The organism is Cytobacillus sp. QJM3NY_8 (assembly GCF_056173585.1).
Genome location: NZ_CM149681.1, coordinates 4,356,846 through 4,587,531 on the forward strand (window position 1 = coordinate 4,356,846; position 230,686 = coordinate 4,587,531).

General features: G+C 41.4%; 206 protein-coding genes, 21 tRNA genes, 3 rRNA genes, 2 pseudogenes, 1 riboswitch and 2 other annotated features (1 of these 235 running past the window's edge). Of the genes and pseudogenes, 70 read left to right on the top strand and 162 right to left on the bottom strand.

All coding sequences use genetic code 11. The annotated features are described in order from the left end of the window. Both megL and AC0VZ9_RS22340 read right to left on the bottom strand, forming a co-directional pair. Positions 1-1,112, bottom strand: partial view of a methionine gamma-lyase gene (megL, locus tag AC0VZ9_RS22335; RefSeq protein ID WP_475396735.1) — the 5' portion only. It extends 76 nt beyond the left edge of the window; the window shows 1,112 of its 1,188 coding nt (coding positions 1-1,112); the start codon lies at positions 1,110-1,112; its stop codon lies off the left edge, out of view. Between the two features lie 140 nt (positions 1,113-1,252). Continuing rightward, positions 1,253-3,121: a sensor domain-containing diguanylate cyclase gene (locus AC0VZ9_RS22340; RefSeq protein WP_217025974.1), complete on the bottom strand. Its 1,869-nt coding sequence runs from the start codon at positions 3,119-3,121 to the stop codon at positions 1,253-1,255. A gap of 585 nt (positions 3,122-3,706) precedes the next feature. Here AC0VZ9_RS22340 and rpsD point away from each other — a divergent pair. Next, the gene (gene rpsD, locus AC0VZ9_RS22345) at positions 3,707-4,309 is read left to right on the top strand and encodes a 30S ribosomal protein S4 (RefSeq protein ID WP_009333317.1); all 603 of its coding nucleotides are present in this window, start codon (positions 3,707-3,709) and stop codon (positions 4,307-4,309) included. A 96-nt stretch (positions 4,310-4,405) separates the two neighbouring features. Here the strand turns inward: rpsD and tyrS are convergent, their stop codons facing one another. Next, positions 4,406-5,665: a tyrosine--tRNA ligase gene (gene tyrS / locus AC0VZ9_RS22350; RefSeq protein WP_251156448.1), complete on the bottom strand. Its 1,260-nt coding sequence runs from the start codon at positions 5,663-5,665 to the stop codon at positions 4,406-4,408. A 77-nt stretch (positions 5,666-5,742) separates the two neighbouring features. Beyond that, positions 5,743-5,968: a binding site (T-box leader), on the bottom strand. A 155-nt stretch (positions 5,969-6,123) separates the two neighbouring features. Here tyrS and AC0VZ9_RS22355 point away from each other — a divergent pair. Then, positions 6,124-9,039 (top strand): transglycosylase domain-containing protein, encoded by a 2,916-nt coding sequence (locus AC0VZ9_RS22355; protein WP_217025976.1) that lies wholly within the window; start codon positions 6,124-6,126, stop codon positions 9,037-9,039. Positions 9,040-9,177: 138 nt separating this feature from the next. On the opposite strand, the gene acsA is transcribed toward AC0VZ9_RS22355, so the two are convergent. Next, positions 9,178-10,896, bottom strand: coding sequence for an acetate--CoA ligase (acsA, locus tag AC0VZ9_RS22360; protein ID WP_009333320.1), 1,719 nt, complete (start codon positions 10,894-10,896; stop codon positions 9,178-9,180). 221 nt (positions 10,897-11,117) lie between these two features. Between acsA and AC0VZ9_RS22365 the strand changes: the two genes are divergently transcribed. The 3 genes from AC0VZ9_RS22365 (at position 11,118) to AC0VZ9_RS22375 (ending at position 13,663) form a co-directional block, all read left to right on the top strand. Then, positions 11,118-11,750, top strand: a complete 633-nt coding sequence (locus AC0VZ9_RS22365) for a GNAT family N-acetyltransferase (protein WP_217032631.1) — start codon at positions 11,118-11,120, stop codon at positions 11,748-11,750. Positions 11,751-11,846: 96 nt separating this feature from the next. After that, a complete protein-coding gene (locus tag AC0VZ9_RS22370) occupies positions 11,847-12,494 on the top strand; it encodes an acetoin utilization AcuB family protein (RefSeq protein WP_009333322.1) in 648 nt (215 codons plus the stop codon). Continuing rightward, entirely contained in the window at positions 12,491-13,663 is a 1,173-nt protein-coding gene (locus AC0VZ9_RS22375; RefSeq protein ID WP_475396736.1) for an acetoin utilization protein AcuC, read from the top strand. Before AC0VZ9_RS22370 ends, AC0VZ9_RS22375 begins: the two co-directional genes overlap by 4 nt. A gap of 84 nt (positions 13,664-13,747) precedes the next feature. Here the strand turns inward: AC0VZ9_RS22375 and motS are convergent, their stop codons facing one another. From motS to AC0VZ9_RS22395, 4 genes are all read right to left on the bottom strand, one after another. Next, positions 13,748-14,485 (bottom strand): flagellar motor protein MotS, encoded by a 738-nt coding sequence (gene motS, locus AC0VZ9_RS22380; protein WP_019383049.1) that lies wholly within the window; start codon positions 14,483-14,485, stop codon positions 13,748-13,750. Then, on the bottom strand, positions 14,475-15,293 hold the full coding sequence (gene motP / locus AC0VZ9_RS22385) for a flagellar motor protein MotP (RefSeq protein ID WP_019383048.1): 819 nt from the start codon (positions 15,291-15,293) through the stop codon (positions 14,475-14,477). Before motP ends, motS begins: the two co-directional genes overlap by 11 nt. 273 nt (positions 15,294-15,566) lie before the next feature. Further along, positions 15,567-16,565: a catabolite control protein A gene (gene ccpA / locus AC0VZ9_RS22390; protein ID WP_009333326.1), complete on the bottom strand. Its 999-nt coding sequence runs from the start codon at positions 16,563-16,565 to the stop codon at positions 15,567-15,569. Positions 16,566-16,817: 252 nt separating this feature from the next. Continuing rightward, positions 16,818-17,894, bottom strand: coding sequence for a bifunctional 3-deoxy-7-phosphoheptulonate synthase/chorismate mutase (locus AC0VZ9_RS22395; protein WP_009333327.1), 1,077 nt, complete (start codon positions 17,892-17,894; stop codon positions 16,818-16,820). Positions 17,895-18,171: 277 nt separating this feature from the next. Between AC0VZ9_RS22395 and pilM the strand changes: the two genes are divergently transcribed. After that, positions 18,172-20,349 carry a cell division protein FtsA gene (pilM, locus tag AC0VZ9_RS22400; RefSeq protein WP_009333328.1) on the top strand — a complete coding sequence of 726 codons (2,178 nt, stop codon included), beginning with the start codon at positions 18,172-18,174 and terminating at the stop codon, positions 20,347-20,349. Positions 20,350-20,448: 99 nt separating this feature from the next. On the opposite strand, the gene ytxJ is transcribed toward pilM, so the two are convergent. The 3 genes from ytxJ to AC0VZ9_RS22415 form a co-directional block, all read right to left on the bottom strand. Further along, on the bottom strand, positions 20,449-20,778 hold the full coding sequence (gene ytxJ / locus AC0VZ9_RS22405) for a bacillithiol system redox-active protein YtxJ (protein WP_009333329.1): 330 nt from the start codon (positions 20,776-20,778) through the stop codon (positions 20,449-20,451). 98 nt (positions 20,779-20,876) lie between these two features. Beyond that, on the bottom strand, positions 20,877-21,380 hold the full coding sequence (locus AC0VZ9_RS22410) for a YtxH domain-containing protein (RefSeq protein ID WP_019383046.1): 504 nt from the start codon (positions 21,378-21,380) through the stop codon (positions 20,877-20,879). A gap of 22 nt (positions 21,381-21,402) precedes the next feature. Then, a complete protein-coding gene (locus tag AC0VZ9_RS22415; RefSeq protein WP_009333331.1) occupies positions 21,403-21,888 on the bottom strand; it encodes a DUF948 domain-containing protein in 486 nt (161 codons plus the stop codon). 227 nt (positions 21,889-22,115) lie between these two features. Here AC0VZ9_RS22415 and AC0VZ9_RS22420 point away from each other — a divergent pair, with 227 nt between their 5' ends. Continuing rightward, entirely contained in the window at positions 22,116-23,231 is a 1,116-nt protein-coding gene (locus AC0VZ9_RS22420) for an aminopeptidase (RefSeq protein ID WP_475396737.1), read from the top strand. A gap of 94 nt (positions 23,232-23,325) precedes the next feature. Here the strand turns inward: AC0VZ9_RS22420 and murC are convergent, their stop codons facing one another. The 8 genes from murC to AC0VZ9_RS22460 form a co-directional block, all read right to left on the bottom strand. Beyond that, positions 23,326-24,621, bottom strand: a complete 1,296-nt coding sequence (gene murC / locus AC0VZ9_RS22425; RefSeq protein WP_009333335.1) for a UDP-N-acetylmuramate--L-alanine ligase — start codon at positions 24,619-24,621, stop codon at positions 23,326-23,328. Positions 24,622-24,822: 201 nt separating this feature from the next. Continuing rightward, positions 24,823-25,476 (bottom strand): hypothetical protein, encoded by a 654-nt coding sequence (locus AC0VZ9_RS22430; RefSeq protein WP_019383044.1) that lies wholly within the window; start codon positions 25,474-25,476, stop codon positions 24,823-24,825. Positions 25,477-25,513: 37 nt separating this feature from the next. After that, positions 25,514-26,611 (bottom strand): nicotinate phosphoribosyltransferase, encoded by a 1,098-nt coding sequence (locus AC0VZ9_RS22435; RefSeq protein WP_009333337.1) that lies wholly within the window; start codon positions 26,609-26,611, stop codon positions 25,514-25,516. Positions 26,612-26,777: 166 nt separating this feature from the next. Beyond that, entirely contained in the window at positions 26,778-29,879 is a 3,102-nt protein-coding gene (locus AC0VZ9_RS22440) for a DNA translocase FtsK (RefSeq protein ID WP_475396738.1), read from the bottom strand. 348 nt (positions 29,880-30,227) lie between these two features. Further along, a complete protein-coding gene (locus AC0VZ9_RS22445; protein ID WP_251174711.1) occupies positions 30,228-31,028 on the bottom strand; it encodes a DUF1444 domain-containing protein in 801 nt (266 codons plus the stop codon). 188 nt (positions 31,029-31,216) lie between these two features. Then, a complete protein-coding gene (locus AC0VZ9_RS22450; protein WP_009333341.1) occupies positions 31,217-31,534 on the bottom strand; it encodes a thioredoxin family protein in 318 nt (105 codons plus the stop codon). Continuing rightward, the gene (locus AC0VZ9_RS22455; RefSeq protein WP_019383040.1) at positions 31,531-32,553 is read right to left on the bottom strand and encodes a PTS sugar transporter subunit IIC; all 1,023 of its coding nucleotides are present in this window, start codon (positions 32,551-32,553) and stop codon (positions 31,531-31,533) included. Before AC0VZ9_RS22455 ends, AC0VZ9_RS22450 begins: the two co-directional genes overlap by 4 nt. A 176-nt stretch (positions 32,554-32,729) precedes the next feature. Then, positions 32,730-33,242: a hypothetical protein gene (locus AC0VZ9_RS22460; RefSeq protein WP_009333343.1), complete on the bottom strand. Its 513-nt coding sequence runs from the start codon at positions 33,240-33,242 to the stop codon at positions 32,730-32,732. A 162-nt stretch (positions 33,243-33,404) separates the two neighbouring features. On the opposite strand from AC0VZ9_RS22460, the gene AC0VZ9_RS22465 reads away from it, so the two are divergent. Then, positions 33,405-33,851: a YtoQ family protein gene (locus AC0VZ9_RS22465; protein ID WP_009333344.1), complete on the top strand. Its 447-nt coding sequence runs from the start codon at positions 33,405-33,407 to the stop codon at positions 33,849-33,851. 61 nt (positions 33,852-33,912) lie between these two features. On the opposite strand, the gene AC0VZ9_RS22470 is transcribed toward AC0VZ9_RS22465, so the two are convergent. The 3 genes from AC0VZ9_RS22470 to AC0VZ9_RS22480 all read right to left on the bottom strand — a co-directional run bounded on the left by AC0VZ9_RS22470 (position 33,913) and on the right by AC0VZ9_RS22480 (position 36,989). Further along, positions 33,913-35,246, bottom strand: a protein-coding gene (locus tag AC0VZ9_RS22470) for an IS3 family transposase (protein ID WP_475396666.1) whose coding sequence is annotated in 2 segments (ribosomal slippage) — positions 33,913-34,874 and positions 34,874-35,246 — 1,335 coding nt in all. Because the reading frame shifts where the segments join, the coding sequence is not laid out codon by codon here. A 102-nt stretch (positions 35,247-35,348) separates the two neighbouring features. Continuing rightward, positions 35,349-35,861, bottom strand: a complete 513-nt coding sequence (locus tag AC0VZ9_RS22475; RefSeq protein WP_009333345.1) for a DUF84 family protein — start codon at positions 35,859-35,861, stop codon at positions 35,349-35,351. Positions 35,862-35,915: 54 nt separating this feature from the next. Then, complete coding sequence (locus tag AC0VZ9_RS22480) at positions 35,916-36,989, bottom strand: M42 family metallopeptidase (RefSeq protein ID WP_009333346.1); 1,074 nt, start codon at positions 36,987-36,989, stop codon at positions 35,916-35,918. 230 nt (positions 36,990-37,219) lie between these two features. Here AC0VZ9_RS22480 and AC0VZ9_RS22485 point away from each other — a divergent pair, with 230 nt between their 5' ends. Next, on the top strand, positions 37,220-37,534 hold the full coding sequence (locus AC0VZ9_RS22485; protein ID WP_009333347.1) for a PepSY domain-containing protein: 315 nt from the start codon (positions 37,220-37,222) through the stop codon (positions 37,532-37,534). 290 nt (positions 37,535-37,824) lie between these two features. Here the strand turns inward: AC0VZ9_RS22485 and AC0VZ9_RS22490 are convergent, their stop codons facing one another. Then, entirely contained in the window at positions 37,825-38,667 is an 843-nt protein-coding gene (locus AC0VZ9_RS22490; protein WP_192908970.1) for a YtnP family quorum-quenching lactonase, read from the bottom strand. A 166-nt stretch (positions 38,668-38,833) separates the two neighbouring features. Next, positions 38,834-39,472: a tRNA (guanosine(46)-N7)-methyltransferase TrmB gene (gene trmB, locus AC0VZ9_RS22495; RefSeq protein WP_019383036.1), complete on the bottom strand. Its 639-nt coding sequence runs from the start codon at positions 39,470-39,472 to the stop codon at positions 38,834-38,836. Between the two features lie 234 nt (positions 39,473-39,706). On the opposite strand from trmB, the gene AC0VZ9_RS22500 reads away from it, so the two are divergent. Beyond that, on the top strand, positions 39,707-39,985 hold the full coding sequence (locus AC0VZ9_RS22500) for a YtzH-like family protein (protein ID WP_009333350.1): 279 nt from the start codon (positions 39,707-39,709) through the stop codon (positions 39,983-39,985). A 3-nt stretch (positions 39,986-39,988) separates the two neighbouring features. On the opposite strand, the gene AC0VZ9_RS22505 is transcribed toward AC0VZ9_RS22500, so the two are convergent. From AC0VZ9_RS22505 to thpR, 5 genes are all read right to left on the bottom strand, one after another. Continuing rightward, positions 39,989-40,762 (bottom strand): phosphotransferase family protein, encoded by a 774-nt coding sequence (locus tag AC0VZ9_RS22505; RefSeq protein ID WP_009333351.1) that lies wholly within the window; start codon positions 40,760-40,762, stop codon positions 39,989-39,991. Between the two features lie 657 nt (positions 40,763-41,419). Further along, complete coding sequence (gene pulA / locus AC0VZ9_RS22510) at positions 41,420-43,570, bottom strand: type I pullulanase (RefSeq protein ID WP_475396739.1); 2,151 nt, start codon at positions 43,568-43,570, stop codon at positions 41,420-41,422. Positions 43,571-43,629: 59 nt separating this feature from the next. Next, positions 43,630-44,619 carry a diacylglycerol/lipid kinase family protein gene (locus tag AC0VZ9_RS22515; protein ID WP_475396740.1) on the bottom strand — a complete coding sequence of 330 codons (990 nt, stop codon included), beginning with the start codon at positions 44,617-44,619 and terminating at the stop codon, positions 43,630-43,632. After that, entirely contained in the window at positions 44,609-45,586 is a 978-nt protein-coding gene (locus AC0VZ9_RS22520) for an NERD domain-containing protein (protein WP_019383031.1), read from the bottom strand. Before AC0VZ9_RS22520 ends, AC0VZ9_RS22515 begins: the two co-directional genes overlap by 11 nt. A gap of 274 nt (positions 45,587-45,860) precedes the next feature. Beyond that, complete coding sequence (gene thpR, locus AC0VZ9_RS22525; protein ID WP_192907790.1) at positions 45,861-46,439, bottom strand: RNA 2',3'-cyclic phosphodiesterase; 579 nt, start codon at positions 46,437-46,439, stop codon at positions 45,861-45,863. Positions 46,440-46,693: 254 nt separating this feature from the next. On the opposite strand from thpR, the gene cysK reads away from it, so the two are divergent. After that, complete coding sequence (gene cysK, locus AC0VZ9_RS22530) at positions 46,694-47,626, top strand: cysteine synthase A (RefSeq protein WP_019383028.1); 933 nt, start codon at positions 46,694-46,696, stop codon at positions 47,624-47,626. Between the two features lie 53 nt (positions 47,627-47,679). Here cysK and dat read toward each other — a convergent pair whose 3' ends face one another. From dat to AC0VZ9_RS22555, 5 genes are all read right to left on the bottom strand, one after another. After that, the gene (dat, locus tag AC0VZ9_RS22535; RefSeq protein ID WP_252245348.1) at positions 47,680-48,549 is read right to left on the bottom strand and encodes a D-amino-acid transaminase; all 870 of its coding nucleotides are present in this window, start codon (positions 48,547-48,549) and stop codon (positions 47,680-47,682) included. 88 nt (positions 48,550-48,637) lie between these two features. Further along, the gene (gene pepV, locus AC0VZ9_RS22540; protein WP_475396741.1) at positions 48,638-50,056 is read right to left on the bottom strand and encodes a dipeptidase PepV; all 1,419 of its coding nucleotides are present in this window, start codon (positions 50,054-50,056) and stop codon (positions 48,638-48,640) included. A 104-nt stretch (positions 50,057-50,160) separates the two neighbouring features. After that, a complete protein-coding gene (locus AC0VZ9_RS22545; RefSeq protein WP_251174708.1) occupies positions 50,161-51,339 on the bottom strand; it encodes an ABC transporter permease in 1,179 nt (392 codons plus the stop codon). Beyond that, entirely contained in the window at positions 51,329-52,045 is a 717-nt protein-coding gene (locus AC0VZ9_RS22550; protein ID WP_019383024.1) for an ABC transporter ATP-binding protein, read from the bottom strand. Before AC0VZ9_RS22550 ends, AC0VZ9_RS22545 begins: the two co-directional genes overlap by 11 nt. Before the next feature lie 108 nt (positions 52,046-52,153). Further along, entirely contained in the window at positions 52,154-53,428 is a 1,275-nt protein-coding gene (locus AC0VZ9_RS22555) for a M48 family metallopeptidase (protein WP_019383023.1), read from the bottom strand. A 457-nt stretch (positions 53,429-53,885) separates the two neighbouring features. Here AC0VZ9_RS22555 and AC0VZ9_RS22560 point away from each other — a divergent pair, with 457 nt between their 5' ends. Then, entirely contained in the window at positions 53,886-54,107 is a 222-nt protein-coding gene (locus AC0VZ9_RS22560; protein WP_026041817.1) for a DeoR family transcriptional regulator, read from the top strand. A gap of 64 nt (positions 54,108-54,171) precedes the next feature. On the opposite strand, the gene AC0VZ9_RS22565 is transcribed toward AC0VZ9_RS22560, so the two are convergent. Both AC0VZ9_RS22565 and AC0VZ9_RS22570 read right to left on the bottom strand, forming a co-directional pair. Then, on the bottom strand, positions 54,172-54,891 hold the full coding sequence (locus AC0VZ9_RS22565; protein ID WP_019383022.1) for a pseudouridine synthase: 720 nt from the start codon (positions 54,889-54,891) through the stop codon (positions 54,172-54,174). A gap of 382 nt (positions 54,892-55,273) precedes the next feature. Further along, positions 55,274-56,890, bottom strand: a complete 1,617-nt coding sequence (locus tag AC0VZ9_RS22570) for a putative polysaccharide biosynthesis protein (protein ID WP_019383020.1) — start codon at positions 56,888-56,890, stop codon at positions 55,274-55,276. Positions 56,891-57,273: 383 nt separating this feature from the next. On the opposite strand from AC0VZ9_RS22570, the gene AC0VZ9_RS22575 reads away from it, so the two are divergent. Further along, entirely contained in the window at positions 57,274-58,542 is a 1,269-nt protein-coding gene (locus tag AC0VZ9_RS22575) for a BaiN/RdsA family NAD(P)/FAD-dependent oxidoreductase (RefSeq protein WP_251156441.1), read from the top strand. Between the two features lie 29 nt (positions 58,543-58,571). On the opposite strand, the gene AC0VZ9_RS22580 is transcribed toward AC0VZ9_RS22575, so the two are convergent. The 6 genes from AC0VZ9_RS22580 to AC0VZ9_RS22605 all read right to left on the bottom strand — a co-directional run bounded on the left by AC0VZ9_RS22580 (position 58,572) and on the right by AC0VZ9_RS22605 (position 66,229). Next, positions 58,572-58,754, bottom strand: coding sequence for a sporulation protein Cse60 (locus tag AC0VZ9_RS22580; protein ID WP_009333366.1), 183 nt, complete (start codon positions 58,752-58,754; stop codon positions 58,572-58,574). A 102-nt stretch (positions 58,755-58,856) separates the two neighbouring features. Beyond that, on the bottom strand, positions 58,857-59,162 hold the full coding sequence (locus AC0VZ9_RS22585; protein WP_026041816.1) for a rhodanese-like domain-containing protein: 306 nt from the start codon (positions 59,160-59,162) through the stop codon (positions 58,857-58,859). A 164-nt stretch (positions 59,163-59,326) separates the two neighbouring features. Continuing rightward, positions 59,327-61,744 (bottom strand): leucine--tRNA ligase, encoded by a 2,418-nt coding sequence (gene leuS / locus AC0VZ9_RS22590; RefSeq protein ID WP_251264032.1) that lies wholly within the window; start codon positions 61,742-61,744, stop codon positions 59,327-59,329. A gap of 308 nt (positions 61,745-62,052) precedes the next feature. Then, positions 62,053-62,276 (bottom strand) — a binding site (T-box leader). Positions 62,277-62,385: 109 nt separating this feature from the next. Then, positions 62,386-63,162 (bottom strand): 3-hydroxybutyrate dehydrogenase, encoded by a 777-nt coding sequence (locus tag AC0VZ9_RS22595; RefSeq protein WP_009333369.1) that lies wholly within the window; start codon positions 63,160-63,162, stop codon positions 62,386-62,388. Positions 63,163-63,219: 57 nt separating this feature from the next. Next, positions 63,220-64,539 carry a GntP family permease gene (locus tag AC0VZ9_RS22600; protein ID WP_009333370.1) on the bottom strand — a complete coding sequence of 440 codons (1,320 nt, stop codon included), beginning with the start codon at positions 64,537-64,539 and terminating at the stop codon, positions 63,220-63,222. Between the two features lie 328 nt (positions 64,540-64,867). Further along, complete coding sequence (locus tag AC0VZ9_RS22605) at positions 64,868-66,229, bottom strand: sigma-54 interaction domain-containing protein (RefSeq protein WP_251174706.1); 1,362 nt, start codon at positions 66,227-66,229, stop codon at positions 64,868-64,870. A 143-nt stretch (positions 66,230-66,372) separates the two neighbouring features. Here AC0VZ9_RS22605 and AC0VZ9_RS22610 point away from each other — a divergent pair, with 143 nt between their 5' ends. Further along, a complete protein-coding gene (locus tag AC0VZ9_RS22610) occupies positions 66,373-66,723 on the top strand; it encodes a hypothetical protein (RefSeq protein ID WP_009333372.1) in 351 nt (116 codons plus the stop codon). A 49-nt stretch (positions 66,724-66,772) separates the two neighbouring features. Here the strand turns inward: AC0VZ9_RS22610 and AC0VZ9_RS22615 are convergent, their stop codons facing one another. The 3 genes from AC0VZ9_RS22615 to AC0VZ9_RS22625 form a co-directional block, all read right to left on the bottom strand. Beyond that, positions 66,773-67,954, bottom strand: a complete 1,182-nt coding sequence (locus tag AC0VZ9_RS22615; protein WP_019383013.1) for an MDR family MFS transporter — start codon at positions 67,952-67,954, stop codon at positions 66,773-66,775. Positions 67,955-68,217: 263 nt separating this feature from the next. Next, a complete protein-coding gene (locus tag AC0VZ9_RS22620) occupies positions 68,218-68,400 on the bottom strand; it encodes a hypothetical protein (protein ID WP_009333374.1) in 183 nt (60 codons plus the stop codon). Between the two features lie 14 nt (positions 68,401-68,414). Beyond that, positions 68,415-68,678 (bottom strand): YtzC family protein, encoded by a 264-nt coding sequence (locus tag AC0VZ9_RS22625; protein ID WP_009333375.1) that lies wholly within the window; start codon positions 68,676-68,678, stop codon positions 68,415-68,417. 203 nt (positions 68,679-68,881) lie between these two features. Here AC0VZ9_RS22625 and mnmL point away from each other — a divergent pair, with 203 nt between their 5' ends. Beyond that, entirely contained in the window at positions 68,882-69,850 is a 969-nt protein-coding gene (gene mnmL / locus AC0VZ9_RS22630; RefSeq protein ID WP_009333376.1) for a tRNA modification radical SAM protein MnmL/YtqA, read from the top strand. Next, complete coding sequence (gene mnmM / locus AC0VZ9_RS22635; RefSeq protein WP_019383011.1) at positions 69,847-70,419, top strand: tRNA 5-(aminomethyl)-2-thiouridylate-methyltransferase MnmM; 573 nt, start codon at positions 69,847-69,849, stop codon at positions 70,417-70,419. Before mnmL ends, mnmM begins: the two co-directional genes overlap by 4 nt. Positions 70,420-70,446: 27 nt before the next feature. Here mnmM and AC0VZ9_RS22640 read toward each other — a convergent pair whose 3' ends face one another. Both AC0VZ9_RS22640 and AC0VZ9_RS22645 read right to left on the bottom strand, forming a co-directional pair. Beyond that, positions 70,447-71,541, bottom strand: coding sequence for a tetraprenyl-beta-curcumene synthase family protein (locus AC0VZ9_RS22640; RefSeq protein WP_475396742.1), 1,095 nt, complete (start codon positions 71,539-71,541; stop codon positions 70,447-70,449). An 84-nt stretch (positions 71,542-71,625) separates the two neighbouring features. Then, positions 71,626-72,429 (bottom strand): alpha/beta hydrolase, encoded by an 804-nt coding sequence (locus AC0VZ9_RS22645; protein ID WP_009333379.1) that lies wholly within the window; start codon positions 72,427-72,429, stop codon positions 71,626-71,628. 177 nt (positions 72,430-72,606) lie between these two features. Between AC0VZ9_RS22645 and AC0VZ9_RS22650 the strand changes: the two genes are divergently transcribed. Together AC0VZ9_RS22650 and AC0VZ9_RS22655 are read left to right on the top strand one after the other, a co-directional pair. Next, on the top strand, positions 72,607-73,128 hold the full coding sequence (locus AC0VZ9_RS22650; RefSeq protein ID WP_009333380.1) for a gamma carbonic anhydrase: 522 nt from the start codon (positions 72,607-72,609) through the stop codon (positions 73,126-73,128). 77 nt (positions 73,129-73,205) lie between these two features. Beyond that, positions 73,206-74,054 (top strand): C39 family peptidase, encoded by an 849-nt coding sequence (locus AC0VZ9_RS22655; RefSeq protein ID WP_192907805.1) that lies wholly within the window; start codon positions 73,206-73,208, stop codon positions 74,052-74,054. A gap of 332 nt (positions 74,055-74,386) precedes the next feature. Here AC0VZ9_RS22655 and asnB read toward each other — a convergent pair whose 3' ends face one another. The 3 genes from asnB to AC0VZ9_RS22670 form a co-directional block, all read right to left on the bottom strand. Further along, complete coding sequence (gene asnB, locus AC0VZ9_RS22660; RefSeq protein ID WP_019383008.1) at positions 74,387-76,291, bottom strand: asparagine synthase (glutamine-hydrolyzing); 1,905 nt, start codon at positions 76,289-76,291, stop codon at positions 74,387-74,389. A gap of 348 nt (positions 76,292-76,639) precedes the next feature. Further along, the gene (gene metK / locus AC0VZ9_RS22665) at positions 76,640-77,833 is read right to left on the bottom strand and encodes a methionine adenosyltransferase (RefSeq protein WP_009333385.1); all 1,194 of its coding nucleotides are present in this window, start codon (positions 77,831-77,833) and stop codon (positions 76,640-76,642) included. 325 nt (positions 77,834-78,158) lie between these two features. Next, positions 78,159-78,284, bottom strand: a riboswitch (SAM riboswitch). A 105-nt stretch (positions 78,285-78,389) separates the two neighbouring features. Further along, a complete protein-coding gene (locus AC0VZ9_RS22670) occupies positions 78,390-78,764 on the bottom strand; it encodes a thiol-disulfide oxidoreductase DCC family protein (RefSeq protein ID WP_009333386.1) in 375 nt (124 codons plus the stop codon). A gap of 219 nt (positions 78,765-78,983) precedes the next feature. Between AC0VZ9_RS22670 and pckA the strand changes: the two genes are divergently transcribed. Further along, complete coding sequence (pckA, locus tag AC0VZ9_RS22675) at positions 78,984-80,570, top strand: phosphoenolpyruvate carboxykinase (ATP) (RefSeq protein WP_009333387.1); 1,587 nt, start codon at positions 78,984-78,986, stop codon at positions 80,568-80,570. A gap of 331 nt (positions 80,571-80,901) precedes the next feature. Here the strand turns inward: pckA and AC0VZ9_RS22680 are convergent, their stop codons facing one another. Then, entirely contained in the window at positions 80,902-81,144 is a 243-nt protein-coding gene (locus tag AC0VZ9_RS22680; RefSeq protein WP_019383007.1) for a DUF2584 domain-containing protein, read from the bottom strand. 79 nt (positions 81,145-81,223) lie between these two features. Next, entirely contained in the window at positions 81,224-82,009 is a 786-nt protein-coding gene (locus AC0VZ9_RS22685) for an alpha/beta hydrolase family protein (protein WP_009333389.1), read from the bottom strand. Positions 82,010-82,175: 166 nt separating this feature from the next. Here AC0VZ9_RS22685 and AC0VZ9_RS22690 point away from each other — a divergent pair, with 166 nt between their 5' ends. From AC0VZ9_RS22690 to AC0VZ9_RS22700, 3 genes are read left to right on the top strand one after another with little or no spacing between them, the layout of a single operon-like run. Beyond that, entirely contained in the window at positions 82,176-83,171 is a 996-nt protein-coding gene (locus AC0VZ9_RS22690; protein WP_009333390.1) for an ABC transporter substrate-binding protein, read from the top strand. 21 nt (positions 83,172-83,192) lie between these two features. Further along, entirely contained in the window at positions 83,193-83,972 is a 780-nt protein-coding gene (locus tag AC0VZ9_RS22695) for an ABC transporter ATP-binding protein (protein ID WP_009333391.1), read from the top strand. Continuing rightward, the gene (locus tag AC0VZ9_RS22700) at positions 83,950-84,759 is read left to right on the top strand and encodes an ABC transporter permease (protein ID WP_009333392.1); all 810 of its coding nucleotides are present in this window, start codon (positions 83,950-83,952) and stop codon (positions 84,757-84,759) included. Before AC0VZ9_RS22695 ends, AC0VZ9_RS22700 begins: the two co-directional genes overlap by 23 nt. Before the next feature lie 27 nt (positions 84,760-84,786). Here AC0VZ9_RS22700 and ytkD read toward each other — a convergent pair whose 3' ends face one another. Then, a complete protein-coding gene (ytkD, locus tag AC0VZ9_RS22705) occupies positions 84,787-85,254 on the bottom strand; it encodes an RNA deprotection pyrophosphohydrolase (protein ID WP_019383006.1) in 468 nt (155 codons plus the stop codon). Between the two features lie 154 nt (positions 85,255-85,408). On the opposite strand from ytkD, the gene AC0VZ9_RS22710 reads away from it, so the two are divergent. Next, complete coding sequence (locus AC0VZ9_RS22710) at positions 85,409-86,287, top strand: DUF6612 family protein (protein ID WP_251174699.1); 879 nt, start codon at positions 85,409-85,411, stop codon at positions 86,285-86,287. A 114-nt stretch (positions 86,288-86,401) separates the two neighbouring features. On the opposite strand, the gene AC0VZ9_RS22715 is transcribed toward AC0VZ9_RS22710, so the two are convergent. Further along, positions 86,402-86,731 (bottom strand): hypothetical protein, encoded by a 330-nt coding sequence (locus tag AC0VZ9_RS22715; RefSeq protein WP_009333395.1) that lies wholly within the window; start codon positions 86,729-86,731, stop codon positions 86,402-86,404. Between the two features lie 275 nt (positions 86,732-87,006). On the opposite strand from AC0VZ9_RS22715, the gene AC0VZ9_RS22720 reads away from it, so the two are divergent. Then, positions 87,007-87,264 carry a DUF6154 family protein gene (locus AC0VZ9_RS22720; protein WP_009333396.1) on the top strand — a complete coding sequence of 86 codons (258 nt, stop codon included), beginning with the start codon at positions 87,007-87,009 and terminating at the stop codon, positions 87,262-87,264. Positions 87,265-87,457: 193 nt separating this feature from the next. Here AC0VZ9_RS22720 and AC0VZ9_RS22725 read toward each other — a convergent pair whose 3' ends face one another. Then, entirely contained in the window at positions 87,458-87,895 is a 438-nt protein-coding gene (locus AC0VZ9_RS22725; protein WP_071156769.1) for a Dps family protein, read from the bottom strand. A gap of 127 nt (positions 87,896-88,022) precedes the next feature. Between AC0VZ9_RS22725 and ytzI the strand changes: the two genes are divergently transcribed. Beyond that, positions 88,023-88,205: a YtzI protein gene (gene ytzI, locus AC0VZ9_RS22730; RefSeq protein WP_019383003.1), complete on the top strand. Its 183-nt coding sequence runs from the start codon at positions 88,023-88,025 to the stop codon at positions 88,203-88,205. 92 nt (positions 88,206-88,297) lie between these two features. Continuing rightward, positions 88,298-89,746, top strand: a complete 1,449-nt coding sequence (gene cls, locus AC0VZ9_RS22735) for a cardiolipin synthase (RefSeq protein ID WP_251174698.1) — start codon at positions 88,298-88,300, stop codon at positions 89,744-89,746. A gap of 76 nt (positions 89,747-89,822) precedes the next feature. Here cls and AC0VZ9_RS22740 read toward each other — a convergent pair whose 3' ends face one another. Next, on the bottom strand, positions 89,823-90,296 hold the full coding sequence (locus AC0VZ9_RS22740) for an S-ribosylhomocysteine lyase (RefSeq protein ID WP_251174697.1): 474 nt from the start codon (positions 90,294-90,296) through the stop codon (positions 89,823-89,825). A 141-nt stretch (positions 90,297-90,437) separates the two neighbouring features. Between AC0VZ9_RS22740 and yidD the strand changes: the two genes are divergently transcribed. Further along, the gene (gene yidD, locus AC0VZ9_RS22745) at positions 90,438-90,677 is read left to right on the top strand and encodes a membrane protein insertion efficiency factor YidD (protein ID WP_475396743.1); all 240 of its coding nucleotides are present in this window, start codon (positions 90,438-90,440) and stop codon (positions 90,675-90,677) included. On the opposite strand, the gene AC0VZ9_RS22750 is transcribed toward yidD, so the two are convergent. Next, positions 90,674-91,237, bottom strand: coding sequence for a beta-class carbonic anhydrase (locus tag AC0VZ9_RS22750; protein WP_026041815.1), 564 nt, complete (start codon positions 91,235-91,237; stop codon positions 90,674-90,676). The genes yidD and AC0VZ9_RS22750 overlap by 4 nt on opposite strands. A gap of 329 nt (positions 91,238-91,566) precedes the next feature. Between AC0VZ9_RS22750 and AC0VZ9_RS22755 the strand changes: the two genes are divergently transcribed. From AC0VZ9_RS22755 to AC0VZ9_RS22770, 4 genes are all read left to right on the top strand, one after another. Next, positions 91,567-92,604 (top strand): metal ABC transporter solute-binding protein, Zn/Mn family, encoded by a 1,038-nt coding sequence (locus AC0VZ9_RS22755; protein WP_192907810.1) that lies wholly within the window; start codon positions 91,567-91,569, stop codon positions 92,602-92,604. 131 nt (positions 92,605-92,735) lie between these two features. Then, entirely contained in the window at positions 92,736-94,097 is a 1,362-nt protein-coding gene (locus AC0VZ9_RS22760) for a cytochrome ubiquinol oxidase subunit I (protein WP_192907811.1), read from the top strand. 13 nt (positions 94,098-94,110) lie between these two features. Further along, the gene (locus AC0VZ9_RS22765; protein ID WP_251174696.1) at positions 94,111-95,160 is read left to right on the top strand and encodes a cytochrome d ubiquinol oxidase subunit II; all 1,050 of its coding nucleotides are present in this window, start codon (positions 94,111-94,113) and stop codon (positions 95,158-95,160) included. Between the two features lie 118 nt (positions 95,161-95,278). Next, a complete protein-coding gene (locus AC0VZ9_RS22770) occupies positions 95,279-95,437 on the top strand; it encodes a DUF1540 domain-containing protein (RefSeq protein ID WP_009333406.1) in 159 nt (52 codons plus the stop codon). 380 nt (positions 95,438-95,817) lie between these two features. On the opposite strand, the gene menC is transcribed toward AC0VZ9_RS22770, so the two are convergent. The 6 genes from menC to AC0VZ9_RS22800 form a co-directional block, all read right to left on the bottom strand. Further along, entirely contained in the window at positions 95,818-96,924 is a 1,107-nt protein-coding gene (menC, locus tag AC0VZ9_RS22775; RefSeq protein WP_019382995.1) for an o-succinylbenzoate synthase, read from the bottom strand. Between the two features lies 1 nt (position 96,925). After that, positions 96,926-98,413 carry an o-succinylbenzoate--CoA ligase gene (locus AC0VZ9_RS22780; protein ID WP_251174695.1) on the bottom strand — a complete coding sequence of 496 codons (1,488 nt, stop codon included), beginning with the start codon at positions 98,411-98,413 and terminating at the stop codon, positions 96,926-96,928. A gap of 81 nt (positions 98,414-98,494) precedes the next feature. After that, positions 98,495-99,316, bottom strand: a complete 822-nt coding sequence (gene menB, locus AC0VZ9_RS22785) for a 1,4-dihydroxy-2-naphthoyl-CoA synthase (RefSeq protein ID WP_475396744.1) — start codon at positions 99,314-99,316, stop codon at positions 98,495-98,497. A gap of 65 nt (positions 99,317-99,381) precedes the next feature. Continuing rightward, positions 99,382-100,221, bottom strand: coding sequence for a 2-succinyl-6-hydroxy-2,4-cyclohexadiene-1-carboxylate synthase (gene menH / locus AC0VZ9_RS22790; RefSeq protein ID WP_251156430.1), 840 nt, complete (start codon positions 100,219-100,221; stop codon positions 99,382-99,384). A gap of 6 nt (positions 100,222-100,227) precedes the next feature. Then, positions 100,228-101,973: a 2-succinyl-5-enolpyruvyl-6-hydroxy-3-cyclohexene-1-carboxylic-acid synthase gene (gene menD / locus AC0VZ9_RS22795; protein WP_251174694.1), complete on the bottom strand. Its 1,746-nt coding sequence runs from the start codon at positions 101,971-101,973 to the stop codon at positions 100,228-100,230. Then, positions 101,970-103,376, bottom strand: coding sequence for an isochorismate synthase (locus tag AC0VZ9_RS22800; RefSeq protein ID WP_019382992.1), 1,407 nt, complete (start codon positions 103,374-103,376; stop codon positions 101,970-101,972). The genes menD and AC0VZ9_RS22800 overlap by 4 nt, the downstream gene beginning before the upstream one ends. 410 nt (positions 103,377-103,786) lie before the next feature. Here AC0VZ9_RS22800 and AC0VZ9_RS22805 point away from each other — a divergent pair, with 410 nt between their 5' ends. Genes AC0VZ9_RS22805 through AC0VZ9_RS22815 form a run of 3 tightly spaced genes read left to right on the top strand, consistent with a single transcriptional unit; the run spans position 103,787 to position 105,772 of the window. Beyond that, on the top strand, positions 103,787-104,719 hold the full coding sequence (locus AC0VZ9_RS22805; RefSeq protein WP_009333413.1) for a 1,4-dihydroxy-2-naphthoate polyprenyltransferase: 933 nt from the start codon (positions 103,787-103,789) through the stop codon (positions 104,717-104,719). Positions 104,720-104,758: 39 nt separating this feature from the next. Further along, positions 104,759-104,971 (top strand): hypothetical protein, encoded by a 213-nt coding sequence (locus AC0VZ9_RS22810; RefSeq protein WP_019382991.1) that lies wholly within the window; start codon positions 104,759-104,761, stop codon positions 104,969-104,971. A 45-nt stretch (positions 104,972-105,016) separates the two neighbouring features. Then, positions 105,017-105,772, top strand: coding sequence for a TraR/DksA C4-type zinc finger protein (locus tag AC0VZ9_RS22815; protein ID WP_217028096.1), 756 nt, complete (start codon positions 105,017-105,019; stop codon positions 105,770-105,772). 67 nt (positions 105,773-105,839) lie between these two features. Here AC0VZ9_RS22815 and AC0VZ9_RS22820 read toward each other — a convergent pair whose 3' ends face one another. Next, positions 105,840-106,052: a hypothetical protein gene (locus tag AC0VZ9_RS22820; RefSeq protein ID WP_009333415.1), complete on the bottom strand. Its 213-nt coding sequence runs from the start codon at positions 106,050-106,052 to the stop codon at positions 105,840-105,842. Positions 106,053-106,206: 154 nt separating this feature from the next. On the opposite strand from AC0VZ9_RS22820, the gene AC0VZ9_RS22825 reads away from it, so the two are divergent. Then, on the top strand, positions 106,207-107,055 hold the full coding sequence (locus AC0VZ9_RS22825; protein ID WP_019382990.1) for a dimethylarginine dimethylaminohydrolase family protein: 849 nt from the start codon (positions 106,207-106,209) through the stop codon (positions 107,053-107,055). A gap of 254 nt (positions 107,056-107,309) precedes the next feature. Here the strand turns inward: AC0VZ9_RS22825 and AC0VZ9_RS22830 are convergent, their stop codons facing one another. The 6 genes from AC0VZ9_RS22830 to glgB all read right to left on the bottom strand — a co-directional run bounded on the left by AC0VZ9_RS22830 (position 107,310) and on the right by glgB (position 115,541). Further along, complete coding sequence (locus AC0VZ9_RS22830) at positions 107,310-107,456, bottom strand: hypothetical protein (protein WP_157380199.1); 147 nt, start codon at positions 107,454-107,456, stop codon at positions 107,310-107,312. A gap of 116 nt (positions 107,457-107,572) precedes the next feature. After that, positions 107,573-109,987, bottom strand: coding sequence for a glycogen/starch/alpha-glucan phosphorylase (locus AC0VZ9_RS22835; RefSeq protein ID WP_251266971.1), 2,415 nt, complete (start codon positions 109,985-109,987; stop codon positions 107,573-107,575). Then, on the bottom strand, positions 109,977-111,428 hold the full coding sequence (gene glgA / locus AC0VZ9_RS22840) for a glycogen synthase GlgA (protein WP_192907817.1): 1,452 nt from the start codon (positions 111,426-111,428) through the stop codon (positions 109,977-109,979). Before glgA ends, AC0VZ9_RS22835 begins: the two co-directional genes overlap by 11 nt. Continuing rightward, positions 111,425-112,453, bottom strand: coding sequence for a GlgC family sugar phosphate nucleotidyltransferase (locus AC0VZ9_RS22845; RefSeq protein ID WP_019382986.1), 1,029 nt, complete (start codon positions 112,451-112,453; stop codon positions 111,425-111,427). The genes glgA and AC0VZ9_RS22845 overlap by 4 nt, the downstream gene beginning before the upstream one ends. A 54-nt stretch (positions 112,454-112,507) precedes the next feature. Beyond that, positions 112,508-113,653, bottom strand: coding sequence for a glucose-1-phosphate adenylyltransferase (locus AC0VZ9_RS22850; RefSeq protein WP_019382985.1), 1,146 nt, complete (start codon positions 113,651-113,653; stop codon positions 112,508-112,510). After that, positions 113,595-115,541, bottom strand: coding sequence for a 1,4-alpha-glucan branching enzyme (glgB, locus tag AC0VZ9_RS22855; protein WP_019382984.1), 1,947 nt, complete (start codon positions 115,539-115,541; stop codon positions 113,595-113,597). Before glgB ends, AC0VZ9_RS22850 begins: the two co-directional genes overlap by 59 nt. A 223-nt stretch (positions 115,542-115,764) precedes the next feature. Here glgB and AC0VZ9_RS22860 point away from each other — a divergent pair, with 223 nt between their 5' ends. Further along, complete coding sequence (locus AC0VZ9_RS22860; protein WP_019382983.1) at positions 115,765-115,962, top strand: hypothetical protein; 198 nt, start codon at positions 115,765-115,767, stop codon at positions 115,960-115,962. An 87-nt stretch (positions 115,963-116,049) separates the two neighbouring features. Here the strand turns inward: AC0VZ9_RS22860 and AC0VZ9_RS22865 are convergent. The 23 genes from AC0VZ9_RS22865 to AC0VZ9_RS22975 all read right to left on the bottom strand — a co-directional run bounded on the left by AC0VZ9_RS22865 (position 116,050) and on the right by AC0VZ9_RS22975 (position 123,142). Further along, positions 116,050-116,121, bottom strand: a tRNA-Glu gene (locus AC0VZ9_RS22865). Between the two features lie 4 nt (positions 116,122-116,125). Next, positions 116,126-116,216 (bottom strand) — tRNA-Ser (locus tag AC0VZ9_RS22870). A gap of 5 nt (positions 116,217-116,221) precedes the next feature. Continuing rightward, positions 116,222-116,296: transfer RNA gene (locus AC0VZ9_RS22875), tRNA-Asn, on the bottom strand. A 14-nt stretch (positions 116,297-116,310) separates the two neighbouring features. Beyond that, positions 116,311-116,387, bottom strand: a tRNA-Ile gene (locus AC0VZ9_RS22880). 4 nt (positions 116,388-116,391) lie between these two features. Then, a tRNA-Gly gene (locus AC0VZ9_RS22885) sits at positions 116,392-116,465 on the bottom strand. Positions 116,466-116,479: 14 nt separating this feature from the next. Then, positions 116,480-116,555, bottom strand: a tRNA-Phe gene (locus AC0VZ9_RS22890). Positions 116,556-116,580: 25 nt separating this feature from the next. Beyond that, a tRNA-Asp gene (locus AC0VZ9_RS22895) sits at positions 116,581-116,657 on the bottom strand. Between the two features lie 3 nt (positions 116,658-116,660). After that, positions 116,661-116,734 (bottom strand) — tRNA-Met (locus tag AC0VZ9_RS22900). Between the two features lie 18 nt (positions 116,735-116,752). Continuing rightward, positions 116,753-116,845 (bottom strand) — tRNA-Ser (locus AC0VZ9_RS22905). Between the two features lie 13 nt (positions 116,846-116,858). Next, a tRNA-Ile gene (locus AC0VZ9_RS22910) sits at positions 116,859-116,935 on the bottom strand. 17 nt (positions 116,936-116,952) lie between these two features. Then, positions 116,953-117,029: transfer RNA gene (locus AC0VZ9_RS22915), tRNA-Met, on the bottom strand. Between the two features lie 18 nt (positions 117,030-117,047). Next, positions 117,048-117,123, bottom strand: a tRNA-Ala gene (locus tag AC0VZ9_RS22920). Between the two features lie 9 nt (positions 117,124-117,132). Continuing rightward, positions 117,133-117,209: transfer RNA gene (locus AC0VZ9_RS22925), tRNA-Pro, on the bottom strand. A gap of 7 nt (positions 117,210-117,216) precedes the next feature. Beyond that, positions 117,217-117,293: transfer RNA gene (locus tag AC0VZ9_RS22930), tRNA-Arg, on the bottom strand. 15 nt (positions 117,294-117,308) lie between these two features. After that, a tRNA-Leu gene (locus AC0VZ9_RS22935) sits at positions 117,309-117,397 on the bottom strand. Positions 117,398-117,403: 6 nt separating this feature from the next. Then, a tRNA-Gly gene (locus AC0VZ9_RS22940) sits at positions 117,404-117,478 on the bottom strand. A gap of 8 nt (positions 117,479-117,486) precedes the next feature. Further along, positions 117,487-117,571, bottom strand: a tRNA-Leu gene (locus AC0VZ9_RS22945). Between the two features lie 15 nt (positions 117,572-117,586). Then, positions 117,587-117,662 (bottom strand) — tRNA-Lys (locus tag AC0VZ9_RS22950). A 143-nt stretch (positions 117,663-117,805) separates the two neighbouring features. Then, positions 117,806-117,881, bottom strand: a tRNA-Thr gene (locus AC0VZ9_RS22955). Between the two features lie 20 nt (positions 117,882-117,901). Next, positions 117,902-117,977, bottom strand: a tRNA-Val gene (locus AC0VZ9_RS22960). Positions 117,978-117,986: 9 nt separating this feature from the next. Further along, positions 117,987-118,103, bottom strand: a 5S ribosomal RNA gene (rrf, locus tag AC0VZ9_RS22965). A 252-nt stretch (positions 118,104-118,355) separates the two neighbouring features. Continuing rightward, positions 118,356-121,291: ribosomal RNA gene (locus AC0VZ9_RS22970) — 23S ribosomal RNA — on the bottom strand. 301 nt (positions 121,292-121,592) lie between these two features. Further along, a 16S ribosomal RNA gene (locus AC0VZ9_RS22975) occupies positions 121,593-123,142 on the bottom strand. Together the 16S, 23S and 5S rRNA genes with 20 tRNA genes alongside form the textbook arrangement of a ribosomal RNA operon. 757 nt (positions 123,143-123,899) lie before the next feature. On the opposite strand from AC0VZ9_RS22975, the gene AC0VZ9_RS22980 reads away from it, so the two are divergent. After that, positions 123,900-124,079 carry a hypothetical protein gene (locus AC0VZ9_RS22980; protein ID WP_009331576.1) on the top strand — a complete coding sequence of 60 codons (180 nt, stop codon included), beginning with the start codon at positions 123,900-123,902 and terminating at the stop codon, positions 124,077-124,079. A 60-nt stretch (positions 124,080-124,139) separates the two neighbouring features. On the opposite strand, the gene AC0VZ9_RS22985 is transcribed toward AC0VZ9_RS22980, so the two are convergent. Further along, positions 124,140-125,054, bottom strand: coding sequence for a DMT family transporter (locus tag AC0VZ9_RS22985; protein WP_009331577.1), 915 nt, complete (start codon positions 125,052-125,054; stop codon positions 124,140-124,142). A 146-nt stretch (positions 125,055-125,200) separates the two neighbouring features. On the opposite strand from AC0VZ9_RS22985, the gene AC0VZ9_RS22990 reads away from it, so the two are divergent. Both AC0VZ9_RS22990 and AC0VZ9_RS22995 read left to right on the top strand, forming a co-directional pair. Beyond that, positions 125,201-125,899: an MgtC/SapB family protein gene (locus tag AC0VZ9_RS22990; protein ID WP_009331578.1), complete on the top strand. Its 699-nt coding sequence runs from the start codon at positions 125,201-125,203 to the stop codon at positions 125,897-125,899. Between the two features lie 67 nt (positions 125,900-125,966). Continuing rightward, positions 125,967-126,039 (top strand) — tRNA-Ala (locus AC0VZ9_RS22995). Positions 126,040-126,512: 473 nt separating this feature from the next. Here AC0VZ9_RS22995 and AC0VZ9_RS23000 read toward each other — a convergent pair. The 9 genes and pseudogenes from AC0VZ9_RS23000 to AC0VZ9_RS23040 all read right to left on the bottom strand — a co-directional run bounded on the left by AC0VZ9_RS23000 (position 126,513) and on the right by AC0VZ9_RS23040 (position 132,720). Next, positions 126,513-127,031, bottom strand: a complete 519-nt coding sequence (locus AC0VZ9_RS23000) for a DinB family protein (protein WP_019383238.1) — start codon at positions 127,029-127,031, stop codon at positions 126,513-126,515. Positions 127,032-127,188: 157 nt separating this feature from the next. Beyond that, on the bottom strand, positions 127,189-127,611 hold the full coding sequence (gene fosM / locus AC0VZ9_RS23005) for a FosM family fosfomycin resistance protein (protein ID WP_475396745.1): 423 nt from the start codon (positions 127,609-127,611) through the stop codon (positions 127,189-127,191). 138 nt (positions 127,612-127,749) lie between these two features. Continuing rightward, positions 127,750-128,778 (bottom strand): ion channel, encoded by a 1,029-nt coding sequence (locus AC0VZ9_RS23010; RefSeq protein WP_019383236.1) that lies wholly within the window; start codon positions 128,776-128,778, stop codon positions 127,750-127,752. A 5-nt stretch (positions 128,779-128,783) separates the two neighbouring features. After that, on the bottom strand, positions 128,784-130,028 hold the full coding sequence (locus tag AC0VZ9_RS23015) for a glutathionylspermidine synthase family protein (RefSeq protein ID WP_251175056.1): 1,245 nt from the start codon (positions 130,026-130,028) through the stop codon (positions 128,784-128,786). Beyond that, a complete protein-coding gene (locus AC0VZ9_RS23020; protein ID WP_019383234.1) occupies positions 130,028-130,486 on the bottom strand; it encodes a hypothetical protein in 459 nt (152 codons plus the stop codon). The genes AC0VZ9_RS23015 and AC0VZ9_RS23020 overlap by 1 nt, the downstream gene beginning before the upstream one ends. 16 nt (positions 130,487-130,502) lie before the next feature. Next, positions 130,503-130,901, bottom strand: coding sequence for a DUF350 domain-containing protein (locus tag AC0VZ9_RS23025; RefSeq protein ID WP_009331584.1), 399 nt, complete (start codon positions 130,899-130,901; stop codon positions 130,503-130,505). A gap of 30 nt (positions 130,902-130,931) precedes the next feature. Then, on the bottom strand, positions 130,932-131,288 hold the full coding sequence (locus AC0VZ9_RS23030; protein ID WP_019383232.1) for a hypothetical protein: 357 nt from the start codon (positions 131,286-131,288) through the stop codon (positions 130,932-130,934). A 218-nt stretch (positions 131,289-131,506) separates the two neighbouring features. Then, positions 131,507-131,895: pseudogene (locus AC0VZ9_RS23035) on the bottom strand (S8 family serine peptidase); the annotation flags it as partial. A gap of 444 nt (positions 131,896-132,339) precedes the next feature. Next, the gene (locus AC0VZ9_RS23040) at positions 132,340-132,720 is read right to left on the bottom strand and encodes a protease inhibitor I9 family protein (protein ID WP_475396746.1); all 381 of its coding nucleotides are present in this window, start codon (positions 132,718-132,720) and stop codon (positions 132,340-132,342) included. A gap of 282 nt (positions 132,721-133,002) precedes the next feature. Between AC0VZ9_RS23040 and AC0VZ9_RS23045 the strand changes: the two genes are divergently transcribed. Beyond that, the gene (locus AC0VZ9_RS23045) at positions 133,003-133,260 is read left to right on the top strand and encodes a helix-turn-helix domain-containing protein (protein ID WP_475396747.1); all 258 of its coding nucleotides are present in this window, start codon (positions 133,003-133,005) and stop codon (positions 133,258-133,260) included. Positions 133,261-133,356: 96 nt separating this feature from the next. Here the strand turns inward: AC0VZ9_RS23045 and AC0VZ9_RS23050 are convergent, their stop codons facing one another. From AC0VZ9_RS23050 to AC0VZ9_RS23065, 4 genes are all read right to left on the bottom strand, one after another. After that, positions 133,357-133,989: a protease inhibitor I9 family protein gene (locus tag AC0VZ9_RS23050; protein ID WP_475396748.1), complete on the bottom strand. Its 633-nt coding sequence runs from the start codon at positions 133,987-133,989 to the stop codon at positions 133,357-133,359. Between the two features lie 224 nt (positions 133,990-134,213). Further along, positions 134,214-134,474 carry a hypothetical protein gene (locus tag AC0VZ9_RS23055; RefSeq protein ID WP_019383228.1) on the bottom strand — a complete coding sequence of 87 codons (261 nt, stop codon included), beginning with the start codon at positions 134,472-134,474 and terminating at the stop codon, positions 134,214-134,216. A gap of 180 nt (positions 134,475-134,654) precedes the next feature. Beyond that, on the bottom strand, positions 134,655-135,368 hold the full coding sequence (locus AC0VZ9_RS23060) for a hypothetical protein (protein ID WP_251266901.1): 714 nt from the start codon (positions 135,366-135,368) through the stop codon (positions 134,655-134,657). A 20-nt stretch (positions 135,369-135,388) separates the two neighbouring features. Continuing rightward, positions 135,389-135,943, bottom strand: coding sequence for a signal peptidase I (locus tag AC0VZ9_RS23065; RefSeq protein WP_251266900.1), 555 nt, complete (start codon positions 135,941-135,943; stop codon positions 135,389-135,391). A 388-nt stretch (positions 135,944-136,331) separates the two neighbouring features. On the opposite strand from AC0VZ9_RS23065, the gene AC0VZ9_RS23070 reads away from it, so the two are divergent. Beyond that, positions 136,332-136,556 carry a hypothetical protein gene (locus tag AC0VZ9_RS23070; protein ID WP_475396749.1) on the top strand — a complete coding sequence of 75 codons (225 nt, stop codon included), beginning with the start codon at positions 136,332-136,334 and terminating at the stop codon, positions 136,554-136,556. Between the two features lie 228 nt (positions 136,557-136,784). Here AC0VZ9_RS23070 and galU read toward each other — a convergent pair whose 3' ends face one another. The 13 genes from galU to AC0VZ9_RS23135 all read right to left on the bottom strand — a co-directional run bounded on the left by galU (position 136,785) and on the right by AC0VZ9_RS23135 (position 152,106). Then, positions 136,785-137,669 carry a UTP--glucose-1-phosphate uridylyltransferase GalU gene (galU, locus tag AC0VZ9_RS23075; protein ID WP_251175051.1) on the bottom strand — a complete coding sequence of 295 codons (885 nt, stop codon included), beginning with the start codon at positions 137,667-137,669 and terminating at the stop codon, positions 136,785-136,787. A 185-nt stretch (positions 137,670-137,854) separates the two neighbouring features. After that, entirely contained in the window at positions 137,855-138,715 is an 861-nt protein-coding gene (locus AC0VZ9_RS23080) for a hypothetical protein (RefSeq protein WP_251266898.1), read from the bottom strand. A gap of 198 nt (positions 138,716-138,913) precedes the next feature. Beyond that, positions 138,914-139,687 (bottom strand): glycosyltransferase family 2 protein, encoded by a 774-nt coding sequence (locus tag AC0VZ9_RS23085; RefSeq protein WP_475396750.1) that lies wholly within the window; start codon positions 139,685-139,687, stop codon positions 138,914-138,916. A 73-nt stretch (positions 139,688-139,760) separates the two neighbouring features. After that, positions 139,761-141,116 carry a sugar transferase gene (locus AC0VZ9_RS23090; RefSeq protein WP_475396751.1) on the bottom strand — a complete coding sequence of 452 codons (1,356 nt, stop codon included), beginning with the start codon at positions 141,114-141,116 and terminating at the stop codon, positions 139,761-139,763. Positions 141,117-141,213: 97 nt separating this feature from the next. After that, positions 141,214-142,266, bottom strand: coding sequence for a glycosyltransferase family 4 protein (locus AC0VZ9_RS23095; protein WP_374940703.1), 1,053 nt, complete (start codon positions 142,264-142,266; stop codon positions 141,214-141,216). Positions 142,267-142,282: 16 nt separating this feature from the next. Next, positions 142,283-143,536: an O-antigen ligase family protein gene (locus AC0VZ9_RS23100; protein WP_251266895.1), complete on the bottom strand. Its 1,254-nt coding sequence runs from the start codon at positions 143,534-143,536 to the stop codon at positions 142,283-142,285. A gap of 1 nt (position 143,537) precedes the next feature. After that, positions 143,538-144,989 (bottom strand): oligosaccharide flippase family protein, encoded by a 1,452-nt coding sequence (locus AC0VZ9_RS23105; protein ID WP_251175046.1) that lies wholly within the window; start codon positions 144,987-144,989, stop codon positions 143,538-143,540. 30 nt (positions 144,990-145,019) lie between these two features. Next, positions 145,020-145,661 carry a CpsD/CapB family tyrosine-protein kinase gene (locus tag AC0VZ9_RS23110; RefSeq protein WP_034296032.1) on the bottom strand — a complete coding sequence of 214 codons (642 nt, stop codon included), beginning with the start codon at positions 145,659-145,661 and terminating at the stop codon, positions 145,020-145,022. Beyond that, a complete protein-coding gene (locus tag AC0VZ9_RS23115) occupies positions 145,654-146,397 on the bottom strand; it encodes a YveK family protein (RefSeq protein ID WP_217034008.1) in 744 nt (247 codons plus the stop codon). Before AC0VZ9_RS23115 ends, AC0VZ9_RS23110 begins: the two co-directional genes overlap by 8 nt. Before the next feature lie 17 nt (positions 146,398-146,414). Next, positions 146,415-147,338, bottom strand: a complete 924-nt coding sequence (locus AC0VZ9_RS23120; RefSeq protein WP_251175045.1) for an NAD-dependent epimerase/dehydratase family protein — start codon at positions 147,336-147,338, stop codon at positions 146,415-146,417. A gap of 271 nt (positions 147,339-147,609) precedes the next feature. Next, the gene (locus tag AC0VZ9_RS23125; protein ID WP_475396752.1) at positions 147,610-150,141 is read right to left on the bottom strand and encodes an ATP-binding protein; all 2,532 of its coding nucleotides are present in this window, start codon (positions 150,139-150,141) and stop codon (positions 147,610-147,612) included. Positions 150,142-150,228: 87 nt separating this feature from the next. After that, positions 150,229-151,562, bottom strand: a protein-coding gene (locus AC0VZ9_RS23130; RefSeq protein ID WP_475396666.1) for an IS3 family transposase whose coding sequence is annotated in 2 segments (ribosomal slippage) — positions 150,229-151,190 and positions 151,190-151,562 — 1,335 coding nt in all. Because the reading frame shifts where the segments join, the coding sequence is not laid out codon by codon here. Between the two features lie 79 nt (positions 151,563-151,641). Beyond that, positions 151,642-152,106, bottom strand: coding sequence for a hypothetical protein (locus AC0VZ9_RS23135; protein ID WP_475396753.1), 465 nt, complete (start codon positions 152,104-152,106; stop codon positions 151,642-151,644). A gap of 112 nt (positions 152,107-152,218) precedes the next feature. Here AC0VZ9_RS23135 and AC0VZ9_RS23140 point away from each other — a divergent pair, with 112 nt between their 5' ends. Then, the gene (locus tag AC0VZ9_RS23140) at positions 152,219-153,334 is read left to right on the top strand and encodes a response regulator (protein WP_252245414.1); all 1,116 of its coding nucleotides are present in this window, start codon (positions 152,219-152,221) and stop codon (positions 153,332-153,334) included. Positions 153,335-153,434: 100 nt separating this feature from the next. On the opposite strand, the gene AC0VZ9_RS23145 is transcribed toward AC0VZ9_RS23140, so the two are convergent. The 14 genes from AC0VZ9_RS23145 to AC0VZ9_RS23210 all read right to left on the bottom strand — a co-directional run bounded on the left by AC0VZ9_RS23145 (position 153,435) and on the right by AC0VZ9_RS23210 (position 178,637). Further along, on the bottom strand, positions 153,435-154,010 hold the full coding sequence (locus AC0VZ9_RS23145; protein WP_251175042.1) for a class D sortase: 576 nt from the start codon (positions 154,008-154,010) through the stop codon (positions 153,435-153,437). Between the two features lie 310 nt (positions 154,011-154,320). Beyond that, positions 154,321-161,097, bottom strand: a complete 6,777-nt coding sequence (locus AC0VZ9_RS23150) for a Cna B-type domain-containing protein (protein ID WP_475396754.1) — start codon at positions 161,095-161,097, stop codon at positions 154,321-154,323. A 781-nt stretch (positions 161,098-161,878) separates the two neighbouring features. After that, a complete protein-coding gene (locus AC0VZ9_RS23155) occupies positions 161,879-165,106 on the bottom strand; it encodes a hypothetical protein (RefSeq protein WP_251266889.1) in 3,228 nt (1,075 codons plus the stop codon). After that, positions 165,055-166,479, bottom strand: coding sequence for a glycosyltransferase family 2 protein (locus AC0VZ9_RS23160; protein WP_019383182.1), 1,425 nt, complete (start codon positions 166,477-166,479; stop codon positions 165,055-165,057). The genes AC0VZ9_RS23155 and AC0VZ9_RS23160 overlap by 52 nt, the downstream gene beginning before the upstream one ends. An 8-nt stretch (positions 166,480-166,487) precedes the next feature. Continuing rightward, positions 166,488-167,498 (bottom strand): HEAT repeat domain-containing protein, encoded by a 1,011-nt coding sequence (locus AC0VZ9_RS23165; protein WP_251266888.1) that lies wholly within the window; start codon positions 167,496-167,498, stop codon positions 166,488-166,490. 26 nt (positions 167,499-167,524) lie between these two features. After that, entirely contained in the window at positions 167,525-168,430 is a 906-nt protein-coding gene (locus tag AC0VZ9_RS23170; RefSeq protein WP_475396755.1) for a response regulator, read from the bottom strand. Continuing rightward, positions 168,420-169,325, bottom strand: coding sequence for a GGDEF domain-containing protein (locus tag AC0VZ9_RS23175; protein WP_251156298.1), 906 nt, complete (start codon positions 169,323-169,325; stop codon positions 168,420-168,422). The genes AC0VZ9_RS23170 and AC0VZ9_RS23175 overlap by 11 nt, the downstream gene beginning before the upstream one ends. Before the next feature lie 409 nt (positions 169,326-169,734). After that, the gene (gene cydS, locus AC0VZ9_RS23180; protein ID WP_019383178.1) at positions 169,735-169,836 is read right to left on the bottom strand and encodes a cytochrome bd oxidase small subunit CydS family protein; all 102 of its coding nucleotides are present in this window, start codon (positions 169,834-169,836) and stop codon (positions 169,735-169,737) included. A 12-nt stretch (positions 169,837-169,848) separates the two neighbouring features. Then, on the bottom strand, positions 169,849-170,874 hold the full coding sequence (locus AC0VZ9_RS23185; protein WP_019383177.1) for a cytochrome d ubiquinol oxidase subunit II: 1,026 nt from the start codon (positions 170,872-170,874) through the stop codon (positions 169,849-169,851). Further along, entirely contained in the window at positions 170,871-172,217 is a 1,347-nt protein-coding gene (locus AC0VZ9_RS23190) for a cytochrome ubiquinol oxidase subunit I (RefSeq protein WP_009331616.1), read from the bottom strand. The genes AC0VZ9_RS23185 and AC0VZ9_RS23190 overlap by 4 nt, the downstream gene beginning before the upstream one ends. A gap of 462 nt (positions 172,218-172,679) precedes the next feature. After that, positions 172,680-173,324, bottom strand: a complete 645-nt coding sequence (locus tag AC0VZ9_RS23195) for an SDR family oxidoreductase (RefSeq protein WP_009331617.1) — start codon at positions 173,322-173,324, stop codon at positions 172,680-172,682. Between the two features lie 72 nt (positions 173,325-173,396). Then, positions 173,397-174,011 (bottom strand): serine/threonine protein kinase, encoded by a 615-nt coding sequence (locus AC0VZ9_RS23200; protein WP_009331618.1) that lies wholly within the window; start codon positions 174,009-174,011, stop codon positions 173,397-173,399. 298 nt (positions 174,012-174,309) lie between these two features. Next, positions 174,310-176,685 (bottom strand): M14 family zinc carboxypeptidase, encoded by a 2,376-nt coding sequence (locus AC0VZ9_RS23205; protein ID WP_475396756.1) that lies wholly within the window; start codon positions 176,683-176,685, stop codon positions 174,310-174,312. Positions 176,686-176,819: 134 nt separating this feature from the next. Beyond that, positions 176,820-178,637 carry a Xaa-Pro dipeptidyl-peptidase gene (locus tag AC0VZ9_RS23210; RefSeq protein WP_217028209.1) on the bottom strand — a complete coding sequence of 606 codons (1,818 nt, stop codon included), beginning with the start codon at positions 178,635-178,637 and terminating at the stop codon, positions 176,820-176,822. Positions 178,638-178,966: 329 nt separating this feature from the next. Here AC0VZ9_RS23210 and AC0VZ9_RS23215 point away from each other — a divergent pair, with 329 nt between their 5' ends. The 3 genes from AC0VZ9_RS23215 to AC0VZ9_RS23225 all read left to right on the top strand — a co-directional run bounded on the left by AC0VZ9_RS23215 (position 178,967) and on the right by AC0VZ9_RS23225 (position 181,817). Beyond that, a complete protein-coding gene (locus AC0VZ9_RS23215; RefSeq protein ID WP_019383173.1) occupies positions 178,967-180,325 on the top strand; it encodes a DUF4910 domain-containing protein in 1,359 nt (452 codons plus the stop codon). A gap of 254 nt (positions 180,326-180,579) precedes the next feature. Continuing rightward, a complete protein-coding gene (locus tag AC0VZ9_RS23220; RefSeq protein WP_009331622.1) occupies positions 180,580-180,729 on the top strand; it encodes a hypothetical protein in 150 nt (49 codons plus the stop codon). 95 nt (positions 180,730-180,824) lie between these two features. After that, on the top strand, positions 180,825-181,817 hold the full coding sequence (locus AC0VZ9_RS23225) for a potassium channel family protein (RefSeq protein ID WP_019383172.1): 993 nt from the start codon (positions 180,825-180,827) through the stop codon (positions 181,815-181,817). Here AC0VZ9_RS23225 and AC0VZ9_RS23230 read toward each other — a convergent pair. Further along, a complete protein-coding gene (locus AC0VZ9_RS23230; protein WP_009331624.1) occupies positions 181,814-182,221 on the bottom strand; it encodes a YugN-like family protein in 408 nt (135 codons plus the stop codon). The genes AC0VZ9_RS23225 and AC0VZ9_RS23230 overlap by 4 nt on opposite strands. 284 nt (positions 182,222-182,505) lie before the next feature. Between AC0VZ9_RS23230 and AC0VZ9_RS23235 the strand changes: the two genes are divergently transcribed. Then, positions 182,506-183,324, top strand: a complete 819-nt coding sequence (locus AC0VZ9_RS23235; protein WP_475396757.1) for a nuclease-related domain-containing protein — start codon at positions 182,506-182,508, stop codon at positions 183,322-183,324. Between the two features lie 163 nt (positions 183,325-183,487). Here the strand turns inward: AC0VZ9_RS23235 and AC0VZ9_RS23240 are convergent, their stop codons facing one another. Further along, positions 183,488-184,837, bottom strand: a complete 1,350-nt coding sequence (locus tag AC0VZ9_RS23240) for a glucose-6-phosphate isomerase (protein WP_019383170.1) — start codon at positions 184,835-184,837, stop codon at positions 183,488-183,490. 214 nt (positions 184,838-185,051) lie between these two features. Then, on the bottom strand, positions 185,052-186,215 hold the full coding sequence (locus AC0VZ9_RS23245) for an iron-containing alcohol dehydrogenase (protein WP_019383169.1): 1,164 nt from the start codon (positions 186,213-186,215) through the stop codon (positions 185,052-185,054). Positions 186,216-186,412: 197 nt separating this feature from the next. Here AC0VZ9_RS23245 and AC0VZ9_RS23250 point away from each other — a divergent pair, with 197 nt between their 5' ends. Then, complete coding sequence (locus AC0VZ9_RS23250) at positions 186,413-186,646, top strand: DUF378 domain-containing protein (RefSeq protein ID WP_009331627.1); 234 nt, start codon at positions 186,413-186,415, stop codon at positions 186,644-186,646. A 65-nt stretch (positions 186,647-186,711) separates the two neighbouring features. Here the strand turns inward: AC0VZ9_RS23250 and AC0VZ9_RS23255 are convergent, their stop codons facing one another. The 3 genes from AC0VZ9_RS23255 to pruA all read right to left on the bottom strand — a co-directional run bounded on the left by AC0VZ9_RS23255 (position 186,712) and on the right by pruA (position 190,975). Beyond that, positions 186,712-187,956, bottom strand: coding sequence for a Glu/Leu/Phe/Val family dehydrogenase (locus tag AC0VZ9_RS23255; protein WP_284951562.1), 1,245 nt, complete (start codon positions 187,954-187,956; stop codon positions 186,712-186,714). 150 nt (positions 187,957-188,106) lie between these two features. After that, the gene (locus AC0VZ9_RS23260) at positions 188,107-189,306 is read right to left on the bottom strand and encodes an ornithine--oxo-acid transaminase (RefSeq protein ID WP_009331629.1); all 1,200 of its coding nucleotides are present in this window, start codon (positions 189,304-189,306) and stop codon (positions 188,107-188,109) included. Positions 189,307-189,427: 121 nt separating this feature from the next. Then, positions 189,428-190,975, bottom strand: coding sequence for an L-glutamate gamma-semialdehyde dehydrogenase (gene pruA / locus AC0VZ9_RS23265; RefSeq protein ID WP_064328225.1), 1,548 nt, complete (start codon positions 190,973-190,975; stop codon positions 189,428-189,430). Positions 190,976-191,193: 218 nt separating this feature from the next. Between pruA and AC0VZ9_RS23270 the strand changes: the two genes are divergently transcribed. Further along, positions 191,194-192,618: a sigma-54 interaction domain-containing protein gene (locus AC0VZ9_RS23270; protein WP_009331632.1), complete on the top strand. Its 1,425-nt coding sequence runs from the start codon at positions 191,194-191,196 to the stop codon at positions 192,616-192,618. 252 nt (positions 192,619-192,870) lie between these two features. Then, a complete protein-coding gene (locus tag AC0VZ9_RS23275; RefSeq protein WP_284521487.1) occupies positions 192,871-194,229 on the top strand; it encodes an IS1182 family transposase in 1,359 nt (452 codons plus the stop codon). 129 nt (positions 194,230-194,358) lie between these two features. Here AC0VZ9_RS23275 and AC0VZ9_RS23280 read toward each other — a convergent pair whose 3' ends face one another. The 3 genes from AC0VZ9_RS23280 to yugI form a co-directional block, all read right to left on the bottom strand. Continuing rightward, entirely contained in the window at positions 194,359-194,724 is a 366-nt protein-coding gene (locus AC0VZ9_RS23280; RefSeq protein ID WP_251175032.1) for a group I truncated hemoglobin, read from the bottom strand. Positions 194,725-194,863: 139 nt separating this feature from the next. After that, entirely contained in the window at positions 194,864-196,288 is a 1,425-nt protein-coding gene (gene nhaC, locus AC0VZ9_RS23285) for a Na+/H+ antiporter NhaC (protein ID WP_009331634.1), read from the bottom strand. Positions 196,289-196,527: 239 nt separating this feature from the next. Next, complete coding sequence (gene yugI / locus AC0VZ9_RS23290) at positions 196,528-196,926, bottom strand: S1 domain-containing post-transcriptional regulator GSP13 (RefSeq protein ID WP_009331635.1); 399 nt, start codon at positions 196,924-196,926, stop codon at positions 196,528-196,530. Positions 196,927-197,203: 277 nt separating this feature from the next. Between yugI and AC0VZ9_RS23295 the strand changes: the two genes are divergently transcribed. After that, complete coding sequence (locus AC0VZ9_RS23295) at positions 197,204-197,572, top strand: helix-turn-helix domain-containing protein (protein ID WP_009331636.1); 369 nt, start codon at positions 197,204-197,206, stop codon at positions 197,570-197,572. Positions 197,573-197,675: 103 nt separating this feature from the next. On the opposite strand, the gene AC0VZ9_RS23300 is transcribed toward AC0VZ9_RS23295, so the two are convergent. Continuing rightward, entirely contained in the window at positions 197,676-198,851 is a 1,176-nt protein-coding gene (locus AC0VZ9_RS23300; protein ID WP_009331637.1) for an aminotransferase, read from the bottom strand. Next, positions 198,851-199,354, bottom strand: a complete 504-nt coding sequence (locus AC0VZ9_RS23305) for an Lrp/AsnC family transcriptional regulator (RefSeq protein ID WP_071156710.1) — start codon at positions 199,352-199,354, stop codon at positions 198,851-198,853. The genes AC0VZ9_RS23300 and AC0VZ9_RS23305 overlap by 1 nt, the downstream gene beginning before the upstream one ends. Before the next feature lie 174 nt (positions 199,355-199,528). Here AC0VZ9_RS23305 and AC0VZ9_RS23310 point away from each other — a divergent pair, with 174 nt between their 5' ends. After that, complete coding sequence (locus AC0VZ9_RS23310; RefSeq protein ID WP_475396758.1) at positions 199,529-200,377, top strand: alpha/beta fold hydrolase; 849 nt, start codon at positions 199,529-199,531, stop codon at positions 200,375-200,377. 52 nt (positions 200,378-200,429) lie between these two features. Here AC0VZ9_RS23310 and AC0VZ9_RS23315 read toward each other — a convergent pair whose 3' ends face one another. After that, a complete protein-coding gene (locus AC0VZ9_RS23315) occupies positions 200,430-200,690 on the bottom strand; it encodes a DUF1871 family protein (protein ID WP_475396759.1) in 261 nt (86 codons plus the stop codon). A 113-nt stretch (positions 200,691-200,803) separates the two neighbouring features. Between AC0VZ9_RS23315 and AC0VZ9_RS23320 the strand changes: the two are divergent. Continuing rightward, a pseudogene (locus AC0VZ9_RS23320) lies at positions 200,804-201,974 on the top strand (MalY/PatB family protein). A gap of 656 nt (positions 201,975-202,630) precedes the next feature. Here the strand turns inward: AC0VZ9_RS23320 and AC0VZ9_RS23325 are convergent. The 5 genes from AC0VZ9_RS23325 to AC0VZ9_RS23345 form a co-directional block, all read right to left on the bottom strand. Further along, positions 202,631-203,581: a nuclease-related domain-containing protein gene (locus tag AC0VZ9_RS23325; protein ID WP_475396760.1), complete on the bottom strand. Its 951-nt coding sequence runs from the start codon at positions 203,579-203,581 to the stop codon at positions 202,631-202,633. 90 nt (positions 203,582-203,671) lie between these two features. Then, positions 203,672-204,046, bottom strand: coding sequence for a PH domain-containing protein (locus AC0VZ9_RS23330; RefSeq protein ID WP_009331643.1), 375 nt, complete (start codon positions 204,044-204,046; stop codon positions 203,672-203,674). Between the two features lie 98 nt (positions 204,047-204,144). After that, positions 204,145-204,708 (bottom strand): superoxide dismutase family protein, encoded by a 564-nt coding sequence (locus tag AC0VZ9_RS23335; RefSeq protein ID WP_009331644.1) that lies wholly within the window; start codon positions 204,706-204,708, stop codon positions 204,145-204,147. 389 nt (positions 204,709-205,097) lie between these two features. Continuing rightward, positions 205,098-205,307 carry a hypothetical protein gene (locus AC0VZ9_RS23340; protein WP_475396761.1) on the bottom strand — a complete coding sequence of 70 codons (210 nt, stop codon included), beginning with the start codon at positions 205,305-205,307 and terminating at the stop codon, positions 205,098-205,100. Between the two features lie 82 nt (positions 205,308-205,389). Beyond that, positions 205,390-206,124, bottom strand: coding sequence for a peptidylprolyl isomerase (locus tag AC0VZ9_RS23345; protein WP_475396762.1), 735 nt, complete (start codon positions 206,122-206,124; stop codon positions 205,390-205,392). Between the two features lie 121 nt (positions 206,125-206,245). Between AC0VZ9_RS23345 and kapB the strand changes: the two genes are divergently transcribed. Next, entirely contained in the window at positions 206,246-206,626 is a 381-nt protein-coding gene (gene kapB, locus AC0VZ9_RS23350; RefSeq protein WP_448896790.1) for a kinase-associated lipoprotein KapB, read from the top strand. A gap of 39 nt (positions 206,627-206,665) precedes the next feature. Here kapB and kapD read toward each other — a convergent pair whose 3' ends face one another. After that, the gene (gene kapD, locus AC0VZ9_RS23355) at positions 206,666-207,286 is read right to left on the bottom strand and encodes a 3'-5' exonuclease KapD (RefSeq protein WP_009331648.1); all 621 of its coding nucleotides are present in this window, start codon (positions 207,284-207,286) and stop codon (positions 206,666-206,668) included. Between the two features lie 195 nt (positions 207,287-207,481). On the opposite strand from kapD, the gene AC0VZ9_RS23360 reads away from it, so the two are divergent. Next, positions 207,482-209,338: a transglycosylase domain-containing protein gene (locus AC0VZ9_RS23360; RefSeq protein ID WP_448896789.1), complete on the top strand. Its 1,857-nt coding sequence runs from the start codon at positions 207,482-207,484 to the stop codon at positions 209,336-209,338. Between the two features lie 48 nt (positions 209,339-209,386). Here AC0VZ9_RS23360 and AC0VZ9_RS23365 read toward each other — a convergent pair whose 3' ends face one another. Then, positions 209,387-209,944, bottom strand: coding sequence for a DUF5366 family protein (locus AC0VZ9_RS23365; protein ID WP_256814963.1), 558 nt, complete (start codon positions 209,942-209,944; stop codon positions 209,387-209,389). A 166-nt stretch (positions 209,945-210,110) separates the two neighbouring features. Between AC0VZ9_RS23365 and AC0VZ9_RS23370 the strand changes: the two genes are divergently transcribed. Then, positions 210,111-210,653: a hypothetical protein gene (locus tag AC0VZ9_RS23370; protein ID WP_009331651.1), complete on the top strand. Its 543-nt coding sequence runs from the start codon at positions 210,111-210,113 to the stop codon at positions 210,651-210,653. Positions 210,654-210,799: 146 nt separating this feature from the next. Here the strand turns inward: AC0VZ9_RS23370 and AC0VZ9_RS23375 are convergent, their stop codons facing one another. Continuing rightward, complete coding sequence (locus tag AC0VZ9_RS23375; RefSeq protein WP_019380053.1) at positions 210,800-211,021, bottom strand: hypothetical protein; 222 nt, start codon at positions 211,019-211,021, stop codon at positions 210,800-210,802. 450 nt (positions 211,022-211,471) lie between these two features. On the opposite strand from AC0VZ9_RS23375, the gene AC0VZ9_RS23380 reads away from it, so the two are divergent. Genes AC0VZ9_RS23380 through mnhG form a run of 7 tightly spaced genes read left to right on the top strand, consistent with a single transcriptional unit; the run spans position 211,472 to position 217,225 of the window. Beyond that, positions 211,472-213,874, top strand: a complete 2,403-nt coding sequence (locus tag AC0VZ9_RS23380) for a Na+/H+ antiporter subunit A (RefSeq protein WP_019380052.1) — start codon at positions 211,472-211,474, stop codon at positions 213,872-213,874. Then, positions 213,861-214,283, top strand: a complete 423-nt coding sequence (locus tag AC0VZ9_RS23385; RefSeq protein WP_009331654.1) for a Na(+)/H(+) antiporter subunit B — start codon at positions 213,861-213,863, stop codon at positions 214,281-214,283. Before AC0VZ9_RS23380 ends, AC0VZ9_RS23385 begins: the two co-directional genes overlap by 14 nt. Continuing rightward, positions 214,283-214,624 (top strand): Na(+)/H(+) antiporter subunit C, encoded by a 342-nt coding sequence (locus AC0VZ9_RS23390; protein ID WP_071156700.1) that lies wholly within the window; start codon positions 214,283-214,285, stop codon positions 214,622-214,624. The genes AC0VZ9_RS23385 and AC0VZ9_RS23390 overlap by 1 nt, the downstream gene beginning before the upstream one ends. Further along, complete coding sequence (locus AC0VZ9_RS23395; RefSeq protein WP_071156698.1) at positions 214,617-216,110, top strand: Na+/H+ antiporter subunit D; 1,494 nt, start codon at positions 214,617-214,619, stop codon at positions 216,108-216,110. The genes AC0VZ9_RS23390 and AC0VZ9_RS23395 overlap by 8 nt, the downstream gene beginning before the upstream one ends. A 2-nt stretch (positions 216,111-216,112) precedes the next feature. Further along, a complete protein-coding gene (locus AC0VZ9_RS23400; protein ID WP_009331657.1) occupies positions 216,113-216,589 on the top strand; it encodes a Na+/H+ antiporter subunit E in 477 nt (158 codons plus the stop codon). After that, positions 216,589-216,873 carry a Na(+)/H(+) antiporter subunit F1 gene (locus AC0VZ9_RS23405; RefSeq protein ID WP_009331658.1) on the top strand — a complete coding sequence of 95 codons (285 nt, stop codon included), beginning with the start codon at positions 216,589-216,591 and terminating at the stop codon, positions 216,871-216,873. Before AC0VZ9_RS23400 ends, AC0VZ9_RS23405 begins: the two co-directional genes overlap by 1 nt. After that, positions 216,857-217,225 (top strand): monovalent cation/H(+) antiporter subunit G, encoded by a 369-nt coding sequence (gene mnhG, locus AC0VZ9_RS23410; RefSeq protein ID WP_009331659.1) that lies wholly within the window; start codon positions 216,857-216,859, stop codon positions 217,223-217,225. Before AC0VZ9_RS23405 ends, mnhG begins: the two co-directional genes overlap by 17 nt. Before the next feature lie 42 nt (positions 217,226-217,267). On the opposite strand, the gene AC0VZ9_RS23415 is transcribed toward mnhG, so the two are convergent. Next, positions 217,268-217,651 carry a hotdog fold thioesterase gene (locus AC0VZ9_RS23415; protein ID WP_009331660.1) on the bottom strand — a complete coding sequence of 128 codons (384 nt, stop codon included), beginning with the start codon at positions 217,649-217,651 and terminating at the stop codon, positions 217,268-217,270. Between the two features lie 109 nt (positions 217,652-217,760). On the opposite strand from AC0VZ9_RS23415, the gene AC0VZ9_RS23420 reads away from it, so the two are divergent. Continuing rightward, a complete protein-coding gene (locus AC0VZ9_RS23420; protein ID WP_009331661.1) occupies positions 217,761-217,943 on the top strand; it encodes a hypothetical protein in 183 nt (60 codons plus the stop codon). Positions 217,944-217,979: 36 nt separating this feature from the next. Here AC0VZ9_RS23420 and AC0VZ9_RS23425 read toward each other — a convergent pair whose 3' ends face one another. Beyond that, positions 217,980-218,603: a DedA family protein gene (locus tag AC0VZ9_RS23425; protein WP_009331662.1), complete on the bottom strand. Its 624-nt coding sequence runs from the start codon at positions 218,601-218,603 to the stop codon at positions 217,980-217,982. A gap of 273 nt (positions 218,604-218,876) precedes the next feature. Between AC0VZ9_RS23425 and AC0VZ9_RS23430 the strand changes: the two genes are divergently transcribed. Beyond that, entirely contained in the window at positions 218,877-219,293 is a 417-nt protein-coding gene (locus tag AC0VZ9_RS23430) for a YuzC family spore coat inner layer protein (RefSeq protein WP_475396763.1), read from the top strand. 44 nt (positions 219,294-219,337) lie between these two features. Here AC0VZ9_RS23430 and AC0VZ9_RS23435 read toward each other — a convergent pair whose 3' ends face one another. The 3 genes from AC0VZ9_RS23435 to AC0VZ9_RS23445 form a co-directional block, all read right to left on the bottom strand. Next, positions 219,338-219,580, bottom strand: coding sequence for a hypothetical protein (locus tag AC0VZ9_RS23435; RefSeq protein WP_019380049.1), 243 nt, complete (start codon positions 219,578-219,580; stop codon positions 219,338-219,340). A gap of 368 nt (positions 219,581-219,948) precedes the next feature. Then, entirely contained in the window at positions 219,949-221,079 is a 1,131-nt protein-coding gene (gene ald / locus AC0VZ9_RS23440) for an alanine dehydrogenase (RefSeq protein ID WP_019380047.1), read from the bottom strand. 116 nt (positions 221,080-221,195) lie between these two features. After that, positions 221,196-222,452 carry a PucR family transcriptional regulator gene (locus AC0VZ9_RS23445; RefSeq protein WP_083390468.1) on the bottom strand — a complete coding sequence of 419 codons (1,257 nt, stop codon included), beginning with the start codon at positions 222,450-222,452 and terminating at the stop codon, positions 221,196-221,198. Between the two features lie 279 nt (positions 222,453-222,731). On the opposite strand from AC0VZ9_RS23445, the gene AC0VZ9_RS23450 reads away from it, so the two are divergent. Continuing rightward, on the top strand, positions 222,732-224,141 hold the full coding sequence (locus AC0VZ9_RS23450; RefSeq protein WP_019380045.1) for an alanine/glycine:cation symporter family protein: 1,410 nt from the start codon (positions 222,732-222,734) through the stop codon (positions 224,139-224,141). Between the two features lie 58 nt (positions 224,142-224,199). On the opposite strand, the gene AC0VZ9_RS23455 is transcribed toward AC0VZ9_RS23450, so the two are convergent. Further along, positions 224,200-224,451, bottom strand: coding sequence for a hypothetical protein (locus tag AC0VZ9_RS23455; protein ID WP_009331669.1), 252 nt, complete (start codon positions 224,449-224,451; stop codon positions 224,200-224,202). A 179-nt stretch (positions 224,452-224,630) separates the two neighbouring features. On the opposite strand from AC0VZ9_RS23455, the gene AC0VZ9_RS23460 reads away from it, so the two are divergent. The 5 genes from AC0VZ9_RS23460 (at position 224,631) to AC0VZ9_RS23480 (ending at position 228,356) form a co-directional block, all read left to right on the top strand. Beyond that, positions 224,631-225,404, top strand: a complete 774-nt coding sequence (locus AC0VZ9_RS23460) for an SDR family oxidoreductase (protein WP_071156694.1) — start codon at positions 224,631-224,633, stop codon at positions 225,402-225,404. Positions 225,405-225,443: 39 nt separating this feature from the next. Continuing rightward, a complete protein-coding gene (locus AC0VZ9_RS23465) occupies positions 225,444-225,845 on the top strand; it encodes a hypothetical protein (RefSeq protein WP_019380042.1) in 402 nt (133 codons plus the stop codon). Then, complete coding sequence (locus tag AC0VZ9_RS23470; protein WP_071156692.1) at positions 225,846-226,871, top strand: alpha/beta fold hydrolase; 1,026 nt, start codon at positions 225,846-225,848, stop codon at positions 226,869-226,871. A gap of 331 nt (positions 226,872-227,202) precedes the next feature. After that, positions 227,203-227,733 carry a phosphatase PAP2 family protein gene (locus tag AC0VZ9_RS23475; protein WP_019380039.1) on the top strand — a complete coding sequence of 177 codons (531 nt, stop codon included), beginning with the start codon at positions 227,203-227,205 and terminating at the stop codon, positions 227,731-227,733. A 101-nt stretch (positions 227,734-227,834) separates the two neighbouring features. Further along, positions 227,835-228,356, top strand: coding sequence for a MerR family transcriptional regulator (locus tag AC0VZ9_RS23480; protein ID WP_071156690.1), 522 nt, complete (start codon positions 227,835-227,837; stop codon positions 228,354-228,356). A 41-nt stretch (positions 228,357-228,397) separates the two neighbouring features. Here AC0VZ9_RS23480 and AC0VZ9_RS23485 read toward each other — a convergent pair whose 3' ends face one another. Together AC0VZ9_RS23485 and AC0VZ9_RS23490 are read right to left on the bottom strand one after the other, a co-directional pair. Next, positions 228,398-228,994 carry a sulfite oxidase-like oxidoreductase gene (locus AC0VZ9_RS23485; protein ID WP_071156720.1) on the bottom strand — a complete coding sequence of 199 codons (597 nt, stop codon included), beginning with the start codon at positions 228,992-228,994 and terminating at the stop codon, positions 228,398-228,400. Between the two features lie 95 nt (positions 228,995-229,089). Next, positions 229,090-230,400, bottom strand: coding sequence for a Na+/H+ antiporter family protein (locus tag AC0VZ9_RS23490; protein ID WP_009331676.1), 1,311 nt, complete (start codon positions 230,398-230,400; stop codon positions 229,090-229,092). Positions 230,401-230,686 lie beyond the last annotated feature (286 nt).

The window sequence follows — 230,686 nt, forward strand, 5'->3', positions numbered from 1 at the left end:
AGCGTATCTTCAATGCCCATTTTTTCACGTGATCTCTTTGGAACCACTGCATGAGTCATAGTAGCAGGGTGCTGAATTAATGTCTCAGCATCACCAAGGCTCACGGCAATTTTAATAAGATTCAGCCGGTTCATAAATTCCTGGGCAGTCTCTTTATCCCCCTTTAGAGTAAAAGAAATCATCCCGCCGGGCCTCCTCATTTGTTTTTGCCCAATTTCAAAATCTGCATTATTGCTGTCTCCAGGAAAATAAACTTTTTCTACTTTTGGATGTGCCAGCAAATATGATGCGAGCCGTTCCGCATTGTCACAATGCCTGTCGAGTCTGACTGCAAGTGTTTTCAGTCCGCGCAGAAGCAGCCAGGCATCAAAAGGTGAAATAATGCCTCCAATGTCTTTTTGAGTCGTCATGGAGACTTTATCCAAAAATTCTTTAGAGCCTATTACAAGCCCGGCAACTACGTCACCATGACCTCCGATGTATTTTGTCGCACTATGAATGACAATATCACAGCCCAGTTCGATCGGATTCTGCAAATATGGTGAACAGAAAGTATTATCCACTACAACTGGAATTCCTTTCTCTTTCGCTGCTTCTGCAACCATACTCAGATCCACTAATTTCATTGTTGGATTTATTGGAGTTTCAACATAAATACAGGCAGTCTCCGGTTTAATTTCATCAAGCAGCTGCTGCTTTGATTCCATAGCTGAAAAATCATGGCTGATTTGAAATTTTTCCTCCATCATCTCCAGGAGTCCAAATGTACATCCATAAACTCCCTGAGAACATAAAATATGATCACCTGTTTTGGTTAAAGCAAACAGGACAGCTGAAACTGCAGCCATACCAGACCCAAAAGCAAGGGCTGCTTCTCCCTTTTCCAGTACGGCCATTCTTTCTTCAAGCATCTTAACTGTTGGATTGCCCAGACGGGAATAGATATACCCTTCTTCTTCACCGGAAAAACGTTTTTCACCCTGCTGTGCTGTCTCAAATGTAAAAGTTGACGTCTGGAATATTGGCGGTGCGAGGCTCCCTTTGAACCTTTCAGCATCGTATCCTTCATGGATGACCTGCGTCTCGAAGTTAAACCGATGTTTCCTATCCATTTTACCTCTCCTTTTCATTGCAAGCGCTTACATTATTATCTATAATAAACTTCTCTTTCAGCATATGATAATAGTATATTTTTTGAAAGTATTTTGTTTTGGAAAAATATCAATAAAGACTGCCTTTCCATAAGGCAGTCCTAGATAAATGAATCTGCAGCCGACTCAATGATCACTTTATTTTTCCCTGTGTTTTTGGCGGTATATAATGCCCTGTCAGCCCTTTTAAAAAGCGCTGCATATGAATCTTTTTTCCCCCTGCTCCAATACGAAATACCGCATGAAATGGTTACTTGGGGATCTGTGATTTGACATACCTTTCTGACAATCCGTTCAGCAATAAGTACTCCCGCCGACAATGAAACACCCGGAAGATAAAGAGCCAGCTCCTCTCCGCCCCATCGTGCGCCTATATCAGTGCTGCGGATATTGCTGTTAATTAAATTGGCAACTTGAATAATGATTTCATCGCCAACCTGATGTCCGTATGTATCATTTACCAATTTAAAATCATCTATATCCACAAGCATAAATGTTCCTTCATGATCTTCATTCATGGACTGATGAATCCGATCATCCAGATAGCTTCGGGAATATAGTTTGGTTAAGTGATCTGTTACAACCATCTTTTCAAGCTCTTCTCTAAGCATTGAATTGGTAAAGGCAAGCGTGGAATGATGAATCAAAGACTGAAGCAGCTTGAATGTTTCAAATGAAAAATGATAAGGAGAGCTATGCATGACAAGGGCAAATCCCTTTAATACTCCAGATTGGGCCATTGGAACAGCCATGATGGATTTATATAAACTTGCCGCACCCTCGAACTGTAAAGAAAAATCCCCAATAAAAAGAGACTCTTTCTCCTTGATGATCTTTTTCCTTATATAGTGAATATAGTCTTCTGCCTCTTTGGTTTGAAAAAATTCAGTACTGCCCTGGATTACATTCACATCGGCATTTTCAGAATTTATCAAGATGAAACCCGCTTCTTCAGCATCAAAGGAATGCAGAATCTGATCTGCCATGTAGTTCATGGTTTCTGTCAGCCGCAAATTCGAATTCAAGCGGTGGGAAGTTTCGTTAATTAATTGAAGGTCCGCTATCAATCGCTTGGATTGCTGATAAAGCTGCGCATTTTCCAGTGCACTTCCTGCAGTATTAGCCAGAAGTGTGATAAACTCAATTTCATTTTTAGGGAATATCATGGTATTAGGCGCAATGACCTGAAGTACTCCATAAACCCCCTGCTTCCCTTTTAATGGGGCATATAAGACAGAGCGCATTTCCTGCAGGGAATCTTCAAATTGAACTGCCCCTGTGACATATGCCTGCATGGCCGCGATGTTTTCGCTGTCATATTCAAGGTCTCTGATGGGCAGATCCCCATGATTATTGTTATCCTGGGACAGCAGAAGATAATAGGTAAAAGTGGGGTACATTTCCTGCAAAGTATAAATAATTTCCCCAAGCACCATATCCATATCCATTGAGGAATGGAATTTCTCCGTAACTCGATACAGCTGTTTATAACGTTTTTCTTCAGATGCAATTTTGGCCAGCCCCTGAGCTTTATCAAGAAATTGCCCGCATTCTTCGCTAAGCTCCTGAAATACTTTTTCTGTATAGGAATGAAAACAGCCTGATTCACCTGATAAAATCATGCATCCCAGCAGCTTGCCTCTCTTTACAAGAGGAATCATGATTTGTTCTTCCTTAATCTCGGTCCTTAAACTCTGCAACCCTCTGTTTTTGTTAGCCCATCTTTTTAAATCACCTGAAAAAGCAGGTGAAAGCAAAGCATCCGGGTTCGTGGCAGCTTCTGCAAAAAACTCCTGTTTCCATTCATTAAAGACGTACAGAGTTATTTCATCCGCTCCGGTAAGGGCTTTAATGGAAGAGAGCATTTCATTCAGTAATTTTTCATAGTGAAAGAAACCGTTCTCCGTATCGATAATGTCAAAAAAGCGGCTTTTTAAACTAAGTATGATTTGGTGTTCAAGTGTATCCATCTTTATTATCACCTATCAAATGTCTCAGATCATGAATCTTTAAACCAATAAGGTATATTATAACGGACTAGAAATTAATATTTTGAGCATACATGTGGCTATTTCGTTTCAACTTTCCTATATTCATATTTTTAAGAAAAGTAATCGCAGCATAAAATACACATTAAAATAAAAAAAGCGAAGCCGCATTCCTATTAATTAAACAATTCCAATTTTTTCTTTATTATATCATATCTTGCTAATGGACTCGTTATTAAGTTTTCTAATTCAAGTGAATTATGGCACAGGACAAAATCTTCGCTTATAATTTAAACATCCTTAAAAAATGAAGGAGTAAAAATAAAATCAACTTGACTTTTATCCTCTAAAAATTATATAATACTCCTTGTGTAAAATATTGCAGCCTATGTGAGCACCTTGATGCACTCATTTTGTTCCTCAACCAGAGTTTTCTGGGGATGGGGTACTGTGTAACCCTCTGCTGCTAGGGCGAAGGTACATGAAAACAAAATGGACATGATTGTTGTGCGCATCTGTTTCTGTTTTTATTTTACCCAAATAAAAACACAAAAGGAGGAGTCTTAAATGGCTCGTTATACTGGTCCAAGCTGGAAATTATCCCGTCGTCTTGGAATCTCTCTAAGCGGAACTGGTAAAGAATTAGAAAAGCGTCCTTACGCTCCTGGACAACATGGTCCAAACCAGCGCAAAAAATTATCTGAATACGGATTACAATTGCAGGAGAAGCAAAAGCTTCGTCATATGTACGGAGTAAATGAGCGTCAATTCCGCAATTTATTCGATAAAGCTGGCAAAATGCCTGGTAAGCACGGTGAAAACTTCATGATTCTTCTTGAATCACGCCTTGACAACGTGGTTTACCGTTTAGGTCTTGCACGCACTCGCCGTCAAGCTCGCCAGCTAGTTAACCATGGTCATATCATGGTTGATGGATCTCGCGTTGATATTCCATCATACCGCGTAGCACCTGGTCAAACAATTACACTTCGCGAAAAATCTCGCAGCCTTGACATCGTTAAAGAAGCAATTGAAGTTAACAACTTCGTACCTGACTTCGTATCTTTCGATGCAGACAAGCTAGAAGGAACTTTCACTCGCATGCCTGAGCGTTCTGAACTTCCAGCTGAAATCAACGAATCTCTAATCGTTGAATTCTACTCTCGTTAATAATTTTAAAACTGCCGATACATTTCGGCAGTTTTTTTGTTGTCCGGAAAACTCTGAGATAATCAAAAAGCCCTCCATCAAAGGAGGGCTTTTTGATTAGTATTTAATTAAGAAATATTTCTTCTTTCCGCGGCGAATGACAGTAAATTGGCCTTCAATCTTATCCTTATCAGAAAGAGTGTAGTCAAGCTCCGTTATGCGTTCGCCATTTACTGAAACAGCGCCATTCGTCACATCTTCACGTGCCTGGCGTTTGGATGGGGAGATTTTGGCAGCAACAAGCAAATCAACGATCCCCAATTCTCCTCCTTCAGAATGCTCATAAGATGGAACATCCTTAAAGCCTTGTTTTATCTCTGAAGCCGAAAGGTTTTTAATTTCTCCGCTGAATAACGCTGCTGTAATCTTTATAGCCTGTTCCAATGCTTCATCTCCATGAATCATGCGTGTCATTTCTTCAGCAAGTGCTTTTTGGGCTTTGCGGAGATGCGGTTCATCTTGAACAGCTTTTTCAAGGCCTTCAATTTCTTCACGGGATAAGAATGTAAAGAACTTAAGGTATTTGATTACATCCGCATCTGCTGTATTAATCCAGAACTGGTAAAACTCATAAGGAGATGTTTTCTCCGAATCAAGCCAGATTGCTCCGCTTTCCGTTTTGCCGAATTTTGTTCCATCCGCTTTCGTAACCAAAGGTATGGTCAGGCCGTATGCCTTTGACCCTTCAGGCGCCATTTTGCGGATGAGCTCAAGGCCGGTTGTGATATTCCCCCATTGGTCGCTTCCGCCAATCTGCATTTTGCAGTTATGATTCTCATATAAATGAAGGAAATCCATGGCCTGCAGGATGGTGTATGTGAATTCTGTAAAGGAAATTCCCGTTTCCAGTCTGGAAGAAATGGTGTCTTTAGCGAGCATGTAATTGACTCCGACATGTTTCCCGTAATCACGCAGGAATGTAACAATATCCATGGACCCTGCCCAATCATAGTTGTTAACCATGATTGCACCATTTTCACCTTCAAAATCAAAAATTCTTTTTAGCTGGTTCTTTATGCAGTTCACATTATGCTCTACAGTTTCCAGCGTCTGCAGCTTCCGCTCTTCGCTTTTACCGCTTGGATCTCCAATCAGGCCAGTGGCCCCGCCTACTAGAACGATTGGACGATGGCCTTCCTTTTGAAAGCGCCTTAATGTCAAAAACGGCAACAGATGCCCAATGTGCATGCTGTCAGCTGTTGGGTCTACACCACAGTATAAAGAGATTGCTTCTTTACCGAGAGTGTTCTCAATGCCCTCTTCATCTGTCTGCTGATAAATAATCCCTCTCCATTGCAAATCTTCAAGTAAACTCATCTTAACTCCTCCTATTTAACGGCTATTTTCAAGGCATTAACAGGGAATCACCCATACAAAAAACGCCCCTGCAAATATGCAGGGACGCATGATCATTTTTGCGCGGTACCACCCAAATTGAGGACAGCTGTCCTCCACTCTTTCAGAATAACGGATAATCCGTCCACTGCTATAACTGCTGGGCAGGTTGACAGTGAAAGCTCAGGGAGGTAATTCATACTTCTATTTGTACCGGCTCGCAGCGAACGCCGGCTTTCTGAAACAGGGATAGAAGCATTACTGGGTTCCCATCAATGCCTATAAAATATTTAAACGTCTAAGATAAAACATTTTTATCATATAAATCAGCCAAATGTCAAATGCCTGTGCGAAAAAAGGAAATTTCAGATAAATGGCGAACCTTGTCATATTACTATGTCGCAATATGCTATAATAGATGTGATTTTAGGGGGATTGATATGATGAAAGAAAAGTTTCAGATGTTATTTAATAAATTGAGGCAAACTCCGGGCCTTTTCGGGAATAAAAAAGCAGCTAAAGGTGCGAGCATTACTTACCAGGTTGTCTGGAACCTTACTTTGCTGTTTCTCATTTTAGCTGTCATTGGCGGTTCATTTGCGGGGGGACTTGGAGCAGGTTACTTCGCGTCGCTGGTAAAGGATGAGCCAATCCGATCTTATGCCAGCATGAAAAAAGATATTTATGACTATGCAGAAACATCGGAAATTTATTTTGCCGATAATGTTTATTTAGGGAAGCTCCGGACTGACCTGGAACGTGAGGAAGTTAAGCTTGATGATGTTTCGGAACACTTAATTAACGCAGTTGTAGCTACTGAAGATGAATATTTCTACGAGCATGACGGAGTGGTGCCAAAAGCGATCATGCGCGCACTGTTCCAGGAAGTAACAAATTCATCTGTTCAATCCGGCGGAAGTACACTTACACAGCAGCTGATAAAGAACCAAATCTTAACGAATGAAGTTTCTTTCGAGCGGAAAGCAAAAGAGATTCTGCTTGCTTTGCGATTGGAGAAATTCTTTGATAAAAAAGAGATATTGGAAGCATATCTGAATGTATCTACCTTTGGAAGAAATGCATCCGGACGTAATATTGCCGGAGTTGAAGCAGCTGCCAAAGGCATTTTTGGGGTGAGTGCAAAAGAATTAACCTTGCCCCAGGCTGCATTCATAGCAGGGCTGCCGCAGAGTCCATTCGGCTACACTCCTTTTACAAGGGAAGGAACGGTCAAAGAAAATCTGGAACCAGGTTTCTCCAGGATGAAAACTGTTCTGAAAAGAATGTATGACGACGGAAAGATTGACCAGAAGCAATATGAGGAAGCTTTGGCTTACGACCTGACCAAGGATTTCACTACGCCTTCAGAAAGCCCTTTGGAAAAGTACCCATATTTGACGTATGAAATTGAAGAACGTGCAGTAAACATCATGACTAAGATTCTCGCAAAAAATGATGGATACGAAGAGCAGGACTTAAAAGAAGATGACGAGCTCCGAGAGGAATACAGGACTCTGGCAGACCGGACGATCCGCCAGAATGGCTTCCAGATCCATACGACGATCAACAAAGATATTTATGATAAAATGCAGCAGGTAAAAAATAACTACCCTTATTATGGGCCAGACAAACCTGAGACGATTAAGGACCCAGAAACCGGTGAAAATAAACAAATCATGGAGCCCGTAGAGGTTGGAGCCATTTTAATTGAAAATAAAACCGGTAAAATCATCAGCTTTGTCGGCGGACGCGATCACAAACGCGAGCAGCTGAATCATGCTACAAGCGCTCTAAGACAAAATGGTTCAACCATGAAGCCGCTATTAGTCTATGCTCCTGCAATGGAACTTGGAAAAGCAGCACCTGGCACCATTCTGCCTGATGTGCCGCTATATCTAAGTCCAGGATTAAATAGGCCTTGGCCAAAGAACTATACGAATACCTATAGCGGGCTCGTTTCAGCCAGACAAGCACTTAAGCATTCATACAATGTCCCAGCTGTAAAGCTTTATAAGGATATAGTCGGACAGCGGCCTGCCTCTTATCTGGAAAAAATGGGCTTTACCTCTCTGATCGGTCCTGACTATACAAACTTGTCTACATCCATTGGTTCTTTGGAATATGGGGTAACTGTTGAAGAAAATACGAATGCCTTTACTACATTTGCCAACGGCGGAAAGTTTATTGACGCCTATATGATCGAGAAAATCACAGATAAAGACGGGAACATTATATTCCAGAATAAATCTGAGCCTGTAGATGTATTCAGTCCGCAGACAGCGTACCTTACAATCGATATGATGAGAGACGTTATTAACAGCGGAACTGCCACATCGATTAAGAACAGATTGAAGTTCAGTTCTGACTGGGCAGGGAAAACTGGTACTGGTACTGAATTCATAGATGCATGGTTCGTGGCATCCAATCCGAATGTCACTTTCGGCATATGGTCAGGATATGATACGCCTAAATCATTAAAAGCCCCTGGACCGCTAAGCTATAGTTTGCGCAATAACTATCTCTGGGCAGATTTGATGAATGCAGCATATGACGTCGCACCTGATCTTGTTGACCCGAGTGAAAGCTTTAAAATGCCGGGCGGAATCGTAAGACGTTCATTCTGTGCCATTTCAGGCCTTCTTCCTTCAGAAGCATGCTCTAAAGCTGGCTTAGTCGAGACTGATTTATTCAATGCCAAATTTGTTCCTACAAAAGTTGACGATAGCCTTGGCAATGGAAAACTTGTACGAATTGGCGATAAAAAATATATGGCACTTGATTCAACACCAGAAGAGTTTACTGAACCTGGAATGGTAGTGAATCCGGATTATATTCAAAAACTATTCGGCATTAAAGCAAATCTAAGTACTCTTATTCCGAATAAAGAACGCTGGAAGAGTATTCTGACAAGTGCAGATCAGCTCAAAGACAATGGCAAAGCACCTGCGGCCCCAAGCATAAAAGCTTCTGGCCAAACCATTACTTGGGGAGCACATCCTGAAAAAGATGTCATTGGCTATCGCGTTTACAGCGGAGGTAAAAAAGTTGCTACAATAAAAGCCGGCTCTTCCTTAAACTACAAGGCTGGAAGCGGCTCGATCCATGTAACAGCCGTTGACATTGCCGGCAAAGAGTCTGCTTCTTCCAATGTAGTAAAAATCGGCCAAAAGACGGAAGAAGAAAAACCGAAAGAAGAAAAGCCGAAGGAAGAGAAGCCAAAAGAAGAGAAGCCGAAAGAAGAGAAGCCGAAAGAAGAGAAACCTAAAGAAGAGAAACCTAAAGATCCTCCTCCAGCCGAGGAAAAGCCTGATGCTGATAAACCATCAGAACCTGATGAAGGTGAAGAAACTAATTAAAGAAAAGCAGAATCCCATTTGCCCAAAAAGGGCTTGGGATTCTGCTTTTTCTTTATAGAAATAACAATCGCCCAAAATATATTCTGGATACTTTGCTAAACAAAAAACCGCTGCTCATTTATGCAGCGGTCTCCTCTATTAATCTTCCATTGTAGACAAATCGCCAGTTGGCAGATCCAGTTCCCAGGCTTTAAGCACCCGGCGCATAATTTTGCCGCTCCGTGTTTTTGGAAGTTTGTCGCGGAATTCAATTTCACGCGGGGCTGCGTGGGCAGCAAGGCCTTTCTTAACGAATTGACGGATATCTTCCACCAGTTCTTCAGAAGGTTCATGTCCGTCCCGTAAAGCAACAAATGCCTTTATTATTTCACCTCGGACAGGATCAGGCTTGCCGATAACTCCAGCTTCTGCAACAGCCGGGTGTTCGATGAGCTTGCTCTCCACTTCAAACGGCCCAACGCGTTCACCAGATGTCATGATCACATCATCTACACGACCCTGGAACCAGAAATATCCATCTTCATCCATATATGCTGAATCTCCAGAAACATACCAGTCACCTGGCATAAAATAAGATTCATATTTTTGCTCGTTATTCCAGATGGCATTCATCATGGAAGGCCAGCCTTTTTTAATTGCAAGGTTCCCCATGCGGTTTGGCGGCAGCTCATTTCCCTGGTCATCGACAATGGCAGCTTTAACACCAGGAATCGGCTTACCCATGGAGCCCGGCTTAATCTCCAGGCAAGGATAGTTGCAGATGAGCTGTGCACCTGTTTCTGTCATCCACCACGTATCATGGATGCGCATATTGAATACTTTCATTCCCCATCTGACTACTTCAGGATTTAGCGGTTCACCGACACTGAGGACATGACGAAGGGAGCTTAAATCAAACTTTTTCACAACCTCATCACCTGCCCCCATCAGCATACGGAAAGCCGTCGGAGCACTATACCAAACCGAAACGCCATACTCCTCAATCATTTTATACCAAGTCTCCGGATTAAATCTGCCCCCGACAATAAGGTTTGAAGTCCCTGTCAGCCACGGGCCGAAAATGCCATATGAAGTACCGGTTACCCAGCCAGGGTCAGCAGTGCACCAATATACATCTTCTTCTTTTAAGTCCAGCACCCATTTAGCGGTCTGATAATGCTGAATCATTGCATTATGTACATGCAGAACTCCCTTTGGCTTGCCTGTAGAGCCGGAAGTGTAATGCAAAATAAGGCCATCTTTTCCGTCAACCCATTCAATTGGAAGCTTTCTGCTTGATTCAGCCATTCTTTTATTAAAGTCCACATACGGGCCTGTTTCCTCAATATTTTCCCCAACAAGGAAAACATGCTTTAAGGCAGGCAGCTGATCAACAGGCACACGTTCCAAAAGCTCAGGGGTTGTAATCAGAACTTTTGCTTCACTGTCATCAAGCCTGTCACGGACTGCCCCTTCCATAAATGCTTCAAAAAGAGGACCTACAATGGCTCCCAGTTTAATTGCTCCCAATACGGCAAAATAGAGTTCAGGAGAACGCGGCATAAAAATGAAAACTCGGTCTCCTTTTTCAACATCGCCATATGCTTTTAATGCATTTCCCGCTTTATTGGATAGTTCCTTCATTTCCTTGAATGTATATTTCTCATTTCTCTGTCCATCGCGATAATAAAGGGCAACCTTATTTTTTCTGAAAGATTCCGCATGTCGGTCAATGGCCTCATAGGCCATATTCATGCGGCCGGTTTCTTTCCAGGAAAATTCTTTTTCCGCATCAGCCCAGTTAAAATTTTCATACAGCTCATCATAGCTTTTTAAATTGAAGTCCCCTTGTGTTACTGGCAGCGCTTCCACTTTCATATAATTATCCCCCTTATTTAAGATTTGATATTATTATAGTATAAACATTATATTTTCTCAATTTTTAAAATTTTGGAGCGGGGAAAAAATTACTTATGAACCAACTGGTAAATTGTCACAAACTTATTTAAATTACACAGAAAATTGCGTGAAAGCGCTTTATCCCCCGTGTTTTTATGTATAATAGAAGTTACATTGATCATGTCTATGGCGGTGAATAAATGGAATATAAAAAAACTTATAATGCAAAAGAATTAAAAACAGCCAATGGTAAATTAATCATTGAGGGGCCAATTTCACCTGAAAAATTGGCAGATTATGAGTTTCACAAGGATCTTGTTGCTTTCAGGCCTCCGGCTCAGCAGCATAAAGCCCTGGTTGAAATTGCGGGATTGCCGGAGGGAAGAATTATAGTGGCCCGTGACAGGCATACCATTGTCGGCTATGTTACTTACTTGTATCCAGACCCTCTTGAGCGCTGGTCGGAAGGAAAAATGGATAATTTAATAGAATTGGGTGCAATAGAAGTGATCCCGGCTTTCAGAGGTTCAGGAACAGGAAAGAACCTGCTGAAAGTATCCATGATGGATGACGCAATGGAAGACTATATTGTTATAACAACTGAATATTATTGGCATTGGGATTTAAAAGGAACTGGCCTGAACGTATGGGAATATAGGAAGGTTATGGAAAAGATGATGAATGCCGGTGGTCTTGAATGGTATGCCACAGATGACCCTGAAATCAGTTCTCATCCCGCAAATTGCCTAATGGCCCGCATTGGAAAAAGAGTGGATCAGGATTCAGTGCAGCAATTTGACCGCTTGCGCTTTATGAATCGCTTTATGTATTAAATCTTAATAATAGCGTCAATACATAATTCATGCCTGTATTCACACTATTTTTTCGGCATGAATGTATCTCCATATATTTATAAGGAGGCATTTAAAGTGATTGTTGAAGAAATTATGAAAACGGATGTCACGGCCTTGTCAAAAGAAGACACCATTGCCGACGCCATAAAAATTATGAACGAAAAAAGAATACGGCATTTGCCTATTACAGATGAAGCGGGCAGATTGCAGGGACTTGTAACAGATAGGGACATCCGTGATGCGACTCCATCTATTTTTCATACAGAACTATTTAAGGAAGATCTGCAGAGACCATTAAAAATGATTATGAAGACAGATATCATTACCGGACACCCTCTTGATTTTGCTGAAGAAATTGCTGCGGTTTTTTATGAACAGCGAATTGGCTGCCTGCCAATATTAAACGATGATAAGCTGGTCGGAATTGTCACAGAAACCGATTTGCTTCATACGTTAGTTCAATTGACGGGAGCCCATCAGCCAGGTTCGCAGATTGAAGTAAAGGTGCCAAACAGGGCAGGCATGCTGTTTGAAATCGCTGAAGTCATCTGCAAAAGAAAAGCAAATATACAGAGTGTCCTTGTTTACCCTGACAAAACGGATGATAAATACAAAATACTGGTGATAAGGGTACAGACAATGAACCCTACGCTTGTAGTAGAAGATTTGAAAAAAGCAGGCCATCATGTTTTATGGCCCAGCCTGCCGGGGATTTCACTATGACACATGATTCATTATTTGTTTTTTCGGAAGACCTGCTGAACTACAAATTCAGCAAAAATCATCCTTTTAATCAGATAAGGCTGAAACTGACACTCGATTTGCTCAAAAACATCAATGCCATTGAAGAATGTCATATTATTCCTCCGCGCAAGGCTTCCGATGAAGAGCTACACTTGATTCATGATCCTAGTTATGTGAATGCTGTCAAGCTCGCCGGCAAAGGAAACCTGCCTGAGGATATCTGCGAAAACTATGGTCTTGGAACAGAGGACACACCTATTTTTCAAAACATGCACGAAGCAAGCTCCCTTTTAGTAGGAGGCACTCTGGCAGCCGTTGATGCAGTCATGAGCGGACTTGCTAAGCACGCACTTCACCTTGGCGGCGGCCTTCATCACGGGTTTCGGGGAAAAGCTTCTGGATTTTGCATCTACAACGATAGCTCCGTAGCCATAAAATATATACAGGAAAAGTATAAAGCCCGTATTCTGTATGTGGATACAGATGCCCATCATGGTGATGGTGTCCAATGGTCATTTTATGATGACCCGGATGTATGCACCTTATCTATTCATGAAACTGGCAGATACCTTTTCCCCGGAACCGGAAATGTAAATGAACGAGGACAAGGGAAAGGATATGGATTCTCTTTTAATATTCCCGTGGATGCATTTACTGAAGACGATTCCTGGCTTCACGCATACCGTACAGCTTTTCGGGAGGTTGCAGAATTTTTCAAACCGGATGTGATCCTGACGCAAAATGGTGCTGATGCCCATTATCTTGATCCTCTTACCCATTTGTCATCTACTATAAAGATTTATAGGGAAATTCCGAAACTGGCCCATGAAATTGCCCATGAATATTGTGACGGGAAATGGATTGCCGTCGGCGGCGGAGGTTATGATATTTGGAGGGTTGTTCCCCGGGCATGGGCCATGATATGGCTCGAAATGACTGAAAACTCTAATTGTTACGGCAATATACCGATGGAATGGATAAACAAGTGGAAAGAACACGCACCTGTGCCTCTTCCCCTGGAATGGGATGATCCTGCTGATTTATATGAGCCTATCCCCCGTAAGAGCGAAATAACTGAAAAAAATGCCCGGACAGTGGACAAAGTTCTTTATCCGATCCGAAACAGAACAATGACAGAATCTTTATAAGAACAGCGGCCGGGAACATTTTACCGGCCGCTGTTCATTTCTGCATATGTAAATAAACAGGTCTGACTATTGCCAGATCTGTTATCAATTATGAATATTGTTATCTTCATTAAATTTCGGATCAGAAATAATGATTTCAACACGCCTGTTTTTCTCCCAATTCTCCGGTCCGGAATTAGGGACGATAGGACGGGTTTCCCCATAGCCCACAGCCATAAACCTATGACTTTCAAGATTATGCTTTTCTGTTAGATATCTGATTACAGTACTAGCCCTGGCAGCAGATAACTCCCAATTGGACGGATATCTGTAAGTAGTTATGGGCCGGTCATCAGTATGTCCCTCCACCTTCACAAGGTTTGGCATGTTTGCTAAAAGGGTTCCTACTTTATCCAGGAAAGAGTATGAACTGTCTATCAGACTGGCATCTCCGGATTCAAATAAAACCTGTTCCTGCAGAACGAGAACGACCCCCCGTTCCGTCCTGTTCGCCACAATCACTTTTTCTAAGCCATTCTCATCCAAAAACGACTGGATCTCCATCAGAAGCTCATCAAGCGAATCTGATTGCCCGCTGTCCTCATTTTCCTTTATTTCTTCATTTTGTTCCGGGTTCTCTGCAGGAATGATAGACGGCTGAAAATCCAGCACCTGTCTGTCCCGGAAAGAATCGGATAATGCCTGAAACTTCATTAAATCAATCTGGGACATCGAAAACAGCAGAATAAAAAATACCAATATCAGTGTGACGAGATCGGAGAAAGTCACCATCCATCTTGGGGAGCCTTTTGGAGGCTCCGGAGATCTTCTCCTAGGCTTCATTATCCAGTGCCTCCCCCTCATTTACAGCTTTATCCAAATCTCTCCGTTCTTCTGAGGATAAAAAGGCGCTCAGCTTTTCTTCCAATATTCTCGGATTCTGCCCGGATTGAACACCGATAACCCCTTCAATAATAATCTGCTTCAAAAAAACTTCCTTCTCTGTCTTTAAAGCCAGCTTCGCTGCCATCGGCAGAAAAATCAGATTGGCCAGCAGGGATCCATATAAAGTAGTCAGTAAGGCAAGAGCCATATTGGGCCCAAGTGTGGAAGGATCATTCAAATTTTTCAGCATCAGAACCAGTCCGATCAGGGTCCCTATCATTCCCCATGCCGGAGCGTATTCCCCGGCTCTTTCGAGAATGCTTCTTCCTTTTCTGTGCCTCTCTTCCATCGCCATAATTTCGGCATTCATAATGTCAGTAATGACATCTGGCTCTATACCATCCACAGCCAGGTATACGCCTTTCTGAATGAATGGATCTTCCACCTTCCCGATTTCAGCCTCAAGCGATAACAGCCCTTCACGCCGGGCACGCTCAGAGAGTTTGACAAAAATTCCAATCAGCTCGCCAACGCTTTGCTCTTCACTGGAAAAAACCTGCTTAAAAACGGTGGCCATATGCCTGATATCTTTTAAAGGAAAACTTACAAGCAGCCCGGCTATTAAACCGCCCAGAACAATAAGAATTGAAGAAGGGTCAACAAAGGATAAAAAACCATCAGCTCCTCCATTCCACATGATTCCAAAAATCAGCATAGCAAGCCCCACCATTAATCCAGCCGGTGTTAACATATCAACCTTTCTCATACTCTCTCTCCCTGATCCATTGCGAATTGCCTTTGTCTAATGGTTTATTATTTATGTGCTCTAAAACAGGTACGATAGCTTAAAATTGGCAGAAAGAAACGCCTTTTAATTAAGGCGCTTCTCTTTCTTCTCTTTTGTCCAGCTGCAGCGCCTAGCCCCCTAGTCACTTCGGTCCAGATGCTGAAGTCAAAGAACGACTTCAACTTCTGGACCTCCAGCGCTGGTCGGGGCTGGTCGAGGAGCTTCCGCTTTTCTGTTATATCGGCAAATTCATTACTTTGTTGAGCTTCGTTCTTCAATTCGGTGAGGGAGTACAACAATTTGCTCATCGACTGATTCTTTATTCATAAGTTTCGTAAGCAATCTCATGGCAACTGCACCAATATCATACAATGGCTGAACGACTGATGTCAGCTGAGGACGGACCATTAATGCCAATCTTGTATTGTCAGAGCTGATGACCTCAAAGTCTTTCGGGATATTATACCCTTTATCCTCCGCCCCGTGGACAATTCCCAATGCCATTTCATCAGATCCTGCAAAAATAGCTGTTGGACGCGGATCTGCCTCAAGCAGCTTTTCAAAGGCTTCTATACCTGAATCGTAAGTATAATCTCCTTCAACCACCAATTCATCGCGGAAGGCCACCTCAGCTTCTTCCAAAGCCCGCTTATAGCCTGCAAGCTTTTTTTCCTGATTAATCGGCTCGCGGAGAGGTCCCACCACGATAGCTGCATCTTTATGGCCTTTTTCAATAAATGACTTAGTCACATCAAATGCTGCCTGTTCATAATTAATATTTACAGATGGGATTTTGCCTGTTTCTTCAATAGAGCCAGCCAGTACGATCGGAACCGGTGACTTTTCAAACTCTTCAACATGCTCGGAGGTAATATTGCCGCCCATGAAGACTATTCCATCCACCTGTTTCCCGAGCATAGTATTGAGCAAGTGCAGTTCTTTTTCAATATTTTGGTCGGAGTTGCTGAGAATGATATTGTATTTATACATTGTCGCAATATCCTCTATGCCCCTTGCCAGTTCTGCAAAAAAGGTGCTGGAGATATCGGGAATGATTACACCGACTGTCGTCGTTTTTTTGCTTGCCAATCCTCTTGCAACCGCGTTGGGGCGGTACCCAAGCCGGTCAATTACTTCCATTACTTTTTTTCTTGTTGCAGGCTTAACATTCGGGTTGCCATTTACAACACGAGAAACCGTTGCCATTGATACATTCGCTTCTCTTGCTACATCGTATATTGTTACATTCATTACTTACACTCCTTCTTTAAATAGCGGTCGCTTCAATTACTTTATATTTTACAGCAACACGACGTAACCTACTCATTTTTTATCCTAATTTGTGAGTGGTTACACATGTACAATTATGTATTTAATCATACGACAGTCCAGGAATTGCCGCAATGTCAAGGCTTGTATTTTTGAAAAAAACTTAAATTTCCACTTTAAATGCAAAAAAAAGAGCCTCCTGCTACCAGCAGAAGGCTCTCCATATTTAGATGGCTACACTTTCAGCAATGCTGAAGATTGAAGTTCAGCCATAAATTGATCAAATTGATTCAAGTCCATTTGCTGCGCTGAATCTGATAGGGCAACGGCCGGGTCTGGATGAACTTCTGCCATTACACCATCTGCGCCGATTGCCAGCGCAGCTTTTGCTGCTGGAAGAAGCAAATCTCTGCGGCCTGTTGAATGCGTAACGTCAACCAGTACTGGCAAATGTGTTTCCTGCTTAAGAATAGGCACAGCCGAAATGTCCAATGTATTGCGTGTAGCACGTTCGTATGTGCGGATTCCGCGCTCACATAGAATAATCTGTCCATTCCCCTGGGACATGATATATTCCGCTGCATTGATGAATTCTTCAATTGTAGCTGCAATCCCGCGCTTTAAAAGAACTGGTTTGTTTACAGCCCCCGCTGCTTTTAATAGCTCGAAGTTTTGCATGTTTCTTGCCCCGATTTGAATGACATCAATATAATTTACAGCCGTTTCAATATCATTAGGGCTTACGATTTCAGAAATAACAGCCAGATCGTATTCATCTGCCACTCTTTTTAAGATTTTTAAACCTTCAAGGCCAAGCCCCTGGAAATCATACGGTGATGTTCTTGGTTTATATGCGCCTCCGCGAAGGAGCTTAAGTCCTTTTGCTTTTACAGCTTCAGCAACAGTTGCCACCTGCTCATAAGATTCAACTGCGCAAGGGCCAAAAACAAGATGAGGATTGCCATCCCCTACTTTTTCACCCTTTAAGTCTACAATCGTATTTTCAGGCTTCTTTTTGCGTGAAACAAGAAGCGCCTTTCTATGATCATCTTTTTGAAGTTCAAGACCTGCTTTAAAAATTTCCTTGAACATATGCTCAATTGTTGAATTTTCAAAAGGACCGTCATTATGCTCTTTTATCAAGTCCAGCATCTTGCGTTCCCGGACAGGATCATAACGATAAACCCCTTGTGTTTCCTTTACTCTTCCGATTTCCTGAACAAGTTCTGCTCTTTCATTGATCAAAGATAAAAGCTGGAGATTCAGCTCATCCACTCGATCACGAAGTTTATCTAGCTCTTTATTGCTCATTTCCTGTCCCTTCCTTTCAAATCTGAATTTAAGCCGTGTTGGTTTCAGGATAATGCACAAAACGTGCATCTAAATGTGCACAGCGTTAAACATTTCCATCTTTCTCTTTTACGGCCTCTGGATATGTGATACATTTTTTATAATTAGGGTTATTATATATGAATTATTCAGACATGTCACGAAATATTTCTTTATTAATTAAACGCTTTTAAGTGATAAAGCGGCTTCAGGGCTTTATTTATGCATTTTATGACATTTACAAAGAAGGTGTACTGCTTTGGACGAACAAAAAAAGCTTTTTGCACTGGATATCGGCACCCGCACGGTGGTCGGAATTATTCTCGAAGAAAACGGCGGGCAATATCATGTGAAAGACATCGTGATTAAGGAGCATGCAGAAAGGGCCATGCTCGACGGACAGATCCATGATGTACTGGCTGTATCAAAAATTATAGCAGAAATCAGGGATGAACTAGAAGCAAAACACGGCCCATTAAAAAAGGTGTGCGTTGCAGCGGCAGGCAGGGCTTTAAAAACAGAAAGATCTGAAACAGTTATCTGTATTAAAGGAAAACCGATGATGCAAAAGCAGGATATACTTCACCTTGAATTAAGTGCAGTTCAGCAGGCACAGGCAATGGTTGCAGAAAAACATGAAACTGAGAAAAGCTATTATTACTATTGTGTTGGATATTCCGTTTTATACTATCGTCTTGATAAAGAAGAAATCGGCAGTCTAATTGATCAGCAGGGGGATGAAGCATCCGTTGAAATCATTGCTACGTTCCTGCCCAAGGTTGTAGTGGAGTCACTAATCTCAGCTCTACAAAGGGCTGGCCTGGAAATGGAAGCTTTGACACTTGAGCCAATCGCAGCTATTAATGTGCTGATTCCTCCTTCGATGAGAAGGCTGAATGTTGCTCTTGTTGATATCGGTGCCGGAACGTCCGATATTGCCATTACAGATATGGGCACAGTTACAGCTTACGGAATGGTGCCTGTAGCAGGAGATGAGATAACTGAAGCAATCAGTGACCAGTTTCTCCTGGACTTTCCTTTAGCCGAAAAGGCAAAGAGAGATTTGCATGTATCGGATACAATTACTGTCACGGATATTCTCGGCTTCCAGACAGAAGTCAGCAGGGAAGAGACAATTGAAAAAATTTCTCCTGCGCTAGAACGATTGACAAATTCCATCTGCGATGAAATTCTGCAGCTGAATAATAGGCCGCCCAAAGCCGTCATGCTGGTAGGGGGCGGGAGCTTAACACCTGGACTTCCTGAAAGAATAGCGCAAAGACTGGGCCTTCCAGCGAATAGAGTCGCAATAAGGGGAATTGACGCAATAAGCGGGCTGAATTTACCGGATTTTACATACAAAGGCCCTGAACTTGTCACCCCAATAGGAATAGCCATCGCTGCTAAAAAAGCCCCAGTCCAATATTGTACAGTTTACGTCAACGATCAGCCTGTCAGGCTATTCGAGGTCAAGAACCTGACAGTTGGGGATTGTCTCCTGGCAGCAGGCATTAAAATGAATAAGCTTTACGGTAAGCCCGGACTCGCCATGATAGTCAAACTAAACGGGCAAAGCGTTACGATTCCAGGAAGTCATGGAGAAGCTCCTGTCATCATACGCAACAGCCTTACAAGTGCTTTGGATGAAGAAATCAAATCAGGGGATATCATCACTGTTTCAAGAGGACGTGACGGATTGCCTGCTGAAGTCCGCATAAAAGATTTGATTGATGAAGTTCCTGAAAAGTCTATTACTATTAACGAAAAGCAGTACACAATCCACCCTGTTATTACCTGTAATGAAAAAGCTGCCTCGCTTGAACAGATCATTGCTGATCGGGATAAGGTAGAGTGCAGAATTCCGGAAACATTTGAAGAAGTCTTAAGAAACTTGAACCTAAACGATTTATTAAGCGAGCTTACGCCTTTTAGAATCAGCATTAATGAAAAAGAGACATTCCTCCCCCGCCATACCGGAAAGCTTTTTAAAAACGGCCTTGAGGCGAATTATCATAGCATAGTAGACGATGGTGACAATCTCCGAATTGAAAAAAGAGGCACACTATCAGTAAAGGAATTAGCAGATATAAAGCAGCTGGTACTACAGCAGAGGATCCCGGTCATGTTTAACGGTAAGAAATTAGAGCTTTCAAGAGGGATACTTGAATTTCAGAGGGAAGGAGCTGTCCTCAATGAAGATGATGCGATTCATGCTGGAGATGCGATAACACTCGTGAAAAAACCAATGTCTCCTTTTATTTTTCAGGATATCTTCAGCCATGTTAGTGTAGATATGCCTGCAGCATCTTCCGGAAGCTTCGTTCTCTTGAAAAATGGGGAAAAGGCATCTTTTCATGAACCTATAGAGCCTGGTGATCATCTCAAAATCGTGTGGCCTGCCATAAATAATAAAAATTCAAATGTGAAGTATATATAAGAAAAGCGGGGGCAGGCTGCTAGTGTTAGACAGTTATCGACGTTTAATAAATATATATTTTCTTGTTTGATAGCAAAAACCCATCCGATTGGATGGGTTTTATCTGTTTTCCTTCACAGCATTCACCAGGGAATCATATGTAATCTTCCAATGTGATGCATGCCAGGCAACATCTCCATTATTAAATAGAATGGCCTGAGGAGACTCATGTTTGATATGAAAAGCTTCTGCAATGTGATTTGACAAGGGACGATCATCCTGAACAACTAAGTAATAAGCATTTACATCTTGATGCTCTTTTACAAAGCTTTCATATTCTTCAAACGCTGCGCCGCTCACCGGACAAGTGGAACTGTGTTTTAAAACCAGCAGCTGCTCTCCTGATTCTACTGCTTGATCAAATGATTCATGGCTATCAAATTTTTTCATTTTCTTGCCTCCCCAACTAAGCCAGGCAAAGCCTCGCTCTTTAAATTAAATAACGGTGAAGTAATCGTACCACTTCACCGTTGCTTAAACAAATAAAATTAATTATACTTTTGCTCGGTTTCGTCAAAAGCTTTTTTCGTCTCTTCCAGCTTCATTTGGATTTCTGCATCATTTACTGGAGCGTTCCCTTCTGCCTGGAATGTCTCGTTATTGATGGCCTCTCCATTTTCTTCGGATGTCCCGTTTGCACCAGCTTGTCCATTTTGAGCTTCTTTCAAGCTTTTTACTTTATTAACGAGTTCATTGGATTGCTTTGTCACCGTTTGAGTCAGCACATTTGTTTTTTCTTTTGCAGCATTAGCCAGTTCGGTACCTTTTGTCATAGCTGTTTCACGGTACTGTCCTGACTTCTCTTTTAATAGGGCAGCCTTTTCGCTTAAATCACTCTGAAGCTCTTTGCCTGATTTAGGAGCCAGGAACAGAGCGGTTGCTGCGCCAACCATGCCTCCGATTAAGGCACCAATCATGAAATCTTTCGTATTGATATTTTCATCTGTTTTGGCCTGATTTGAATCAAATTGAGTGCGGTCTTGACTATTCATTCTCCTTTTTCCTCCTTTAAATCTAGTATCTTGCTCTTTCTCTCTGGCGTTCAGGCGGAAGCATCTGTTTCTCGCTGACGTTGTACTGATAAGGGTCTTCTTTTCTCATTTTCCATTTATCCTTGATTTCAAGGAGAACATTGCTCCACTGTACCACCTGTGAGATTTTATCTTTATTCTGTTCAAGCTGTGTGTTTACAGAAGATGTGATTTTCTGAATGGATCCATTAAATTTGCGGACAGAGTCACCAACTTCTTTTACCGCAGTCACGACACTGTTCAGGTTTTCAGATTTCTGCTGAATATCTGTAGCCAGTGAATTGGTTTTATGCAGCAGGACAGTGGTTTCCTTCGTGACACCATCTAGTTGCCTTTCAAGGCCTGCCAATGTGTTTGATACGTTATCTAATGTCCCTTGTAAGGATTTTAACGTTTTCGCCAGATATATGACCAAAACAAGAAATGCTATAGCAATTACTGCTACACTTAAGTATAAAATAATTTCCAATTCTTACACCTCCGGTTGTCTGTATAATATCTTTTTACCCAGATGCACTGCCTCTAAACCAGGAGTACATTAATAGATTCCACTTGTGAAGTCGAAATTCCTTCTCTAACAGGTATTTTCATCAGTTAAAGTAAATTTTAGCACAACTGGAAAAGGTTAAACAAAACCTATCATTTCGGGTACAATAATAGTTGTCGGAAAAATAAATTTACTGGAGGTATTTATCCATGAAAGATCCCCGTATTGCAAAACTGGCAAAAAATTTGATTAACTATTCAGTCAGACTCCAGAAAGGAGAGAAGGTCCTTATTGAAAATTTCGGACTGCAGAAGGAATTAGTGACCGCGCTGGTTAAGGAAGCATATGCAGCTGGAGGATACCCTTTTGTTTCCTTAAAGGATCATCAGGTTGATCGCTCCCTGCTTTTAGGGGCACAGGAAGAGCAATTCAATTTGATGGCTGAGTTTGAAGCAAATGTTATGAGCAAAATGGATGCATACATAGGACTGCGCTCCGGAGACAACATCAACGAGCAGGCTGATGTGCCGGATGATAAAATGAAAATCCATGGATCAACCATCGGACAAAGAGTGCATAGAGAAATCCGCGTGCCAAAAACGAAATGGGTGGTTTTGCGTTACCCTAATGCTTCCATGGCCCAGCTGGCTAAAATGAGTACAGAAGCATTTGAAGATTTCTATTTTGATGTCTGCAATTTGGATTACGGCAAAATGGACAAAGCAATGGACAGCCTTGTGGAATTAATGAATAAAACCGATAAAGTCAGAATAACTGGCCCTGGAACAGATCTATCCTTCTCGATTAAGGATATTCCGGCAATAAAATGCTCAGGTCAAATGAATATCCCTGATGGAGAGGTCTATACTGCCCCTGTACGTGAGTCTGTCAACGGCGTCATCACCTATAACACTCCATCTCCATACCATGGTTTTACATTTGAAAATGTAAAACTGACATTTAAAGACGGGAAAATTGTTGAAGCGGAAGCCAATGATAGCGAACGCATCAATAAAATCTTTGATACTGATCAGGGTGCGCGCTATATTGGTGAATTCGCTATCGGGGTTAACCCATACATTCTTCATCCAATGCAGGATATTCTGTTCGATGAAAAAATTGACGGAAGCTTCCACTTCACACCTGGACAGTGCTATGACGAAGCTTATAATGGCAATAAATCCAATATTCATTGGGATATGGTCAACATCCAGCGCCCTGACTATGGCGGCGGTGAAATCTACTTTGATGAGGTATTAATCCGTAAAGACGGGCGATTTGTCATTAGTGAACTTGAAGCATTAAATCCGGAAAATTTAAAGTAATAAAAAAGCTCCAGGCGCCTGGAGCAAAAAAGTTATCAACATTTAAAGTCATAAAGAAAAAGATGCTTCCTTAGCGAAGCATCCTTCTTATGATTTATATTTGGTTTTCGTATGCCTGCTGGAATTTTTGGATATCCCCGGCACCCATAAACATAATTACGCTATCTTCATGATTCCTTAGTACAGCCGTTTCTTCTTCATTTAGAATTTGTGCATTGGGAATTTTGGCCTTTAAGTCATCAATCGTGAGTTTTCCATGGTTTTCACGGGCAGAGCCAAAGATTTCGCAAAGATATACTTTGTCAGCCAAATTAAGGCTTGATGCAAAATCATCAAGAAAGGCCTGAGTCCTCGTAAATGTATGCGGCTGGAAAACTGCAACCACATCCTTTTCAGGATACTTTTGTCTGGCAGCTTCTACAGTCGCCTTAATTTCTGTCGGATGGTGGGCATAGTCATCAATAATTACCTGAGAGCCCACTTTCTTCTCGGAAAATCTTCTTTTCACTCCTTCAAAGGAAAGAAGCTGTTCCTGGACAATCTTTGCATCGATCTCTTCATAATGACATAGAGCGATAACAGCTAAGGAGTTCAAGACGTTATGATCTCCATACGCTGGAATAGAGAAAGTCTCAAAGAAGGTGTTCCGGACAAATACATCAAATGTTGTTCCTTCTGTAGTTTTAACTACATTGCGTGCCTGAAAATCATTATCTTCTCCAAAACCATAGAATACCACGGGCACTTTTGCCTGGATTTTTTGCAGCTGCTCGTCATCACCGCATGCGAAAATCCCCTTATTCACTTGCCATGACATTTCCTGAAAAGCAGAAAACACATCTTCAATGTTGGCAAAGTAATCAGGGTGGTCAAAATCAATATTCGTCATTATTGCATAATCAGGATAGTAAGAAAGGAAGTGCCTTCTGTATTCACAAGCTTCGAAAACAAAATATTCAGCTTCCTTGTCCCCTTTGCCCGTACCGTCTCCAATAAGGAATGAAGTTGGTTTTGCGCCTCGCATTACGTGCGCAAGCAAGCCTGTAGTGGATGTTTTCCCATGAGCTCCCGTCACAGCGATGCTCGTAAAATTCTTCATGAAATCACCTAAAAATCGATGATAACGCACAACAGGCAAGCCAAGCTTCATTGCTTCCTCAATCTCTTCATGCGTGTCCGGATATGCATTCCCGGCGATTACCGTCATGCCCGGCTGTATGTTTTCCTTTTGAAAGGGAAGGATCTTTATTCCGGATTTCTCAAGTGCCACCTGAGTAAAAAAGTGTTTCTCAAAATCGGAGCCTTGAACCTGATAATTCATATCATGCAGAACTTGTGCCAATGCACTCATTCCAGACCCCTTAATACCTACGAAATGGTAAATAGTCATATAAAGAACCTCCAACCATCGTATATCTGTAAAACAGTATATGACATATATCTAGTTTTGCGCATATCCCCTTAGAAGACATGCTTCCATGACTGTGCTGCTAAGCTTTTCCGCTGTCATTTTTATTTACTTACACTTTAATGTATTGAATCATTATATCATTAATCGATTCTAAAAACTATGTAACGTATTGCCAGCTATTTATACCCCAGAAATAAAAAATAAAACATTAGATTTCAGGAAAGCTCTCCATGTAAGGTCAGGAACCTTTAATTTTGCCTTCGAAAATGCCTTCGTTAAACGGTGAACTCCTTCATCCTTTTGAATAGAGATAAATGGTCCAATAGGAAGATCATACATCTGGATTGGTATTCTTCTAATAAAATACCACCCTATTGACAGTTCCGGCCGAAACACCCCGTGCTGACTTAAGAGAAAAGAAGTGCTATCTTCCACACCTGAGGCGGAGATTTTCTTTTGACTTACATCTAAAATCCGGATGGGTTCCATGACTGATGTTAAAAAGAGAGCCCCCTGAATGAGATCTGACTCTGAAAGCTGCCTGGCATTGTTCTTTAAGAACAGACTGAACATAGTAGAGCCTTGAATGGTTTTATAATCAAAGAGAAACCAATCCTGAAAAACTTCCTGCTGAATAGGCGAAAAAGCCGTCTCAGAAGCAAGACCGAGCGTTTTCCGAAATAAATGCTTTGCCCGGACTTTCTCTCTGATATTAGCCGTTCGTTCTGTATAATCCTTGCTTAATGTGTATAAACGCAGAGCATTATTCTCTCCCTGGAGCTGTTTAGCTTTACGGAAAGATTGTAAATCCAGAATTGAGCTGTCCATATCCATTTAGGATGCTCCTTACTTTCTTGTAAATAGCGTTCAGTTATTCAACCTTTTCAAGTCGGGGGTTTGGACGATAACGGCGTCCTGCCTTAGCTGCATGCTTACCGTCAATCATTACATTGTCTCCAGTGAACCCTGTGGTGATCTTCAGCAGGCTGCTTCCAATTCCATAGGTATCAACCGGAACACCCTGTTCTTCAAATTCACGGATTCGGGATTCAGTAAAACCGCCGCTCACCACAATCTTCACATGTTGGAAACCTTCATCATCCAGCGCTTTTCTTAAAGCGAAAATCAGTTCTGCATTGACTCCGCGCGGGTCAAACGTTCCCAGCAAATGCTGATTTCTTAAGAAATATTGATCAATCATTGTTCTTGATGTATCAACCCGGACACCTTTAAGCTCTTTGCCAAAGGCTCTTGCCACTTTCAGGGAATCGGTTATGGCATCATTGTTGTAGTCTACCAGAGCAACTAAATCGTCTTCAGGAAACGTCTCCTGATAAGCCTTAGTAGATGCAACGATATCTCCCTCGAACATTTGGATCAAAGCATGCGGCATTGTTCCCATTCCTTTTTTGCCCCACCATTCATTCATCGCATGCGTGGCCTGGGCTGTTGCCCCCCCAATAAAGGCTGCATAGCCATCTCCTGCCTGGGTGATATAATGATCATCCCGGTCCCCCATGAAGATGACCTGCTTTTGAACACCAGAAACACCTGCTGCTTTTACCACATTATAGACATTCGTGGCAACTGAAGTTCTTCTGGCCAATATGCCGTCAATTATTCCTTCAAGATATCCGAAATCCTGATATCTTCCTGTAATGGTTAAAACTGTTTCAAAGGGTGAAATCTTATCACCGTCTTTTAATGAATAAATTTCCAGATCATCCGGGCGGTCTGCAAATGTTTTTAGCAGCGCAATGACTTCATCCGTACCGCATAGAACGGCATGATTCTTTTGGAAAAACTGCATGGTTACGATTTTATCTTCGTGATATTTCTTAACAATTTCTCTTGTTTTAAGGAAGTAAACCGCTGAAAACCAGCCATCTCTTACACGTTCATCGAATTTAAAAGTCTGGTTTGTCAGACGTTTGATTTCTCCTTTAACCTTCATTTCAATTTCCTTCATCCCTAAAGCTCCTTAGAAACATTAAAGAAAGCAGAAGCGCCTGCTGACTTGGTTTGCAAGGAGCAGGCCTCTATGCCGGCAGCCCGCCAGCTTTAGAATGCTTTCTTCGTTTATCGTAGTTGTTTATTCATATTATTTTAAACATGCAAGTAAAGAATACCATGGATTAATTTAATGTACTAGTCTCTTGTATGGATTCAAGATCAGCTTCTGTAATGAGGACATCCCTTGGCTTGCTGCCTCTATTTTCAGAAATGAACCCTTGTTTTTCCATCATATCAATCAGCCTGGCTGCCCTATTATATCCTATTTTAAATCTTCTTTGCAGGCTTGAAGTGGAAGCCGCTCCCTGATCAACAACAAACTCGCATGCTTCAAAAAACAATTCATCCTCTTCTTCTATTGCATGAGCTTTTTTCAGAAGTTCTTCCTGCTCAAATAAGTAGTCAGGATCGCGTTCCCTCCGTACATGGGCTACCACATCATCAATTTCTTTATCTGAAACAAATGTACCCTGCAGCCTCACTGGCTTTGAGGATCCGTTTTCAAGGAAAAGCATATCTCCCCGTCCAAGCAGTTTTTCAGCTCCGCTTATATCAATGATTGTTCTTGAATCGATTTGAGATGACACAGAGAATGCAATTCTTGTAGGCACATTCGCCTTGATTAAGCCGGTAATAACATCCACGGAAGGACGCTGGGTTGCAATAATAAGATGAATTCCGCATGCACGGGCTTTTTGTGCAATCCGGCAAATGGCTTCTTCCACATCGGCTGGCGACATCATCATTAAGTCTGCCAGCTCATCAATCACAATGACCATAAATGGCAGCTTCTCTGAATATTGCTGATGCTCCTCTGCCAGCTCATTAAAACGGTTTATATCCCTCACACCTGCATGGGCAAACAATTCATATCTGCGTTCCATCTCCTCGACAGCCCACTTCAAGGCTGCCGTTGCCGCTTTTACATCGGTAATAACCGGGCTGACCAAATGTGGAATTCGATTATATGGTGCAAGTTCGACCATTTTTGGGTCGATCAGAAGAAGCTTCAATTCATCGGGACTCGCCTTATACAGCAGGCTTACCAGGATCGTGTTAATACAGACGCTCTTCCCTGATCCCGTTGCACCGGCAATCAAACCATGCGGCATTTTCCGTAAATCCGTCACAATCGGCTTCCCAGAGATATCAAGCCCCAGCACAGCCGTTAATGGGGATTGGCCAGTCTGGAACTCCGGGGTGCTGATGATCTCACTGATAAGTACCGGACGGCTGCTCTGGTTCGGAACCTCAATGCCGATTGTATGCTTTCCTGGTATCGGCGCTTCGATCCGAATATCCCTTGCTGCCAGACTCAGCTTTATATCATCTGAGAGGTTCGTGATTTTATTCACCTTGACACCTGGTTCGGGCTGTACTTCAAACCTTGTTACAGAAGGTCCTTGCGTAACATTAACCACCCTCGCCCTGACATTGAAATTTTGCAGTGTAGAATTTAACATCTGTTCCTGTTCGTAAAGCCAATCGGAAGCTTCCTCCATGATTACTGGCGGTGTCAGCAATGTCTGGGAAGGAAATTGGTAATAAAAAATTTCTTCGTCCCCCTGATATGTCTGTTCATCCTCAAATCGGTCCATTTCCGATGCAGGCGGTGTCTGCTCTGCACGTTCTTCCATAGGCAAATGGTTCACCGGTGGATGATTCTCGATCTTTTCTGCAGCAGCAGCAGACTGCTGGATATTTTCTGACGGAAACATAGCGATATTATTTTTTTTTTCATCTGACGGTCTTGCCATCTTATCCTGCTGATTCAGTTTTTTTCTGTCATTATTCAGCATGATGACATTAAATGGAATTGATCCTCTTGATGAAGGCTTCTTCCCTTCCTGGGCATCTTCTTCCTGCTGTGGGGTTGACGCAGCAGATTCTGTTTTTGTTTCTAAGTATTCATTTGCACCTGCAGTCTCATTTTGCTCTGCATTCTCAGCCCTGTTTATATCAGAAATCAGTTCAGCCTGAGTAGAGAACGAGCCTGTTAATTCCCCGCTATCTTCATGATCAGAACTTAATTCAGCTTTATTAGACATCTCCATTCCTTCTGCTTGTGAGTTTCCCTCTTTTAAGTTTATATGGATAAACTCTTCCGAGTCACTTTTAGCAACAATCCCTAAATCGTGATGAAATTCATTCTTTTCTGCATCCTCTTCAGCTTCAATCTCAAGGATATCATGAGATCTTAATTCGCTCTGCTCTGAGAGTTCTGCTGTGTATTCTTCTTTTTCTTCCTCGTGCAGAGCCTCTTCAATCAAGTTTGCGAGCGATCTGCTGATTTCCGATTTTTTTTTAAGACCGATGCGATCCTCACTATTTGGAGATTCACCGTCAGGCTTGGAAGATCCAAGCTGCCTGCCAGGTTCCTTATGATCTTGCCAGGCAGTATGTGTTTCTTCATGCCGCAATGTTTCTTGGTTATTTTCAGGTACTTCAAACATTAATTCAGACGCTTCACCTATTTTGTATCTTTTGGCTGCTGGTTCCTCTGTTTCCAATGCAGAAGCCTGTGCCTGTAAAGCTTTCAGTTTATCGGAAATGACAGTTTCTCTTTCTTCATCCGAAACAGCTTCGGTTACATTCGGCCGATTAGGGGGGGTCTGCTGAATTTTGCGCATAACCTCATCGTATGTAAGTTCCCTGCGGTTTTCCTGTTCCCCGTTATCAGATTTATCTTGCTGGGCATTTGGCCGTGGCCTTTTAAATCCATATATCGGCGATGGAATTTCTGTTGGCTGAAAAGGTCTTTTCTTGCTGGCAGCCTCTCTTTCATTACGGGTCAGAATTTTTTCTTCACTGGCAGGTGGTGGCGCAGACTTTCTTTGCTGCTCCCTATCTGCGGAACGAGGCGTCCTTTTTTCATGGATTGGAGTATCCGCCGGCTTTTTCTGCCATTCCGTTTCTCCTGCCCTTGACTTCCGTTTTTCAGTTTTATTTACAGGCTTCCCACGATTATGATCCTGTCTATTATGATCCTGTCTTTGCTGCCTCTTATTCTCCCGTTCTGCTTCATGGTCAGGTATGACCGGAAAACGGAATTGGCCTTTGGGGTATTGATAGACTACTTTAGCATCTATGTCTCTCGAACTTTCTTTTGTTTTTTTTGCAGGCGGCTGCTTCTCATAGTTATGCTCATCTGCATGTTCTTCCATTTCCTCATATTCTTCCTCATCACTTTTAAACATATGGAATAGCTTTTTAATCCAGCTCATTTATATCAACTCTTTCTATTAAAAACTTTGTTAGACTTTCTATATTATTTTAGCAGTTATTCACAGATTTTGAATAAGAAATCCGAGAATGAGTCCTTATAAAGACAGAATGGGTAAATTTACAAACAAACTAAAGGCTGCAGGCATACTTTCGACTCAGGCGGGTGATTAAAGGTTCATAAGTAGTGATATCTGTCTTTTTACCCGGAACTGCTTAACTTTCATTTAAAATAACGGATCTATATATCATTCGGTAATGGTTCATCTCACCTGGGGGTTTATCGCCTTGTTTTCAGGAAGAATCAGTGTTAAACAAAAAAAGGACCACATTGCTGTGACCCTTAAAACCTACTTTTTTTTATTCTTACCCAAAATAAATATTGGTTCAAACTCTCCATTCTCATATAAGAATGACAGGGAAGTAATGGGCACTCTGCCGCTCGCAAAGAAACTCATAGTCATCTGGGCGAGAACGTCATAGCCTGTTTCATTTTTTATATCAGCAATAATCAATACGTCCTGATGCGGAACGGCAACGGCCATGGATCCTTCTACTTTCCTGCCCATTTCTTTAATAAAGGAATCATTCAGGATTCTGCTTGCATCATATCCATCATTTTTGTTTAAGAAATAGAAAGTGTTGCCTGCAACAGTATCCGATTTCATATCTGTCGACAGGGATCTTACGTTGAAAAGAGCCGTTTCTCTAATTCTTTCGGGATCCCAGCTCTCTTTTTCCATTAGCTTTGCATCAATGAGGCGATACGTATTTCCAAGATCGAGCGCATAGTAAATTCGTGTTTCAGCCGTATGTTCATCTGTCAAAAAAGGAATACCTTCCTGTGACTCGCCTGGAAAAGAAGTTGATCGGATGACTGGAAAAATATTTTTTTCATGTCCCGACAAATGGGCATCCTCCACCATTGCCTCCAGGCCTTCTTCCACATAATAAACGACTTCTTCAATCGCTTTTTCCTTTTGCTCCTGCCATTTAGCAATAATGCCCGGAAGAGAGATGGTAATTCCTTTTCCAGTGTCCTTATTTTCGATTCTGAACTGATCTTTTTCCCTGTCAAAAGAGAAAGTCCGGTTCTCTTTTGCTAAGCGCTGCTCCAATTCATTTTTCATCTTTTTACTATCCATTTTCATATATAAGCCCCTCCTTATGGGGATTGATTTCCGACTATCATTCTACACTAATAAACCCTCCTGCTCAAAAGAGATGCAGGAGGGCCTAAAAACGGAAGCGCCTTGCCAGCCCCCGACGCCTCGAGAGGGCAGGCTGCTTGCGCTAGACATTTATCAAAGTAAAATTTGAACACTAAATGTACACAGGCTTATTGTTCAAGAGTTTGAATAAAGTTTTCAATTTCTTCCTGGGTTTTGCGGTCTTTGCTGACAAAGCGGCCAAGTTCCTGGCCATCCCTGTATCCGATGAAGCTTGGGATCCCAAAGACATCAAGCTCAATGCAAAGATCAATGAATTGATCGCGATCTACATAAATAAAAGTGTATTCACTATATTTTGCTTCTATTTCAGGCAATATCGGTTCAATAACCCGGCAATCCGGACACCAGTCAGCTGAAAACATGAAAATATGCTTCCCATTGCTGCGCATCTCGTTAAATTGTTCTGCCGATTCCAGTTTTTTCATTTTTTTTCGCCCCCTGTGCTGATATGCATGTCTCCATATTGGATCCAGCCTTTCTTCCTCATATACTCAGATAATAACAGGCTGATAAGAGCCGGTCCAATAAAATGCAATATAATGACCTTCATCCAAATTTCTGAACCAAAGCCCATCGTTGTAAAAGTCATTATCTGTCCAACCAGCCCGCTTGTTCCCATGCCTGCTCCTGCAGCATTGTTCTCCATTAGCCAGACGGTCGTGCCAAAGGGTGCCAGGAACGCACCTGCAAGGGTAGGTGGAATAAGAATACGCGGATTTTTAATAATGTTGGCTACCTGCAGCATGGATGTTCCTATTCCAATCGCTACTAAACCGCCCATTTTATTTTCCCTGAAGCTGCTCACTGCGAAGCCGACCATTTGTGCTGCACAGCCAATAGTGGCAGCTCCTGCTGCAACTCCGTGCAGATCAAGCATAAGCGCAATGGCGGCTGAAGAAATGGGTGCCGTCAAGGCAAGACCCATTAATACCGCCACAATGATGCCCATGATGATTGGCCTTTGCTCTGTTCCCCACATGATCAGGCTGCCAAAGCTCTTCATTCCATAATCGATCCCGGGGCCAATTAATGTTGAAACCATATAACCAGCCACAATTGTAACAAGCGGTGTTACAATGATATCAACCTTTGTTTCCTTACTGACAAGTTTTCCAAGCTCTGTGGAAATAAGAGCTGCAGCGAAGCTCCCTGCTGGACCGCCAAGAGCCGCGCCGGCAGCCCCGCTGGCAATGGCTGAAAAGATAACAAGCGGTGGAGCATTAAGTCCGTATGCAACTGCAACACCTATTGCAGGCCCCATCAGACCCATAGCCAGAGTGCCCATATCCTCCAGGTATTTGAAATCAGTCTGTTCGCCGACTGTCTTAATAATAAGCCCAATGATCAGCGAAGCGAATAATCCAAGCGCCATGCTGCTCAGTGCATCTATAAAATATACTTTAGGTGAAAGGGTTACCCCTTTTCTATTCAGAAAGGCTCTCATTATTTTCCCCCTATTTAAAAGTTCTGCAACTATAAGATAACACATGTAAAGACACTTGTAATATAAAATCTTTTGTATTCTTATTGTTCTTTATAATAGGGGTTTTCTATCATAATTTATTAAAAATAAATTCTTAAAAAAAAGCAAAACAAAAACGAAGGACATCGCCCTTCGCTTTAATTCTTCACCTGGACAGAATTAGCTATCTCCATCATTGCAGCGGCCTCAGAGGATAAATTTCTGGTCGCAGCCTGCGTAGATAATTTTACTCCGCCAATCCCGACTACCAATTCGTGTTCGTCTTTTTTCCCTCTGTTGATTAACAGGAAGCCATTATGTCCATCTTTTGTAAACGTCTCTTTAACTTCATATTTATCTTTTTGCTTTAGGGTAGCATCATAAACAACCTTGCTGTCCGGGCCTTCATGCTGGTTGTAAAAAAGGATATACCTTTTGGAGCCATTTTTTAAAATGATGTTATTTGGACTTTCCTCTTCTACTTCGTAGCCGAAAGGCAAATAATATTCTATATCTTCAAACTCATGATTTGTCTTTTCAGGTGATAGGTTGAATGCTTCCTCTGCAGCATTCTTTGCGGCAGTTTGCTCTTCTTCCAACGATGCTGAACAGGCACTGACCAGTATAAATGAAATAAATAAGAGCAAGGCTGCGGTGAATCTTTTATGCATTCTAAAGTCCCCTCCTTGCATGGAATCTCATATCCTTCCCTATCATACATTTCTTCTTAATAGTCTGACAACCCTTCATATAAGGATTGAGGGCCTTTTCACTGCGTTACTTCTTAGAAGAAATGTTAAAATATAAGAATATTGCATAAAGGAGGAAAAAGAATGGAAATAACCGTCTACTTAGCAGGTGAAATACATTCCAATTGGCGCAATGAATTAAAGGAGAAAGCTAAATCACTTCAGCTGCCTGTTCATTTTACGGGTCCTATGGAAAACCATGACCGTTCTGACATGATCGGAGAGGAAATTCTCGGGAAGCAGCCGGATGCAATCTTCCGTGATGAAGCCGCTTCAAGCATCAATAACTTAAGAACACAGCTTCTTATGCAAAAATCGGATCTCGTGATTGCTTTGTTTGGTGAAAAATATAAGCAATGGAACACAGCCATGGACGCAAGTGCTGCTGCGGCACTTGGAAAACCGCTGATCCTCATCCGTCCCAATGAGCTGCATCACCCTTTAAAGGAGCTTTCAAGTAAAGCCAATGTTACTGTTGAAACGGTCAACCAGGCCTTGAAAGTTTTGTCGTACATCTTCGAAACCGAATAGAAAAAGGGGTTAGCACCAAGTGAAATGTACCCCCATTTACGGACAGTTTATAAAAAAGCGCCTATGCAGCTAATAAGTGGTCCCGGTATTGTACCGGGGTCATTTTATTTAAGCCCCATTGATAACGATGATGATTATATTCTTCGATTACACGATCTACTTCTTTCTTTACATCCTTTATATTATCAAGTGATTTATACTCTGATAAGTCTTTAAAATGTCCAAAGAAACTTTCCATTGGTGCGTTATCCCAACAGTTTCCCTTTCGGGACATTGACTGAGTTAGGCCAAGCTTTTTTACTTTGCTTTGGAATAGAGGATGCGTGTAGTGCATTCCTTGGTCAGAATGCAATATGGCCTCTGGATGAAAGTGGTTGCCAACAGCTGCCTTTAACTTTTTTAACGTTTTATAAACAATATCCATCTCTAAAGACGTGGAAAGGTAGTAGGCAAGAATTTCTTTTGTAGCTCCGTCCTTTACGCAGGATAAATATGCTTTTTGGCCCTTTCCATAATAGAGATAAGTAATATCAGTAAGCAGAACTTTTCCTGGCACTTCCTGATTGAATTCACGGTCAAGAAGGTTAGGGCAGGTTCGATGTTCCTGAGTTGCCTTAGCCATCTTACGATATGGATTGGCTTTCCTTATCTTAGCTACAAGATAATATTTTGCCATTAAACGTCTAATCTTCTTGTGGTTCATTACAGTTGAATAATCATTCTCCATAACCATTTTAATCTGGAGTGCACCTGCTTTTTCTCTTTTGCTTATGAAAATTTCTCGGATTAACTCTATGTCCAATTCATCCTGATCGTCACGTTGTGCCCGTAATGGTGCAGCCTTCAACCAATCATAGTAGCCACTTCGACTGACACCTGCCAGTTCACACAGGTAGGAAACAGCTTTATTTAACTGATGAATTCTGATGGTTTTCTCGATCAACGAAAACTTCTCAGCTGCCGTTAATACCGTTTCTTCTTCAACGCCTGCCTTTCTAACTCTTCCAGCTTTTTTAAGAAGTCATTCTCTGCCTCAAGGAATTTAATTCTTGCTTCAGCTTTTTTTAATTTCTCTTCTACGGAAAGTTGCTTTAAAGAAGGACGCCCGGTACTCCCTTTGCCTCTACGTTCCGTAAGGAAACCTTCCTTTCCAAACCTTTCATATGAATCCCTCCAACGCTTAAGACAACGCTGGGGTTGTTTCTTACCGATCATGTCAAGGTCGAAGCCCTGTTCAATAAAGATTTGCGACGGTGCTTTTCCATTTTTATAATCCGTAACTGCTTTTAGCTTAAACTCAGGACTATAGGAGATTGACCTTTCAGAAGCGCATAAAACATTAGGATTCTTTTCAAGCTCTTTAATTTGAAATTCATTATAAATATTCTTACTCATGTTAATCCTCCGCCCATATTTGTTAAATCTATTGAAACACAAAAAACCCCGGATAGGGGCACTTTTTTATCAGTGTCCGCTATCCGGGGTACATTTCACAAGCTAGCCCTTTTTTCTATATTCATATTGCCCAAGAAGAAGCTTCATGACATGCGAGAACATGTCAGCACGATTAATCTGCCCATTTGTAAAAATCCCAACAGCTCCTTCATTTTTGCGGATATTTTCTTTTTTTGCGTAATCATCCATTACAGGGCCAAGTTCTTCGCCAGCCAAAAGCCGGACTGCAACCCCATCTGGAAGGGGAATCCTGGCTCCGCCAGCAATAATCGGAGGCTGCCCTTTTTCCGCAAGAGCCCCCCAATTACAGAGAAATAGCCCGTGCTCTGTTTTCTGCACACCGCCCTCGAGGCCAATGCCAATTTGTCCGCCGGATGCTTGGAGTGCTCCATATGCTCTATTGATGGCCCCTTTTATGGTTTCTTCATCCGAGAATGGCTGGTCGTTCACTCCTGAGGGCACATCTTCGGACATAATAACAGCTTCATAATGGCTAAAAGCAGTTTTTACTGCCAAAATCTTTGCGGGATTTTTTGAACCAATGATGACTTTCATGTGTACTCCTTTCATATTACAGGAAAAAGAGACAGCACCTGCTGTCTCATCTGCTTAACTGTTTTGACGGATGGTTTCTACTGTTGAACGGTCACAAGCTTTTACTAATTTAACAAGCAATTCTTTTGCCGCTGCATAATCATCGACATGCACAATGGATGCATGTGTGTGAATATAACGGGAGCAAATGCCGATTACTGCACTTGGAACACCTTCATTGGATATGTGAACTTTACCTGCATCTGTTCCGCCTTGCGAGACGAAATACTGATATGGAATGTTGTTCGTTTCAGCTGTATCCAGAACAAACTCCCTCATGCCGCGGTGCGTTACCATTGAACGGTCCAGTATGCGCAGAAGAGCTCCTTTTCCTAAATGGCCGAACTCGTTTTTATCCCCGGTCATATCGTTGGCAGGGCTTGCATCCAATGCAAAGAAAATGTCAGGATTGATCATATTCGCTGCTGTCTGTGCACCTCTTAAGCCAACTTCTTCCTGAACTGTTGCTCCGGAATAGAGAATATTGGGAAGTGCTTCACTCTGGACTTCTTCTAAAAGTTCCACCGCCAAACCGCAGCCATAACGGTTATCCCATGCTTTCGCCAGGATTTTCTTTGCATTTGCCATTGGTGTAAATGGACAAATCGGGAGAATTTGCTGTCCTGGCTTAATGCCTATTCTTTTCGCATCTTCACGGTCATCTGCACCAATGTCAATCAGCATATTCTTTATTTCCATCGGCTTGCTGCGCTTTGCTTCGTCTAAAAGATGCGGAGGAATTGAACCGATAACTCCTGTCACCGGTCCATTATCTGTAATAATTTGGACTCTTTGTGCAAGCAAAACCTGGCTCCACCAGCCTCCCAGTGTCTGAAAACGGATCATTCCATTATCTGTTATGGAAGTGACCATGAATCCAACTTCATCCATATGGCCTGCCACCATGACAGTCGGGCCGCTTTGATCGCCTCTTTTCACGCCGAAGATGCCTCCAAGCTTATCCTGAACGACTTCTTCTGTATACTGGCTGATCTGTTCGCGCATGAATTTCCGTACTAAATGCTCGTTTCCAGGCGCCCCTGGCAACTCTGTCAATGTTTTAAAAAGCTGCAATGTTTTTTCGTTCATTATTATTCTCCTTTATCACTTTGCGAATTGGCTATGCAGATATGTATAATTTCATTTTACAGAACTTTCATACGTCTTTCCACCATTTCAGGCAGGAAACTTCGGTTGGCGAAATTTAAGCTGTGTATTATTTATTTTAGTTCATGCCTATTTTTGATAAGATAGAATTGGAAAACAGAAAAATTTGTAAAAATGAACTGCTTATATCATCAGCCTGGGGAGGTGCAATTATGAATTGGAAGTCATTTATGTTAGGTGTTGGGGTTGGTTTGGCGAGCGGGTACGCAGCTAGGGAATTGCTGTCGCAGAAAACTGCTGTTTCCCCTGAGAAAGCTTTGGCAAATGCAAAGGATGCATTTAAACAGGAAGGGCCGATAAGCGGATCATGGATTCATATGAAAGCTGAACCTTATGAAAAAGGTCATTTAAAATATCAGGTTTATAAGGGCGGCATTTCGAGGTTTTCGGGTGAAGAAGCCGAACAGTATGAATTCATTGCCGACGCAGAGACTGGAACCATTTTGGACGTTTTTCCACTGCATTGAGAAAAGCACAAATGCCTTGCCCAAGAAGGAATGCAGACTAAGAACGCCACGTCCTCCCAAAAGCTACCTACCGCTCTGTCGTGCGATGTTTATACTGTCGAAGCCTTCCTTGTCCTGCGGGCCTCAGGCATAAGACATTTCCTGAAAGAAGGTGGTTTTCTCCTTCTGAAAGGAAACAGCTTATGTCCCCGAGTCCCTAGGAGCCGTAACTAGACAAGCTTGTGACCTCGAGGGGGCAGGCCAGTTATAGACGTTTAAAGAGTATTAAAAAATCCCCGGATGGGGATTTTTTAACTTTGCTTCTTTTCCACCTTCTCAGCAATATTTCCTGATTCATCCCATTTGACTGCCCGGTAAAAAGCATCATGATAAAAAGTAAACCATGCATTTCTTTCCAGCCCGTATTCCATCCATTTTTCCTTGGCACTTATGGAATCCATCGGATAGTCATCGTAAGCGAGAACCCAAAGTACATTCGCATGGGCATGAGTTGGCATGATATCAGCCATATGAATGACGGTCTCATCCTCATCTTCTATAACAAGTATAGAATGGCCATCACTATGGCCGCCTGTATGCACCATTTTAATAGGGCCGAGCGTCCACTCTCCTGCAAAGACATCCACCTGATCCTGAATGGACTCCCAGTTTTCTTTCCAATATGTATTCCTTGAACGGATATTAGGATTTCTCATTTCTTCCCATTCCACTTGTGATGCAATGATTCTTGCATTTGGAAATATAGAAGAAAATTTTCCTTCTTCCGGTTTTGTCAGTCCGCAGGCATGATCAAAATGAAGATGCGTCATAAGGATATAATCGATGTCCTTTGGTGACAGGCCGTGCTTGGCTAAATCCTGTTCAACAAAAGACTCTTCAAGCGCTCCGAAATTCCTCTTCTGTTTATCACTCAGCTTCCCGTTTCCAAGACCCGATTCGACTAGAATATTTTTACCGTCAAACTGAATAAGGATGGGATCTGTTCTCAGTTCGATCTGATTATTTTCATTGCAGGGATATCTTTTAGACCATAAAGGCTTAGGAACTACCCCAAACATGGCTCCGCCATCAAGATGTGTGACACCGCCGCGAAGCCAGTACAGCTTTACGTTCTTTAACTCCAATGCTTCCATCATTATCTCCTCCATTTGAGTTTTTCTGAGCAAGCGCTCGCATTCCCCTTATCTCATATTAACATTTAAGCGCTTACTTGTAGAAATATTTAAATTATTCCACACGAATGCAAACAGTCAAATATAGCAATATCCAAAAAAAGCCTATCCATCCGGATAGACTAGCTTATCTGTATTGAACTTCACACCGGAATATACGGCTTCCCCTTGAAGAAAACTTCTCTTCATATTCGGTCATGATGTTTCCTTCATAATCGCTATTGTGAAGGTCCAGGCTGACAAATGTCAGAAGCATGCCGTACTCGGAGAAACTCATAAGAGATGATTCAAATAATCCCTGGTTATCAGTCTTAAAGTGTATTTCTCCTTTATCCCCAAGGATATTTTCATAAATCTCCAGGAAACTTTTATAAGTCAGCCTGCGTTTTGCATGGCGTTTCTTTGGCCATGGATCTGAAAAATTAAGGTAGACACGATCGACTTCGCCTTTTTCAAAGTAATCCCGAAGATCATTGGCATTCACATTCAGAAGCTTTACATTTGGAAGTTCATCCTCGATGATGCGATCCAGAGCAGTGACGATGACGCTGTCAGCGAGCTCAATTCCAATGTAGTTGTTTTCCGGGTTTGCTTTCGCCATACCAGTTATGAAGCGGCCTTTTCCTGTCCCAATTTCTATATGAAGGGGCTGATCTTTATCGAAGGCTTCCTTCCACTTTCCTTTATATTTTTCAGGTTCTGAAATTACGTATTGTGGATATTCGGCTAATTTATCTTTCGCCCAAGGTTTATTTCGCTGTCGCATTTTGACACTCCTAAAAATTAATATCGTTCAAACAATATCATGCCTGTCGCAGTGATGCAACTTTATTTTTAGAGGGATTACTATAGTGGTTCATCCCTTGTTTGTAGTTTAACCCAATGGCACTCAAACACCTAAATTACAATCCGCCAATGAATAAATAAAAAAAAGAATCCACAACCTAAAAGTGAATTCCTTTTGTTTTTATTTTCAGCTTCAATAGAAAGGGTGCTTTTCATGCCGCTTGGACACCAGGATCAATTAAATTTATTAAAAGATATTTTAAGCAATCATCAGACAGATTGCTGTGGCTCTATTTCAGAATGTGAACAATTGGAACGTTTGGTTAAATCATTAATGATCAACGGAAATATTAATCAAAACGTAAAAACAGTATTAGAAGAAATTTATGAATACAGTCAGCACGGGATCAATTCTTCACAATTGGATACTCACATTGAATCCCACCAGAATGAATTATCACAATGGGTACAGGATATAGATCAATTTTCGTAAATCTTAAAGGAGCTCATCCAGATAGGAAAGCCACTTTTCCATTTCCTGGTACCTGAATTTATTTTTATGCCATTGGATAGATGTCAAAGTCTGTGCAATCACATACCATTTCATGCGGAGCAGCAAATTATCTGTCAACTGAATGCCGTACCGCTCAAGCCAATTTGGCCATTCTTCTTTAGAAATATACCAATACAATAGCATCCCCAGATCAATGGCCGGATCTGCTATCATGGCTCCATCCCAATCAATCAAGTACAGCTGGTTGTTTTCCGAAAGCAGCCAGTTGTTATGATTCACATCGCAATGGCACACCGTATTTTCCTCACAGTGGATATGCGAAACCTCTTGCTTCAGGAAATCGACTGACTGAATAACAGCAGCCTGCTCCTTCAGATCACAATCCAGTTCTTCCTCAATCAAACGCAAAAGGGTTTCGGGCTGCAGCGGAGACTTCCCCATTCTTGTCAGCATACCAAGCAGCGGCTTTGAAGAATGTATTTTTCTCAAAAGCTTTGCTACGCTTTCCTGGTTCATGTCAGAAGCTTTTAGCTCTCTTCCATTAAGCCATTGCTGGGCAGTTATAACGTCCCCATTTTCCATTCTTTTTGTCCAGATAAGTTTCGGGACGATTCCTTCCGCAGACAGAACCGCCAGGAAAGGAGAGGAGTTTCTTTTAAGAAAAAGCCTCTGCTCTTCGTGCTTTGCATAGAAGGCTTCCCCTGTCGCCCCTCCGGCGGGAACAATCTCCCAGTCATGTCCAAATAAATGTTCCAAAATTGTTCACCTGCAATTTAGTAAGCCATTGGTTGTAGAATAGCGCAAACGCCTTGCCCACCTAAGGAACGCAGACTAAGATCGCCACGTCCTGTGGCAAAGTCTGCATGACCCACACCCTGTGGGCCTCAAGCACAAGACGTGCCTCCCAAAAAGGCGCCTTTGCCTTTTTGGGGGAATCGGCTTGTGACCTCGAGGGGTAGGCTGCTTGCGCTAGACAATTCTCGAGTTCAAATAATAAAAAGTTGAAAAATAAGCCCTGTTTTTTGCAGCAAGACTTATTTTGCCATGGCCAATAAAAGGGCCGTTGCTTAATAATGTTTTGTTCTATTCGACTATATTGCATTTTCGCAAATATAGCTGTTTATCAGGTTAATTAAATAAAGCTCCTATAAAGCACAAAGTAATCAGCAAATACAAACCAGCAATGTTTTGGGAATATAAAATAAAAAAAAAGCTATTGATGTTAGTCCCTCACAATAGCCATCTTTATAAATTTTATTCTTACTGGCTTTTTTCGTCAAGTGCATCTATTTAGGTTTACGGAATATCATCTAAAAAAATGAAGATTTTTCTGGTCAATTCATCATTATTTTCTTATTAAGGATAATTTTTGAAATAATAGAACTGAACAGTGGTATGCTTCTCAGACTTCTTCTATCTTCTGCAAACCAATACATATGAACTTAATGGCGGCATTTCAAATCTGGTGTTAATCTTACGGATAGTGGAAATCCCGGCCTCACGTTCATCCGCAATAAGGTCCCAATCCCCAGCCGGGAGAAAAATTTCTTCTTCCGTCATTAAAGGATTGATAATCACGGCTGCATGGCTGCACTCGGCATTTTGATCACTGCTTGTTAACACATAACCCAATAGAGGTTTTTTAATATCCAGAAACCGCATGGAATTCCGGATCATTTCTGCATTGGCGAGTCTGAAAAGAGGAATTGACCTTCTTATGCTTATCAGCCCTTTAATATATTCAACATTATTTAAGTAACGGGATTTCCTTTCCCAGTCCAGATTATTGATGGAATCTGGAGCACGGTAGCTGTTTCCATTTCCTTCTTTGGTCCGAAAAAATTCCTGTCCGCTATGCATAAATGGAATTCCTTGGGAAAGAAGGACCATTGCTGTTGCTAAGCGGTGCTTTTGCTGCTGCACAAGAGGATCCGCATTTTCAGAACAAACCTGTATTTTATCCCATAAGGTATGATTATCATGTGATTCCACATAATTTACAGATTGGGACGGGGAAAGGAAAATGCCTTTTTCCTTTTTTTCGAGGCCAATGCTTCCAGCCAATACCTGCTTTGCCGCATCATAATAATGCTCATTTCCCAATGCATAACCTTTATCATATAAATTAAACGTACTGCCTTTGATGGAATCTCTGAACCAGTCATTGAATTGGCCGATTCCAGGAAGCTTTTCCTGATTGCGGATGCTTGCTTTTTGGTCATCCGGTATAGGGGTATTCAAATCCCAGCCCTCACCAATAATAATGACAGACGGGTCAATCAATTCTGCATTCTGGCGAACCTCATTCATCGTTTCAATATCGAGTATACCCATCAAATCAAACCTGAACCCATCAATTTGATATTCCTTTAGCCAGTATGATACGGAATCAACAATAAACTTCCGGGCCATCAGGCGTTCCGAAGCAAAGTCATTTCCAACTCCGGTGCCATTTGACGGCATTCCATATTCATCATGCCGGAAGAAATAACCCGGTACGATTTTTTCAAAAGAAGAATGCTCGCGAATATAAACATGATTATAGACTACGTCCATAATGACCCGAAGTCCCTGGGAATGGACAGCATAAATTAAGGCTTTCAATTCTCTGATCCGCGAGTAGGGATCTAAAGGATTTGTAGAATAACTTCCTTCCGGAACATTAAAATGGAGGGGGTTATAACCCCAGTTATATTCTTCTTTTGGACTTTTTTCATCCACACCTTCGAAGTCATGGACAGGCAGAAACTCAATATGAGTAATACCAAGCTGCTTCACATAGGACAGGCATGTAGGCTCCCCGTCTCTGCCGACGGTATTTGTCTCTCCCGCTCCTAAATAAAGGCCTTTCTGTGCTGCCCCGCTCGCGGGATGAATGGTAAAATCCCTAATATGCGTTTCATATATGATGGCATCTGTGGGCTGCGGAAGCGGCGGAAGCTCCGGCTTCTTTACTTTTGTATTTTCCATATTGACTACCGCACCATATTCCCCATTTATAGCCGAAGAGACTGCGTATGGATCAACAGCTTCTTTCCACTCAAGGTTAATGCATACAAGGAAAGAATAAAGAAAACGATCCAGGTCGCCTTTTACTTCACAGCTCCAGACTCCTCTCTCTTCTCTTCCCATCGGAATAAGCTCAGCTTCCTGCTCCAGTGCTCCTTTAAGCTTCAGCTTTACCTTTGCGGCTGTCGGAGCCCAGAGCCTGAAATGTGTCTTTTCTTTGCTGTACGAGAACCCCAGCGGACCGTCATAATAGAATTTCTCATCAAAATCACTTGTACGAATAACGGCGCCAATTTGCAGATCTGTTTTTCCCCCATATTCGTCCACTATCCAATATTGTTTCCCAAATTCCGCTTCATGTTCTATTCTGCATGTATATTTAACGGCATCCTCAATCGGCATGCTTTTCAATATTTCAACAGGAAACTCTTCTTCCCAGTCAGTAAGGAGAGAGAACCCGGAAGAACGCCCCTGATGATAGCTGAAAGGAAGTATGATCGTAATGATGTGCATTTCGTCTAAGTATGCATTAAAAGTCCGTTCAATCGTTATCATTCCGAATTCATCTCCTTTACTTAGTCGGACGGTAATTTAAGAGCAGCTCTCTCCTAAAATCAACACTCATCTTTTCCATTGCCAATAATTACAGGAATGGCTTCGGGGCAAACAGAGGCCGAAATCGGGGAGCTGCCTAAAGCCTCTCCATCTGCGTGAGCAGGAATGGGGTGTGAAGATCTAATGCTGACATTCTGGCCCTGAAGAACTGTGACTTCTTTAAATGCTATATGACGCCCCTTGAAGACAGAGGCAAATACAAACAAAATTTTTATTCTTGATATATTGTGGACGACCGTAACATTTAGAATTCCATCAAAAGGATTTGCATCCGGAGAAATCATCATACCGCCTCCATAGAATGGCTGATTGGAAATAGTAATAAACCAGGCTGAATCGAAATCGAATTTTTTTCCATCAATGACGATTTCAAGATCAGAGCATTTATAAGTAAACAGCTCTTTTACAAGAAAGAGAGCGTATACAAATTTCCCCAGAGATAACTGATTCAAGATTCCTTTCATCTTTGAACTGTTTACTTTCCGGGAAATCAGTGCATCAAAACCAGCACCCATATTATTAATAAAATATGTTTTTTTCCCATCTATGTGTCTAATCATTCCGATATCAGCTTTTACAGAAGAATGACTGATCCCCTTAAGAATTGCTCTTAAAGATTCTGCCGGGTCTTTAGGAATTCTAAAGCCCCGCGAGAAATCATTCCCAGATCCTCCCGGAATAAATCCGACTGTCACATTCCGATGACTCACAGCACCATTCATAACCTCATGAACCGTCCCGTCTCCGCCCACAGCAACAAGATATAATCTTTGCCCGCCCGCCTGTTCTGCATAGATCTTTGCCAATTCCCTGGCATGGACCTGATATTCTGTCCTGGCTGCAGAGAAAGGGATATTTTCCTCTTTCAGCATCTGCTCAACTTTTTTCCAGACTTTCAGGCAGAAGCCATTTTTCGCCTGCGGGTTAATAATGAACTTAAGCTCTTCCCTGCTATGAGCTTTATCCTCGAGGAAATCTTCATGATTCATCCCGATTCTCCCACTCCAGCCTTTTGACTGATGCAGTCTGGCAATATTGAAGCAGTACCTGCGCTCCTTTTAATTGAACATGCTTGAGAGGCGAACGCTGGCTTCTCATTGTCTGAAACCATTGATCATAGGTCCTTTTATCGATTAACTGAACATCAATAGGAGCTGCCGGATAATCAATATATCCATTTCGGGTAAGTAAAGCCTTTTTAATCGGCAATTCAATAGAATGAATTTCAAATATTTTTCGGACAATTTTTTCAGTCCTATTTAATGCAAGCAGCGGATTCAGGACCTTCTTTTCCTCCCCTTTTCCCTTTTTTGTCCAGAATCTATCCTTCGAACCTGAGAATACTGCTGAATCTTCTTCCTCCAAAAAGCTGATGCACCATACCTCTGTCGGGCTTATAACAATAGTTTCTGTTTCCACCGGAGCCTTTTTCAGCAGAAAGATCGGATTGAACATGACAAGATACGTATCCGGATATCTTTGCAGAAAATACTTTAGCTTTTCATCATAATAGTAATGCTTATCGGGAAATGATTTTTCCGTTAATGTGGAGGTTGCCCATTTCATCTGGAATCGGAAAAGCTGGTCTAGAAACTGGTGTTTTAAATTCTCAATTGTTTCTGGACGCACAGCAAAGGAGGCTTCAAATTCAAGCACCTCTTCCTCCTTTTTCAATTCATCCCCGGAAGCCCCGTATTCCTCTAATTCTTCATTTTTTCCCCGCTTTAACAACCCCTTTAGTTTTTCCATGAGCGGTTCTTTTTCTTCCTCAAGCCACTCCGCTGTGCCGGCTGTATATTGCTGCCCGGATTGAGGATTGAATGAATCATTTGATTCCCATGCTTTATGCCATTTATCCCACTGCTGTTTTTTTAGTCTGACAAATCGGGAAGGATATACAAAAATGTCTTGCTGGTAACGTGAAACATAATCCTGCAATTTAATTAACTGTCCCATTCTCCTAGCCCTGCTTTCGTATATAACTTTCTATCTCTAATTATTCATTTAAGTTTTTTTATTTTGCCCGTTGATTTCCGCTGCAGGCACTCGCCTTCCACGGGACTGTCGGGATCCTCCTCAACGCGATGCGTCTGCGGGGTCTCCCCTGGTGCGCTACTCCCGTTGGAGTCTCCCACCTTCCGCTCCTATCAACTCAGTGATAAATATTTTATATTCTCTCAAAAGCAGCAATTTCACCTAAGCTGTTTTTCATTAATAGTATGTATTTATTTTATTCCCCCACGAGCGGAAAGATGGCAATGCTTTCATATTTCGGTGTTTTGTCCAGATGGGTCTGATATAGAACGACTTCTGAAGCCTCAAATTCAAGGGGCTCCTCCTTGAATGGACTGTAAGCGTCCAGCATGTTTTCCTGAAACGGAAAAGTGCCGGCCCATTTTCTTGCCATAGTGATATGAGGTTTAAATGGCCTTGTCTCCAATTCAAAGCCCGCTTCCTGGCATGCTGAATATACTTTCGATCTTAAATCTTGGAGATGTTTGTCCTGCTGTGTTCCACACCAGAAAATTCTTGGTGCGTCTTGTTTTCCAAATACGCCAAGTTTGCAGATATGCAGAGGAAATCTTTTTTCGTGTCTGATTGAGTCAGCGGCAAGCTTGGCTGCTTTCTGCAGTTTTTCCTGGGGTGCAGACCCTAGAAATGCTAGGGTAATATGATAATCCTCTTGATGGACCCAGCGGCTAAAAGGCAATTTTGGACTTAAATTCCCACAGTATTCTTTCAACTTTTTCTTTGTTTCAACCGGTAATTTCATCGCAAAGAAAAAATGAGCATTCAATTGTTTGTACACTTGAGATTCCTCCATATTTTCACTTATTTTAACAAACATCAGTTAAAATTGGCAGATACTTTCTGTTTGACCTCTCATTTTAAGTATTCTTCCAATTCCTTTTGATTTGATTGGAATAGTCTGTTTTAGTATGATGGACATGATATGAATAGTTATAGATTTCCTTTGTTAGGATGAAATTAAACAAATCGACATAAAATAACAAAGTATTAAACTTCCTTGTTATTACAGTCTTATTTGAAAGGGAGAGTCAGATGAAAGTTGTTAACAATCTCGCGGACTTAATTGGAGATACTCCACTTGTTAAATTAAATAAGCTCGCCCCTGAAAATGGAGCAAGCATCTATGCAAAGCTTGAATTCTACAATCCAAGCCGCAGTGTAAAAGACCGCGCGGCTTATAATATGATTGTCGAAGCTGAGAAAGCAGGCCAATTGAAACCAGGTTCAACTATTATTGAACCAACCAGCGGAAACACCGGCATCGGGCTTGCAATGAATGCAGCAGCACGTGGCTATAAGGCCATTCTGGTTATGCCTGATACCATGACGGCAGAGCGCATCAACCTTTTGAAAGCATATGGAGCAGAAGTTGTCCTGACTCCTGGAGATGACAAAATGCCCGGTGCTATACAAAAAGCAAATGAGCTGGCTGAGGAAATTCCAAACAGCTTTGTGCCGATGCAATTTGAAAATAGCGCTAACCCTGATGCACACCGCTATTCAACAGCAGTCGAAATTATTGAGGGCATGAAGGAAATCGGCAAACCACTCTCTGCCTTTGTTGCCACGGCAGGCACTGGCGGCACGATTACCGGCACAGGAGAAGTTTTGAAAGAGCATTATACTGGATTGGAAGTACATGTTGTGGAACCCAAGGGCTCACCTGTCCTATCAGGCGGAAAGCCTGGCAGACACAAGCTTGTCGGCACAAGTCCCGGATTTGTTCCGGTAATTCTCAATACGGATGTTTATGATGAAATCCATCAAATCAAAGATGAAGAAGCATATGATACAACGCGCAGAATGGCAAGAGAAGAAGGTATATTAGTCGGTCCATCCTCAGGAGCAGCCTGCTATGCTGCCATCCAGGTTGCAAAAAGGCTAAAGCCGGACGATGTTGTCGTATTCATCGTTTGCGATACTGGAGAAAGATACCTTTCAAGCGATCTGTTTCAGTTTGAATAAGTAAGTTAAAAGACAAGACCCCAGGGATTACTCCTGGGGTCTTTCGTTTTAAACTATCTAATTTTAACCGTCAAACTGCCGCACTCTTTTTCAATTGCCTCTTCAAAAAGGTTCTGTAATTTATTTGTGATGGGACCAGGACTTCCATTACCAACCGGCTTTCCTTCAATCTCTATAATCGGAGTAATTTCAGCTGATGTACTGGACATAAAGACTTCATCCGCGTCCAGCAGATCATCCTTTGTAAAAGCAGATTCTTCAAGTGCTACTCCATTTTCCCTGCAGATCTCGTTGATTTTACGGCGGGTAATGCCATTTAGGATCAGATTTGTTGCAGGGTGCGTATATAGTGTCCCATCTTTTACAATCGCTATATTGGAAGAACTTCCCTCAGTCACCGTATCCCCGCGATGCTGAATTGCTTCAAAGCAGCCCGATTGTGCTGCTTTTTGCTTTGCCATGATATTGCCAAGCAAGTTCAGACTCTTTATGTCACAGCGCAGCCAGCGTATATCTTCAATCAAACTAGCCTTAACACCATTTCTCATGCTCTCAACAGGTCTTGAGGTTTCACGGGTATAGGCTGTAAGCACCGGTGCAACGTCTGCACCAGGATAAGCATGATTTCTTGGAGAAGTCCCCCTGGAAAATTGCATATATACTATTCCAAGTTCAAGATTATTCCTTTCGATCATCTCTGCAAGCATCTGTTTAAGCTGCCCTATAGAATAAGGGATATCGAGCTCTATTTTCCTTCCGCTCTCAAGCAGCCTTTCAAGGTGCTCATCTGCCGTAAACATTTTTCCGTTATAGACGCGGATTACTTCATAGACGCCATCACCAAATTGATAGCCGCGGTCCTCAATATCTACTTTCGCTTCAGAGCGTTCGATCAAATCACCGTTCAAAATGACATATTCCATTTCTCTGACACTCCCTGTAAATGGTTTGTTTGTCTAATCTATTAGCTGTTAATGTAAAATCTTTCAGCCATCATATCAGGTTTTAGAGCTATTTCGCAAGTTCATAAATCGCCTGTGCATAAATAGCTGCAGCTTTAATTAAATCCTCAATAAACACATATTCATCTTTTTGATGTGCCACGTCTTCCCTGCCTGGGAAAAGCGGGCCAAACGCTACACCAGACTTCAAGGAACGTGCATATGTGCCCCCGCCAATTGCTAAAAGCTCTGCCTTTTCGCCAGTCTGCTGTTCATACACTTTTTTCAGGGTTTGGATAAGAAAGTCATCTTCTTCCACATGATGCGGCTTGGAATCAGTGAAATTCTCTAATCTGAAATGTTCGTCTTCGATCAATGACTGAAGCCTATTTTTCGTATCATCCATATTGTTAGTGACGGGATAACGTACATTAAAGCCTAAACGGCCGCCATTTTCTTTTGTATATGATAGTTTTCCTACATTAACGGTTAAATCACCGGTAATCTCATCCGCACAGGCGATGCCAAGCTTTCTTCCTCTGGAATCATCACATAAGTATCGTGATACAAACTGAAAATAATGGCATGCCTTCTCATCCAGCTGAAGGGATGCCAGGAATGACGCCATCAGAATACCTGCATTTTTTCCATTATCAGGCTCCATCCCATGAGCCGATACCCCCTGAAGCTCCAGAATCAGTTCGCCGTTATCTATGTAATACTTTCCTTCAAGCTCAGTCTTTTTGAGGAAATCAATATACCTTTGCACCACTTCAGTGTGTTCAAGATGGACTACAAGACTAGCTTTTGCAAAATCAGGAACCATGTTATATCTTCTTCCTGACTGGAAATGCACGACCTCTGCCAGTACTTCCCTGTCTGTTTCTTCGGTATGGCCGATTTGGACAAGATCAAAATCAGAGATGCCCTTTTCTGCATAGATGATTGGGAAATCGGCATCAGGGGCAAATCCCATTGCCGGCATTTCTTCGTGTTTAAAATAATGCTCTACACAGCGCCAATCACTTTCTTCATCTGTTCCAATAATCATTCGGACCCTTTTGCTTAAAGGCAGCTCCAATTCCTTTACAATTTTCATAGCATAATATGCAGCCATTGTTGGGCCTTTGTCGTCGATCGCCCCTCTGGCAAAAATCTTTCCATCGCGAATTTCTGCACCAAATGGGTCGCTAGTCCATCCATCTCCTTCAGGAACTACGTCGACATGACAAAGTACACCAACAATTTCTTCACCCTCGCCAAATTCCAGATGACCAGCCAGGCTGTCGACATTTTTGACAGTGAATCCATCCTTTTCTCCAAGTTCAAGCATGAAATCGAGTGCTTCCTTCACACCTTCACCAAGGGGGGCATCTTCTGCTGCATTCTCTTCATCCAGCAGGCTTTTAATTCTTAAAAGTTTTTGGGTATCTTCAATTAAAGCGTCTTTTCTGTTATTAACCTCTTTTTGCCAATCCAATACGTTCATAAAAGTTACCTCCTTATCCTGATTTGAACATTTATGATTTCCCCATTATAACCGATTTTGCCTTAAATTTGCTTATGGGACTGTTTAATAAAAGCATACCTTTATTATGCACCAAGAATGCCGAACCTTGCCAAGATGATTGTCAAGGCGCTTACAATCAGTCCTAAGATCAAAATGGCGAGGAAGAATAAGGCTATGACCGTTCTATTCTTTGCGGTGAAATAGGAATCTTTTTCACTATATTTTTTTGTAAAGGGATGGGACATGATGGATTTATCCCAAGTAATAGAAAGCCATGTATACATCAAGAAAAGAAAGACACCCGACACAATTACTTTTATCCATAGTGGCGGAATGGCAATAATCCCCGCTGCGCTTACAGAAATGATTTGAAAATAACTGAAAATAAAGGAGGGATTCCGTATGAAAATCTTTATGAATAATTCTATCAGTCCCGTAATGGGTGTTCTCTTCTTAAAGATTCTTCTGGAGTTTCTGAATAATAGAGGTTTTGTCCTCATTGAAATAGCAGGCTTTTCTATTTCAGGAGCCATCATAAATATCCATTTGATATACTTTGTTTTTTCCTCCTGCTCAAGCAAAATTTCAAAGTCTACGGCCGATATCCCTTTCAGCATCTGGGAGACTCTCGTTAAAGTGCCGGAAAGCAGCACTGCCGAAATCATGTAAACTGGAAAGTCTGCACCGAAATTCCACAGAGAATAAACGAGCTGGCTGAACCAGCTCAATAATACAAACAGCAGAAAGCCAATTACATATTTTCTAAACTTCCCTTCAATCCTTTTCAGAGAATAGGAAACTGTCATAAGCGTCCATTTCAGAGTAATGAAAAAAGTCAGCAGGGCAATGATTTGACTCCATTGCAAAAAATAACTGTTCTTTAGAAAGGGAAGAAGAAGAGCGATTATCGCGCCTGTACTGACTGCCTGAAAGAAAAGTGAATAGCCAACTCCCCATTTTCTCATTCCCAAATAGAGGCTCTTATTTTTCACCAGAAACACCTTGTCAGCCTCTTGTATAAATGGGCGAAAGTTACCCAGCCATGAATAAATATAAAGCAGGAAGAAAAGGAGAAACATTGGCAAGTTTGCAATCCATTCAGGCGTTTCCAACCACCAGGAGCGATATATCATTCCAAAAATGATTGCACCGGGAACAATGAGATAAACCATGATGGTCCAATCTGCAACGGAACGGAAAATACCAAATTGATACTTCCAGCTATTGATTAACCTTCCAAAAAAGAGCGAACTACTTTTCATTGTCATTTCCCTCTGCAATCTGATGAAAGCAATCATAAAGCGAACCAGCCAAAAGACCGCATTGCTGCCTGATATCGTCTAATGAGCCGGAAGCCTTCAACTGGCCATCATGCACAATTAGAAAGCTGCTGCACACTTTCTCTGCCGTATCCAGTACATGAGTGGACATAAGAATGCCTGCGCCCCTTTGCCTCTCTCTTTCAATTGATTCCAGAAACAGTTTCATAGCATTAGGATCAAGTCCAATAAACGGTTCATCAATAATATAGACATCCGGCTTGGCAATCATCGCAAGAATCAGCATCGCCTTTTGCTGCATCCCCTTTGAATATGTGCCGGGAAATTTATGAGCGTGTTCAGACAGATTATACTCCCTCAAGAGCTCTGATGCCCTCTTCTTATACTGTATTTCCGACAGTCCCTCTACGGCAGCTGTAAAATCCAAGTGTTCCCACAATGTCAGCTCATCATAAAAGATGGGGCGTTCAGGTATATAGGAATACTTAACTCCCTGCTTAAATTTCACTGTCCCCTTTTTATGTTCCAATAATCCCAGGATTGTTTTAATCGTTGTGCTTTTTCCTGCCCCGTTAGGACCTATAAGGCCGATCAATTCCCCCGCCATTACATCAAAATTAATATTATGTATGATCGGTTTTCCATTTTCATAGCCTGCTGATGCAATATCGACGTTTAATAAGTTCATTTACTCTCCTCCTGACTATACATACGGATATAATTGGAAAAGGTTTGCTCTTTTTCATATATTCTTTAAAACCATAATAAAACTGCCCCTCCGAAAGGGGCAGTTTCATTATGGCTGGAGGATATCCATTAATTCTGTATTTTCAAAGTCTGCAGCGTAATCATAGGCTGTGTAGCCATCCGCATCTTTCACAGCGGGATCTGCACCATACTCCAGGAGAAGCATGGCCATTTCAGTATCCTCATTAAATACTGCACTCATTAAAGGAGTGGTTTGATAGTTATCTGCCGTATTAGGCTCTGCGCCATTTTCCAGCAGAAGGGCAGCGCTGTCATACTGGCCATAAGAAACAGCCCAGTGTAAGGCAGTAGTGCCATCTGCATCCATTTCCTCAATATCCGCCCCATCAGCCAATAAAATGTGGATCATTTCAGTATCATTTTCACTCGCTGCATTCATTAGAGCGGTAGCTCCTTCAATGCCCATAACCGTTTCAGTCCACAAATCCATTTTTTTAAGTGATTTATACCCAACCCAGAGTCCGCCGGAAAGAATAGTCAGCGTTAAGACCGCTCCTGCTATCCCTAGCCATATCCTGCCCTTTGGTTCTTTTAACTCAACTGCAGATTCTTCATCAAAAACTTTTGATAAAGCATAAATTCTTTTCGGCAGGTGAGGATGGGTGGAAAGTTTCTCATTCAGCCATACAAAAAATCCAGTTTCCGTTTGGAGCTGCTCCATGTATGCATGCTTATTGACCTTAGGATAAAGTTCTTTTCCAATCGCAAGCATAGTTAAGGCATCTCTAGATGCTTCAAACGACTTTATATAATAGGCAGCATAACGATCACATGTATACTCGCATGCTCTTAAGTACGCATTCCCCAGGAATGGAACCCACATAGCAGGGAGCAGAAGAAGGCTTATGATAACATGCTTTCTTTTTAAATGAGCAAACTCATGGGCCAGGACAAACAGCACTTCCTTTTCAGCTCCACGAGCAGTCAATTCAAAAATACCAGAATATAAGACAACCATATTTCTTCTGAAAAACCTGGTTGCAAAGGCATTTAAGACACCTTCAGACTCAATCACGTATATATCCGGCAAATCTTGCAGACCCATTTCCTTTGCAGTTAATACTGCTTTTTCATAAATTTCAGGAAATTGTTTCTCACTTATTCTTACTCCGTTTCTTCTGATGCCGCCCATCATAATCCCATGGAACAGAAGAGATACAAGTATTAATGCTAAAATAATCACAATGCCAATAATAGAGAATGCGAGAAAAATATAAGACAAAATACTAAATAAAGCAACGAATGCAAAATAAATATTTTCCTTCGGGTATACCAGGCGATCTCTCAGCGAGTAAGCTTCCATTACACTTTCTTCCTTTCAATCTCTTTTAAATATACCAATTGATTATAATCAAAAAACAAATTTTAGGATATAGAAACTTTCTTGAACGATTATTTGAATATTCTGTACATAATTCAAGCCCCATCTGCCATAAGGTATAGTAATAGTCCCTTTTCCCATTGAGGTTTAATCGCAAATAATTAGGGAATTGAACATACATTAAAAAGGAGGGGAATGTAAAGACTAAAACACAAGCAGCATTATAAATATTTTGTAAAATTGTATCCTTAAAGTAGAAATAATCAGATAATAGCGTTACAATATAGTCAGAGGTATGACATCTTGACTAAATAACCAGAATGCAAAGGGGTTGTCTGGGGAAAAGAAAACTACATACGATTGAAGGAAAATCCTTCAATGTAGCTGTCGGTTGCAGGAAATTGCCATGGGGTTTGAAAAAAGGATAGGGAGTGGTTTTTTGAAACCTTCAACTAACCGGATGTTAAACCGTGTAAAATCCGTCTACATGTTTATAAGTAAGCGCGGAACTGTAACAACTCAGGAGCTTGTAGAGGAATTTGGTATTACTCCTCGCACCATTCAAAGAGATTTAAATGTCCTCGCCTACAATGACTTGGTTAAGAGTCCGAGCAGAGGCAAATGGACCATAACTCAAAAGAAAGTAAAGATGTCATCTTAACACTCAAAGCATAACCAACCTAACAAATAAAAAATCGCCCTGCTGTCAGGGCGATTTTTCCGTCTCATCTCACTTCATAATTCATCAGCTTATCAAGCTCTTCATCAGTCAATTCCCGATATTCACCCAATTCCAATGTTTTATCCAGCTCAAGCGGGCCCATTGAGATTCTCTTCAAATAGATGACTCTTTTTCCCACTGCCTCAAACATTCTTTTCACCTGATGAAACTTTCCCTCCGTAATGGTTAACTCAATATCGGATGTTATGCCGGATTTAAGGATTTCCAGCTCCCCAGGCTTGGTTTCATAGCCATCATCTAGTATAACCCCTTTTTTAAACGCAGCAACATCATCAGCTGTTACTTCCCTGTCTATGACTGCAAAATAGGTTTTAGGAACATGCTTTTTTGGAGAAAGCAGCCGATGTGCCAGCTGGCCGTCATTAGTCAGCAGCAAAAGCCCTTCTGTATCCTTATCCAGGCGTCCCACTGGAAAAGGAGAAAAAACAAGGTCTTCCATTTCGAGCAGGTCGACCACGGTTTCAAATTGAGAGTCTTCTGTTGCGGAAATGACGCCTGGCGGTTTGTTCATCATCAAATAAATGAATTCCTTATATTCAACCTTTTCGCCATTAATGATGACAGCATCCTGTTCAGGATCGACCTGGTGCTTGGGATCCTTTACTTTTTCATCATTAACGGTTACAGCTCCATCCTTTAATAGCTTTTTAACATCCTTACGGCTTCCGTAGCCCAGATTGGCCAGCATTTTGTCAATTCTCATGGCTGCCCCTCCCTTTTAATCCTAATTAATCTGATTTTTATTAAAATCGCGTTATTAAAGATTTACCTTTTAAAAAGGTTCTCTTATCCTTGTTATAAGTAAATATTCTGTCCGCTGATTTCAGCACGGGGCACTTGCTTTCCGCGGAGCGGGCGGTGAGCCTCCTCGTCGCTTTGCGCCTGCGGGGTCTCACCTGCCCCACTGCTCCCGCAGGACGTTGAATAAACTTCCTCGACTGAACACCGTACGAAGAAAATGCGCCAGCATTTTCGAGGATCAAGTACCCTCCGCTCCAATCAACTCAGTGCTTTGTATATTGTTATCTAAAACCAAATCCTAAACATTTTTTAAAAAAGGCCCCCATCACGGAGACCTTCTAATTTTAAGCCTTCAATCTTAACTTCTTAAGCATTCTATCGACTCTTGATCCAAACAGGAGATAGATTAATTTAGTTCTGAAGCTTAGGTAGAAATAGACTCCCGCTCCAGCTGCTGCGCAGGTGATGACAATGATGATAGCCTGAAAATTGGATGCCGGCGATAAGAAGGCAGTTGTGATTTTATAAACCACGCCTGCAGCAATGTACATGCATGCAGTAAATAATACAATCAGCATTCCTCGTCTTAAGACAAGCTTGAAAGGATATTTTGCAAATGTTTTAATTACGAAAAGGTTAATTAAAATAGCTACGATATAGCCAAGAGCGGTTGCAAATACGGCTCCCTGTGTTTCGAACAGTTTTATGAGCGGAATATTCAATGACAGCTTTACAAGCAGGCCTGTCAGCAAACTTAAAATTGTAAAACGCTGTTCATTGATTCCCTGCAGAATGGCTGCAGTTACCGAAAAATAAGCAAAGAGAATCGCCACTGGGGCATAAGTTCTTAGCACTTCAGTACCCAAATCCTTATGCTCATAAAACAGGGTGAAAACCGGCTCGGCAAGCAGGGACAATCCTGCTACGGCAGGAAGAGTCAGAAAGAGAAGCACCTGGAAAGTCTGGTTAAGCTGGCGGTTTAAATCTGACCTATCTTCTTCCATAAATGCTTTCGTCACACTTGGCACAAGCGTCAGCGAGAAAGCTGTGGCAAGCGAGACAGGAATGATGACCAGCTTATGCGTCTCAAAGTTCAGGACAGAAAAGGCTGCAACTGCATTTTTCGATTCACCGATGGCATCCATCGCCCTGGTAAATGTTATCTGATCGATAAACTGAAAGAGAGGATTCGCGAGACCCACAAATACAAATGGTGCGGCATAAAGAATGATTTCTTTATAAATTTCCTTTAGGGAAATGTCAACGGTTCCTTTATCTTCTTCAAGCATTTTATCCAAATGCGGCTTACGTTTATACCAATACCAGAATAATACCCCGAGGCTTCCGAGTCCGCCAATAAAGGCAGCAAAGGTGGCGACACTGATCGCGGCAGTCAGTGAACCTTTCATTACATTTAAAACGACATATGCACCTGCAAGAACGAACAGGATGCGGACAATCTGCTCCACAACCTGTGAAACAGCAGTAGGACCCATTGACTGATGTCCCTGAAAGAACCCTCTTATCAAACTCATGAACGGAATAATAATCAGGGCAAATGATACCGCTCTAATTACAGTTGTTACATCTTTAACACTAACTTCAACGTCTTTTCCTGCCAAGGTCATTTCGGCAACTGCCGGAGCAAGGAAGAATAGGATCAGGAATGAAATGATTCCGCTTGCCGTCATGACCGCCAGGCCTGATTTGAACAGCTTTCTTCCGACTGCGTATTCCTCTATTGCATTATATTTAGAGATGAATTTTGAAACAGCAAGCGGAACTCCCGCTGTTGCAACACTAATAAAGATTGTATAAGGTGTATACGAAAAGGAATAAAGGGCTGTCCCTTCCTTCCCGACAATTTGGTAAAAAGGAATAACATAAAACAAACCAAGAACCTTCGAGATAATTGTGCCAAGCGTAAGGATGAAGGTTCCCTTTAAGAGCTTAGATGACATATAATCCCTTCCTTTATGAAATGCGGAAGCGCTTTGCCCACCCCCCGGTAGGCGCTCCTCCTAAAAGCCAGCGCTTTTAGCCGTGCGATGATAAAGCTATCGTAGCGTTCCTTGTGGAGCTAGACAGTTATCGACTTTCAAAGCTTTCTCTCTTATTTAAAAACCTGCAGCATGCAGCTTTTACAGCCTGTGATTGCCAAAACAATTCGCAGTAAGTTCGTCAATTTTCTATCTTTTTAGACACACTATTTGTAGTGTACTCTTCTTGCAGAGGAAATTCCACTTGCAATACCGTATTATGGGGCATTATTTTTAGAAATAGGATATTTGATTTATAATGAAGCTACTGCTTTTTTAGCGAATCAAGATAAGTTGGTGAAAATATGAAATATGATGTAATAGTTATAGGCGGGGGTCCTTCGGGATTGATGGCAGCAATCGGTGCTGCGGAACAGAAGGCAAAAGTACTGCTGATTGACAAAGGAACCAAGCTTGGAAGGAAGCTTGCCATTTCCGGAGGGGGCAGGTGCAATGTCACAAACAGGCTTCCAGTGGACGAGATCATTAAGCATATTCCTGGCAATGGCCGGTTTTTGTACAGTGCATTCTCCATTTTCAGCAATGAAGATATTATCCGCTTCTTTGAGAATTTAGGAATTAAGCTGAAAGAAGAAGATCACGGACGGATGTTTCCTGTTACCGACAAAGCGCAATCTGTTGTTGATGCCTTGATTTCAAGGCTGAAGGAGCTGAAAGTCGATATCAAGACGAATAGCCCTATCCAGGATGTTCACTATGAAAATGGCAGGGTGAAATCGGTAGAATTAAAAACAGGCGATGTATATGAAGCAGATTCAGTTGTGGTTGCCGTAGGAGGGAAATCAGTCCCTCATACCGGCTCAACCGGCGACGGCTATGCATGGGCGGAAAAAGCAGGCCATACGATTACAGAGCTTTTCCCAACCGAGGTTCCGCTGACATCTTCTGAGAACTTTATTAAAGAAAAAATACTGCAGGGATTGTCGCTCCGGAATGTGGCGCTTAGTGTTTTAAACCCTAAAGGAAAAGCGCTTATAACCCATCGGATGGATATGATTTTTACCCATATTGGCATTAGCGGCCCGGCCGTCTTGCGCTGCAGCCAATATGCGGTGAAAGCGATGAAGAAGTGGAATTTAAAAGAAGTGGTCATGAATTTGGACGCAATCCCGGATACAAAAGAAGAGCCTCTTTTTCAGGAAGTGTCCAAAAAGATCAAAGAAGATCCAAAGAAAAGTATGAAAAATCTCTTAAAAGGGAGGCTTCCTGAAAGATATCTTTTGTTTCTTCTTGAGAAGAACGGAATTGATCCGTCCTCACAGGGAGCTGCGATTTCAAACGAAAAGATCAGAAGCTTTGTTAAAGCCTGCAAATCTTTTCAGTTTAAAGTAAATGGGACATTGCCTCTCGATAAAGCCTTTGTTACCGGCGGAGGGGTTTCCGTCAAAGAAATTGAACCGCAAACAATGGCTTCAAAATTGATGGAAGGACTTTTCTTCTGCGGAGAAATCCTGGACATCCATGGCTACACAGGCGGATATAATATTACATCCGCACTTGTAACAGGCAGGTTAGCCGGATTAAACGCAGCAGTCTCAGCTAGGATTGTATAATAAAGATAGAGCCTGATGCTCCTCAGACATCAGGCTCTATATATAACCATGGCAGAGAAACAATAAATTTGTTCATCTTCGTCCTCTTGCACTGCGGCAACATTATATTTAATATCCAGCAGCTTTTTTTCTTCAATCTTCTCCAGAAAATGATTCATATCCTTTTCCAGGTCTTTTTCATGTTCATGATCAAATAGCTTTACCTTAATCACAGGAAACTTCCTTTCTTAGTTTTTTATCAGTTTGTACAATTTTCTGAATTTTTAAAACCGAAACATAAAAAAAAACGAAGCCTGCTGCGGCTCCGCTCTTCTCTATTTTGTTTCACCCTGCCAGTTCAGCATGCCCCCGGTCATATTGCGGACTTTATATCCCTGGTCCTGCAAATAGTGGCATACGTTTCCGCTGCGATTGCCAGAACGGCAAATAATGATGTACTCCGTATCTTTATCAAATTTATCAAGATTCTCAGGTATCGTGCCCATACGGATATGTCTCGCCCCTGGAATCATGCCGGATGCAACCTCTTCATCTTCCCTTACATCGACAAGCTCAAGTTTCTCCCCTTCTTCAAGCTTTTTTTGCAATTCTTCTGTTGTTATCTCTTCAATACGGTCCAATCCTAACACCCTTTCTGGAAAGCCTTTTAAATAGCACTTAACATTAAATAATGCTGCCAATTCTATAATACCCTATATGGGACGAAAAATATAAACGGGACGTTTCTAAAACACAAATACAAAAACCACCTCTGACAAATAGAGGTGGTTTCATCTGATATAACTTAATTCGCAACGATATTCACAAGTTTACCTGGCACCGCGATGACTTTACGGACGGTTTTTCCGTCAATTTGTTCTTTTACTTTGTCATCTCCCATTGCGATTTGCTCCAATAGGTCTTTTTTGGCATCGGCAGGAACCATAAGCTTTGCTTTAACTTTACCGTTGATTTGGATAACGATTTCGACTTCATCATCTATCATTTTGGCTTCATCATATGCAGGCCAAGCTTCATAAGCAATGGATTCACCATGGCCTAATTTAGACCAAAGCTCTTCGGACATGTGTGGAGCAATGGGTGAAAGCATTTTAACAAAGCCTTCTGCAAAGGTCTTTGGAAGCACATCTGCTTTATATGCTTCATTGATGAATACCATCATTTGAGAAATAGCTGTGTTGAAACGCAGCCCTTCGTAGTCCTCAGTTACTTTTTTCACCGTTTGGTGGTAAACCTTTTCAAGGCTGCTGCCTTCTTCAATGTCCTGAATTCCCTGGCTTAATTCACCAGTCTCTTCCACAAACAAACGCCAGATGCGGTCAAGGAATCTTCTTGAACCATCCAATCCATTTGTAGACCATGCGATGGAAGCTTCAAGAGGCCCCATGAACATTTCGTATAGACGAAGAGTATCAGCACCATGGCTTGCTACAATTTCATCCGGATTAACGACATTGCCTTTTGATTTACTCATTTTTTCATTATTTTCCCCAAGAATCATACCTTGGTTAAATAACTTTTGGAACGGTTCCTTCGTATGGACAATTCCCACATCATAAAGGACCTTGTGCCAGAAGCGGGCATATAGGAGATGAAGAACCGCATGTTCAGCTCCGCCGATATAAATATCAACCGGAAGCCATTCTTTTAATTTCTCAGGATCTGCAAGAGCTTCACTGTTTTTCGGATCAATATAGCGAAGATAGTACCAGCAGCTGCCTGCCCATTGTGGCATTGTGTTCGTTTCCCTGCGGCCCTTCTTGCCTGTTTCAGGATCCACGACATTAACCCACTCATCGATGTTGGCTAATGGTGACTCTCCAGTGCCGGATGGTTTGATTTCCGTTGTTTTTGGAAGCACTAATGGCAGCTGATCTTCCGGCACGGCAGTCATTGTGCCATCTTCCCAGTGGATCACTGGAATCGGCTCGCCCCAATAACGCTGGCGGCTGAATAGCCAGTCACGAAGACGATAAGTAACCTTCTTAGTGCCAATGCCTTTCTCTTCAAGCCATGCGATCATTTTCTCAATCGCTTCCTCTTTATTTAATCCATCAAGGAAACCTGAGTTAACATGCTCGCCATCGCCAGTGTATGCTTCTTTTCCAACTTCTCCGCCGGCAACGACTTCTTTAATAGGCAGATCAAATTGCTTGGCGAACTCATAGTCGCGCTCGTCATGGGCTGGAACCGCCATGATGGCCCCAGTTCCATAGCTGGCTAAAACATAATCTGCAATCCAGATTGGCATTTTTTCGCCATTGACCGGGTTAATCGCATAAGCACCAGTGAAGACACCTGTTTTTTCTTTAGCAAGATCTGTCCGCTCGAGATCGCTCTTGCTCTTTACTTTGTCAATGTAAGCCTGAACTGCCTCGCGCTGCCCATCTGCTGTGATTTTTTCAACAAGCGCATGTTCTGGAGCAAGAACAGCATATGTTGCACCATATAATGTGTCAGGTCGTGTTGTGAAAACAGTGAACGTTCCATCATGGCCTTCAATATTGAACGTTACTTCTGCTCCTTCAGAACGGCCGATCCAGTTTCGCTGCATATCTTTAAGGCTCTCTGGCCAATCCAATAAATCAAGATCTTCAAGCAGGCGATCAGCATAAGCCGTAATTTTTAGCATCCACTGTCTCATTGGACGGCGTTCTACCGGATGGCCTCCTCGTTCACTTTTTCCGTCGATGACCTCTTCATTTGCAAGTACTGTTCCAAGTGCGGGACACCAGTTAACAGCTACTTCATCGATATATGCAAGCCCTTTTTCATAAAGCTTTAAGAAAATCCACTGAGTCCATTTATAATATTCAGGGTCTGTTGTGTTTACTTCACGATCCCAGTCATATGAAAAACCTAAAGCCTTAATCTGGCGTCGGAAGGTGTTGATATTCTTTTCTGTGAATTCAGCAGGATCGTTTCCTGTATCAAGGGCATATTGCTCGGCAGGCAAACCAAATGCATCCCAGCCCATTGGGTGAAGAACATTATAGCCTTGCATGCGCTTCATGCGGGAAAGGATGTCTGTTGCCGTATATCCTTCCGGGTGACCGACATGAAGTCCTGCGCCTGAAGGATAAGGGAACATATCAAGCGCATAAAACTTGCGCTTGCCTTTATCTTCAGTTGTTTTAAAAGTTTTATTTTCTTCCCAGTAGCCTTGCCACTTTTTTTCAATCTCCTGATGATTGAAACTCATTTTTGTTTCCTCCTATTAATGAAAATAAAATCAGGCTCTTTTCTTATAAACCGTTTTTGGGCTTATGAATATTGCCCGTTGATTTCAGCACGAGGCACTTAGCGAACCCGCGGGAGAGATGAGAGCCTCCCCGGCTTCGCCTGCGGGGTCTCTCACTTTCCTCACTACCCGCAGGACATTGAATAACCCTCCATGAATGAGCACCGCACGAAGAAAATGCGTCAGCATTTTCGAGGATCAAGTGCCCTCCGCTGCAATCAACTTTACGAAACAGCCTAAAAAATATAATAAAAAACCTCTCATCCCAAAAAAGGGACGAGAGGATTATGTATAAATCTCCCGCGGTACCACCCACATTAGTGAACATGTCACTCGCTTCATTCATCCTTAACGCGGAAAACGGCAAGCATTACTGGTACTTCACACTTGCTGCTCCAAGGCGAGTTCATGATGTGCCCGGCTGACTTGCACCTTCCGTCAACTCTCTATAACGGGCTATTGCACCACTACTGCTCCTTATCTAAGCATTTTAGTATAGGAATATGACTATTGTAATAAATTTCCCGCCAGGATGCAAGTAGGCTTATCCTGACAGGAATTTAATAACTAGAATATGCAATCTTTCAGAAAATGTGCCTGATTTACTGAACAGTATATCCTCCATCGATAACTGCCGCCTGTCCTGTAATGCCTTTAGCTCCGTCACCAGCCAAAAAAATAGCATAATCTGCAATCTCTTCTACCTTCAGCAGCCTCTTTTGCGGCACTAAGGGATAAATGACTTCTTCCAGCGCTTTTTCAATAGGTACATTTCTTGTTTTAGCAAGGTCATTCAGCTGATTTCTTACGAGTGGTGTATCCACATAGCCCGGGCATATGGCATTGACCGTAATGCCATCTTCAGCAGCTTCCAATGCTGCGACTTTAGTAAGGCCTATAACGCCATGCTTGGCACTGTTATAAGCTGCTTTCCCCGCGAATCCAACAAGACCGTTAATGGATGCCATGTTCAGGATACGGCCGGACTTTTGTTTTTTCATGACGGGCATGACATGTTTAATGGCCATGAACGGTGCAGTCAGCATTACTTTGATAAGAAACTCGAATTTTTCAGTAGGAAAGTCTTCAATAAAGGAAACATGCTGCAGCCCTGCATTGTTAATGAGCACATCCAAGGCACCGAATTGACTGACAGTTTCATTGATGGCCGATTGTATATCAGACTCCAAGGTCACATCACATTTAAGCCCGATTGCTTCAAAACCTTCATTCTGCAAATTTTCTGCAGCTTTTTTCACAGCCTCTTCCTGAATATCTGTCAGAACGATTTTCGAGCCGTGTTCAGCAAATCTCTTGCCTATTTCATAGCCAATTCCCTGCGCTGCACCGGTTATAAAAACTACTTTATTTTGTACCATGAATAAGCTCCTTTCAAAAACAAAGCCGGGGCTCTATTTTATGAGCCCCTGCCGAAATTAGATTCCTAGACCGAGTGAGAATAATACAATCGCAAGTGCTAAACCAATCAGCGGAACGATTACTGTAACAGCCGCTACCGCTCCATATGCAGCCTGGTGAGATTCCCCGCAGATAGCCCGTACAGTGGTAACGACATAGCCATTATGCGGCAAGGAATCCAGAGCACCGGATGAAATGGCTACTGTTCTGTGCAGGGCTTCTGCATTGACGCCCATGTCCATATAATGCGGGGCCAGAATCGGCAATGCGATGGCCTGCCCGCCTGAAGCTGAACCGGTCATGCCGGCGATAACACTTACTGCTATGGCACCGCCTATCAGCGGGCTCCCAGGAATGCTTGTCATCCAATCTACTGCTGTGGCAAATGCAGGAACTGCCTTTGCCACTCCGCCGAACCCGACAACAGCAGCTGTATTCCCAATCGCTATTAATGCGCCTAATGTACCATCAGACACAGCATTCCAGAAATTTGTGAAATACTTTCTGTTCAATAGATATGTGGCAATAACTCCGCCCAGTAATGCAAGAATAAGTGCAGATTGTGCAAGAGAATCATGGAATACGAATGAGATAATTAAAACAACAGCCAATGGGAGAACCCCCATAAAAGGGTGCGGTAATTCCTTATTCTCAGTTACAGGATCCTGCTTTCGGGATTCAAAGGTTTCTCCTTTGTTTACAGCCTTTGTGATCATCCGCTTCAGCCACCAGTAGCCAAAAATCATCATGAACACAGCGACAATTAAGCTGACTTCCCAGCCTGCATATGGAGTCGTTCCAAGAAATTCAATCGGGATCCAGTTTTGAATTTCCGGTGAACCCGCAGAAGTCATCGTAAAAGTTACAGATCCAAAGGCAAGTGCTGCAGGGATGAACCTTCTTGGAAGATTTGCCTGTTTAAATAAACTTAATGCCATTGGATATACAGAGAAAGCAACTACGAATAAACTGACTCCGCCATAAGTTAAAATAGCACAGGAAGCGACAATGGCAAGAACGGCATATTTCATTCCGAGCTTATCCACTACCATTTTGGATACACTGTCGGCCGCGCCGCTGTCTTCCATTACCTTCCCAAAAATTGCACCCAATAGGAACATTAGGTACCATGATGTTACAAACCCTGAAAAGCCGGACATATAGTTCCCGACCAAATTGGCCTCCCCTTCACCTGCCAGCTGCGGAAATAATGGCATGCCGCTAAAAAGAGCTACAAACAAGGCAGATAGCGGTCCGACAACCAGCAGGTTCATTCCCCGCATAGTCAGGTAAATCAGCAGGGCAAGCCCGCCTATTAATCCAATCATACTTAGCATTTCATTTCCCCCTTTGTTTTAAAAATAAGAAAAGAACTTTTCATCCTCCTCCTGAAAACGCTTGCAAAAAATAACTGAAAAATAACTTGCTGAGAAATGATAATGCAAGAGTCGTGCCAACATGAAAGGCTTGTAGGTAAAGGGAATCGTGAACAATTAATGAATCATTTTTCCAGAATTCTGGAATGCAAAGGAAACAAGTCCACAGATATAATAGACTAGTTTCTGATAATTCCGTCTAAGGGTAGGACTAAGTGTACATAAAATTACTAGAATGAAAACAGTCCAGAATTCTGGAACATATTCCGGATTTCTGGACTGTTTATCTTTATTCAATTCCATATTTCTTTAGTTTTTCATACATAGAAGATTTACTGATGCCTAGAGCTTTTGCCGCTTCTAATCGATCATGGTTATATTTGCTCAAGCTTTGAGTCAATATCCGCTTTTCTGTTTCTTCCAGAATGTCCTTCAAGTTCTTTTTTCCAACGGGATAAACGGCAGATTCTTTCATGTAATCCGGCAAAGATTCTGTAGTAATACTTTCATTGCTTGTTAAATGAATGGATGCCTCTATTACATTTTCAAGCTCTCTAATATTGCCGGGCCAGCTATATTGATGAAACTTTTCTATTACCTCGTCTTCAATTGCACTTATTCTCTTTCCCGATTTTTTCGTTATTTTCTTGATAAAGCTATCGATCAGGAGTGATAAATCTTCCATCCTGTCGCGCAAAGAAGGAATCATGAACGGCACCACATTAATCCGATAGAATAGATCCTCCCTAAAGCGCTTTTCCTCCATCATTTTTTCGAGCGGTCTGTTAGTTGCAGCGATAATCCGGACATCTACTTTAACCGGAGAAGTCGAACCCACGCTTTCAATCTCGCCTTCCTGCAGAGCACGCAATAACTTCACCTGCATATTAAGCGGCATATCTCCAATTTCATCCAAAAATAAAGTCCCTCCATCAGCAAGCTGGAATTTCCCCTTTTTACCTCCCTTTTTCGCACCTGTAAACGCACCTTCTTCGTAGCCAAACAGTTCAGACTCCAGCAGATGTTCCGGAATGGCTCCGCAGTTAATTTTCACAAATGGCTGATGGCTCCTGTTGCTGAGCTGATGTATGCTGTGCGCAAATAGTTCTTTTCCAGTCCCGCTTTCCCCGCGGATTAAAACGGAAATATCACTGGCTGCCACCATTTTCACCTTTTCTTTAAGGCTATGAATCTGGCTCGAGTTTCCCAGGATATCATCAAGGCTGTATTTAACACTTGGATCAATTTCCTGGATAAAGCTCTGGATTTTTGTCAGCATGCTCTTTACATGGCTGTTCATCTGCATCCATTCCTTTGTATCCCTAAAAAAGACTGTCCCGAAAGCGCCAATTACTTCGCCATCAGAAAAAATGGGGATGCGATTTGCTATCATATAGTTGCCTCTTATATATTGCAGATCTGCAATTTCTTCCTTTCCTGATTCTGCCACTATATGCATACGTGAATTTTCAATCACCTCGGACACATGCTTCCCAAGAGCCTTTTCCCTTTCTGTTTCCAGAAAATTACAATAATTTTTATTAATGTAAATAATTGTTCCTTCTTTATTCACAACTACAAGCCATCCAAAGGCGTTCTCAACAATGGTTTCGACAACCTTCACAGGCAGATCGAAGAATGCACTTTTCATTTGAATCCCCTCATTTAGGTCAATCTACTATTTATGAATACTATTTTATCATATTTTTCTGAAAACAAATTCACTTCAATGGGTATTCTTATGGCTTTTACTGCCCATAACATTAGTACTAGCAGATATGGGAGGTGTTTCAGATGAAAGGCATCTATCTGATTAATCCGAATTGGCAATCTGGAAACAAATCAAAACAGGAATGCACTCAGGCGCAAAAACAGGCGCTGCAAACCTATATTGATGACCATAATATTTTAACTGTGAAACTAAATCAATGGCAGCTGAATGACTATTACACCATTCCGCATGCCCTTTTGTATGATTTGAAGCAAAAGAAGGCAGATCTGGATGTCCTGCTTCTTTATTCAGAAGAGGTTCTCGAGGATTTTATCAGTTCTTATCCAGCGAGATGGCTGATTTTGAAAAGCTTCTTCAATGAAGTTGTATTTGCCGCTAAGCAAAAAGAAAATTACTTCGAAGGCGCCGGTTAAGAACTAAAATTTCAAAAAAACCTGCAGCTCAAAACTGCAGGTTTCTTTCTTATGATACATGCGCCAATTTTTTAGGCTCCTTCAATTTCCGGTCATACACAAGAGTTGTCAGAATGGCAAAAACAAATAGAACTATTAATACAGCAAACAGCATGGAGATTCCGTAAAGGTCAACGAGAATCCCCCCCAGTAAAGGCCCGATCATCCTTCCGCCTGTAGCAGTACTGTTTACGATTCCCTGGTAAAAACCTTCCCGCCCTTTAGGGGCAAGCTGGTTAGCAATGGTCGGAACCGCTGGCCATATTAGCATTTCGCCAATCGTCAGTATAACCATGGCTGTGATAAAAGCTGAGAATTTCTCGGCACTTGCTGCAGCAGCAAATGAACCTATAAATATGACCATGCCGGCGACCATCTGAACCTTAAGTGTTTTAAACCATTTTACCAAAGCACTGATAAACGGCTGTCCCAATACAATCAGGGCTCCATTAATAGTCCACAGCAAGCTGTATTGCTTTAACGAAATATTCAATTCCTGTGTGTAAGCAGCAATAGTTGATTGCCATTGCACATATCCGACCCAGCACAATAAATAGCCTGCACATAATATGAGCAGTGCATAAAGCTTGGTATGATTTTTAACCATGCGATTTTCCTGAAGGATGGAGGTCTGCTGACCCGAAGCAGTATTTATTCCCCTGTATCCAAAAACAGCGATCAGTAAAAAAACGATATACATGACAGTATTGGCCAGAAAAATCAACTGAAAAGAGTACGAAGCCACAAGGCCGCCGAGAGCAGCACCAATGGCAACACCGGCATTCTGAGCCACATAGATGGCATTGAAAGCTTTGCGGCCGCCTTCCTTCCACACAGATCCAGCCATCGCAAACATAGATGGAAAAACAATGCCAGACCCAAATCCGACAATAGTGAGAAACACCACGTATGCAGGCCAGCCGTGCCAAAAGGTCAAACCGAGAAGCGCCATTACCGTGATGATAATTCCAAGAAGAATCGAACGATAGCCGCCTATTTTATCATATAGGCTTCCCCCTATTAAATTTCCTGCGACGCTTGCAGCTGCGTTCACCATCAAAACCAGGCCGGCAACCGATAAGGACTTGCCTAAGTGGTCATGAATGTAGATTGTATTAAGTGGCCACAAAAAAGAAGATCCGGTTACATTCACTGCCATCCCAATTATTAAAAGCCATAAGGTCCGCGGCATAAAATTACGCCCCTTTTTTAAAATTTTTTTTATGTCAGCCGGCATATTACCACCCGGCACTATTTCGAAATCCAAAATAATTTTAGTTGGTTTTTCCTGTCCTTGCAATAGGTTTTCATTCGATTTTAATAGACAGAATACTTCTTCTTTTATAATTGAAACTGAATGTGGATATTTAAGGAATGCACCTATTGAGAATAGTTCGTTAAACGGCACAAAAATAAAGCCCCGATTTTGAAAAATCGGGGCTTTCCATATTCTATTTATGATGATTGTTCCGGCTCAGGGTGAAATTTTGATTTTACAGGCTGGCCGCCTGACTTCTCATAATTCTTTTTCGACTGCTTTACCGCATCAAAATCCCGGCCAAGTTCAACGTCCTGGCTATTGGCGCCATTGCGGGTCTTTTGTTCCGGATTGTTTTGTTTTGAGCGCTTTTTTACCATCTGTGGACCACTCCTTAATGAGGAAGTATTATCATCTGATTTTGGAGCTGCTGCAGCTGGAGTCTCATTCGGTGAAGCTGTTCCCGCTGCTGGGAGTTGGCGCTATGGGCCATCTGGGTTATATCATTATAAGCAGCTTCCAAAGATTGAAGAGCATTGGAGTATTCGTTATCATTATAATGCTCCTGTGTCCTGCCTGATTCAAACTGCTCCTGGGCAAAACGGATTGCATCCTCACACTGCTGCAGGAGTGTATCCATCGATTCACGGGTTGCCATTATCTGTTCCCCTCCTTAAAGAATGGGTCTAGAAGCTTGCATGCTTCAATAATTAGTTTGTTCATTTTTCTGTAATTCTTACCACTCTATTTCCTGCCAATTCCCCTTGGATAAGGTTTTGGGTCATGATAAGATTAATTTTATGAAATCCTTCATATTCATTTTTACCTTATAGATTACTCTTTGAAAAAGGAGGGATAATTGTGGATAAAGTAAATCCTTTTCCATATGCATCCGATAATAAACGGTACCATACATGGAATTATCATTTGCGTAATGAATTTGGCCATAAGGTTTTCAAGGTGGCACTCGATGGCGGCTTTGATTGCCCCAACCGTGATGGCACAGTCGCACATGGGGGATGTACATTCTGCAGTGCATCCGGTTCGGGAGACTTTGCCGGGAACCGTGCTGATGATTTGGAAACACAATTTAATGCAATAAAAACAAAAATGCATCATAAATGGAAAGATGGAAAATACATGGCTTATTTTCAGGCCTTTACGAATACTCATGCCCCTGTGGAAGTGCTTCGTGATATGTATGAGAGAGTGCTTGAGCAGGACGGAGTTGTCGGACTGTCTATTGCGACCCGCCCTGACTGTCTGCCTGATGATGTAGTCGAATATCTGGCAGAGCTTAATCAGCGAACTTATCTCTGGGTAGAACTGGGCTTACAAACTGTGCATGAACGGACTGCCCTTTTAATTAACCGCGCTCATGATTATCAATGCTATGCAGAGGGAGTAAAGAAGCTCCGCAAACATGGCATCCGCATCTGTTCCCACATCATTAATGGCCTTCCGCTTGAAACACCGGATATGATGATGGAAACCGCACGGGAAGTTGCAAAACTGGATGTGCAGGGGATAAAAATTCATCTCCTTCATTTATTAAAAGGAACCCCGATGGTTAAACAATTTGAAAAAGGCATGCTTGAGTTTCTGTCACTTAATGAATATGTAAACTTAGTATGTGACCAGCTGGAGATTTTACCTCCGGAAATGATTGTACACCGAATAACAGGAGATGGGCCAATCGACTTGATGATCGGGCCAATGTGGAGCGTAAATAAGTGGGAAGTGCTAAATAGCATTGATGCGGAATTAAAGCGCAGAAACAGCTGGCAAGGCAAACTTTACAATCCAAGCCAAATGGAGGCATTGTCATGAAGCTTGAAAGAATCTTACCTTATGCAAGACAGCTGCTTGAGAAAGCAGTATCACCTGGAGATATCGTTATTGATGCCACTTTGGGCAACGGACATGATACAGTATTTCTGGCGGATCTGGTAGGACATAATGGAAGAGTTTACGGTTTCGATATTCAGGAAGAAGCTGTCCAGAATACAAAAACGCGCCTGGCTGATCATGACCTGTCAGACAGGGCTACCCTTTTCCATACAGGACATGAATTCATTCTTGAGAATGTGCCGCCTGTGCATCATGGAAAAATAACTGCAGCCATTTTTAATTTAGGTTACCTGCCCGGCGGTGATAAAGATATTGTCACCCGTCCGCAGACAACCATTTCTGCCATCGATCAGCTTTTGGAACTGATGGCTCCGGAGGGGATTATTCTTTTAGTGATTTATCACGGCCATATTGAGGGAGCTGTTGAGCGTGATTATCTGCTCAGATATGTAAGGCAGCTGGATCAAAGCCTCGTCCATGTATTGCAATACCAGTTTATTAATCAAAAAAATAACCCGCCGTTTATTGTAGCTATTGAAAAACGGTAAAAGCCTGCAAAAAATGCAGGCTTTTTATTATTTTTCAATCGCTCCTGAAAAGCCCGCAGGCATCATCTTCTGCAAAGTACGGTAAGCTCTGCCGTTCACATAAAAGAAAAAGCTTACCATGCCGCCTGTTCTGATCATGCTTTTGGCTAATCTTCTGACATTCCGCTGCTTCCGGACCTTCTCATCGGATAGATAAACCCCGAGCAAGCCGCGATTAATCAGTTTATGGAAATGTTTATGAGGCAGCTTTTCAGTATGCTTATCTGCTTCGACAACAAAATGCTTCAATCTCGAAAACAGTTTTTCTTCGTTCTCATAGTAAAAGCAAAAATTCAAGTCTCCACCGGCTTTGTCCTCTTCCTGATCAATCAGATAATCAAGAAGAATGTGGAGACCCTGGATGTATGGAAAATAACCATTTCGTATATTTACCGCATGCTCCGCTTCAAAATCATCTCTCAGTGCGTAGGAAACAAGGCAAAAAATCCCCAAAGTAGATCCCGAGCAAGCAGAGAACTCATACCATTCCATCTCAGGAATATCAGACCGATATTGGTCAAACCAGTTCTGCAGACGGGGAACTCGTTCTTCCACCACAACATGCTTATGTATTTGCAGATCACAATAGTATCGGCATAATTCAAGCAGATGGCTTTTTATATGTCTGTAATGCCTCAGACTGGACAGCACTTCCCTGCAGACTCCTGCCAAATCTGCAAGATAGTTTCCATCATCCTGTTCATTTCTCAGCCGATAATAATTTTTTTCTGCTGCATCGGTATCGAGGGCATCCTCCATTGACTCGTGCAGTGCCGCAAAGTCCCGGGGATCAAGTGAAGTGCTCCGATCGCAGAGATTGTCCAAATAATCACTGATTGTCTGATATGCGACGATGAACTTAACCGCTTGTTCATATTTTTCCTTGGCCATTAATGACATAATAGCTCCGCCTTCACAGTGGAAGGTTTTATGCTCAATGCTGGCAAGAGCCTGCTTTCTTAACTCCTGATCAGGAATGGCTTCCGCTCTGCTTTTCCAGTATGCTAGTTCCTTATGTACCGCAGGAAGAACCTTCCTGTAGACATGTGACATTAAGCTAATTGGCATGGAAGGGACACTCATGACATGATAAACCTCCTTTTGCTTAGGGATAGGTGAACAGTTTCTTATATTAAGCTGCACCCCTCCATAATTAAAACACCGTCCTTAAACCACATAACCAAGCGCTTTTAATTGGCTGTTAACGAAATCCTTCGCGTATTCAAAGACTTCTTCACGCTCAGGTTCATTAAAGACTTCATGGTAGCATTTAGGCCATTCTTTGAACCTTTTCTCTGAGAAGGGCGCAAGGTTAAACCATTCTCTGACAGTTGTTTTATTTACGATCTTATCATCGCCGCCCTGTAATACAAGGAGGGGCACATCCTGGATCTTATCAAGATTCTCAAAGGCAAGCTTTATTGCAGAAACAAGTTCCCTGTACCATCTGACCGAAACTTTTGTCACATAAAGAGAATCATTTAAATCAGCATCAAGGACGTCCTGATTCCGCGTCGCCATGTCAACGGATAATCCGGCATCCATTTTCAGGCCAGGCATCACAGAATTGAGTCCAAGCGATAAGAAGTTCAGAAATTTTGAAGGCTGTTGAACCAAGCCTAAGCATGGGGAGGACAGAATTACCCCAGCGAGATTCATCCTTTCCTCCTGCAGCAGGCGAATGGCAATCAGACCGCCCATGCTGTGCCCTAAAAGAAAGACCGGCAATTCAAATTCATAGGCAGCATGTACCCAATCCTGAACTTCAAGTATATATTCATCAAAGGAGTCAATATGGCCTCTTCTGGATCTTGAAGTCATCCCCTGGCCAGGAAGATCTCCCATAATGACATGGAAACCGGCCAAGCGCCACATTTCAATCAGCCAGCCATAACGGCGGTGATGCTCCATTGCCCCATGCACCATGACAATAACGCCCTTTGCATCTCCTTCAGTTTCCCATTTCCACATAGTCAATCCTCCCAGCCTTTTTACGTACTGTCTTTTGTATATATATTATAGCCTAGATGCTGAAATTGTTCATGAATCAACCCTTTGTAAAATTGGAATTCTTTTTGCCAAAATAACGTTTATCATGCCTCTTATGATAAAATCAAAATAATCAAACTTCATATAGGAGTGTTTCACATGATCTATCCATATAAAGATAAAGAACCTAAAATTGCAGAATCCGCATTTATTGCAGATTTTACTACCATTACCGGCGATGTTGAAATTGGCGAGGATTCCAGCGTTTGGTTCAACTCCGTTATACGCGGAGATGTAGCACCAACAATCATCGGCAAAAAAGTCAATATCCAGGACAATTCCGTCCTGCATCAAAGCCCGAATAACCCGCTGATATTGGAAGATGAAGTGACAGTTGGCCATCAGGTAATCCTTCATAGCTGCATTGTCCGCAAAAAGGCTTTAATAGGAATGGGCTCAATTGTATTAGATCAGGCTGAAATCGGAGAGGGAGCATTCATTGGTGCAGGGAGCCTTGTTCCACAGGGAAAGAAAATTCCTCCCAATACACTTGCATTCGGAAGGCCCGCAAAAGTGATCCGCGAGCTGACACCAGAAGATATCAAAGATATGGAACGGATCAGCAGGGAGTACGCCGAAAAAGGGCAGTACTATAAGTCTTTGCAGAAAAAGCCTGAATAACTCACCTGCCCCCTATTATAGAATGGGAAAACAGCCGATAATAAACATAAGGCAATACCAATGGGCTGGTGAAGAAATTGAAGATTTATATTGCGGCAATTGTTCTATTCTTATTTTTAATAGTGATATTCAGAAAAACAATGTTAAAAACGGCACCAATGTTTTTACTTGTCTTCATCCTGATTTCTGGTGCATTTGTTTATGACAACCTTTCAGGCAGCCAGCCTGCTTCAGCCGTAAACCAAATTAAATCATGGCTGTCTGAACCTGCTGAGAAAGCCAGCTCTTTCCTTGGAAACAACACTGTCGTAATAAAGATCAAGGAAGAAACAATTATAGATGCACCCGCAGTCAATCAGTTTCCTGAGCTCCCCAGAGGATGCGAGGTGACGAGCTTATCCATGCTCCTTCAGCATGCAGGAATACAGGCTGATAAAATGACACTCGCTAAAGAAATAAAGAAAAATCCTGAGCCTTATCGCATAGAAAACGGAAAAATCTATTTCGGGCACCCGAATGACGGATTCATAGGCGATATGTATTCCTTTGATAATCCAGGTCTTGGCGTTTATCATAAACCGGTAAAAGAGCTTGCGGAAAAGTACATGCCTGGCTCCATTGAAGACCTTACCGGATCCGATTTTGAAGACTTAAAGATCCATTTGTCAGATGGCAGGCCTGTCTGGGTTATTATCAACACAGCCTATAAACAGCTTTCTGATGACTTTTTCCAGACCTGGCATACGCCAAGCGGAAAAATACAGATTACCTATAAAGAGCATTCAGTCCTGCTCACAGGGTATGATCAGGAATACATGTATTTCAACGATCCGCTCACAGGAGAGAAAAATAAAAAAGCACCCAAAAACGATTTTGAAAAAGCATGGGTGCAGATGGGCAAACAGGCTATTACCTATCTCCCATAAGAAAAGCGGAAGCGCCTTGCCCACGAAAGAACGCAGACTAAGATCGCCGCGACCTCCCAAAACCTAACGTTTTCGGTCGTGCGATGTTTATGCTAACGAAGCATTCCTTATCCTGCGGCCTCAAGCACAAGACGAGCATTCCGGAAAGACGTCCTTTGCCTTTTGTGAGGGAGTGTCTTATCTTTCGTCCCTAGGAGCCTCAGCTAGACAAGCTTGTGATCTCGAGGTGGGAGGCTGCTTGCGCCAGACAATTATCTGACTTAAAAAATTTATACATTCTTATAATTAATAAAAACGTCCACCAGGTTTTCACCTGATGGACGTTTTTATTTTTAGCCTTTAAGCGGCTGCAAGTCTTTATTTAACAAATACTCTTTCTCAAAAGAATACTTTTTCTCCACATATACCTGATGCCAAACCATGAACATAAGAACTGTCCAGATTTTGCGGCTATTGTCCGCTTTATCCTGACAATGGTCTTCTAGCAGCTGCAGTACGTAATCTTTATTAATTAGATGATCTGTGCTGCTTTCACGAATGATATTTTTCGCCCATTCATTCATCTCGTCTTTCAGCCAGTGGCGGATTGGCACAGGGAATCCAAGCTTCTTGCGGTTCAGCACATGGTCTGGAACGACTCCTTCAGCAGCTTTGCGAAGAATATACTTCGTAGTTCCATTGGCCGTTTTCAGGCTGGTCGGAATTTTGGAAGCCACTTCAAACACTTCTTTATCAAGGAACGGAACACGAAGCTCGAGAGAATGAGCCATCGTCATTTTGTCCGCTTTCAATAGAATGTCTCCGCGCATCCACGTATGAATATCGATATACTGCATGCGGTCAACCGGATCATAGCCCCGGCTTTCTTCATATAGCGGTTTAGTGATATCCGTATAATTTAAGCTGTCTTTATATACATGAAGCAGGCTGCGCTTCTCTTGCTCTGTAAACATTTTTGCATTTCCAATGTAGCGCTCTTCCATTGGTGTTACACCGCGTTCGATAAAGCTTTTCCCCTTCATTCCCTCTGGCATCATGTTTGCAATCATGCGTAGAAGCTTTTTGCCGATGGCAGGAATTTTATTGAAGACTTCCAGGGATTGTGGTTCACGGTAAATATTATAGCCGCCAAATAGCTCATCAGCGCCCTCACCTGAAAGTACAACCGTTACATGCTTGCGTGCTTCTCTTGCTACAAAATAAAGGGGCACACAAGCCGGGTCAGCAAGCGGATCGTCCATATGCCACATGATTCTCGGAATCTCATTCATGTATTCCTCAGGAGTTATGATGTAGCTGATGTTTTCGACACCCAGCTTTTCCGCTGTTTCTTTCGCTACATCCACCTCGCTGAAGCCATTGCGTTCAAACCCGACGGAGAATGTTTTAATAGCAGGATGGAATTCTTTCGCAATGGAAGCAATGATGGAAGAATCTATTCCGCCTGAAAGAAATGAACCTACCGGAACATCGGCACGCATATGCATTTTGACTGAGTCGAACAAAACATCTCTAATTTCTTTCGTGAAATCAGCTTCTGACTTCTGCACTGGATGGAAAGCAGCTTTCCAATATCGCTTAATATCCATTTGAGCACCAATTTTTTTAGTAAAATAATGGCCAGGCTCAAGCTTATGGATTCCCTCTGACATCGTGTTTGGCTCAGGCACAAACTGATAGGTCAGATAATGCTGGAGGGAGTCATAGTTTAATACATCATTTTGAAGAGCCAAAAGAATGCTCTTCTTCTCTGATCCAAAGAACGTGCGGTCTCCCTTATCGTAATAAAAGAAAGGCTTAATCCCAAATGGATCTCTGGCTCCATATAGAGACTGTTCCTGTTTATCCCAAATGACAAACGCAAACATACCGCGCAATTTTTCAACAGCCTTTTCTTTCATATGGCTGTAAAGGGCAATTATGACTTCTGTATCGGAGCTTGTTTCAAAGCTTAATCCAGCTTTGAGAAGTTCTTCACGAAGTTCCACATAGTTATAGATTTCACCATTAAAGATAATCCAATAACGCTCATTCTCGTATGTCAGCGGCTGGTGTCCGCTTTCGATATCGATAATGCTCAGCCGGCGGAAGCCGAATTGAATATGGTCATCAAAATAGTATCCTGAATCATCGGGACCCCGATGGGTAATGATATCATTCATATTTTGGAACTGTTCTTTATCTGCGTCACGGTAATTTTGTGCTTTTTCATGTACACAACCAATAAAACCACACATTATGTACGTCACCTACTCCATTCTTTTCTCAATATTTAGATACAGCCTTAACGGCTCCTTTTTCTTAGAAAACATACCCTATAATACTACCACTAATCATTTATAATTAGCACGTGGAATATAAAAAAAATATGCACGGAAAATTAAGCCATTATCCGAAGTTTATACGATAACATATAATTATAAACGACTAAAGAGCATAAAGACCGAAAAGTGAATAAACACCCTTTATGTATAATGACGCAAAAAAGAAAGCGGGAGTTACATTGATTAATGCAACTCCCGCTTTTTATATTTTTGTCTCCCCCTTAAAGTATCGGGGATGGCCAAAGAGCTTCCGCTTTTCTATTAAGCTTCAGAGCGAAGGATTTCAGCTTTGTCCGTACGCTCCCAAGGAAGATCAACATCTGTACGTCCGAAGTGTCCGTAAGCAGCTGTCTGCTTGTAAATTGGGCGGCGAAGGCCAAGCATGTTAATAATTCCTGCAGGGCGAAGATCAAAGTGCTTTCTAACTAGATCAACTAGTACATCTTCATCGACTTTGCCTGTTCCGAATGTATCAACAGAAATCGACACTGGCTGTGCTACACCAATCGCATAAGCAAGCTGAACTTCCACTTTCTCAGCTAAACCTGCTGCCACAAGGTTCTTCGCTACATAACGAGCAGCATAAGCAGCAGAGCGGTCAACCTTTGTAGGATCCTTACCGGAGAACGCGCCTCCGCCATGACGGGCATATCCGCCGTAAGTATCAACAATGATTTTGCGTCCAGTCAGGCCTGCATCCCCTTGAGGTCCGCCGATTACAAAACGTCCTGTTGGGTTGATGAAATACTTTGTATTCTCATCGATTAGTTCTTTGGGAACAACCGGGTTAATAACATGCTCCTTAAGATTGCGCTGGATTTGCTCCAGGCTGATCTCAGGGTGATGCTGGGTAGAAATAACGATTGTGTCAATGCGGACTGGCTTGTCATTTTCATCATACTCAACCGTTACCTGAGTTTTTCCGTCCGGACGAAGGTAAGGAAGAATTTCTTCTTTACGAACTTCAGTCAGACGGCGGGAAAGTTTATGTGCTAAAGAAATCGGAAGAGGCATTAGCTCTTTCGTTTCGTTGCATGCAAAACCGAACATTAAACCCTGGTCCCCTGCACCGATTGCTTCGATTTCCTGATCACTCATTTGTCCTTCCCTTGCTTCAAGAGCCTGGTCAACACCCATTGCAATATCTGCTGACTGCTCATCAATGGAAGTTAAAACTGCACATGTTTCGGAATCGAAACCATATTTAGCACGGGTATAACCGATTTCTTTTACCGTTTCACGAACGATTTTTGGAATATCTACGTATGTAGATGTTGTGATTTCACCTGCAACTAATACAAGTCCAGTTGTTACAGAAGTCTCTGCAGCAACACGGGCATTCGCATCTTTAGCTAAAATCGCATCTAAGATTGCATCAGAAATTTGGTCACAGATTTTATCCGGATGACCTTCAGTAACTGATTCAGAAGTAAACAAACGACGCTTTGTTGACATCTGGCTTCCTCCTTATAAATAGAAAATTGAGCGAGAATTAAGAAATGGGGAAGCGGAAAAGAACTTTTCCCTGTCATTTCATGGATCTCTGTTTGATACGGAACTCATTCCCTTAGTAGTATGAAATAAACATGGAGTTTTTATTAGAAAAATAGGCATCGCTGGCTAGAAAGCCAGGCATCCATCTTTTCTTATGCCTCTCTGCAAGCTGCTAAAAACTCACATAAATAGTACATTCCAAAAGCCGTTCATCCCATTGCCTGTGCAAAATAAAAAACCTTCTCAATAGTGAAAAGGTTGAAAGCAAATCGATTCGCGCCTTTCACTCTTATCGTTCAAGGAATTACGTCCTTGCGTCAGGTTAGCACCTTTGCTGATAAATGCCTTTTAGCAGGTTTAGCAGGTTGCTGGGTTTCATAGGGCCTGTCCCTCCACCAGCTCGGGATAAGAGAGTATCCGTTCAAGGTTGAATCATACCGTATTTTATCGAATCATGTCAACAAGTTTTCATTATTTTTAACAGTAAAATTTCAGCATTGAAAATTATGCTCCATGCTTACAGCGAACAGCTTCCATCATCACATTTTTTCTTTAGAAATTTATGCCTGTTTTTAGCAATCCATTTGTAGATCGGATCGCCCAGTATTGGCGTCAATGGGAGATATAAAAGGAGGCTGATTAAAAAGGAGGCAGGAAAGAGGAACAGCAGTCTCCTTACTGCAGAATAACCCTTTTTCACACCGCCCGATGGAGTAATAATATGAAGCTCTCTGCGCAGGTCATGCTTGGAAAACGAGAGAGAATCCGGGATTTTTTCATACTCCTGCAGAGAAATCCATACCACTTTATTCAGCCAATCAAGTTTTTTAAATATCTTCTTTGTTTCCTTGCATAAAGAACAAGTTTCATCATAGAGGGCAATTGTCTTCATTTTAGATCAGTCCCATGTTAAAATTAACACTTTCTTCTATATTAACATATATCAGTTATAAGGTGATTAAAGTGGAATTGCATGTCCAATTATGACATTTTTATAACATGAATAAAAAAGTTTCGTAATAGTATAGACTAATCGTTTTAATGTGTTATACTAATTTCGAGATGTAATCACTTTCATAAAAAAATCGGAAAAAAGGAAGGTATTCATCAGATGAACTCTGTAAGCATATCAAACGAATTGAGCGAATTATTAAATGGCAGCAACATTCAAGTGCAATTATCCGTTCCTCAGCTTGTGGAAAAAGTTTTAAACCGCAATGAAGGGTCCCTTACCTCTACTGGCGCCGTACGCGCTACTACAGGAAAGTATACAGGACGTTCTCCTAAAGATAAATACATTGTTGAAGAAGCATCAAATAAAGATAAAATGGATTGGGGCAGCGTAAACCAGCCTATCTCTGAAGAAGCATTCTCTAATCTTTATAATAAAGTAATCAACTACTTAAAAGAAAAAGAAGAAGTATTTGTTTTCAAAGGCTTCGCAGGCGCAGATAAAAAGCACCGCATGCCAATCCAGGTAATTAATGAATATGCCTGGCACAATCTTTTCGCACATCAGTTATTCATTCGTCCGGCAGAAGACGAGCTATTGGATCATCAAGCAGAGTTCACAGTCATTTCTGCTCCTAATTTCAAAGCAGACCCTGCAGTTGACGGCACAAAGTCCGAAACATTTATCATCATTTCATTCGAGCGCCGTACTGTTTTAATCGGTGGTACTGAATATGCAGGCGAAATGAAAAAGTCCATTTTCTCTGTTATGAACTATATGCTTCCAGAAAACGGGATCCTTCCTATGCACTGTTCCGCGAACGTTGGTCGTGAAGGAGATGTTGCTTTATTCTTCGGCTTATCCGGAACAGGGAAAACAACCTTATCTGCAGACCCTAACCGCAAGCTGATTGGGGATGACGAGCATGGCTGGTCAGCAAATGGCGTCTTCAATATTGAAGGCGGCTGCTATGCGAAATGCATTAACTTATCCCGTGAGAAAGAACCGCAAATTTTTGATGCTATCCGATTTGGGGCTGTATTGGAAAATGTGGTAGTAAACAGCGAAACTCGGGTTGCTGATTACGATGACAGCACTTTAACTGAAAATACACGTGCGGCTTACCAGCTTCAGGCCATCGATAATATTGTTGACCCAAGCATTGCCGGACATCCTAATACAATCGTATTTTTAACAGCTGACGCATTTGGCGTATTGCCTCCAATCTCTAAACTGTCAAAAGAGCAGGCAATGTACCATTTCTTAAGCGGATATACTTCCAAGCTGGCAGGAACTGAGCGCGGCATCACTTCACCGCAGGCAACGTTCTCAACTTGCTTTGGATCACCTTTCCTTCCGCTTCCTGCAAACCGTTATGCTGAAATGCTTGGCGAGAAGATCGATGAGCATAATGCAAAAGTCTTCCTGGTAAACACAGGATGGACTGGCGGAGAGTACGGAGTCGGTGAACGCATGAAACTTGCTTACACTCGTGCTATGGTGGAAGCTGCACTTGAAGGCGAACTAAACAACGTAGAAACAGTCAAAGACGAAATTTTCGGATTGGAAATTCCGCAGCACGTTACGGGTGTGCCTGACGAAGTTCTTCAGCCAAACAAAACATGGGCAGATCAGGCTGCTTATGAAGCAAAGGCAAAAGAACTCGCTGCAAAATTCCGTGAGAACTTCAAGAAGTTCACAAGCGTTTCTTCTGAAATCGAAGAAAAAGGCGGACCAATCGCATAATATAGAAAAGGAATTGCAGCTTAGCAGCAATTCCTTTTTTATATTTCATTTTATAAGTCTTCAAGCTCGAACGAATAAGTTTCTTACATGCAGACTAATAGTCGTTGATCGGCACTGTGCGCTTCGATTAGTTCCAGTTCGCACTCTTTTTCTATTTCTCAGTAGCACTATTCCTTCTGTTTAAGTCCTTTCGCAACTCCTTTTCCTCGCTCAGCGGCACTATTCCAACTAATCATTCTTTCTCATTCCCTGATTAAAAAAGCACTATTCTCACTTGCGATTTGCAGAAATATTTTGAACAAAAAAACGCCGGACTAAGTCCAGGCGCTCTTTAGTTTGTTGAGTTTAGAGAAACAAGCTGGTAAGTAATGAGTGTCTGGCTGTTTTCCCATTCTACTTTTCTAATAACACCCATTCCGTTCAGGTCTCCGTCAATTGTTCTTTTTACCTCGACAGGGATATCGAGCGGATATAATCGGTATCCGTCTTTGACAAGCGAAAAGAAATTTTCATCAAGTCTTTTTTCCCTTCCCTTTGTCACGATCATTGTGTTCAGCTCTAAAGGCATACCCATTGGTATCTCTCCTTCATTCTTAATATCCTTACCTCTATTTTACCCCACCTTTTTCCGCTCTGAAAGTCTTTAATTTTATCTACCCATTGCTTTTCATCCACGCACTTAAATCCTCTACTGTCTTCCGGTTCACGGCTGGCGGAAAGTAGTGGGTATATTCAGGGAAATACCAGCTGCCTACTTCTTTTTTAAGAGCCTTGAGCCTTTTTTCCAGGCGATAGGAATGCTCCACCGAAACATTATGATCCTGTTCTCCATGGATGATTAAGACAGGCGCCTCCAGCTGTTCCAGCCGAAAAAGCGGGGTGCGATATTTATACCTTTCCGGAAACTTCGTCGGGGTTCCGCCTATTACACGTTTCATCATTCTTCGGAGATCCTTGCGCTCCACATAAGTGAGAAACATATCACTGACCCCTCCCCATGTTACAATGGACGCGGCTTCCGGAAACTCGATTGCAGTAAGCAATGCCATTACGCCACCGCGGGAAAAGCCAAATATATGGACTCTTTTTACCCGTGCATGCTCCTGAAGAAGAGTGAAAGCGGCAAACGCGTCCTGTCTGTCCTCCCCTGCAAAATCTTCGTTGCCATCTCCCCCTTGGTTGCCTCTGTAAAAAGGGGCGAATACAATAAAGCCTTCACAGGCAAACTGGACAATCCGTGAAGGCCTTACTTTCCCGACATTTTTTATGCCTCCTCTCAGGTATAGGAATCCATCATATAGCTCCTCCCCCTTTGGCTCTGCCAGCAGGCCTTTTATATGTAATCCGTTTGCATGATATGTGACAACTGATAATTCGATTGCCGGATTTGGCGAAGGAAATCTCTGTTTATTTATGATTTGGCCATTTTGGAATTCCATGTCCTCATTCCCCCTCTTGAAGTAATCTGAATACGACTAATAGTATGAGCTTTATGACCTCCGCCTAAAAATGTTTCCATGGGCATTCACACATTTTTTCGATTTTCATACGATATCCTAGGCTTTTAAATCTGACTTTTTTAGCATAAGGGAGGTCTTATGGCTTATGAAAAAATGGATGAAAGTAAGCATGCTTCTTTTGCTTACGGCGATACTTATTGTTCCTTTGGCCGCTTGCGGAAAGGATGAAATGCAAAACGTCCGTATTGCCGAAGTGACACGTTCCATCTTCTATGCTCCGCAATATGTAGCCCTTGAGAAGGGTTTCTTTGAAGAAGAAGGTCTTAAAGTAGAGCTTACGACTACAGCAGGCGGAGATAAAACGATGACAGCTTTGCTTTCAGACAGCGCTGATGTGGCGCTTGTTGGCTCTGAAACATCGATTTACGTATCCGCGCAGGGCTCCAATGACCCGGTTATCAACTTTGCACAGCTAACCCAGACAGATGGAACATTTTTAGTTTCCCGCAATAAAATCGACAATTTTTCCTGGGATATGCTGAAAGGCAAAACATTCCTTGGCCAGCGCAAAGGCGGTATGCCGCAAATGGCCGGTGAGTTTGTTCTGAAAAAGCATGGAATTGATCCTCACGCAGATATGGACTTGATTCAAAATATTGATTATGCCAATATCGCTCCGGCCTTCGCTTCAGGAACAGGCGAGTTTGTTCAGCTGTTCGAGCCGACTGCCAGTGTTTTTGAAAAAGAAGGCAAAGGCTATATCGTAGCTTCTTTCGGAACAGAGTCCGGTCATGTACCATATACCACATTCATGACAAAACAAAGCTATATTGATGAAAATAAAGAAACGGTCGAAAAATTCACAAGAGCGATTTATAAAGCACAGCAATGGGTTGAGACACACAGTGCGAAAGAAACGGCAGAAACCATTCAAGGATATTTCGACAATACCGAGCTTGATATCATTGAGATGGTAGTAGACCGCTATAAGAGCCAGGGATCCTTTGCAACAGATCCTATCCTGGACACTGAAGAATGGGAAAATCTGCAGAACATCATGGACGAAGCAGGAGAGCTCCCTAAGCGCATAGAGCATGACACACTTGTCAACACAGAAATCGCTGAAGGTGTAATGAAGTAATAAACGAAAGAGGAGGCCGACATGAATTTTTTAAAGGTAGATGCTGTCCACCACACTTATTTTACGAAAACCTCTGCTGTAACGGCCCTCTCCGATATTTCGCTTGAAGTGGAGGAAGGCGAATTTGTTTCCTTCCTCGGCCCAAGCGGATGCGGCAAGACAACTTTGCTTTCCATCATAGCAGGCCTGTTTGAACCCACAGAAGGCACTGTAACACTTGAAGGAAAGCGGGTTGAAACGGCAGAAAATGAAATTGGCTATATGCTGCAGCAGGATTATCTTTTTCCCTGGAAAACGATTGAAGAAAATATCCTGCTGGGGCTGAAAATCGGGAACAGCCTTACTCCAGACAAAAAAGCTTATGCTCTGCAGCTCCTTAAGGAGATGGGATTAAAAGGTGTAGAATCACAGTTTCCGAAGCAGCTTTCAGGCGGAATGCGCCAGCGTGTTGCCCTTGTAAGAACACTTGCAACAGAACCAAAGCTGCTCATGCTTGATGAACCCTTTTCCGCATTAGATTATCAAACCAAGCTGAAGCTTGAGGATTTGGTCTCTAACACGCTTAAATCTTTTGGTAAAACAGCCATACTGGTTACCCATGATATTGGTGAGGCAATCAGCATGAGTGATCGCGTTTTTCTCTTTTCCGCAAGGCCCGGACAGCTTCATAAAACGTTTGTCATTCCGAAAGAATTAAGAGATGAAACTCCTTTTAACGCAAGAAATCATGAAGCATATCCAGCAATTTTTCAAACTATATGGAAGGAGCTGGAGTCCCTTGAGCCCGCAGGAGAACGTTAAATTCCTCCACCAGAAATATATCCAGTCGTTGAACCGTGAAAAAAAATGGGTCCGCTTCTATCAGGCTGTCATCTTTATCGTGTTTTTTTCAGGGTGGGAGCTGGCAAGCCAAAAGCAATGGATAGATCCGCTGATTTTCAGTTCGCCTTCTAAAGTATGGGGGTTATTTTTAACCAAAATCCAGGATGGTACCTTGATGGTGGATTTAGGCTATACTTTGTCAGAAACCGTTTTTGGATTCATTTTGGGTACTTTTTTAGGCACATTGCTTGCAGCCATTCTCTGGTGGTCACCGATGCTATCGAAAATAGCGGATCCCTATTTGGTTGTCCTGAATTCAATGCCAAAGGTTGCCCTTGGCCCGATATTAATCGTCGCATTAGGCCCCAGTTTTACTTCAATTGTAGCCATGGGAGCGATTATTTCCATCATCATCACAACCATTGTCGTCTATACATCTTTCAAAGAAGTAGACCCCAATTATATTAAAGTGCTTCAGACCTTTGGGGCGAATCGATTTCAAATCTTCAGGGAAGCCATTTTGCCTGCTTCATTCCCGACTATCATTTCCACTTTAAAGGTGAATGTCGGGCTATCATGGGTCGGAGTCATTGTCGGCGAATTCCTTGTATCTTCAAAAGGTCTCGGATACATGATTATTTACGGCTTCCAAGTATTCAACTTCACCCTTGTCATGCTGTCATTGCTGGTAATTGCTGTTTTTGCAACAGTGATGTATCAGCTTGTCGAACTTCTCGAGCGAAAACTGATTAAAAATGGATCTTAAAAAAACGGCACAGTGTATTGCCGTTTTTTACTTTTCCTTCATGATTTTTTCGAGGCAGTTTTCAATTACTTTATCCTTCATGATAAAACTGTATTGACTGTTCCATCTGTCTTCCAGCATGTTTCCCTCTGTCAGGATGGGACCGTCAGTTTCAAAATATTGCTCCTTTTTGTTAAGGCTCTCCACCTCTGCGAAAAAAATGGCTTTGACAAAACGTTCGGTTCCAAAGTTTACTTCATATTCACCAATAAAGTGTAAATCCTTTAAGTCCGCTCCTGTTTCTTCATATACCTCTCTTCTGGCTGCCTCATCAAGTGACTCCCCCTGTTCTCTCTTGCCGCCCGGAAATTCCCACCCCCGCTTTTTATGATTCGTCAGCAGCCATTGATCGCCATAGCGGCAAATGACCAGAACATGTCTTGGCTCTGTTCCAAAAGCTCTTTTATTAAAAGAAAATCTCACTTCCCCGCCGTTCGCATCCAAAAAGGTTTCCATACTTTTCCCTCACTCGAAAATAAATTTCTGTTGTTATCATTATATATGTTTATTATTTATTTAAAAACTTCTGGGCCTAAAGTATCAAATTACATATTTTTGAAACTTTTTCCTTTTTTCCCCGTAAAATTAGCTGACTAACCAAAATAGAGGAGTGTATACCTTGAAAAAGTCCCTTGCAATTCTTATTGGCTTCTTAATGATTCTAATGCTGGCTGCATGCAGTGAGACAGCAAAACCTGTAAATGAATCTGATGGTGGCACAGACAAGGAAGAAACCAAAGCAGAAGAAGCTTCAGAATTGACACTGGAGGAAGTTTTAACGAAATCAACCGAGGCTTCAGAAGAGCTTAAAAGCTTCTCCGTAAATATGGATATGAGCCAGGAAATGAGCTCAGGCACTGAAGGGGAAAATATGAATATCGATTCTGTCATTGACATGGATGTTACAACAGATCCAATGGCCTTCTATCAAAAGATGACTATGTCGATGGACGGCACAGAAGAGTCATATGATATCGAAAGCTATTTTACTGAAGAAGGCATGTTCCTTTATGACGCCGCCGGTAAGCAGTGGATGAAGTTCCCTAAAGAAATGTCGGATGATTTGCTTCAAATGTCCAGTCAGCAGACGAATCCTGGTGAAGAACTAAAAAAATTACAGGAGTTCGTGGACGACTTTACGTTTGAACAGGACGCAGAAAACTACATCCTAAAGCTGAAAGCCGATGGAGAAAAATTCAATGATTTTGTGAAGGAAACAGCAGCAGAAACGCTCCCGCCTGAACTGGCCGCGAACGGAGAAATGCTTGATAACATGAAAATTAACGGCGTGGAATACGAAATCGTGATTGATAAAGAAACTTTTTATCCAAGTGTGCTGAATATGATTATGGAAATGGAAATCACGGCTGAAGGCCAGACCATCTCCATGAAGCAGAACATGAACGGCCAATACTCAAACTATAATAAGGTAGAGGCTATAGCTGTTCCGCAGGATGTTCTTGATACAGCTGTAGAAATGGAAATGTAGAAAAGCTGAGGCATCGCCTCAGCTTTTTATGCTACTAAATATTACTTGGCACTTCGAGAGCTTTCCACCTGCCCCATTCAGGTGCAGGGGGTGGGCGATGCGCTTCCGTTTTTCTTATTTATGTTCCTCTTCGGTGAGGATCCCCATGCTTTCAATATGCTTTCTTGCTTCATCATCTCCAAGATCATAAATCATTCCATAAATTTTCTTCATTGTATCATCATAAGCATCATTTTCACGGTCATAATGGTATTGAACATAAGGAACATGGGCCCTGTAAAAATTCTGCCACTCAGTTGAATAGTTCTGGTCAAAATATTCTCTTAAGGCAATGATTTCATCATCTGTTGCCTCTATTTTAAAATTCCATGTTGAGCCAGTGGCACTTTGGGAAATCTCCCCAGAACCAAGCGTTATATAATACGTCTTTTTATTCCCTTCCAATCATGTCAGCCCCTTTTTTGTTCATTCCTGTGACACAGCTTCAACACCGGTTGCTTTATCTTAAATATCATTACTTTTTCATTTCTATAGTTATCGTATCCCACATTTATGATAAAATTATACGAAATTACGATCATTCTTCATAAGCTTACATATACTAAGTTAAATAAATGGGAAACGGCTTCTCAATTTATCCGGGTGAATATTTTCCTGCATCAGGGGTATTAAATTAAGTATACTAAATAAAACAGGCGCATTATTAAGGAGGTGTTATCATGAAACTGATTGATGAGCTATATGAACTTTACAGGAATAAGCTGACAGGTGATGAAGAGGATATCGATATGCTCGCTTTTGCTTTCTTAGAAGAAATGGACAGAGAAGACCTGCTGAATATCATCAAGGATCTCGAAAATCAGGAATTATATGATTTAATGGGGCTTTATCTGATTGAGAGCTTAAAAGGGAAATTTGCCAGTGAGAATTACGGCCAGCGCAGAAGCCCAATCATTCATCACCGTAACATACACTAAACTATACATATCCGGAATTATTCACTATCCATATTATTTAAGGCGGCGATAAGCCGCTTTTTGTTTTATTGTACCTACACGCCGGGAGTAAGGTAAGCACAAAGGTAAGGAACCCGGTTTAGATTTGTTCCGAAGGCACTCCCTCTTTTTTTTTGCATACAAAAAGACCAGCTTTCCAGCCAGTCTTTGTTTATTAGCCAAGGTATGCTTTTAGCATCCAAATATGTTTCTTTAAGCTTTGCTTTACAGCAATCAGCATGTCGCCTGTTCCTTCATCTTTGGCTTCTTCTGCTAGCTCAATGGCTTCCTGAAGCTCGTCCACCATTTTTTCGAAGTCATCAACGACAGATTGGACCATCTCTTCTTCATTTTCTTTTCCTGTCGCTTCTTCGAGAGAACTGGTCTCAAGAACTTCCTTCATAGTCGCAACCGGCTTGGCTTCAAGAGCCAGGATTCTCTCAGCCAGTTCATCAACATGTACGTTGGCTTCATTATAAAGTTCTTCAAATTTTGCATGAAGGGTAAAAAAGTTTTTCCCTTTAATATACCAATGGTAATTGTGAAGCTTTACATACAGAACAGTCCAGTTTGCTACTTGCTGGTTAACAGCCTTTACCAATTCTTTACTCATATAAATCATCCTCCCAACAATAGATTACCCACATTAACAAAAATCAAACCTGTACCTTGGTGATTGCGAAATCTTTCATGAAAGAGCTGCTTTCATGGTAAAATATTGATAGAAAAGGGGGAGAAACATGTATACGGTATTAGTCATATCGATTATCATTGTGATCGTGGTACTGCTTTTAAGCGTCATTACCACTTCAAAAGCTTACCAATTCAAACATACGGTAGACCCAGTTGATCCGCTTCCTGACAGCGAGCAGGAACAAAAAGAGGCTAAAGAAGATCAAGAAGATAACCAAAACCGTTCATAAGCATACGCTATTATATATACAGCCTCCGTATAGCCGGAGGTTTTCCTTTTAAATGGACGGAAATAATATACATGTAATGAGAGGACATTGAGATGGATATATACTCCATGATGCTTACAGTATTTCTAGTATTAAATATTATCCTGGCAGCATTTGTTATCTTTCTGGAGCGAAGGGATGCAGGTGCCACATGGGCCTGGCTCATGGTTTTGTTCTTTCTTCCTCTTCTTGGTTTTTTCATGTACCTCTTCTTTGGGCAGAATTTAACCAGAAGAAAGATGTTTCAATGGGAAGACCGCAAAAAGATTGGAATTGATGAACTGCTGAACAATCAAATCAGAGGAATCAAGGAAAAGGATTTCCATTTTCGAAATGACATAATTAAAAACTCCAAGGACCTTATATATATGCATCTTGTCAATAATGATTCGGTATTAACCCAGGACAACGAGGTCAGGATTTTTACAGATGGGAAAGAGAAGTTCAATTCGCTTGTGGAGGACATCAAAAATGCAGCCGATCACATCCATCTGCAGTATTATATCTTCAAGAGAGATAATCTGGGGAAAAGCTTAATCAATCTTTTGACGGAAAAGGCAAAAGAAGGCGTAAAAGTAAGGCTTCTCTATGATGAACTGGGTTCAAGAAGCCTGCATAAAAGGGCGTTTAAAGAGCTGATTGCGGCAGGAGGGGAAATTGAAGCCTTTTTCCCTTCCCGGCTGCACTTTATCAACTTGAGAATTAATTACCGGAACCATCGCAAGATTGCCATTATTGACGGCCGAATTGGATATGTTGGAGGGTTTAATGTCGGGGATGAATACCTCGGGCTAAATCCAAAGTTTGGGTATTGGCGTGATACTCATTTAAGAATTAGAGGGAGTGCTGTCCATTCCCTGCAGACCCGCTTTATCCTGGACTGGAACCAGGCTTCGCACCGCCATGATATTTACTATGCTCCTAAGTATTTTCCACTGACCGAGTCTCGAGATAGCGTAGGGATGCAAATTGTTACCAGCGGTCCTGATTCGGAATGGGAACAGATTAAAAATGGGTATATAAAAATGATTTCATCGGCCCGTAAATCTATTTATATCCAAACTCCCTACTTCATTCCGGACGCTAGTCTACTGGATGCATTGAAAATAGCTGCATTATCAGGGGTGGAAGTGAACATTATGGTACCGAACAAGCCTGACCATATGTTTGTTTATTGGGCAACCTACTCCTATATAGGAGAAATGTTAAAAGCTAATGCGAACATCTATATATATGAGAATGGCTTTATCCATGCAAAAACCTTGATTGTTGACGAGAAAGTTTCGTCGGTTGGAACCGCGAATATAGATGTTAGAAGCTTCAGGCTGAATTTTGAGGTAAATGCCTTTATATATGATGAGGACGTTTCGAAAGAACTGACTGAGAGCTTTCAGGAAGATGTCCAGCTATCAACTAACCTTACTGCAGAAGATTACAGAAATAGAGCCTTAAAAATCAAATTGAAAGAATCCATTTCAAGACTTTTATCGCCGATTTTATAAGTCATGCAGTTATCGGCTTACAAAATTTTATTCTTATCTTATTATAAAAACGGGCTGACCAGTCAGCCCGTTTTCATTATGCAAAAACCTGTTTCAAATCATCCTTCGATTGATCCAGCCAGAATCTCATAAGACGTTTTGCGCCTTCAAGGTCATGAAGCTTTGCCTGTCCGCATTGCTTCTCATTTGCAGCAGGAATCTCGGTTATTTCAACCGCATCTTGCATTGTAGCTTCAAGCAGATCGATTATTTCTTCAACTGACGGCTCTCCGCTAACGACTAAATAATAGCCTGTCTGGCATCCCATCGGGGAAATATCAATAATATCAAAATGATCATAATTCTCTGCATGCGTACGGATATTAAAAGCGAGCAGATGCTCAAGTGTATGAATGACATCCTGCTTCATCGCCTGCTTATTTGGCTGACAGAAACGGATATCAAACTTGTTAACTAAACCGTCACTTCCCACTTTATGGACACCGCAGTGCCTCACGTATGGAGCTTTAACAGCATTGTGATCCAACTCGAAACTTTCTACTGAAGGCATTCAAAACACTCCCCTAAAGTTTTCCTTTTATTATAACGCAATATCCGACTAAATTCATCAAATTAATATGAAAATTATGACGTTTTCACGATTATATGTTATTTTAAAAGAAAATATGATTTAACCAGGAAAGGTAATGCCATGTTAAAAAAAATAATGATTTCGATATTTCGTTTCTATCAAATTGTGATTTCACCGCTAAAGCCTCCAACATGCCGTTTTTATCCGACATGTTCCCATTATGGGCTGGAGTCTGTTAAGCGATTTGGCGCCTTAAAGGGCGGCTGGCTGACTATAAAACGGATCCTTAAATGTCATCCCTTTCATCCAGGCGGTGTTGACCTTGTTCCGGAGGAATTGCCCAAAAAGAAAAAGAATTAACCCTCGTATCCGTCCACTACCAGGTCAAGCTTGCCTGTGCCAGGATGAATAACAAGCCCATGCACAGGCACATCTGCCGGCATCAATGGATGCTTTTTCACCATATGGACGCTATGGGACACACTATCCTCTACATTTTCAAAGCCTCTTAGCCAGTCTTCTGCAGCGATTCCTGAGTATGTCATCGTATCCAATGCATCCTCAGTAATGCCTCTCTCCTTCATGCTGCTGACAACCGCATCTGCTTTCATTCCGCTCATGCCACAGTCATGATGGCCAATAACAAACACTTCTTTTGCCTGCAGCTGGTAAACAGCTACTAAAATGCTTCTCATAATACTTCCAAACGGATGTGTTACTAAAGCTCCCGCATTTTTGATAATTTTCACATCACCATTTCTTACATTGAGCGCTTTTGGCAAAAGCTCCACTAAACGAGTGTCCATGCAAGTCAAGATAACCATTTTCTTATTAGGGAATTTCGTTGTTTCAAACTCTTCATACTTTTTTTCTTCAACAAACTGCTGGTTATGGTTTAAGATTTCTTCTAAAAGTTTCAATTGTTCCACTCCCTGACTTTTATGTATTTTTTTGCTTTGAGCAGGCATAAATGCTGCAATACTTGACAAAAAGATGTCAATACTAATGATGACCTTTAACAGGCATCTATATTTATGATACATAAAGCTGGAGCTTCAAACAAATTTTTATTCTTGCTTTTTAGCTGGAAATTATGTAAGATAACTAAGGGAAATCGTAATGATTACGTATTATTAATCACTTGGACGCTGACTGCTGCAATTAACTGCCCTAATAAACATTATTTAAAAATATAGTCCGTGCTTTAAATCGTAATAACTACGTTTTACTAAAGGAGGAGAAAGAGAAAATGACAAAGAAATTTTTAGTATTTATTTTAGGCCTAATCTTAGTTCTATCAGGCTGCTCAGACGATAAGCCAGAAGAAAACAGCAGCAATAAAACTACGGTTTATACAACGGTATACCCGCTTCAATATTTTACTGAACGAATCGGAGGGGATGCGTTAGAAGTTGAAACCATCTATCCTCCCGGGTCGGATGAACATACTTTTGAACCATCACAAAAAGATATGATGAAGCTGGCTGATTCAGATCTTTTTATTTTTATAGGACTCGGTCTTGAAGGCTTTGTGGAAAAAGCAAAAGAAACATTGAAAAATGAGAAAGTTAAAATGGTGGCCGCAGGAGAAAATATTGAGTTTGTTCACTCAGATGAAAATCATGATCCTGCGCATGAAGCCGAAGAACATGCTGATGAAGCTGAACATGAAGAAGAACATGCTGATGAGCACGGAGCTGAATCTGAAGATGGCCATGAACATGAAGGAGAATCTGAAGAAGGTCATGATCATAGCCATGGAGATATCGACCCCCATGTTTGGCTGGATCCTTTATACTCCAAGGAATTGGCTGAATCAATTAAAGATGCTTTAGTTGAGCAGATGCCTCAACAGAAAGAGCAGTTTGAACAGAATTATCTGGAGCTTGCCCAGGAGCTGGATCTTCTCCATAATGACTTTGAGCAGACAGTTCAAAATGCTGAGCATAAGGAATTCATTGTTTCACACGCAGCATATGGATATTGGGAAGAACGATATGGTTTAGATCAAATCAGTGTATCGGGTTTAAATTCTTCCAGCGAGCCTACTCAGAAAGAACTGCAGAAAATCATTGCGGAAGCCAAAGAACATGACTTGAAATATGTCTTTTTTGAACAGAATGTCAGCTCAAGACTGACTGAAATTCTGCAAAAAGAAATCGGTGCAGAACCTTTAATGCTTCATAATTTATCGGTCCTTACAGAAGAAAATATATCAGAAAATCAAACTTATTTTACACTTATGGAAGATAATCTGGATTCATTGAAAAAAGCGCTGAACGAATAAGTTCTCACTAACCTCCCACATTGGGAGGTTTTTTCGTTTCCTTAATATAGCTAATACAGGAAAAGTTTACATAGTTGGCTGGTTTTTGAAGAAACTATTTCCATTGAAGAAATTGAAGGGATGAAAATGCAATGAGTGATTTATTGATTGCAAGGTCTTTATTTGGGACTACAATGGGCTTTCATATTATTTTTGCAACGATTGGAGTTGGCTTGCCACTGATGATGCTGACAGCGGAACTTCTTTACCAGAAAACGAAGGATCATGATTACGTCATTATGGCAAAACGGTGGACCAAGGCATTTGCAGTGCTTCTTGGAGTAGGAATTCCGACAGGAACCATAGCAGGAACGCAGCTTTCCCTTCTCTGGCCTGGTTTTATGGAGGTTATCGGCAAGGTGATGGCTTTGCCATTCCAGATTGAAATTTACGCTTTTTTTATTGAAGCTTTATTTATGTCAATTTATGTGTATGCTGCCGAAAGAATTCCTCCATGGATGCGTATATCAAGCCTTGTGCTGGTTGCCCTTGGCGCTTTCGCCTCTGCTGTTCTGATAACCAATGTTCACGCATTTGAAGGAACACCACAGGGCTTCAGGATTGTCGATGGGGAAATTGTCGATGTGGATCCATGGGCTGCGTTTTTTAACCCAAGCTTTATCGTTACAGCTGGCCATGTGGCACTATCAGCTTACACAACAGGCGCATTTGTTGTAGCGTCAGTTGCTGCTTTCAAAATGCTGAGAACTCCATTCGGAACACGAGTATATAACTTTCATAAGAAAGCACTTATGCTGAGCCTGATTGTCGGCGGAATTTTTTCATTTTTAACAGCTTTAAACGGCCATGAATCGGCTCAATATCTGCATGAGTATCAGCCGGAAAAACTTGCAGCAGCAGAGGGGCTGTTTGAAACACAATCCTATGCCCCCCTTGCAATCGGCGGATTTACAGACCGTGAAACACAGGGGGTTAAGTGGGGAATCGAAATTCCGTGGGCACTAAGCTTTTTGGCGGGCAACAGCTTTGACACCGTTGTAGTGGGTCTGAATGACTTTCCGGAAGAAGAATGGCCTCCACTTTTTGTTCATACTCTCTTTAATGCCATGGTCGGAATTGGTTCATTGCTGATATTTTTATCCTTAATCGCTTTCGTATGGAATAAGTTTCTGAAAAAAAATCATTTTCCGCGGGTCCTCATGTGGGCATTTGTTGCTTCAGGGCCGCTAGCAGTTCTTGGAATAGAATTTGGCTGGGTATTTGCCTGTACCGGACGTCAGCCTTGGACCATCTACCGGGTGCTGTCCACTGCTGATTCTGTTACGACCGCTGAAAATCTGGGGATATTATTTATTCTCTTTGCCCTGGTATATGTAGTGCTTGGGGTGGCAGTTGTGTTTGTTATGCTATATTACTTCAAAAAGAATACCGTAATAGATGATATAAATAGAGCCGAACAGAAAAACGTTCCTCTATACGGATCAAATACATGAAGGAGTGAATCCAATGGCTGAAGAATTACTTGCCATCACAGTGTTATGGGGATTCGTCTTCATATATGCGGTAATGGCAACAATGGATTTCGGCGCAGGCTTCTGGTCCATGATTTACTTCAATCTGCCCAAAATAAAGGCGGCAAATGTGGCGAATCGTTATTTGTCTCCTACCTGGGAAGTGACAAACACCTTTATCGTCGCAATTGTAGTGGCAGTCTATAGCCTTTTTCCAACTGCAGCCTATACACTGGGAACTGTACTTCTAATACCAGGCAGCATCATATTGCTATTACTTGCGATCCGAAGTGCATTCCTCGTGTTTTCCAACATTGCGGAAGAATACAGGAAGCCGCTCACCTATATTTCAGGCCTATCCGGAATCCTTATCCCCGGATTGCTGATTAGCGTTTTGCCCATCACCCATGGAGATTTTGTTGAATTTACTGATGGCAGGCAATCTCTGGACCTTGCGCATCTTTTTACTAGCCCGAATGAATATGCTTTTATTGGTTTTGCCATCAGCAGCACACTGTTTTTGTCTTCCCTTCTACTCGCTGACTACTCAAAAGCCTCGGAAGAGATGGAAGCTTACTCAGTGTACCGCAGGGATGCAATCATGCTTGGACCGGTTTCAATCATAATGGCATTTCTTATTATGTTTACTTTAAAAAGGGAAGCATTTTGGATTTATGAAAAGATGATCGATGATTTGCCTTTGCTTTTGCTGTCTCTTGGATTGTTTCTAATAGGAGGACTGGCACTGTTCCTTCCGTCCGTAAACAAAAAAGGAGTTAGGGGAATTCCCAGATTGGCGGTTATTTCCATAACCCTCCAATACCTTGCTGCCAGCTATGTATATGGAAAAGCTCATCTGCCCTATATTGTATACCCTGAAGTGACTATTGCTTCTGCGTTTACAGATCCGAGCTCATTCCGGGCCATATTTGCCACCTATATCGCAGGATTCCTAATCCTTTTCCCTGGGTTCATATACTTTTGGAGCCTTTTCATGAACGACAAACGATATTTGCGGCAAAAACAAACTAAAGATCCGGCATGATATTCCTGCAAATGCCATGACTGAACAGTAAAGCACTGCAGAAAATAAAGAAGTGACATGCTCCGCAAATTTGTCAATTTTAATGTGGTCACAATTTTCTGATAAGAGGTGTTTGAAAATGGCAAAAGACGTTTTATGTGAAGTTAACAACTGCGCTTTCTGGAAAAATGGGAACCGATGCAGTGCAGACCAAATATACGTAGTCAGCCATACTGGAGAAACCGCAGACAACAGCAAAGAAACAGACTGCAAAACGTTTGAGCCTCATGACCTTTAATGGGTGACAGCACCTTCCGGGTGCTATCGGATTGCTGGTACGCATTTCATTGGATGGTTAGGCGAAATGCTGCAAAAGCGGTGCATTTTATGCATCGCTTTTGTGTTTTTTATAAAAACAAGTTTATTAAGATTCCTACCGGGAATGTATAGAGTAACAACAACTTATAGGAGTGATACATATGTTATCAACCATTATTTTGCTTGGAGCTGCTTTTGCCGCTGCTGCTGGATTAAGCTCCTTTGCCATTAAAGAGGATTCATTTATTAAAGACGAAATTACGCAATAATTTATAAATAAAGGGCGCTGATAATGCGTCTATTTTTTTGCAATATAACGAAAACCGCAAATCTGCCAAAAGCAGAACTGCGGTTTTTTACTTATAAAGCAATGCTATCTTTAGAGGTGGAAACTTCATTCAGCCTTTTTTCATTAATTTCATAACCGATTCCCGGTTTATCAGGAACTTTTATCATCCCGTTTTCCACGGTGACTTCGGGCAGAATGATGTCTTCTTCCCAATACCTGCCCGAGGCTGAGATATCTCCAGGAATGGAAAAGCCCTCCATGGAGGCAAGAGCAATATTATGTGCACGGGAGATTCCAAACTCCAGCATGCCTCCACACCAGACTTGGATCCCTTTATCCAGACAATAATCATGAATCTTCTTTGCTGTTCCCAGACCTCCAACCCGGCCAATCTTAATATTGATGACTTTACAGCTTCCCAGCTCGACAGCTCTCCTGGCATCATTAAAGGTGACAATACTCTCATCCAGGCAAATTGGTGTTTTCAGTTCTTTCTGAAGCTTTGCATGATCAACAATATCATCATATTCCAGCGGCTGTTCAATCATCAGCAGCCCAAAATCATCAAGCCTTTTTAAATGTTCTATATCGTCCAATGAGTAAGCTGAATTTGCATCTGCCATGATTGGCAGATCAGGGTAAAAGCGGCGGATCTCTGAAATAAATTCATAATCGTTCGCCGGGCTGATCTTTACTTTTACCCTTTGATAGCCGCTCTCCAGATAGTATTCAATTTGCCTTCTTACTTCTTCCTTTGTTTTAGCGCCAACAACCACGCCGGATGGAATCAATTCCCGCTGGCCTCCTATATATTTTGATAGAGAAATATCTTCTTTTTTGGCTGCCAAGTCCCATAAAGCCGTTTCAAGTGCCGCTTTCGCCATTTGATTCCTTCTGAAAGCGTCAAAAACGCGGCCCGCTTCTGAAGGATGCTTTATATCCGCATTACGCATTATTGGGATAAGGAATTCTTTTAGCATATGATAGCTCGTTTCAACCGTTTCCTCCGTATACCAGGGTGAAGAAAAAGCGACTCCTTCACCGTAGCCTTTCCGTCCTTCTTGATCGATTACCTCAATAATAATTCCCTCTCTATCCTTCACTGTCCCTAAATGCGTGGAAAAAGGTGTTTTCAAAGGCATCTTGATTTTATATAAAGTAATTGTCTTGATATCCATGCTAATTCCCGCTTTCCTCAAGCAGTTCCCGAAGCTTTCTTCTTAATATCTTTTTTGAAGCGTTCCTAGGGATTTCATTAATGATGATGAGTTTTTTAGGTGCTTTATACTTTGCCAGCTTCTCAAAGCAGTACTTCATCACTTCTTTTTCATCCAGATTCTCGTCTCCAGCGATAAAGGCTACAGGCACCTCACCCCAAACATCGTCCTTCATGCCGATAACCCCTGCATCCGATATTTGGGCGTGTGAAACAAGCACACCCTCGACTTCAGCCGGATAGATATTTTCACCGCCTGAAATGATTAAATCTGACCGCCGATCAAGCACATATAAGAATCCTTCTTTATCCACATATCCAATATCTCCAGTTGAAAGCCAGCCACCCTTTAGTTTTTCTGCTGTTTCCTCTTTTCGGTTTAAATACCCTTTTGTCACATTTGGACCTTTTACAAGAATTTCGCCCGCTTCTCCGGGATCAGCATGCTTCCCATTTGGATCAGCAACTTTCAGCTGGGAAGGGAATAAAGGTTTACCGGCCGAACCCAATTTGCTGAGACTGTATTCCGGAGCCAGTGTCACGATCTGGGACGAAGTTTCTGTCATTCCGTAAGTCTGGTATACAGGAATTCCCTTCTCTCTGCAATCTTCAAGAAGAGATTTTGCTGCGGGTCCTCCCCCTAATAACATACATCTGAAATACTCCGGCAGCTTTTCACCTTTAAGTGCATCTGCTACCCTGGTCAGCATCGTACTTACAACAGACATGATTGTCACTTTTTCGATGGAAATGGCCTCAATGGCTTTCTCTTCATGGAAAGATTCAAAAAGAACCATTTTCATGCCGTAGATAATGCTCCGCATTAAAATGGAATAGCCGCTAATATGAAAAATCGGGACAGCACACAGCCAGCTGTCGTTTTCATTCAACCCTAAATTCAATGCAGACCCCACTGCACTCCACCAATGATTTCCGTAGGTTTGCAGTACACCTTTTGGATTGCCGGTTGTACCGGATGTATACATGATGGTACAAACCTCATCAAGACTTATTTCTTCTACTACTGACGGCTCATCAGGATCTCTCCTGAATAAATCTTCTTTATAGATTGCCGAAATTTCTCCTAAGGAGTTTACAACCTTTTGGCTAACTTCATTAAAAGTATTCTCAGTTAAAAGGAAAGCGGACTTCGAATCATTCATTTGCCAAATCAATTCCTCAGCAGTCAGCCTGTTATTTAATATGACGGCTTTTACATCGAGCAGCTGCAGGGCCAAAAGAATAAAAACAGTGTCCTCATGATTTCGGAGAAGGACACCTACAAACTGTCCTCTCATGCATCCAGCTGCCTGGAGCTGCCCTGCTATTGTGTATGTACGCTCGTATACTTCAGAAAATGTATAGGTTTTCCCCAAAAAGGAAAGGGCAGGGCGATCGGGGGTTAAAAAAGTTCGCTGTTGAAGAAAATTCGGTACTATTTGCGCTTCCATCATATACTCCTCATTTCATGCGATTTTTCATATAAAAACAGCCTGATGGCAAGCCATCAAGCTGAAAAAATTAATATTCAATCAAGGGAAACGCGGGAATTGGCCGAAGTCTGGCTTGCGCTTTTCTTTAAATGCGTCACGGCCTTCTTTCGCTTCATCTGTTGTATAGTATAGAAGTGTTGCATCTCCGGCGAATTGCTGGATTCCTGCAAGCCCATCAGTATCGGCATTGAAGGCAGCCTTCAAGAAGCGGATAGCCGTCGGGCTCTTCTCCAGTATTTCTTCACACCACTTAATTGTTTCTTCTTCCACTTTCTCAAGCGGCACCACAGTATTGACAAGCCCCATATCCAAAGCTTCCTGAGCGCCGTACTGGCGGCACAGATACCAAATTTCGCGTGCTTTCTTATGGCCGACGATTCTAGCAAGATATCCTGAACCATAACCTGCATCAAAGCTGCCTACTTTAGGGCCTGTTTGTCCGAATACAGCGTTATCTGCTGCAATCGTTAAATCACATACGATATGAAGGACATGTCCTCCCCCAATCGCATAGCCTTTTACCATTGCAATAACCGGCTTAGGAATAACACGGATCAGGCGCTGCAGATCCAGTACATTTAAACGAGGGATCTGGTCGTCACCTACATATCCGCCATGTCCTCTGACAGATTGATCCCCGCCTGAACAAAATGCTTTATCTCCGGCACCCGTCAGGACAATAACACCTACATTTTCATCATCACGTGCGTACGCAAAAGCATCAATTAATTCCATTACCGTTCTTGGAGTAAAGGCATTGTGGACTTGCGGTCTGTTAATCGTAATTTTCGCAATTCCATTGTATGTTTCATAAATGATTTCTTCGTACTGTTTTCCTGCAATCCATTCAACAGATGACATACATAAATCCTCCTTAATATGTATTAGAAAGCGTTAATTGCCGCTACATCAAATGACATCATTCCTCAATCTTTACTGCCATTTGTATTATTCTCCCCTGTCTGCGACAAAAACCCACTTACTATTGTACCAAATAATTCAGGTTTCTCCACATGAATTGCATGTCCTGCATCTTCAGCGGTCTTCCACTTGACATTTGGCAAAATTTTTGACATTTCTTCCGCAATTCTGCAGAATTTTTGATCCAGGTTTCCGGTAATTAGAAGGACTGGCATTTCGAGATGAGCAAGCTCATCCCACCAGGATGGCTGCACCCCAGTGCCCATGCCGTTCAGGCTGTTTGCCAGGCCATCAATGGAATTGGCCAAACGCTGGCATCTTATTCTGGTTCGAATTTTTTCCGGAAGACTTTTTTGGCTTTGAAATAAAGGGATGTTCTCCCAATAGTCAATAAAATTCTTAATGCCTTCCTGCCGAATCTTTTCAGACAATTTTTTATCCTGAATCCTTCTTTCATGCCTTTCCGCTTCCGTCCTAAGACCTGGAGATGCACTTTCCAAAATCAGCTTGCGGACCTTTTCAGGATAATTGACCGCAAAAGTTAGCGCAAGGCGCCCTCCCATAGAATATCCAAGAACATCAATCTTCCCGATTCCCATCTTTTCTAATAGACTGTTAATCACTGCGGCAGACTCTTCTATTTGATATTGACCAATATCAGGTGGTGATCCAGACTTTCCATGGCCGATGATATCCAAAGCTATTGTCTTCGAATGATCCTTCCAGAAGGGAGCGAACTCTTTCCACCCTTCACTATTTCCTGTGAAGCCATGGAGAAGCAGAAGTGGAAATCCAGTTCCCCATGTATCGACATGATATCGGACTCCATTAATGACATATTTCATCGGCATTCACCCTTCCAGCAATCGACTTATTTCCCGGGAAACAGATTCCCACAATTCTCGATGCTCGGTTAAATTCCTGTCCCGATTTGTCGTAATTTCCATTACCTTTATGCCTGATCTGCCCATGTTCTGTTGGAAGGCGGAAATAAAATGTTCCCAATCTGAGATTAAATCATATTGGCCGCCAAACATCTTAATGGCATGGCTAAAATCCAGATCAAGAGGTGTCCCAAACAATTTTTCAAAATTTCTGGGGTGATTTGCCTGCGGCAGGAATGAGAAGATTCCGCCTCCATTATTATTAATCAGCAATATATTGATATCTATTCCATACTGCTTAGAGGCAATTAAGCCATTTAAGTCATGGAAAAAGGTTAAATCACCAAGCACTAGATACAGCGGCTGTGATGCCATTCCAGCACCAAGAGCAGTTGAAACGGTGCCATCAATGCCATTTGCTCCCCTGTTGGCCATTACTCTAATGCTCTTTTGATTATAATGGAAGAATGTATCCAGATCCCTTATAGGCATACTATTTCCTACAAATAGGGTAGAGCCTTCCGGCAGTAATTCCGCCAGCTGGAAAAATAATTTCCCCTCGCTCAGTTCGTCCACTGCATTAATATCCGCAAGCTTTGATCTGGTAAGATCATTGATTTTTTTCCATAAAGCAATAAATTCATCATTCTCTGAAGTGTTTAAAAATGAGGTGACAGACTCGCAGAATAGAATCTCATCGCAATGAATCATTTCGGTTGAGAGCAGTGCAGGATCCCGCCATCCCCTGCCTCCATCGACAATAATCTGGCGGGCAGTGCTGTTTTCTTTCATGAAAATAGTCAATGGCTTCGATACAGGCATAGCACCGAAGCGTATAATGACATCCGGCTTGAGTGCCTTCTTCGCATCATCGTTTTTCAAAAAGCTATCATAGGCATCAATAATGAAGCTTCCTTCGTGAAGTCCGCTTCTTAGCTGGGATAATGGATCAGCAATGATCGGATAGTTGAGCTTTTCCGCCAGCTTAATCACGGCTGCAGAGAAGTCAGCTTTTTCCAGAGGACCGCAGACAATAATTCCTTTTTGTGCAGAGTTAAATATCTGTGCCATTTCCTTGTACTCTTCATTAGGCAAACCAAACTGGCCACTATGGATATTTACATAACCTTCGGTGCGCTCACTCAGCTCAAATAAATCATTGCGGTCAAGCTGCGGCACTAAAGGCTCACGGAAAGGAAAGTTAAGATGAACCGGCCCTGCTGGTGAGGTCTGGGCAGCAGATGCTGCCCTTGCGCAAACTGTGCGGGCATAACGAAGCATTTCTGCTGTATTCTCAGGAGGAGCCATCTCAACAAACCATTTTACATTTTTTCCATACAAATGAATCTGATCGATCGCCTGAGGAGCGCCAACATCCCTTAGTTCATGAGGCCGGTCCGCAGTAAGCACGATTAGCGGTACTCTGGAATACTGGGCTTCCACAATGGCAGGATAGTAATTGGCTGCAGCCGTTCCAGATGTACACAGCAGAGCTGCTGGTCTTTGGGATGCCTTAGCAATCCCCAACGCAAAAAAGGCAGCCGATCGCTCGTCCACATGGATATGTACACGAAGCTCCGGATGCTCTGCCATTACCATAGCCATTGGGGTAGAACGGGAGCCGGGACTGACCACGACATCCTCTACCCCGCTTTTTACTAATTCAGCCACAAATGCGGCTATATATGAAGTTAAAGCTTCCTGATGATTCACTTTTCATAACCCCCAAGAGCCGTAAGCATTGGCCGGAATTTAATTTTTGTTTCCTGATACTCGCTTTCGGCATTTGAATCCTGCACCACTCCGCAGCCTGCGAATAAGGATGCTTCATTTCCCTGAATAAGACCAGATCTGATTGTAACAGCATATTCGCCATTTCCCCTGAAGTCCATCCATCCTAATGGAGCAGCATAAAAGCCCCGATCCAGTTCTTCTACTTCTCTTATTTTTTCCACTGCTTCTCTCTTAGGCAGGCCTCCAAGAGCAGGAGTCGGATGCAGACGGTCAACTAAAGCAAGAAGGGAAGCATCTCCCTTGGTTTTACCTATTACAGGAGTATAAAGGTGCTGTATATCTCTCATCTTCATCAGCTGCGGCTCATCCGGCAGTTCAACTTCTGAGCAGGATTCCTCCATTGCTTCCTTAATCATATCAACCACATATTGATGTTCGGTTAAATTTTTCTGATCATGCAATAAAGCATCGCCAAGGATATGATCATCTTCTGCTGTTTTCCCTCTTGGGATGGAACCTGCCAGACAGGTTGTAAAAACATTTTCTCCATATTTCTTTATAAGCCGTTCAGGAGAGGCTCCAATAAAGCAGTCACCGTTCGATTCAAAAGCAAAAATAAAGCTTTCCCTTTGCATCTCCATAAGATTCCAGAGAACTCTTTCAATCTCGATCGGCTTATCATAGATGAGCCTGGACTCCCGGGCAAGCACAACCTTTTTTAAAGATCCTGATTTAAGTTCATCCACAACCGCATCTACTGTCTCCATCCATTTTTCCGGATTTATATCTGCTTCTTCCTGAAGAGTGTTTGCATTCTCAGGATGATAATCGCTGATTGAAGCCATTATCATGCCTCGTTCGGCCACTATCTTTTCAAAAAGAGAATCACCGTCATGCTGAGTGCAGACAACATTTGTTGTCAAAAAGGCCTGTCCATTCATTTCACTATACATATAAGTCGGCACATGAAAAAGGGAATCAGAATACTTCGACCAAAGCTTTGTTTTCCTCTTTAGAGGATCGAAAGAAAAACCGCCAAACATCACGGGCCCTGTAGCATTTTTATCATAAGGGTTAAAAATAATGCTGTTATTAATAAAACGCTTCCATTCCTTTTCAACATGATTAAATCTGCCGGTACTTTGATCTGACTGAATTTGCTTGCAAATCCCAAGCCCGATTATATAAGTTTCACCAGAAGGATCCTTCCAGAAAAAGCGTTCACCAAAAAAACGGCTCTTTCCTGCCGCATAAAAAGAAAGGGGGTCTATATGATTTATTTTTTGAACTTCGCTCACTAAAACAGGCTTTGACAAGGATTTGGCCCTCTCAATTGCCTCTTGGATCCCTTCTTTTAGTTCCGTATCTTGTATCGTAACCAAAAAAATCCCTCCAATAACAGCTTAAATTGCCGTTATCCTACTTTAAACTTATTCTAAGATACACCTGTGATTCAGGGAATGTCAATGATGTCAATCACGCCATTCCATTTTGCATCCTTATTATATTATAGCTTACTTTAGGCATCTATAATATGAATTGAACTCAATTCAGCCATTAGCACTGTTAACATCGGAATGTGCTGCTTTACGGTTTCCTTATTTATGGAAAATACCGGTTCTATTTACGGCAATAATACGTTGACACTCTTGCATTATTTACCTAAACTTAAGGTGTTTGGTAATATAGCGGTTTACTTTGACAATACCCTGTTAATCGGTTAAAATAAACAAGTTTGAATGATCCAATTAATGATATCATTACAGAATAGATAAATAAGGGGAGAGTTATCATGCAACCACAAGCACAGACCAATTTTCCGCCTGCTTCCAACTCAAAGAACTGGAGGGTCTGGTGGCAGCTGACCAGGCCACATACTCTTACCGCTGCCTTTGTGCCGGTTCTGCTTGGAACAGCTCTTGCTATGGAACTTACTGAAATAAATTTTGGCCTGTTTTTTGCTATGCTGGCAGCAAGCTTGCTGATTCAGGCTGCCACTAATATGTTTAACGAATACTACGACTTCAAAAGAGGGCTTGATACGGAAGACTCTGTCGGAATTGGCGGGGCTATTGTACGGGAAGGAATCAAACCAAAAACGGTTCTGAACCTTGCTTTTGGCCTGTATGGGATTTCGATATTGCTTGGATTCTATATTTGCATGAACACAAGCTGGTGGATTGCAGCAATTGGACTGGCCTCCATGGCAGTAGGATATTTATATACAGGCGGTCCGCTTCCGATAGCGTACACACCATTTGGTGAATTATTTGCAGGTTTTTTCATGGGCATGCTGATCATCCTAATTTCTTTTTACATTCAGGCAGGAACCGTAACTGCAACAAGTGTTTTAGTTTCCTTCCCTATTTTGATTCTTGTTGGCGCCATTCTGCTGGCCAATAATATCAGAGACCTGGACGGCGACAAGGAATTCGGCCGCAAAACATTGGCAATTCTTTTAGGGAAAAAAGGAGCAATTAAGCTGCTTGCCGCAATGTTCATCGTTTCGTATGCATGGGTTTTCATATTGATTGCCATGAACATCATAACACCATGGCTTGCAATTGTTGTTCTAAGTGCGCCCAAGGCCATTAAAGCAACGAAAGGCTTCATCGGAAAAACACTGCCTATGCAAATGATGCCTGCGATGAAAGCCACTGCCCAGACAAATACAATCTTTGGCTTTCTTTTATCAGTAGGCTTGTTTATCGGATATCTTTTATAATTAAATGGAACCTCTGCTTTTATAGCAGGGGTTTTTTGTTTGGAAAAAAACAGCAGAAAGCACCCTCTTGGTTTCATCCCATTTTTAACGGGTATTTTTTATTTAAGGAAGATGCTTGACCCTAAAATTTTTTCTTCCGTTATGATTTTGCCAACTACGTCCATACTAAACCCATATGGACTAAGATTTTTAATACTCAGCAGAGCAAGAGCGGCAAAGCTCGGCTTTATTTTGGGCTTGACTCTGGCATGAGCAGGCCTTGTATAATATTTATCAAATCCAAGGATGTGACATAATATGTTGACCAATGAACAAATCAGCCATTTAAAAAAAGAATTGAATGATGAAAAAAAATCACTGGAATCCCAGCTTCAAGGCAATAAAGAAGGAAGTCTGGAAGGTGCGAGTGCCAGAGACACAGTAGGAGAGCTATCCCTTTATGACAACCATCCAGCCGATATGGGTTCTGAACTTTATGAGCGTGAAAAGGATTTTGCTTTAGAAGAACATCATGACTCTGAACTGAATAAAGTAAATGCAGCACTGCAGGCAATTGAAGATGGTTCATACGGCAAATGCAAAGAGTGCGGTTCCGAAATTCCATATGATCGGCTTGAAGTGATTCCAGCAACCCTTTACTGCAAGGAACATAGTCCAGAGCAAAACGTGCCCGGGGACCGTCCTGTTGAAGAAGATGTGCTTGAACCTGCACACGGGAATACCTTTCAGCATCATCAATTTAGAGAAGTTGTGGATAACGAAGACAGCTTCCAGGAAGTTGCCCGTTTTGGCACTTCTGAGACACCCTCTGACTTAAGAGGCGACTATGAAGATTATAATTCTCTTTATAATGAAGGGCATGATGATGAAGGGTTTACAGAAGATTATGAGACGTTTATCGGAAATGACCTTGAAGGCAAGGGGAGAAAAGTGTATCCTTCCAAGAAACAGGAAGAGTATGAAGCGATGCTGGATGAAAATGATATCGAAGCACCTTTCGGTGATGTGCCGTATCATCAGACTGACGGCTATGTGGATGAAGATAAGGATTAAAGTAAAAGCGATGCAGATGCATCGCTTTTTTATGTCAAATGGCAAAATAAGATACCCTTATATATATTTATAATTTGGATTCGATATCCTGGATAATCTCATCAATCGTATCAGAAACATCGTTTGTGCGGCGGGCAATGGAGATGCTGAATTCCAGCAGTTCTTTATAATTTTTCACCGGAATAGAATCATTTGATTTCTCGAATTCATTTAGTTGCAGTCCAATATTTTGAAGATGCAGCAAAACTTCTTCCATTGATCCTTTCTCGATTTGGTACATTTAACAGCTACCCCCTTTATATCTAATGATTTCATTATCAGGGTTTTTAAACCTTTTTTGTAGTGGGAATTTTTGTTAATATTTGCACTTTACGGAGTAAAACCGCTTTTCATAGGCAATATTATCTTAAGAATATATCGCTGGGAGGATCACAATGTCTGGACAAATAAAAGCTGCATGCTTTTCAGAATATGACAAACTTGAACAAGTGGTGTTATGTGAACCGAAGTACATGACGATTGTAGATACAATTAATGAAACACAAAAGCATTATGAAAAAGAAGGAATTAATATAGATACAGCCATGAAACAGCACAGACATTTTGTCAGTGCATTAAAGGATCAGGGAATCAATGTGGTTTTGCTGCCCTCGCTTGAAAAATATCCTGAACAGGTTTTTACCCGTGATATCGGATTTACACTTGGAGAAAAGGTATATGTTGCAGAAATGGCGGCAGACATTCGGCAAGGAGAAGAAAATGTTCTGAAGCAATGGCTGGAAGTAAACCAGGTTCCTTTTTACAATCTTACGGGAGACCGCATAGAGGGAGGAGACGTCCTGATCGATGGCCAAACGATATTTGCAGGAGTGAGCAGCCGTACCCACGAAGAAGCGATCGAGCATCTTCGCAGCCTTATGCCCGATTATGATGTTGTATCCATCCCTTTCACTGATACATATCTGCATCTTGATTGTGTATTCAATATTATTTCACCGGAGGAAGCTCTTATCTTTCCGGGAGAGATCCATGGGGAAAAAGTCAAAATGCTGGAATCACGCTATGATTTAATAAAAGTATCGGAAGAGGAGCAATTCACGCTCGGAACCAACGTCCTCTCTATCGGCAATAAAAAAATCTTCAGTCTACCGATTAATAAGAATGTCAATAAAGAGCTCAGGTCCAGGGGCTATGAAGTCATTGAGGTAGACATTACTGAAATCATTAAATCCGGAGGTGCCTTCCGCTGCTGCACGATGCCTGTTAGGCGCAGTAAAGGGTAGATCTCCTGCCTCAATGAAACGGAATAATGATTATAGACTCTCTTGGAAACCGCCTTTTTTGTGATTAACCGCTGTTTTCTCTTAGGCATGTTTGGGAGTTAATCCTCGTGATTAACTCCCAGTTTCTCTTGAGCACCTTCATTTTGGGCGTAATTCCCCCTGATTAACTCCCATTTTCTCTTGACCACCTTCATTTTGGGCGTTATTCACATTGATTAACTCCCATTTTCTCTTGAGCATTTTCATTTTGGGCATTATTCATACTGATTAACTCCCATTTTCTCTTGACCACCTTCATTTTGGGCGTTATTACATTGATTAACTCCCATTTTCTCTTGAGCCTCCTCATTTTGGGCTTTATTGCCACTGATTAACTCCCATTTTCTCTTGAGCACTTTCATTTTGGGCTATTCCCCCTGATTAACTCCCATTTTCTCTTGACCACCTTCATTCTGGGGGTAATTCCCACTAATCAACAAAAAACAGCCTCTTCTCACCGGAAAGGCTGTTCTCCTTTTTACTTATTCATCATTTCAACGCCAGCGGGCTTGATTTTCCAGATATCCCGTGCATATTCGCTGATTGTGCGGTCGCTGGAAAAGTATCCTGAACCGGCAATGTTCATTAAGCTCATTTTAAGCCAATGTTCCCGACCCTCATATGCTTTCCCGGCTTCTTTCTGGATATTGACATAGGAAGCAAAATCCCTCAACACAAAGTATTGGTCATTTTCCATCAGCAGTGAGTCAAAAATGGGCTCGAACTCATCATCGGCGTCCGGGAAAAATCCATTCACGAGCTGGTCGGCAACCTGGCGGATTCGTTTATCATGATGATAATACTCTCTGGAATTATATCCGCCATTCTGGTGATAACTGAGAACCTCATCTGCCGTTAAGCCAAAGATGAAAATATTGTCATCCCCTGCTTTTTCTTTTATCTCAATATTGGCTCCATCCAGCGTGCCCACTGTCAAAGCACCATTCATCATGAATTTCATATTGCCTGTACCGGAAGCTTCCTTGCTTGCCGTTGAAATTTGCTCGCTGATATCCGCAGCCGGAAAAATTTCCTCCGCCAGCGAAACCCGGTAATTTTCCATGAAGATAACCTTTAGAATATCTCTTGTCTGCGGGTCATTGTTCACCTTTACAGCAACGGTATTAATTAATTTAATGATTTTCTTTGCATAGTAATAGCCCGGCGAAGCTTTTGCCCCGAAAATAAATGTCCGCGGGTGCATGCGGAAATTGGAGTCTTCCTTCAGCCTATTATATAAATGCATAACATGAAGAATATTTAACAGCTGGCGCTTATAAGCATGCAGACGCTTAACCTGAATGTCAAAAATGGAAGACGTATCAACCACAATGCCCTGCTGCTCCTGGATGCGCTTCGCCAATCTTTCCTTGTTCAATTGCTTAACCTGATGCAGCTGATCAAGGAAAACTCTATCATTCTTAAAATCTGCCAGTTCGTGAAGCTTTTCCGGTTCCCGAATCCAGCCAGCCCCAATGCCCTCATTAATAAGATCGGACAAAAGCGGATTGGCTTTCAGGAGCCATCTTCTATGTGTGATCCCATTAGTTTTATTATTAAATTTCTCAGGAAAAATGTCATAAAACTGATTCATTTCCCGCTTCTTTAAGATTTCTGTATGAAGTGCAGCTACACCATTTACGCTGGAGCTGCCGACAAGGGCAAGGTGTGCCATCTTAACCTGGTCATGTGCGATGATCGCCATATCCTCAATCCGCTTCCAGTCACCCGGGTATCTGTTCCAAAGTTCGCTGCAAAAGCGCTCATTAATTTCATTCACTATCATGTAAATCCGCGGAAGCAAAGGCTGGAAAATACGGATAGGCCATTTCTCCAAAGCCTCTGAAAGAGTAGTATGATTCGTATAGGCAATCGTCCGGACAGTAATGTCCCAGGCTTCCTCCCAGCCCATTCCCTCTTCATCCAGCAGGATTCTCATAAGTTCAGGAATGGCAAGGACCGGATGTGTATCATTAATATGAATGCTCACAAAATCATGGAAATCTCTTAAACTATTATGCTGCTTTCGATAGGAACGCACAATGGAACGGATACTGGCCGAAACAAGAAAGTATTGCTGCTTCAGCCTTAAAATCTTCCCTTCATCATGGGTATCATCAGGATAAAGAAACTCCGAAACAGATTCGGTTTCCCGTTTATATTTTAAAATATCATGATTTACAGGATAAGGAGAGGGTTCAGCATTCCAAAGCCTGAGAGTGTTAATTGTATCTGTTTTATATCCAGCGACAGGCATATCGTAAGGAACAGCCGAAATTGTCTCAGCATTCACATGGCGGAAAACAAGCCTGCCGTTGTCCTCTGCGGTTTCGACTTTGCCCCAAAAAGGAACTTCAATCGCCAGGTCTGCTTTTCTTACTTCCCAGACATGACCGTTCCGCAGCCACTGCTCCGGAAGCTCCACCTGATAGCCATCCACAATTTTCTGCTCAAATAGTCCATGCTTATAGCGAATTCCGCAGCCATGGCCGGGAAGATTCAAGGATGCAAGTGAATCCATAAAGCAAGCTGCCAGACGTCCCAGCCCGCCGTTTCCAAGCCCTGCATCTGCCTCGATTTCTTCAAGACGGTTCAAGTCAATTCCCAGATCTGCGAGGCCCTCTTTAACAACCTGCTCAATTCCCAGATTGATCAGATTATGATGAAGCAGGCGTCCCAATAAAAACTCGATGGATAAGTAATACACCTGCTTTTCACGGTCGATGCGGTACCGCTCATTTGTATTAATCCACTCTGTGCTCACATGTTCCCTGATCATATTTCCGAGTGTGAAGTAATGATCTCTTTCTGTGCTTTCACCAAAGCTTTTACCGCATGTCATCTCCAGTTTCTTCAGGAATTCCTCTTTGAACTCATCGCGATCAGAAAACATGGCTTTCACTCCTTGAAACAAGGCCTGCATATAGCTGATTGTATTTGAAAGCGGATTGCGCCCAGCTATTATCCATTCCCATTGCATTTTTCATAATTTGCTCCCATATTTTGCTGTCACCGAAAAAGCTTACTGCTCTTCTAATAGTGTACAGCATATCATGGGCATTAAAATGGCTGAAGGAAAAACCGTTGCCTTCTCCTGTGTATTCATTATAAGAATGAACAGTATCATTTAATCCGCCTGTTTCCCTGACGATGGGAATGGATCCATACCTCATGGCAATCATCTGTCCTAAACCGCATGGCTCAAATTGTGAAGGCATTAAGAATAAATCGGACCCTGCATAGAATTCATGTGCAAGCCCCTCATCAAACCCAATAAATGCTTTGCACTTATCGGGGTACCCCGCTTCCATCTCCCTGAAAAATTGCTCAAACTCAGGATCCCCAGTTCCTAAAACTAGAACTTGTATATCATCCTGCATTAGCTCATGGAACACACATTTAACAAGGTCCAGGCCCTTTTGTTTTGTCAGTCTCGTAACCATGGCTATCAGAGGAACCTCTTCCTTTACCGGCAGGCTGAATTTTTTCTGAAGATGCATCTTATTCTCTTTTTTAATCTGAAGCTTTTCAAAGGCATAATTTTCTTTTATAAATGGATCCTTCTCAGGATTATAAAACTCATCATCAATCCCATTTAGGATTCCTTCCAAATCATAAGCTCTGCGCTTCAGCAAATCATGCAGTTTCTCTCCGTAATATTTCGTTTGAATTTCATCTTTATAAGTAGGGCTGACTGTTGTAATTTTATCAGCAGCGACAAGTCCGCCCTTCATAAAATTGATATTTCCGAAGAATTCAAGCTTATCTGGATGAAAATGGCTATAGTCAAGCCCTAATAAATCTCCTAAAGCACTCCCCGGCATGATTCCCTGAAACTGAAGATTATGAATGGTGAAGACTGTCCGAATGAACTCATACCCCTTTTTCGCACGATACTCAACCCTCAGCAGAAAAGGAATCATCCCAGTATGCCAATCATGGCTGTGAATAACATCCGGATAGAAATCAATATGCTGAAGAGCATCCAAAACGGCCCGGTTAAAATAGGCAAACCTCTCTCCATCATCGTAATACCCGTATAATTTTTCACGGTTGAAGTAGTATTCATTATCAACAAAATAGAATACGATTCCCTGATGCTCAAGTTCTTCAATTCCGCAAAACTGGTTTCTCCATCCTACCTGAACTGTAAACTCGCACTTTTTAGACATTTTCTTTTTTAAATCATCTGATATGGAACCATACTTAGGAAGAATAACCCGTACGTCAGTCCCCTGCTTTGCAAGTTCTTTCGGGAGAGAACCGGCTACATCAGCAAGACCTCCGGATTTAACGAATGGAACACATTCAGAAACAGCAAACAATACTTTCACGAGTTCATCAGCGCTCCTTGTACGGTACCTTTGCGAATAACAAGAGGCATTTCATGTCTTCCCTCAATCCTGGCACCGGATTCTACCTTAACATCTTTATCTAAAATAACGGAGTCTAAAACACAGTTTTCTCCAATTTGGGTTTTTTGCATAATTATGCAGTTTTTCACGACTGAGCCCTTGCCAATTTTTACCCCGCGGGAGATAATGCTGTTCTCAACTGTCCCTTCAATCATGCATCCATTCGCAATCATCGAATTCTTTGCGCTTGCACCTTTCATATAACGGGTTGGCGGTTCATCTTTTACTTTTGTATAAATTGGCTGGCTGCGCAGGAAAATATTTTTCCATGCCTCCGGTTCCAATAGGCCCATGCTGGCAGCAAAGTAATTTTCAATGGAATCAATCATGACGGCCAAACCGGCATATTCATAATTGCATATCGTATAGGAATGATGGATGTCTGTAACGACATCACTCATGCATGTGTATCCAGTTTCGTTTCTATTTTCTATTAAGCTAACGAGCAGCGAAGTTTTTACAAGGTACATTTCAAGGGAGCGCCCATCCTGCCGAACAACTGTAATATCACACCCCGTCATAATATGTCTATCTAGAACAGGCCTGAAATCCATATTAAAAACGGTAAAACAGTTTGAGATCAATGCATATTCCTGTTTGCTGCGATAAAAATAATCCAAATTAGCAGCAAAGTGATTGAAAGATCCAATTCCTTTACTTGGACTATCCAGCAAAGGAGATGGGAAAAAGAATAGCCCATCCCTTTTTCTGTTTAGGTCCCAGTTTTTTCCCGAACCAAGATGATCCATTAAAGAGCGATATTGATACTTTGGAAATATGGCAACACTTTCAATATCCGAGTTGACCATATTGGAGAGAACAAAATCGATTAGCCTATAGCGGCCTGCAAACGGAACAGCTGCGAGCGACCTGTGTACTGTCAATTCCTCTAAATCTTCATGGTAGGTTGTTGCGTCTATCACACCAAGCATTCTCTTCTTCATGACATTCCCTCCCGTTTTATTGGCCAGGGGCCGTTTTGGCATCCAGGCTGTGAATTAAGAACAAATTCCCTGTATCATTTCCGGTGTTATCAGAATAATTTCATCATCTTCTTCGGAAGCACTAATCACAACGCCATCAGGTATGTTCAGTCCGCTTGGCACTATCGCCTTTTCAATATAGACATTTTCACCAATTACAGCATCAGGCATGATGACCGATTCACGGATCACAGTATTCTTCCCAACCAGCACCCCTTGAAAAAGCACTGACTTTTCAACTTCCCCTTCAATTGTACAGCCTTCATTTATCAAAGACTCTGCAACCTCAGCTTGAGTTGAAATATACTGTGGAGGATGATTCGGATTCACCGAATAGATCCGCCAATCATGATCAAAAAGATTCAGCTCGCATTCATCATCCAATAAATCCATATTTGCCTCCCACAGGCTCTTGACTGTACCGACATCCTTCCAATAGCCATTGAACGGGTATGCGAACAGCTTTTTATTTTCGTCAAGCATTAATGGAATGATGTCCTTTCCAAAGTCATGAGTGGACTCCGGATTGCGGTCATCCATTTCCAGATATTCTTTTAAAACAGACCAATTAAAAATATATATTCCCATGGAGGCCAGATTATTTTTTGGATATGCTGGTTTTTCCTCAAATTCTGCGACCCGCATCTCCTCATCCGTATTCATGATTCCGAACCTGCTTGCCTCCGGCCAAGGTACTTCAATTACAGAAATAGTCGCATCCGCGCCTTTTTCAATATGATAATTCAGCATCAGCTCATAATTCATTTTATAAATATGATCACCGGATAAAATCAGGACATATTCCGGATCATATTGCTTTAGATAATTGAGGTTCTGATAAATAGCACTTGCTGTTCCCGTATACCACTTGACTTCCGATGATTCACTGTAAGGGGGCAGCACTGTCACACCGCCGTTCTTTCTATCAAGATCCCATGCGCTGCCTATGCCAATATACGAATTCAGAACCAGCGGCTGGTATTGGGTAAGAACACCGACTGTATCAATTCCGGAATTGGTGCAATTGCTCAATGTAAAATCAATAATCCGGTATTTCCCTCCAAATGGCACTGCAGGTTTCGCAAGACTTTTTGTTAGAGAACTAAGCCTGCTCCCTTTCCCTCCTGCTAATAACATTGCGACGCACTTTTTCTTTCCCATTTCCCTTCCTCTCCTTCCGATGTTTTACAGGGCGTAAGATTGAAATGCCAAATGGCGGAATAGACATTTCCAAACTGAACGGCTTGCCGTGAAACTCTTTTTCCTCAGTCTTAAGGACCCTCTTGTTGGTGCTATTTGATCCTCCAAAGCTATCACTATCACTGTTGAGTATTTCCCTATAAGACCCCGCCTTTGGAATTCCAATACGATAATTAGGGTAGAAAGCAGGTGTGAAATTGCAGACAATCACAAGAAAATCATCCACTTTTGAGCCTTTTCTGATAAAGGAAAAGATGGATTGGTCTGCATTATGACAATCAATCCATTCAAAGCCATCCTGAAGGTGATCAAGCTCAAAAAGAGCCTTTGAACGTTTATAAACCTTTATTAATTCTTTCACATAATCATTTGCCTTTTTATGCATCTCGTAATCAAGCAGATGCCAATCAAGCTGTTCTTTGTCTTTCCATTCGGAAAACTGCCCAAGTTCGCTCCCCATGAAAAGAAGCTTCTTGCCGGGGTGGGCAATCATGTAGCCAAGCAGGAGCCTGAATTGCGCAAATTTTTGCCAGTAATCTCCGGGCATTTTATCAAGCAGCGATTTCTTTCCATGGACAACTTCATCATGTGAAAAAGGCAATATGAAGTTTTCCGTAAAAGCATACAAAAGCGAAAAAGTCATCTTTCCATGAACATCAGATCGCCTCTCAGGTGCTGTTTCCATATATGTAAGAACGTCATTCATCCAGCCCATATTCCACTTGTAATGAAAACCCAGCCCTCCATAATGGACTGGTGCAGTCACTTGCGGCCAGTCTGTTGAATCCTCTGCCATCATGAGAAAGGAAGAATCATATTGCGAAACAACTTTATTTAAGTTTTGCAGAAAACGGGTGCCGAATGGATTTTCTGTCTTTCCATCCCGGTTAGGCCAATAGATAATATTAGCCACCGCATCAACCCGAAAGCCATCAATATGATATTTTTCCATCCAAAAAACAGCGTTGGAAATAAGAAAGCTTTGAACTTCATTTTTGCTCAGGTCAAAATTAGCTGTCCCCCATACTCGGTTCTCTCTGTCGCCTTCTGTTTCATACTCATACAAATACGATCCATCAAACTGGTAAAGGCCGTGGGCATCTTTGCAGAAGTGTCCCGGTACCCAGTCCAGAATGACCCCAACACCCTGCTGATGGCACTGATCAACAAAATACATAAAATCATGCGGGCTGCCGTAACGGCTTGTAACAGAGTAATAACCTGTTCCCTGATAGCCCCAGGAAGCGTCGAGCGGATGCTCAATTAGAGGAAGCAATTCTATATGCGTAAACCCATGCTCCACCACATAAGGAATGAGTTCATCTGCAAGCTCCCTGTATGTAAACAGACTTCCAGACTCTTTTTGCTTCCACGAACCCAGATGAACTTCATAAATGACTGCAGGCTCCGTATAAATAGGCTTCATTTCTTTTTTTTGCATCCATTTGCTGTCATTCCACTGATATCCGTCAAGCGAATATACTATAGATGCTGTATTGGGCCTTACTTCTGAAAAAAAGCTATAAGGATCAGCCTTTAATACCACTTCCCCTTTCTTTGTTTCAATTTCATACTTATACAAGGCACCTTCCATGTTTCCATCCAGCTGAATAAACCAGACACCTTCATTATTCACTCTATGTAAGGTATAGCCTTCTCCATTCCAATCATTAAAATCACCGACTAATCTGATAATTTCAGCGTTCGGTGCCCATACGCAAAAACGGGTAATCACTTCTCCGCCATTTGAAACTACATGTGCACCAAATAACTGGTGACTCTCATAATATGTCCCTTCATGGAACAAATGCAGCTGGTAATCGGTTGGAACCAAAGTATCCACTACCATCCTTCTCCCCACCCAGTGTCGTTTCTTTTGACTTTCCTGTTATATTCGTGAGACGTGAGAAAAATCCTTGTAAAAGTTTTTTTAATTTTATGACAACAACATTCAAATCCCGTTAAAAACCGATAGCATTCTGCCCAATCTAACAGTCTTCGACATAATCTCCGGTAAACTTAGACAAAATAAAACAAAGTATGCAAGCAAAAAATGAAAGGAGAATAATATTTTGAGCAATAAAGAAGAGGAATTTTTATTAAACGAGGCATCAAAAGATGAAATAAGAATTCCGATATTTGAAGCACCGGATGGAAAGATTATGGCCACCGGGGATATGTTTAGAGGCCCCTATACGGGAATATCTTCTGAAATCGATTTGAATAATCCAGGCAATAAATTAAGCAAGGCAGAAGAGAGGTTTGATTAAAAAACAGAGAAGCAACTAACCGAGGGCAGGCTGGAACAGAAAAGACAACAAAAAAGCTGCCAACAAATTGTTGACAGCTTTTTTGTATGACCCCTACGGGATTCGAACCCGTGTTACCGCCGTGAAAGGGCGGTGTCTTAACCGCTTGACCAAGGGGCCAATATGGCGGAGAAGGAGGGATTTGAACCCTCGCGCCGGTTACCCGACCTACACCCTTAGCAGGGGCGCCTCTTCAGCCACTTGAGTACTTCCCCATATATGGCTCCGCAGGTAGGATTCGAACCTACGACCGTTCGGTTAACAGCCGAATGCTCTACCACTGAGCTACTGCGGAACAATAATATAAAATGGTGGGCCTAAATGGACTCGAACCATCGACCTCACGCTTATCAGGCGTGCGCTCTAACCAGCTGAGCTATAGGCCCATTTTGGAGCGGGTGAAGGGAATCGAACCCTCATCATCAGCTTGGAAGGCTGAGGTTTTACCACTAAACTACACCCGCATAAGGTTCTAAAATGGTGGCTCAGGACGGAATCGAACCGCCGACACAAGGATTTTCAGTCCTTTGCTCTACCGACTGAGCTACTGAGCCACATATTATTTATTTTTTGTAAAAATGGCGGTCCGGACGGGACTCGAACCCGCGACCTCCTGCGTGACAGGCAGGCATTCTAACCAACTGAACTACCGGACCAGATTGCGGGGGCAGGATTTGAACCTGCGACCTTCGGGTTATGAGCCCGACGAGCTACCGGACTGCTCCACCCCGCGATAATATTATTAAATATATGGAGGAGGAAAGGGGATTCGAACCCCTGCGCGGTTTGACCCGCCTGTCGGTTTTCAAGACCGATCCCTTCAGCCGGACTTGGGTATTCCTCCGTATAAATGAAAATGGTGGACCTTGTAGGACTCGAACCTACGACCGGACGGTTATGAGCCGTCTGCTCTAACCAGCTGAGCTAAAGGTCCAGCATCGATGAATTAAATGGTAGCGGCGGAGGGGATCGAACCCCCGACCTCACGGGTATGAACCGTACGCTCTAGCCAGCTGAGCTACACCGCCGAAGTGTTAAAATATTTATGGTGGAGCCTAGCGGGATCGAACCGCTGACCTCCTGCGTGCAAAGCAGGCGCTCTCCCAGCTGAGCTAAGGCCCCAATAATAAATGGTCGGGAAGACAGGATTCGAACCTGCGACCCCTTGGTCCCAAACCAAGTGCTCTACCAAGCTGAGCTACTCCCCGTATATAATGGCGCGCCCGAGAGGAGTCGAACCCCTAACCTTTTGATCCGTAGTCAAACGCTCTATCCAATTGAGCTACGGGCGCAATGTTAAATTCTACTGGTGCCGAGGACCGGAATCGAACCGGTACGGTAGTCACCTACCGCAGGATTTTAAGTCCTGTGCGTCTGCCAGTTCCGCCACCCCGGCAATAAATGGAGCGGAAGACGGGATTCGAACCCGCGACCCCCACCTTGGCAAGGTGATGTTCTACCACTGAACTACTTCCGCATAAAGAATGGTGCGGGTGAAGGGAGTCGAACCCCCACGCCTTGCGGCGCCAGATCCTAAGTCTGGTGCGTCTGCCAATTCCGCCACACCCGCAATATGAAATTAAAATGGTGAGCCATGAAGGACTCGAACCTTCGACCCTCTGATTAAAAGTCAGATGCTCTACCGACTGAGCTAATGGCTCATAATTTTATGAGACTACCTAAAGCCTGTTATGTGCAGTCAGATGTTCCAAAGCTAAACGCTTTGTCACAGATTGCTATTCGGATGTAGAAATTCACTGATGCTGCAATCTGCTCTACCGACTGAGCTAATGGCTCGTTGAAATGGTGCCGGCGAGAGGACTTGAACCCCCAACCTACTGATTACAAGTCAGTTGCTCTACCAATTGAGCTACACCGGCAGCTTGTACATTTAAATTAATGGTGGAGGATGACGGGATCGAACCGCCGACCCTCTGCTTGTAAGGCAGATGCTCTCCCAGCTGAGCTAATCCTCCATTATTAACGCCCGGCAACGTCCTACTCTCACAAGGGGACAGCCCCTAACTACCATCGGCGCTGAGAAGCTTAACTTCCGTGTTCGGTATGGGAACGGGTGTGACTTTCTCGCTATCGCCACCAGACTATTTTCCAAAGACAAGTTTTATTATACCGTCTTTTTAGGATTTTTCAAGAGAAAATTTCATATTTTTCATTCTCTCAAAACTAGATAATGCATGAAGAAGCATTTGCCGAGTATTCACCAATGACTTGTCTAGCTTCGGCTCCTAACTTCTCGGCCGTTTCGATCCGTCCCTCCAAATCCCAAAAACAGGATTTGAATGGCCGGCTCTCCAACGTCTCTCGAAGTTGAACAGTCGCCTCCACTTTTCGTTTTGGTTAAGTCCTCGATCGATTAGTATCAGTCAGCTCCACATGTCGCCACGCTTCCACCTCTGACCTATCAACCTGATCATCTTTCAGGGATCTTACTAGCTTGACGCTATGGGAAATCTCATCTCGAGGGGGGCTTCATGCTTAGATGCTTTCAGCACTTATCCCTTCCGCACATAGCTACCCAGCGATGCCTTTGGCAAGACAACTGGTACACCAGCGGTGCGTCCATCCCGGTCCTCTCGTACTAAGGACAGCTCCTCTCAAATTTCCTGCGCCCACGACGGATAGGGACCGAACTGTCTCACGACGTTCTGAACCCAGCTCGCGTACCGCTTTAATGGGCGAACAGCCCAACCCTTGGGACCGACTACAGCCCCAGGATGCGATGAGCCGACATCGAGGTGCCAAACCTCCCCGTCGATGTGGACTCTTGGGGGAGATAAGCCTGTTATCCCCGGGGTAGCTTTTATCCGTTGAGCGATGGCCCTTCCATGCGGAACCACCGGATCACTAAGCCCGACTTTCGTCCCTGCTCGACTTGTAGGTCTCGCAGTCAAGCTCCCTTGTGCCTTTACACTCTGCGAATGATTTCCAACCATTCTGAGGGAACCTTTGGGCGCCTCCGTTACTTTTTAGGAGGCGACCGCCCCAGTCAAACTGCCCACCTGACACTGTCTCCCGCCCCGATAAGGGGCGCGGGTTAGAATTTCAATACAGCCAGGGTAGTATCCCACCGACGCCTCCACCGAAGCTGGCGCTCCGGCTTCTCAGGCTCCTACCTATCCTGTACAAGCTGTACCAAAATTCAATATCAGGCTACAGTAAAGCTCCACGGGGTCTTTCCGTCCTGTCGCGGGTAACCTGCATCTTCACAGGTACTATAATTTCACCGAGTCTCTCGTTGAGACAGTGCCCAGATCGTTACGCCTTTCGTGCGGGTCGGAACTTACCCGACAAGGAATTTCGCTACCTTAGGACCGTTATAGTTACGGCCGCCGTTTACTGGGGCTTCGATTCAAAGCTTCGCTTGCGCTAACCTCTCCTCTTAACCTTCCAGCACCGGGCAGGCGTCAGCCCCTATACTTCGCCTTGCGGCTTCGCAGAGACCTGTGTTTTTGCTAAACAGTCGCCTGGGCCTATTCACTGCGGCTCATCAGGGCTATTCACCCTAATGAGCACCCCTTCTCCCGAAGTTACGGGGTCATTTTGCCGAGTTCCTTAACGAGAGTTCTCTCGCTCACCTTAGGATTCTCTCCTCGCCTACCTGTGTCGGTTTGCGGTACGGGCACCTTTTCCCTCGCTAGAGGCTTTTCTTGGCAGTGTGGAATCAGGAACTTCGGTACTAAATTTCCCTCGCCGTCACAGCTCAGCCTATGTGGTAACGGGATTTGCCTCGTTACCGGCCTAACTGCTTGGACACGCTAATCCAGCAGCGTGCTTACCCTATCCTCCTGCGTCCCCCCATTGCTCAAACGGTAAAGAGGTGGTACAGGAATATCAACCTGTTGTCCATCGCCTACGCTTTTCAGCCTCGGCTTAGGTCCCGACTAACCCTGAGCGGACGAGCCTTCCTCAGGAAACCTTAGGCATTCGGTGGATGGGATTCTCACCCATCTTTCGCTACTCATACCGGCATTCTCACTTCTAAGCGCTCCACGGGTCCTTGCGATCCCGCTTCAACGCCCTTAGAACGCTCTCCTACCACTGACATCGTAAGATGTCAATCCACAGCTTCGGTGATACGTTTAGCCCCGGTACATTTTCGGCGCGGAGTCACTCGACCAGTGAGCTATTACGCACTCTTTAAATGGTGGCTGCTTCTAAGCCAACATCCTGGTTGTCTAAGCAACTCCACATCCTTTTCCACTTAACGTATACTTTGGGACCTTAGCTGGTGGTCTGGGCTGTTTCCCTCTTGACTACGGATCTTATCACTCGCAGTCTGACTCCCATGGATAAGTCTTTGGCATTCGGAGTTTGTCTGAATTCGGTAACCCGATGGGGGCCCCTAGTCCAAACAGTGCTCTACCTCCAAGACTCTTACTACATGAGGCTAGCCCTAAAGCTATTTCGGAGAGAACCAGCTATCTCCAAGTTCGATTGGAATTTCTCCGCTACCCACACCTCATCCCCGCACTTTTCAACGTGCGTGGGTTCGGGCCTCCATCCAGTGTTACCTGGACTTCACCCTGGACATGGGTAGATCACCTGGTTTCGGGTCTACGACCACATACTCATTCGCCCTATTCAGACTCGCTTTCGCTGCGGCTCCGTCTCATCAACTTAACCTCGCATGTAATCGTAACTCGCCGGTTCATTCTACAAAAGGCACGCTATCACCCATTAACGGGCTCTAACTACTTGTAGGCACACGGTTTCAGGATCTCTTTCACTCCCCTTCCGGGGTGCTTTTCACCTTTCCCTCACGGTACTGGTTCACTATCGGTCACTAGGGAGTATTTAGCCTTGGGAGATGGTCCTCCCTGCTTCCGACGGGATTTCTCGTGTCCCGCCGTACTCAGGATCCACTCTGGAGGGAACGAAGTTTCAACTACAGGGCTTTTACCTTCTCTGGCCGGCCTTTCCAGACCTGTTCATTTACCTCGTTCCTTTGTAACTCCGTGTAGAGTGTCCTACAACCCCAAGAGGCAAGCCTCTTGGTTTGGGCTAATCCCGTTTCGCTCGCCGCTACTTAGGGAATCGCGTTTGCTTTCTCTTCCTCCGGGTACTTAGATGTTTCAGTTCCCCGGGTCTGCCTTCTATACCCTATGTATTCAGGTAAAGATCCTATCCCATTACGGATAGGGGGTTTCCCCATTCGGAAATCTCCGGATCAAAGCTTACTTACAGCTCCCCGAAGCATATCGGTGTTAGTACCGTCCTTCATCGGCTCCTAGTGCCAAGGCATTCACCGTGCGCCCTTTCTAACTTAACCTACTTCGGCCGCTGATCGACTGCGGATCTCTGCGTCAGCTCTCTCGCTCCGCTCCTCACGTACTGAAGTACGCTCCGGTGCTCACTCGGTCGCTTCCTTGATCTCCTTGCCGCTCATCGTCCTCATGGTTTGTGCTCTTACTTATTTTCAAAATAAGAGAAAAAAACTAAGATGGCGATTACTCGGTTATTGCTTCTTCATTAACATTATCTAGTTTTCAAAGAACGAATCTTTCATTGAGAGATTGAACTCTCAAAACTGAACGAACAAAACACGTCACGTTTCATGTAAATATCCTTAGAAAGGAGGTGATCCAGCCGCACCTTCCGATACGGCTACCTTGTTACGACTTCACCCCAATCATCTGTCCCACCTTAGGCGGCTGGCTCCAAAAGGTTACCCCACCGACTTCGGGTGTTACAAACTCTCGTGGTGTGACGGGCGGTGTGTACAAGGCCCGGGAACGTATTCACCGCGGCATGCTGATCCGCGATTACTAGCGATTCCGGCTTCATGCAGGCGAGTTGCAGCCTGCAATCCGAACTGAGAATGGTTTTATGGGATTCGCTTAACCTCGCGGTCTCGCAGCCCTTTGTACCATCCATTGTAGCACGTGTGTAGCCCAGGTCATAAGGGGCATGATGATTTGACGTCATCCCCACCTTCCTCCGGTTTGTCACCGGCAGTCACCTTAGAGTGCCCAACTGAATGCTGGCAACTAAGATCAAGGGTTGCGCTCGTTGCGGGACTTAACCCAACATCTCACGACACGAGCTGACGACAACCATGCACCACCTGTCATCCTGTCCCCCGAAGGGGAACGCCCTATCTCTAGGGTTGTCAGGAGATGTCAAGACCTGGTAAGGTTCTTCGCGTTGCTTCGAATTAAACCACATGCTCCACCGCTTGTGCGGGCCCCCGTCAATTCCTTTGAGTTTCAGCCTTGCGGCCGTACTCCCCAGGCGGAGTGCTTAATGCGTTTGCTGCAGCACTAAAGGGCGGAAACCCTCTAACACTTAGCACTCATCGTTTACGGCGTGGACTACCAGGGTATCTAATCCTGTTTGCTCCCCACGCTTTCGCGCCTCAGCGTCAGTTACAGACCAAAGAGTCGCCTTCGCCACTGGTGTTCCTCCACATCTCTACGCATTTCACCGCTACACGTGGAATTCCACTCTTCTCTTCTGCACTCAAGTTCCCCAGTTTCCAATGACCCTCCCCGGTTGAGCCGGGGGCTTTCACATCAGACTTAAGGAACCGCCTGCGCGCGCTTTACGCCCAATAATTCCGGACAACGCTTGCCACCTACGTATTACCGCGGCTGCTGGCACGTAGTTAGCCGTGGCTTTCTGGTTAGGTACCGTCAAGGTACCGGCAGTTACTCCGGTACTTGTTCTTCCCTAACAACAGAGTTTTACGATCCGAAAACCTTCATCACTCACGCGGCGTTGCTCCGTCAGACTTTCGTCCATTGCGGAAGATTCCCTACTGCTGCCTCCCGTAGGAGTCTGGGCCGTGTCTCAGTCCCAGTGTGGCCGATCACCCTCTCAGGTCGGCTACGCATCGTTGCCTTGGTGAGCCGTTACCTCACCAACTAGCTAATGCGCCGCGGGCCCATCTGCAAGTGATAGCCGAAACCATCTTTCAGCTTTCCCTCATGTGAGGGAAAGAATTATCCGGTATTAGCCCCGGTTTCCCGGAGTTATCCCAGTCTTACAGGCAGGTTGCCCACGTGTTACTCACCCGTCCGCCGCTAACTTCAGGGAGCAAGCTCCCATCTGTCCGCTCGACTTGCATGTATTAGGCACGCCGCCAGCGTTCGTCCTGAGCCAGGATCAAACTCTCCATATAAGAGTTGATTAAGCTCATAAGTTGTCTTTTCAAAAAAGACTAAAGAATTAACGTTGACGTTTTTGTTCGTTCAGTTTTCAAAGATCAATTTCTCTTTGCTATATTTTACCTCGTCGCCCGGAAGCGACTTTATCAATATAACATGTTATCCATCAACAAGTCAACAGCTTTTTAAAATGTTTTTTCGCAGTTTAACTTGCCTTGTTGAGGACAAGAATTAATATACCACGACTTATTAAATGTTTGCAATATAATTTTTAAAAATGTTTATCTTTATATTTTCAGTGCATATTAATTATATATCTCTTCTCTATCGATTGCCTTTTTGGGATCAAATTAAAAGACGGTACCTTTACGAAACTGATTTTATTTTAATTGTTCTGCAGCCAGATCTTATAAAGTGTGCATTTTCTTAACATCAGATTTATATGCATTTCACCTGATCTTTTGAAAATTCATTATATCAGTAACATAATTCTCGAAACCTCCATCTCAAATACCCACAAACTTATCCACTGCAAAACACTTATTAATACAGTTGTCAACAAAGTTACTCACAGCATGTGGATAATCTTGTTCACTTTTCCACACTTTTATAAGCTTCTTATAACAATAATTAAATTAATACATATTTTACTGATTAGCCGTCAAAAGGATGAGAAATCAAGTTTTAACAAAATATCAATACAAAGAAATAGTAATAGTTTTGGTTATTTTTCATAAAATCTATTAACTCTACTCTATACGGAAGGTGTGAATGACACTGGAAACCGCAGCACTATATCTATCAGTAATCATGGCCATATTTTTATTTGCTTATGCCTATGCAGAGGGCATTAAAATTGCAAATTCAGATGAAGAGGTTTATGGTGGCACCTTCATCTTTTCAGTTACAGCCGCATTTATTTTTTCTGCTCTGACCTATGTATTCAAATAAAAAAATCTCCCCATTCCCAGGGAGATTTTTCTCTTATATAACTATAGATAGATTATCTACTTATCCGGAAATCGTTGTTTTTTTCTTCAATTCTTTCATCCGAATCCTTCTCTCATCTAATAAGAAGATAGTTATTCCTCCAATTACCACTGTTCCACCAAGAACTTGTGTCCATATAATCGACTCATGAAGCAAATAATAAGCTAGAATTGCAGCACCTACCGGCTCAAATAAGATGGCCATAGAAATAGTTGAGGTGCTTAGCCATTTAAGTGACCAATTAAATAATGTGTGTCCAAGCAGGGTTGGAATTAGAGCCAGCAATATAAAATATACCCAGTCACTGGTTCCATATGGGATTAAAGGTTCATTAACCATTAACACGTAGAATAACAATGTAACAGTACTTATACTGTAGACAACAAAAGTATAGGTAACGAGTGACATCCTTTTTCTGACTGTTTGCCCAAACATTAAGTAGGCTGTTACCAGGGCGCAGGCAATGATTGCAAGTATATCCCCGAACAAAGCAGTCCCGCTGATTTGAAAATCTCCCCAGCTGATAATAATACTGCCCACAATTGCGAGAAGCCCGCTTAATATTGCTTTCCAGGTAAACTTTTCTTTAAAAAAGAAATACGTGCCTGCAAATGCAAATAAGGGCTGCAGTGTTACAAGGACTGTAGAACTGGCTACAGAGGTGTAGTTCAGTGACTCAAACCAAAGAATAAAATGAAAGGCGAGAAACACACCGGCAATGATGGAATAGATCCAATCCCGCCGTGTAATAAGACGAAGTTCCGGAACATACTTTATAAGAAATACAGGCAGCATGAATAGGACAGAAAATAATAACCTGTAAAACGCAATGACTCCCGATGGAGCGCTGGATACCTTCACCAATATGGCTGAGGTTGAGACAGAAATGACACCAATTGCCAGGGCAACATAGGGATTTATTTTTTTATCTGACATTTTTAATACTCCTTGTTTCTGTTTCCTAATAATTAGGGTATATTTCATTTTACAACGTATATTCAAACTTTTACTACGGTTTTATTATAGCAGGATTTTAAAGATCATATTTTGGATATATAATACTTAAAAAAGCGGGAGATATTATGAGCAGTTTAGAGATAGAAATATTAATGAAACTGGGGATTTCAGCAGTGCTTGGTCTTGTTATCGGCCTGGAGAGAGAATTAAAAAGAAAGCCGGTCGGCTTAAAGACAAGTTTAGTTATTTCCATAGTAAGCTGCCTGCTGACTATTGTGTCTATAGAATCGGCTTATATGTTTCCTGGTAATGATGACATCAACATAACGATGGATCCTCTCCGTTTAGCTGCCCAAATTGTCTCAGGCATCGGCTTTTTGGGTGCAGGCGTTATTTTAAGGCGGGGAAATGACAGTATTTCTGGCCTTACAACAGCCGCATTAATTTGGGGGGCAGCAGGAATCGGAATTGCTGTAGGAGCAGGCTTTTATATTGAAGCAATGGCCGGAGTGGCGCTGCTGATTATTTCAGTGGAGGTAATTCCTTTTATCATGGGCTTAATTGGTCCCAAACGCTTAAGAGAAAAAGAAATCAACCTGCAGCTGAAAGTAAGGGATAAAGAAAATATTGCTGATATCATCCCAGCGGTAAAAGACCTTGATATATCTATAAAACATATTCGTATTAAAGACCTAGAAGATGAACATCTGCATCTTGTACAGCTGATAGTTGCCGTCGACTACAAAAGAAGAACAACGGATGTTTATTACAGCGTTTCAAGCATCCCTGGAGTGCAGTGCATGGAAATTGATAGTATGCAGTAAAATTTTTTAATAATTCCTCTTGCAAGATAACTCCGATGTGGTTATAATTTTTCTTGTACCACTACTCGGGGGATTAGCTCAGCTGGGAGAGCGCAACGCTGGCAGCGTTGAGGTCAGGGGTTCGAGCCCCCTATTCTCCATAGAAAAAAGCCTTGTATATCAAGGCTTTTTTTATTTTCGATTCAGAATGTTCGTTATTGTCGCTGGACTGTCACGAAATTTATTTTTGGAGTCTTTATACATTTTGAGGTATTTGTTAATACTAACGCACCCTTTTCTTTATGTAACATTCGTCACAATCTTTGTATATAAAAAGAAATGCATTATCGCCCCAACTCAATTAGAGAGTACTAACTATTCTACTTCACTACCAACAGTAGTATTAGCTCCGTTTATTTACTCGCGATTTTCGAAGGCTTGTCCGCGTGAAACTCCAACACTAATTTTACTATCCTGTGAATTCATTGCCCATTCTAAGTCTGTCATTGTGTCTTATCAGCCTACTGGTCTTAGTCTTAATAGGTTGAAAAATTTGCAGATATTAACTGGTTCCTATCCACAAAAAACGTGTTACTCGAGAAGAATCCAATTGCAATAATCAGAAGCAAAAAAACTAATTTGACTTGCTGATATCGTAAAGATAGAAAACATAATCATTAGATACACTTGAATAACCCTGTTGTCGTATCATTGCCGTAAGATTTCCGCGGTGATATGTGCCATGGTTAACAACATGCTGAACCAATTCTGAGAAGTAAGTATCCAGACGCCCAAATTTAGGATGTACCGGGGAAATCTCTTTATCCAAATCGCTAATATTATTAAGAAGCTTTTGATATTCCTCTGATAAACTTTGAAATAGCTTTTCCATTTCTTCAAGACTCTTATCCTTTGTCTTGTCTTGAGCAATGGCGATAGAAGCTTGAATCTCTTCCATACTATTCTCCTGCATTACACCAAGCCATACTGTATCTGTCATATAAATATGAACAAGTGCCTTCGAAATCGAGGAAAAAACACTTTGTATTTCCTGATCATAAATGTCCTTGGGTAATTCTTTCAATCGCTCGAAAAACTTTTTGTTTGCCCAAACATGATAATCATACAATTCTAATGCATGTTGTTTTCTCATCAAGGATTCCTCCCTTTTAGTTAATTTTCCCTAACTAAATAATTCGGTCCTCACTGTAAAAAACCCTGCCCGTTTGTTGAAGAGAGCAAAAGCACCAATTTCTTTAAGTACAAACCTTCACAAACTCTTCTAACCAACTAAGTTTGTACAAAATCATTTAATTGTAAAACTCCATATGTGTTTTTTCCTTTTTGTAATAATTTAGTCTGTCTTGTAAAGTACCTGTATGAAATTCAAACTTGTGCCCATCTGGATCAGTAAAGTAAATAGACTTTTTATCTTTTTCGTCTCTTGGACGCCCTGACAGAATGTTTACCTTCAATTCTTTTAGCTTACGGTACATATTATCAAATTCCGCTTCTTCTATTGAAAAAGCTATATGTGTATATGATTGGCAAATTTCAGTACGAGAAATATCCTTTTCTTCATTGAGGGCAAGCCATATACCGTTTAAGTCAAAATAGGCAGTACTACTTCCCTTAACTAATAACTTTGCACCAAACACATTTTTATAAAACTCAATAGAAGCTTCTAAATTGGAAACTGAAAATAAAAAATGATTAATGCCTTTTATTGACACCAAATCACCCCAAACTAAGTTTTTTTATATTCATTATTGCACCTGTATAAAGATTTATGATCCCCATCCTTTTACAAGTAAAAAGCTTGAAGATTCGTATTATCTTCAGCTTTAAATAGGACTAGTACAATAAAAACTTTATGAAATAATTTTTTGATATGTAGTCTCATCGCAAATGACAAATAGTTTCGCTGAATCGGGAATTAATTCATGATGACGGCGGGCTAAATCAAGAGAACTTCCATCTGAAATTAAGGTCGCTCCTATTTCAAAAAGTTCCATCGCTGCATCCCTGTATGTGCTCCAATGCGGTTTAGCCTTAATTTCATAGAGGTTTTCCCCTTCAGAGCTGCTCAGCATCTGATTAAAAAGCTTGCTTGAACCGTGGTTGATGGCCGCATGAGCCATGAGGCGGGAGATAGAATCATTTGAAAGGATCAATTCATCAACGTTTGCGTGTTCAAACAAGGAAACGTGCTTATCTTTTTTTATTTCAACAATGGTGTAGATGCTTTTCTCATATTTCTTTGAGATATGTTCCACCCTGGAAGCGATGAGAAGAGTTTTTCCATCGGAGTATTCAGCATGGTCATTTCGGTCATCCGAAAAAATGGCAACTGATTTTGCTTCAAGGATATTGGCTTTCATTAACACTTCCTCTTCAGCAGGATTTCCGCTGACAAAATGGACCCTCTCATGCTCCATGGGTGTTCTTTCAGAATGGTCAACAATGACAACATCACATTTTTGCTTGCTGTGAAGGATCTCCTCTACCACATTTTCCAATTTTTCTTTTGATGCACCAATTAGTATGTAATGCCCTTTTCCCGAATAAGTCAATCGTCCTTCCTCCTTCCATTTCCGGTACATGCTGAAGCTTTCAAAGACTTTCCCTATGATGATACCCATTGCGCCAATGCCAAATGTGTAAAGCAGCAGCATGGTGAAGATTCGACCAAAATCACTTTCAGGAAAATAGTCGCCATAGCCTACTGTGACAAGTGTTGTCATCGTCCACCACAGAGCATCAATAAAGCGCGGAAATGTTTCCGGCTCGGCTGCCCTCATCGTAATGCTGCTGAAGACAATGAGAAATAGTGCAAGAGCCGATGCTTGCAATATACTTATTTTCGTCATTTTTAAAAAAACTTTATGTAGAATCCACATTTTTTTCACCCCCCTTTTTTAATCCCGAACGGCAAATAATAGGAGAGATTATTTGTAATCGCTCCTCCTATTCTATATCCTGCAGCCGACGGTTTGCCGTTAAGAAGGAAGCTTCCCAATAAAAGTCTGCCCTTCTGTTTTCCCTTTTCACTATTGAAATCAACAGCAGGGTGCTCTACATATTGCTGATAAACTGGCAGATATTCAGTATATGATTGCTGGGCGTCAGCATGGGTGAGGAAGCCTTCATGATTATATATTTCGACCGTATCTCCTTCTCTTCCAAAAACAGGCTTTTTAACAAATGACAGCCCCGACATAATAAAAATATCAGGCTCAAGATAGGTTGGAAGGAAGGATTCTTCAATCCATACATGCTCTTCCTTTGTAAAAAATGGATGTTCCTCCATGTGCAATCCCCAAATAACCGCCTGTACCGCTTTGTTTTGCAGCATAAATGCGGATGGGGGATTAATAATCGCAAGCTTTTCTGCCTCGACCAGTTCCAGGAGCCATAAACCAATCCTGTTTCCATCTGCATCCTCATCGGAAATTAAGTTCTCAATCGGGAAAGTTTGACGGTACAATATATCAATTCTGGATCCCTTTTCATCAAAAAGCCCAATTCCTCTTTGAATCTCCAGTTTATGAAGAGGGATAAAATTAGAAGCCACACCGGAAAGCTTTTGAATATATCGGACTGTTTCCCGGTCTTCGAGGTTGTCTTCATGGGCAGTAAAGACAACATTAGGTGTTTTCAATTTCAATTTCCGTGCATATTGTTCAATGCTTCCACAAACTTCTTTACTCAGTAGACGTTCCATTCCTTCATTTGGGTCTTCTGCTGCAAATTCTTTGCACACCTCACTATTGACATGGAAAAGCTCTTTAATAAATGTTGGGGTATCAGCATTGATTTCAATGCATTTATAGCCAGCTCCGTATGGGATTAGATCAAGCCGGGCAATAACGCTTTCTGAGGCAATGCTTTTCAGTCTGATGAACGAAAGCGTTTCTTTCGGAAATCCCATTTCAATAAGTGTCCGATCTGGCACTTCTCGAAGCAGGCTGCACACCTTAAAAAATATTTTGCCAATTCTTTCACTGACAGTTCGGATACGTTCACGTTCAGTTCTATCGATATAGGCAATATCATATAGTGCATATTCTTCCCCATATAGATCGGCCCAGAAATGATTTATTTTGCGGTAAAACCTTTTTCTTTTATCATGGTAGGCTTTTTTATCCACTATTCCTTCTCTCCTATGTCCTTGATATATAGAACATATACGCCCCTGTCCTCGTCGATTTCAGTAGAAGTCACTTGCTTTTGCCCAATTCCGGGGATATCAACAATATCTTTTAAAAGATAGCGAATGATATCAAAATGCGTTTGACAAGGGATAATGGAAAGCAGTTTATAATTCTCCATTTCACGGTACCTGCGAACCTCGATATTCAGCCCTTTTCCGCGGAAAACTTTTTCGTCCAGCACGTGTGGATTTCTTCCTATGTCTTTAATGACGAGAATCTCCTCTTCTCCATCCATCTCGTTGCAAATAAGCTCGTACTGCTGGCCTCTCATGATAAAATAAGTGCATAGCTGCCTGGCATATAATTCATCAATTCCCACAGATTGAGCAGAATACTCATAAAAAGGTTCGTATTCGCCTTTCCCTTTGTCGATATAATACGTCAGCTTTTTCATCTATTAACCAGCTTTCTTAGTAAGATAGGCACTTTGCCACGATCCAGCCGATTGCCAATGATAAGGAAAACAGCATGACACCTACAGCACGGTTATCATCTTCGATTGCCTTATGGATACTGAAACGAATGGTGATAACTTCTGCCAAAATAAATACAATCACCTGCGAAACGATGCCGATTATACCCCATATGACCATGTCAAAAAGTGAGATGGAGTATTCAGCTGCAGCCCCCAAAACAATGGCAAGACCAATAATCTTTCCTCCAAGCACCAATGCTGCCGAAACATTCTTTTCGGCAATTAAGCTAATTTCCTTCAATTTTGGTGTACTAATCATAAACAGAACAATTCCGGCAGCCAAAAGAAGCAGCGCTACTCCTAAATACGAAGCAAAATTTACATATAAGTTCATAAACATACTCCCTTTCATCAATTCTTTACCTTATCCTCCGTAGCTCTTTTTGCCACTTCCAAATCCAGAGCTTTTCTGTCCCAATTCAGAATTACTTCCCCCTTTAAAAGACGTGCTATTTTTATAGTTTAGAAAATCCTTGCTTTTGTACAAAGCTGTTTTGTTTTTAAAATATTGGCCCCCATAATAATAATGTCTATAATAACTGGAACGGCTGTCATCACATTCCCATACCCCGTCATCTTCATCCCACTCCCAATCACTGCAGCTCGAATCCTCAGGCGGAGGAGGAATTTCCTGAGATTCTGAACCACAGCCGGAAAGACCAAGCATAAGTGCCGTTGATGTAATGCCCGTCATCATTTTTCTCGTTTTTGTCAATATCATCACCCCGCTTCCTCACACTTTTTAATTTACGAATATAAACCACAAAAGATTCGAAAACATTTATTTTTTGAAACAGCGGATTTCTCTTTTTCGAACATTATGTGAAGGACAAGGCGGAAGATTTATGACCCAAGAAAAATGATCAATCGGGACAATGCACATGTCCCCTCGGCCATCAGCTTTAAATCTGAGGAAACACCTTCTAAGATACCTTTGGACGTTGCAATGGTTTCTGATGTATCGCTCGCCCCTACTGTAATCGCTAAGGCAGCTGTACCTGGAGACCCTAGTGTATACATCCTGTCACCGCAGTTTCCAGCAGCAACAACCGACGTTACACCCGCCAGCACCGCATTATTTTATGCCATACTTGTGATATAGAAAGGAATATTATAGGACATTCCCAGAGAAGGGTTGATGACATCCATTCCATCTGCTACAGCCCGATCGATTGCAGCTAAAATTCTTCTGTTGTACCGGAACCATATTGTCCTAATACACGATACGCAAAAATATCCACATCCGGCCCAACTCCTGTCATCGCATAATCGGTTTTATTTTCACCTTGGCCCGCAATACTGGGGGAAACATGGGTTCCATGTTGAGTTTAATAAGTAGCGCCGGTCAATGGATTGAATTCCGCATATCCTGATTATCTTCTGGAATAAAATTGTATTCATTCTCTCACCTGCTATTTTTCTGTGTGTAATGGAGTACTATAGTATTTTTCTCACTAACCTTTATAGCGACCATTTGCTGAAGCCGGTATAAGTTCGTCCTCATAATGGTTAAGTTAGGATTTTATTATATTGATATTTGATATAATTTTATTTCCCGCAAATTTCATCAAGTTGATTTTTATGATAAAACACTGTCTGGCAACCCATGTCACTTTGACCGAACATTTTCTTATATATTAAGTGTTGTTTCACATATACAAACCCCAGCTGTCTTCATCTGAAGAGCTGGGGTTCTTAATTTTTTTGATCCAACTATTTATCTGACTGTCTAAAGGGAAAAATATTAAGTTAGACTAACTGACCGTTCTCTTTTACAACTGGTCTGAAGGATATATGGGCGGGTCAAGCTGAATTTGTTTATCTGGATAGATTTTAGAAATAACGGAAGAACCCAATAATCGATTTATTTCATTTGCTGGCATTTCCATTGAAACTCCGTTTAAAGCAGCCTTATAAGTGTGTTTAATCCGATACGGCACTTTATTATCATCTAATAATGAGAGAAGTTTCCGGAACGATTGATGACTTTGTTCAACTTGCCTTTTAGCTTCCTCTAATGTCAGGGTGAGTCCTTTCGCTTTCGCTTCTAAAACAGCTATTTTTGCAGGTTTCGTTTTGAATTCAATTATAATGGAAACGAGCTGATTGTTTGTAAGGTCAATGGATGGATCTACCTTGGCTGACGAATGCATCTTTTTTCCACCACCTTGTCATCTTTTTGAGAATCATTCTTTCCTTTATTAACCTGACATCCACCAAATATAATGTAACACTTCTTCCTAAGATGTTAACCCCTTCCTACTTGATAGAATTTTTCAAAAATATTATTCCATCAAATTTCATTATAATGAAACATAATTTGATATCAATAATAAATAGAGAACTCAGCAAGTGTTGATGACCAAAATAGGATTTCTAGCTATTAGGATTTTTACCTTTAAAAAATCTGCTTTCAGCTATGGGGTGAATTTTGCATGTATGAGGGAAAAACTATTAAATTTTATCGTGAGAAGGCTAAATTAACACAACAGCAGCTTGGTGAGGGGATTTGCTCTGATACACATGTCAGTAAAATTGAAAGGGGGATTACAGATTATTCTCCAGAAATCACTTGCTGTTTTCTAAACGGCTCGGAATTAATATTGAAGAGGAGATCATGCGATCTAAAGATATCAAGATACTTTCCCCCTGACCATTTGATTAATAAATTCAACTTCCGGCAACTAGAATAATTCAAAATGGATGGGTACCCTAGTTAAAATTTTATATAATGCTCATTAAAGCGGCAATGGGGGGAATTATTCCGCTGACATCAATGCTTTAACAGTCTAATCCAGTGCATCCATAGAAAAATAGATTAGAAAAGGAATACTGTCTACTTTTGTAGCTGAGCCCTCTTCCTCATTGGATTTAGGCGGGGCAAGCTTTACTTCTAACTCACTGTAAACTGCTTTCACGACTTCCGATTCCAGAAGATTCTGGATTTCGTTTGCCGGAAGTGTTACAGCGGCTCCATTTAAAGCATTTTTATATGTATGTTTGATCTCATACTTTGCATTTCCCGATTTAGCCTTTTTGCCTATTTTGTCCTGCAGGTCTTTCGCAAACTTTTTGTGTGACGCCTCTACCTTTTTCTTGGCCGCTTCAAGAGAAACCTCTTCCCCCTTCAACGATTTTTGAACTTTTTCTACCTTTGCTGGAAGCTGTTTAAATTCCACGATAACATTCACTTCTTCTGTGCTCTCCAAATCAATATCCCTAGATAATTGGAGTCCCTGCAAAGACCGGTTGGCTTCTAGCTTTTGCAAAGCTTCGCGCTGCTCTTTCGTTAGACTGGCTAAGATGTTCATGGCATCTGATTGAGTTTCTGCATGTCCAATAGATTCATAGCCTATTGGTGCGACACCGCCTATGAGCAGTCCAAGGCTTAATGCCACTTTTGAATATTTACTTTTACTCATTGATTCAACCCCTCTACTTTACTGACTCTAATTATATTTTCTGACAATTAGATTGTCATTGGGGTTAATTCAACAAAGTAAACATGGATAATTGATGGTTAAATAGGACCATTTCAACGAACGAAAAGCAGAAAAACCACTAATTTAGGAACATTAAGATATATATATAGACAAAAGGATACACAACTATTTTCCTGTTGTATTTGGGCAAAAACCTTTCTCTATCAAATCCAGGTTTCTACTAACGCAGAATCATCATCAGCAGATTTAGGCATTAAAGTAAAACCATCCGGTATCTCCTTTCTTATTGCATCTAAACTGACTCTCATGATTATATATTCTGTCGGCTTATCCGTATCGAAAATTCGCGCAACAAACATTCCGCGATAGTCTTTTGGATTTGAGAATATGCAAATAATCGGCATTTGATATTGATTGAAATTGATCTCTTCAAAAGAATTTATTAATTGATCTGTGTCTGCCATTTATCTATCTCTCCTTGTATATTTTTAATTGAATACAACTCGCATAATGTCACTTTCACCATTTTATTGTAATCGTAAATTGATAGGAAGACATCCATTACGCAAAATTAATAGCGACTAAAAAATAACAAGCCACCGTTTTGTACATTCAGTGGCTTGTTATTAATATTATAAAACTAATTAATATTTTGCTCCATCATCCATTTGTTTAGCTGTTACATTTAAGTTTGAACTATATGTAACTCCCTGATATTCGTTTCCTGCATTTTCATCAAGTTTAATAGCGAAAGAAAGATCGATGTACTGGTCATCGTTTAATTGCCAGAACTCATGCTTCTCACCCTCTTTTGATCCATCGCCTAACAACATCTTTGGTTTTCCTGCCATGCCTTTTGCAGCTGGTTCAGCCTCTGCTCCCTCTACAAACCCTACGATCATTTCAACTCCAGGAGCAATGGTCTTAGCTGCCTGCGTAACTTCATTAGTCGTTCCTTTGAAAAGCTGGTCAAGATAAATTCTTGATTCTTCCAGAATATCCTCGGTCATTTCTTGCCCTTCTGAAAACTTATAGGCAATGTATCCAACCTTATAGGCATCTAAAGGAACATCTGTGCTTAGAGACTGATTGTATGTAGCTTTCAGATAAGCATCCATATCTCCAGTGTTTTCTATTTTCAGCCACTCCCCATATTTTAATTGAGAAGGAGCAAACCCGGTAGCTTCGATAATTTTTGTCTGCATGTCCTGGCTGTTGTTAATTTCCAGTGTGCCATTTGTAATCTCACCTGAAGCATTCGTCTGGGAGGTAAACCAGGAATATGTACCAAAACTGCCTGACACAACAATCGCTCCGACTAACGCACTTCCTAAAAAGGCATTTTTCAACTTAAACATGTGTATCCCCCTATTATTTATTATGATTTGGTAAACTCCTCTTGCTTCTTCTCTTGCTTCTTCGCTTGCTTCAATTTTTCATATACGGTTAAACAAATATAACCTGTTAATGGAAGAACAATGAACAGCAGAAAGCCCATCGGCCCTTTCGTATAGCTGGAAAGAAAACCGAGCTTCGGAATATGAAACAGCTCTTTTCCTGCTATGTCACCTGCTGTTATAGCCTCTTCATCCGCCGTATTGTTGTTATCACCTTTTGTAAAAAAAAGTCTTTCCCCATTTTTTTCAACGATAGATGTTATTCTATGGGTAATGAGGTTCTTTTCTTCGTTGTAAAAAGAGATAATGTCACCTTCTTTAAGGTCCTCTGCATCAATCTCTCTAGTAATAATGACATCCCCCGCTTCAAAGACAGGAACCATACTATTCGACAATACGGTCAGCGGTTTAAATCCAAAAACGGTTAATGGTTTGTTGCTGCTAATGCTTGCAAAGATGGAAAGTATGATCATCATGATGAATAATATAATTGCTGCTGGGACTGTTTTTTTTACTAAAAACATTACTTTTTCCAATACTCACCCTCTATTCCCGTATATATGATTAGTAATAATATTGACAGATTTAATCAGAATTTAATTACTATTCTGATTAATAATTATATTATTGCACAGTTCTAAAAGTTGTTGTATTGGGGTTTTAAGAGAGGAAATTACTCATGAAGATACAGGTATTCATTCCTAAAAATCCAGGATTGAGGAACTGGATTTCTTAAAAATATGCGCAGATAGCCGAAGCATGCCTAAATAACCAGTCTATATCACCTAAGTAATTCCCCCAAGCTTTGTCTGCTTAAGGCTTGTACTATTATAAAAATTTCAGCTGCAGCTTGTTTTCACACGGTAAATCATACAGGCATCCATTTTTTCCAATCTAATAGGATATACAAAAGGAGTGATGGCAATGCCTTGGCAGCAAAAAATCAGATATTTAACAGGCCAGCCTGTTGGGATTTCATTCACCAATGGGCAAGGTGCAACGTGGGTTTTATGCGGAGTATCAGGTACAAAGGTTCTTGTTATTGAATACTTGTATCAAGCTCAATTTGCCTTAAAGCAATATGATGCCTTTATGATTCAGGATATTAATGGATTTCCTCCTTGTCATAACCAGCAGCCGCTTTATTAAAGAAATTGATATCTTTTGGGATATTACTCTTTCCTTATCTCTTTTATTAGTCAGAATAAATAAAATAGCTTTCCTATTCTGGTTCCATTTGCTTTGCTCATTGGTGGGACCAGAATTGAAAAGCCGCTGCTCTTTATAAAATAATGTCAAATATCTTCAATTACACAAAGTTATTATATTATAGGATTCTTTCTAAACGATGATTTTATATAACAGGGAATCCACGATTTATTTTACGAGTATTTTCTCTTTCTTTAGAATTTTAAATAGATAGCTAAGGAATTCTTCTCTTAGATCTTCTCTTCTTAGCGCAAAATCAATTGTTGCCTGTAAAAAACCCAATTTATCCCCAACATCATACCTAGTTCCTTCAAAAGCAATCGCAAATAGTGATTCTGCCTTTGACAATTCCTTTAGTGCATCTGTTAACTGAATTTCACCGCCTAATCCTGGAGGGGCATTTTCGAGGATATCAAAAATCGTAGGAGTAATGATATATCTGCCCAGAATTGCTATATTAGATGGAGCATTTTTAATAGAGGGTTTTTCAATCAGACTGTTTACCTTGAATATGCTTTCTTTAATATATTCACCTTGGATTATGCCGTATTTACTGATTTCATTTGTATTTACTGTTTGGACTCCGAGAATTGTTGTTTTATATACTTCATAGGCTTCTATCAATTGCTTTAAACATGGTTTTTTTCCATATACAATATCGTCGCCTAATAGAACTGCAAAAGGCTCATTGCCAATAAAGCTTTTTGCACAATATACCGCATGACCAAGTCCCTTTGGCTCCTTTTGCCGAATATAATGAATATTGATCATCTCTGAGATAGAGCGCACTTCATTTAGTAATTCATATTTTTTCTTTGCTTCGAGCTCAAGTTCGAGTTCTAAAGATTTATCAAAGTGATCTTCAATCGAACTTTTATTTCTTCCTGTTATTATTAGAATTTCCTCTATCCCGGATTCCACTGCCTCCTCTACAATATATTGAAGTGTTGGCTTATCAACTATAGGCAACATTTCCTTTGGCTGTGATTTAGTTGCCGGTAAAAATCTAGTTCCCAAACCCGCAGCCGGAATGATTGCTTTTCGAATTTTCATGTAAGATCCCCCCAAAAAAAACTCCTTAAGCAGTATCTGCATTTCCCTTGTCTCGTACTACTATTAGTATGCACTACTGCCTACAATCAGAAGAAAAACTTCAAATGAGTTGCTAGAAAGGCTCTAAATTTTTTAAAGGAATCTTTAACACTGCATGTCGAACCTTAAACTGTATTAAATGTTTATTAAAGTGGTTCGAAGCGGTTGCCTGATTTCCCACTATTTAAGATGCGATTTGCAGGTATTGTTCTCATGTCTAAATAATTATAATTGCTTTCTGCTTTAAATATAAAAATAGGGTCCGAATGCTGTATTTGCTCCAGATCCCAGCAAATTCCGTCAACTTTATTAATTTGCCCTTGAATGGTCATAATTCGTTTAGTGTTGGGTGTTGGCTGTATCTGTAAATTTGTGAAGGAATTTCCGCTGCATTCATTTGGAATGGTTTCGCTCCCTTCCAAGATAATATTATCAATGCAATCATCCAAAGAAATCTTATCAAAACGATTTGCATTCACGTAAGCAAATCCGCTTGCAGGTTTAACTGCTTTTAAATAAAGCCCTCTCGCAAATCCTACAATTTTGATATCCATAAAATTCACAAAAGAGATTTCATGTCCACTCCCGCCTGAATACAAGTGAATTCCAGTTCCTGATACTGTTCCTGACCAATTTATTATCACAATGTTATTTAGTGAAGCATTATGCCATGTGTTATAGTACTTATGCTTTCCGTCCAAATAAATAACCTCTTTGGTGTAGCCTTTATAATCAACCATAATTCTGGCGTTCCACAGCGAAGCATCCCTCTCTAATTCAAATCCTCTAACGTTTGCTCCAATGATAAATCTTGTCCCATAACTGCCTTGCAGCTTCACCCCCTGTTTGATAATAACGTTACCTGTCATGTAATAATCCTTATTTGCTGCAATAACGGTTTTTTTATTATTTTGAAAGGCGAAATTTATTGCCGCCTGAATTTTCGATTGTGCTGTACTGCCGGCGAAATCTTCAACGTAAACAATATTTGGATTTTCTGCCATCATAACTCACTCCATCCAATTTATTACTATATTGTATGTATCTTTAAATTCAACGAATAAACGAATAACCTATGCATCCAAAATTAATATTTAAATTGGAAGAATTCGAATGATTGATTTCAATTATTCTTTAGTAAACAATAAGTAAAAGAAAAGAACCAGCCCCTAATTTTTTCTTGAGAGCCGGTTAACTGTTTTCTATTAACTGATTATTGAATGCTTCTTTAAGGCATTTACTGAGTAATTTGCAAAATACCATAGTGCGGAAGCGAAATTAATTTTCTCTACTTTCCTATAGGTATTCCATGTTTTTTGAGCGGATCTGAGTTTATTGCCTGATAGGGAATGCTCTCTCTTTCTATAAATAGCCAACTCCTCATTTAGGCCATATGCATGGATCCCTTTAGATAAAATGGAAAGCCAAAGTCCGAAATCCTCTGAACAATCTCTATATAAAGGCATTTGCACGAACCCTAATTGTCTTATATCAAGCATTACAGTAAGTGTCCCTATCGCCGTATTTTTTAGTAAGCTATGATAAGTCGTTCTTGGCGGGACATTAATAACTTCTTTTGCTTTTTCCCCGCTTTCATTCATTATTCTGTAGCTTGTATATGAAAAAGCTATGTGATTTCTTTTCATGAACATTAACTGTCTTTCCAGTTTCTCCGGAAGCCAAATATCGTCACTGTCAAGAAAGGATAGGTAGTTCCCTTTTGCTGCTGCAATACCTAAATTCCTGGCATAGGCAGGACCCTTGTTTTCTTTCAGCTGTATTACTTTAATTCTGGATTCATCATGCATCTCTTTTTTTACTTTCTCTAATGTGTCATCAGAAGAACAATCATCAATAATAATCAATTCCCAGTTCTGAAAAGTTTGTGCTTTAACGGATTGGATTGCAGAGCAAATATAGTTTGAAGAATTATATGACGGAGTAATAATCGAAACAAGATCCTGAACTGAAGTTCCCATTTTTGGCATCTCCTCAATATTCATTTTTCATGTTGGAGTATATCTTCATAAACAAATGATTAGAAAGTAATCTCTAAATTGCCTTATCTTGTTTCAGACTTTTTATTAGATTCTGATGTCCATAATTGTTATTCTTCAATAATCCTTGAGCTCTATCTCGCTGAAGGACTACTTGCAATGTTTGAAACAAAATTTTTAGATCCAATGAAAAGGAATAATTTCGCACATATAATAAATCAAAGCGCAGCTTATCCTCAGCGGTCGTAGAATAGTAAGCTAATACTTGAGCAAGTCCTGTAATGCCCGGTTTAACTGATAATCTATAAGGATAATCGGGAAGTTTTTCTTTAAATTGGCTAATGAAGAATTCTCTTTCCGGTCTTGGACCAATTAAGCTCATCTCCCCTTTCAATACATTAAGGAGCTGGGGGAGCTCATCTAAACGAATAGCCCTTAAGAATCTTCCAATTATTGTTATCCTTGTATCCTTACTTGCAGCCAATACAGGACCGGTTATTTTTTCAGCATCCTCTATCATACTTCTGAATTTATAGATCCAATATGGTTTTCCATTTATCCCTATCCGTTCTTGTTTATATATAGCTGGACCACTAGAGGTCAGTGGGATTATTATAAGCAACAGTAAAAAAATCGGACTTGCAAGTACAAGCAGGATTACTGATGTGACTACATCAAAACCCCGTTTAATTATCCGCTGCCAAATGTTTAATCCAGGAGCATTAATTGGAATTACCAGCATATCACCAACTTGTTGTGATTTAGCAGATTGTACAAACAAGTCCGAAACATGAGGAACGATCAGGACCTCCTTCCCGTTCTTGATGCATAAGTTGAGGATGTCGCTTTTTAACTGTCCGATTATAGTAGGTGCAAGGAGAAATACATCGAATTTATTTACGTAGTTTTCTAAATGCGCTATTTGATTTAAAGGTAAATATCCTGAAATTTCAAACCACTTATGCCTATGGAATTTTTGTGCCAAAGACTGGCCAGTATTCTCATCCTCACAAATAATGATTACTCTTTTACGGCCATGTAATTTATTAGCAATAAGCCATATTCCGGCATGAACGGCCGCCAGCAAAATAATTTGGATAAAGACTGCTTCAATAAAGAAGCTTTTCCGATAAAACAATAAGGATCCTAAGCCGGATGAAGCGGAAACGAAGATTGAAAATAATATCATTGGTAAAACACGGGAATAAAGCTGTGTTTTTAAAGAATTTCCGCGTAAATTCTTATATAAATCAAAGAAATAGAAAAAGATGAAAGCTGCTGCTGAGGGTACCAATAACCAGAGTAAATTTAAGGATTCTAATTCTGCAGGTATTGAAAATACATGGTAAAACCAAATAGTCACTATATACCCTAAAAAAACCAACCCGATATCCAAAATGGCCAAAATCAATTTACACTACTCCTTTTCACAGTGTCCTTGGGGGAAGTTTGGCTCAAATCCATAATAGGAATTTCCAGCTCAGAGGGCGGATTTGTAATAGCACATATTAATAACACTTCCGATACTCCCCGAGAGTATTTTCCACCATGCTATCTAATGAGAATTCATCCTCCACTTTTCTTCTGGCATTTTCAATTAGCTTATATTTAAGTGACTCATCGGATTCCATTTCTAGTATTATTCGGCAAAACTCTTCTGCTGAATGACTGCTTATTAAAAAACCAGTCTCTTTATCAATAATGGCTTCCCTTATACCGCCCCGATCTATAGAAATAACGTTGGTTCCCACAGCCATAGCCTCTAAAATAACCATTGGGAATACCTCACGATAAGAAGTTAAGAGCAGAATGTCTATATTTTTTATAAATTCCTCCGGTCTGTTCACAGAACCAATCAATTTAACCTTATGAGACAGATTGCAGGTTTCAATCATGGTTTTGATTTTTTGCTTCCTTGGACCATCACCCGCAATATAAAATATAATTTGCGGTTTATCTCTTAGCTGATCTGCAATTCTAATAAATAATTCATGGTTTTTTTCCTCAGATAATCTTGCTAATATACCAACTTTAAAAAAATCACCTTTTTCCTCTTGATTAAAGCCAAATTGGTTCAAATCTACTCCGTTGTACACAGTCTTAATTTTGTTTGCCTTTATCCCAGCCTTAATAAGGTTGTTTTTTTCAAAGTCACTTACTGTGATCACTCTTTCAACATACCTATTTATTAAATAGGCAAAGACCCTGCGGCTTCTATTCTCAAGGATTGTTACATTATGCTTTGTATACATTATTTTAAATTTAATGCCAGATATTTTTCTGACACATATACAGTAAAGAACCATCCTTAAACTATTCGCGTGAACCAGGTCAATCTTTTCATCAGAAACTATCTTTACCAGTTTCTTCATATTCTGAGTATGGCTCGTTCTGCTTAGTTCGTGAAAACGGTGTTTATTTTTGATTCTTTCGTACAGTTGGCCGTGTCCTGCTGCAAAGTGAAAAGTAATATTTGAATCATGCATGAGGTTCTCTAATTTACAAAAATACATTTCAGCTCCTCCGAAATCTAATTTGTCTGTAATAACCAGGATATTCACGCTTTGCCTTCACCTCCTATTCATTTTTTTCTGCGGAATGGACAGGATAAATCACTGCGCCTCGCTGATTTATTTGATTTTTGTTCCGTTCATTATGCAAATAGGTTGATAGGATCGCTAAGTACAAAAAAAACATATCGTTAATAATGATCGAGAGGAATCCCATTTGAAGTATTATTCCAAAAAAAACAAGTAAGAGATAGGGTTTGTTTCTATATAACTTACTTTGGATCAATTGCATAAACACTGTAAGAATAAACACACCGAAACAGGATATGCCGATTAATCCTGATTCTGATAAAATCTCCAAAAAGGTGTTATGGACCTGAAGCGAATCACCATATTGAAATGAATTATATGCGGGAAAATTATAAGCTCCAATTCCTAAATACTTATTGGAAACAAAGAAATCCCAGGCTCTTCCCCATAATTCCAATCTTCCGCTTCCGCCATCCTCTGCAAGATCTTCTATTCTAGATCCTAAGATACTGAAAAGATCTAATTTCATATAGAAGACCGCAAGGTAAACAGCAGCTGATAGAGAAACAACCATCCCAGCTAGAAGCTTTATCCTTTTTAAAGGCTTATCTTTCAAAATATAAAGGCATAGAATAATCAATAATACTAATAGTCCTCCCCTTGAAAAGGTTAATAAATTTGTAAGAATACAAAGGAGCAATCCCATTTTATTTTTCATGGATTTTGAATGGCATAAAAAATAACAGAAAAAGAGAGTATTATAAAAGACAAAGTAATTTGGATCCTGCAGTACTCCGATTAACCTTGGGTAATTACGGTCAAGCATCACACCCCATTCATAGATTCTGTCACCCTCAAAGTCAAAGCCGAGTCTCTGCAGCCCTATCAAATATAAAATGAGGCTTAGGGTATTAAACAAAACACCTGCATCGGCAATAGCTCTTTCGATAGTCCAATTATTAGTACGGCCGATGATTGATTTAATAATGAAATAACATGCAATATAAAGTATAATCCCCAGTAAAATTCTTATACTTGCAGAGGGATATAACGCAAACGCTCCTGTAAAACTATACATTAAGTAAAAAATCAGCATTGCCACTTCAAATCCATGCAGGCGCTGAAAGTAAAATGAACTTATATGGACTAGTAAATATAAAAAAGAAAAGATCAAGTATGGCTTTATGGCAAAACCGATGTAAATATAATAATTTGCCATAGTTACGAGCAAAAAAAGGAAGAATAGCGTGAAGCTGGCTTTTTGTTTTCTGATCATAATACCTTGGTCCATCTTATCCTCCCTGCGTTTCCTTGACCCTCCATTTATTAAGTACTCTTGTCATAACATCAAGAATCATATTCTTCATCTCTTTATCTATGAAAATGACTAGAACCAATAGAAGAAAATGAAATAAGAAAACGATGATATAGTGAGAATCAGTAAACAGTTTTATACTGCAGATGCAGATAGCAAAAAATAATAAATATGGAAATAAAGCTTTTTTTGCTATTATCCAGCGATTAGGATTACAGATCCAAAACCCCAAAAGTGCAATTCCTTCAATTGCCGCTCCTGCACATGCAGCACCGGCTATGCCATATGATTTACTGAACTGAATATATAAAAGGATGCCTGTAATAATGGCTATGGCCTGTATGGCAGTTCGGTAAGATTGCAGCCCTTTAGTAGTTAGCCCGTCAGCTAATGCAATATTTATAGCCTGCAGAGTAACCATTAAAGATAAAATCTTTAGCGGAAATGAAGCATCAATCCACATTTCACCAAATAATAAACGGATAACTGCATCCGATTTAGCATACAGGGGAACTGTTATCGTTATACCAGCCAATGCCATCAGTTTAATAAGAGTAATGTTTTTATGTAAGTGCTCCTGTAGTTGATTATTATTATATGCCCTGAATAACACAGGGTAGTAAGCTCCTGCTATAATAAACGGGATTTGCTGCAGTGCCTGGGGGATCCGGTATGCAACTGCAAATATGCCTACTTCACTTAGGGTCAAAGTTTTTTCTATAATAAGAGGGCCTAAATGAGGTAAAATGACAAAAAGCAGGCCACCAAGCGAAAATGATCCAATATTTCGCAATAGTCCCTTATGAAACGAACTTTTCATTCGTATTTGCACGTATTGGCGTACTTTATATATTCCAAACGCTCCTGCTGCCAGGTAAGAAAAGCCGTATAAAGTGCAGATGATTAAATGGTTTAAATTAAATATTAATCCAGCAGACAATGTGACAACTAAACAAACAGAGGCTATAATCCGGATTAAGCCGCAATAGTGCATTCTCTCAATCATTTGAAAGAATATGGTTCCAATACTTTGCAGAGTAAGCCCTAACACCATAGGAATAATTAAAAAATATGATGTTAAAATGAACTCTTTATTCCATGAATTTGTAAAATGAATTATGGCAAATCCACATAAGAGAGAAACAGCAAGTAAAATGATTCTAACCTTCAAATAAGAGGAAATTAGAATTGATAGGTCCACGTCTTTCTTAGATCCTTCTCTTAACACAATGTTGTTCAGCCCGGCATCTGTTAAATATCCCATAATCATTGCAAAAGCTAACGCTACACTAAACATGCCATAATAATAGGATTGCAGATAATTAGCTAAAATAATTAAGGCAGCAGCATTTAAACCACTCGATAAGGCGGTACTATAAAATAAGTGAAATATATTTTTTCCTATAGTATGTTTCTGTAATTTTTTCAATGGCATAGCCACCCGCGTGTTAGTTAGGCATTAACCTGTTTGATAAATAACCCCTAATATTTTGCTGTTTTTCCGTTCTAACTTCATTTTTGCTTTGAAAGCATCATCTTTTTTTGTCTTGTTTTCCTTAAGTACTAATATGGTTCCATCACAATAACTCGCTAACACTTGAGAATCTGATGCAGATAAAATAGGCGGTGCCTCAAAAATAACAACATCGTATTCTGTCCTGCAGCAGCTTGCCATATCCTTTATTTTGCTGGCTACCCATATTTCTGATGGATTTGAAGGAACTGGACCTGCAGGCATTACGAATAAGTTTGGAATAAGCGTCTCTTTACTATTCAAATGGATGCTTTCCGCATACCTAACTGCATTTGTAAATCCATTTTCATTCTTCATCTGAAACCAATGATGGAGTGAAGGGCTGCGAATATTTGCATCTACCAAAAGCACCTTTTTTCCCTGTTCGACAAAAGCAATCGCCAATTTAGAAGAGATAATAGATTTCTGTCCCTCCTCACTGGGTGAAGTTACCATTAATAATGGGGATTCACTATCATATAAATGTTCTATATAAGTACTAATCATACGAATTTGCTCTGAACAAATGGATTGGCCACTTTGTTGGACCATCTTGGTATATTTTTTTATTTTCTTTTTTTTAAACACCGATTTGTCTCCCTTTTTCATTATTTACTAAGGATGCCTGATGTTTAACTCCAGTTTTATTCTTATACATTCTTTTGCTTTTTTTTAAATTAACCTGTCCCAGGACAGGAAGTCCCAAAGTCATTTCTACTTCGTTTACATTTTTTATTGATTCATCCCAATACTCTCTGCACATGGCAAGTCCCACTCCAAGAAAAAGGCCTATTACCAGACCAATTGCGATATTCAATGACAAACTTCCGACAACTTTAATCGATGGGTCTGTATCATTGTCGCTTAATAGCTTTATATCCTGCACATCAAACTGAGCATTCATTTTATTAACTGTTGTTTTAGCAATCGTATTGGCAATTTCCTTGGTCGTACCCAAATCATGCCCTCTTACCACTACGTTGACTATTTGTGAGTCTCGATTGTTTTGGACAGCTAACTTTTTCTCTAGTTCATCATCTTCCAAATTAAACTGTTCTTTAACAGAATTCAGGACAATCGGACTCTTAATTAGATCAATTGTTGAAGCAAGCAGCATGTTAAGTTCCTGTGAATCTCCATATTGCCCATCCTTTTTTGTCAGCTTGCCGATAAGTATATTCTCAGTTGCTTCATAAGTCGGCTTTATAACATAAATGGACAGACACAAAGTCAGAAGGAAAATGCAAATCACAGTAAAAATAATGGTCAGCCATCTTTTTTTCATTATCTTGAAAAATGTTTTTAGATCTATATGTTCGTTCATGGAAACCTCCAAAACTTTTATGCCTTTAATTGAATTTGGTCCATAAAGGCAACCGTTTCTCTTAAACCATCTATAAAAGTATACCGGGGCTCCCATTTCAGCAATTTAAGAGCTTTTTTATTTGATAAACAGCTATGCCTTATATCTCCTTCCCTTTCCTCATGGTAAATTGGCATAACCTCAGACTCTAATAGATAGTTCAGCTCGTTTACAATATCTTTAATGGAAGTTTGAGTATTATTACTTATGTTAATTATTTCATTATCACCATAAAGAATAGCTGCTGCATTTGCTTTGGCAACATCCTTTACAAATACAAAATCTCTTGTCTGGAAACCATCTCCATAAATATTCAAGGATTGTCCAGTTATTGCCCTCTCAATGAAAATAGCAACTACTCCTGCTTCACCCTCTGTATCTTGCCTCATGCCATAAACATTCGAGTACCGTAAAATTGTGTAAGACAGTCCGTACAGATCTGAAAAAAGCTTAATATAGGATTCAGCATTTAGTTTCGATAAGCCATAAAAGGATATAGGTAATACAGGATGTTCTTCGTCAATCGATAAATATTTTGGATTTCCATATAATGCAGCTGTGGATGCGAATATAAATTTCTTCGTTTGATGCCTTACACATGCATTCAAAAGATTGATTGTTCCAATAATATTTGATTCTCCATCTAATTTTGGATGAATCAATGAATTGGAAACTGACACTTGTGCAGCTTGATGAATTACATAATCCGGTTTTTCTGCCAGGAAAATTGGATCTAAATTTCCGCATATATCAATATGGTAAAATCTAGCTCCGGCAGGAATATTGTGTTCTTGTCCAGTTACTAAACTGTCCAAAATAACGACTTCATAATCTTCTTTAATAAGCTCTTCGGCAATGTGGGAACCAATAAATCCTGCTCCGCCGGTTAACAAAACCTTCATAGTATTCACCTTTCCGTTTAAAGAATTTTTCTCCTCGAATTGATAGTTCATTTTTCACCATTGATTCGAGAAAACCTGACTCTTTAAACAAATATATGTAGTCCCAGCCATTATATAACCATACTTTTTTACTATTATTTTCAAATAATATCCAGTATTAAGAAAAACTGTATATTCGATTTAAATTGAACCTTAATCCTATTATTTTTTGTAGGACTTAAACAAGAAAAGCTGTCCCTAATAATGGGGACAGCTTTTCTTCGTCTAGAATTTATCTCTCATTTGGCATTGTAATGATTACTTTTGTCCCTTTCCCCTCCTCACTTATTAATTCAAAAGTTGCATTCTTTATTAATTTCACCTTTGTATATGGATTAATGAAGCCTATCCGGTGGTTATATCCCCTATAAAGCTGATTTTGCTTTTCCTTTGACATTCCAATTCCGTTATCCTCTACTACTATTTCAGCCTTATTTCCTTTTTGACGAATGGATAGCTTAATTCGTCCACCGTCTTTCTTTTTGGAAACGCCATGCTGAACGGCATTTTCTACTAGCGGCTGAATTGTCATGGATGGAAGCATTATATCTATGCTTTCATCTATATCCCAATCAAAGAATAATAGGTCACCAAACCTGATTTTTTCAATTGCTAAGTAGGATTCGACTAGTTCCATTTCTTCCTCTATCGAGACCATGCTATGATGCTTCGTATAATCTAGTTTAGATCGAAAATAAACTGCCAGATGTTCAAGCGCATCCCTTGCCCTATCCGCGTTTTGATAACTCAGCCCAATGATAGTGTTCATAGTGTTATATAAAAAATGCGGAGTGATTTGCGCTTGATAGTAACTTAATTCATTGTGAATGGACTGGCTAACAGAATCCTTCATAGCGAATAAGGATTTGATTTTGGCCAGTAACTCTAGTTTATCAACTGGTTTTTGAATATATTCGTTGGCTCCAATTTCCATACTATCGAGTATCGGCACTATTTGATTTGTTGACCCAATCATGAGAATAGGCAGTTCTGTTAAGAGGTACCTTTTTCTGATCATTTGGCAAAGTGCAATACCAGACTGATTCCCCAGATTTAAATCAATAATCAGCATATCCGCCATCACACCTTCAACCTTTTCAAAAGCAGTTTTTTCATCATGAGAAATTGTAATCGAGTAACCAGAACTCTTTAAATAGTATTTAAGATATTGATTATTTTCGGTATTGGCACATGCAAATACAATTTCCTTTCTGCTATGATTGCCAATTTCTTCAGGATAATCACGTAACAATTCCAAGTCAGCAGAAACTTCCCCAAGTAAATCTTTATCTTCGTAAAAAAGATTTTTATCGGCTGGGAGCTTTATAGTAATGGTTGATCCTCTGCCTTTTGAAGAATCTGCCCAAATCTCACCTTTCATAAGATGGACAAATTTCTTTGAAATGCTCAGGCCAATTCCAATCCCATCATGTTTGGAATGGTCAGGTATCTGGTAAAATGTTTCAAATATTTTTTCCAGGTATAAGGAATCCATCCCTTGCCCAGTATCTGATATTTCGATATGCACACTCTCTCTCACTCTAAAAGCACTGATGCGAATTTCACCTGAAGCTGTATGCCGAATAGCATTATCGAGCACATTGAAAATTACTTCTTTCAATATATTGCTATCAGCTATTACACTTGGCATCTTCTTGGGTATGTCATCTACCAGTTTGACTTCTTTAGGAAGCTTTAGGACATCCCGCAGCTCAAGCACCATTTCTGAGATAACGTCTAGAGGAACTGGTCTTAATCTTAATGAATGGTTTATACTGGAACTTGCATGCCTTAGGTTGTTTACTAGACGATCTATTTTTTTCCCTGAACTTTGCATCTCCAGGATATATTTAAGCTGCCTTTTATTTAACGGCCCTTCCTTACCTTCCATTAACTTTTTGGAATGCCACATAAAAGTACGCAATGGTTCCATTAACTTATCGGATGTTTTGATCAAAAACTCATTTTTTAGCTGATCCTGGACCAGCAAGTCTTTTGAGAGATTATCAATCATAATAAAAGAAAGCTGTCTTAAATAGCCTATATAGAGAGACAGGCATATCGTCATGATTAAAAATAAAAACAAGGGTATCTTGCCTATATCAATCTGCAGGAATAATTCAATGCCTAACGCAGCACCATAGCAGGTGAATGAAATGGCAGCAGTTAGGATATATTCACATCCGCTCACCTTTTCCCTGTAAGCTCGAAAAAGGATAAACAGGATATAGATGTAAACACTCCCAAGTAAACCAATTAGGCTAACCTGCATAAATATCATTGGTATCAATGAATAAAACCAGAATAATAATGGCGTTATACTTACATAGGCAATTTTTATAATAAGCAGAATAGACATCCACTTCGTTATTTTTATTGAAGACTGCTTCTTGAATGTACTATGGGCAAACCATAGAAAAAACAGAACCGATAAATGAATAAAACCCAGCTGTAGGCTTAAGAGCACCTTAGAGGAGATGTCTGGGTAAAATAAATAGATAAGTTTTTCTTTTTGGGTAGATATGTAAATACTCTGTGAAAAACAGAATGCGGCAAAATACAGTTCATTTTTTGCGTGTCTTTGCCGGAAATACTGAAATAAAATAAGCAAAGACAGAATCAGGTATCCTGCTGTAATAAATCCCTCGGTCTGTTTCTCTTGAGCGGCTTGAAGCACTATTTGGTCTGCCTCGCCGAATAGTATGGGTTTTACAATTCCACCGTTAGGGCTTGCTCGATTGGCAGCGTGAATAATAACATCCATTCGTTTATCCTTGCTTTTTCCGAAAAATAAAAAGGGGCCCTCACGGTGAAATGTACCCCCATTTACGGACAGTTTATAAAAAAGCGCCTATGCAGCTAATAAGTGGTCCCGGTATTGTACCGGGGTCATTTTATTTAAGCCCCATTGATAACGATGATGATTATATTCTTCGATTACACGATCTACTTCTTTCTTTACATCCTTTATATTATCAAGTGATTTATACTCTGATAAGTCTTTAAAATGTCCAAAGAAACTTTCCATTGGTGCGTTATCCCAACAGTTTCCCTTTCGGGACATTGACTGAGTTAGGCCAAGCTTTTTTACTTTGCTTTGGAATAGAGGATGCGTGTAGTGCATTCCTTGGTCAGAATGCAATATGGCCTCTGGATGAAAGTGGTTGCCAACAGCTGCCTTTAACTTTTTTAACGTTTTATAAACAATATCCATCTCTAAAGACGTGGAAAGGTAGTAGGCAAGAATTTCTTTTGTAGCTCCGTCCTTTACGCAGGATAAATATGCTTTTTGGCCCTTTCCATAATAGAGATAAGTAATATCAGTAAGCAGAACTTTTCCTGGCACTTCCTGATTGAATTCACGGTCAAGAAGGTTAGGGCAGGTTCGATGTTCCTGAGTTGCCTTAGCCATCTTACGATATGGATTGGCTTTCCTTATCTTAGCTACAAGATAATATTTTGCCATTAAACGTCTAATCTTCTTGTGGTTCATTACAGTTGAATAATCATTCTCCATAACCATTTTAATCTGGAGTGCACCTGCTTTTTCTCTTTTGCTTATGAAAATTTCTCGGATTAACTCTATGTCCAATTCATCCTGATCGTCACGTTGTGCCCGTAATGGTGCAGCCTTCAACCAATCATAGTAGCCACTTCGACTGACACCTGCCAGTTCACACAGGTAGGAAACAGCTTTATTTAACTGATGAATTCTGATGGTTTTCTCGATCAACGAAAACTTCTCAGCTGCCGTTAATACCGTTTCTTCTTCAACGCCTGCCTTTCTAACTCTTCCAGCTTTTTTAAGAAGTCATTCTCTGCCTCAAGGAATTTAATTCTTGCTTCAGCTTTTTTTAATTTCTCTTCTACGGAAAGTTGCTTTAAAGAAGGACGCCCGGTACTCCCTTTGCCTCTACGTTCCGTAAGGAAACCTTCCTTTCCAAACCTTTCATATGAATCCCTCCAACGCTTAAGACAACGCTGGGGTTGTTTCTTACCGATCATGTCAAGGTCGAAGCCCTGTTCAATAAAGATTTGCGACGGTGCTTTTCCATTTTTATAATCCGTAACTGCTTTTAGCTTAAACTCAGGACTATAGGAGATTGACCTTTCAGAAGCGCATAAAACATTAGGATTCTTTTCAAGCTCTTTAATTTGAAATTCATTATAAATATTCTTACTCATGTTAATCCTCCGCCCATATTTGTTAAATCTATTGAAACACAAAAAACCCCGGATAGGGGCACTTTTTTATCAGTGTCCGCTATCCGGGGTACATTTCACGGAACTCATATTCTTTTTTATTTATACTTGGATTGCCAATTCCACCCGCTTTTTCTCCATTAATATAAACTCTGCTCGATTGTCTGATAGACTCCGCTCTGAATCCATACATTCCATCCTCTGGGACAGTTATAGTTAGCCGATAGGTTCCCGCCTCAATTTTTAGATGGTCTTTATTGCTATATAGAGAATCCCACTTCATCGGCACTTTTAAAAAAATAGGCTTTCTATTACTTTTCTCAAGATCTGCTGGGTCAATTAATTTATTCGGATAAAATTCCCATTCTCCTTCTAATTCCATTAGATCTTCGGAAGATGTTAGGTGCATTTGACCTTTATCTACTGCAGAATGGCTTCCCCAGTTTAATCCAGATTCTCTAATTATACTTATTAGTGTAAAAGCGCAGACTAAGATAGAAACAATGATTGATATTTTACGCTGCATGACAGTCCTTCCCCTTGACTCACATTTTTCCATATTTTTATGCTTTTTAATAATAGTAAGGTATAATACCAGAAAAGGAAATACTTAGAAATTTATAAGTAAGGAGGCAAATATGATAAGGACAATCATTATAGATGATGAAGAGCTTTCATTGCTGGCCCTTGAAAAAAAACTGCAAATTTTCCCAGATATCAAAATTGTCAGAAGTTATACTACACACGAGAATGTTTTTGATGATTTAAAAAATGAATCTATTGATGCAATATTTTTGGATATTGAAATGAAAGACATAAACGGTATTGAACTTGCGCAGGAAATTTTATCTTCTTACCCTTCAACCCAAGTTGTTTTTGTATCGGGACATACAAACTACGCAGTCAATGCATTTGAACTTGAAAGTATCGATTACCTCCTAAAGCCGGTTACAGCCAAAAGGTTGGAGAAAACGGTTAAGCGTCTGAAAACCCGAACTCAGTCACAGTCAAAGGCAATTGTTAACAAAACCAAACCGATCCTTAAAATTTATTGTTTTGGTGCGCTGCAAGTATACTTCAATGAGAAGCCACTCCGATTTAGGACAGCAAAAACCAAGGAGCTTTTTGCATTCCTGACTGCAAATATGGGAAAGTATGTTCACCGCGACATCATCATAGAAAAACTCTGGCCAGAGCATGATTATAAAAATGCAAAAACATATTTGCACACGTGTTTGTCACATTTAAGAAAAACCTTTTCTGGGCTGGGCATTTCAAATCCAATTAGCTTTATAAACCAAAGCTACTGTTTGATGCTTGATAATGTACTTTTTGATGCTGATGAATTTAATAAATTGGCCAAGGATATATTGAATAGTAAAGCTCTGGACTTTAAAACAATTGAATCAGCAATCGAAAAATATAAAGGACCATTTTTAGAAATAAATGCATATGAGTGGGTTTATGAATATTCAGAAACATACAAGGAAACCCTGCTCCATATACTGACAGCGGCAATTAAGGAGACAAAACGCACAGATTTAAATAAAGCAATATCATACTTAAAAATTTACCAGAAAGTCGAACCATATTCAGAATTTGCAGTACTTAATCTTATTCAAATCTTTGCTGAAATAGGCTTGCGGTCAGAAGCCCTTAAAACCTATCAGTGCTACGAAAAACTGCTGGAAGAGGAAATGGCATTAAGCCCTGCCCCTCAAATAAAAGATTTGTATTCAAAGCTGCTTAATTAAGAAAGTTCAGCAGGCCAAAGCCCTCTGAACTTTTCTCTATATTCCCAAGATATAGCCTCTTTTAGGTATATAATTAGACTGCTTTAACCTAGCATGTCTTCTATTCCAATTGTTTCACAGGATAGGCGTAAATGATATAGCGATCCGGTGCAGAACCGATGTAGGAGAACGGATAGCAGGTCGAAACTGTCAGAACTTCCTCTCCTTTTGGGCCTATCACCGTCGTATTATCAGATGCTACAACCTCCGTCTTCCTTATTTCGTATTCGAATTCCCCATATGTCATTTCCACAATTAAACGGTCTCCTATTTCCAGCTCTCCAAACTTTCTAAATACCGTATCTCGATGACCAGATAAGAGAATTTGTTCATCCTGACCTGGGAACACGGTGGATGAATAGTGTCCTACACCTTTTTCCAGGATTTCCTCATCTGTTCCTTCTATAATTGGCAAAGACCTTTCTAATTTAGGGATATTCAAAACTCCAATGACATCGTTTTCCTTTGGGGAAAATTGATCTACCATCTTTGCCCGTCCATCACTTTTGAAGACAAGCTGCTGTGCTTTTTCCAGAGTTTTGTTTGTACTTACTTTTTGTTGGTAAAATTGGCAGATGGAGATCGTTAATATCAATGCGCCTGTAATTATTAGCAGGGTACTGACTGCTTTTTTCATCCTATCTTTTCCTTCCATTTTTGTTACCGGTATTTAAAACAACTTGGAAATGTTAAGTCCCAAGTTGTCTGCCGCTAACCATTTTGTAAGTTTTTCAAATTGCAGTCTAACAGTTTATCGTTCAGAAACATAAAAAGCAATCCTCTGAATAATGCTGATTTTCTTGAAAGATACTTTTAAAATACGTCTACCGTGTATTTTGAGTTCAATGCCATTGGTTATCTTTTAGGAAGAACTTGACAATATGAATATGAGGATAATCTGCAAACAGGCTATCCTCTTTGTGATACGTAGAGGATAGCCTTCCTGTTTATCTTAATTTCTTTTTCCTTCGAACTGTGAGAAGCAATCCTGCCAACAAGAGAAGGATTCCTATCAGCCCAGAATTAAAAATCGAAGTAGCCGTATCCGGCAATATATTGCCAGTATTGGAGTTTAACTGACCATTTCCGTTGACTGGTGTGCCGGGTGTTGCTGGTTTTGTTGTATCAGGTTTCCCAGGTAGATCAGCCGGACCTTGCGGCTTATCAACCCCTGGGGCTCCGTTTTCAGGTTTTTTATGGTTTTCTGCTATAACCGTCACTTTATCGTGTTGTCCTGTTTCGATTGTAAAGGAAGCAGGTGACGGGTCGAGTTCATAATCTTCCGGAGCCTTCGTTTCAATAAACTGGTAATTACCCGGCTTCAAATCATCGATAACAAGCTTCCCGTTTGAATCTGTGGTAAGACCCTCTTTCAGAGTCGTGCCTTCTGCATCCTGCAGCTTGAATACAGCCCCTTCAAGCTTAATCTGATGATTGTCACTATCGACCTTGGTCAATTCAACCGTGCCAAGAATTAACTTGTTGGTGATATTATAATCGGAAATAATAGATTCATAACCTTTAACAGGATGCTCCTTGACTGTATAAGCATATGCTTTACCTTCTTGATCATACTTCTCTAGATCAGGAAAACTGTACTTCCAGCCAGTATCAGCAGTCACTTCTTGCGTGTGAATTATTTTACCATTCCGCAGAAGATCAATTACTATTATCTTCGGACGATTTTTGAAATTATCGTCTTTCCAAATCTTTGTTCCTTCTACAGATGTTTGGCCTATACGGACATTGGTGATATCGTAACCAGTTATTTTGGATTCGTAACCTTCAACTGCTTCTTCCTTGACAGTGTATTCGTAAGCAATACCATCTTCATCATATGCCTCTAAACCTTTGAAATCATATGTCCAGCCTTCAATTGCCTTCAATTCAACTGTCTCAATAACTTTACCGTTTTGGAGGAGGTTCACTGTTACGCTTTCCGGACGTTCTTCAGAGTTATCGTCTTTCCAGCTTTTTGTTATTACAGCGGAGGTTTGCTCTGAACGTGTGTTCGTGATGTCAAACCCGTCTACTTTTGATTTATAGCCCGGAACTCCTTGCTCCTTTACAGAATAATTATATGACTTTCCATCCTCATCATACTTTTCCAGGTCAGTAAATTGATATGTCCAATCGGTCTTGGCTGTAACTTCCTGTGTATCTATTACCACCCCATTTTGAAGGAGGTTCACTTTAATATTGGATGGACGATCTTTAGAGTTTCCATCTTTCCATGTTTTTGTTCCTTCAACTGTTGTTTTTCCTGTGCGGACATTCGTGATATTATGGTCTTCAACTGTAGATTCATAGCCTTGAACCGGCTGTTCTTTTACAGTATAGTGGTAAGCTTTCCCTTCCTCGTCGTACTTCTCAAGGTCCGTAAAGCTAAACTTCCAGTCCGTTTCAGCAGTTGTTTCTTGAGTAGCAATAACTTTATCATTTTGAAGAAGATCCACTTTGATCATTACCGGACGGTCTTTGGAATTATCGTCTTTCCATGTCTTTAAGCCTTCTACGGTAGTTTTGCCGACTCGGACATTGGTGATGTCATAACCATCTACTTTGGATTCGTAACCTTCAACCGCTTCTTCTTCGACAGTATACTCATAAGCAATACCATCTTCATCATATGCTTCTAAATCCTTGAACTTATATGTCCAGCCTTCAATTGCCTTCAATTCAACTGTCTTCATAACTTTGCCGTTTTGAAGAAGTTTCACTGTCACGCTTTCCGGACGGTCTTCAGAGTTATCGTCTTTCCAGCCCTTTGTAATAACAGCGGAGGTTTGCTCTGAGCGTGTGTTCGTGATATTATACCCGTCAACTTTTGATTCATAGCCCGGGACCCCTTGCTCTTTTACAGTATAGTTATATGCTTTTCCATCCTGATCATACTTCTCCAGGTCTGTAAAATGATATGTCCAATCTGTCTTAGCTGTTACTTCCTGCGTATCGATGACCACCCCATTTTGAAGGAGATTCACTTTAATTTTAGATGGACGATCTTTGGAGTTTCCATCTTTCCATGTTTTTATTCCTTCAACAGCTGTCTTTCCTGTGCGGACATTCGTGATATTATGGTCTTCAATTGTAGATTCATAGCCTTGGACGGGCAGTTCCTTTACAGTATACTGGTAAGCTTTCCCTTCCTCGTCGTACTTATTCAGGTCGATGAAGCTATATGTCCAGTCCGTTTCTGCAGTGACTTCTTGGCTGTCGATGACTTCCCCATTCTGAAGGAGGTTTACCGTTATTGACTTTGGTCGTTCAGGTGAATTGTCATCCTTCCATATCTTAGAACCTTCAACCGATGTCTTACCGACGCGCAGGTTCGTAATATCGTAGCCATCGATTGCAGACTCGTAACCTTTAACTGGCTCTTCCTCAACTGTGTATTCGTAAGCTTTTCCTTCCAGATCATACTTCTCCAGGCCGGTGAAGCTATATGTCCAGTTTGTTTCAGATGTGACTTCTCGGCTGTCGATGACCTCACCGTTCTGGAGCAAGTTCACCATGATTGATTCTGGTCGTTCAGGCGAATTGTCATCCTTCCATATCTTCGCGCCTTCGACGGACGTCTTGCCAATGCGCAGATTCGTAATGTCATAGCCATCGACTATGGACTCGTAACCGGGGACTGGATGCTCATTAATAGCATATTTGTAAGCATTGCCTAGTGAATCTGTTTTCAACAGATCATTAAAACTATAAGACCACTGAGAATCTTCAGAAACTTTCAGTGTCTCTATAACCTTATTATTTTGAAGTAAATCCACATAGATGCTTTCAGGACGTTCAGATGGGCCTTCGTCTTTCCATACCTTCTGGCCTTTAATGGACGTTATTTCAATTGCCTTATTAGCAGCTGTGACTTCCACAACTTCAATTGCCTCTTCCTGAATAGTAAAAAGCACAGGCTTTTTATCTAGGAGATAACCATATGGCGCTGTTTTTTCGATGAACTGATATTTACCAGGAGTCAGATCATCCACGTAGATGATGCCTTTGTTATTAGTCAAGACTTTATCGGTAATGGTGACAAACTCTCCATCTACTTGTTTTTGAAGTTCGAATGCAGCTCCCTCTAACTTGGTATCCGGGTTAGCTTCATCCACTTTTGTAAGTTGAACTGCATAGATAATTGGATGATTTTCAACTTTATGGATATTGCCTGTATCCTCAGGGCTGTTCACTTCTTGATCAATGGTAATGACTTTTCCATCTACATAAAAACTTACATACCCTTCAGGTACTTTCGTTTCCTTTAAGACGTAATCACCAAATCGCAATTGATCGAATGTGATTTCTCCCTTTGAATCGGTTTTTTCAGTGAAAAGAGCAATCGTTCCTGATTTATCGAAGAGGGTGAACTCTACTCCTTGGAGAGGCTCTTCAGTCGCTGCATCTACTTTCTTAATAGTAAGCTTACCAACCTTACCGCTAGCTCCTCCATCACCGGCAGAATAACGAACAATGTGTTGCTTTTTAGTGTCTGTCTTTTCTGTTGTGATATTCTTTCCCTCTATGAGTGCGTGATTACTAACTTCTTCTCCATGCCCCGCCATCAGGAACGTATCATATTCCAAAATATATGGACGGTCTATTGTTTTTGAGAATAGTAATTCAAAGTATTCTTTTCCTTCTTCATCCTTCTTAAATTCAATGGAGTAATCCGTTCCTTCTTTTAAAATGTCTTCTGTATTTTTAGTGAAACTGCCGCTTTCATGTACAGTTGTTCCATAGAGAACAAAAGAATCTTTTAAAATGAGCTGATTAGCACTTGGACGATCAATCAATTTTGGGTTTTCAATCATTGATTGCGCAGCGTTAATGCGGACTGACCAATTCAGAACTTCCTCATTCTGTCCGTTTTGTGCAGCATCTTTTGTAGTGTAAGTTCCGCCATTCGCGACCGATACATGAGCGTTCAAAGGAAAATCTGCTGCTCCATCTTTCAATAGCGCTTCATTATTGTACCGATTTACTATCAATTCTCCTGCAAGATTGGTTTTGAACTCAATTACATAGGGACTATTGATCTCTCCTAAATTCACACGAAAACCTGGCTTGCCCTCTGACTCAAATTCTTCTTTACCGTATTGATCTGAAGATAACTTCTCACCCTTCGACCAATTACCATTTGATTGGACCAACATCTGATAGACTTCTATCGACCCTAAATCAAGGTTTTGATTACCTTGAATCAAGTCTTCGACGATCGCTTCTTTAATGTTACGGTTATTGTAATTTACCCCGATTGTCCAAGTAATTTCTTTAGTTTTAGCGTTATAAGAACCACTCTTCGAACCGTTCAGCTGAGTGTTCTTGTTCGGTGTGAATGTAGCTTTCCGTTCTTCACTCCGCTGCTCTTCTTCCCCTTCAGGAGTCCAAGTCAGCTTAGCCAAATTAGTAAAGCTTTCATTATCTTTATCTATCATATTAAAATCGAAGCTTGTTGTGTATTCGATATATACTTCTTTTGTAACAGGGTTTAGTCCTGTGAAGTTAAATACTACTTCACCTGTCTCTTCATTGTAGCTATATTCATAATGCTCATCCTTAACCAAGGCTTCCCCGCCATGTTTAATGGTATAATTCTCAAGCTTCAACCCTTTTGGAAGTGTGTCCGTCAATGTGACATTCTCCATTGTGTGGCTGTCTTTATTGAACGAGATTCCCCAGCGGGTGGTTTTGTTATTGTAATCCGTATGTTGATTGTAATGGTATTTATGGAAAACTTCTTGAATCATTGTACGGCTGCCTGTCGCTTCTTTTCCATTCGCCGTTATTTTGTTAGACACCGTGCTGTTTTCGTAGACCCGTTCATCAGCTTTTGTTTTGTAAGTGATTTTGTATGCCGTCTGAATGTCTTGCCCAAACTGAAGCTGGAATCCTTTATTCCCATTCTTTGTAATAGAATAATTATTAAATATTTCGCCTTCCCCTGCTTCGGCACCTGTTTCAGGATTAATCGTGATTTCACGTACTTCAAAGCTGTCTTCTACTAAAACTTGATTTTCCCCAAAGATATCTGTCAACACAGCTTCGTCTTTAGAGATTTCTTTTTGATTATAGTTATATTTCACTTCCCAAGTAATAGTTTGTGACTTTGAATCGTAATGGCTTGACCGTTTTTCTAATGCCTTCCCGCGGCCAACATTTACAGTTGCACCCGCAGACAATTCCCCATCTTTCCACTTAATGGTGGCATGGTTTTGATAGTTTGTTGCCTCACTGTCTGTTATCCTGGTATCAAATACTACTCGGTATGCGTCTCTATTAATGTTTCCAAAGTCAATAGGGAATGTCCCTTTATATTTCTCTGTAACTTCTTCTCCAAGGTTCACCGATCCATTTAATTGAACGTCTAATTTATAAATTTTCATCGAACCAGCAATGAATTCCTGATTTGGATCATCGATAGGATCCAGCAGTTGTGCTCCTGCAAGAACATCCTGGTTTTTATTAAAGTCAATTTCCCATGCAATGGACGAGGCGTTATACTTTTGATTAGGTGTTCCTCTTTTGTCGATTGAGTTTCCATTTTTAGGTTCAAAATTCAGGATTAACTCTTTTACAGTTTCACCCTTAATCGGAACAACGATTTTCTGTGTCGTGCCGCCTTCTAAATGTCTATCAATTAGCGAATATACTTCAATCCAGCCATCAATATCTGAATGGGCTTCAATATTTTCGTTGAAGGTAAAAACTACTGTACCATCTGTCGATACTGTAAATGTGCCGTATTCTCCGAGTTTACCGCTAGCCTGGTTATACACTGTTAATTGCTCAGGGAGTTTAAACGTATAGGTTGATCCAGCCCTATAAGTATGGTCATTCGCTAAAGCAAATGAGTACTTTGCTTTAAGTTCGATATCATGTTCGTTTGGATTTGGAAGGGGATCTGGCAAAGGAGTGCCGTCTCTTAATGTCAATTCAAAATCAGTGATAATATTTTCTTGAATTTCTACAGGTTCATATAGATTACTTTGATTTGTTTCTATTTTCTCCTCTTTAGTAGACTTTTCAAGCACTGGCACCTTGTCCTCTGTTTGCTCTTCCTCTGCAGCCTCTGCATCTGTTTCAACTTTTACTTCATCTTTTAAATCTCCAGTGTGTGCTTCAGTCTTTTCATCAGATTCCACACTTGCGGGAGTTTCATCTTGTTGTTGATTATTTTCTGAAATGGGATCCACTTGAAAAGCAACGTTAATAATTTTTTCCTTTGCAGATAAAGCGAAAGGAATGGAAACCGTTTCATTGTCTTTAATCATGTCACTACTAAAGAATGTTTTAATAGTAAACATTCCTTCAGTTCCTGCATAATTCTCGACTTCTTCATAGAATGTGACGACAACCGCTCCGTCTGTTCCTGCGTAGAAGGATCCTAATTCAACATCAGCTGCAATTAGTTTCCCTTGCTGTTCATTTTGGATTTTTATCTCTTTAGGTATTTTAAACGAGTATGTATCTCCGCTTGTTACCTTCAAGCCCTCTAAACTCCAGTGATAATTTACGTTTACAGCAGTTTCCGCATTTGACTGATAATCTGGGTTCCTCTCAGAATCTATAAGATTGCCTTTATCATCCGTCATATTAACATCAGTCAAAAATCCTTGTGCAGCTTCACTTGCTACTGCTGAGTAAGAAAGTCCGCTCCCGCTTAGTACAGTCTGAGAAACTAGAATAAGAATGAACATAATAATGCTTACTTTTTTTGACACTTTAAAATCTCCTTCCCTAAATTTTTTAAAGCAACCTATGATGCTTTATTCTTATTAACTACAGGGAAATAAGAAAAAACTAAAGGATTCTGTTTGGTCAATCGAGGAAATATCCCCCATAGCAACTTAAATAAAGTTACTATTTTCCTCTTTACATTTTCTTAACAATAAACATTTTTTCACGTGCCCTCTAAAAATAAATAATGATGGACACAAACCTAAAAAGATGGAACTATGATAGCTAACTTGCTAAGCTATTAATTAATCGCCCCATTTAGCAGGGAAAAAATAATTCTCTTAACGTTTTAATTTGTAATTTAAATGAGAATAGGGAATTGTGTTACCGTATAAAATACGAGGAGGGGTAGGTAGGTTAATCAAATATAACATCAGTGACATTTTTATAAAGTACAAACCTGATTTTAGAATTATCAGGCTAGTTTTCTTTAACTGGGAGGAGACTTGTCCTTCTGCAGCAGGGAATATCATAAAAACTTCATTTTGGATGAATATCTTCATGGTTAGGCCGTTTAAATTATTATCTTTTATTACATAAAAGAAATTGGTATTAACTCATTATTTTGTCATAGGTATCCGTTCAATTATGATAGGATCTTTGCTTACAACGAATCTTTGCTGAAATAGGATGGCTTTCAGAAGCCATACGAACCTATCATAGCTATGAAAAGCTGCTTGAAGAGGAAACCAGCCCACAAGCAAGAGACTTATACAATATGCTCCTGGATTAAGAAAGTTCAGAAGGCCAAAGCCCTCTGAACTTTTATTTGTAATTCCCATATAACGTTTTTATTAAATAATAGGACTGCTTTAGCCTTTCTTCCGAAAGAGGCATATCCCATGCCTCCCACTTATATTCCTTCATTTTTTCCAGGTTTCCATTGGTTATTTCAGGCACGGAATCTATTAAGTTGTGCTGTTCATCAAAATAGAGTCCGCCTACATATATTTGATCGATCTTTACGCTTCCTTCTAGTCCTTCTGAATAGACATCAGCCATGAACTCTTTTTGGCTCGGATCTTTTGCCTGCAATAAGAGCCAAGGAATCCTCATTTCTATTATGCCATCCTCTGCAATAGTATAATCTGCGAGCGAATCGTATTCCTTTGCTTCCGGGTTTCCATTTCCTGCTTGCAGCTTGCCAGTCTCATAGCTTTTAAAGTCTATTTTACGGTTTTGAGATGGGATAAAAAGCTCTCTGCTTAATACGTATTCAATCCGGGAGAAATTCCCGCTATTTTTCGCAGGTAATGGAGGTTTCGGTTGGATCATCTCCAATTGATGACCGTACTGGAAGTTGAAGAGATTATAATAATCATCCACCATTATTCTGGATTCGTTCTCATTCAAATTCACGATAAAATCAACACCATTAGAGAAGCCAGGAAGATCACGGCCATTGATAAAGTGATTTCCCTGATTAGGTATGATATCGAGCAGAATCATAGGATAGCCTTTACTTTCAGCATCGAGCTCCATTCTCAAATAGAAATACCTTTCATCATGATCAGCGTATAACTCTTTAATTTTATTTCCTTTGTAAAGAGGCTCATCCTCCCATTCTTCTGTATTTCCATCTACTCGGATCTTGTTCCGGTCAAAACTCAAGAGACCAAATTGCTGTTCATTTGTCTGAGCATTGGACCAAAACGGCCGTCGGTCAGGGTTATCATAGTCCATAGTATTCCACGTCCGTTTGAACCACTCATCCTGCCAGGTAAAAATCATACCCCCGAGTAACTCTTCGGCCATAATATCTTCATATAAACGGCTGACAATTTCCCCCTGCTGTTTTTCAGAGAGGAATCCCTGATTCCATCCGAAAGGGTTTTCATGTGTCAAGCCTCTCGAAGCTGGCACACCAAATTCCGCCACCAGAATGGGGAGCCTATGCACTTGATGCAGTTCATTTAAATAGGCAGCATAGCTATTATTTTCCCCTCTATGATCTCTATAAGACTGATAGGATTCTTCATAATTAAAGAAATCAGGATAATATGGATAAATGTGGTATGAGGCAAACTGTTCTGTTTTTTTCATATCACCTTTGGTATAAATGACATTTGGATTGACACTGACAAGGTCTTCTTGATCATTAGGTTCTGCCGGGTGATCAAGAATATCGGTAGTAACCCAGTTTGTGAAGCTAAGCGGTCTAATCCAATTATATTTATCCTTCTCGTATTGGACAATCGTTTCCATCTGCTGGGCAATCCATGCTTCAAACGGCTCTGCATCTTTTGTTTGGAAATACTCTCCTTTAAAATCCCTCATTCCTTTATGAATTTTATTTGTGTTTTCAACCATATACGGATTCCACTCAATTCCTATCAGCCATCCAATTACAAACTCAGACACATCTGCCTGATAGGCCCCTGAAGCATGACCAGGCTCTTGATCTACTATTTTATTGCCATGAACGACATCCACAATTTTTTTCATTTCTTTCTCGAAATCGCGGAGATTATCTTCCTCATATGCATCCATTGATTCCTCTAATTTCTCTTCATTCATCCACACACCATGGAAAATGTATAATTTCTCTTTATGCTCTTCATTATATCGTTTTAAGGCGCGATAAAACCCAGGAGGATGAAGTGTATATACTCGAATGCTATTTGCATTCATTTCTCCTATCATTTCGAACCATCGATAGTATTCCTCTTCTGTAATGGCCGCTTCTCCAGGAAAATGCCCAGGCTTCCCCATTCCTAAATTGACACCTTTTATGGGAATTTCAATCCATTTCCCATTTTTGTTCACCTCAAAGGCATCCTTATTAACTCTTGCATTATATTGAAGACTATCAGGTTTAGACTTTTCAATTTCATTACTATCGGGGAAATGGCTCAGAATATTTTTCATCATGGGAACATAAGCTGACCAGTAGAATGCTTCATCTGAATATTTGTGCCCAAACTGATATGCAGCATCCAGCCATTTCATCCCGTAAAATGAAGGCACTCGTTCGATGTCATTAAAATCACCAGCAAAATAGTAACTCAATGCACTTCCAGATTTATTTGCCAGAACAGCTGCGAATTGGGATGGAATCCGGTTTTCTTCAAGTAAGGCCTTACCTTCGTTAGTAAGATTCCACTGGTAATTTGCCAGAACTTCGGCCGTGCCCTTCGGCGTAACAATGTCAAACCAATACTTGTACTCTGGACTATCTTTAAGTCCAAACAGTTTAGTTCCATTATCAGTAAAAGATAACTTTATGCCGCCTTCATTTATATGTTTATCTTTTTCCAGTACGATTACTTTATAGTCGATATCATTGACAAGAATGAAGCCTGCACCGCTATACTTCCATGCATCTCTATATTCATCCAATATCCACTTGGGGATTTCTTCATTTTTGTCAGGATCAAGTTCTTCAAAATACCTTCCAGTCCAGCCGCCCCAATCGAGCCCAAGGTATTCCGTAACAGATTCCCTTACTGCTTTTTTAGTTGGTGAGGCGAAGGTGTTAAACTCAGCAATAAATAAGCTTTTTTCCTTTTGATTAAGTCTCTCTAAAATTGACTTCCATTCACTTTCTTCCAGACCTCCATAAATTTGTCCGGTCCGAGCACCCTTTCTCTTTTTATCAAGCCATGGAAGATCATCTTCATACACACCATAAGTATCAGCTGCATAGATAATATCATAATCCAAATAATGGCTTGGAAAATTCTTGACCTTGTAGCTCCTCTTGTCTTCTTTAGGCCTGAAACCGAAGTAATCCTCAGATGCATGTATAGCTTTTCCTTTATCATTTCCGTACTTCAAGTAATTTAAGACCCAGGTCAATCCCTGATGTTCTCGGTATGATTCACTTGGCACCGTCTTGTCAAGAATTGCAATTTTAACGTTTTTATGTGATTCAAGCTGCCACCATATAATTGGCAGCAGACAAAGTATCAGCAGAAAAACCCCAGCTATATAAAAACGCTTCATATTGATTGTCCTTTCGAAGAATGTCCGATCCGCTGCATATTTCCCCATTCTTTTCTTCTAATTATGAAAAACATAAGTCCTTCCATCCGCCATAAAAGTGTCAGCGGCTTATACCAGAAAACCTCTGTTAAAGACATAAAAATAAGGCGAAAGAGGTCGCTCTTTGTGGGGTAAACATCTTTGTTCCATGCGTCCAGCAGGAGGGAAGCAATAGAAAGAACACTCCCATAAAGTATAAATAAGAGGGCCAATAAGACAGCAAATTCAAAATAGATCTCCCCCAGAAAAAAGGCTGCTATGATATAAAGATATCCGCCTAACTCAAAAATCGGTCCCAGGCATTCTACAAGCCAGAAATATGGAAAGGAAACCATTCCAATTGCGCCGTACTTTGGATTCAAAGTGATACGTTTATGCTTCCAGAGACTTTCAATTAGGCCTTGATGCCATCTTCTTCTTTGTTTCCTTAGTATTGAAAGTTTTTCTGGAGCCTCAGTCCAGCAGACAGGATCAGGAACAAATTCTATCCTCTTCTTTAATTTATTTTCTTTTAAATATCGATGGAGCTTTACAACCAATTCCATATCTTCCCCGATGGAATTTGCAGCATAACCTCCAGCTTTGACGGTCCATTCCTTGGAGAACACACTAAATGCCCCGGAGATTATTAGAACCAGGTTATACTTGCTGAATGAAATCCTTCCCATCATAAAGGCTCTCAAATACTCAATTACCTGCATTAATACAAGGGAATTTTTCGCTAATTGTGTTTTTCTTACAGTGCCGGAATGAACAATACTGCCATTTGCAATTCTGACATTCCCGCCAGCAGCTATAACTTCACCATCTGATGATATAATTGGATTCATGACCTTGAGGAGCGATTTCTCATTAAGAATGGAATCTCCGTCTATCGAACAAAAGTAAGGGAACCTTGCAAAATTTATGCCTGTATTTAAAGCATCAGCCTTCCCGCCATTTTCTTTTTCAATCAGCCATACCCCCTGATAGACGGCTGATTGAAAAATCCGCTTAACGGGCTTTGTAGAAAGCTCCTGCCTGTAGACTTTTTCTACTTCAAGAAATTTGAATTCCTGGATTAGTTTGTTCTGAGTACTATCTGTGGAACCATCATTAACAATAATAACCTCAGTCTGAGGAAATCGAAGGGAAAGCAGGGAATGAACTGTATCCAATATTCCTGCTTCCTCATTATAAGCAGGTACAATAATGGAGATAGGCTTCATATTAATACTGCTTAAGTTTTCTTCATCCGCTTCCTCTTTATCAAGCAAATAATGCTTACGGATATGGATAAAGGCAATTACGAGCATAAAAGTGTAAGCAAAAATAACGATTAGCATGTAAATAAGGATTGCGCTCCCGAAGAACAGTCCTATTGTTTCGGTAAATTTCTCCATTTTCTTCCTTACGTTCCTTTCCTGATTATTTCATTCGCTATCTCAATAGCATAACGGTCACTGGAAGTGTCCACGAACTCTATTAGCATTTTTTTCCCATCTTTAATTTTCCCGATAGTATTGGCCGCTTCAGAGCGTACCTTCCAAGATTGATCCTTAAGCAATTTTTGGAGATATGAGTACGAATCTTCCAGTGGAAGACGGCCCAATAATTTTGTGACATGCAGCCTTTCCTCCCAAATATCCGAATGCACAAAATGCAGATATTTTTCAATGTCGATAACCCACCCTGTTTCGAATATAGCTTTTAAAGAGCGTAATCGCATTTCTGGATCTGTATGCAAAATCAATTTTTCAAAAAAGGAAACATATTCCTGCAGTCTTCTATGACCAAGTGCATTTACAATCGCTAACTGACATTTGTATGGGAACTCTTCAAATAAAGTAACCATATGATTTAAATCCTTATCAGAAATAAAGGTTAGCAGTCTACTGTATTCTATTTCAGTGAATGTGTCTTTATTTGCTTGTAACTTTTCCACTAAAGAATCAAAATCCATGATTGAGTATATTTTATAGATTTGATGTATTTCCTCTGGTGTACACTTCCTTTGCTCAAGCAGATGGCATTCTTCAATCAGTGTTTCCAATTTAAAGTCAGCTGTTCTGTATAAAGCATTCATCCTTAGACTCCATTTACGGCTTCTCAATAAAAGCGCATAATAGTCTGTAAGAAATTCATTCGCAAAACCATTAATTTTCAACAGAATCTCACTATTAGATAAGTTTTTCACATAGCATAGAAGTATTTTTTCTGTAATCTCGTATTCTTCTTTGTTGGAGGGCTTTAATTTTGCAAGATCAGCTTCCTTACTTTTAACCAAATAATCATGCCAGACACTTGATAGTTCATTTAAGTATTCGTTTTTCCTTGTTATTAGAGCTTGTTTTTTCTCATATTGAACTGCAATATAAAATGCCAGGCAAATTAAAACCAGCAGCATAATAATTATGAACACCGCCAGCACTCCTATCGATACCCTTATCATTTCCATAATCTTTCCAGTGTCCCTTTCACCTGTGCTTCAAACAAACGGATATTGAACGGCTTGGCTAAATACGCATCGGCTCCATTCTCAAAGGCAAAAATCATATCTTCTTCTGTAGTTCTTTTCGTAAGCATAAAAATGATAAATCGTTTATTGTTAGGCCATCTTCGAATATTATATAGGACCTCAAACCCGTTCTTTCTGGGCAAAATATCATTCATTATAACTAAATGAGTATGGCTCGATGAATGCCAGTCTGATTCAAGGAATTCCAAGCCATCTTGAAACGTATTAATATTAAGATCCACCCGTTTCAATGGAAGATTTTCCAGACTCATATTTAGAATGGGGCTGAAAACTTCATCTTCTTCGAGAATGCTAACCCTTATTTCCTCAGGGGCTGTTTCTTTGAAATCTTCTATATATTCTATATTCCAATCCCCTAGCCTTATGGATCTTTCAAGTGATCTGTACCCAATAAGCATTAACTCATCATAATTAATTTCATTGTTTCTTATTTCTATCACACCTGCTGAAAACGCTAGCTGATGCACCTGAAATAACCAATCATTCTCCTTTTGAACTCCCTGGAAAAGACGGCTTAAAAAGGCGTTTGCCTCTTCCTCCTTGCTTTGGGGTAAGATAACACACCATTGAAATGCCTTGGATAACTTTATCAGCATGTCTGTTTGACGTATTTGAGCATTAAGGTATGATGTTATATCATCTTCAATTGCTTCCAAATCTCCCTCAAGCAATATTGATTCCTTGTAAACGCCTAAGAAAATTGCTGTAATAGGTGCTTTTGATCTTATAATATTAGCAGTTAACATATTGAAGATTGGAGCAGCCTGCATCTCTTCAATTATTAATCCCGTCTTATTTTCTTGCCTAATCCCCACAACTTATACCTCTTTCTACTTTTCTCATTTTATCTTTAAACATCGACATATCTGCATGGTGAATGAGTGTTTCCTCATCTTTTCCCAATGCTGGGTAAGTACTTAGCCCAATACTCACACTCACACTCACCACAGATTCCCCTATTAGAAAATCGCCAGATAAGCTTCTTTTTATTTTTTTCTCTACATATTCTGTCTTCTCTACTTCCTCGACGAGGACAAGAAATTCATCTCCGCTTTTTCGGAAAGCATGCATATTTAGACCTATAACTTCTTTAATCCTATTGGAACATAACCGCAGCATTTTGTCTCCTACAATATGCCCATGCCGATCATTTATTTCTTTAAAATTGTCAATATCAATAAATAAGAGCCCGAACGACTCTCTTTCTTTTTTGATAGTGGAAAACTTTTCCCGGAATTCCCTCCAGTTCGAAAGTCCTGTCAGTTCATCTGTATAGGCAAGCTCCTTCCATTTCTCTTCTGCACTTTTTACTTCGTCCTTGAAAAATAAAAACATGTATATTGGATCATGAAGCTGATCTCCATTTACACGCGAAATATGGACCTGTACCTGGGGAAAACCGCTGAAATTAATGAGAAGTTTCCCCGACCATATCCCGTTATCTTCTACATTGGATAGTATGGAGTCAAATAGCTTCTGCTCATTTAACTCTTTAAAAATCTCCGCTATGCAACCTTGATCGCAAAAATGATAATCGCCGCTCTGAATAAAGTTTTTAAATTGCTGGTTATATCTCACAAATTTTCCCTTTGTATCAATAAAAACCACATTATAAATGTCTAAAATAGAGAGTAAACAATTCATCATTTCACTTTGTGAAAATTCACTAAGCCATGCTAGCTTACCTTTATGTAAACTTTCAAAACACATGAAAAACCTCCCGCTATCATATAAAAATGTAAGCATTACTTATAGTAAAGGTCCGCTCTTACAAATTTCTTAAACAATATATTTTTGTGTTTCAAAAGGCATAAAAAAGACTTCGACGGTTATCAATGCATCGAAGCCTTTGATTAATTTTCCTTATTTCCAAATGGCGGAACATAGATTAGAATCCAATAGTTAAAACGCTTCTGCAAGCATTCCTCCGTTCATCTATCTCTTTTATTAGCAGTGTCTATAATATAAGTCATCAGGATTTAGACTAGCTCTAGATAGAGTCAATTAGGTGAATCCTAGTAAATCACTGAATGATGACAGGTTTATGTTATAAAAGGAGAAGGTTTCCAAGTATACATTGGCAAAAAAAAACAGCCCGCTTAGGGCTGAATCGTACTAATTACTCCTCTATCCGCTCATCCTTCCCCGCCAGCCAAAAAGCCGCGGCAATGGAAGCAATGATCACAATAAACGGCGCATAAAACATCACAAATTCCGCCATGAGTTTTCCCTCCTATGCATGATCGTCCCGCTTTCCCTGAACATAGTCTTTATTGAAAAGGAACAGCCTGAGAAGCAGATAAAGGGACGGCAGGAGCAATCCCAGTCCTGCTATGAAGGCAATGATCAGGGCGATGGCCATAGCTTCGTTTGTAAAGCCGTCATAAATGGTCAGGTATGGATAAAGCAGGTACGGATAATGCGAGATTCCGTAGGCAAAGAACGCCACAAGGAATTGCCCTGCCAAGAGCCCGAATGCAAGTCCGTACATTTCTCGCTTCCATATTAGATAAACAGTTCCTGCAAACAGAATGAATGAAATGCCGAACAGCCACCATAGGTCCATTAATCTGCTGAAATGCTCAGGATTGTGATCCCGCAATTCGACAATAATGCCTGTCGCTGTTACGATAGCAGGCACCGCCCATATAAGGGCATATTTTCTAAGCAGCTCAGTAGCTGGTTCATCGTTTGCTTTATTGGCATACCACGTCAGGAACACTGCTGATATATATAATACTGCTGCCAAACTCAGCACAACAATGCTCCACGTAAGAGGACTTGTAAACAATGCCCAATAGTCAAGCTCCAGTCCCGCTGATCCTTCACTAACGAATCCGCCTTCAGAAATGGTCAGGACAATGGACAGGGAAGCTGGGATGAAAAGACCTGAGAGCCCATACAGGTAGGTCCACCTTTTTTGTCTTAGCCCTCCGTATGTGGTAAAGGCGTAATAAGAACCGCGGATGGCAAGAAGGACTACTGCAATGCTTGCCGGCACCAGCAGGATCGTTCCATAATAGTAGGCTGTTTTCGGAAAAAATCCGACAATGCCTACGAAGAAAAACACCAGGAACACATTTGTAACTTCCCAAACCGGTGATAAATAACGCTGTATGATTCTCGTTAAAATATGCTGCTTACCGCGGAATAGACTGTATGCGTTGAAAAACCCTGCTCCAAAGTCAATCGAGGCAACGATGACGTAACCAAATAGAAATAGCCATAAGACGGAAATTCCGATGATCTCAAGAGTCATCGCAGCTCACCTTCTTTCTCCAGTTCCCGGTCGGCCAATTCCTGTTCGACAGGATTTTTGCGGAACATTCTAGTGAGGACAATGATGCTTCCGATTGCCAGCACGAGATATAAGCCTGCAAACAGAAGAAGCATTAAGTCTACTTGGCCGCTTGAGGTTGCCGCATCTTCAGTACGCATGATACCCCTCAGAATCCACGGCTGCCGGCCCACTTCCGCAAACCACCAGCCTGCTTCAATCGCAATGATGGATAAAGGGCCGCCCAGAACGATCAGCCAGCGGAACCATTTCGACTTAACAAACCGCATTTTAAACCAGGTGCCTAAGACATAGATGAGTGAAAGTGCCGTCATCCACATGCCGATAGTCACCATCAGGTCAAACAGGTAATGGATATAAAGCGGCGGAATTTCATCTTCTGGAAATTGATCGAGTCCGATAACTTCTGCATTTGGATTGCTGTGCGCAAGGATGCTGAGTGCATAAGGAATCTTAATCGCATATTTCACTTCACCGTCTTCAAGGACCCCGTAGAGCATTAACGGTGCCCCTTCTTTTGTTTCAAAATGCCACTCGGCGGCAGCCAGTTTTTCCGGCTGGTATTCTGCGAGATATTTTCCGGAGAAATCACCAATTACCGCTGTAGCGATCGAAAAAATCAATCCGATTTTCATTGTAAGCAGTAATGCCTTCTTATGGTAGATATGATTCGATCCTTTTAGAAGGCGAAAGGCTCCTATTGATGCCAGAACAAACGCTGATGTCATATAGGCTGTTGAAAGCACATGCGCTACCTTCGTTGGCATGGCGGGAGTGAACATCGCCAGTATCGGGTTAATATTTACAAGCTGCCCATTCACAATGTCAAAACCCTGAGGTGCGTTCATAAAAGCATTTACAATTGTAATGAAAATAGCTGAAAATGAAGCCCCAATTGCAACCGGGATCAATAAAAGCATGTGCTTCTTCTGATTCTCAAACCGATCCCACGTATACAGATAAATCCCAAGGAAAATCGCTTCAAAGAAAAAGGCAAATGTCTCCATAAAAAGAGGCAGTGCAATGACATTGCCTGCGAGTTCCATAAAGTTTGGCCACAGCAATGAAAGCTGCAGGCCGATGGCAGTGCCCGTAACAACACCGACTGCCACCGTAATGACAAAACCGCGCGTCCATCTTCGCGCGAGCAGAATATAATGCTCATCCTGTTTTTTTATCCCCACCCATTGTGCAATCATAATCATGAGCGGAATGCCAACACCAATGGTTGCGTAAATGATGTGGAAGGATAATGTCAGCTCAGTTAAGACACGGCTGAAAAAGACAGATTCTTCATTTCCCATTTAACATTCTCCTTTTCCTATCCTGCAAAAATGCGGCCAATAAAAGAAAGCCCCATAATGATAGCCACTGTAAAAGCAAGCCACATTAATATGCGTTCCTGTTTTTTATACATTCATTCGTTCACTCCTCCAGAATGCTCACTACATCACATTATTCCCCAGTTCCGGACTAAAAGCTGTGACACTTAAACAACATTTATATGAGGAAAATGTGAAAGTTATGTAATTCCTTTTACAGCTTCCTATTCCCTTTTGAGAAGCAATTAAAACGAAAAGGACATTGGAATTTCCAATGCCTGTAACTTATATGTGTTTTGGCGTATAAATAGCCATAAGCAATATAATTTTTACCCTTTTCTTATGGGCAGACACCTGTGTTTTATAATTTAATCTTCTCTAAACGGCACAATATATACTTGATTTTGCCAATAAAAAACCCGGTGCATACACACCGGGCAAGAGTTATAAATTATTCACTGCAGTTTCTGCATCTTCTTCACCTGATACCAGGTCAAATGCACGTTTATAGGTGTTCTCTTTATCCAGGACAGCGTACAGGGTTTTGGCTACATCCTCACGGGGAATGAAGCCACGCTCCAAATTTTCTGCTGCTTTGATTTTGCCGGTTCCGGCTTCATCTGTCAGGCCGCCTGGACGAACGATAGTGTAGTTCAAGCTGCTGTTTTCCAGAATTCTGTCGGCATAGTGCTTTGCCGCGTAATAAGGCTTGATCGTTTCACTCCAATTATCACGATTATTCGCCTGAATAGCGCTGACCATAACAAACCGATCCACACCAGCCTTCTCCGCAGCTTCTATTGTTTTTACAGCTCCATCAAGGTCAATCAGCAGAGTTTTGTCATAGCCTGTATGTCCGCCTGAACCTGCAGTAAACACAATTGCATCACAGCCTTTGGCAGCTTCAGCCAATTCATCAACCGTTCCTTCAAGACTTGCAACTGCCGTCTCAACACCCATATCTTCAAACTGCCGGGCCTGCTCTTCTTTTCTGATCATCGCTCGTACTGTATGTTTATCTTCTTCTTTAATAAGCTTTACCAGCTGCTTTCCGATTTGTCCGTTTGCTCCGACGATTAGAACTTTCATGGATACCGCCCCTTTCTGTGTTTTTGTGATATTTATTATTTCAAAAGAAAAATGCTATATCAAATGAACTGTTTAGGAACCCATCCGGACAATCCGTTTTTTATAAAGAGCCGCAATCGTATTCATGATTAATACAGGAATCTTCTTTGGAAAATATTTTTTTCTGTAAAATTTATAGAATGCATGCTTCAAGTCGTCCCACTGTGTACAATTCTTCGTCTGTTTAAATCGGGCAACATCAATGATCTTAATATGGCCATCATCTGTAAGAATAATATTGCGCAAGTGGATATCCGAAGGGTTCAGCCCTTTTTCCCTCGCAAGCTTTAAAGCCTCATCTATCTGCCTGATTTTCTCCTCTTCTATCGGGACTCCCTTTGCGAGACATTCAAAGAGAGTCAAACCCTGTACATAATCAATCACAATATAGTTATCTCCAGACCCATACAGAGATGGGTAATATGGGTGGTCAGGGAGCGCCTTGTAAATTTCCGCCTCTTCCCTGGCAATTTTCTTAAACTCAGGGAAAAATACTTTTAATACAAGATTAGTTCCTTTTATCCTAAAGGCAAATGCACTTCTTCCTGCTCCTATAAATTCCAAGCTGTCATCTTTCTCAAGAAGTCTGGTCCAATTAAGGCTCCTGGAAAATTTCACACTTTCTGCAAGCTTTTGATATGGTTTCATTTTAAACCTCCCTGTTCCAGACTCTCCCCTAAAAATAAAAGGCACTGAACCATTTATTGGTCTCAGTGCCTTTTAAACAAAAGAGACCTTACCAAATTAATGGTAAAGGTCTCGCAAGCAACGTTGTGTTGCCAGTAAAGCCGGAGATTTATCATCTCGTATTGACGACTCTACTTAACAGCTACTCCCCTTCAGGAAGAATCCGAACTATTTTGTTAACTTAATTATATGATTCAATCATCCATTAGTCAAATGATACGTTCCTCCCGAAACTGAATGGGTACTCCCTAAGGGGACTTTACTTTTCAAAAATAGAATTTGAAAGCAATCGGAAGAGGTAATCAGTATGATCACGGAAGCCGGCTTCAAGGCCAATTAGTGTAACATCCTTATCCTGCTCTTTCACCATGATGGCCTGGCCCTGTGCAGCACTGCGGTTTTTCCAGTGTCCCGCTACGAAGAAGTTTTCTTCATCAGCAATGGCTGCAAGCACGTCATCATTCTCTGTGCCCGTATACCAGACTGGACGGTAAACGAATCCAAGATCATCTCTACTGTAGCCTGCTGTTGCGCCAGTGCCTTTATAATCTACCTTAATAATTCCGTTGCTATTGGATCCTCCAGTATTGATAATATCATCTGTCAGGCCCAGGGTCTTTGTTGCACGGGAAGCACCGGCACCTACAGCAATATATTTTCCTCCTTCAGAAACGAACTTTTCTACATTTGCTTTAAATGCAGCCAGTTCTTCCTGATTTTTAAGGCCAAATTCTTTATTGGCATTACTCAAATTCAAAGAAATTAAATTTTCCGTTCCACTGTAAACAAAGACATCATGGGAAGCAAGGCCAGTATTTGCAACCTCCGCTGGAGTCAATTCCGTTACACTAAAGCCTAATCTCTCAAGAGCCAGTTTCGTGCCTGAATGAGATTGCGCTTTGTTCATCCCTCCATCTTTTAAAATGCCTACACTCATTTCTTTAATTGTCTCTGCATCTGCAGGAACACTTCCTGACATGATATCTAGGCCGGACTCTTTAACAGCCGCTGAAATAGCACTTGCTGATCCTTCAGCATAGAAGTTTCCTTCGCTGTCTCGTTTAACCATAACCCCCTGCTTAAGCAATTCGTTCACAAGCTGAACTGCTTTCACTGAGCTGTTCGGAATAATAAATGGCCCTTTTCCGCTTAGTGAACCCTGTTCTTTCACATTATTCACCTTTGTTGCCGCTGCCTTTACATCATTTTGAACAGCGATTGCTTCAAAGCCCCATAGTTCTGGAAGACTCCAGGCAGAAATATCATACATGGCCGGTGTATCATCTGTTATATCCTCACCATCCCACAGCATGGTGTTTGCCAGACCTGCCTTTGCCTGATCCATTGGAACGATGTAAGTGCCCTTTGGATAGGAATTGCCGTCTGCTGCAAATGCTTTTGACGCCTGAACAACCTCGATATCATTCTTAATTAAATGATTAACAGCCTTATTTACTGCGGTTGGATCTTCCTCATTCACTGGAAGAATATATGCTTTCGGGAAATGCCCTTCTTCATGAAAAGGATGATCAAAATTAATGCCGCGCTTAAACATTTCAATTTGGTCTGTAATCATTGCTTCCTTGTTATCGGTTGAATATTTCAGTGCTCCCATAATGGCATTGTACATCCAGCGGACGCCGTCTTCGTCATTTGTCGGAGCTTCAAGGGTATGGCCATAAGCACCATGATACATGGCATACATCGGGGTGAAAATTGGCGGATAATCGTCCCAGCCGGCGGAATCATCCCGCTGCGGAATATATGCACCATCCATTTCTTTATACAGGGTGCCTGTGTAAAGAGCCTTGTCTCCCATAATTTCTGCTTCCATTGCTTCTGCCTGATGATTAGCCCATTTTTGATATAAATCATATTCATAGTTAGGATTATGCGGAGGTGTACAAGGTTCAATCAAACCCTGTTTGTTTGGTGCATAATTTTTCACATATCCGTGAGTATCCAGGAAGACCATCGGATTCCACTCTTTAATAAGAGACACGGTTTCTTGCGTTTCAGGCTGTGATTGCGTGATAAAATCACGGTTCAAATCAATTCCTTCGCCATTAAAACGGGTCGCATCCACACGGCCATCCGGGTTCTGCACCACGTTAAAAATAAGGATATTATTGTCCAGAATCTCCTTTGTTTCCTCGTCATTCTGTGTGGCAAAACGTTCAATAAGCTGCATCACAGCATCGCTTCCCACAAACTCTGTCCCATGGATCGACCCATTGATCATGATTGGCACTTTAAAGTCCGGGTTATCAGCAATCCAATCCTGGGCTTTCTCCGGATTTTTGAACATTTGCTTTCTTAAGGCCTGAATTTTACCGAACTTGCCCTGAGCACCCGGATCTGCAATGGTCACGACATATAGAGGGTATCCATCCGCGGAAGTACCTTTTACCTCCACCTTCACTCTATTAGACTGTTTTTCAATTCCTGCAAGTTTTGTCCCTATTACTGAGAATTTCATAAAGTCATAGTTTTCGCTATTGAATAAACTTCCTTCCTTTTCCTCTGACACATTAACATTGACCCACTTTGGGCTGATCGCATGAGCAGCACTTAAAGGAACAGATGCCAAAATACCCGCTGCCAAAACTCCTGATAAAGCTTTCTTTTTATTCATTATGTACCTCCAGATGCAATAGTTTTGTATATTTATGAGATAGGTTTTATTTTAATTCAATGTATTCAATTGTGGCAATGCAACTATTTTCCTAAAAAGAAAAGAGGGACCCAGAAATGATCCCTTCTATTTTTCTACTTAAATGCTTTAACTCCACCTTGCACAGGAAGCATTATATGGCTTCTCTCCGGGTCGATGGTTATTTTCGTGCCTGCCCCAGGTCTGATTGTATAGTTATAATCACTTGATAGAACTACTACTCCCATACGATCACCTTTTTTAAATACATAATCATCCGGCTGCATATCCCATGTAAAAGTGTATTCACGGTCCGGCGTCAGTCCTGAAGATCTATTTTCACTGTGAAGGTTTTGCGGATCCATCCACCCTCTAGTAACAATTTCCGGCTTTCCTTCCCCATATTTAACAAGGAGGGCAGTTAAGTTGGCCGTTTTCCGGTCAATGCTTGCACGAATTTGAATTTCCGGGGTTCCGCTCATCCGAATGTCGTTTTCTAATGGAGGCGTCAAATAGACGAGCCTATGAGGTAATGAAGAATCAGGATTCAGGGCCAATTCTTCAGCCTTGATTGTGGCATCATCCACAAAATGCTGATTCTCCTTATTCTTGTTCGGTACAGGATGCAGTTCTAAGCTGCCCCCTCCATCGGAAGCCGGTTTAAAATGCAATTTTGCGTCAGAGGTTCCCTTAGCCGGCCAGTTTGCCTCAGTATGCCATGTTTTATCCTCCCTCTGGATGTCAACCATTGGTTCATCCATGACATTATTTTTAATATCATAGAGCCAGTAATCAAACCATTTATTTAAAGTTGGTAGCCATACATCGCGTCTGAAGCTGTATGGGCTGGAATGGCCGCCTTGATGAAGCCACATTTTTCTGGGAACATTATTATCGCCAAGCGCTTGCCACCAATCTGAAAAATGCTTTGTTTTAACATTCCAGTCATTTAACCCATGGACAATAAAGACACTTGCTTTAACCTGATCAGCATCCTTTGTATAATCCCTTTTACTCCAGAATTCGTTGTAATCCCCGGTTTCCCTGTCCTGGCCTTCCGTTAATCCTTTTATGACATTGCTGCAAGCTTCAGGGTTTTGCCTGGTTAAAATGGCTTCTGCCATGTTATCCGCATCTTCCCCCTGGTATCCGCCTGGTGCTATCACAGCACCATTCGAACGATAATAGTCATACCAGCTGCTTATGGCCGCTATTGGCACAATCGTTTTCAGGCCTTCAACTCCTGTTGCTGCCACAGCATTAGGGAGTGTTCCATTATAAGATACTCCTGTCATCCCCACATTCCCTGTTGACCAATCAGCTTGTATTTCCTGTCCCTCTGCATTAAAAGCTTTCGTTCTGCCATTCAGCCAATCGATTACAGCACGAGTTCCAAGGATCTCATGCTCATCGCCGGTTGTAGGACATCCATCCGACAAGCCTGTCCCTACACTTTCTGCAAGAACAACCGCGTAGCCTCTTGGTACAAAATAGTCATCATAATAACCTGGGAGATTTGCCTGAGGGTTACCTTTTTCACCTTTGCTTTTCCCTTTCTTGGGTACAGAGTTCAGTTCTGTATCCACGTCATAAACCGGGACACCTTTAATTCCAGAACGGTAAGGACTCATTTCATAAATAACAGGAACCTTTAAACCTTCCTCTGTTTCCTTTGGCCTGATAATATCAGCACGTATTCGATCCAGCTTTCCATCTCCATCACTGTCAGTTGCTGTTTCAACAAATACTCTTTCGACAATGGCATCATCCAGAGAAAAAATGGGCTGTGTCATGCCATTTTCGACTTTAATCCGAGATTCAGCCAAGGCCATGCTGCTTTGATTGTCTTTACCTGCTGCAGGCAAAATCCCTCCTGCAATTAGCGGGAAAACGATAACTGAGGCCATGACCACTTTTAATGCAGCTTTTTTCATAAAAATCCCCCTATTTAAAATAATGTTATAATTTTCAGAATAAATCAAAAGTACGTAAGTTTCGATAGTCGAAAGACCTGTATTTTTCTAGTTGCATATGATCATAAACTATCAGTCTCCTTCAAAGGTCATGATTTTACATGTCTGCTGTCCAGATTTAGTACTTTAAATCTACCATTTTTTACAATTCGAAAAGGCAGAATCTTACTTTTCTCACACATCTGAAATATCTGCTAGTCTAATAGAATCGTTTTAACTCTTTATTAAAGGAAGCGGAGATATGTAAGCGAATACATATAGCTGGATTACTAGTCGAGGAGGAATAAAAGATGAAAGTTGGAAGGAAAGCTTCTTCAATTATGCTTGCAGCCGTTCTGACAGCTTCAAGTTTGTATGCAGTGCCTGTTCAATTTGTGCAGAGTGCTGAAGCAGCACAAAGTAAAGCTTTGGATCCTGGCTCCAAAGCATTTGATCAGAAGGTAATTGCAAGGGTCGATGCATCCCGCATGATGGAGGATGTCAGCTATTTATCTGAAACCATAGGGCCGCGGGTTGCAGGAACAGAAGCAGAAAAGCAGGCAGCTGATTTTATACGCAAACGCCTGGAGTCCTATGGCTACACAGTAGAAACACAAGAGTTCAGCATACCGGATAAAATGGCTGGAGATTTACACACCAGTGATCTGAAGGAGGTTCTTATAACCATTCCTTCCGGATCAGGATCAACGCCTGAAGAAGGAATTACTTCTGAATTATATGATGCTGGATTAGGCAGGGCAGCTGATTTTACAGAGGAAGCCAAAGGAAAAATAGCACTTATTTCACGCGGAGAGATTAGTTTTGCGGAAAAAGTTACAAACGCAGTGAATGCCGGTGCTGCGGGAGTTCTAATTTATAACAATGTGGATCAGCCAGCACCCATGAATCCTTCAATTGGAGGCCCATATGACATTCCGGTGGGAAGCATAACAAAGGCAAGCGGAGAAGCACTACTTCAAGATGTTGCTGCACATAACAAAACGGTAACACTGACTGTCAAGAGCTTTAAAAACATAAGATCGCAAAATATTATTGCCACCAAGCACCCTAAGCCTAATAAAGGCGGGGAAACTGACATTGTCCACATTTCTGCACATTTTGATAGTGTACCATTTGCTCCTGGGGCTAGCGATAACGCATCCGGAACCGCTGTTGCCTTAGAGCTGGCCAGAGTCCTGAAAAGCTATCCCGCTGACAAAGAATTGCGTTTTGCTTTTGTAGGTGCAGAAGAGATTGGTCTTCTTGGTTCTCAATATTATGTGAGCCAGCTGAGCGGCAATGAAATAGAGCGAAGCATCGCAAATTTCAATATGGATATGGTAGGCACAGCATGGGAAAATGCCACTGCGATTTACATGAATACCCTTGATGGCCAGGCAAATATCGCAACAGAAGCCGCCATTGCCACAGCCGGGCGGATTGGCACCCCATCTGAGCTGGTTCTTTATCAGCGCGGAGCTTCAGACCATGTTTCTTTTCATGATGCAGGAATCCCGGCAGTCAACTTTATCAGACGAGAACCTGCCACTGCCAATCTTGAACCGTATTACCACACACCACTTGATTCCATCGAGCACATTAGTGCCGAGCGGATGAAAGAAGCCGGTGATCTAATAGGCGCTTCGGTTTACAGCTTAATTCGAAAATAGAATTGACTTAAAGAATCCCCGGATTTTCCCCGGGGTATTTTTTTTCGTTTTTTTACTTTCCGGCTATTTAGTATAAACGATGCGTTTACGAGCAAAATATGAGGGTAAATTATATTCGTTCTAAATTTCATGTTCAAATTATTAAGGGATTTACCGTTTAAATGGAAAAGAAATCGGGTAACATAAATGTAACAATACTAAGGCATTTACTATCTGCCCGATAGTCCTATATATCCCTAAAGGAGGGAGTCATCATGGATTTTGAACACGAGGCTGTCATACTACAAAGAGAACTCTCCCTTCTCATGGATGAATATGAAAGGTGCGAGATTGACGACGTGAAAAATGAAATATCAAAGGACATTCAACTGCTGAGCCGTGCAATAGACGATATACTTAATTAAAGTATATGCTGGCATGGCTTTTTTTTATATTCTATGCAGCTGGCATTTTTTAGCAGTCAGCTGCTGAAACCTTTTTGAAATTTAGGAGGGGTAATATGCCTCAGCACATCTATTACAGTTTCATACGTTTGCCCTTAGTAATCAGAATTCTGCTGATTGCCCTGATGGTGATCTTTCTGTTTGGCGGATTAATACATATTATTGAACCCTCCTCCTTTCCGACATTTTTTGATGGAATCTGGTGGGCGGTTGTAACCGCTTCAACTGTCGGTTTTGGAGATTTTTATCCCAAAAGTACTGCAGGGCGAATAGTGGGTATTGCGCTTATTTTTACAGGAGCGGGCTTTCTGTCTACCTATTTTATTTCACTTGCAACAGCAGCAGTTACCAGACAGAATGACTTCCTGGAAGGAAAGATCGAATATCGGGGTCAAAACCATATTGTTGTGATCGGCTGGAACGAGCGCTCAAGGGAGATCGTCAATACTCTTGGAGGCGATGGGATGAACCATTCCATTGCCTTAATAGATGAAACACTAAAGTCTAACCCTGTTCCCCACAATAATGTACATTTTATTCAGGGTCGCGCTAACAGAGATGATGTACTTGTGAAGGCAAATATCTTTGATGCCCAAAAAGTAATTATAACAGCTGATCAGAACAAAGATGAACTACATGCTGACATGAATTCAATATTAACCTTATTGGCAATCAAAGGATTAAACCGGGATGTACAATGTATTGTTGAAATATTAACTTCAGAACAGGCAGCCAACGCCAAAAGAGCGGGAGCCGATGAAATTGTTCAAACGAATGTTCTTACTAGCTTCGTCATGATCAACAGCGTCTCTTCCCAGGAGCTTGTTACTTCATTCCTTGATTTGCTGGGACAGCTTGATAAACGCAAATTAACTTTTCAGCCTGCATCAGAAGAAGTGGAAAATAAGACTTTTGTTGAACTTAGTGCTGAGCTTATGAAAGAAGGCATTCTGCTTTTGGGTGTTAAAAGAGGGGAAGAAACTCTGGTTAATCCTCCCCAGCCTTTTAGAATTCTTCAGCAGGATCAGCTGATTGTTATACTCGGTTAATCTCTTAATAATTTAGACTCCAGCTCTTCGACAAGCGCTTTGCCGAGATCAATGAATTCTTCCGGAAAACTGGCATCCTTATCCACAGGCTCCGAGAATTGATCAAAGGAGGCGCTGAAATTCCCTGTATAGGCGTGGTCATCCAGGCCGCGCTGATACTTATGGGAAAGCAGAAACGGCCTGCCTATTTCCACCGTACAGCTTGGATCATCAAGCTGCCCATCAATTGCCTTAAATGGGACCCTTAAAAACTGGTACCCCACCTCATCATCAATTTTGTAATCAAAAGATCCGTGATCATAATCCCAGTTCCCGCCAATCGAATAGCCAATCGGCTTCAAAGCCTGCTCCAGCTTATATAAATCAAAATGCTTTCCTTCCGCTTTTGAAGGTATCTCAATCACTGAATCCATCCCCTTTTACGCTTTTTGCTTAGTTTCTCCAATGTAAGGGATATCATGAATGCGATTTCCGAAGATTATGTTTAGGAATTTGAGGTTTCGCGAATATAATTTAGTTTTCGCGATTATCTGCAGAAAATCGCGGATAAATCTGTGTCGCGGATATATGTAAAATCTCGCGGAAATTATTAAGGTTTTTGCGGTTAAGTGCTATTTTCGTTTTTGGAAAGAAGGAATTCCATTCTTAAAAGCGGAATTATCATTACTTAGAAAGGAGTGAAACCTATTTGATAATAAAAAATCGTTTAATACCTATCAGAATCCGACAGAACGAGGCCCTAATCAGGCGAATCCCAGCTGCTCATCCACAGAGATCAACTATAGAAGGTGATTTAGCTAAAAGAAGAGTCAGTTATCGAGGGGAACAGTCGCTGGATTATTATTTAAGTCACCTGCCTGATAAGGAATTTACTATCCTGCATGATTTAAGGCTTTTTAATGGAAGCACTTATTTTCAAATCGACACCCTCATTCTTTCCCCATACTTCGCTTTAATTATTGAAGTGAAAAATATCCTTGGAACCCTCCTTTTCGATGAGACCTTTAATCAGTTCATAAGAACTCGGAATGAAAAAGAAGAAGGCTTCCCTAATCCTCTTATACAAGCCAAGCGCCAGAAAACACAATTAAAAACATGGTTAATCCAAAACTTAGCAGCCGATATACCAATAGAATATCTAATTGGCATAAGCAGCCCCTCTACTATCCTGAAAACTTCTGCAGATAGCTCACATGTTCCATTTCGCGTTATTCACATCGAACACCTTATTGAAAAAATTAAGTTCTTCAAACAAAGTTATCCTATAGAAGTTATTACATCTCGACAGATTAAAAAGATTCCGAGAGCACTGGTTATAAACCATGTACCTGGATTTTTAAATGTCTTGGACCATTACAATATCTCTTCTCAAGAAATTATTAGTGGTGTTCAATGCCCAAGCTGTCTTATTTTCCCCATGCGGCGGATCCATGGAGATTGGCTGTGCCCCCAGTGCGGGTGTAAGAATAAGAAAGCTCATCTGCCCGCTTTATCTTCTTCTGATTAGTCCTGCTATATCAAACAAGCAAGCCAGAGCCTTCCTTCATTTAGCTTCTGAAGATACCGCATCTCGACTTCTGTCTGTAATGCCCAGTTCAGGCACTAAAAAAAGGCAGAATTTACTTTCTTCAATAAAAAAACGCCCACCCGCAGGCAGACGCTTTTCACTATTACTTTAATCTCTTTTCAAGTTCAGCTTTTTTCTCTTCAAATCCTGGTTTTCCTAACAGAGCGAACATGTTCACTTTATATGCTTCTACTCCAGGCTGGTCGAACGGATTCACTCCCAGCAGGTAGCCGCTCATTGCACAGGCTTTTTCAAAGAAGTAAACCAGGTAGCCAAATGTGTAGGCATCCATTTTTGGTATGGATACGATCAGGTTTGGCACTCCGCCGTCTGTGTGTGCAAGCATTGTCCCCTCAAAGGCTTTGTTATTTACAAAGTCGACAGTCTCACCCGCAAGATAGTTCAGGCCATCAAGATCATTCTCTGCTTCTTCAATGGTAAGCTCATGGCGTGATTCTTCCACCTTGATAACCGTTTCGAAAAGGTCCCGGCGGCCTTCCTGCACATACTGGCCTAATGAATGAAGGTCAGTGGAGAAATTTGCTGAAGAAGGGAAAATTCCTTTCTGATCTTTTCCTTCACTTTCACCAAACAGCTGCTTCCACCACTCTGCAAAATATTGAAGTCCTGGTTCGTAGTTGATCAGCATTTCAATCGTTTTGCCTTTGTTATAAAGAACATTGCGGACCGCTGCGTACTGGTATGCTGCATTCTCCTGAAGCTCAGATTTGCTGAAGTCTTCGCGTGCCTGTGCAGCACCGCTCATCATATCTTCAATGTTTGCACCGCTGACAGCAATCGGCAAAAGACCAACTGCTGTAAGGACTGAATAGCGGCCTCCTACGTCATCCGGAATAATAAATGACTCATAGCCTTCTTCTGTCGCAAGAGTCTTTAGAGCGCCTCTTGCTTTATCGGTTGTAGCATAGATTCGTTTACGCGCTTCTTCCACACCATATTTCTCTTCCAGCATTTTGCGGAAAATACGGAAAGCCAATGCAGGCTCAGTTGTTGTGCCTGATTTTGAGATAACATTGATGGACCAATCTTTGCCGTCAAGAAGGTCCATTAAATCCTTCATATAAGCGGAACTAATATTGTTGCCGGCAAATAATACCTGCGGAGTGCCGCGCTTTTCTTTTGGAAGTGCATTATAGAAACTGTGCTGAAGCATTTCAATAGCCGCACGCGCTCCAAGATAGGAACCTCCAATTCCAATGACGATAAGAACATCGGAATCGCTTTTAATTTTCTCAGCAGCTTTTTGAATGCGGGAAAACTCTTCTTTGTCGTAGTTTGCAGGCAAATCGATCCAGCCTAAAAAGTCACTGCCAGCTCCAGTTTGTTCATGAAGGGAGTGATGGGCTACCTTCACGGCATCCTGCAGATATGTAATTTCATGTTCGCCAAAAAAAGGAAGTGCTTTTGCGTAATCAAAACGAACGTGTGTCATGAATGTCCTCCAATTTTTCTCAAATTTAAACAGCCTTCAGTAATTCTGGCTGTCATCCTTATACCACTTTAACGAAAGCCTTAAAGTTAATCAAGAATCATCCTCTAATGTAAGCGTGTCCAATTTTGACATATTTTTTACGCGCAAAAGGTGATTGTCATTTTTCGGCGAAAATTGTAAAAGGACTCTGCTTTGGCAGAGTCCAGCCTGATATTTATAAAGAAGCGCGGTAGATTGAAACCACGTCATCATGATTTAATTTCGAGAAATTGCCGAATTCTCCGTTGACAGTCGCTTTGTCTGCCATCAATTCGATCTTGCTGTCATCAATATCATAATCAGCCAGGCGTGAAGGTGCACCAATGCTGTTCCAGAATTCACGAAGCTTTTCAATGCCTTCAAGCGCAGTCTCCTCATCTGTTTTTCCTGCCGGATCCACGTTAAATACACGGATAGCCAGCTGCTTGAATCGCTCAGGCTTCACGTTCAGATTATGCTTCATCCAGTTCGGGAACAGAATGGCCAGACCCCCGCCATGAGGAATATCATAAACGGCAGATACAGCATGCTCGATGTTATGTGTAGCCCAGTCTCCCCGGTAGCCCATATTCAGAATACCGTTCAATGCCATTGTGCCGGAATATAAGATGGAAGCACGATGCTCGTAGCTTTCAAGGTCTTCAAGGAGCTTAGGAGCTGCTTCCATAATGGTAATCAGCAGGGATTCACACATGCGATCCTGAAAATCGGTATTTTCTTCAAGATGGAAGTAATGCTCCAGTACATGGGACATCATGTCCACAATTCCATATACCGTCTGATTCCTTGGCACCGTGAACGTATTAACAGGGTCAAGGATTGAAAATTTAGGGAAAGTCACAGGACTGCCCCAGCCATATTTTTCGTTTGTTTCCCAGTTTGTAATTACAGATCCTGCATTCATTTCAGAACCGGTTGCCGCTAGTGTAAGAACGGTTCCAAACGGCAGAGCTTTTGCAGCAAATGCTTTCTTGATGACTAAATCCCAGGCATCGCCATCATATTTGGCACCAGCTGCGATAGCTTTTGTGCAGTCAATTACACTCCCGCCTCCAACTGCCAGCAGGAAATCAATGCCTTCAGTTTTGCAGATTTCAACGCCTTTGCGGACAGTGGAAATTCTTGGATTGGGCTCAACGCCTGATAGTTCAAATACTTCAGCCCCAATTTCATGAAGCTGTTCCTTCACTTTATCATATAAACCATTGCGCTTAATGCTTCCCCCGCCATACACAATAAGAACCTTCTTGCCATACTGCGGAATTTCAGTCTGCAATTGGGAGAGCTGATCTTTCCCAAAAATTAATTTAGTCGGATTATAAAAGGTAAAATTTTGCATATCACCATCTCCTTTTCCACATCATTATCTTTCAAATTTTCAGCTAATGCAAAAAGTACGATTCGAAAGGCGGACATTATATATGCCGGTTCTCAGATCATCTTTTTCATTATGGCTCTTAACGATTATTACGATGAATATTTTTTATTTCCGTGCAGCAACATAATAGTGAACCTATACTACAAGGAGGAAACATCATGAGTGGCATACAGCGTATTGCACTGGTTCTAACAATTATTGGCGCTATTAACTGGGGTTTAATCGGATTCTTCCAATTTGATCTTGTGGCAGCTATCTTTGGCGGTCAGGATTCAGCCCTTTCAAGAATAATATACGGTCTTGTGGGCATTGCGGGCTTAATCAATCTGGGGCTTCTCTTCAAACCAAATGAAGAGCTGGAAAGAGAACCTGAAGCAAGGCCAACCCGTTAATGCATGCAAAAAATCCTTGCACATTGTGTGCAAGGATTTTTTTGTTTTATATATCGATTACCGAATTACACCCAGCCTCTGAAGCGGGATGCTTCAGACATTTTTCTCGCGCCGACCATGTAGGCAGCAAGACGCATATTTACTTTTCTTTGCTGTGAAGTCTGATAAACATTATCGAAAGCTTGAACAAGCACTTTTTTCAGCTTTTCTGTAACTTCCTCTTCAGTCCAATAGTACCCCTGATTGTTCTGTACCCATTCGAAATAGGATACCGTCACACCGCCTGAACTGGCTAACACATCAGGAACAAGCAGGATTCCCCGATCTGAAAGAATTTTTGTCGCTTCAAGAGTGGTTGGGCCATTTGCTGCCTCTACTATGATGGAAGCTTTAATATTATGGGCGTTTGCAGCGGTAATCTGATTGGACACAGCCGCAGGAACCAGGATATCGCAATCCAGTTCAAGCAATTCTTCGTTTGTCAAAGTGTTATCGAAAAGGGTCGTTACCGTTCCAAAGCTATCGCGCCTATCAAGAAGGTAATCAATATCCAGGCCATTTGGATCATATAGAGCACCATAAGCATCTGAAATGGCGACCACTTTAGCGCCTGCATCATGCATGAATTTTGCCAGGAAGCTTCCTGCATTTCCAAACCCCTGAACAGCCACACGTGCTCCTTCAATGGAAATGCCGCGCTTTTTCGCAGCTTCCTCAATGCAGATCACTACACCCTGTGCAGTTGCCTTTTCCCTTCCTTGCGACCCGCCGAGAACAAGCGGCTTGCCTGTGATAAATCCGGGAGAATCATACTCACGGAGTCGGCTGTATTCATCCATCATCCAGGCCATGATCTGTGAATTCGTATAAACATCCGGAGCAGGTATATCTTTTGTAGGGCCAACGATCTGGCTGATTGCCCTTACATATCCTCGGCTTAAGCGTTCCAGCTCTCCCATTGACATGGAACGGGGATCACAAATGATGCCGCCTTTCCCCCCTCCATAAGGAAGATCCACAATTCCGCACTTTAAACTCATCCACATGGATAAAGCTTTTACTTCATCATCATTTACTTCAGGATGAAAACGGACACCGCCCTTTGTCGGTCCTACCGCATCATTATGCTGTGATCTGTAGCCGGTGAAAATTTTTGTCGACCCGTCATCCATCCTTATCGGGATTCTTACCGTGAGCATCCTCAGCGGCTCTTTCAGCAGCTCATACATCTCATCTGCATAGCCGAGCTTGTTCAAAGCTTCTTTGATCACAACTTGAGTTGAAGTAAATAAATTTAAAGACTCTTCCATTTTTTGTTCAGTTTCTTTACCAGCTACTCCTGCAGCTCCCATCATGGCACCTCTTGATTTTAATATTTAGGAAAATTACAGCAATACTCCATAACCGGCGGCCCTGCATCACAAATTCAGACACAAGGGCCAACTGTCCGTATAATTGTATTAGCTTAATACTTTATTGATTCTTTCAATTGCCCAATCAAGCTCTTCTTCAGAAATGACTAAAGGAGGGGCAAAACGAATAACCGTGTCATGCGTTTCTTTGCAAAGCAATCCTTGTTCTTTAAGCTCTTCACAATATTTGCGAGCTGGCTCATTCAGCTCAACACCGATAAATAAGCCGCGGCCGCGCACTTCTTTAATAACCGGATTATTAATTTCTTTTAATTTGCTCATGAAATAGTCGCCCAGTTTAAGGGAACGGTCTGCCAGCTTTTCTTCAACCAATACGTTCATGGAAGCAACAGATACGGCACAAGCCATTGGGTTTCCTCCAAATGTTGAACCATGTGATCCAGGATTAAATACCCCAAGAACATCTTTATTCGCAACTACGCATGAAATCGGGAATACTCCTCCACCAAGCGCTTTCCCTAAAATGAACATGTCAGGATCTACATCTTCCCATTCGCATGCAAACATTTTTCCGGAACGCGCAAGGCCAGCCTGAATTTCATCTGCAATGAATAATACATTGTTTTCCTTACAAGTTTCATATGCTTTTTTCAGGAAGCCTTCCGGAGGAATCACAATTCCAGCTTCACCTTGGATTGGCTCAATTAAGAAAGCCGCCGTATTCTCAGTGATTGCTTCTTTAAGAGCGTCAAGATCTCCGTAAGGAATCAGCTTAATGCCTGGAAGCATAGGTCCGAAGCCCCGCTTATATTCTTCTTCAGAAGAAAGCGAAACCGCTGTCATTGTACGGCCATGGAAGTTACCTATACAAGCAATGATCTCTGCCTGGTTATCTGCCACGCCTTTTACATCATAAGCCCAGCGGCGTGCAGCTTTGATTGCCGTTTCAACCGCTTCCGCACCAGTGTTCATCGGAAGGGCCATTTCTTTATTTGTCAGTTCACAGATCATTTCATACCAAGGCCCCAGCTGATCGTTATGGAAAGCACGGGAAGTTAGCGTTACGCGGTCAGCCTGATCCTTCAGCGCCTGGATGATTTTTGGATGCCGGTGCCCCTGGTTTACTGCTGAATAAGCACTTAGCATATCCATGTATTTATTGCCTTCAGGATCTTCCACCCAGACACCTTCCGCTTTCGAAATAACGATTGGAAGCGGGTGATAGTTGTTTGCACCGTATTTTTCAGTTTGTTCGATTAGTGAATGTGATTTTGTCGCTTCAGTCAATTAAAATTCCTCCTATTTCAGAATAGTCCTTTATATTGTAACGTTAAGCTATTCTTCTTTAAACTATTTAGGGTTTTAGCATGCACAGGATATGAAAAATCCTGTGCATGCTTTACAAGTCTTAGTACATTTCAGAAGTAGTCTTCGCCTGCATGTGCAGAAGAATGTAGTCAGGGCCGCCCGCCTTGGAGTCAGTTCCTGACATGTTGAATCCGCCGAATGGCTGGTATCCAACAATCGCGCCTGTACAGCCGCGGTTGAAGTATAAGTTTCCAACATGGAAGTCTTCGCGCGCTTTTTGGATGTGCTCACGGTTCTGTGTGATCACAGCACCTGTTAAGCCGTACTCGGTGTTGTTGGCGATTTCAAGCGCATGATCGAAATCTTTTGCCTTTGTGAAGCCAACGACAGGTCCAAAGATCTCTTCCTGCATTAAGCGTGCATCCGGGGCAAGGTCTGCGAATACTGTCGGCTTGATGAAGAAGCCTTTCGAGCTGTCTCCTTCTCCGCCAGTCATCAGCTTGCCTTCTTCTTTGCCGATTTCGATGTAGCTCATGATCTTGTCAAATGCGCCCTGGTCAATCACTGGACCCATGTAATTGCTCTGGTCTTCAGGATTGCCCTGCGTTAATTCGTTAGTCAGTTCCACCACACGGTTAAGAACCTGATCGTATACATCTTCTACTACAACCGCACGTGAACATGCAGAGCACTTCTGGCCGGAGAATCCGAAAGCAGAGGCAACGATTGAAGTAGCTGCCAATTCAAGGTCTGCTTCTTTGTCCACAACGATTGTGTCCTTACCGCCCATTTCAGCGATAACACGCTTTAGCCAGATTTGGCCTTCGTTTAGCTTGGAAGCACGTTCGTTGATGCGAAGACCAACGTCGCGTGAACCCGTGAAGGAGATGAAGCGAGTGTCTTTATGGTCAACCAAATAGTCGCCCACTTCTGCACCGCTGCCCGGTACAAAGTTCAGCACGCCCTTCGGAAGGCCTGCCTCTTCCATCACTTCAACAAATTTCGCAGCCACAACCGGTGTTGTAGAAGCTGGTTTTAATAGGACTGTATTTCCTGCCACGATCGCGGCAACAGTAGTGCCGGCCATGATTGCAAGCGGGAAGTTCCAAGGAGAGATGATGATCCCCACTCCCAATGGAATGTAGTCATAACGGTTATATTCGTTCGGACGGCTGTTGACTGGAACACCGTCTTTGATTTTTAAGATTTGGCGTGCATAGTACTCAAGGAAGTCAATGGCTTCCGCAGTATCAGCATCTGCCTCGTTCCAAGGCTTCCCTGCTTCCTTTGTTAAAAGGGCAGAAAACTCATGCTTGCGGCGGCGGATAATCGCAGCAGCTTTGAATAAAACATCTGCGCGTGTTTCCGGCTTCACTTTTCTCCATGTTTTGAATGCTTCAACAGCAGCCTGCATTGCTTTTTCCGCAAGCTCGCGGTTTGCCTTTGAAACACGGCCAACTACTTCTTCTTTATTAGAAGGATTGATGGATACGATTTTTTCATCAGTAGAGATTCTTTCTCCGCCTATTAATAAGTCATAGTCCTGTCCTAAATAGCTTTCGACTGTTTTTAATCCCAGTAAGTATGCTTCACGGTTTTCTTCTGTTTTAAAATTTGTGAAAGGTTCATGTTTGTAAGGCTGTACCATGATGCCATCCCCCTTTAATAAATTCGTTTTTTATCCACCATTTTATTATGCAAGAACTGTGCCAAATATAAAAAGCTGATAAATGAGTATTTTCATAAACTGAAAGCAAAATATTTTTGCCCTTTTTAAATCACTAATAGTTATTGGTGCAAATTTTCATTGCATATATTCGAATTAGTATATACTATTGAATAAACTGCCGAGTGAAGGAGATCACAATGAATCACAGGGAATTTGAACAGCTCCAATTGAAAAGCAAGTTATTTCAACGGATATTAGATGAAATTGATGTTGGTGTCCATGTAGTGAATGAGGAAGGAAGAACAACATTCTACAATAAAAAAATGGCCCAAATAGAGGGTATGGATTATGAAGATGTACTGGATAAAAATCTGCTGGATGTATTTTCTTTCAATCAGGACGAAGACAGCACCTTGCTTCAGGCGCTCAAAAATGGCAGCAAAATTAAAAATGCCAAACAAACCTATTTTAACAATAAGGGGCAGGAAATCACCACGATCAATAATACTTTCCCAATTATGGAAGATGGTGAACAGATTGGCGCTATGGAAATCGCACGTGATGTGACCAAGCTTGAAAAGCTGATCAGAGAAAATATGAATAAACGCGGAGACACCCGCTATACTTTCGATAGTATTATTGGCAGCAGCGACGAGATCCAAGAAGTGATTGAAGCGAGCAAAAGAGCAACCCGGACAAGTTCTTCTGTCCTGATTATCGGGGAGACCGGCACAGGGAAAGAGCTCTTTGCCCAAAGCATCCATAATGGCAGCAGCCGCTCTTCAAAACCATTTATCTCCCAAAATTGCGCTGCTCTTCCGGACAGTCTGATAGAGGGGCTTTTATTTGGTACAAAGAAAGGGGCATTTACAGGCTCCATTGAAAGGCCAGGATTGTTTGAACAGGCAAATGGCGGGACTTTGCTGCTGGATGAAATCAATTCACTTAATCCATCCCTGCAGGCAAAGCTTTTGAGAGTTTTGCAGGAAAAAACGGTCAGAAGGGTCGGTGATACGAAAGACCGGACAGTAGATGTAAGAATTATAGCAACCATTAACGAAGACCCGATTGATGCTATCTCAGAAGACCGTATGAGAAAAGATTTATATTACAGGCTAAGTGTTGTTTCCCTCTTTGTTCCGCCTCTGCGCGAGAGAAGAAAGGATATCAGGGATCTTGCACAATTTTTCATAGAAAAATACAATCAGCTCTTTGGGATGAATGTAGCGGAAATCGATGAAGAAGTAATGAGCAAATTCGAGCAATACGATTGGCCGGGCAATGTACGGGAACTGGAGCATATTATCGAAGGGGCCATGAATCTGATTGACCAGGAAGAAGCGATCAGCTATGTGCATTTGCCTCTTCACTTCCGGAATAAGCCTCAATTCAAGGAGGAGCCGAACGAAACCGGTCATTTGGAGGATTTGCTTATACAGAAAAACAAGCCTATTAAACCACTTGAACAATATATACAGGAAGCTGAGACCTACTATCTAAAGAAGGTCCTTAAACACCATGGCAATAATATAACCCAATCCGCAAAATCTCTTGGCATGAGCCGGCAAAACCTGCAATACCGGCTAAGAAAATACGGAGTAAGGAAAGAAACAGCTGATTGAAGCCGCTTGAGGTTAGAAGAATAATTTGTTCGCAGATATAATGAATTTTACGCGATAAAACTTGATTATCGTGATTATATTCTTTGGCGGATAAAAGATATTTTCCGCTGGTGTATCCTAATTTCCGCGTAACAAAAACGAAAAGCTCCCCTTGGGGAGCTTCAGACTGTCGACAAACTCGATGAAAATCGTGCTTGTCTGCAGTCTTTTTTATTTTAAAATAGAAGTAATACAATGCTTGAGGTGATTTAAATGCTTTCAAAACATAATCCAATTCAACGGGATCAAATTGAAATGGTTGCTTTAGACGAACTTGTACCGGCGGACCATTTGGTCCGCAAAATTGAAGCGGCGATTAATTTCTCATTCATCTATGACTTGGTAAAAGATAAGTATTCAGAAAAAGGCCGCCCAAGTATTGACCCTGTAATATTAATTAAACTCACATTTATTCAATATACCTTCGGTATTCGCTCCATGCGTCAAACAATTGAAGAATTGAAAACGAATATGGCTTATCGATGGTTTTTAGGATATGGCTTTCACGATAAAGTTCCTCACTTCTCAACTTTCGGTAAGAATTATGAGCGCCGATTTAAAGACACCGATCTCTTTGAACAAATATTTTACCGAATCTTAAAAACCGCAGCTGAAAAGAATTTAATTAGTGCTGAACACGTTTTTGTAGATTCTACTCATGTAAAAGCGAGTGCAAATAAACGCAAATTTGAAAAGAAAGTTGTTCGAAAAGAAACCCGTGCTTATCAAGAACGCCTTCAAGAGGAGATTAACCAAGACCGCGAGGATCATGGAAAAAAGCCGTTTCCACCAGATAAGTTTGATAAAGAAGAATACAAAGAAATCAAGGAAAGTACAACAGATCCAGAGAGTGGCTACTATGTAAAAGATGAGCGTACAAAACAGTTCGCTTATTCTTTCCATGCGGCCGCAGACCGCAACGGCTTCGTGTTAGGCGCAATTGTAACCCCTGGTAACACGCATGATAGTCATATTTTAGAGCCATTGGTAGAACAAGTTATTGAGAAAGTTAGTAAACCAAAAGCTGTTGCGGCAGACGCAGCCTATAAAACACCTGCTATCACGAGCTACTTATTGAAAAACGACATCACACCTGCTTTACCTTACACACGACCTCGCACAAAAGAGGGTTTCTTCAGAAAACATGAGTATGTTTATGATGAGCATTTTGACTGTTACATTTGCCCAACTGGTGAGATATTAAAATATACTACAACTACAAAGGAAGGGTATCGTCAATATAAATCAGATCCTCGAATTTGTGCTGGATGCCCTTTCTTGTCTCAATGCACACAGAGTCAAGCACATCAAAAACTGATTCAACGTCATGTGTGGGAGGAACATGTGGAAGAAGCAGATCATCTTCGCCACCATCAAGACGTCAAACCGATCTATGAAAAACGCAAAGAAACAATTGAACGAGTATTCGCAGATGCAAAAGAAAAGCATGGCATGCGTTGGACAACCCTCAGGGGACTTAAAAAAATGTCGATGCAGGCGATGCTTACTTTCGCTGCCATGAATTTGAAGAAAATGGCCACCTGGACTTGGCAAGGTCCAGAAATGGCCTAAATGATAACCTCGGAGAGGTCTGCAATTCTCTGTAATTACTTGAAGTCCTACAAAAAATGAAAAAAAGAGTTCGGAATGAGACTTTTCCGAACTCTTTTTGTCTACAAACTGAAGCTCCCCTTGGGGAGCTTATTTGTATAGAATATCGTCCCTAAGAGCTGCAACGCGAGTCAAAGCTTCATCGATATCCCTCTCATTCACCCCAAAATGGGCAAGCGCACCATGCAGATGCCTGGCAATCGCGTTAAAGTGTTCGGGCTGCAGGTTCATACCCTCATGCGCTTTTGCCATGGAATTGCCTGAATATTGATTAGGGCCGCCTAATGCATAGCTTATGAACTTGGATTGATGACGTTTTTGCTTAATCATATCCGTATGCTCAAAAAACTGATTGACGGTCGGATCCTTTAATACCAGTTCCTCGTAAAAATAATCAACTACCTTTTCAATGGCTTCTCCGCCGCCTGCTTTTTCATAAAGTGTCTGTTCTGCCATAACTATCTCTCCTTTTAACAAAATGTATTCTTTGACTAACTCAAAGTCCCTATTCATAAATCACGACAGGAATTGCTCCCGTTTACTTTACCCTATCATCGCTTTTTCAAAAAACAAAAGACTCCGAATGATCGGAGCCCTATGATGCTATTTGATCTTTTTCTTCCATTTCTTTTCGTTCCTGATCACTCATGAAAGTTATTTTGTAGCCAAGCATGGCAAAGATAATAGCCAGGATCGGCACAGTGAAATTTAAAATCGCGTAAGGTGCATATTCAAAGGGATGAACAGCCAATGTTGACATGATAAACACTGCACAAGTATTCCATGGAACAAAAACAGAAGTGACCGTACCCCCATCTTCAAGTGCCCGTGAAAGATTTTTGGATTGCAGATTTTTATCCTTAAATGCCTGTGTGTACATTCTTCCCGGCAGCAGAATGGAAATATACTGCTCTGCAGCCGCCACATTTGTAAAGAACGCAGATAGTACGGTAGTTGCTACTAAACTTCTTGCTGAACGGGCCAATTTCAGTATCTGTTCAACTATGGCTTTTAACATGCCGGTCTGCTCCATAACTCCCCCGAAAGCCATCGCCACAATCGTTAGGGACACGGTGTACATCATATCGTCAATGCCGCCTCTATTGAAAAGCTCGTCCACCATTGTGTTGCCTGATTCAATCGAAAATCCGCCCTGAAGAGTATTGACCGCATCCCCCACAGCACCGCCCTGGACTAAAATATGGCAAAGCCAGCCAAGGAAAACCCCCACCGCAAGCGAAGGCAGTGCAGGCACCTTTTTTGCCACTAACCCTATAACAATTACAGGTACCAGTAAAAGCCAAGGAGAGATGACAAAGTTCTCTGATAAAACATTCATGACACCAGTTATTTTATCATTATTCAAATCATCCCCGCCAAATTGCCTTCCCAAAAACCAATAAGCAATAATGGCAATGGCCAGCGCCGGAAGGGTTGTGTAAAACATATGCTTTATATGCGCAAAAAGATCCGTGCCTGTGATTCCCGCAGCCAAATTAGTCGTGTCGGACAGCGGTGACATTTTATCTCCGAAATAGGCGCCTGAGATGATAGCTCCCGCCACCATTGGAGCCGGGATGCCCATACTGATTCCAATGCCCATACCGGCGACGCCAATTGTTCCCATTGTAGACCATGAGCTTCCGATTGCCAGAGTGACAATGGCACAGATAATACAAATTGAGACTAAAAACATGGATGGGGTCATCAGTTTTAATCCATAAAAGACCATGGTCGCTACAATTCCCCCGCCAATCCAGGAGCCAATTGTCAAACCGACCATTATAATAATCAGAATAGCCGGGAGCGCTAACTTAATGCCTTTATAGAAGCCTTCCTCAATATCGTTCCACTTATAGCCAAAACGCCAGGCGATGAAAGCGGATACAATTGTTCCGGTAATTAAAGGCACATGAGGGCTTCCCTCAAACTTAACAATTGTAATAATCATGGCAGCAATCATCACCAGCAGCGGCAGCACTGAAAACCAGAAGGGAATTTTCTTTCCTGTTTCTTGCATGTATGTTCCTCCTTTTAAAGTTGCAGTTGGTTTAACTATTGCAAGATTAATGCCAAGATATTAAATTCCAACATTTTTCAGACTATTTATCTTAAAAAATATAAATTTCATCTTTTTTATGTATCTAAGCATGCAAAAGAATTTGTCGAGCGCTCGCTCATTTTGCACGAGAAAGCAAATATTTTTTGCATCCCAATGAAAATAAAAAACCGGGCAGGAAACCCGGTTTATCCATTTTATTACTTCTTAATAAGATCTTCGCGCTGGGACTGGTCAATCCACTCTTGAAGCTTATCCTTAAGTGTGTTGAATCCCTGTGCAGATTCGTCTTCCATTTTGATTGGAGCTGCCTGGCGCTTGCGAGGCTTTCTAGCTTTCGCTTCTGCTTGGGGAGCTTCTTCTGTTGCACGGATTGATAAACCAATTTTACCTGCTTCTTCGTCAACAGACAGCACTTTCACCTTTACTTCATCGCCCACTTTAAGATGCTCATTGATATCTTTAACGAAACCATGAGTCACTTCGGAAATGTGCACTAACCCCTGTGTATTCTCATCTAATGCCACGAACGCACCATATGGCTGAATACCTGTTACCTTTCCTGTAATAACACTACCTACTTCGATTTTCTCAGACATGAAAACACTCCTATTTAAATTCAAATTTTATCTCTTTATACGCAATAAGAAATTATATCATAACTTCTTAAAAATATCAAAAATGATTTTGATGACACTCACTTACATTTTATCCCATAAACAATTCTGACAGCCATTCATTATAATAAAACAATCCGCAAACAATATGTAGACATCTTTTTGGTTTGTTAACGAAATGTTCATGAAGTAAAGAAAGGATCTCACGTTTCTCATGATAAAATATAGATAGAAGAAATTGACAGTGGGAGTGATGGGTATGTCAAAAATCGGCCATAACATTAAAGCCTGCCGAGAACGCGCAAATATAACCCAGCAGCAGCTTGCTTTGAAAGTGAGAGTTGGAACGGGGACGATTGCAAAATATGAAAATGGAGACCAGATTCCTGATACCCAGACTGTTTTAAAAATCTCAACCGCCCTCGATATTCCAGCTTCTGAGCTGCTTGAACAGGAACTTCAGAAGGGCCAGTCAGGAATCGATTATGAAATTGAACAGCTTGTGCGTGAAATTGGCACCAAAAAAGCTAAGCTCATCTTGCGCAAAGCAAAGGAATTCAGCGAGGAAGATTTCCTCCGTGTCATGCAAATGCTATTTGAGATCAAATATGATCAAAAAGTTTTATAAAAGAGAGTATATAAAAAGAGAATACTGGTTAGCCTTGTAGTGTAAGGCTTTCTAGTATTCCCCCCTTTTTGAAGTTGACAATCTGTTGCGGATTGTCCTTTTTTTATGCCTTTTGGTTTCGCTTTAAGAAATGGCCAATTCTCTTAATTGCTTCCTGCAGCAACTCCATGGAAGTGGCATAAGAGCAGCGCACATGGCCTTCCCCGCTTTCGCCAAAAATATTGCCTGGCACCACCGCTACCTTTTCCTCCAGCAGCAGCTTTTCTGCAAATTCTTCAGAAGAAAGTCCCGTACTTTCAATAGATGGGAAAGCATAAAAGGCTCCGCCCGGCACATGGCATGTTAATCCCAGTTCATTTAGGGATTGAACGAAATAATTCCGCCTGCGCTTATAGCTCTTTTTCATATCCTCAACATCTGATCTGCCTGTTTTCAAGGCTTCAAGAGCGGCAAACTGGGCCATCGTTGGCGCACACATCATCGCATACTGGTGAATTTTCAGCATCGCCTGGGATATCGCTTCAGGAGCGCAGACAAACCCCAATCTCCAGCCTGTCATGGCAAACCCCTTTGAAAATCCCGAGATCAGGATGGTTCTTTTTTTCATCCCGCTGATTGCGGCAAAACTTGTATACTCGCCATCATAAGCAAGCTCAGCATAAATCTCATCTGAAAGAACCAGCAAATCGTATTTTTCAGCTATTTGGGCGATGGCCTCCAGTTCACTCCCACTTAACATTGTTCCAGTCGGATTATTGGGTGAACAAAGTATAATGGCTTTAGTTCTGTCAGTTATTACTTTTTCCAGCTGCTCAGGCAGAATCTTAAACCCATTCTCTTTTAAAGTTTGAACCTGAACAGGCACACCGCCCGCAAGAGACACTAATGGCACATAGGATACAAAGCTTGGCTCGACTACAATTACTTCATCGCCCGGATCGAGGATGGCCCTAAGAGCTATATCAAGCGCCTGGCTCGCTCCCACTGTCACGATTATTTCACTCCGGGGAGAATAACATACTCCGAAGCTTTTCTGCATATATCCTGCAATTTCCTCCCGAAGCTCCATTAACCCGGCATTAGCCGTATAAGATGTATATCCCTGCTCAAGCGATAGGATGGCTGCCTCACGCACAGACCATGGTGTGATGAAATCAGGTTCCCCCACCCCAAGGGAGATGACTCCTTCCATTCCTGCAGCAAGGTCAAAAAAGCGGCGGATCCCGGAAGGCTTCAGCTCTTCCACCGTTTTTGATAAATAAGACTTAGTTCCATTCATTACGGTGACACCACAATTCGTTTGTCGTCTTCATTATGTTCAAAAATAGTGCCGTCATGCTTATATTTTTTTAGAATAAAATGTGTGGTTGTCGATAAGACAGAATCGAGAGTCGATAGCTTTTCTGATACAAATCGGGCGACCTCATTCATGGAACGGCCTTCGATGATGACAGAAAGATCATAGGCACCGGACATTAAATAGACAGACCTTACTTCTTTGAAACGGTAAATTCTTTGTGCAACTTCATCAAATCCCACCCCGCGCTTTGGAGCGACCTTCACATCAATCATTGCGGTAACCCCTTCATGACCGTCGACTTTTGACCAGTCAATAACGGAATTAAAACGCACAAGCACTTTCATTTCCTCGAGTTTATCTAAAATAGTTTCTGTTTCAGCCATACTTAATTCAGCCATTTTCGCAATGTCTTCCACAGGGATTCGCGCACTGTTGTTTTCTAAAATTTCTAAAACCTCTATTTGCTTTTCAGTTAATTTCACCTTTGTCGCTCCCATCCTTTAGTGATTTACTCTATAAAATAGTTACATTATAGCAAAAACTGCGGAAAATAAATGTGTCACTTTCATTATTTATTAATTTCTTTAAAATCATATGTGTCAAGATTAAGTTTAAGGGGAAAATAAAGTAAAACCGGGACTAGGAGGGGAAGGCCAATGGAACAAGCGACTTTTTCTGGAACAGAGCCTATTAATGGAACAGAGGTCTATTATGAATACTACAAACATGAGTCCTCCAGGGATACCCTGGTGCTGCTGCATGGTTTTCTGTCATCCACCTTTAGCTATCGCAGGCTGATTCCTCTGCTGCAAACGGAATTCAATGTGGTATCAATTGATTTGCCGCCCTTCGGCAAAAGCGGAAAATCCCAGCAGTTCGTCTACTCATACAAAAACTTGGCGGATACGGTTATCCGCTTATCAGGAAAGATGGGCTTTGAAAAAGTTACTTTAGTTGGCCATTCAATGGGGGGACAGATTGTTTTAAATGTTGCACACTCCAAGCCTGAACTCGTAGACCAGGCAGTATTGCTTTGCAGTTCCGGATATATGAAACGAATGAAGCCGCATATCATCTTTTCAAGTTACATACCTTTCTTTCATCTGTATGTTAAATTATATCTACAGCGCTCAGGGGTAAAGCAGAATTTAAAAAATGTTGTCTACGATCATTCCATGATTGATGATGAAATGCTTTACGGATATTTGTCGCCATTTTTAGAAGACGATATTTTCCGGGCTTTAACCAGGATGATTCGCGATAGGGAAGGCGATATGCCTGCCTCTGCATTGAAAAAAATAGAAACGCCTTGTCTATTAATTTGGGGAGAACATGACAGAGTCGTCCCGCTTCATATCGGCAAACGGCTGAATAAAGATTTAAAAAATTCCAAGCTGGTCGTATTAAAAGAAACCGGGCATCTTGTGCCGGAAGAACGGCCGGAAGATGTTCTTCAGCATATCAAGAGTTTTATGAATACCGTTCGGGTACAGGAAAGTGTATAGTATTGTGAATAAAAATGGCAGCCCCAAGGTCTGAGAGCTGCCGCTTTTTATTTTAAATAGCACAGGAGCCGTTATTCTTGATTTCCAGAAGACGCCCTGAGATTTCTTTGCATTTTTCCAAAGGGATGATTTCCTCAAACGAGAATTCATAAATGGATTGAATCTTCCTGGCCAATTTCATTAAATCTTTTAAGTCATGGACTGCCTGGACTGAATCCGCAATTTCAGTATCATAATTGCCCGGCCCCACTCCAAATGGATCCCACTGATCCAGGGTGTAGACAAGCAAGAGATTCGTTTGCTGAATTTCCATGTATATCACCTTTTTATTATTCGGCCGACCGAGCCGCAATATTTTAATTTTAAGCATCAATATCATATCATAGAGTCAAGGTACATAAAAGAATTCTTAAGGCGGTGACAGGATTGAATCGTTTTAATTTTCATCAAAAAATCAGCAGGGAAAATACAGCTTCTGTTAAGTGGGATTGGACCAAGGAGGTTTTTGGCAGATCTGATGTATTGCCCATGTGGGTAGCAGACATGGACTTTCAGCCTCCCGAAGAAGTAAAAGCAAGCCATTGAAGACAGAATTGCTCATGGGGTCTATGGATATACGTATGCACCTGATTCTACTGCAGAATCTATCGGACAGTGGCTGAACAAGCGGCATGGCTGGAAAATCGAAAATGAATGGATTCTATACAGCACGGGAGTGGTTCCCTCCATCGCAACTGCCATCCAGGCTTTTACTGAAAAAGAGGATAAAGTATTGCTGCAGTCTCCAGTATATACTCCATTCTTCGAGATGATTAAACAGAATGGGCGCACTGTCGTTAATTCTCAATTGAAACTCGAGAATGGCCGGTACGAAATTGATTTTGCCGATTTTGAAAACAAATTGAAAGAGGGCGTGAAACTATTCCTTCTCTGCAACCCGCACAATCCGGGCGGCCGAATGTGGACAGAAGAGGAACTGAGGAAAATAGGGGAGCTATGTGTTAAATATGATTGCCTTATTCTTTCTGACGAGATCCATTCTGATTTAATTTATAAAGGCCATAAGCATTATCTCCTTGCTTCACTGGATTCGCGATTTGCAGAACTCACGGTCACCTGCATAGCTCCCACAAAAACCTGGAACCTTGCAGGAATTCAAGCTTCAGCTGCCATTATAAGCAATGAGAAGCTGCGGAAGGCTTTTCAGGCAGAACAGCACAAGCAAGGATTCTTCACACTGTCCGCTTTCGGAATTATCGGCATGGAAGCAGCTTACCGCAATGGTGAAGAATGGCTTGATGGTTTGATGGATTATCTGGAAGAAAATAAAAGGACTGCTGCGGAATTTATTGCACAACACCTTCCGGGTATTCGCTTGATGGAGCCAGACGGCACATATCTTCTATGGCTTGATTGCCGCGGAATGGGATTAACTGATGCCGAACTGCGCCAAAACCTTTTGGAAAAAGGGAAGCTAGCCCTGGAACCAGGTCCGAAATACGGCCCGGGCGGCGAAGGATTTGTTCGAATGAATATTGCCTGCCCTCATGAAGTATTGGCGGAAGGGCTGGAGAGGCTGAAAAGAGCTTTTGGGTAATAGTGTTTGTGGAGGCACGGCTGAGGCCGTGCTTTTTTGTGTGCTGGGATATCCCGGTTGTCCATACTCTCTTGTTTCTCTTTTTTTCGTCCTTAATACTTCTGATTAATTACCATTTTCCTCTCTCCTCTCCTTTTTTCGGTGTTAATCTCTCTGATTAACTACCATTTTTCTTTGCACCCCTTATTTTCGGCGTTAATCCATCCGATTAACTACCGTTTTTCTTTGTACCTCTTATTTTCGGCGTTAATCCCTCTGATTAACTACCGTTTTTCTGTGGACCCCTTATTTTTGGCGTTAATCCCTCCGATTAACTACCATTTTTCTTTGCATCCCGTATTTTTGGCGTTAATCCCTCCGATTAACTACCATTTTTCTTTGCATCCCGTATTTTTGGCGTTAATCCATCCGATTAACTACCATTTTTCTCTCCCCTCCCCTATTTTCGGTGTTAATCCCTCTGATTAACTACCATTTTTCTTTTACACCCTTATTTTCGGCGTTAATCCCTCTGATTAACTACCATTTTTCTCTCCCCTCCCCTATTTTCGGCGTTAATCCTCCGATTAACTACCATTTTTCCCTCCCCTTCTTGTTTTCGGTGTTAACCCTTCCGATTAACTACCATTTTCCTCTTACCTCTCCTATTTTCGGTGTTAATCCATCTGACCTCCATTCACTTTTTCCTCCCTTTGGCATGCTTGGTAATAAGAAGCCTTCCCCCTCCCCTTTTTTTCATAATTTCTCACTAGTATCCTCTGCACCACTTTCCCGGAACCAATACCACCGCACCAATCTACTATTGTATTTGTAGTAATTTTCCTATCCGGAAACAAAACCGCAAATTCCTTTACACTTCTCAGTACTGCAGTATCCACCTTTTCTTTCGATCCACATTCCCCGCAGGTTAAGTAACCTTGAGTAAAGGGGGCTAAAAACGAAGTACACGAACTGCATATAATCCCTTTCCTCAAAAGGTCATAAGTGTATTCTGGAATCCGAACATAGGGATTCTCCTTCAAGCAGCGGGCATTTAACTGTTCAGCCAGCTTCAGGTTTCTCGATTTCGCCGCATTAGGAATAGTTTTTAATTTCTCCAGGAATCGATTAAGCTGCGAAGGAAATACTGCAGGAATATTGATAGGAGCTTGATAAAGCTGAAAGCCGGGATTAATGAATATCAGATGTGATTTGATGGGAAGATGGTAGCCGAATTCTTTAAGGAGGCCCCGTAAAAGGGTTTCGCTTCTTTGCAGCTGGAGGAGGGGATTTTTTATTTCTGTTTTGGATAGCAGGGAATACCATCTTTCATTTTCTATGTAATAGTCCCCTTCATAGTTTTTTACTTCAAAGATGAATATAGTGCCGCCGGCGATAAGGAGAGTATCGATTTGGAAATGGGTATTGCTGTTTTCCAGCAATAGATCATTTAGAATAATGCAAGAGTCTGGCAAGTCCTGAAGCTCCCTATCAAAATGCTGCTCGCCTGCATAGCCCTTCTCTAAATGCAGATACTGATTTTCATTTTTCAAAGGCAGTTCCAGGCGGCGGGACAGAAAGCGGAGCATTTCCAGCTCCTTTGGTTCGAAACGGAGTCTGTTTATCATCACTCACATCCTTTATCAAGATAATTTAATTTTATGAAAATTCCACCTGAACTACAAGCAAAATCCCCTTGGTTATACTAGCAAGGGGATTTATAGTACATATTCAGCAAGCACACTCTGCACTTCGTATATGTTCAAGTTTTTATTAAAATGCTTTTCAATTGGTTCGTCTGATCCTGAGATCCAAATTTTTAATTCGGCCTCCAGATCGAAGCTGCCTGCGGTTTCAATGCTAAAATGGGTGATGTTTTTGTAAGGGATGGAATGATACTCGATTTTTTTCCCTGTGATTCCTTGCTTATCCACCAGAATCAGACGCTTGTTTGTAAAAATGAATAAATCGCGGACGAGCCTATAGGCTTTTTCAACCTGTTCACTCGGGGCAAGGACTGCTGAAAATTCCTCCTGAACCTCATTAATGTCCGCTTCAGATGCATTGCCGATAAAACCATCGAAAATTCCCATTTAACCAACCTCCATTATAAGGTTTAACTCCATTATACGGATCGTTCGGAAAAATTCCCAGTGATAAAGTCTCCCCTGCCAGGAAAGCCTTCAATTATTTATTCTTCTGTTGATTGATCGTCCTGTGCTTTTTTCTGTCCTTCTTCTTCTTTATCTTTTGAAATACGGCCGCAGGCAATGCGTTCTCCTGAATCTCCTGCCGGCTGAGTCATGCCATCATCTGGTCCATCATGGATAACAATGGAAGTCCCTTCCTTTGTCAACAAAGAATTTTTGTCTTCTTTTAACGTGACTTGGGGCGCCATAAAGTCAATCTTAGCCTTGCCGTCATCCTCAACAATCAGGTTGGGAAGATCACCCGCATGTGATCCTTTGGGATGAAGCAGCCCATGTTCCTTATTGTCAGGATTGAAATGATTCCCTGCCGATTTAAAGTCAGGAGGCTCGCATTTTGCTTCTTCATGGATATGGATGGCAAGTTCCCCCGGAGGAAGTCCGCTCAGACCCCCGCTCAACTTTACTCCGCTCGCCTGTTCCTGCACCTTAATTGTCCCTAATGAATCACCTGCAGCGTTAAACATTTCAACTTCCGTATTCGTAATGTTCTCTTCCCCGCAACCGGACAGAAGAAGAACAAAACCAAGCATCAGCGCTTTTTTCATGATTGAATCCTCCATCAAGACATTTTGTCTTTAGTGTTGCCCAATCACTTTATCAATAAACAAGAAAAGCGCAAGCTCCTTGCTCACCTAAGGAACGCAGACTAAGATCGCCTCGTCCTGTGGCAACGTCTGCATGACCCGCATCCTCCCAAAAGCTGTCGCTTTCGGTCATGCGATGTTTATGCTGACGAAGCCTTACCTGTCCTGCGGGCCTCAGGCATAAGACGGTTCCTGTAAGAAGGCGTTCTTCCTTCTGAAAGGAAACGGCTTATGACCCCGAGTCCCTAGGAGCCGAAACTAGACAAGGTTGTGACCTCGAGGGGGTAGGCTGCTTGCGCTAGACAGTTATCAAAGTTATAATTTCTTAACAAAAAAAGAAGAACAGCTGCTCAGCTGTTCCCCCCTTGTCTATTTTGCCTATCGATGCGCTCTTCAAGCTCTTTCGCCTTGGCTGCTTCGCGCTTTGACACACGGATAATTAATCTCATTGTAAGAATGGCCGCAACTAAAAAGATGACAAACGTTACAGCTGCAGGGCCATATTCTGATTTATCTTCCGGAAAATATAGAAACAGCGACAGTACATACCATTGCAACATCCTAATCAATCCTTTCTGCTAAAAGCAGTGTCCACCCGAATTATTATATCAGCAATGATTACACAGTCCAATGTTTATACACTTATTTTAAAACCTCTATCTTTTCAATGACCACATCTTCCGCTGGCTTGTCCTGTTCGGCAGTTTCAACTGCAGCGATACTGTCGACTACATCCATTCCCTCAACAACCTGTCCAAAAACGGTGTGCTTATTGTCAAGCCAAGGTGTACCGCCTTTTTCATAAGCTTTGATAATTTTTTCCGGATAACCGGCCTTTTCCATTTGCTCTTTCAAACTTGGATCAGGCGTTGTGTTCTGAACAATAAAGAATTGGCTTCCGTTAGTATTGGGACCAGAATTGGCCATGGATAAAGCTCCGCGGATATTATAAAGCTCATTGGAGAATTCATCCTCAAATGCTTCACCGTAAATGCTTTCTCCGCCCATGCCGGTTCCCTCAGGATCACCGCCCTGAATCATAAAATCTTTAATAACACGGTGAAAAATCAAGCCATCGTAATAGCCATCTTCACTATGCTTAATGAAATTTTCAACCGCTTTGGGAGCCTGATCCGGGAAAAGTTTAATTTTAATATTCCCTTTTGACGTCTGCATTTTCACTAGTCTTTCATTTCCCTCAACTTCTTCTGTTAATTGCGGAAAGCTGTCCGGTGCTTCTTCACTTGCCTGGTTATCTGTTTGGCTTTCTTCAGCAGCAGAACCATTTGCCTTGTCCTCTTCTTTTTCAGTGCTTGTCCCGCATGCTGCCAGGATCAGCATCAGAAAAAGAATCGGTGTTAGAAAACGCCATTTCATTTTCTCATCCTCCTATGAAAAAACTAATCATTTTTTAGCTTACCTGATTTATTGAAAATTTGCACTTTGTTTTTTCAAGCTTCATAATAGGGCTAAAGAAAAATGAAAAGGAGAGGTTAGATTGGCAGAAGTAAAGATTGGCGATAGAGTAACAGCCATCTATAAAACAGGCAAGTATATCGGGGAAGTTACAGACATCCGGCCACAGCATTACCTGGTCAGAGTGCTTGCGATCTTAAAGCATCCAATGCAGGGCGACTTGCATAATCCTAAAGAGGCGGACGTGATGCTTTTCCATGAGCGCCGCGCGCTTGCATACAGAGAGCAGACCAATGTGCCTAAGCAGATGGTAAAGCCCTTTAGTGAAGAAATACCAGATTATAAGGATTCGCTGCAAATAGCTTTGGATAAAATGAGAACGGAGCTGGAAGGAGATTCTTCTCCCTGGGCAGAACAAAGCATAAGGAATCTTGACTCATTGGAAAAGGATTATTTTAAGTAAAATGAAAACAAGCCAAATCATTTTGATGGATTTGGCTTGTCAGGCAAATTTATTAAACAGTTTCGAGAAGTCCACCCGATCGCCAATTGTAGTAGGTTCCGGCTTCTGCAGATATTTCTTATCTTTTTCTACCAATCTGAAAATATTGTAAGTCGTTAAGGCATCATCCAAAGCCCGGTGATGTTTTCCTGTTCCTTCCTTGCCATATTCCTGAACGGCTTTCCATAATCCTGTCTGGTTTTGATCCCCGAAGAAACGCTTATATTCCATCGAAAGATCCACTTCCCTGCCTCTGAACGGAAAGTCAACTCCAGCGTGGGTACAATTATTTCTAAGCACCTTCATATCCATATTTCCCCACGTAACAATCGTGCATGGACGGTTTCTGTTCATATCTATCATTTTTTTCACGAGTTCAAGAAAATCGATGCCCTGGTCTACCTGTTCCTGTGTTATATGCAGAAAGGATTTGCAGCGCTCGGACAATTTCGGAAACCGGACGGGAGTTACATATGAAGAGAACTCTTCACAAACTTGATTGCCGATGACTGATACAATTCCCGCTTCGATAATTTCCGGAAAAAACCCTCTGAAAGCACTGCCTTTCTCAGGCATGGTAAACTCAAAATCAATAAATAGGTATTGGTGTTCCTCCCCCATGTTTTCACCTGCTTTCCATTAGAAATTCACGCACATAATTTCTTATATTATAGCATGAAATATTTCAATTTTCTGAGTAAATTGCATTTAAGCCGGAATTTTTCAGCAGCGTCTGCCTTCTTAAAAAAAGCTTAACTCCTCAGAAAAAAAGCCGAAAAATAGGATAGAAGTTTAAAATAACGGAGGCGGATTCCTTTGCGTTCCTGGTCTGGATTTATGATCATCATTCTCTTGCTTCCTATTTTTTCTTTACTGGTATTTGCTGTCTCTGCTGAATCGCAAAAGGTTCAGGGATTTCATGAGCTGCTGGATGAAAAGCTTGAAATAAAAGAAGTCAGCCTGCCCCAGACAAGTTATATTAAAGCAGGCAACGGCCAGGTAATCTCTGAAATGGATCATCCGGTAAACAGAATCAGCCTATCGTCAGGTGACATTTCCCCTTTTCTTAAGGATGTTTTTATCACAGCGGAGGACCAGCACTTTTATGACCATGCCGGATTCGATGTTGCTGCCATTGGACGTGCCCTGGCCATCAACATCCAATCGGATGATATTGAACAGGGGGCCAGCACCATTACCCAGCAGCTGGCTCGTAATATCTTTCTGAATCATGAACAATCCTATAACCGCAAGCTCAGTGAACTCCTATATGCATATGAACTGGAGAGGAAATTATCCAAAGAAAAAATTCTGGAATTGTATATTAACGCAATTTATTTCCATAATGGAGCTTACGGAATTGAGGCTGCTTCCCAGCTCTATTTTAAAAAAAGCGCCAAAGACCTGACCAAAGCTCAAGAAGCTTTTTTGGCTGCCATCCCAAACAACCCATCTTTATATGATCCTATGAAACACTTTAACCATACAAAAGAAAGGCAGGAGCGGCTGATTGATCAATTAAAGGAAGAACAGCTGATTTCGCCAAAGGAAGCAGAGAAGATGAAAAGTGAACGGATTCAGCTTCAGGTCAAACAAAGAATAGACTTATATCCGGATTATGTTTCATATGTAGAAGCGGAGCTGCGTGAATTAATTTCTGTTAAAGAAGGCTATCAGGATAAGCTCCTAAAAGCAGGAGAGCAGGAAAAAGCATCATTGAGCGCCAAGCTTGATAAGAGAATATCCCAAATAATGGAGCAAGGCATAATCATTGAAACTGCCCTGAACCCTGCCCTTCAGGAAAAGGCTGCAAATTCCCTAAATAAGCGCCTGTCCTACAAGGATGTGGAAGGTGCAGCAGCCGTGATAGATAATGGATCACATGAAATAACAGCGCTTGCAGGCGGAAAGAATTATAAGAAATACAACTTTAATCGAGCTTTCCAGGCATACAGACAGCCCGGTTCCGCTATTAAGCCGCTGCTTGTTTATGCACCATACTTTGAGCACACCAGCGCAGTCATTCATGATCAAGTGAATGCAGGACCTTTCTGCAAAAATGGATATTGCCCCCAGAATTATGGCGGTGCCCGCTATGGATCGACAACACTCGAAAAAGCCTTTATTTATTCGTATAATACACCTGCAGTAAGACTGCTGGACGACATTGGAATTGAAAATGGTTTTCGTGATTTAGATAAGTTTGGTTTTAAAAAGGTTACAGATAAGGATCATGCCCTTTCTGCAGCTATAGGAGGTTTTACATACGGAATGACACCGCTTGAACTCACATCAGCATATACTGTGTTTGCAAATGATGGTTATTACCAGCCGGCAAGAGCCATCCGTAAAATCACTGACCTGAAAGGAAAATTGCTTTATAGCTGGGATGATTCTAAAACGCAGGTTTGGAGCGAAAAAACGATAGAAAAAATGAGGAATTTAATGGCCAGGACCGTTCAATCCGGCACTGCACGGAAAGCACGTCTGCCATTTGGATATGCCGGCGGCAAAACAGGAACCACTAATGGCTATCATGATTTCTGGTTTGTGGGCTTGACTGGCCAGTATACAGCAGGTGTCTGGGTTGGAAAGGATCGGCCCGGAAATCTGGCTGCTATCGAATCGGCTTCTCCCCAGCTGCTGATTTGGAAGGATATAATGTCTGATTAAAATGATATGTTTACTTTAAAGGAGGCCCTTTACTGCGGCCTCCTTTTACTATATCGGCAGACTTGCCATGATGCTGTTGTGTATTTTCAAAGAAAGATAGAGTATCCCTGTTAAAAGAGAAGTCCAGACCATAACCTGAAAAAAAATCACACCAGCAATGCCGGATGCAGTCAATGAAGAACTGGCTTTATAAACAAAGTAACTGAAATAAATAAAGGTAGCGGCCGCAAAAAGGATGGCAATCCCGATATAACTGAACAAACTCAGAAGCGACAAAGCGCCTCCAATAAAATAGATGGCCGAACCTTGCCTCGACTTTGTCAGACTTTCCCCTTCCAGATCTTTAGAAAAGAACAGAAGTGACAGTCCATTGATCGTATCTGCCACCAATTTCAAGGCTGCAAACACCATAAAAAAAAGGACCAGGAGGAGGACCGTCAGTGACATCTTTACGCCGCCTTCTGAAAAGAACTCTAGCATCCCCTGGAAAATTCCTGTCTTTTTCAGAAAATAAACTAATTCCATCTGGGTTTTTAATGCCAGAGAAGTACTAAACAAAATAATCGCCAAAAGCGGAAAATAACTCGTCAGATATGTATTTTTCATTTTTCCCCATCCATATTTGTCTTTCTTTACTCTAGCTATCTATTATCAGTGATTTTCATAATTTTTACAACAGCTTATCCCTTCTGTATATTTTAGTGTTTCCTAGCATAGACATAAACCATATTCTAGCAAATCTTGCATTAAATAGAGAAAAAGGGGGAAGGAAATGAAAAAAGGAATATGCTGTTTTTTGTTTGCCGTATTGCTGTCAGTTCAGTACATTATGCCTGCAAAAGCTGCTGATGCTGAAAAAGAGTTCGAGGACATACTTGAAGAACAGCTTCGCAGCACTATCCATTATTACAGCGAAGACTCCTTTTCAGTCATTGATGCATACGGGATGCAGGGGCAAGTAACAAAGATTGTTACACCTGATGACCCGCAAACATCAGAAAATGAAGAGGAAACTGAAGAATATTCATCTCACATTGGCATTGTTTTTTTGGAATTAGAACAAAAAAGAGATGGCTTATTTATTTTTAAGAAAAAAGATTTCTTTTACTATGATTATGACAAAAATGAATTCCTGACAGCATCCAATGTGCTCGGCAATGAATCAATCAGGGATTTTTTTGAAATGTATGCGGACGATATTGAAAAAAATATTACGCCCTTCTCCAAATTTCTCTTCTTATTCTTTCTTTCCTTCATCATTACGGTCCCTCTATTCATCATGATTTTTCATAACCGCGGCCAAAGTAAACTTTAAAACAGCAGTAAGAGAGGATGAGCCATTTCTCATCCTCTTCTTGTTGTCTGGCTTCAAAAGGAACGCTTAGCCAGCTTTATCATCGCACTACTAAAAGCGGCAGCTTTTGGGAGGAGCGCCTGCCCCTCGAGGGGAGTCCGCTTTTCTTATGATGCTGTCTGTATCCTCACATATTCTCTCGGTTCAAACACCTTCAGCTTTTGCTTATTTTCAGCTTCCATTTCGTAATTTGCCGGTAATAATTCGACCACTTCTTCTTCGTCTGCCGGAATATAGAATTCCCTTTTGGTTTGGTGGTCCAATATCCAGGCGCCTGCAAACAGAAGGGCAAAGATTGTAATGGCTGCTGAAATTTTATGCTTAATCATACACAACACCACCTATGAGTAGTGTGCGTAAATTAATGTTTTTTTATACAAAAATGCTGTTTTGGGAGACATTTTTTCAAAAAAATTTTTCCTGATTAATTCGTGTTTCTACCTATTTAATAAGAATGGATAAATCCTTTACTGATAAGGGTTTGAAGAATGCACAGACTTTATTTTTAGGTTATAATTTGTTCTGAGGTGCATGAGCGGATAGTAATGATGATTATGGCACGCCTGTCTTGCCTCCCTTGGCTGGATAATATGGGGGAAGGTGGAAAAACTTTTATTAAGCGCTTTACGTATTGCGAAAAAAGTTTTATACATGCTGCGGAGGAAAAATACAGTTTTCTAAATATACTGAACTGTTAGAAGCCATATAGCCGCTACATCAAGCTGCATACTAGGATACTTTTTCGAGTAACAACAATTAATTTAAAAGGGGGTAATGTTTTGTCTCTGCTTCACCTGGCAATAATTTCACCATTTTTGCTTGCCATCCTTGTGCCTATTGCGTACAAGCTGTTTAGGCAGATACATACGGGTTGGTTCGTACTTCCTCTGCCAATCCTTTTATTCAGTTATTTTATCTCTTATTTATCCATCACCTCCAATCAGCAATCCGTCACAAAATCTTTTGCATGGATTCCCGCTCTTGGGATCGATTTCACGGCAAAAGTAGACGGACTTGGTTTGCTTTTTGCTTTGCTGATCACCGGAATAGGAGCCTTAGTTGTTCTGTATTCCATCTATTACTTGGATAAAAACAAAGAAAAACTGAACACCTTCTATGTTTACTTGCTTCTATTTATGGGGGCTATGCTGGGAGTTGTCCTTTCGGATAACTTGATTGTGCTTTATACTTTCTGGGAATTTACGAGCTTTTCTTCATTCCTGCTAATCGGGTACTGGTACCACAGAGAGAAATCAAGATATGGTGCACAGAAGTCGATGATCATCACGGTTTTCGGCGGTCTTTCTATGCTTGGAGGCATCATACTTCTTTATATGATGACTGGTACTTTCAGCATTTCCGAAATTATTGCTCAATCAGATGAGATATTTTCACATGCATTATTTGTTCCTGCTTTGCTTTGCATTTTGCTTGGGGCCTTTACCAAGTCTGCACAATTTCCATTTCACATCTGGCTGCCGGATGCCATGGAAGCTCCAACACCTGTCAGCGCATATCTTCATTCGGCAACAATGGTTAAAGCAGGCATTTATTTAGTTGCACGTATGAGTCCGGTATTTGCGGAGCACTCGCTCTGGCTCTGGCTCATTGCAGGATTTGGCATTACAACATTATTCTGGGGTTCCTTCTCAGCTGTCAAACAGACTGACCTTAAAGCCATCCTGGCTTTCTCAACGGTCAGCCAGCTGGGGATGATCATGTCCCTTCTCGGCATTGGTGCTGCAGCACTTCACTTCGAAACAGTAGAAGACAGTATTTATACGGTTGCCACTACAGCTGCTGTCTTTCATTTGATTAACCATGCCACTTTTAAAGGAAGTCTATTTATGGTAGCTGGAATCGTAGACCATGAAACCGGCACCCGTGATATCCGCAAGCTTGGCGGTCTGATGAACTTTATGCCGATTACTTTTACTTTGGCGGTCATCGGGACATTTTCTATGGCCGGGCTTCCGCCTTTTAATGGGTTCTTAAGTAAAGAAATGTTCTTCACAGGAATGGTCCGTGTTCTGGAAATGGATATATTAAATTTGGATACATGGGGATTCTTGTTCCCTGTTCTTGCCTGGGTGGCAAGTGTATTCACGTTCATTTACAGCATGATTCTTGTATTCAAAACGTTCACAGGCAAGTTCCAGCCTGAACAATTAGAAAAGAAACCGCACGAAGCTCCAATCGGTATGCTAATATCACCCATTATCCTGGCTTCACTAGTGATCATTATCGGTTTCTTCCCTAATATTATTTCAAACACGCTCATCTCTCCTGCACAGGCCGCCATCATGCCTGTTGAAGGGTATGTGTATGATACTCATATATACTTCTGGCATGGATTTACGCCTGAATTGTTTATGACATTGGGTGTTATTACATTGGGAATTCTGCTTTTTGTCACTCTGCCGAAGTGGAGAAGTGTGTATAATCTTTTCCCTGAGAAATTGGCGCTAAATCGTTTTTACGATTCTATGCTGGAAGTATCACAGAGGGCTTCCTTCAACTTAACAAGATTATATATGAACGGATTCATCAGAACCTATCTTGTGTATATTTTTTCATTTTTCATTGTAGCTTTGGCTACCACACTGGTTCTGAAAGATGCGTTTAAATTTGACACGGAGCATGTGGCCGACATCCATTATGCGGAGGTTCTGCTGGCATTAGTCATCGCTGCTGCATCTGTTTCCATTCTTTTTGTAAAATCCAGAATGACATCCATCATTCTGCTGGGGGCAGTCGGATATACCGTTTCATTGTTCTTTGTTATTTTCCGTGCTCCTGACCTTGCATTAACACAGCTTGTAATCGAGACTATTTCTGTCTCTTTATTCCTGCTTGCTTTCTACCATCTGCCTAAGCTTCGGCATGAGGAGCGGATGAGATTTAAAATGACGAATGCCCTTATTTCTGTCGGGGTGGGTGCGATTGTCACGCTGATTGCCCTATCTGCCCACAGCAATAAGATGTTTCCTTCCATTGCGCAATATTACGTCGAGAATACGTATAAGGAAGCAGCCGGGAAAAACATGGTAAACGTAATACTTGTTGATTTCCGGGGCTTTGATACCATGTTTGAAATTACGGTTCTCGGAATTGCAGCCCTTGGAATTTTCGCTATGATTAAACTTCGCCTGGAAGGAGGAAAGAAAAATGAAAACAAATGATATTATTCTGCAGACCGCTACGAAAGTAGTTTTGTTTCTCATTGTTCTTTTCTCTATCCATATCTTTTTTGCCGGTCATTATACACCGGGGGGCGGATTCGTCGGCGGTTTGCTGACATCGGGGGCAATCGTTCTGCTGCTGCTGGCTTTTGACATGAAAACTGTCTCAAAAATCCTTCCTGTCAATTATATTCACATGATTGCAGTTGGACTGCTATTTGCAATTGGTACAGGGGCGGGAGCATTGCTATTTAATGTCCCTTTCCTTACCCATGCTTTTGGACATGTTGACTTGCCAGTCCTGGGGGACACTTCCCTCCATACAGCTACACTGTTTGACCTGGGTGTTTTTCTGGTTGTTGTTGGCGTTACGATGACCATTATTCAAACGATAGGGGAGGATGAATAATGGAAATATTAATGGCTTTCGTAATTGGTATTTTATTTATGTCAGCTACTTATCTCATGCTGTCAAAAAGCTTGCTTCGCATTATTGTCGGAACCGGTCTTTTAAGTCATGGGGCACATATGCTGATATTAACGATGGGCGGTTTAAAAACAGGATCTGCCCCGCTGCTGGGTGAAAACGCACCCTCATATACCGATCCGATTCCCCAGGCTCTTATCCTGACGGCAATTGTAATCAGCTTCGGGGTCACTGCGTTTTTCCTTGTACTGGCATACCGTGCCTACCAGGAGCTTGGCACTGATAATATGGATCGAATGAGAGGAACTGAAGGAAATGATTAACTTTTTGATATTGCCCATCCTGATCCCTTTAGTTACGGGTGTCCTTCTCATCTTCACCGCTAAAAGAATCATGCTGCAAAGGTGGATTTCAGGCATTTCATCAGTGATTGCGATCATTTTTTCTGCCTTGCTGGTTCAGAAGGTTCGAGTTGACGGGATACAAACGCTGGATGTTTCAAGCTGGGAGGCTCCGTTTGGGATCACGCTTGTTTCTGACATGATGTCAGCTCTGCTGGTGCTGACAACCAGTATAATAGCATTTCTGTGCTTGATTTATTCATTTTGGAGCATTGGGGAAGCCAGAGAGAAGTTTTACTATTATGCTGCCTTCAACTTTTTAATTGTTGGCGTGAACGGTGCTTTTACAACAGGAGATATCTTCAACCTTTTCGTATTTTTTGAGGTTATGCTGATGGCTTCCTATGTATTGCTTGTACTGGGGGGAAAGAAGGCACAGCTTAGGGAGTCCATTAAATATATCCTTGTAAATGTTATATCTTCCGCTTTGTTTGTTATTGCTGTGGCCTATCTATATTCTGTTGTTGGAACGCTCAATATGGCGCATATATCCGTCCGCATCAGCGAAGCCAGCCAAGGGAATCCCCCTGGAATCATTACAGTGATTGCTGTGCTGTTTTTAATCGTATTTGGATTGAAAGGAGCCATTTTTCCTTTATATTTCTGGATGCCGGGCTCTTACTATGCGCCGCCTGCTCCTGTTTTGGCTTTATTCGGAGCGCTGCTGACAAAAGTCGGAGTTTACTCCATTACAAGAACCTATACGTTGTTCTTTTATCATGATACTGGCTTTACCCATCAGCTCTTGAGCTTTTTGGCGGTTATGTCGATCATCGCCGGAGTCATTGGAGCAATTGCCTACTGGGATATTAAGAAAATTATCATCTACAATATCATTATTGCTGTAGGGGCGATTTTGTTTGGAGTATCAGCGATGACGACTGATTCCCTTACCGGGTCCATCTTCTATTTGATTCATGATATGATTATTAAGGCGGCTCTATTTTTACTTGCCGGCATCGTTATAGCGATAGCCGGTACAAGCAACCTGCATAAGATAAGCGGGTTGATCAAGCGCTATCCTGGTCTGGGCTGGACCTTTTTCATCGCAGCGCTTGCTCTTGCGGGAATCCCGCCGTTAAGCGGATTTGTTGGAAAGCTTCTAATTGTTAAAGGCGGTTTCGAAGCAGAACATTACTGGGGAGCAGGGATTGTTTTAATGTCCAGTCTTCTTGTGCTGTTCTCAATCATGAAAGTCTTCATTAATGGCTTTTGGGGTACACCCCGCGCCTATAAAGGGGAAGACAAAGTACCTATCGGCAAAATGATGATTGCCCCGGTTATCCTTGTTGTCATTGCCGTTTTCTACGGAGCCGGCTCGGAGTATGTTTATCCGTATATCTTACAGGCTGCTGAAACTCTTGCAAATCCAGAAATATATATTGAAGCAGTTTTAAAGGAGTATTGAGTATGGCATTTCAAATATTATTAAATGTGTTCCTTGGGTTTATGTGGATGTTTTTAACAGGATCATACGAACCGGTTGCGTTCCTTAAAGGATACCTTTTTGGCCTGCTCATCATCTTTACTTTCAGAAGATTTTTCGATTCACGCTTTTATCTATTAAGAGTTGTGGCGGTAATCAATCTTTTGTTTCTTTTCATCAAAGAGCTTATCTTAGCGAACATCGGGGTGCTCAAAGTATTGTTAAGACCCAAGCTTGATATGCGGCCAGGCATTTTTGCCTACCCCACTGTCCTAAAAAAGGACTGGGAAATTACAGTACTATCGAATTTGATCACACTGACTCCGGGGACATTGGTTGTAGACGTTTCCCCGGATAATAAGATTCTTTACATTCATGCAATTGATATTGAAGATGCAGAGGAAACCATTGATTCAATCAGGAACTCGTTTGAAAAAGCAATCTTGGAGGTGAGCCGGTAATGCTGAATACTATTGTTCTAAGTGCCATCCTTATCATTTCGGCTGCCACCATCGGTTTGATTTACAGAGTGATAAAAGGGCCGACCACACCAGACCGTGTGGTTGCACTTGATGCTATTGGCATAAATCTTGTTGCAATTGTTGCATTGATTTCTATCGCCCTTAATACAAGTGCGTTTGTGGAGGTTATCCTTCTGATCGGGATCCTTGCCTTTATAGGGACCGTAGCCTTCTCTAAATATCTGGAGAAGGGGGTTATTATCGAAAATGAACGAGATCGCTAATATTGTCATTATTGTGCTGATTATTTTGGGAGCCTTTTTAAGCCTTGTCGCAGCATATGGTGTTATCAGGCTTCCTGATATCTATACCAGGAACCATGCCGCATCAAAGTCCGCTACACTGGGGGTTATGTCCATTCTGCTCGGAGCCCTGCTGTTCTTTTATGTTAAAGATGGCTTTTTCAATTCCAGAGTGCTGCTCGGAATTATATTCATCTTCATGACATCACCTGTAGCCGGGCATTTAATTGCCCGGGCAGCTTATAACTCCGGTGTAGAGCTATGGGATAAAAGTGTACAGGATGACTTAAAAGATGCACCACATATGAAAAAGGCAGGCAGCAAGGAACAATAAATGGGAAAACCGCAAGAAATCCTCTTGCGGTTTTGTTATTTTTTATTTTCTTTTTATTACGGCCATTGTGCATCTGGATGTGCATATCAGCTTGTCATTTTCATCCGTTATTTTGATATCCCATACCATTGTGGTTCTTCCCTGATGCAGCACTGTTGCGACAGCGGTTACAATTCCATCCTTTTTAGCACGTATGTGGTTGGCATTGATTTCAAGCCCTGCAACAGATTCCGTTTCTTTATCGCAAAGTTCAAAAGCTCCTATGCTTGCAACAGTTTCCGCAAGGGCGACAGACGCCCCTCCATGCAGCAGGCCAAACGGCTGGCGGGTGCGTTCATCAACAGGCATGGTAGCAACTACACGGCCCTTTTCAAGTGACACAATTTCCATTCCGAGTGTTTCGATTAATGTATCTTTCAACTCCATTCCCCTATCCCCCCTTTCCATATGTAAAATGTTGTCATACTATACTTCATTATATAAGAACAAACTATGTATGTCCTGTAGGACAATCAAAAAATAAGAGGTGACCGTCATGAATCGCGTTCGCGAAGGATTAATTCCAACTGTTCTCGGCACCGCTGTTACTGCGGCTGGATATGCAATGAAACAAAACCGCAGAACCAATAACATGTTATCAGATACCATCGTTGGTTTCGGGCTCGCCCATATTGTACTGGGAGCCATCGACCTGGTAGAGCACCGCAATCAGTATTAAATAAAAAAGGCAGCTTTCCAGGCTGCCTTTTTATATTTAAAGTCCCAACCCCTGATCATGCAGTTTTTCTTGCTCCTTCCCGCGCTTTCTTCTGGTGAAGCGAAAAATGAGGAAGAGCAAAGTCAAGCCTGCCAGGCTAAGCAGTAATTCTTTTTCATGTTTGATGATGGCATCAATATGATCTCCAAATACATAGCCGATCGTAAAAGTCACAGACAGCCATAACAGGGCGCCGCTATATGCAAACAAAGCGAATTTTTTAAATGGCAATTTACTGAAGCCGTATAAGAAAGGGAGGAAATTTCTGATACCCGGAACAAAATAACTGAAGGAGAGGGAAAAGGCATGATACTTCTCCATTAGTTTTAAAGAAGCATCAATCGTTTTAGACATTCTTTTACTTTTTTGAAAGTATTTCAGCAATGGCCTGCCGATCAAACGTCCGATTGTATAACAGGTTGACAGTGCAGCCAGGATGCCAAGATAAATGACAATGAAAGCAAGCACAGGGTGAAGTGTTTTTAAAGAGGAAGAAAGTCCAACAGTCATCACGATCAATTCATTTGGCACAGGAAAAATAAAGACCCCTACCCAAAGCCAAAGAAACAGCCCCAAATATCCGTTATTCTCAATAATTTCCAATATCAGTTCCAGTTCCATCCGGGGCCTCCCATCTATGTAAGCAGTGCTCACTTATTTATATTCATTACACTAATATATTCTTCATGCGGTTCTTTTACCCCTTTTCTAATTAGATCAATCCTTATAAAAATTGCCTTTCTAATGCACCTTATGCAAACCCATTTTATCTATGCAGGGTGCAAGCCACATTTTTGCGAGAAAGCATTTCATTTTGTTTTCTCATAGGAAAAGCCTTCGTTTCATATATTGGGAATGCGTGCATTAATTATTAATCGAAAGGGGCAGATCCGGATGTACCCCTATTATTATTTTCGCTACCCAAAGCCTGGATACAACCCTCAGCTTCAAAACTGCTGGAATTATCCGAATGCATATCAGTCTTATTATCATCCTGTCCATTTCTATAGAACCTTTCCAGCTGTCGATCCTCAAATGTTCATGAGCTCCGCTAAAAAAATGGAAGTCCTCATGAGGGACGCCAGTACATTGCTTGTAAATATGGCAGAGTCAAAAAAGTTTTCTTATGAACTGATGTCAGCCGCTCAGCAGTCAAAAAAGGATGCAGTCGAAAAAATGATAAAATCAACAGGAATTTCCCAAATTCCTGCGGTGTCCTATACACCTGACGGGCTCAGCCTCCATTTCGAGTCTGATAAGGAGGATTCCCAGAAATGCTGTGATCTTACATTAAAGCTGAGATGGATGTAAGAAAACATAAATAAAAAAGCTCTCAAAAGAGAGCTTTTACCTGTTCAGCGATAATAAGGGTTTCCATATGGTCCATAGCCAGGGTATCCGCCTCCGCCATAAGGAGCATATGGTGCAGCTGGCGGGCCATAGAATGGCGGAGGAGGGCCGTAAAATGGACGGGGAGCAAATAATGCTGCTCCCAGCCCCCCTCCCAGGAAACCGCCGAGCAGGCCGCCGACAAAAGGAGCTCCTAAAAAGAAGAACCTTTCGCCCCCGTTTCTATATGGGCCTCTATAATAATACATGCAGGGTAACCTCCTTAATTTTCAATGCCTTCTCTATTTAATATGCAGATGTCCGCATTTTGAGTGGGCTAACAGAAAAGCGGAAGGCGCCCGCTTTTAAAGGAACGCAGACTAAAACCTCCACGTCCTGTGGCAACGTCTGCATGACCCGCATCCTGCGGGCCTCAAGCATAAGACGAGCCGGTTAAAAGGTTGTTCTTTAACCTTTTGGACGGATTGGCTTATGCCCCCGAGTCCCTAGGAGCCGAAACTAGACAAGCTTGTGACCTCGAGGGGGTAGGCGCTGGAGCTGGACAGCATTAGAAAAGCGGAAGGAGCCTTGGTAAAACAAAATCCCCTTAGCCTTTTGGCCAAGGGGATTTGATCTATTAGTTAGCTGCTTTTACTTTAGCAAATGCATCTTCGACAGAAACATACTCATAGCCAAGATCTTTCGCAACCGCTGGATATGTGATGCTGCCGTTTACGACGTTAACGCCAAGCTTAAGTGCTGCATTGTCTTCAATAGCTTTAACAACACCTTTGTTAGCAATCTGCAGTGCGTAATTGATTGTAACGTTTGTAAGAGCAATTGTAGATGTTCTTGGAACGGCACCAGGCATGTTTGCAACAGCATAGTGAACAACGCCATGCTTATCGTAAGTTGGGTTATCATGAGTTGTAATGTGATCAACTGTTTCGAAAATACCGCCTTGGTCAATTGCCACGTCAACAACTACTGAACCAGGCTTCATTGTTTTAATCATTTCTTCCGTTACAAGCTTAGGCGCTTTAGCTCCTGGGATTAGAACCGCACCAATTACCAGGTCAGCATCTTTAACAGCTTGTGCAATGTTGAAAGGATTAGACATTAAAGTTTGGATGCTGTTTCCGAAGATATCGTCAAGCTGACGCAGACGCTCTGGGCTTAAGTCGATGATCGTAACTTGCGCGCCAAGCCCGATTGCCATTTTCGCTGCGTTGATTCCAACTACACCGCCGCCAATGATGGTAACTTTTCCGCGTGAAACGCCTGGAACACCTGCCAGAAGAATACCCATTCCGCCATTTGTCTTCTGAAGGAATTGAGCTCCAATCTGAGCAGACATGCGTCCTGCTACTTCACTCATTGGAGTAAGAAGAGGCAATGTACGGTTCACTTCTACTGTTTCATACGCGATAGCTGTAACACCTTTTTCAGTTAATGCTTTTGCAAGCTCAGGCTCTGCTGCAAGGTGAAGGTATGTGAAAAGAACCAAACCTTCACGGAAATATCCATACTCAGAAGCTAGAGGCTCTTTAACCTTCATAACCATTTCAGCATTCCATGCCTCTGCAGCTGTATCTACGATAACAGCTCCTACTTCTGTATAATCTTCATTTGTGAAACCGCTTCCAATACCTGCGTCAATTTCTACAAGTACTTTGTGTCCGGCTTTTACTAATGCATCAACGCTTGCTGGTGTCGCAGCAACACGATTTTCGTTATTTTTAATCTCTTTAGGTACTCCAATAATCATGGAAAAATCCCCTTTCAATCTATCAAATTGATATTTACTATTGTCAGTATAATAATTTTAGTAAAGCGCTGTCATTGTTGAATTGGTAAAATAAAAGAGCCTCCATTTGTGGAAATCTACAAATGGGGGCTCTTCTTTTCGATTCTCCGGATTTTAAGTTCAAGATATAAAGAAAGTTTTGTATTTGTATTCTTCAGATCCACTTCCCCGATATCGGTTATCCTCTTTAAGCGATAATTCAATGTATTCATATGGATATGCAGCTTTTTAGCTGTTTCATTCACATTGCTGTCATGATCAATAAAGGCTTCCAGAGTAGCCAGCAGATTGGTCCGATGCTCAAGATCATATTTTTTAAGCTTTTCGATAGCCGGATGCTCATATGGTTCCAGCCGTTTCTTTTCGAGTATGGCATCAAGATAGCGAAAAATGCCAAGCTGCTGATAGCTATAAACATGATGAATCTCTTCGGGAAATTGTTCTTTAAGGCGCAGGACCTGCAGTGCCTCCTGATAGCTTTTTTCAACTTTTTCATAGTGTTGATAAGTTGTTCCAGTTGCCCCGCTAATATGACCAATGCTAAACCGCGTATTCATTTGATCGATGAAAAAACGGATAAATTCTATAAAAGCACTTTCAGAAAAAGCAGGATCTGGAGGCGCTGCCAGAATAATAAATTCATTTCCCATCGCTGCATGAAAGGTTATATGAACCTTTTGGCTCGTCGTGATCAAATAAATGATATTTTGTTCTATTTTAGAGGTAACTTCTTCTTTAAACCTAAAGACAAGTACAGCAAACGGCGATGGCGGTTTAATGCTTAACTCCTCAAACTTTTCTGCAATTTCATCATGGCTTTGGAAATGGCCGGTTAACAGCTCCCAGAAAAAATCCCGGTATCCCTCAGCTCTTTTTTTCTTTTGGGCGTTTAATCTAAGCATTTCCGTCCTTGCAGACTGTGCAGCAAGCTTAAGCAGGTTCAGCTTGCTTTCTGTCAAGAGGGTTTCTTCTTCAACTGCCCATATGTAGCCTAATACTTCATTATGATTGCGTATGGAAATGGCTACCCGATTTCCAAGTCCTATTTCCTTTATTTCAGGGATTCTAAGCGGTTCTCCGCTTTGCATCAGCTGCGGAATCACACGTTCCTTCCATAAACGATTAATCACTTTTTCAGGAACCTTTCTGCTGATAATCGTTGCGATTCTTGCAGTATCTGTCTGGTCATCATGTGTACTGTAGGCCAGCAGGCGATGGTTAACATCTTCTATTGTAACAGGGCATTCCAGGACATCGCGGATCTTATCTACCAATTCCTCCAGATCACTGAATGCCCTCTTAAACGGATCTTTTTCCATTTTATCATCACCCAATCGTAAAACTCCTTTGAACGGTAATTCACTTTTTCTATCCTATTATATTATACCTCAGGTCCCACCCGGTACTCTACCAAAGCCTTCAAGCCATTCGACAAAATTCGGGCGGTACCTGTAAACTTTTTTTGAAAGATTCCCAATAGTTTTACTTCTCCTATTTGACTTGAAGTTATATTCAGATAATTTTACAATAGGACATGTTCACAAAAAAATCATATTTTAATAGGTTTGTTCACAGCAATTGAAAGCGTTAACATCTGGGAGGCGATGAAATTTATGCTTGAGGCGCTTAATAAAATTAACGGGGTGCTCTGGGGCACACCAAGTTTGATTTTGCTTTTTGGTACTGGTGTTCTTTTAACATTCATGCTGAAAGGCCTTCAATTCAGAAGGCTGATATATGCGTTTAAATTAGGGTTTACCAAAGAAGGTCAGGCTGGGTCTAATGATGAGGGCGATGTCAGTAACTTTAAGGCGCTTATGACAGCTCTCGCAGCAACAATTGGCAATGGTAATATCGCCGGTGTTGCCACTGCGATTACACTTGGCGGACCAGGGGCCATCTTCTGGATGTGGATTGTTGGTCTGCTGGGAATGGCAACCAAATATGCTGAGGCATTACTGGCAATGAAATACCGAGTGAAAAACGCAAATGGAGAGTACTCCAGCGGACCGATGTATTATGTAGAACGCGGTCTTGGCAAAAAGTTCAAATGGCTTGCAGTTGCATTTGCAATCTTCGGAGCATTTGCAGCACTTGGAATCGGCAACAGTGTTCAATCGAATACCATTGCAGCTGTTATGGACACTTCATTTGGAATAAATAATTGGATTACAGGCGTTATTCTTGCTGTACTGGCTGCTTTAATCATTTTTGGCGGCATTCAGCGTATAAGTACAGTTGCTGGATTCTTTGTACCCGTCATGGCGGTGCTTTATATTGGCGGTGCTTTAATTATCCTGGCAGTTAATTATGATCAAATCATTCCTGGTTTCCAGACTATCTTCTACTATGCCTTCAATCCGGTTGCAGCGACTGGCGGTTTTGTCGGTGTTGTTGTATCTGAAGCGATCAAGAATGGTGTTTCAAGGGGGATTTTCTCTAATGAAGCCGGTCTTGGTACAGCAGCGCTTATCGCAGGCAACGCAAAGACAGACCACCCTGTAAAACAGGCTCTTGTTGCAATGACTGGTACATTCATTGTTACAATTGTTGTTTGTACGATGACTGGATTAGTGCTTATCATGACTGGTTTCTGGGACACAACTGGCGGATTGATCTCTGGTGTGGCTCATGACGGCAGCCTTGACGGCGGGGCATTAACAAGTGCAGCCTTTGCCCATGTACTTGGAACAGCGGGTGAATATATCGTTGCATTCTCTGTTATATTCTTCGGTTTTTCAACAATCGTCGGCTGGTATGTATACGGCGAAAAATGCTTTGAGTACCTGGTTGGCACAAAAGGAATTATGGGATACCGTGCCATCTATATCTTTGCGACTGGAATCGGTGCGGTTGCCAACTTAACTACCGTTTGGGCTTTCGCTGACATGGCAAATGCATTAATGATGATTCCTAACTTGGTTGCATTAATCCTTCTAAGCAAAGTGGTTGTTAAAGATACTAATGAATTCTTTGAAAACCACTATAAAGCGGCCAATAAGCAGCTTAAAAATGCTGGCTGATATATTAAAACAAACACAGGTCCTGGATCTGTGTTTGTTTTTGTTTTAAGCTGTGTTCCTAAAATATCTCCCGCTGGAATCCCAAACATTCATTTTTTTCGTGAATATAGGCAAATATTCGATAGTGATAGAGAAAATCGTCAGTTACTATTCCTTCTCCTTCAAAAGAATAAGCATCTATAAAAGCTTCTATTTTGTCTTCATCCTCTTCATCCCATACCCCGGTCAACCAGACTTTATAGGCAAGTTTGCTGTTTAAAGCGTGATATCCGCTTTCTTCAAAAAGTTCCTCTATTTGCTCCCTTTCCACCTTTTAAGCCTCCCTTCTCGTATGTTATCCATCCTTTTCTGTTTTTAACTTCTTTATGCATTTTGGGACAAGGCAAATATACAATTTTAGCACCACATGGGGTTAACTTGTCTATACTATATCGAAGTCTATTTTATTCAGAAGGATTGATTTTTAAAAAGACTAAGGGAGGGATAACGATGGAATTGAACGAGTTATTTCATTTAGGCAATAAAACAGCAATTGTAACAGGAGGAGGCCGAGGACTCGGCGAGCAAATGGCAAATGCACTTGGGGAAGCAGGAGCAAATGTAGTCATCTGCTCACGCAGCATTGAAGCATGTGAGCATGTCAGAAAAAGCCTTGAAGCAAAGGGAATTAAATCTCTGGCGATTGAATGTGACATAGCCAATGACGAAGACATCCAAATCGTCATCAGCAAGACCTTAGAGACATTTGGAAGCATCGATATTCTCATTAATAATAGCGGGACATCCTGGGTTGCGCCATTTCTTGAACTGCCTGCTGATAAATGGGACAAAGTCATGAATGTGAATCTAAAGGGGCTGTTTTTATTTTCACAGGCTGCGGCAAAAGTGATGACGAAGCAGGGCAGCGGCAAAATCATTAATATTTCTTCTGTAAATGGAATGAGGGGTACACATTCCGCATTTCTTGATGCAATTGCCTACAATACAAGTAAAGGAGCTGTTATTGCACTTACAAAGGATTTAGCTGTAAAATTGGCACCTGCCGGCATTCAAGTAAACGCTATTGCTCCAGGATTCTTTCCTACAAGAATAACAAAGGTCCTGGAAAAATCGAGTCCAGTTATTCTTGGAAAAATTCCTGCCGGAAGGTTTGGAAGTGAACATGATTTAAAAGGAGCAGCTGTCTTTTTATCCTCCAAAGCATCTGATTACATGACTGGACAGGTTTTAGTCGTAGATGGAGGAATGACAGCATCCCTCTAAGTCCGTTGATTGGTTGACTTCATAGAAAGGAGAATGTTTATGTCTATTAACCATACTGAAGCCCTATTACAGGCAATAAAAAAGTTAGGGACAAAAGTGGAAAGAGAACTGAATGAATCCATTCAGAACTCTATCAACAAAGAAGAAATATTTAAAAATCTAATCACCCGTTCCGAGGTGACCGCAGCAAGCATGAAAAAACTCCAGGAAGCCATTGAGACACTATCCATCCCTCTTAATTTCCCTACCAAGACTGACGTGGCAAATGCAGCAAAATTAACTGTGCAGGCGGAAGAAAAAATGGACCTGATTGACGAAAAAGTCATAGCTTTGGCTCAATCACTAGAGGAAATAAAAAAGGCACTTGGCAGTCCTGATTTAAAGCAGTCGCTGGATCAGGAATTGCAATCTTCCAGCAGCAGTGAAAGCGCGGGAAAATAAATGGATCAAAATACAGCTTCCAAAAAACTGCATGGATTCTTTAAGACCATTCTCCAGCCCCCGGAGACCCATTCAACTCCAAGGACTGCAGTTTGGAAAAGAAATAAGGCTACTCTCTGGCACTATGCCCCTTCCAGTAAAAAATACAAAATTCCAGTTTTCCTTGTATATTCGCTCGTCAATCAGCCCTTTATTCTAGATCTTTGTCCGCAGAACAGTTTAATTGAGGCTTTGACCAACAGCGGATACGATGTTTACTTGCTGGATTTCGGGATTCCCGGTTATGAGGACAAAGAGATTACGATGGACGATTATATTACTGAATACATCCAGAAGGGGGTAAAAAGAGCTTTATATCACGCCAAAGCAGAAGAAATAACCGTTATGGGCTTTTGCCTGGGCGGCACTTTTGCAGCCATTTATGCGGCCATTGCGGATGAGCCGGTCAAAAACTTAGTATTATCTGTCGCACCGGTTGACTTCAGCATCGTCCCTGTCTTTGATAAATGGGCAGAAGAATTGCGGAATGGAGAAGGCAGCCTGGACTCCATTTTTGAAGCATGGGGACTTATACCACCCTTTGCCATCAAATCAGGTATGCGGCTTTTTACTTCACCCATTTATTACTCCCCTTATTTGTCGCTTCTGGCCAGGGCTGACGATGAAGCATACGCCTCCCGGTGGAAACGTTTCAGCCACTGGACCGATGGCCATATTCCATTTGCAGGGGCAGCACTAAAGCAAATCAATTATGACCTTTTGAAAGAAAATAAGCTTGTGAATGGGACCTTAACCGTCGGTGAAAGGAAGGCGGTGCTAAGCAATATCAAAGCCAATTTACTCGCTGTTGCTTCGGATCATGACCGCCTTGTACCAAAAGAACAGATTTTTCCGGTCATGAACCTGACCTCAAGTACTGACAAAACTTTCCATCTGCTTCAAGGGGGGCATGCCAATCTGACTTCAGAGGGAAAAGTTCCTGACTATCTGGACAAATGGCTGGCATCGCGCTCGGGACAAATATAATATTCAATTTCCCCTGTCTCTGCAGGGGATTCACTTTTAAAGGAGGTATCTTAATGATTTTATGGAATTATCCAAGTTATATTATAAGCGACCACACTATCAGTGCCTATATGGGTTTTGCTTCATATGTGTTTAAAGATTTATTCTATGTATAGCTTTTAAAAACCATGCAATTGCTGCATGGTTTTATTAATTTTAATATCTTTACTAAATTGTGTTTTTAAGTTCTGGGTTGCAAATAATAAAAAATGAACAAAAGGCAGAAGTCCTCTCCATAAAGAGCGCATGAGAGAGAAATCTGCCCAATGACAAGAACAGAAGGAGACTAATAATGGACATGAAGATTTTTAAGGCAATCAACCGAATGTCCGGACGTATTGCTTTCATGGACTTTTTAATGATTCTTATATCAAATAGGGCAAGGTATTTATTTTTATTCGTACTGGTATGCATGTGGCTGGCAAAAGGTTCCTCCAAAACAGCCGCAAAAAAAGCTGCTGCAGCTTCCCTGATCGCTATCCTGGTTAACAAGATCATTAAAATTTGTTATTTTAAGCCCCGCCCCTTCATAAAAAACAAGGTTGGCATATTGATCCCAGCCAAAAGAGATTCCAGTTTTCCAAGCAAACATACAGTGGTGTCGTTTGCTGCTTCTATCGTCATTTTTTACGGCAATCGATTTATAGGTCGTATTTTGCTGTGGGTTTCAGCTCTTACAGGTTTCGCGCGTATCTGGGCTGGCCACCATTACCCTTCCGATGTAATAGGCGGTGCCCTTATTGGCGGAACAATAGGCTGGATGACAGAAAAATGTTTACATTTGAATTTGAAAGAAGGAAATCAGGATGATAAAAAAATGTAAAATCCTCACTTTCTTTGCCGAATGAAAACTTGTTTTGTCAGCTGGGAAGGACTTCCCGTTATCCGGATAGAATCCATTGTGAAAACGGGAGGGGATTCAGAATGAATACAAGTGCTGCAGCCAAGTTGTTAGGAGTTTCGCCAAGCACTATTCAGCGATGGGTTAAACAACTGGGACTCCGGACGGAACGGAATGAACTAGGCCATTACTTATTTAGCGAAGAAGACATTAACCTGCTAAAGCAGGTGCAGGACCAGCTTAACCAGGGGATTATATTGCAGGACGTTACGGTAAATGGCAAAAAGACCAGAAAAGGTACGGTCCAGGGCGAAACAGCTGAACCAGCCATGGAGAAAATTTATTTGAAGATCAGCGAGCTTGAGCAGCGGCTGAACGGAAAAGCGGATGATGTTGTCTCCTATCAGCTGCTGCAGCACCGCAGCGAAATAGAAGAGCTGCAAAAAGAGAATGCACGCTTGCTTAAACGGATTGAGGTTCTTGAAGCCAGGACAGCTGTAAAAAGCCGAACCCTCCCCGCTGATACCCTTTTGGTTTTTGATCAGGAGAAGCCCAGAAAAAAATTAAAAAAGAAAAATATTTTTACTATGCTATTTGGATTTTAATGGGCATAAAAGCGTTACGGCATGTAACGCTTTTATGTTGATTAATCATCCCAGCTGAATCGCTGCTCACGGAAGGGGTCACCATAGTTGTGATAGCCGTTTTTCTCCCAAAAACCAGGTTTGTCAGTTTCAGAAAACTCGATGCCTCTAATCCACTTTGCACTTTTCCAAAAATAAAGATGCGGAATCACGGCTCTTAGTGGAAATCCATGCTCAGGAGTCAGGAGCTCACCGTTATGAGTATGGGCAAGCAGACTGGTGCTTTTTAAAAAATCTTTAATGGGGAGGTTCGTTGTCCACCCTTCTTCCGCATGGAGAACTACAAATTGGGCGATTTCTTTTATGCCTGCCCGCCTGGCAATTTCCGTGGCGGAGACTCCCTCCCAAACATTATCAAGCTTTGACCAGCCCGTAACACAGTGGATATCATTTTTGTACTGTGTCTGAGGAAGGTTCATTACCTCCTCATGCGAAAAGGATAATTCCTTTTCCACTTCCCCAAATATCTGCAGACTCCATTCCTGCATATCCTTATAGTGCGGAACATTTCCATAGTGCAGTACAGGAAAGGCAGTCGTCACATTTTGATTTGGCGGTACCCGGCTTGAGGTCTGTTTTCTGATTTTCCCGAAATACACTGAAGCCACCTCAGTTCTTTTTCCTTTATCGTACCCTACTTTTCGGACTGATAAAAGCAATGAGAAAACAGCCCCCTTTATGGAAGCTGCTGATTTTATAAGATAATCGCCGCCAGCCATCCAAACAGGATGAGCGGAATGTTGTAGTGAAGAAATGTTGGTACACAAGTATCCCAGATGTGATTGTGCTGTCCATCTGCATTCAAGCCCGCTGTTGGCCCCAATGTACTGTCTGACGCAGGCGAACCGGCATCTCCAAGAGCAGCGGCTGTCCCTACTAGAGCAATAGTTGCCATCGGACTGAAGCCAACCTCTAGTGCAAGAGGCACAAATATGGTTGCAATAATCGGGATGGTTGAAAATGAAGATCCAATTCCCATTGTAACAAGTAAGCCGACAAGGAGCATAAGCAATGCAGCAAGTGATTTATTATCGCCGATGATTCCTGCCGCCTGTTCAACCAGGCTTTCAACATCGCCTGTTTCTTTTAATACATCTGCAAATCCAAATGCAGCCAGCATGACAAATCCAATAAATGCCATCATCTTCATGCCCTCTGTTAAAAGCTGATCTGCCTCGTTCCATTTAATAGCACCGCTGATATAAATAACTAAAATACCTGTCAGCGCCCCAAAGATCATTGAATCCAGCTGCAGCTGTACAATGAGAGCTGCTGCAATCGCAACGAGAGAAAAAATAATGCCCTTTTTTGAGTAATTGCCTTTCTCCGTCTCCATTAATTCTGATGGACGATAATCCCTTTTTTTACGGTAAACAAATAATGCAATTAAAAGACCAGCTGCCATGCCGGCTACAGGAATAAGCATGGCTTTCGGAATGTCTGCCATCTCTACTGCCAATCCGCTATTCTCCATATTTTCTGCGAGTATCCCGTGGAAAATTTGGCCAAATCCCGCAGGAAGCAAAATATACGGAGCTGTCAAACCAAATGTCAATACAGATGCTATCAGCCGACGGTCCATTTGGAGCTCATTCATAACCTTCAATAAAGGCGGAATTAATATCGGAATAAACGCAATATGAATTGGAATCAGATTCTGAGAAAAAATAGACATTAATAAAATGGAAAATATGATGAGTGCTTTTGATAAGGTTTTCCCTCTGGATTCCCCGTCTTTTCCGACCTTTGCCAGGACCCAGTCCACTAATAGATTCGGAAGTCCGGTTGCGGAAATGGCTAAGGCAAATCCGCCCAATAACGCATAACTTAATGCAACCTCTGCACTGCCGCCGAGCCCATTTGAAAAAACTTCAATGGTTTTATCTATGCTTAAACCGCCTGCCAGCCCGCCTGCCAATGCACCAGCCACAAGGGCAAGAACCACATTGACACGCAGAAGGCTGAGAACAAGCATGATTAAAACTGCAAGTATAACTGCATTCATGATGATACCCTCTTTCTGTACTTATGTCCCATTATACTTTACTATGCTAAATTGGTAGAGAACTAAAACACAATTATTAAACTATCATATTTCCACATTTTGTGTCAATGATTTTAGGCAGATTCAGAAATGGGAGTTTACGCCAAGACGCTGTTTTGGCCGATAAATCGACGGTTTTAGCCCCGTATTTTTGGTAAACCGGCCGGTAAAGTTCATTTTTAAAGTGCCAAGTCAATTTAGGCTAAAAAACTGCATAAAAAAACTCCGGATCTCTCCAGAGTCTGTT

Coding starts and splice junctions, on each gene's coding strand:
- AC0VZ9_RS22340 (WP_217025974.1), bottom strand. CDS start 3,121: ATGGATACACTTGAACACCAAATCATACTTAGTTTAAAAAGCCGCTTT.
- rpsD (WP_009333317.1), top strand. CDS start 3,707: ATGGCTCGTTATACTGGTCCAAGCTGGAAATTATCCCGTCGTCTTGGA.
- tyrS (WP_251156448.1), bottom strand. CDS start 5,665: ATGAGTTTACTTGAAGATTTGCAATGGAGAGGGATTATTTATCAGCAG.
- AC0VZ9_RS22355 (WP_217025976.1), top strand. CDS start 6,124: ATGATGAAAGAAAAGTTTCAGATGTTATTTAATAAATTGAGGCAAACT.
- acsA (WP_009333320.1), bottom strand. CDS start 10,896: ATGAAAGTGGAAGCGCTGCCAGTAACACAAGGGGACTTCAATTTAAAA.
- AC0VZ9_RS22365 (WP_217032631.1), top strand. CDS start 11,118: ATGGAATATAAAAAAACTTATAATGCAAAAGAATTAAAAACAGCCAAT.
- AC0VZ9_RS22375 (WP_475396736.1), top strand. CDS start 12,491: ATGACACATGATTCATTATTTGTTTTTTCGGAAGACCTGCTGAACTAC.
- motS (WP_019383049.1), bottom strand. CDS start 14,485: ATGAAGCCTAGGAGAAGATCTCCGGAGCCTCCAAAAGGCTCCCCAAGA.
- motP (WP_019383048.1), bottom strand. CDS start 15,293: ATGAGAAAGGTTGATATGTTAACACCGGCTGGATTAATGGTGGGGCTT.
- ccpA (WP_009333326.1), bottom strand. CDS start 16,565: ATGAATGTAACAATATACGATGTAGCAAGAGAAGCGAATGTATCAATG.
- AC0VZ9_RS22395 (WP_009333327.1), bottom strand. CDS start 17,894: ATGAGCAATAAAGAGCTAGATAAACTTCGTGATCGAGTGGATGAGCTG.
- ytxJ (WP_009333329.1), bottom strand. CDS start 20,778: ATGAAAAAATTTGATAGCCATGAATCATTTGATCAAGCAGTAGAATCA.
- AC0VZ9_RS22410 (WP_019383046.1), bottom strand. CDS start 21,380: ATGAATAGTCAAGACCGCACTCAATTTGATTCAAATCAGGCCAAAACA.
- AC0VZ9_RS22420 (WP_475396737.1), top strand. CDS start 22,116: ATGAAAGATCCCCGTATTGCAAAACTGGCAAAAAATTTGATTAACTAT.
- murC (WP_009333335.1), bottom strand. CDS start 24,621: ATGACTATTTACCATTTCGTAGGTATTAAGGGGTCTGGAATGAGTGCA.
- AC0VZ9_RS22430 (WP_019383044.1), bottom strand. CDS start 25,476: ATGGATATGGACAGCTCAATTCTGGATTTACAATCTTTCCGTAAAGCT.
- AC0VZ9_RS22435 (WP_009333337.1), bottom strand. CDS start 26,611: ATGAAGGAAATTGAAATGAAGGTTAAAGGAGAAATCAAACGTCTGACA.
- AC0VZ9_RS22440 (WP_475396738.1), bottom strand. CDS start 29,879: ATGAGCTGGATTAAAAAGCTATTCCATATGTTTAAAAGTGATGAGGAA.
- AC0VZ9_RS22445 (WP_251174711.1), bottom strand. CDS start 31,028: ATGAAAATGGATAGTAAAAAGATGAAAAATGAATTGGAGCAGCGCTTA.
- AC0VZ9_RS22450 (WP_009333341.1), bottom strand. CDS start 31,534: ATGAAAAAACTGGAATCGGCAGAACAATTTAACGAGATGCGCAGCAAT.
- AC0VZ9_RS22455 (WP_019383040.1), bottom strand. CDS start 32,553: ATGAGAGCCTTTCTGAATAGAAAAGGGGTAACCCTTTCACCTAAAGTA.
- AC0VZ9_RS22460 (WP_009333343.1), bottom strand. CDS start 33,242: ATGCATAAAAGATTCACCGCAGCCTTGCTCTTATTTATTTCATTTATA.
- AC0VZ9_RS22465 (WP_009333344.1), top strand. CDS start 33,405: ATGGAAATAACCGTCTACTTAGCAGGTGAAATACATTCCAATTGGCGC.
- AC0VZ9_RS22475 (WP_009333345.1), bottom strand. CDS start 35,861: ATGAAAGTCATCATTGGTTCAAAAAATCCCGCAAAGATTTTGGCAGTA.
- AC0VZ9_RS22480 (WP_009333346.1), bottom strand. CDS start 36,989: ATGAACGAAAAAACATTGCAGCTTTTTAAAACATTGACAGAGTTGCCA.
- AC0VZ9_RS22485 (WP_009333347.1), top strand. CDS start 37,220: ATGAATTGGAAGTCATTTATGTTAGGTGTTGGGGTTGGTTTGGCGAGC.
- AC0VZ9_RS22490 (WP_192908970.1), bottom strand. CDS start 38,667: ATGGAAGCATTGGAGTTAAAGAACGTAAAGCTGTACTGGCTTCGCGGC.
- trmB (WP_019383036.1), bottom strand. CDS start 39,472: ATGCGACAGCGAAATAAACCTTGGGCGAAAGATAAATTAGCCGAATAT.
- AC0VZ9_RS22500 (WP_009333350.1), top strand. CDS start 39,707: ATGCCGCTTGGACACCAGGATCAATTAAATTTATTAAAAGATATTTTA.
- pulA (WP_475396739.1), bottom strand. CDS start 43,570: ATGATAACGATTGAACGGACTTTTAATGCATACTTAGACGAAATGCAC.
- AC0VZ9_RS22515 (WP_475396740.1), bottom strand. CDS start 44,619: ATGAATCATGAAGATTTCCTCGAGGATAAAGCTCATAGCAGGGAAGAG.
- AC0VZ9_RS22520 (WP_019383031.1), bottom strand. CDS start 45,586: ATGGGACAGTTAATTAAATTGCAGGATTATGTTTCACGTTACCAGCAA.
- cysK (WP_019383028.1), top strand. CDS start 46,694: ATGAAAGTTGTTAACAATCTCGCGGACTTAATTGGAGATACTCCACTT.
- dat (WP_252245348.1), bottom strand. CDS start 48,549: ATGGAATATGTCATTTTGAACGGTGATTTGATCGAACGCTCTGAAGCG.
- pepV (WP_475396741.1), bottom strand. CDS start 50,056: ATGAACGTATTGGATTGGCAAAAAGAGGTTAATAACAGAAAAGACGCT.
- AC0VZ9_RS22545 (WP_251174708.1), bottom strand. CDS start 51,339: ATGAAAAGTAGTTCGCTCTTTTTTGGAAGGTTAATCAATAGCTGGAAG.
- AC0VZ9_RS22550 (WP_019383024.1), bottom strand. CDS start 52,045: ATGAACTTATTAAACGTCGATATTGCATCAGCAGGCTATGAAAATGGA.
- AC0VZ9_RS22555 (WP_019383023.1), bottom strand. CDS start 53,428: ATGGAAGCTTACTCGCTGAGAGATCGCCTGGTATACCCGAAGGAAAAT.
- AC0VZ9_RS22565 (WP_019383022.1), bottom strand. CDS start 54,891: ATGAGAATTGACAAAATGCTGGCCAATCTGGGCTACGGAAGCCGTAAG.
- AC0VZ9_RS22570 (WP_019383020.1), bottom strand. CDS start 56,890: ATGTCATCTAAGCTCTTAAAGGGAACCTTCATCCTTACGCTTGGCACA.
- AC0VZ9_RS22575 (WP_251156441.1), top strand. CDS start 57,274: ATGAAATATGATGTAATAGTTATAGGCGGGGGTCCTTCGGGATTGATG.
- leuS (WP_251264032.1), bottom strand. CDS start 61,744: ATGAGTTTCAATCATCAGGAGATTGAAAAAAAGTGGCAAGGCTACTGG.
- AC0VZ9_RS22595 (WP_009333369.1), bottom strand. CDS start 63,162: ATGGTACAAAATAAAGTAGTTTTTATAACCGGTGCAGCGCAGGGAATT.
- AC0VZ9_RS22600 (WP_009333370.1), bottom strand. CDS start 64,539: ATGCTAAGTATGATTGGATTAATAGGCGGGCTTGCCCTGCTGATTTAC.
- AC0VZ9_RS22605 (WP_251174706.1), bottom strand. CDS start 66,229: ATGAAAAGTGCATTCTTCGATCTGCCTGTGAAGGTTGTCGAAACCATT.
- AC0VZ9_RS22610 (WP_009333372.1), top strand. CDS start 66,373: ATGAAAGGCATCTATCTGATTAATCCGAATTGGCAATCTGGAAACAAA.
- AC0VZ9_RS22615 (WP_019383013.1), bottom strand. CDS start 67,954: ATGCCGCGGACCTTATGGCTTTTAATAATTGGGATGGCAGTGAATGTA.
- AC0VZ9_RS22620 (WP_009333374.1), bottom strand. CDS start 68,400: ATGGTAAAAAAGCGCTCAAAACAAAACAATCCGGAACAAAAGACCCGC.
- AC0VZ9_RS22625 (WP_009333375.1), bottom strand. CDS start 68,678: ATGGCAACCCGTGAATCGATGGATACACTCCTGCAGCAGTGTGAGGAT.
- mnmM (WP_019383011.1), top strand. CDS start 69,847: ATGAAGCTTGAAAGAATCTTACCTTATGCAAGACAGCTGCTTGAGAAA.
- AC0VZ9_RS22640 (WP_475396742.1), bottom strand. CDS start 71,541: ATGAGTGTCCCTTCCATGCCAATTAGCTTAATGTCACATGTCTACAGG.
- AC0VZ9_RS22645 (WP_009333379.1), bottom strand. CDS start 72,429: ATGTGGAAATGGGAAACTGAAGGAGATGCAAAGGGCGTTATTGTCATG.
- AC0VZ9_RS22650 (WP_009333380.1), top strand. CDS start 72,607: ATGATCTATCCATATAAAGATAAAGAACCTAAAATTGCAGAATCCGCA.
- asnB (WP_019383008.1), bottom strand. CDS start 76,291: ATGTGTGGTTTTATTGGTTGTGTACATGAAAAAGCACAAAATTACCGT.
- metK (WP_009333385.1), bottom strand. CDS start 77,833: ATGTCAACAAAGCGTCGTTTGTTTACTTCTGAATCAGTTACTGAAGGT.
- AC0VZ9_RS22670 (WP_009333386.1), bottom strand. CDS start 78,764: ATGAAGACAATTGCCCTCTATGATGAAACTTGTTCTTTATGCAAGGAA.
- pckA (WP_009333387.1), top strand. CDS start 78,984: ATGAACTCTGTAAGCATATCAAACGAATTGAGCGAATTATTAAATGGC.
- AC0VZ9_RS22680 (WP_019383007.1), bottom strand. CDS start 81,144: ATGGGTATGCCTTTAGAGCTGAACACAATGATCGTGACAAAGGGAAGG.
- AC0VZ9_RS22685 (WP_009333389.1), bottom strand. CDS start 82,009: ATGGAATTCCAAAATGGCCAAATCATAAATAAACAGAGATTTCCTTCG.
- AC0VZ9_RS22690 (WP_009333390.1), top strand. CDS start 82,176: ATGAAAAAATGGATGAAAGTAAGCATGCTTCTTTTGCTTACGGCGATA.
- AC0VZ9_RS22695 (WP_009333391.1), top strand. CDS start 83,193: ATGAATTTTTTAAAGGTAGATGCTGTCCACCACACTTATTTTACGAAA.
- ytkD (WP_019383006.1), bottom strand. CDS start 85,254: ATGGAAACCTTTTTGGATGCGAACGGCGGGGAAGTGAGATTTTCTTTT.
- AC0VZ9_RS22720 (WP_009333396.1), top strand. CDS start 87,007: ATGAAACTGATTGATGAGCTATATGAACTTTACAGGAATAAGCTGACA.
- AC0VZ9_RS22725 (WP_071156769.1), bottom strand. CDS start 87,895: ATGAGTAAAGAATTGGTAAAGGCTGTTAACCAGCAAGTAGCAAACTGG.
- ytzI (WP_019383003.1), top strand. CDS start 88,023: ATGTATACGGTATTAGTCATATCGATTATCATTGTGATCGTGGTACTG.
- cls (WP_251174698.1), top strand. CDS start 88,298: ATGGATATATACTCCATGATGCTTACAGTATTTCTAGTATTAAATATT.
- AC0VZ9_RS22740 (WP_251174697.1), bottom strand. CDS start 90,296: ATGCCTTCAGTAGAAAGTTTCGAGTTGGATCACAATGCTGTTAAAGCT.
- yidD (WP_475396743.1), top strand. CDS start 90,438: ATGTTAAAAAAAATAATGATTTCGATATTTCGTTTCTATCAAATTGTG.
- AC0VZ9_RS22755 (WP_192907810.1), top strand. CDS start 91,567: ATGACAAAGAAATTTTTAGTATTTATTTTAGGCCTAATCTTAGTTCTA.
- AC0VZ9_RS22760 (WP_192907811.1), top strand. CDS start 92,736: ATGAGTGATTTATTGATTGCAAGGTCTTTATTTGGGACTACAATGGGC.
- AC0VZ9_RS22765 (WP_251174696.1), top strand. CDS start 94,111: ATGGCTGAAGAATTACTTGCCATCACAGTGTTATGGGGATTCGTCTTC.
- AC0VZ9_RS22770 (WP_009333406.1), top strand. CDS start 95,279: ATGGCAAAAGACGTTTTATGTGAAGTTAACAACTGCGCTTTCTGGAAA.
- menC (WP_019382995.1), bottom strand. CDS start 96,924: ATGGATATCAAGACAATTACTTTATATAAAATCAAGATGCCTTTGAAA.
- AC0VZ9_RS22780 (WP_251174695.1), bottom strand. CDS start 98,413: ATGGAAGCGCAAATAGTACCGAATTTTCTTCAACAGCGAACTTTTTTA.
- menB (WP_475396744.1), bottom strand. CDS start 99,316: ATGTCATCTGTTGAATGGATTGCAGGAAAACAGTACGAAGAAATCATT.
- menH (WP_251156430.1), bottom strand. CDS start 100,221: ATGAAATATGTCATTAATGGAGTCCGATATCATGTCGATACATGGGGA.
- AC0VZ9_RS22805 (WP_009333413.1), top strand. CDS start 103,787: ATGCAACCACAAGCACAGACCAATTTTCCGCCTGCTTCCAACTCAAAG.
- AC0VZ9_RS22815 (WP_217028096.1), top strand. CDS start 105,017: ATGTTGACCAATGAACAAATCAGCCATTTAAAAAAAGAATTGAATGAT.
- AC0VZ9_RS22820 (WP_009333415.1), bottom strand. CDS start 106,052: ATGTACCAAATCGAGAAAGGATCAATGGAAGAAGTTTTGCTGCATCTT.
- AC0VZ9_RS22825 (WP_019382990.1), top strand. CDS start 106,207: ATGTCTGGACAAATAAAAGCTGCATGCTTTTCAGAATATGACAAACTT.
- AC0VZ9_RS22830 (WP_157380199.1), bottom strand. CDS start 107,456: ATGAAAGTGCTCAAGAGAAAATGGGAGTTAATCAGTGGCAATAAAGCC.
- AC0VZ9_RS22835 (WP_251266971.1), bottom strand. CDS start 109,987: ATGTTTTCTGATCGCGATGAGTTCAAAGAGGAATTCCTGAAGAAACTG.
- AC0VZ9_RS22845 (WP_019382986.1), bottom strand. CDS start 112,453: ATGAAGAAGAGAATGCTTGGTGTGATAGACGCAACAACCTACCATGAA.
- AC0VZ9_RS22850 (WP_019382985.1), bottom strand. CDS start 113,653: ATGGGAAAGAAAAAGTGCGTCGCAATGTTATTAGCAGGAGGGAAAGGG.
- glgB (WP_019382984.1), bottom strand. CDS start 115,541: ATGGTAGTGGATACTTTGGTTCCAACCGATTACCAGCTGCATTTGTTC.
- AC0VZ9_RS22980 (WP_009331576.1), top strand. CDS start 123,900: ATGACACTGGAAACCGCAGCACTATATCTATCAGTAATCATGGCCATA.
- AC0VZ9_RS22985 (WP_009331577.1), bottom strand. CDS start 125,054: ATGTCAGATAAAAAAATAAATCCCTATGTTGCCCTGGCAATTGGTGTC.
- AC0VZ9_RS22990 (WP_009331578.1), top strand. CDS start 125,201: ATGAGCAGTTTAGAGATAGAAATATTAATGAAACTGGGGATTTCAGCA.
- AC0VZ9_RS23000 (WP_019383238.1), bottom strand. CDS start 127,031: ATGAGAAAACAACATGCATTAGAATTGTATGATTATCATGTTTGGGCA.
- AC0VZ9_RS23010 (WP_019383236.1), bottom strand. CDS start 128,778: ATGTGGATTCTACATAAAGTTTTTTTAAAAATGACGAAAATAAGTATA.
- AC0VZ9_RS23020 (WP_019383234.1), bottom strand. CDS start 130,486: ATGAAAAAGCTGACGTATTATATCGACAAAGGGAAAGGCGAATACGAA.
- AC0VZ9_RS23025 (WP_009331584.1), bottom strand. CDS start 130,901: ATGAACTTATATGTAAATTTTGCTTCGTATTTAGGAGTAGCGCTGCTT.
- AC0VZ9_RS23030 (WP_019383232.1), bottom strand. CDS start 131,288: ATGATATTGACAAAAACGAGAAAAATGATGACGGGCATTACATCAACG.
- AC0VZ9_RS23040 (WP_475396746.1), bottom strand. CDS start 132,720: ATGCATTCGTCAGCCAAGGTAGATCCATCCATTGACCTTACAAACAAT.
- AC0VZ9_RS23045 (WP_475396747.1), top strand. CDS start 133,003: ATGTATGAGGGAAAAACTATTAAATTTTATCGTGAGAAGGCTAAATTA.
- AC0VZ9_RS23050 (WP_475396748.1), bottom strand. CDS start 133,989: ATGAGTAAAAGTAAATATTCAAAAGTGGCATTAAGCCTTGGACTGCTC.
- AC0VZ9_RS23055 (WP_019383228.1), bottom strand. CDS start 134,474: ATGGCAGACACAGATCAATTAATAAATTCTTTTGAAGAGATCAATTTC.
- AC0VZ9_RS23060 (WP_251266901.1), bottom strand. CDS start 135,368: ATGTTTAAGTTGAAAAATGCCTTTTTAGGAAGTGCGTTAGTCGGAGCG.
- AC0VZ9_RS23070 (WP_475396749.1), top strand. CDS start 136,332: ATGCCTTGGCAGCAAAAAATCAGATATTTAACAGGCCAGCCTGTTGGG.
- galU (WP_251175051.1), bottom strand. CDS start 137,669: ATGAAAATTCGAAAAGCAATCATTCCGGCTGCGGGTTTGGGAACTAGA.
- AC0VZ9_RS23080 (WP_251266898.1), bottom strand. CDS start 138,715: ATGATGGCAGAAAATCCAAATATTGTTTACGTTGAAGATTTCGCCGGC.
- AC0VZ9_RS23085 (WP_475396750.1), bottom strand. CDS start 139,687: ATGGGAACTTCAGTTCAGGATCTTGTTTCGATTATTACTCCGTCATAT.
- AC0VZ9_RS23100 (WP_251266895.1), bottom strand. CDS start 143,536: ATGGACCAAGGTATTATGATCAGAAAACAAAAAGCCAGCTTCACGCTA.
- AC0VZ9_RS23115 (WP_217034008.1), bottom strand. CDS start 146,397: ATGAACGAACATATAGATCTAAAAACATTTTTCAAGATAATGAAAAAA.
- AC0VZ9_RS23120 (WP_251175045.1), bottom strand. CDS start 147,338: ATGAAGGTTTTGTTAACCGGCGGAGCAGGATTTATTGGTTCCCACATT.
- AC0VZ9_RS23125 (WP_475396752.1), bottom strand. CDS start 150,141: ATGGATGTTATTATTCACGCTGCCAATCGAGCAAGCCCTAACGGTGGA.
- AC0VZ9_RS23135 (WP_475396753.1), bottom strand. CDS start 152,106: ATGCAGCGTAAAATATCAATCATTGTTTCTATCTTAGTCTGCGCTTTT.
- AC0VZ9_RS23140 (WP_252245414.1), top strand. CDS start 152,219: ATGATAAGGACAATCATTATAGATGATGAAGAGCTTTCATTGCTGGCC.
- AC0VZ9_RS23145 (WP_251175042.1), bottom strand. CDS start 154,010: ATGAAAAAAGCAGTCAGTACCCTGCTAATAATTACAGGCGCATTGATA.
- AC0VZ9_RS23155 (WP_251266889.1), bottom strand. CDS start 165,106: ATGGGGAAATATGCAGCGGATCGGACATTCTTCGAAAGGACAATCAAT.
- AC0VZ9_RS23160 (WP_019383182.1), bottom strand. CDS start 166,479: ATGGAGAAATTTACCGAAACAATAGGACTGTTCTTCGGGAGCGCAATC.
- AC0VZ9_RS23175 (WP_251156298.1), bottom strand. CDS start 169,325: ATGTGTTTTGAAAGTTTACATAAAGGTAAGCTAGCATGGCTTAGTGAA.
- cydS (WP_019383178.1), bottom strand. CDS start 169,836: ATGGCGGAATTTGTGATGTTTTATGCGCCGTTTATTGTGATCATTGCT.
- AC0VZ9_RS23185 (WP_019383177.1), bottom strand. CDS start 170,874: ATGACTCTTGAGATCATCGGAATTTCCGTCTTATGGCTATTTCTATTT.
- AC0VZ9_RS23190 (WP_009331616.1), bottom strand. CDS start 172,217: ATGGGAAATGAAGAATCTGTCTTTTTCAGCCGTGTCTTAACTGAGCTG.
- AC0VZ9_RS23195 (WP_009331617.1), bottom strand. CDS start 173,324: ATGAAAGTTCTAATCGTCGGAGCAAACGGACAAATCGGAAAGCAGCTG.
- AC0VZ9_RS23200 (WP_009331618.1), bottom strand. CDS start 174,011: ATGAAACCATATCAAAAGCTTGCAGAAAGTGTGAAATTTTCCAGGAGC.
- AC0VZ9_RS23205 (WP_475396756.1), bottom strand. CDS start 176,685: ATGAATAAAAAGAAAGCTTTATCAGGAGTTTTGGCAGCGGGTATTTTG.
- AC0VZ9_RS23210 (WP_217028209.1), bottom strand. CDS start 178,637: ATGAAAAAAGCTGCATTAAAAGTGGTCATGGCCTCAGTTATCGTTTTC.
- AC0VZ9_RS23215 (WP_019383173.1), top strand. CDS start 178,967: ATGAAAGTTGGAAGGAAAGCTTCTTCAATTATGCTTGCAGCCGTTCTG.
- AC0VZ9_RS23220 (WP_009331622.1), top strand. CDS start 180,580: ATGGATTTTGAACACGAGGCTGTCATACTACAAAGAGAACTCTCCCTT.
- AC0VZ9_RS23225 (WP_019383172.1), top strand. CDS start 180,825: ATGCCTCAGCACATCTATTACAGTTTCATACGTTTGCCCTTAGTAATC.
- AC0VZ9_RS23240 (WP_019383170.1), bottom strand. CDS start 184,837: ATGACACACGTTCGTTTTGATTACGCAAAAGCACTTCCTTTTTTTGGC.
- AC0VZ9_RS23245 (WP_019383169.1), bottom strand. CDS start 186,215: ATGCAAAATTTTACCTTTTATAATCCGACTAAATTAATTTTTGGGAAA.
- AC0VZ9_RS23250 (WP_009331627.1), top strand. CDS start 186,413: ATGAGTGGCATACAGCGTATTGCACTGGTTCTAACAATTATTGGCGCT.
- AC0VZ9_RS23255 (WP_284951562.1), bottom strand. CDS start 187,956: ATGGAAGAGTCTTTAAATTTATTTACTTCAACTCAAGTTGTGATCAAA.
- pruA (WP_064328225.1), bottom strand. CDS start 190,975: ATGGTACAGCCTTACAAACATGAACCTTTCACAAATTTTAAAACAGAA.
- AC0VZ9_RS23270 (WP_009331632.1), top strand. CDS start 191,194: ATGAATCACAGGGAATTTGAACAGCTCCAATTGAAAAGCAAGTTATTT.
- AC0VZ9_RS23275 (WP_284521487.1), top strand. CDS start 192,871: ATGCTTTCAAAACATAATCCAATTCAACGGGATCAAATTGAAATGGTT.
- AC0VZ9_RS23280 (WP_251175032.1), bottom strand. CDS start 194,724: ATGGCAGAACAGACACTTTATGAAAAAGCAGGCGGCGGAGAAGCCATT.
- nhaC (WP_009331634.1), bottom strand. CDS start 196,288: ATGCAAGAAACAGGAAAGAAAATTCCCTTCTGGTTTTCAGTGCTGCCG.
- yugI (WP_009331635.1), bottom strand. CDS start 196,926: ATGTCTGAGAAAATCGAAGTAGGTAGTGTTATTACAGGAAAGGTAACA.
- AC0VZ9_RS23295 (WP_009331636.1), top strand. CDS start 197,204: ATGTCAAAAATCGGCCATAACATTAAAGCCTGCCGAGAACGCGCAAAT.
- AC0VZ9_RS23300 (WP_009331637.1), bottom strand. CDS start 198,851: ATGAATGGAACTAAGTCTTATTTATCAAAAACGGTGGAAGAGCTGAAG.
- AC0VZ9_RS23310 (WP_475396758.1), top strand. CDS start 199,529: ATGGAACAAGCGACTTTTTCTGGAACAGAGCCTATTAATGGAACAGAG.
- AC0VZ9_RS23315 (WP_475396759.1), bottom strand. CDS start 200,690: ATGGAAATTCAGCAAACGAATCTCTTGCTTGTCTACACCCTGGATCAG.
- AC0VZ9_RS23325 (WP_475396760.1), bottom strand. CDS start 203,581: ATGATAAACAGACTCCGTTTCGAACCAAAGGAGCTGGAAATGCTCCGC.
- AC0VZ9_RS23330 (WP_009331643.1), bottom strand. CDS start 204,046: ATGGGAATTTTCGATGGTTTTATCGGCAATGCATCTGAAGCGGACATT.
- AC0VZ9_RS23335 (WP_009331644.1), bottom strand. CDS start 204,708: ATGAAAAAAGCGCTGATGCTTGGTTTTGTTCTTCTTCTGTCCGGTTGC.
- AC0VZ9_RS23340 (WP_475396761.1), bottom strand. CDS start 205,307: ATGTTGCAATGGTATGTACTGTCGCTGTTTCTATATTTTCCGGAAGAT.
- AC0VZ9_RS23345 (WP_475396762.1), bottom strand. CDS start 206,124: ATGAAATGGCGTTTTCTAACACCGATTCTTTTTCTGATGCTGATCCTG.
- kapD (WP_009331648.1), bottom strand. CDS start 207,286: ATGGGGGAGGAACACCAATACCTATTTATTGATTTTGAGTTTACCATG.
- AC0VZ9_RS23365 (WP_256814963.1), bottom strand. CDS start 209,944: ATGAAAAATACATATCTGACGAGTTATTTTCCGCTTTTGGCGATTATT.
- AC0VZ9_RS23370 (WP_009331651.1), top strand. CDS start 210,111: ATGAAAAAAGGAATATGCTGTTTTTTGTTTGCCGTATTGCTGTCAGTT.
- AC0VZ9_RS23375 (WP_019380053.1), bottom strand. CDS start 211,021: ATGATTAAGCATAAAATTTCAGCAGCCATTACAATCTTTGCCCTTCTG.
- AC0VZ9_RS23385 (WP_009331654.1), top strand. CDS start 213,861: ATGAAAACAAATGATATTATTCTGCAGACCGCTACGAAAGTAGTTTTG.
- AC0VZ9_RS23390 (WP_071156700.1), top strand. CDS start 214,283: ATGGAAATATTAATGGCTTTCGTAATTGGTATTTTATTTATGTCAGCT.
- AC0VZ9_RS23395 (WP_071156698.1), top strand. CDS start 214,617: ATGATTAACTTTTTGATATTGCCCATCCTGATCCCTTTAGTTACGGGT.
- AC0VZ9_RS23400 (WP_009331657.1), top strand. CDS start 216,113: ATGGCATTTCAAATATTATTAAATGTGTTCCTTGGGTTTATGTGGATG.
- AC0VZ9_RS23405 (WP_009331658.1), top strand. CDS start 216,589: ATGCTGAATACTATTGTTCTAAGTGCCATCCTTATCATTTCGGCTGCC.
- mnhG (WP_009331659.1), top strand. CDS start 216,857: ATGAACGAGATCGCTAATATTGTCATTATTGTGCTGATTATTTTGGGA.
- AC0VZ9_RS23415 (WP_009331660.1), bottom strand. CDS start 217,651: ATGGAGTTGAAAGATACATTAATCGAAACACTCGGAATGGAAATTGTG.
- AC0VZ9_RS23420 (WP_009331661.1), top strand. CDS start 217,761: ATGAATCGCGTTCGCGAAGGATTAATTCCAACTGTTCTCGGCACCGCT.
- AC0VZ9_RS23425 (WP_009331662.1), bottom strand. CDS start 218,603: ATGGAACTGGAACTGATATTGGAAATTATTGAGAATAACGGATATTTG.
- AC0VZ9_RS23430 (WP_475396763.1), top strand. CDS start 218,877: ATGTACCCCTATTATTATTTTCGCTACCCAAAGCCTGGATACAACCCT.
- AC0VZ9_RS23435 (WP_019380049.1), bottom strand. CDS start 219,580: ATGTATTATTATAGAGGCCCATATAGAAACGGGGGCGAAAGGTTCTTC.
- ald (WP_019380047.1), bottom strand. CDS start 221,079: ATGATTATTGGAGTACCTAAAGAGATTAAAAATAACGAAAATCGTGTT.
- AC0VZ9_RS23450 (WP_019380045.1), top strand. CDS start 222,732: ATGCTTGAGGCGCTTAATAAAATTAACGGGGTGCTCTGGGGCACACCA.
- AC0VZ9_RS23460 (WP_071156694.1), top strand. CDS start 224,631: ATGGAATTGAACGAGTTATTTCATTTAGGCAATAAAACAGCAATTGTA.
- AC0VZ9_RS23465 (WP_019380042.1), top strand. CDS start 225,444: ATGTCTATTAACCATACTGAAGCCCTATTACAGGCAATAAAAAAGTTA.
- AC0VZ9_RS23470 (WP_071156692.1), top strand. CDS start 225,846: ATGGATCAAAATACAGCTTCCAAAAAACTGCATGGATTCTTTAAGACC.
- AC0VZ9_RS23475 (WP_019380039.1), top strand. CDS start 227,203: ATGGACATGAAGATTTTTAAGGCAATCAACCGAATGTCCGGACGTATT.
- AC0VZ9_RS23480 (WP_071156690.1), top strand. CDS start 227,835: ATGAATACAAGTGCTGCAGCCAAGTTGTTAGGAGTTTCGCCAAGCACT.
- AC0VZ9_RS23490 (WP_009331676.1), bottom strand. CDS start 230,400: ATGAATGCAGTTATACTTGCAGTTTTAATCATGCTTGTTCTCAGCCTT.